Source organism: Streptomyces sp. NPDC001450 (assembly GCF_053597295.1).
The window spans coordinates 54,240-281,427 of sequence record NZ_JBSFHY010000006.1 but is presented as its reverse complement, the minus strand read 5'-3'; the positions used below and the strand labels follow the sequence as shown (position 1 = coordinate 281,427).

Here is a 227,188-nt window from a genome sequence, read left to right as displayed (position 1 = left end):
CATCGACGCCGGGCTCCCTTCACCGAGGACGATCTGTTCCTCGCCGAGGAGATCGCGGCACGTGCCGCCGTCGCCGTCGACAACGCCCGCCGCTACACCCGTGAGCGCACCACCGCAGTGGCCCTGCAACGGAGCCTGCTTCCGCACCAGCTGGCGGAGCAGGAGGCGGTGCAGGTGGCTTCCCGCTACCTTCCTGCCCGCTCCCTTGCCGGGGTGGGCGGCGACTGGTACGACGTGATTCCGCTGTCCGGGGCCCGGGTGGCGTTGGTCGTCGGTGATGTGGTGGGCCACGGCCTGCGCGCGTCCGCCACCATGGGGCGGCTGCGAACCGCGGTGCGCACGCTGGCCGATGTCGATCTGCCCCCCGACGAGCTCCTTGTCCATCTGGACGACCTGGTCACCCACCTCGCGGCGGAGGAGGAAACGGCCGCCGATCAGGATCTGGAGATCGTCACCGACCTCATCGCCACGTGTCTGTACGTGGTCTATGACCCGATCTCGCGCCGCTGCACCGTCGCCAGCGCCGGTCATCCCCCGCCCGCGGTCGTCGCTCCGGACGGCACCGTGGACTTCCTCGACGCGCCGCCCGGCCCTCCGCTGGGCATGGGCGGGCTGCCGTTCGAAGCCGTGGAGCGGGAGCTGCCCGCAGGGAGTCTGCTCGCCCTGTACACCGACGGCCTGACCGAAGCCGGCGGCCGGGACATCGATGCGGGACTCCAGAAGCTGCGGCGGGCCTTGGCCAGGCCCGCCGACCGGCTGGAGGAGGTGTGCGAAGCCGTCCTGGACAGTCTGCTCTCCGGCCAGCTCACGGACGACGTCGCCCTGCTCATCGCCCGCACCCGTGCTCTGGACTCCAGCCAGGTTGCCACCTGGGACCTGGTCGGCGACCCCGCGGCCGTGGCCGGCGCTCGTACCGAGGCCGCCCGCCAGCTTGCGGTCTGGGGGCTGGAAGAGATCGCCTTCACTGCCGAGCTGGTGGTCAGTGAGCTGGTCACCAACGCCATTCGCTACGGCGGCCCGCCCATCCAACTGCGCCTGATCCGCGACACCGCGGTCATCTGCGAGGTGTCCGACAGCAGCAGCGCCGCGCCCCACCTTCGGCGGGCCCGCACCTTCGACGAAGGCGGACGCGGTCTGATGCTCGTCGCCCAGCTCGCCCGGCGTTGGGGAACCCGCCACAAAGCTGCCGGCAAGACCATCTGGGCGGAGATAGCCCTTCCCGAAGGGTGGTCATGACAGCGCGGATCGGGCGGCGCGAGGCTGCATCTCACTGCTCCCCGAGCCGTCCGCCGGCTCGCCGAGACTTTCCGCCAGCTGAAACATGGCGGGCAGTGCGTTCGTGATGGCTGCCCGGGAGTTGTCGTCGAGCGCGGCCAGGGCGGCGCCGATACGGCGTTCGTGCGCGGTGGTCCAGGCGGCGAGCTTCTCGCGGCCCGCGTCGGTGAGGGCGACGACGGAGGCCCGACGATCGGCTGCGTCGACATCGCGTGCGACCAGCCCAACGGTGATCATCTGGCTGATCAGCCCGCTGACCGTGCTCGGAGCCAGTCGCCGGCGGGCGGCGAGTTCACTGATGCTTGCGGGAGAGCGCTCACCGAGCACCTGAAGCAGCTCGACCTGCGCCATGGGGAGGGCCTCCCACGGGTAGTCGTGCGGATTGTGCCGTCTCGGTCCGCTCCTGCCCGGGCGGGCTTCGCCTTCCTGGCCGGCTCCGGCTGTGGCTGGAACTGCTCTGCACCGGCCTGCTGCACGTGAACATCGAGTGGACACGGGCATCGTGACGACCAGTCGGCCCTGACGCCGTTGGGTGCCTGAGGCGGCTCAGCTGTCCGCGCCGGCCTGGGTGAGCAGGGCAGCAGCAGGTCGAGGCCGAGGCGCACGGTGCGGTCGTAACGCATGGCGACGGCCTTTCTCAACGGCGCGCACGGCGCGGGACGGGTGCCCGACCGGGAGCGAGGTACCCCGGACGGACCGCCCGACGGGAATTCCTCACGCCAGAGACAGGAACAGCTTCTCCAGCCGCGCGCGCATCGCCTCCGTGTCCTCACCGTTCTTGCGGCCGGACTCGATGTCCGCCACGCACTGCTGCAGGCCGGTGGCGATGATCGCGAAACCGGCTCGGTCGAGCGCTCGCGAGGCGGCGGCCAGCTGGGTGACGACCTCCTCGCAGTCCCGCCCCTCTTCGATCATCCGGATCACCCCGGAGATCTGGCCCTGCGCCCGCCGCAGCCGGTTCAGCACGGCCCTCAGGGACGTGCCCTCAAGCTCCAGTTCCACGATCGCTCCTCGATAAATACCCCTAGGGGTACTGTACGTCCCAGTTCTGGAGGTTGGCGACCACCGCCAACTCGAGGTCGGTCCTGGTGGCTGTACGAGTGTGGACGGCGCGAGGCGATGGCCGGCTGGGCGGCGCGGCGCTGCCCGGAGGGTTCCGGCGGTGGTATCAGGCATCACCGCCGACGTGAGCGACATCAGGCCGCCTCGCAGAACAGAGCCGATCACGCAGTGCCACTTCAGGAGCGCCCCCGGGCCCGCTTGAAGCGGTCCAGGCCCTCCGCCAGGGACACCAGCGGCTCGGGGTAACCGGCCCTCGCACGCTCCTGTGCCGGAAGCTTCCATGGCTCGTGCAGGGGCGTCCCCTTCACGTCCGCCAGTCCCTCCACCCAGCGCCGCACACATGCTCCGTCCGGGTCGTACCGCTTGCCCTGGGTGACGGGGTTGAGGACCCGGTTGGGCCGGGTGTCGGTGCCCGTGCCGGCCATCCACTGCCAGTTCAGCTGGTTGTTCGCCATGTCGCCGTCGACCAGCAGGTCCAGGAAGTGCCGGGCGCCCACCCGCCGGTCGACGTACAGCGTCTTGGTGAGGAAACTCGCGGGCAGCAGCCGGCCCCGGTTATGCATCCAGCCCTCGTGGCGCAGCTGCCGCATCGCCGCGTCCACCACCGGGTAGCCGGTGCGGCCCTCCCGCCACTCCTCGGCGTCCGCCTCCGCGTCCCTTCCGCCGAGCCACCGGCCGCGGTGGGTGCGCTAGTCGAGTGCGGCGGCGTCGGGGCGTGCGGCGAGCACCTGGCGGTTGAAGTCGCGCCAGGCGATCTGCCGTACGAACGCCTCCGCGCCCGCGCCGCCGGCCCTGCGGGCCCGGTGCACCACCTCGACCGGCGACAGCGTGCCGAAGTGCAGGTGGGGGGAGAGCCGGGAGGTGGCGTCGCCCGCCAGGTCGTCGTGCCGTTCCTCGTAGGCGTCCACGCCGGAGCGTAGCCACGCGGTGAGCCTGCGCCGCCCCTCCGTCTCACCGCCCGCGCACAGCGCCGGCGACACGCCGCCCACGTCACCGTGCCCGGCGCCACGGCGGTGCTCACCGTGTCGTGCACGTACAGGCGCCGCCCGTCGGCCTCCAGCGCACGGCGCAGCCACCGTTCGCGCGCGTGCGCGAAGGCGCCTCACGTCGCCCGCCATGTGCACTTCGCCGGCGTCCGCCTCGGCGGCCACCCGGTACACCTCCGTGACCGTGTCGCCCTCGCGCAGCACCAGTCGGCCGCCCCGCTCCCGCAGCCGTGCGTCCAGGTCCCGCAGGCAGTCGGCGAGGAACGCGAGCCGGTTCGGCGCGGCGAAACCCGCTCCGTCCACGGACCGGTCACGCACGAACAGGGGTACCACCTGGCCCCCTCCGTGCAGGGCCGCGCGTAGCGGCGGGTGGTCCGTCAGGCGCAGATCGCAGGTGAACACGACGACCGAGGTCCGCATGGGGCTCACTTCTGCTTCCGATGGGGTCACTCTCGGATGGTTTCGGCCCGTCGGCCCGTGCCGGATGCGGCGGGTCCGGCAGTCCCCCGTTCGGGTGCGGGCGCATCCGCGGCGGCGGCCGACGGGGAAGTAGCTAGGGGAAGACGTCAGGCGCCTGTGAAGAAGGTGGCGTCGTCACCCCGCCGACGGGCCCCGCGGAATCCGTTGTGCGCTTCGGCGAGCCGCCCGAGCCCTCGACGGGCGTACGCGGCTGTGCGGGTGATGTGGCGAGTGGCGTGCCTCCAGGCCCTCGGGGCAGTGGGGAGCACGCCTGGCGTCGCGCGGCAGGCGCCACTCGGCGGCAAGCCCTTGAGAGCGAGGAGAGGTGGTGGCCGTGGCGGGTGGATCCGTGGTCGCGGACGTCGTCGTGGTGGGTGCCGGGGTGGCGGGGCTGGCGTGTGCCCGCGACCTGGCCGCCGCCGGGCTGTGCGTCAGGGTGCTGGAGGCGGGCGACGCGGTGGGCGGGCGGATGCGGACCGACCGCCTGGACGGCTTCACGGTGGACCGCGGCTTCCAGGTCGTCAACCCGGCCTACCCGCAGCTGCGCCGCCGCTTGCCCGCCCGCTTCCTCGACCCGCGCCCCTTCCTGCCGGGGGTCCTGGTGCACACCGGTGACCGGCGCGTGCTGCTGGCCGACCCGCGCCGCCGCCCCGACGCGGTGGCGTCGCTGCTGTCCGGGCGGCTCGCCCGGCCGCGCGACCTGGCGGCGCTGGCCGCGCTCGGCGCCCGCGACGCGCTCGCCCCGGCCCGTACGCTCAAGCACGCGCCCGAACGCACCACCGGCGCCGCCCTGGCCGACGCGGGCTTCTCCGACCCGTTCGTGGAGGGCTTCTTCCGGCCGTTCCTCTCCGGCGTCTTCCTCGAGGATTCCATGGAGACCTCCAGCCGGGTGTTCCACCTGGTATGGCGCAGCATGCTGCGCGGCGCGCTGTGCCTTCCGGCCTTCGGCGTGCAGTCCGTCCCGCGCGCCCTGGCAGCGGCCCTGCCCGAGGGCACCGTAGGGCTCGGCACACCGGTGGCCCGGCTCGCCGGCCGGGGGGTGGTCACGGCCGACGGTACGGAGCTGCCGGCGCGCGCCGTCGTCGTGGCGACCGGTGCCGGCGCCGCCGCACGGCTGCTGCCCGGCCTGGACGTCCCCGGCCACCGCACGGTCACCACGTACTACCACGTCGCCCCGGGCTCCCCACTGCGCCGTCCCGTCCTGCTGGTCGACACCCGCCGCCGCGTACTGAACACCTGCGTCCTCAGCGATGTCGCGCCCGAGTACGCCCCGCACGGCAGTGCCCTCGTCGCCACCTCAGTCCTGGGCGGCCACACCGAGCCCGTGCGGGCGGCTGCGGTCGCGGCCCTGTCCGAGATGTACGGCACCGACGCCACCGCCTGGGACCTGCTGGTCGCGCGCACCGTCGAGAACGCGCTGCCCGCCATGCCGCCGCCCTGGCCGCTGACCCGAACCTGCCGCACCGGGCCCGGCCGCTACGTCTGCGGGGATCACCGCGGCACGGGTTCAGTCCAGGGCGCGCTCGCCTGCGGCGCGCGGGCGGCCCGGGAGGTGCTGGAGGACCTCGGCGGAAGCTGAGAGCGAAACGCGGCTCTCACCACTCCGTGCCTGCCGCTCTCCTAAGACAGGCAGGGCACCGTCGCCGAACGCGTGCTCCGCCGTCCGTCGCGTCGCCGCTCACCCTGCGGCCCGGTCCGGTCGGCCCGGGAGAGGAAGGGATGCCGGCTCGGGAGAGGACGGGAACCGGCGCCGGCTCGGGTGGATGCCGCAAGCCTCGCTCGGAGTGACGGCGAGCGGGCGGCACAACGTCGTACGGGCGGCTCTCACGGGCCGGGCGTGCCCCGCCGGCTCACCCGATGGCGAGTGCAGTGACTATCCGGTCCACGGCCTCGCCGACCGTCAGGCCGCGCGGCACCAGGGGCGGGTCCCCCACGACCCCGCGCGGCGAAACGCGACTCCACATGGGGCAGCCGGATGTCGAGCACGGTCACTCCGGTGCGCCGCTGCTCGCGGCGCACGGCGACGAGCCAGGCCGCCGACGCCGCCTTCGCCGCCGCGTAGTCGGCCATGCCCGCCGGCGGCGCGTCCACCACGTCACTTGTGACGGCTGCCAGCACGCCCGGCCTGGGCACCCGGCCGAGAGCGGCGCGCAGAACGGCGAGGGGAGCGAGGGCGTCGACCGTGAACAGGTGCTCGGCGACCGCGTCGGGCACCGAAGACCGCCCGTCCGAAGCCGGCCACACCCGCACAGACGACCACCGCGTCGAGGCCGCCGAGCGTGTCGGCCGCCCAGCGCGGGGCGAGGGCACAACGGTCCAGGTCGTAGGCGTCGAACCGGAGACGGGGCGCGCCCCGCACGCCACCGACACGCGGTGCAGGGCCTCGCGGTCGCGTCCCGCCGGAGCGAGCCGGGCACCGCCCCGGTGCAGCCGGACGGCCGGCGCCGAGCCGATCGCACCGGTGGCCCCCGGCAGCAGGGTGTCTGGGGCGCCACCACCGCGAGCCGGCGCGGAGCGATACCGCCGTGCCGCCCTCGACCGGTGATCGCCCGGTTCGAGGACGGCCTCGGGAGCCCCCGTTCGCCGCTCAGCCCGGGAAGCGGCCCGTGGCCCGCAGCTGCCAGCGCCGCTCGGCATAGGCCAGGTCGTCCCGCCACAGCCGCCCGGCAGCGGCTCGCACCAGGGGACGCAGCAGCGGTGCGGCCCGGCGGGCGGCGGCGAAGCCCGGACGGTGCGAGGCGGCGACCACCGCCTCGACGACGGCGGTACGGGGCCGGCCGGCCTCGTCCGTGCCGAGCGGCGTTGCATGGGTCTCCACGACGGACCCCGCGCCCTCGCCCTCGGTGATGTGCATGACGACCGTGCGCGGTTCGGGCGCGGTGAAGACGGCGCGGACGGGCACGACCAGCTGGCCCGCCACCTTGAAGGACACGTCGACGGTCAGGGCGTCCGCGCCGTCGTCCACCGCCCCGGCCGGGCCGCCGGGCGCGTCCACCACCGTCAGGTCGACGAACGAGTACGGGTGGAACCATGCCCCGTGCCACGGATCGAGCCGGTTGGCCACCACGTCCTCGGGCTCACAGACGCCCACGCCGGTGTAGACGGCCGTCAGGGCGCGCGCGGGATCGGGCCGCCGCGGTACGACCGGTGCGTCCAGCGGCTCCTCGCCACCCACCGCGTCCAGCCGCGTCCACACCAGCACCCCGTCGTCGTGCACCGGCAGCGGTGACCAGCCCGCGTACGGGCCGCCGTCCAGGGCCAGTCCGTGCCAGTGGCACACCAGCGTGCCGCAGCGCACCGGACTGTCCCGCAGTGGTGCTCCCAGGTGCGGGCATATTCCCGGTCCGCCGACGAGGCGCCCGTCGGGCCCTCGCCACACCACGACCTCCTGCCCCGCCACGGTCCGCGCCAGCTTGCCGTCCCCCCGCAGGGCACGGGAGGCGCCGACGACGTACCAGTTCCCGGACGGGCGGGCCTGCGCCCGCTTCAGCGCTCCGGCGATCACCCCGGGCCGCGCCTCGCGCCAGGTGGGCCGCTGCCCCTCCCAGGGCACGGCATGGCGGCGCAGCGACAGTGGCAGGCGACGGTGGATCACGCGACCTCCTCGGCGGAGCGGACGGCCGTGGCCGGCGGGAGCGCGGTTGCAGGCAGGACGCGGGAGCAAGCGGGCGGCCGGTGTCCGGGACCGGTCCGCGCACGCAGCCGGGCCGCCGCCACCCGGACCAGCCCGTCGGCGGCGACCACCGCTCTGCGCCGTCGCGGCACCACCGACCGCCAGTGCAGCACGGCGTAGCCGTCGCGGGCGACGGCGTCCAGGATGCCGCCGTACAGGACGGCCGCCGTGCGGATGCAGGGCCGCGCCACCGGGTCGAGCAGTTCGATGCCGGGCACCGCCGCCCGGTACACGCCGCGGGTCAGCGCCTCGAACTCCCTGAGCGCGGCGGTGATCCGGCGGTCCGGGCGGCCCGTCACGCGGCTCCAGGTCAGCAGCTCCCGGTCCACGCCGTGACCGGCGAGCAGGTCGGCGGGCAGGTAGACGCGCCCACGGTCCAGGTCCTCGCCGACGTCCCTCAGGAAGTTGCTCAGCTGGAAGGCAACGCCGAGCGCCGCGGCGTACGGCGCGGCCTCCTCCCGCGGCACGACCGTGCCCAGCACCGGCAGCATCTGAAGCCCGATCACCGCCGCCGAACCGTGCATGTACGCGCGCAGGTCGGCGTAGGTGGGGTAGGCCGTCACGACCAGGTCGGAGCGCATCGCGGTCATGAAGTCCCGGAAGTGGGTGTGGTCGATGGCGTAGCGGCGGGCGGTGTCGGCGAGCGCGTGCACCACCGGTTCACCGCTGCCCTCCCGCCGCAGCCCCTCCTCCAGCTCCTCCTGGAGCCGGGTCAGCGCACGCACCCGCACATCCGCTCCGGCGCCGGGGTCGAGGGAGTCGACGATGTCGTCGGCCCAGCGGGCGAAGCCGTACAGGGCGTGCACGGCGGGTCGGCGCTCGATGGGCAGCAGCCGGGTGGCGAGGAAGTAGGTCCTGCCGTGCCGGGCGTTGAGGGCGCGGCAGTGGCGGTAGGCCGCACGCAGCGCCGGATCGGTGATCCTCGCCGCGTCCAGCTCTCGATCGGTCATCCTGTCCTGCCTTCGGTCGCGGGGGTCGTGGCGTCGTCCGAGGGACCTTCCGGCGCTGGGGGCCGCCATGCGGCAGCCGGGGAGTTCGGCGCGGAGGCCAGGGGCTCCTGCGCGGCGGTGAGGCGGTTGCGAGGTGCCTCCTGCGTTCGCGGGACGGCCGCCGGCTCCCGCCTGACGGCCCGTAGCACGGAGGGCACCGGGGAGCCCGCGGGGGCCGGGGCGCCGGTCCGCTCCGCAAGAGCGGCGGTCGCGGAACGGCGCGAGCGGGTGCTCCGCCGCCCGGGGACGCCCATGACGCGGGCCGCGGCCAGCTTCCCCGACAGCAGCACGGTCGGCACGCCGACGCCGGGCGTGGTGCCGCAGCCGGCCAGCACCGCGTTCTGCGTGCCGCGCACCAGGTTGCGCGGCCGGAACGGCCCCGTCTGCGCGAAGGTGTGGGCGGCCGAGAAGGGGGTCCCCGCGGCGTGTCCCTGGGCGTGCCAGTCGGCCGGGGTGATCAGGCACTCCTCCTCGATGGCGGCTTCGACGCCGTCCAGTCCGCGCCGCTCCAGCTCCCGCAGCAGCGTGTCCCGGTAGCGCGGGCCGAGGTCGGACCAGGCCGCCGCGTCCGGGCCGATGTCGGTGTTGGGGCAGGGCGCGAGGATGTAGTGCAGGTGGTGGCCCGGCGGCGCGAGGCCGGGATCCGTGGCGGTGGGACGGGTGACGAGCAGCGACGGGTCGCTCATCAGCCGTCCGGCGCGGGTGAGTTCGTCGAACGTGGTGTGCCACGCCGCGCCGAACGAGATTGTGTGGTGCGCGAGGCGGGGCCAGGTGCGGTCCGTGCCCGCGTGCAGCACGACCGCGGAGGGGGAGTGGCGCAGCCCGAGCGGTCTGCGCGGTCGGCGGCCGAGCAACTGGTAGGTGACGGGCAGGTCCGGGGTGAGGACGACCGCGTCGCACGGGATGCGGTCGGCGTCGGTGACGACGGCCGTGATCCGCTCGCCCGACCGCTCCAGGCGGGTCACCCGCTGCCCGAACCGCAGCTCGGCGCCGGCCGCGGCGGCCGCCTCCGCCATCGCTCGTGGCAGGGCGTGCATGCCGCCCCGGGGGAAGTACACGCCGGCGACGGTGTCCATGTACGCGATGACCGCGTAGGCGGCCAGCGCCCGGGCCGGGGGCACACCCGCGTACAGGGCCTGGAAGGAGAAGACCCGGCGCAGCCGCTCGTCGCTCAGGAAGCGGCCGATCCGGGAGTCCAGACGGCCGAAGCCGCCGAGGGCGGCCAGCCGGGCGAGATCGGTGCTGAGCAGACCGAGCGGCGAGTCGAAGTTGGCGTCGATGAACCGGCGGATCTGAGCCTGGTACAGCCGCTGAAGCCAGTCGCGCAGCCGCCGGTACCCCGCCGCCTCGGCCGCCCCGGCGAACCGCTCCACCTCCGCGGCCATCGCGTCCGCGCCGGTGTGCACGTCGAGGCTGCTGCCGTCCGCGAAGCAGGCCCGGTAGGCCGGGTGCAGGGGGATCAGCTCGACCCGTTCGTACAGGCTGTCGCCGACGGCGGCGAACGCCTCGTCGGCCAGGTCGGGCATGGTCAGCACGGTCGGCCCGGTGTCGATCCGGTAGCCGGCCAGGTCGAGGCGTCCGGCGCGGCCGCCCGGCAGCTCCTCGCGCTCGACGACGGTGACCTGGCGTCCGCCGCCCAGCAGGTGCAACGCCGCCGACAGCCCGGCGAGTCCGGCGCCGACGACCACCACATGGTCCGTGGGACCGGGCAGGGCGCGGGTCACCGGCCACTCCCCGTGCCGCCGCAGGCCCGAGCCGCGTACGGATCGGGTACGGGCCACAGACGCACGGCGGCGTCCCCACCCGGCCGTGCTCCGGCGGCCGCCAGCAGCAGACTGCGCAGCGGCCCGGCGCCCTCTGGGTCGAGCAGGGCACCGTCGAAGTGCAGCAACCCCTGCGCGGCGAGCCGGTCGATCTCGCTCTCCACGGTGGAGCGCGCCCCCGTGCCGATCAGCACGTCCCGCACCTCCTCCAGACCGCGCTCGGTGAGCGCCGCGTCACCGAGCCACCGCTCCAGCACGGCGAGCGCGGCGCCGTCCCCGACGGCCTCGGCCCGCGCACGGGCGACCGCGACCAGATAGGTGGGCTTGCCCTCCCGGATGTCGCCGCCGCACGCCTTGCCGGTCTCCCGCGGGTCGCCGAAGACGTCGTCCAGGTCGTCGCGCAGCTGGAACGCCATGCCGACACAGCTTCCGGCGTCGCACAGCCGGCGCAGCGTCACGTCGTCCGCGCCCGCCACTACAGCCCCCAGGGCGAGGGGCCGCTCCACCGAGTACAGGGCGCTCTTCAGGCGGGCGGCGCGCAGCGCGCGGGGCAGGGACCGCGCAGCGGTGATCTGGCCCTGCACGTCCAGGTACTGGCCCGCCACCATCTCCGTGCGCATGTCGCTCCACAGCCGCCGCACCACCACCCCCGTCCAGGGCGCCAGCGGTGTCTCCGCCACCAGATCGTCGGCCCAGGCCAGCGCCAGGTCCCCGGCGAGAACCGCCGCCGACTGCCCGAACCGCTCGGCCCGTTCGGAACCCACCCGGTCGGCATATCTGTCGCTCAGGTCCGTGTGCAGCGCGGGCCGGCCCCGCCGTAGCGCGGCCCGGTCCATCACATCGTCGTGGACGAGCGCGCACGTCTGGAGCAGTTCCAGCGCGCCTCCGATCCGCAGGGCCGCAGCCGCGGACGCCGGGTCCCGGCCGGCGCAGGCCCGCGAGGCCCACCACACCAGCTGCGCGCGCGTGCGCCTGCCACCCTGCAGAGTGAAGCGCGTCACCCGTTCGGCCAGTTCCTCGGCGAACAGGGGATCCGCCAGCCGGGCGCGGCGCAGGCGCTCCGCCAGCTCGTGGTCGAGCATCCGGCCGACGGCGCCGGGCACGTCGGCGTCGACCTCGTGCACCTCGGCGGACCCGTCGGGAAGCGGCCCGCTCGCCGCGGGGCGCGCCTCGGTCCTGTCATGTCCTTGCCCGTCGTCGGCCACCGGCCTGCGGGGAAGTGACGCCACGGGCGCCCCCGGGATCGGCCGCGGTGGCGCGGTCGCAGGGTGATACTTCGCGTGGGTGGGACGCATCCCGGTTCCCTCCGTCGTGTCTGTGTCCGTCGTTCCCGTCACCCATCCGCTTCGGCGCGGGCGGCGCGGACGGATGCGCGAACGCCCCATGCGATCGAGGCGACCACCGGGGAACCGCCCCCTCCACCGTGCCGTGTCCGGGGCTCGATCGCTCGCCGCCAGGGGGTGCCCTGCATCCGTAGGGGTACACAATCCGGAAAACCAGGCCAGGGCATCCGAGGAAGGGAGACGCCGTGCCGGAGACGGACGTGGCCGTGGTGGGTGCGGGCGCGGCCGGGCTGTCGCTGGCCCACCGGCTCGCCGAGCGCGTTCCCGGCCTGCGGACACCGTCCGTGGTGCTGGTGGACGCGCCGCCCGGCCCGCTGCGGCCACCACCACGGACCTGGTGCTACTGGGCGGCAGGACCTGGACGGTTCGACGCGGCGGTGCGGGCCGAATGGCAGCGACTGAGGGTGCGCCCGCGCACCGGCGCCCCGGTCGAGGGGGACATCGCCCCGCTGCGGTACCGCATGATCCGCTCCGACGACTTCGAGCGCCTGGTCTCCCGGGACCTGGCCCGCAGCCCCGACGTGCGGCGCCTCGAAGCGACCGTCGAAGCGGTGGAGGACGTGCCCGGTGGCGCTCACGTCCACCTGAGGGACTCCGACGGCCGGGCGCGGGTGCTGAGTGCCCGCTGGGTGTTCGACTCCCGCCCCCCTGGCAGTCTGCCGGCCGCCCGTACCACCCTGCTGCAGCACTTCCACGGCTGGTTCGTGCGCACCGCCCGGCCCGCCTTCGACCCGGCCGCGGTGGAGCTGATGGACTTCCGTACCCCGCAGCCCGCCCACGGCCTGTCCTTCGGCTACGTCCTGCCGACCGGGCCGTGCGAGGCGCTCGTGGAGTACACCGAGTTCTCCCTGCGCACCCTCACTCCGGACCGCTACGAAGCCGCCGTACAGCACTATGCCGACGAGGTGCTGCGGCTCGGCGAACGGCAGGTCCTGGCCACCGAGACCGGCGTCATCCCCATGACCGACGCGCCGATCCCCCGGCAGACCGGAGCCTCGGTCTTCCGCATCGGTGCCGCCGGCGGAGCGACCCGCCCCGCCACCGGCTACACCTTCGCCGGCCTGCAGCGCCAGACCAGGGCCGTCGCGGACGCCCTGCGCCGAGGGCGCCGCCCGGTGCCGCCCGCCGCCCACCCGGTGCGCTCCCGCGCCATGGACGCCGTCCTGCTGCGCGCCCTGGACAGCGGCCGGGTCGACGGCCCCGAACTGTTCAGCCGCCTGTTCGCCCGCGTGCCCATGGCACGGCTGCTGCGCTTCCTCGACGAAGGCACCCGCCCGCACGAGGACCTGTCCGTCGGCCTGCGTACGCCCGTCGGGCCGATGCTGCGCTCCGCCCTGGAGCTGCCCCGCCTGCCCCGCCGCCCCTTCGACCTGCCCGCGTCACCGCATCCGCCGGCGCGCGCCACCCCGCCGCTCCCCGCGCCGGACCCATCCGCCCCGCGCCTGCCCCCGACGGAGACCGCATGACGCTGCTGCGCGACGAGCACCTCGCCGCCGCCTTCGACCACGCCTCCCGCAACTACGACACACTCGTGGCCGCCAACCCCGGCTACCACGCCCACCTGCGCCGCTCGGTGCGCCGGCTCGGCCTGCCCGGACAGGGACAAGGGCTGCGCCTGCTCGACCTCGGCTGCGGTACCGGTGCCTCCACAGCCGCCCTGCGGTCGGTCCTGCCCGCCGCCGGCATCACGGCCGTGGACGCCTCGGCCGGCATGCTTCGGCGGGCCGCGGCCAAACCGTGGGCGGACGGGGTGACCTTCGTGCACGCCCCCGCCGAGCGGCTGTCCGAGGCCGGGGTGCGCGGCCCCTTCGACGCGGTGTTCGCGGCCTATGTCTTCCGCAACGTCACCGATCCGGACGCCGTCCTCGCCACGGTGCGCGGGCTGCTGCGGCCGGGCGGCCGGCTCGGCGTGCACGAGTACACCCTCCGCGGGCGGCGCGCCGACCGCGCGGTGTGGACGCTGGTGTGCCGGGGTCTCGTGCAGCCCGTCGCGACCCTGCTGGGGGACGGGCCGCTGTACCGGCACCTGTGGCGCAGCGTGGTGGAGTTCGACACCGCCGAGCGTTTCGCGCGGCGGCTCGGTGCGGCTGGCTTCGACCAGGTGCGCGCCCTGCCGCTGCCGGGCTGGCAGACGGGCGTCGCCCACACCTTCGTCGCCCGCCGGGCGTACGACAGCGGGGAGGACGCATGAGGACCCCACGCCAGGGCACCGCACGCCGGGGATGCGACCGGCGGGCCCGGATCCTGCCCGCCCGGCCGGGCGCCCCCCGGGTGGAGGGATCCCCGCCGTCGGTGGCGGTGGTCGGCGCGGGGATCGCCGGCCTGGCCGCCGCCACCGTGCTCGCCGAGCGCGGGGTGGCCGTCACCGTGTACGAGAAGCGGCCGTACCTCGGCGGGCGAGTAGGAGGATGGCCGACCGAGCTGCGCGACGGCACCACGGTGACCATGAGTCGCGGCTTCCACGCGTTCTTCCGCCAGTACTACAACCTGCGCGGACTGCTGCGCCGGACCGACCCCGGCCTGGAGCGGCTCACCGGCCTTCCGGACTACCCACTGCTGAACGCCGGTGGCCTGCACGACAGTTTCCGGCACGTCCCGCGCACCCCACCGCTCAGCGCTCTCGGCTTCGCGGCACTCAGTCCCTCCTTCCGGCTCGCGGACCTGCGCGCGATGAACCCGCTGGCGGCCCTGCCCCTGCTCGACGTGCGCGTGCCGGAGGTGTACGACCGCCTGGACGGCACCAGCGCCCACGACTTCCTGGACGCCGTGCGCTTTCCCGAAAACGCCCGTCACCTGGCCTTCGAGGTGTTCTCCCGCAGCTTCTTCGCCGATCCGCGGGAGCTGTCCGCGGCCGAGATGGCGCTGATGTTCCACATCTACTTCCTCGGCTCCGCCGAAGGGCTGTTGTTCGACGTGCCCCGTGCCCCCTTCCCGGCCGCCCTGTGGGACCCGCTCGCCGACTATCTGGCCCGGCACCACGCGGATGTGTGTACCGGCACGGCAGTTGAACACATCGCGCCCGCTGCGGACGGCGGCCTCGTGGTCGCCTCCGAGCGGGACGAGCGCCACCACGACGGGGTCGTCCTCGCCCTGGACTGCGCAGGGCTGCGTTCACTGGTCGAGCGCTGCCGACAGCTGGGCGACGCGCCCTGGCGCGAGCGGATCGGACGGCTGCGCACGGCCCCGCCCTTCCTGGTCAGCCGACTGTGGCTCGACCGGCCGGTCGCACCCGACCGGCCCGGCTTCCTCGGCACCAGCGGCTTCGGCACCCTCGACAACATCAGCGTGCTGGAACGCTACGAGGACGAGGCGGCCCGCTGGAGCGCGCGCAGCGGTGGGTCCGTCGTCGAACTGCACGCCTACGCCGTACCGCCCGGAGCCGCCCGGGCCGTCGAACAGAAGAGCCTCCTCGACCAACTGCACCGTGTCTACCCGGAGACCGGCACGGCAACGGTCCTCGACGCCCGCCACGCGTGGCACGACGACTGCCCCTTGTTCCCGGTGGACGGCTACGTCGAGCGCCCCACCGTCCGCACCCCGCACCCCCGACTGGTCGTGGCCGGCGACCTGGTCCGCACCGGTCTGCCCGTGGCGCTCATGGAACGGGCGGCGACGAGCGGCTTCCTCGCGGCCAACGCCCTGCTGGAGCGGTGGGGTGTGCGGGGGCAGACGCTGTGGACGGTGCCTGACCGCGGACGGAGCGCGATCCTGAGGGCCCTGGCCACATGGGGGCGGACGCCCGCCGTCCGCGGACGGTCGGGCTGAACGGCCCAGCGGGACCGGACCGGATCCCTCGGACCACATCCGCTCCTTCGGAGACGAGGACGCACAAGAGCCACGGGGGGAGAGAGATCCGTCGGCAGGAAGCTCAGAGCCATGAGGACGAGTGGACGAAGACTCGGCCGCCACGGCATCGACCGCAACCCCGGACCCGCACACCGGCACGTCACCGTTGTCGCGGACGCGTGGCCGTCGTCACCGGAGCCGCCCGCGGCACCGGCGCGGCCCTCGCCGCCGCGCTGTGCGAGGCCGGTGCGGGGGTGGCGCTGCTCGGCCGGAAGGAGGAGAGGCTGCGGGAGACGGCGGCCGTGCTGCCCCTACCCATCCTGTGTGTCGAGGCGGACGTCACGGATCAGGCCGCCTTGGTCGCCGCCGCACGCCAGGTCGAGGTACGTCTCGGCGCGGCCGATGTGGTCGTGGCCAGCGCGGGCATCGTGTGGCTGTTTCCTCCATCTCCCCGCCACCGCCGCGCCCATGATGAGCGCACAGATCGCTGTGCCATCAGGTTCGAGTCGGTCCCGACGAGATGGCCGTGGCCGACGCGGGCGCCGGACCGGGGTCTCGCGGTGGTCGAGGTGGAGGAAGTCGTCCGGACCCACGGAGAGCCGAGCGGGGGCTGACAGACCAGCCAGGAATGCCGGTCGACGGCAAGGGTAGGCGCGTGGTTGCCGGAGGACTGACCGGCGAGGACAAGGCCGAACGACCGGGAGGGGCGCACGATGCCGACGACGACCATGCGGACTGCTGAGCGAGCGGTGAACGTTCCGGAGATCGCGGAGCCTTCCAGGGTCGCGCCGAAGGACGCGCGGGAGATGTCGAAGCTGTTCTTCGACCAGTTGGCGGTGCTGGAGGAGGGCACGCCCGAGTACCAGTACGCGCGCAACACGCTGATCGAGATGAACATGTCCCTCGTCCGCTACGCGGCCGGCCGGTTCCGCAGCCGGGGGCCGGAGGAGATGGAGGACATCGTCCAGGTCGGCATGATCGGACTCATCAAGGCCATCGACCGGTTCGAGCTGTCCCGCCAGGTCGAGTTCACCTCCTTCGCCGTCCCTTACATCGTCGGCGAGATCAAGCGGTTCTTCCGCGACACCTCCTGGGCCGTGCACGTCCCGCGCCGGCTCCAGGAAGCCCGCGTCCAACTCGCCCACGCCCATGAGGAACTGCGCAGCCGACTGGGGCGGACACCCACGACTAAGGAACTCTCCGAGCTGATGAGCCTTCCGGAGAACGAGGTCGTCGAGGCCCAACTGGCCTCCAACGGCTACAAGTCGGCCTCCCTGGACGCGGCGATCAACAGCAGCGATGACGGGGAGGCGGCGCTGGCGGACTTCATCGGCAGTGAGGACGCCGCCCTCGGCCTCGTCGAGGACTTCCAGACCCTCGCCCCGATGGTCGCCGAACTCGCCGAACGCGACCGCAAGATCATTCACTGGCGATTCGTCGAGGAACTCACCCAAGCCCAGATCGGCGAACGTCTCGGCGTCTCCCAGATGCACGTCTCCCGGTTGATCTCCCGCCTCCTGGCCCGCCTGCGCGAAGGCATGCTCAGCACCGCCTGACGGTCGGGGTCCGGCTGCCGGACGGCAGTCCGGTGTCCTCGCGGAGCGGGGAGATGCTGGGCGTTTTGCCTCACTCCGCGAGGCCCTGCCGATGGGCACGACCTCGCAGCCGCGTGGTGCGGTCCGCAGGGTGATGCCCTCGAATCGAGTCGAACAAGGGTTCGTCTCGGCAGGGAGTCGCGTGAGTGCGGGCCGAGCTGGAGGCATCGTCGTTCGTCCGGAAGCGCTGCCGGCCACGGGACGGTCCACCATCGACCGCGCAGGGGGGCCGTATGACCGACGTCGCGGTGGCGGACGCCGAGAACAGCAAGCAAACCCAGCGGCCCCAAGTTCGCCGCTCCGGGTGGACGATGGCGGGTCTCGTTGGCAGCCTCCACCATGTGGGCGGGCCCCACCAGCGACGCGAAAAGGGCGGTGGACCGTCCGGGCAGGGCGCGGAGGTCCTTATTCCGCGCGGGGTATTTGCTGTCGATGCCAGGCCTGGCGGCCTCGCGAGGCTGCTGCTCCGGAACGCGCGTCATGCTCGACTACCCCTCACTCGGTATGCGCCGACGACGGGTGGGCGCCTTCACAGGCGAACCGAGCGGCCTGTTCGAGGATTCGTGGGGCGTCGGTGCGTGTGCGCCGTACCGCGTGGACCGGCCGGAGGGCACGGGCGGCCGCGCAGGTCCTGGAAGACCGGATCATTCCCCGTGCATGGGCTTCGCCAGCTCCGCGTTGAACTGGGCGCCCACCAAGAGGGCCAGGTTGGACAGCCACAGCCAGATCAGGAAGACCACGACGCCTGCCAGTGAACCGTACAGGCGGTGATAGGCGCTGACATGGGAGGTGTAGACCGCGAAGCCGAGTGAGACGGCCAGCAGGAGCAGTACCGCCAATGCTCCGCCAGGCGCCATCTTCCCGACAGGGCGGGAGGGCGCCGGGCCCGAACGGTACAGGACGAGCACCAGGGCGACGGCGACCGCGGCCACGACCGGCCACCGCAGTGTGTCCCAGGCGGTCTGCGGCCCGGTACCCAGATTCAGCGCCCGGCCAAGACGCCGGGTCAGGCTGCCGGTGAGCAGCAACGCAAGGGTCGACGTGAGCAGCAGGGAGATCAGGACGAGGGCGGTGGCGATGATGCGCGGAGCGGTGCGCCAGACCGGCCGGTGCGAGCTCGTCCGGTGCATGGCGTGCAACGCCCGGCGGAAGACGCTCAGATAGCTGGATCCAGACCACAGGGCCCCCGACCCTCCGAGGAGGACCAGCGTCCATGCCGTCGACGATTGTCCGGCCATCTGGCGCAGGGCGCTGCGCAGCAGAGCGCGGGACGCGACCGGAGCGGCCTGCGACATGCGGTCGATGACCTCCGGCTTGGCCGTGGGCATGGTCAGCCCCAGGATCGAGAGGATCACCAGCAGCAAGGGGAACAGGGCCAGGACCGCGTAATAGGTCAGCGCAGCGGCCCAGTCCGTGACGTCGTCGTTCCAGACGGCCACCGGAGTCCGGCGCAGTGCCGCCCACCATCGAGCCGTGCGACCGTCTGCATCGTCCATAACGCGGATGCTCTCACCCCCGGCCTCGGGCCGTCTCGTCCAGCACTACGATGCGACAGCGCCAGGTGGCGCGTGCCGGGTTACCGCGCCAAGCGCCTGCTCCCCGAGACGCCCTCCCAGTCACGCGCGGTGAACAGAGCCGTCGACACGTTCCACCGCGTCCGCCGGGGACTTGGGGGCACCGGCCCGATCACGGCCTGGGCGACGACCACGGACCGGAGGACGCCGGCACGGTGGAAGGTGAGGAAGTCGATTCGGCAGTTGAGGCAGGAGGTGGCGCCTGCGTGTCCGGCCCTCGGTGGCGCCCTGAGGGGCCTTCCCGGAATCATGCCGGGCAGGCCCCTTTTCGAATTCTCGAATGGGCCCCCGCATTCCCCGCACAAACAGAGCTTCGTCGGTGAATGGTGACAGAATTTCAGGGCAGGCGACTGTGTAGGAGGTTGATAGACATGGTTCCCCTGCTGCTGGTTCTGCTTCTCGCACTGCTCCTGTTCGGCGCTGGCTTCGCCGTCAAGATCCTCTGGTGGGTCGCCGTCGCCGTCCTGGTGCTGTGGCTTCTCGGCTTCGCCATGCGTTCCACCACCGCCGGTGGCGGCCGAGGCCGCTGGTACCGATGGTGATCTGACCCGCACGCGCCTCCACCGCGGGGCCCGGCCGACATGCCGGCCGGGCCCCGCGCGCATGCCTCACCTGGGGCCGTTCTCCGGGCGTATGTACTACGCGGCGATGCGGCCGGGGGAAGTCATTCACCTTCGTCGCGAGCAGTGCCATCTCCCCGAGACGGGTTGATGGAACGACGTGGGCGCGGGCACGGTATGCGCTCGCCGCGCGGGCCAGAGCATCGAGGTCCTCTTCCGGCACTACGCCAAGTTCTTGGACGGCGATCGGGTGCAGGCCAACCGCTGGGTTTGGTCCGTGACTGGTCCGGAAGAGCTGGTCGAGAACGGGTCGGCGGTGGGAGGAACGGGGAGTTACAACGTAGACGGGCTCCGTTCTGAGATGGTCCAGCGGGAGGCGCCTGACGGGCAAAAGCCCAGGTCAGGCGCCTTTCCTCGTGTCTCTAGAAGAAGCCGAGCTTCTTCGGCGAGTATGAGACGAGGAGATTCTTCGTCTGCTGGTAGTGCTCCAGCATCATCTTGTGTGTCTCGCGGCCGATACCGGACTGCTTGTAACCGCCGAACGCCGCGTGCGCGGGGTAGGCGTGGTAGCAGTTCGTCCAGACCCGGCCCGCCTGGATCGCGCGGCCCGCGCGGTACGCGGTGTTGATGTCCCGGGTCCACACGCCCGCACCGAGGCCGTACAGCGTGTCGTTCGCGATCTTGATGGCGTCGTCGAAGTCGTCGAACGAGGCCACCGAGACGACCGGCCCGAAGATCTCCTCCTGGAAGATCCGCATGCGGTTGTCGCCCTCGAAGATGGTCGGCTGGACGTAGTAGCCGCCCTTCAGCTCACCGTCGTACTCCACGCGTTCCCCGCCGGTGAGCACCTTGGCGCCCTCCTGCCGGCCGATGTCCAGGTAGGAGAGGATCTTCTCCAGCTGGTCGTTGGAGGCCTGGGCGCCGATCATCGTGTCGGTGTCCAAGGGGTGCCCAGGCTTGATCTGCCGGGTGCGGGCCACGGCCGCCTCGAGGAACTCCGCGTAGTTGCCGCGCTGGACGAGTGCCCGCGAGGGGCAGGTGCACACCTCGCCCTGGTTGAGCGCGAACATGGTGAAGCCTTCGAGTGCCTTGTCCCGGAAGTCGTCGTCGTGGGCCCACACGTCGTCGAAGAAGATGTTCGGGGACTTGCCGCCGAGCTCCAGTGTGACCGGCTTGATGTTCTCCGCGGCGTACTGCATGATCAGCCGCCCGGTCGTGGTCTCCCCGGTGAACGCCACCTTCGCCACCCGCGGGCTGGACGCCAGCGGCTTGCCCGCCTCCACGCCGAAGCCGTTGACGATGTTGACCACGCCCGGCGGCAGCAGGTCGGCGATCAGGCTCATCCAGTAGTGGATGGACGCCGGGGTCTGCTCGGCGGGCTTGAGGACGACCGCGTTGCCCGCGGCGAGCGCCGGCGCGAGCTTCCAGACGGCCATCAGGATCGGGAAGTTCCACGGGATGATCTGAGCGACCACGCCGAGCGGCTCATGGAAGTGGTACGCCACCGTGTCGTCGTCGATCTCGCCCAGCGAGCCCTCCTGCGCGCGGATGGCGCCCGCGAAGTAGCGGAAGTGGTCGATGGCGAGCGGGATGTCGGCCGCCAGCGTCTCGCGCACCGGCTTGCCGTTCTCCCAGCTCTCGGCCACCGCGAGGGGTTCGAGGTAGGCCTCCATGCGGTCGGCGATCTTCAGCAGTATGTCGGCGCGCTCCGCCGCCGACGTACGCCCCCACCCGGGCGCGGCGTCGTGCGCCGCGTCCAGCGCCCGCTCGACGTCCTCCGCGGTACCGCGCGCGATCTCGGTGAACGGCTGCCCGTTGACCGGAGACGGGTTCTCGAAGTACTGCCCGCGCATCGGCGGCACGTACGCTCCGCCGATGAAGTGGTCGTAGCGCGCCTGGTAGGAGACGATCGCGCCCTCGGTGCCGGGCGCCGCGTAACGGGTCATACTGGTCTGCCTCCCGGTGAAGCGCTGCCCGCCGTTGGGCAGCTTGCGGCGCTGAGGCTAGGCGCGCGGACGTTGCAAGTATGTTGCGCCGCCGCTCGGCACCGCTGTCCGGTGAGTCGGTACGGTCAGCTCGGCCTCCAGCGCCGAGAGCCGGGCCCGTACCGGCGCCGACGGCCGCACCGCCGCGAGGGCCCGCCACACCTCCAGGTCGTCCTCTCCCCACGGCGCATGCGCCCAGTCGGCGAGCAGATCGGGGTCACCGTGGGCGATCAGGGCCGCCCGCAGACCGTCGGCGAGGCGGTGCCGGAGCCGCACCACCGCCGGGGCCTGCGAACCCGGCAGCAGCGGGCCGGCGTAGGCCTCCACCGCGGACGTCAGCGCACCCGCCTCCAGCCGCCGCTCCACCACGCCGGCGTCGGACTCGACCGCCGCCGTCAGCCGGTACGGCCGTGAGGCGAACAGCCCCGGTCCCACCAGCCGCCTCAACCGGGCCAGTTCGGCACGCAGCGTCACCGGGGTCACCGACTCGTCCGCGTACAGCGCGCACAGCAGTTCGTCGCCGGTCAGTCCCTCGGGATGGCGACCGAGGAGGACCAGGATCTCGCTGTGTCGGCGACTGAGCCTGATCCGGTGGCCGTCCAGCCGGAGCTCGGCCTCGTCGCGGCCCAGCGCCCTCAGCATGGCGGTGTCCTCCGCACGCCGGGGCGGAGCGAGCAGCGCGAGCTGGGACTCGGCGGCCCGCGCCACCGCTTGCACGAAGCCCAGACTGTGCGGATGCGCCAGTCCGTCGCCGCCGGTGATGTCGACGGCGCCGAGGACCCGGCCGGTGTGCGGATCGTGCACCGGCGCCGCCGCACAGGTCCACGGCTGCACCCGCCGTATGAAGTGCTCCGCCGCGAACACCTGCACCGGCCGGTCCAAGGCGACCGCGGTACCCGGCGCGTTGGTGCCGACCGCCGTCTCCGACCAGCGCGCCCCGGGCACGAAGTTCATCCGGTCCGCCAGGCGCCGGGTCGCCGGATGTCCCTCGACCCACAGCAGCCTGCCGTGCGCGTCGCACACCGCCAGCAGATGCTCGCCGTCGGCGGCGAACGTGCCCATCAGCTCCCGGAACAGCGGCATCACCCGGGCCAGCGGGTGCTCGGCCCGATGGGCACCGAGGTCACCGTCGGTCAGCTCCACGCTCGCCGCGCCGTCCGGCCCCACACCGGCTTGCGCGCTGCGCCGCCACGACTCGGCCACCACGTTTCGCACCGGGCGCGGCACCGTGCCCGCCGTGGTGAACGTCTCGTGCGCCCGGCGCAGCACCCGGACTCGCTCGGCAGGGTCGGCCCCCGGCTCCAGGGCCACCCACGGATCGGTCAACTCGCCCTCCCCGGGAAATGAAATGGCTGGGACCATCGTCACGCGCCGTGTTCGCGCGGACAACCGGTTCGACGCCCGCTAGGCGAAATTGACCAGTCTGATGTAGCGGACCCAGTCCCAGTACGGTCCCGGATCGGTGTGGTCGGTGCCCGGCACCTGATAGTGGCCGATGATGTGCTCCCTGTCCCTGGGAATGCCGTACCTGGCACAGATGGCTGCCGTCAGCTGCGCGGACTGCTCGTAGAGGGCGTCGGTGAGGTAGGCGGGCTGGTCCACCCAGGCCTCGTGCTCGATGCCGATGCTGCGGGTGTTGTAGTCCCAGTTGCCCGCGTGCCAGGCGACGTCGGCCTCGTGCACGCACTGGGCGACGTGCCCGTCGGCCGAGCGGACCACATAGTGCGCGGACACCTTCTTCTGCGGGTTCTGGAAGACGGCCAGCGTGTCCATGTACGTCTCCTGCGTGACGTGGATGATCACGCGGTCGATGGTGTAGTCCTCGGGGCGGTCGGACGAGGTGTAGTTGCCGGTGGTCGCCGGCTGCCACTCGGCCGGAGGGTAGTCGACGGCTCCCTGCGCACCGGCGCGGGCGTCGGGGAGCAGCGAGTAGGGGACGGCGGCGAGAGCCGCGCCCTTCAGGATCCGTCGCCTGCTGAGCTGCGGTCCGGGCCGGTTCGTGTCCATGGTCGGCTGCCTTTCAGGAGCGGGTGTGGGGGCGTCACATGCCTGGTCGACTGATGCGGGTGTCAGCGGCCGAGCGTCCGCGCCGTCTCCCGCAGCCGCGCGTGCATGCCGCGGTAGGTCTCCCGAGCGGGCAGCCACTGCTTGCGGAGTTTGGCCACGCACGTGTAGTTGGTGTCGCACACGTTGGCCAACGGCGCTTCGACCGCCTGGGTTGCGAACTGATACGCGTCCAGCTCACTGAACCCGTAGTCGCGCACCAGCCACTGCACCAGGTCAAGCTGCGATATCCGGAACGCGTCCTCCAGCGGGCGCGCCGAGCCGGTCGAGATGAGATGCGTGTCCGATTCCAGCCGGGGCCAGGGCGTGGCGACGTCCTTGAGGAGGTCGACGATCACCACGGTGTTCATCGCGCACTCCACGGCGACCCCGCAGGTCTCGCCCTCGCCCTGCCGCGCGTGCCCGTCGCCGAGACTGAGCAGGGCGCCCTCGACATTGACCCCCAGATAGCAGGTGACGCCGGCCCGCATCTCGGGCGTGTCCATGTTCCCGCCGTGCGCGTCCGGGACCAGGGCCGAGCGCACCTCCAGGTTGGCCGGGGCCACACCCACCGTGCCGTGCATCGGGTCGAGGGGCAGTTCCAGCTCGAGGTCACTGTCCTGCGCGCGGAAGAGGGCGGTGCGCCGGGTGCGGTCGAGCTGCCAGATCCAGACCCGCTCCGGCAGCGGCGGCTGCAGCGCGGCCGTGGTGTGCGTCGAGGTGAGCGCGCCGAACAGGGGGACCGTGGTCGACGCGGCCCAGTCCCGGGCCGGTTCGACGGACACGAAGTGCACGGCCACGGTGTCGCCGGGCTCGGCACCCTCGATGTGGAAGGGGCCGGTCTGCGGATTGAGGAAGGGAAACTCGCAGACCTCGGAGACGAGGTCCTTCTCCGACCGCACCCGGCCTGCGAAACAGTCCTCGGTGTAGAGGTCGAGAACCGTTCCTGGTTCGATGCGGGCCACCGGGGGAGCACCGCCGAACGTCCAGGCGTACTCGTCCGGTTCCGGGCGCACGGTCAGGATGCGGGGGTCGGTCATCGCGGCGTCGGTCCTCTCGGCGCGTCGGGCATGAGGTAAGAATCGGTCCCCGTCAGCCTCCCGGTGGGGCGGCTCGCCGGTACGGTCAGCGAGGCACTGCTCCGTCCTGCCGGTGGCCGGCCGTGCCGGGTTCCTCGATGTGCACCCGTGCGGTCTCGGCTATTCGCTCGGGGTGCCGCCGTATCAACACCAGCAGCACCACCGCGCCGGCCGCCATCCAGACGCCGACCACCGGGCCCGCGTACGAGACCGGCGCCGAGAGTTCGGTCACGAAGTCGAACACCGGGATCCCGGCGGCCGTCAGCAGTGCCGGGACGAACGCGGCGATGCCCAGCAGAGGGAAGAGCAGATGCCGTACCGGCTTGAAGGCCTCCCGGCCGCCCCGCAGGAAGTAACCCGCACAGGCGAGGTTCACGACGATGTAGACACCGACGACGACCGTGACGATCACCGTGGCGAGGAGCAGGAACGCGGTCACCGGGTCGTAGGCGAGGCCGAGCCCCAGTACGGCGCCGACCGCGACGACGGTCTGCACCGCGATGCCCACCACGGGGGAGCGATGCCGGGGATGGAGGGTGGCGAGCAGGCGGGGCAGCACCCGGATACGGGCCAGGGCGAAGGCCGTACGGGTCGAGACGTTGGCGCACGCGTTGGCGTTGGCGATCGTCGAGTTGACCACCGCCAGGAACACCAGCACCCAGAAGAGGCCGAACGAGGCCCGGGCCACGCCCTCCCAGGAGGCGGCTCCCGACGCGCCGAACCTCGCGAAGTGGTCCGGGCCGAAGTAGACGGTCATCGCGTACGTCGTGATTACGTAGAACAGACCGATGCCCAGGGCCGCTCCGAGGACCGCGCGGTGCATGGTCCGGCGGGGATCGCGCGTCTCCTCGGCGAGCGGCGCCGCGGCCTCGAACCCGGCGAACGCGAGGATCGTGTACACGGATCCGGCGAAGACTCCGCTGATCCCGGCGTACCCGTCCGCGGTGTGTGACGTGCCGAAGACCGAGAGGGTGTTGGCGTCACCCGCCTTGCCGACGAGCCAGACCGCGAACACCAGGAAGACGAGGAATTCGAAGATCCCGAGAACGGTTCCGAAGCGGGCCGAGGCGCGGACGCCGAGGTAACCGGCGACGGCGATCACGGCGGCGCCCGCCAGCGACCACGGCCACCACAGGTCCGCCGGATACGAGGACCACTCCTCGTGCAGCGTGCCCGTCGTGGTGAAGCCGAGCTGCAGGAGGAGCAGTGGTGGGACCAGCGTCTCCACGAACACGTAACCCCAGCCGACGAGGAAGCCGACGGCCGGGTGCAGCCCGCGCGCCGCGTAGGTGGCCACCGAACCGGCCGAGGGTAGCTCCCGTGCCAGTTCGGCCACGCAGGACGCGGTGAACAGGCAGGCCACCAGGGCGATCAGCACGGCCAGCGGGAGACTGCCGCCGGCGAAGGCGGCGCCCGCGGGGATCGAGGCGGCCACGGCGGCGGCCGGCGCCATCGCCGTGATGCTCTGGAACAGGACCTCGCGCAGCCCGATGGCGTCCCGCCGCAGCGTCCCGGTCGTCTCCCCGTGCATGTCTCCCCCGATCCGTGTCAGCCTGCTGTCACTCGGCGCGTGTGCATCCCCTCGTCCCGCGAGAGCGCTGCCGGACAGGCAGGGTGGCTGCGCCTCGCGTGAATCACGGTACGGCGCGGGGAAGTTGGGCAGAAGGGTGCGCCGCAGTTCCGTGGACAACCGGTGGACTGTGGACAACTCGGCCACCCGATCGGGTGAGACCTGGCCGTCACCAGACCGTTCGAGCCCACCCGGCAGCGAGCCGTCAGGGCCGCTCGGCCACCGTCGCCGGATCGTCGAGAACGGCCCGGACGACCGAGTGGGAGGCGCCCAGGAGCGGGCCCTCGGGACCCAGCCCGGACACCGACACCGGGCAGGCCGCTCCCGCCGTACGGCCCGTCAACTCGGCCTCCAGCGATGGCAGCAGCCAGGGGGAGAGTCCGGCGAGGGCCCCGCCGAGAACGACCGTCTCGGGGTCGAGCAGATTGACCGCCCCGGTCAGGGCGATGCCGAGCGCCGTACCGGCGTCCCGCAGAGCCCGCCGTACGGCCTCGTCGCCCTCCTCGGCCCGTCCCGCGAGCAGACCGACCAGGTCCTCCTTCGGTTCCAGTCCGGCCGCGCGCAGCACCGCCTCCTCACCGGCGTACTGCTCCAGGCACCCGCGCCCGCCGCACGGGCAGGCGGGTCCGTCCGGGTGGACGGGCACATGACCCAGCTCGCCCGCGAACCCCCGCGTGCCGCGCAGCAGGTGCCCGTCCACGACGACCGCGGCGCCGATGCCGATCTCGGCCGACACGTGCAGGAAGTCGCGCGGGGTGCCGGCGCCGAGCCACAACTCGGCCAGGGCACCGAAGTTGGCCTCGTTGTCCACGGTCACGGGCAGGCCGCCGGGCAGCAGGGGGCCGAGGTCCGCGTCGTTCCAGTCGAGGTTCGGGGCGCGCACGACCGTACGGCCGTCCCGCGCCACCAGTCCCGGCACGGCGACCGCGAGACCGGCGGGCCACAGCCGCTCCCGCTCCGCCTCGGCCACGACCTGGCGGACCATTGCCGTCAGCTCGGCGATCACCGGTTCCGGGGCGCGGCCCCGGTTCGCGCCGTGCCGCACGGCCCGTGCTCGGACCACGCCGCGCAGGTCGACCGCGCACACCGCGAGGTGATCGACACCGACCTCGGCCCCGATGCCGGCGGGACCGCGCCCGCTCACGGCGAGCGCGGATCCGGGGCGGCCCACCCGGCCCGGCCGTTCCGGGCCCAGTTCCTCCAGCAGTCCCCAGCGGATCAGCTCGTCCACGAGGGTCGACACCGCCGCCCGCGTCAGGCCGATATGTGAGGCGACCGCGGCCCGCGACAGCGGGCCCTCCGCGCTGACGGCGTGCATCACCCGGGCGAGGTTGCGCCGGCGCATGCCCTGCTGGGTGTCCGGCAGCGAGCGTCCGGTACCGGGCGGGCGGCCCTCGTGCGGCGATGCGGTCATGCCCTGGTCAATCCTCGGTGTCTGCGGCCGGGCTCAGCTCGGGTGCGGCGGCTGGGCTCAGCGGGATTCCGGCCCCCGCTCCAGCAGCGGGGCCGCGTCGGAGAGTACCCCGCTGATCCGGGCCAGCGTCGCCTCGTCCCGCTCCACTGCGGCCAGTACCGGGCCCGCAGCCGTGTTCCAGCGGCGGGCCACCGCGCCCGGGTCCTCGCCGGTCAGCAGGCCGGCGGCCTGCGCCGCGGCCCCGAGGGCGACCAGCTCTCTGGCCTCCGGGACCTGGACCGGCCGCCCCGACAGCCGCCGTACCGTCTGCTGCCAGGCGGTGCCCCGGGCTCCGCCGCCGATCAGCAGCAGCGGGGTGGTGCGGTCCGCGTCCTGGTCCAGGACCAGGTCGAGCGCGCCGAGCAGCGCGTGCACCGCGCCGTCGTAGGCCGCCTGCAGCAGCTGGCCGGCGGTGGTGTCGTGCCGCAGCCCGTGCAGCAGGCCGGAGGCGTTCGGCAGGTTCGGAGTGCGCTCGCCGTCCAGGTACGGCAGCAGGGTGACGGAGGTGCCGGGCTCGACGGCCTCTCGCTCCAGGCCCAGCAGCGCCGCGACGCGGTCCACCGCGAGGGTGCAGTTCAGGGTGCAGGCCAGCGGCAGCCAGTCGCCGTGCGCGTCCGCGAAGCCCGCCACCGTGCCTGTCGGATCGCCGGGGCGGTGCTTGGAGACGGCGTACACGGTGCCCGACGTACCGAGGCTCAGCACCGGGGTGCCCGGCCGCAGGCCGAGGCCCAGCGCCGCGGCCGCGTTGTCACCGGTGCCCGGCGCCACCAGGGTGCCCTTGGAGAACGGCAGGTCGTGGTGCTCGCGCACGGTGCCCGCCACCTCGCCGGGCCGTACCACCCGGGGCAGCAGCGCCGGGTCGAGCCCCACGTGCGCCAGCGTCTCCTCGTCGTAGGCCTCCGTCCGGGACGCCCACCAGCCGGTGCCGGAGGCGTCCCCTCGGTCCGTCGTGCCCTGTCCGGTCAGGCGCTCGGTCAGGTAGTCGTGGGGGAGCCGCACCGCTCTTGTGGCACGGACCGCCTCCGGCTCGTGCTCGGCCAGCCACGCCCACTTCGTGACCGTGAACGACGCTCCGGGCACGCTGCCGGTGCGCTCCGCCCAGCCCTTCGGGCCGCCCAGCTCCTCCACGAGCCGGCGGGCCTGCGGCGCCGAGCGGACGTCGTTCCAGAGCAGCGCCGGACGTACCGGTTCGCCCCGCTCGTCCAGGGTGACCAGGCCGTGCTGCTGGCCGCCGATGGACACCGCGGCTGCCTCGTGCGCGGGCTCGCCGCACTGGCGCAGCGCCTCGCACAGAGCGTCCCACCACTGGCGCGGATCACTCTCCCGGCCCGCACCGGCGGACACGGCGTGCGGCGCCTGGCCGCTTGCCACGACCTCCCCGGTGGCCGCGTCGACGACCAGCGCCTTTGTGGACTGGGTGGATGTGTCCACGCCGACGACGAGCGGACCCTCGGCTGCTGACATCGGGTTCTCCTCTTCCGCGGCTGCGCGGGATGTGCTGTGAGCTGGCAAGACTTCTGTCAACGACATCGGTCGACGACACAGGCCAATGACATCCGTCGAAGACACCTTGTCGCCGAAGACACACCTTGTCTCTTCCCAGAGGTGCGTCCGCATACTAATTTGTAAACGGCCATGACGAAATAGTCGTACGCAGCAAGGAGTCGCGGCATGAGCTACCAGCCCACCCCCGAGGACAGGTTCACCTTCGGCCTGTGGACCGTCGGCTGGCAGGGAAGGGACCCGTTCGGCGACGCCACCCGCCGTGCCCTCGACCCGGTCGAGACGGTGCAGCGGCTGGCCGAGCTCGGCGCCCACGGGGTGACCTTCCACGACGACGACCTGATCCCCTTCGGGTCCACGGACACCGAGCGCGAGTCGCACATCAAGCGCTTCCGCCAAGCCCTGGACGCCGCCGGCATGACCGTCCCGATGGCCACCACGAACCTCTTCACGCACCCCGTCTTCAAGGACGGCGCGTTCACCGCCAACGACCGCGACGTCCGCCGCTACGCGCTGCGCAAGACGATCCGGAACATCGATCTCGCCGTCGAGCTGGGCGCCAGGACGTACGTCGCCTGGGGCGGCCGTGAGGGCGCCGAGTCCGGCGCCGCCAAGGACGTGCGCGCGGCCCTCGACCGGATGAAGGAGGGGTTCGACCTCCTGGGCGAGTACGTCACCTCCCAGGGCTACGACATCCGCTTCGCCATCGAACCCAAGCCGAACGAGCCGCGCGGCGACATCCTGCTGCCCACCGTCGGTCACGCACTGGCCTTCATCGAGCGCCTGGAGCGCCCCGAGCTGTACGGCGTCAACCCGGAGGTGGGTCACGAGCAGATGGCCGGGCTCAACTTCCCGCACGGCATCGCGCAGGCCCTGTGGGCCGGGAAGCTCTTCCACATCGACCTCAACGGGCAGTCCGGCATCAAGTACGACCAGGACCTGCGGTTCGGCGCCGGCGACCTGCGCGCCGCCTTCTGGCTCGTGGACCTCCTGGAGAGCGCCGGTTATGAAGGGCCCCGCCACTTCGACTTCAAGCCGCCGCGGACCGAGGACCTCGACGGTGTGTGGGCGTCGGCGGCCGGCTGCATGCGCAACTACCTGATCCTGAAGGAGCGTTCGGCCGCCTTCCGCGCCGACCCGGAGGTCCAGGACGCGCTGCGCGCCTCCCGCCTGGACCAGCTCGCCCAGCCGACCGCCGCGGACGGCCTGCAGGCCCTGCTCGCCGACCGCACGGCCTTCGAGGACTTCGACGTGGAGGCGGCCGCCGCGCGCGGCATGGCCTTCGAGCGGCTCGACCAGTTGGCGATGGACCACCTGCTGGGCGCACGGGGCTGAGTGCACGCGCGCGTAGGGGGCCGTTTCCGAGCGGCTCGCCCGCGCGCGTGCTTGCCGTCTTCGGGTGCTCCGGTGGAGGCTGATCGCCCTCCGTGCGGGATGCGGCGGAATGGTGCGGTCCACGACATGAGCGGGTATCAGCTTCCGTGCGCGGGTGGCCTCATGACCGGGCGGTGGCGACTCTGGAGGGTATGTCCCTGCCGCCTGTACCTCCTGTGCCGCCCGGACCGCCGGGCGGCACCCCGCCTCCGCCCGGCGGTTTCGGACCGCCGCAGGGCGGCTTCGGCCCGCCCCCTCCGGGCGGGCCGGACCGGTCACGGCCTCCGGAGCCGTCGCGACGCAGCCGTGGCCTGTTGTTCGCCGTCCTGACCCTCCTCGTGGCCGCCGCTGCCGTCCTCACCGTGGTGCTGATGGCCTCGGGGAAGCACGGTTCGGGGGACGGGAAGGCGCCGAAGGAGAGCGGCACGAGCACAAGCCGCTCTCCCCGCCCCTCCTTCAGGCTTCCCACCGAGCTGCCCAGCCGGCTGCCTTCGCGGCTGCCGACCGAGCTGCCCTCGGGCTTCCCGAGCACGTTGCCAAGCGACCTGGAGTCGATACTGCCCTCGCTCTCCGACGAGCTGCCCTGAAGGCCTCTCACAGGCCTTCGGACAGCCGGACGTACGTCAGGGTCGTCTTGATCCCGCTGTCGACGAGGCGGCCCTGGGCGTCGAACGCGCCCGCTCCGTCGTTCATCCCGAAGTCGTTGTCGTTGATGAGCGCGAGCGTGTCGTGGTCCACGCGCGCGATGCCCTCGATCTTCCCCGGCACACCGCTCACCTTGCCCAGGTCGACGACGAGCCGCTTGCTCAGCACCGGCACGCCGGCCGCGGCCGGGTCGTCCAGCTGCTCCAGCGACGGAGACGTCGTGTCGTCGTCCCAGGGGCCGCCGAGGATGTCGGCCTTCTGCCCCAGCCTGACCAGCTGCAGCCGAGCCGCCTTGTCGGTGCGCTCCTCCACCAGCAGCCGGTCACCGCCGACGGCCACCACCGAGGAGATCTTCAGCTCGGAGGTGTCGTCCTCGCTGGGGTCGACGACGTTCACCGGATCGAAGCGGTAGGCGTACTCCGCGGTGACGGCCTGCTTCCGCGGTGAGAAGCGCAGCAGACGGGTCGTGCGCGAGGCCTCCCCGGCGGCCGTGTCGGGCAGCGAGAGCGGGCTCTGCAGGGCTATCACCAGGTCGCCACAGGGAAGCTGCGCCAGCCCTTCGAAACCGCGGTTGATCTTCCGGTGCAGCAGGACGGACGGCAGCGCCTCCACCACCGGGTAGTCGGCGCCGGTGAGGTTCAGCCCCTTGGGCACGTAGCGAGTGAGCACCCGCCCGCGCGCGGAGACGTGGATGAGCGAGGGGCCGTACTCGTCCACTGACCACCACTCAATAACACACCATCCATTGACCTGCAGAAAGACCGGCGCCCCGGTCCCAGTCTTTGCGGAGACGAGGGGACCGGGGCGCGGTCGTCACCTCTCCAGTGTGGGGCAAAGGATCGGTGACGGCGTACCGCCTCAGTGGAGGGGGCGGAGCGTTCATCCCCCGAGCGAAACCGGGGTATGTGCAAGAGGCATATTGCAAGACCGTACTGTTACAAGCGGTTCGAATGAGTGAACGTCGCGTGAGGGTGCCCGGCGGGACTAGGGGGCGTCGACCGCCGGGCACCCGGCCTATCGGTGGCGCTATGCGCCGAGCAGCTCGATCTCGATCGCGAGAGCGCCGAGCGCCTCTTTCTCGGGCGGGTAGATGCCGCGGATGTTCGCGAGCTGCTGCTCGCGGCTCGCCGTCGGGTTCACGTTCGCCGGTCCCTCGCCGTCGAGCAGCGCCTCGAAGTCGTCGTACGCGGTGACCCGCTTCACGAGCACGTCGCACGTCTCGTCGGTGCCCTTGATCCGGAACCGGATCGTGTCGCCCGCGGCCATGTCGGCGAGGTGCGGGTACCGCACCCGAACCTCGATCGTCTTGCTGCCTGCGGCGACGAGGTCGAAGTATCGGCGGTACAGGTTCAGCTCGTGCCTGCGGGCGGCCCTGGTGTTGCTCATGGGGTTGTGACGCTCCTCGTCGGTTGGGACATTAAGCGGCCAAGTTCGCCGGCCGAGTACGCGCGGAAGAAATGCCGCGGGTTGCCGAGCAGCACGTCGGCCATGTCGAGCAGTCGATCGGCGTACTCGGACAACGAGCCGGGCCACATCCGCGTGTCGAGCATCCAGGGTGCCGAACCGTCAGGCAACGGCGCTTTGCCGTCCCGAATGAGGCTCTTCGAGAGCTTCGCCCCGGTGTCCGTCACGACCTGCGGACAGAACAGCCGGGTCGGCAGTTGCGCGCCGACGAGCCCGATCGCGGTCAAGGCGTTGTCGACGAGGGTCGAGCCGAACACCCAGTCGCCGCCCTTGACCATGACACTCAACCGGTCGCGGTCGACAGTCGCGGCGAGTTCCTTGACGAGGTTTCGGTACAGCGTCGCGAGGTCGAGGTACCCGCCGCCGCTCGGCCCGACGACGACCTCGTACGGCCCATGGTGCAGGCAGATCGCCGACACTTCGGCGTGATCGGCGTCGAACAGGATGCGGGTTCGCTCGGCGTACTTTTCGGCCCACCCGCAGCCCGGTGTCGGGCAGGGGATTCGCACGTGCGGTACGCCGTGTGCCGGGTCGAGCCACCAGCGGGCGGCGTCGATGCGGCGGTGCGCTCGTAACCAGGTGCGCCGGTACTGCTCGGTCTGCTGCTGCCGCGAGTACATCTCGATCGAGTACGGGATCGACAGGCGCTCGGACAGAGCATCAAAGAGCGGCCGGTACAGCTCGTCGACCTGGTCGACGAGGGCGGCCTCGCCGAGCGCGTGTGCGTAGGCGCGCTGGTAGCGGTGCCCCGTTGCGGGGTCGACGACGACCTCGTGCGGCGCGTTGTCGAGGGCGCCGAACAGCACCTCGACGGGGATGCCGAAGCGCTGCCGGACCCGAGCTGCGACGGCGAACGAGAGGGACTGTACGAGGGACGTACCGAGGTGCGGCACGCCGTTGATCTGTGTCCCGACCACGAACGTCACGCGTGACGGGGGCATGGTTCGTATGCGGGGCGCGAGGATGTCCTCGGCCGAGCTGAGCGCGTTCGCGAGCACGGTGTTCGGTGAGACGGGGTGAGCAGTCATGGTCCATCCCTCGGTTCGTGAACGGGATTGCGCCGCCGGGCGGCGGGCGGGGTGTTGCCGAAGAGCAGCGATCGCGCGGCGGGCAGCGTGCGCAGACTCAGCGCCCCGGCCTATACGCGAGCCGCGAGTTCCTCGTCGAGGCTCACGAGCGTGCACTCGTTCAGCCCGCGCACGAGCTGCGCCCCGACCGTCCAGTGCACGAGCGGCGAGTCGAGCGACACGACGTCGGCCCCGACCGGCAGCGGCCTGAGCCGGCCGAGGGTGTACCGGCGCCCGTACACCGCGCACACATCGGACCGGCCGGCCCGCACGGCGACGTTGCCCTTCCACATGTGCGGGCACTGCTCGCGCGCCGTGCGCACGCACTGCAGGCAGATCGGCGGATGAACCGTCAACAGATCCTCGGGCCACCCCGGATAGTCACTGCGGTCGTCTTCGAGCAGCCACAGCACGCCCCGGTCGTCGCGGTCGGCCGGCCCGCCGCACACCTGACACAGCAGCTCGCGCATGGCGCGGCGCTGCCGTACGTGGTGCACCTTGCCGAGCAGTGCGTCGCCGACGCCGGGCGACTCGATCCGGCGCTGCCACAGCAGCCCCCGGTCGTCGCGGTCCGATGCGACCTCGTCGGCGTAGCCGATACGGGTGAGGCCCCGCGCGATCACGGCCGGTTCGTCGACGACCTCGCCCGACCAAAGCGTGATGTACAGGACCGTCGAGGGGCGCTTGCGGCACGTCTTGTGCATGTACGCCGGCGGCAGCCGGTTGCCCCTGTCGTCGCGGCGGGCGAGTTGCTTGCGCGGCTCGCCGTCCTCGATCGGCTGCTCGCAGATGGTGCAGATCACTGCCCGACCACCCGCCGCAGCTCGGTGACGCGCCGGGCGAGTTCGGACACCTGCAGCGCCGCTTGCATCATGTCGCCGAGCTGGAACCCGAGGGCGTCGTCGGCGGCGTCGGCGGCGTTGACGAGCCGGTACCACCGGAACGAGCGGTGCGGCGTCCGGTCGGCCGTGCGCCGGGCGATCGTCTGCAGGCGCTCGATCTCGTCGCGCAGCCCCTCGTCGATCTCGACGAGCCGCTCGTGCCGCGGAATGTCCCGGGTCGAGTCGAACGCAGCGTCGATCAGCGCCGGGATCGGGTCGTCTGTCTGCTGCTCGGCAGACGGGGCGGCGGTCATCGGGCGGTGTCCATCTGCGTGGCGGCGAGCGCCGCGGCGTACGCCTCGTGCAGCAGATCAGCGTCGGTGAACGGCCCGCCTTCCTGCGGCGAGACGATCCATGAGTGCCCGTGCTGCGTGCGCGGGGCGCGCGTCGCGGGGTGCGGCACGGCGATGTGTCCCTCGGTGAGCACCTCGGCGTCGGGCAGGTGCCACTCGGCGGCCGAGCCGACCTTTACGAGCACCTCGACGCCGTCAGGGGTGTGCTGCACCGGGCCGACGGGCGTGCCGTGCTGCCGCATCTGTGTGACGGTCTTCCAGCCGAGCGCGCGCGGCATGCGTACGACGTCCCATGCCTTGCCGACGGGCACGTCGACGAGTTCGCCCTGATCCCATGCGGCGAGCGCGCCGGTCACGCTCGCGCCGACTTCTCTGATCCAGTCGAGCACGACGAACCCGTCGAACCCGCCGTCGGCGACGAGTCGGGCGCCCGCGATGCTCTTGCTCGGTTCCTCGATCACCTGACGACCTCCGGGCGGGCCGTCGACTGAGCGGGGACCGACACGAGGGCGGCGCGCAGTTGCGCGAACAGCGCCTCGGCCTCGGCGCGAGCGAGCACGAGTTCGGGGTATTCCCGCGGCTCGTCGAGGTCGTACAGGGTGATCGGAACGCGCACCTCGCCCGTGCGGCTGTCGCACACGGGTACCTCGCCGCGGCGCAACGATGCGTGTAAGCGGGACATGTGAACCCCCGGTCGGTAGTCGCGAGGTGACGTACCGTAAGGCGACTACCGGCCGGTAACGGGTACAGGTTGTACCCCTGTCCCAGGTTGTACCCCTTGCTCAGACCGCCGTCGGAACGCCGATCGACTCGGCGAGCCGACCCGCCTCGGGGCGCATCGCGCGCGGCGCGTGCCGCCACAGATCAGCGGCGACCGACCGGGCCGACGGCGTGTACGCGACGGTCTCGGCGCCGATCTCGTACGCCATTTTCATCACGTGCAGCGCAGCCGTGCGATCGCCTCGCTGCAGGTGCCCGCGGGCGACCTCGACCCACAGCCGGGCCCGCCGCTCGCGCGAGGGCATGACGTCGGGATCGAGGTCGTCGGCGAGCCCGATCGCCCGCTGCGCCTTACGCAGGTCGGTCGCGACCGACACCGCGTGGAAGTCGACATTCGCGCGGCCGAACACAGTCGACGGGTGCACGTAGTTGCCGGGCAGGCTCTTCGCGACCTGGTCGCCCTTGTCCCAGTAGCGCCACGCGTCGCCCTCGCGGCCGTCGCGGGCGACGGTCACGGCGGCGTGCAACTGCAGCGCCCCGTACACGCCCCTCCAGTCATCGGGGGCGCCGTCGAGGTGCGGGCGGATCAGGTCGGATGCCTCGGTGACCACGCGCAGCGCCTCGTCGGCGTACGACGTCTCTCGCAGGATGTTGCCGAGGTTCCACGCGGCCGCGGCGATCGCGTCGGGCCGGTCCGCCTCTTGAGCAGCCGTCAGAGCGCGGTCGGCGACCACCCACGCGAGTTCGGCCGGGGCGACGTACGCCGTCGCCTGCCCGGTGAGCCGGTAGATATCCGACAGGGCGACCAGGGCGGCGCGGCGCTGCTCGCCGTCGAGGGCGCGCACCGCCGCCTCGCCGTCGCGGATCAGGTCGGGCAGCAGCGCGCCGACCTCGCTGCGGTTATGCGCCGAGGTGTGCCACAGGTTCCATGACTGGTCTATCCGGCCCTGCAGCACGGCCGGGTCGGCGGGCTGTCGGCCGGCGGGCGGGGTGAGGGTCATGGGCCGGGCCATCACGGCGGCCCACACGTCGGGCAGTCCGGGGTGCGTGAGGCGGCCGGTCGGTACCGGCTGCGCCGGGCCCTCGGTGTGCCCGGTGATGGCGGAGAGATCGGAGAGCTGCAGCGCGGCGCCGAGCCGTACGAGCAGCCCATGGTGCGTCAACTCGCGTTCGCCGGACTCGATTTTCTTGAGCCACTCGACGCTTCGGCCGCACATCTGTGCGAGCGCTTCGCGGGTAAGGCCGCGGGATTCCCGCAGCATGCGGATTCGTTCACCTGTAGACAGTTCGCCGGACGGGTCCATGCCGCTCCTTCACGAGCCGGTGCCGTATCGCCAGAGTACGGGCGCAGTCAACGGCGGCAGCACGCGTTGGATCCGGCGTCGTCGGGGCGTGCAGACCTCGAGCATTGTCGTCACTTTGACCCGAATACTCGAGACTCGCCGAACGCACGAAAGCGCCCCTGCCCGGCCGAATGGCCAGACAGGGGCGCAGTGTTCATGCGATCCGGCGTCGCTCGGCCGGCAGCCCGAGCAGCGTCGACGACGAGCTCGGCGACGGGTTGCTCGGCTGCGGGGCGCCGTCGCGCCTGCAGACGAGGGCGTCGGGATCGTCGGCGGGCGCCTGCAGGCTGTACCCGTCCGGGCATGTCTGCCCGTCGCGACCGTCGGTGCCGTCCCTGCCGTCTGTACCGTCCTTTCCCGGCGGGCCCGCGGGACCCATCGGGCCGGCCGGACCGGGCGGCCCGGTGACCCTCGCACCGGGCTCGCCGGACTTGCCGGGCGCTCCGGACGGACCGGCCGGGCCGGGCGACGGCGTGATCGTCGGCGCCGCCTTGCCCGGCTCGCCCTGCGGCCCGCGTGCTCCGGCCGGGCCGGGGATCGGCACCGGTACCTCGGCCCGCGCGGGCAGATTGTCGACCGCCCGCGACGGGTCCGGCGCGGCCGGCGTGCCACCCTTCGCCGTGATCTGCGCTCGCAGCACCCGCACGTCGGTCGCGAGGGTCGACACCGCGTCGCCGCGGCGGTTCGCCTCGACCGCGAGGGCGTCGGCCCGCTGCCCCTCGGCGTCGACCCGCGCCCACACGAGGACGACGGCACCCGCCAGTACGAGCAGCACGGCGGCGACCGCGAGCGACCGCCACCGTTGGGCGAGCGCATGCTGAGTGCGCGTCACGTGGGTTGCCCTCCTAGCTCGACGATCCGATCGCGCAGCCGGGCTTTCTCGGCTGTGAGCGCCGTGATCTGTTCGTGTAGCGCTGCCTTGTCGGACCGCTCGGCGGCGAGTTCGGCGTACGCCGCGGCGAGTAGTCGCTCGGTCTCGACGAGTCGGTCGCGCAGCTTGTCGCGCTCTTCCTGCAGGTTGTCGACGAGCGTCGAGTAACCGCCGAGCACGGCGCCGGACTGCGAGGCAGCGTTCGCGCCCCGATGCCCGATCAGCGCGGCGGCGGCGGCCGCGAGCCCGGCGACCATGGTTCCGACGGCGCCGAGCGTCGCAGCGTCCACGCGGGACCTCCGAGGGTGGTGCAGTGGGGGGTGTGCCGACGGCGGTAACGCCGCGGTCACCCGCTGGTCGAGTCGCCGAGGTACCGAGCGCCGTCGACCGGTTCGAGCGTCTCGAACTTGGGATACGCCGGCGGCCGCGCCCACCCGAGCAGTACGCCCGCGATGTTCTGCAGTGCGGTTCCCTTCGAGCGCTCGCCGACCACTTCGAGCAGCCGGAACAGCACGTAATACGCGGCGGCGAGCGCGACGGTTACGACGCTAGTCGCGGTCGCACTGTTGACGTCGAACCCGGCGCGCACGGCGAGGGTGAGCAGCCACCCCGCGACGAGCGGCACGCCGGTGCGCATGAAACTGACGAACAGACCGGACATGGGCCGGCCCCCTTCCGATGATGGGTGAGCCGGCCGCCCGGCGGCGGCCGGGCAGCGGTCACGCGACGACGTCGAACCCGTGCTTCTGGCCGAGCCGCTTGAGCGTCGTCATGCCGGGCGTGCCGTCGGCGTCGCCGCCCGGCTCGGTCCCGTGGAACCCGCACCGTTCCTGCCACAGGCTGTAGGCGCTGTGCGTGGCCGTTCCGGCGTGCCCGTCGGCGTACTGCCGGGCGAGCAGCCGCTCGGCGACGAGCGCGTTCTCGACGTAGATCGTCGGCTCGTACGAGACCGGCGTGCCCTTGCGCGGCGCGTCCGTCTTGAATGCCTTGATCAGTCGCGAGAGCGACACCTGCGGGCGCTTCGAGCCCGAGCTGCCGCCCGTGGTGGTCGTCGGCTCGGGCTTGTACTTCGGCCGGCCGTACCCGGCGATGCTGGCCTCGGTGCGCACGCGCCTCGCGCACACGTCGGCCGTGTTGCCCTCGACCGTGAACACGTTCGATCCCGAGACACCCGTGACGATCCCGACGTGATCGATCCGAGCGATCTCGTTCGTGCCGCCCCAGTCGAAGAACACGACGTCGCCGCGCCGGATCCCCTTCGCGCCGGCGTGCCACTGTCCGGCTTCCTTGAAGCGCTGCGCGTGAGCCACGGTGTATGCGTAGTCGGTGCCGAAGCACACCGCGTCGTACTCGCCCGACTCGACCGCGGCGCGGGTGATCGTGGCGTCGCACCATGGCCAGTTGCCCACGTACGCCGCGCCGTTCCTGGCCCGGTACCACGACTGAATTTCGTTCGGTTCGCCGGTACCTATCCAGCGCTCGACCGCCTTGACCATGCCTTCGAGGCTCATGCGGACTCGCCCCCCTTCGCGCTGTCCGCGGCCGGGGCGGCGCCCTGGTCGGCCGCCTCGACCTCGCCCTCGTCGGCCGGCTCGTCGCCCTCGACGACGAGCTCGGGCCCGGTGTGGAAACCGGCCATGTCCGCCGGGCCGAACGCCTCGGCGAGCAGCCGCTGCTCGTCGTCGACGGTCGGCCCGTTGCCGGTGCGCACGAGGTGCGCCGCTTGCTCTTCCTGATCGCCGAGCCGCTCGGGGATCGGCCGTGTGTCACCCATGGGTGAGCCCCTTCTGTCCGGGCATGAGAAACGCCCCGGCCGGGTCGGCTCGGGGCGTGGAATGGGGGGAGTGGTCAGCTCGTGTAGGCGTACGCCATGATCCCGGACCCGGCGCCGAACGCGCCGGCCGTGAACCCGGTACCGCTCACAGTCGGCGGGGTCGACAGACCGGTGTCCGTGCCGCCGTAGCCCGGCGACATAGACGCGATCACGTCGGCGACGCTTCCCTCGCCGGCGAGGTTCGGCTGCGTCGTCGCTTTGACCATGACACCGAGGTAGTGCAGCCCGGTGTACGTCGTCGTGTACGACGAGGCGCTGCCCGCCGTCGTCTGTGCGATCGCTTTCGTCATCACGGTGTTTGCGGCCCATGCCGTCGTTGTCTGGTCGGCGGTGCGCGCGAGCATCTTGCGAGACGAGTCGTGAAGCGAAAACCACCAGTTGGTAGGCGTTCCGGCGGCCGTGCCGCCCGACACGAAGGTGAGGTTCGAGACGACCGTGCCCCGCGGCAGCCATATCGGCACCAGGTACAACGTGCCCGACGTCGGCGTCGACGTCGTACCGCAGCGCAGGCGCGACGTCGTCTCGAACCGGCCGGCCGGCCGCAACGCCGCTTCGAGGGCGGGCAGCGCGGTGAGGTCGCCGTCGACCGGGTTCGTTCCGGGCAACGCCTGCATGCCGCCGGGTCCCGTCGTCGGAACTGCCGTCGACACCGAAAGCGCGGTCGAGGCGTTCCAGCCGTTCCCGGCGAGGTCGTTGTGCAGCAGTACGCAGTCGGTCGCCGAGGCTGCGAGCGAGAACCCGTTCGCCGTCGACCCCGAGCCCTTACGCACCTTGTTGCCGATCGCCGTGCAGCGGGCGGCGTTCGTCGAGAACCGGATACCAGCCGACGAGGCGGCCGTGATCTTGTTGTTGACGACGAGCGCGTCGGTCGCGTTCGTCGTGCCGTCGGCGCCCTGCCCCACGAACACGCCGAAGTTGCTCGACGTCGTATCGACCGTGTTCGAGGACACGACCGCGTCGACACTGCCAGACACGTTGAGCGCGTTACTGCCGGCGTTCCGCACCGTGTTCGCGGTCATGTTGACGCCGTCCGAGTAGTGCCCGTATAGGCCCGTGCCCGACGTCGAGTCGACCGTGTTCCGGCCGAGGCTCGGCGCCGCGCAGTACTCGGCATGGACGCCGTTGCCCGTGATCGAGCGGACCGTGTTCCCGCTGATCGATACCTGCGGGATCCGGTACGCGGCCGCGCCGATCACGCGGATACCCGAGTCGCTCGCGGCGCCCTCGCAGGTGTTGTCTCGGATCGCCACACCGAACGGAGAGATCGGCGTCGTCGCCGGGTCCGGCAGCGCGTAGCGGATTCCCGAGTTGCCCGTGTTCCGGATCGAGTTGCCCCGGATCAGCGCCCGCGACCAGCCGTACGCATAGATGCCATCCTGCAGGGCGCCGTCGATCGTGCAGTCGAGCACCTTGATGTTGTCGTACACGACACCCGACGTCAGGGTGTGGCTGCCCACGGCGCGGCCGAAGTTGCCGAGCCGGCTCGACGGGCCGAACCGGCAGCCCTCGACGCGAATGTTCTTGCTCGCCGTGTTGTCGAACGAGCCGATCGACGAGCTGCCGCTCTTGGCCATGTCGACTTGAATCGCCTCGGAGAACCCTCGCGTGCCGCCCGAGCTGTTGTCGCGGAACCCGTAGAACTGACAGTTGATCGCCCGGCCGCCGTCGGTCGAGTTGAACTCAAGGGCGTGCGCAGTGCTGCAGTTGAGCACGGTCACGTCGCGAACCGTGATGTCTGAGCAGTGCACGAAGTTGATCACGTCGGTCTCGCTGGTCACGCTGCCGGTCACGCCGTCGGCTGCGTTGCCGTCGTACGTGCCGCCGAGCAGCGTGATATGTGAGTGCCCGGCGTACCCGGCGAACGTCTCGGTGCCGGTGAAATTCCTCAGGATGCCCGAGTTGCCGATCGCGCGGAGCGTCGCCCCGTAGGCGAGCAACGTTGTGTTGTCGTAGATCACGAGGAACGTCGACACGCCGTACGTGCGGCCGGGCGGCAGGAAGACGACGCCGCCGCCCGCGGTGTGCGCGGCGTCGAGCTGCGCCTGAATCACGGCGAGGTCGTCGGCGGTGCCGTTGCCGACAGCATCCTTCACGACGAACCATCGTTGGGCCGACTGGTCGCCGAGGTTCGGCGCGCTGATCGGCGACTCGAACGTGACCGGGCCCGCGACCGACTGCGGGTCGGGGTCGTCGAGGTCGAGTTTCCCGCCGACCTCGGTGAGCGCCGCCTGCGCCGTTTCCAGGGCGCCCGAGGCGACCTCGCGGCCGGTCTCGTACCACCGGATCGGGTTGCCGGCGGCGTCGAGGTACTCGAACTCGATCGCGGTCACGTCGTCGACTTTGAAGGTTCGGATCGCGCCCGGCTGCGACGACGTCGACGCGTTCGTGCGCAGCTCGCCGATCGGGGTCGAGCCGTCGTCCTCGTACAGCGCTGTGATCTGCTCGCCGGTACCGGCTCGGCGCACGAGCACCGGATAGTCGGGCACGACGTCGCCGGCCGCGGTCGTGAGGACGTCGGCGGGCGTGCCGCCGTAGGTGTAGAGCGCCACTGCAGGCAGCCCCCTTTCAGTCGAGCCAGTACGAGCCGGATATGTCGACCCACGTCGTCCCGGTGCCGTCTTGCGTGTACCAAATGAGCGAGCCGGCTGCGCCGAGGCTGTTTGAGTCCTGGTCGTGGCTGAAAGCCTCCATCCGGCCGACCGCGGTCGCCGGGTCGCCGGTGAGGGACTGCCCGCCGTCCCAACTAGCGATCTGTGCCGGTATGCAGTCGTCGGGCACGGTGCCGAGCTTGACGCCACTGACCGGGATCACGGTCCCGTCGACCTTCTCGACCCGGCCGCGCAGGTACACCTGCCCGCGGTCGATCCGAACCTCGGGCGTCGTCTGTCCCGGCTCGTATCCGCTCGCGAGGGCGATCGGTCGCCACGCCGCGAGCGGCTCGGAGATCACGGCCCACGTGTTCGCGGTCGCGCTCGTCTTGAGCCACAGCGACCCGTTTTCGGCCGACACGAGCGTGTGCAGCGGCGCCGTGGCGTACTGCGCGTCGCGCTCGGCTTTGTCGACGACGTGCTGCACGAGGTGCGGGTCGACTGCGAGCCCGAACGCTGCGAGCGCTCCGGGCCCGACCGGGGCGTCGCCGCCACCGGGGATCGGGAGTTGAGCGCGACCGACGGTTGCCATAGGCACCCCTAACTGAACGTGATGGTGATGGATCCGCCCTGCACCGACATGTAGTCGCGGCTGCCGCTCGCATAGATCGCGAGCCCGCGCGCCGAGCCCGACGCGAGCGCCGCACGCCACGACGCCGGCAGCGTCGCCGTACCGGTCGCCCCGACCGACAGCGACAGCAGATCTTCGGGCCCGTCGCCGAGGTTGAGCTGCCCGGACGGCGCCGAGGTGTAGCCGTGCAGGTACAGGTGAATGGGGCGCTTCGCGTTGGCGCCCGTGCCCTTGCGGCGGGTGAGCTTGACCGTCATGGACGCGACCGACTTGCCCGAGCACGCGTCGGCGATCGCGCTGCCGTAGAACCACGCGCCCCGCCGGTTCCCGCCGCCCGTCCAATCGCCTTGCGTCGGGTACGAGGCGTAACTGTCGGGCCGGCCGTTGCGCCAACTGCCCGAGTCTGTCGGCGAGATCGTGACCGGTTTCGGCGCCCGGCTCGGCGGGGCGTCCGGCGAGGTGTCCGAGGTCGCGGCGACTTGCCCGTACAGCTCGACTTTCCCCTCGCTGTTCTTCCGCATGAACAGCGTTACCGGCCCTTGCCACCCGGTCCCGGACGGCGCCGCCGTGCCCCATGTCGCCGCCCGGATCACCTGATTGTCGAGGGCGACGTCGGCCGCGAGCGACCGAATCGTCTCCTCGTCGACCTCGCCGGGATCCTCGCCGAGCCGCCACATCACGACCGGCCGCGAGCCCGGCCGCAGCGCGACCCAATCGCCCGCCTTGCGGTTGCGGTACGAGTCGACGCACGGCACGTCGAGCAGCAGCGCCCCGCCGTACTGCACGTTCACGCCCGCGTCAGTTACGTCGATCACCTGCGCCGACACCGTGCCGCCCGCGCCGGCCGACCTCTGCACGACGGCGAGGTCTTCGCCGAGCGCGCGCGCTGCCTCGCTCGTCAATTCGTCCTCCGGGTAGTCGTCCGGGTCGAGCAACTCATCGAGGCGGCGCCGAGGCTGTACGAGAACGAGTCGACGATGTGCCGCTGCCACTCGCCCGGCCGCACCTCGACCTCGACGACGTCGCCCGCTTCGAGGGCGGGGTGACACACCGCGTCGAACGTGAGCGACGACGCCACGCCGAGACTGTCGGCGAGCTTGGACTGCCCGACGGTGTACGCCTGCGCGGTCGAGGTGATCAGCGCCGACGAGTACTTGTCGACGCGCAGCCGGACCCACGGCAGCCCGAGGCGCTGTGGTGCGAGCGGGTCGCCGATCGGGTCGGGCCCGGCGTACGTGAGCGAGTTCGGGTCGTCGTCCCACGCGTAGACCGGGCCGACCGTCGCCGAGCCGTCGCCGCCGTCGCCGCTAATGACCCACAGGTTCGTGAGCCCGTCGGCCGATTGCTTCGAGGTCGGTTTGACCAGGGCGACGCCGTACGGGATCCGCCACACGACCGGGTTGTCGAGCGTCGGTGTCGGCGCCATGGTGGGTACGCCGCGGGCGTCGCAATACACCTCGCCGGCGAGCGCCGCGGCGATCCCGGTTGCCGTGCCGCTCGTGTCGGTGCCGCCGGACAGCGCCTGCCACCGGTCCTCGTCGACGACGAACTGCGGCACGGCCGTCGAGCGGTCGGCGCCCGGCCGCCATGAGACGACCGCGCCGGGCAGCGCCTCGGCGACGAGCGGATCGACGAGGTTCCCGGCGGCGTCCGGGCCGAGGGTGCGCGCGACCGGGAACTTAGCGCCGCGAATCACGTCTTCGAGCCCGAGGAGATCGACCGTTGCGCCGAGCCGGGTCTGCTCGAAGTCGTCGAGGACGTACGTCCCGGCCGGGATCCATGCGACGTCCATGCGCGGCCCGGCGATCCCCTGCCACAGCCGCACGCGGGTCGCTTCGAGGTTGACGCCGCTACGGCCGAGGGGAACGCCGAGCAGTTCGGCCGACGCGCTGTACCGGCAGTCGGCGCCGCGGTCGACGCGCACATCGGCGTCGCCGAGCTGCGGCACCGGTACCCACGACTGCCCGCCGTCGTTGGACCATTCGGCCCGCCGCGGCCGCCTCGTCGGGCCGAGCACCGCGCGGTGCACCGCGTCGGGTACGGGCAGCATCAGACCGCGCCGTTCGTCGACAGCGACGCCCACGACGAGTACGAGGCGGCGACCGCATCCCATGTGCCGAACCGCTCGGCGAGGGCGTCCCACGACCAGGACGGCAGCCGCAGCGGCTGCTCGGCCGTGTCCGGGCGCACGGTCGGTGTGATCGTCCACCCGAACCGGTACCCCTCGCTCGCTCCGAGTTTGCCGGTCGGCGTCGGCCCGGTGACGTCGCCGGGCACGTGAAAGCTGTCAGGGAACAGGTATCCGGGCCGAGCCTGCGCGAGCAGCACACCCGCGCGCAGCAGCTCGCGCACGCGGTCGACGTCCTCGGGCGGCACGTCGACGGTCACCTGATACGCCTCGGCCGACGCCGTGTCGTACGCGACAGCCACGTACGGCGAGCCGGCGATCTCGGCCGTGTCCTGCCGTGCGGTCGAGGTGCCGCCCGACCAGTCGACGACCATGACCCGCATGGACATGCCCGGCTCGTCGACGCTCTTGATCCACAAATCACGGTCGTCGCCCGGCGCGGGCGCGGGCACGGTGACCGCGAGGGACGACGCCGGGCCGGTCGTCCCGTCGGCGTACACCGGGGTCGCGGTGTAGACGACGGCGACGCCGAGCGGCGCCTCGGCGTCGTACGCCGTACCGACGCCCTCGACTGCCCACGCCGGGTCGGCCGACCGGACGGGCACCGGGGCGGCGGCGCCCGGATCGGTCCGTGTGATCCGCACCTGCATGACGCTCGCCGCGGCGGGCAGCGCCGTCCCGGCGGTGTAGTTGACCGACAGCACGACGCCGGCCCACACCTCGTCGACGAGGGCGGCGAGCCATCCGTCGGGCGAGGTGATCCGGTCCGGCGGCGTCACGTGCGGCGCCGCCGGGTCGACGATCATCGGCATGCCTTACCCCTTCTTTGATCCGGCGCGGCTGCGCCTGCGGACGTCGGCGAGCCCGGCGTCGACCCGCTCGTCGACAACGGCGACCATCTCGCGCTCGCCGACGCGCAGCACGAGCGTGTCGCCCGGCTGCAGCCCGCCCGCCTGCGCCTGCGCCGCCGCGGCCGGCATGACGGGCGGGATCGCCGCCGTGCCGAGCCGCTGCGCGCCCGCCCGTACTGCGGCGAGGGACTTCTCGGTGCCGACGACGACGCCCGCGCCGACCATCTCGCCGACCCGCTGCGTTTCGCGGCTCGGCGACTTGATCTTGAGCTTGTGCTCGATCGAGTCGACGAGGACGTCGCCGAGTTTCTTCATCTGCTTCTGCAGCTCGGCCTCTTGCGCCTTGAGCCCGGTCAGGAATCCCTTACCGGCCTGCGAGCCCGCGTCGTACATCGCGTCGGCGAGCGTGTTGCCGTACGAGGTGCTCAGCTTCGCGCCGCTCTTGGCGAGCGAGTTGATCTTTTTGATATCGCCCGCCGACGCCCCGGCGACGAGCTGCGCGAGGTTGCTGTCGGGCCCGGCCGCGACGAGCTGCTGAATGACGGACTGCGACACGCCTTTCTTCTGTGCCGTCTTGATGAGCGACTGGAACCCGGCGATCGACTGCTGTTTCGACTGCATGCCGGCGATCAGTCCGCCGACGCTGGTGACGTCGCCGAGGTTCGACAACGACATGTAGTCGGCGGCGCTCTTCCGCTGGTCGGCGGCCGCTTGCTTGGCCGTGGCCAACTTCGAGGCGACCGCGTCGCGTTGCTTCGCGAGCGACTGCAGCTTGCTCGACGTCTTGCCGACCTGGTCGGCGAGCGCCCGACCCGCCTTACCGGTCTTCCGCAGGTCGTCGGCGAGACTCTTCGCCGCCGACGCGATCGACGAGGCCGAGCCGGTCAGGCTCTTCGTGAACGAGGTGAGATCGCCGGGCACTTGCTTGCGGGCGGCCGCTGCCACCTTCGCGCCGCTCGTGCCCTTTGCGAACCCTCGCAACATGCCGAGCCCGGCCGCCATGCGGAGCGAGGTGCGGTTGTCGTACACCTCGGCGTCGCCGGACCCGAACCGGATGAGTTCCGGCCCCCGTTCGCCGACCCATGCGAGTTCACCCCGCTTCGGCCGGCCGCCCTTCGCGTACCCGCCGGGGCGGTTGTACGCCGAGGCGAGCGAGCCGTACCTCGACAACGCGTACCGCATCGAGGCGTACACGTTGGCGAGCGGGTCATAGATGCCCCTCGATCGGAGTTTCCCGGCGTACGCGTTGAACGTCGCCCCGATCGTCTGCATGAGCCCGCGCGACGGGTCGCCGTTGCGCGCGTTGATGTCCCAATTGTTGATCGCGCGCGGGTTGCCGCCCGACTCCTGGTTCATCCTGCGCAACACGATCGGCAGCAGACTCGCCGGCTGCCCGACCATCTTGAGCGCCTGCAGGACAACGCTCGACCACCGCTTGACCCCGGACCCGCCGACGTCACCCGACCCGCCGCCGAACGCCGACGTCGCCGCGTTGACGACCTTGTCTTTCAGGCTCGACAGCATCTTGATCGGCACCTTGCCGATCATCTGCGCGAACTTGCTCTGACCGATCTTGCCGATCTTGTCGCGAATGAACCCGGTCGCCTTGTCCCACAGCTTGCCGGGGTGCGCGAGGAAATCAACGCCGTCCATCACGGCGCCGCCGATCGCCTTCGCCTTGTCGCCGAGCCATCCGGCGACGTCGCCGATTACGCCGCCGCCCGCCAGTAGCTGAGTGCCCGCCGCAGCGTGCAGCGCGAGCGCCCGCTGCCTGTACCGCGGGTCGGTCGGGATCACGAACTCGGGGTACTGCCGCCGCCCCTCGCCGACGATCGCGGTCGGCTTGTTCACCTTCATCGGCGCGGCCGCGCCCCACGGGCCGACCGTGCCGCCCTGTGCGAGCAACTTCGGCGCAGCGGGCAGCTTGCCGAGTCCGACGAAACCCGCGACTTTGTCCCAAACGGCTTTGATCCCGTGCGTATACACGGTATTGATCACAAAGTTGACAGGGCGCTTCGTGAGATCCTCGATCTTGCCGAACGCCTTGCCGATCGCGTCCCGAGCGCTCCCGAACGCGTCACCGACCAGCCGTACGCCGGTCTTCGCGGCGTCGAACGCAGGCTTCAGCGCCTTGGACCACAGCCACGAGGCGGCCGAGCCGATCCCGTCGAAAGCGGGTTTGATCGCCGTTCGGTACAGCCACGAGCCGGCCGCGCCGAGCGCGCGAACGCCCGCCTTGAAATAGCCGAAGATCGTGGTCACGCCGCCCCACCACCACGAGACGAGAGTGACAATCCCGCGGAACGCCGGCTGCAGCGCATTGCGGTACAGCCACATGCCGACCGCGCCCGCGGCCCGCAACGTCGACATGACCCCGTCGAACGCAGGCTTTAGGACCGTGCCGTACAGCCACACCGCGACCGCAGCGATCCCGTGGAACGCCGGGGCGAGCGCGTTCTGCCACAGCCACGTGCCGACCGCCGCGAGCAGTTTGAACGTCGCGACAAGCGGCAGGATCACGAGCACGGCGACGACCGTGAACAAGATTTTCGCGCCCGTCGCGATCGCCGAGAACGTCGGCGCGAGCACGTTCGACCACAGCCACGACGCCGCGGTGCCGACCGCCTGCAGCCCGGTCCAAATGCCCTGCAACGCAGGCTTGATGAACCCGTTCCACGCGGTCATTGCGGCCGCTTGGATGCCTTGCCAAGCACCCTGCACGATCGCCCGGAACGTCGCCGACTTGTTGTACGCGACGACCAGCGCGGCGCCGAGCGCGAGAATCCCGACGATGATCAAACCGATCGGGTTCGCGGTCATCACGGCGTTGAACGCTGCCTGCACGCCGGTCGCGATACGCGTGATGTTCGACCACAGCAGGATCGCGCCGCGGTACACCGCGAACACGCCCGAGACGATCCCGACCGTGATCGCCTGCGCCGACAGAATCGCCGTCAGACCGAGCGCCGCGACGCCGACCGGGATGAGCCACGCGCCGTAGCTCTTGAGCCATCCGGCAGTTGCGGCGAACGCGCTGCCGACTCCCTTCGCGGCGGGCACGAGATACGAGACGAGGGCGCCGCCGACCGTCCTCGTCGGCGGCAGCACGTACGTCATCAGGAACCGGCCGGTATCCCGCAGTGCGGGCAGCGCGTACCGCGCCGCGAAGTTGGCCATGCCTTGCAGCGCCTGCCGCTTGAACACCTCGACGTCGTGACTCGCGGTGCCGCTGAGTTGCTTACCCATGCGGCCCGCGGCGCCGCCGACCTTGCCGATCCCGGCGGCCGCCTTGCTCGGGTCGAGGGCGAATAGCGCCCGCCCCAAATCCTCGGCCTGCGTGCCGAACAGGCTCGTCGCCGCCTGCGCTTGCTTCACCGGGTCTTTGATCCCGCGCAGCCGGTCGAGGGTGAGCTGCAGGACACCGTTCGCGGACTTCCCGCCCTTGGCGAACTTCGCCGCCATGTCGTCGGCGTTGAGCCCGAGCGCCTTGAACCCGGTCGCCGTCGTCTTGCTGCCGTCGACGGCCCGGATGCTGAATTCCTTGATCGAGTCGGCGACGAGGTCGCCGTCGCGTGCGCCCGCCTGCAACCCCTGATTGATCAGACCGATCGCGGTCGAGCCCGACAGACCCGCCTTACGCCACTGCACCGAGTACTCGTTCACGGTGTCGATCAGGTCGCCCGCCTTGTCGGCGCCCGACTGGAACCCGGCCGTCAACAGGTCGAACCCCTGCTTCGCGTTCTTGACGAGGCCCGTGCGCATGAGCTGCCCGACAGCTTTCGTGCTCTCGCCGACGTCGGCGTCGAACACGTCGGCGAGGTTGAGTGCTGCCTTAGACAGCCCGGCGAGTTCCTTCTGCGGCGCCTTGAGCGCGGCGACGCCGTTCTGCTGCAGGCTCTTGAGCGACTCGTCGACCTGGTCGATCGACTCGCCGTACCCGTCGGCGTACACCTTCCCGGCAAGCTTGCCGGCCCGAGCGGACTCCTTCTGTGTGAGCCCGAGCGAGGCGCCGAGTTTCGCGGTCGCCTTGTCCTGGTCGACCGCCTCGGCGAACCCGGCAGCGAACAGCGCGCCGCCCGCCGCGGCGACGCCGGCGACACCTGCCTTCAGCTTGCCGCCGATCCCGCCGAGGAACCCCTCGCCGGCGCTATCGCCTGCAGACGAGCCGGCCCGCGCCGACTCGCCCGTGATCTGCTGCTGCAGTTGCCGGCCGAACCCGCGCGTCTCGGGAACGACGGACACGTACCCGACGCCGACCTCGACCGGCATGCGTGATCACCCCTTATCGGGCAGCACCTGCGATGTGATGTGTTCGTACGCGGCCCGCGCCTTGGCCCGGTCCCGCTCGGCCGTGGCCTCGGATTCCTCGGGCATCGGATCGCCCGGCCGCCAACCCGGCTCGGGCCACGGCATCGGCCGTTTCTTGGGGTCGCGATTGGCGTTCACGAACGCCGTGAAGAGCAGCGACAAGAGGTCGCGCGTGTCGGCGGCCGCGTAGTCGAGCGGCTGCCAGGTGTGCCCGTTGTGGGCGCGGGCCGTGGCACTGTCCGGGGGCAGCGCCTCGACGAGGACCCGCAGCAGCCGCAGCGTGACCTCGCCTCGCCAGTACGCCGCGAGCGGCCCGCCCTTGCCGAGGCTGCTGCCGTAGTAGCGGATCAGGTCTGCCTCGACCGCCTCGGGATGCTCGCCGAGGACGTCGAGCACGCTGTACGTGTAGACCTCGACGACGTCGTCGCCGTCCGGGTCTACCCCTTCGTAGGGCGCACCTTGCTGACCTTGTCCTGCGCCTCATTCCGGATGCCGACGTACAGCAGCATCAGCGAGTTGACGTCGCCGCCGGCCGCGATGAACTCGGGGTACTGGTCGCCGAGCAGGATGCGGGCGCCCGCCTGGTCGCCCTTCGCTTCGTTGAGCTGCTCCTGCAGGTCGTCGGGAGTGAAGATCGGATGCGGGAACGAGAACACGGCGGGCGCGTCCTCGGGTCCGACCTCGAACTCGACGCGCTCGCCGTCAACCGCCTCGACGTACGACCGCCGTACGGTCTCCAGCCGGTACCGCTTGCCGTTGGGCTTGCTCATGATCGTGTGCCTTCCTTGGGTGAGCTGCGGGTGAGCGTTCGAGGGCGGGGGGCGGTCGGGGCTCACCCAGAACCGCCGCCCCCCGCCCGATCAGGGGGGCGTCACGGGGTCGCGAGCGACCGCCAGCCGGGCCCGTCGATCCAGTTGCGGCACGAGGTGCCGACGGCGCTGTCGCGGTACGCGGTGAACGTGACCGGCCGCGTTGTCGGGTCCGAACGACCCCACTGCTCGTCGTCCCTGTCCGTGAGCCGGGCCCGCGGCATGAACTTGACGACGTAGATCTCTCCGCCGTCGTCGCCGTAGTCGAGACCGATGAACAGCAGCCTGCGGAACGGGTTCGCGGGTGTCTTGGCCCGGTCCCACGTCCACGCGGCCGAGCCGATCGCGGGCAGCGCGCCGGTACCGGCGAGCGGCAGCCCGTTGTACAGCGCCACGGCGGCGGCGTTGGTTTCCTGCGGCGCGAACGTCGCCGTGAGCACGTCGCTTTCGACGTCCGAGCGGGTCGGCTCGGACGACTGCGACGAGGTGACGTCACTCATCGACACGTCGCTCGGGAAGCTGACGCCGTCGTCGGTGGTGTAGCCGATCGGCGTGTACCCGGTCGGGATCGCGGCGAGGCTGCCGTCGGTGTTGAACGGGTTCGTGATCGCCGCGACGGAGATATCGGCCGCGTAGATCGCCTGTACGAGCTGCTTACGGATGTACTCGGTGTGCAGCCCGTCTTCGAGCGACACCGGGGGCGGTGTGGTCATGCTGTCTCCCTCCATGGGAAACCCCCGGCCGGTGACCGGTCGGGGGTGTGATGTCTGGTGGCGGGTGAGCCGGCGATCAGGGGGCGAGGCGGGCGCCGCGCAGCGACACCTCGACGGCGAACGCGATCCGGTCCTGCCCCGACTCGGGGTCGGGGAGGTTGCTCGGTCCGCCGACTTCGGCGACGTCGTACGCGACGACCCCACGCCAACCCGGCATCGCGAGCAGCAGCGCGCGGGCGCGGCCGGCGAGGTCGTTCGCCGCCTCTTCCGACTCGCCCCAGCAATGCACGTCGATCCGCGGCCGGTCCGTGATCCGGTCGAGGCGAGTGCCGCCGATCCGTTCGAGCCGGATGAACCGAGGCGGCCGCGGGTTCGGTACGCGCGTGCCGACCGGCACGTCGTACCCGCCGTCGACGAGCACGTCGCGCAGGTAGGCCCGAACGACGGCGACACTGTCGGGGAACCCGACCGGGGCGCCCATCACTCGACCTCGCGCGCGGCGTCGAGGGCGCGCAGCAGTGCCCGCCGTGACACCTCGGGGTCGCTCGTCGAGTAGTCGCCGATCACGGCGCCGCGCACGCGGTGATCGCCGGTCTGTATGTCGACCCGGAACTGCCCGCCGAACCCGTCCGCTTTCGAGGCGGCGGTCGCGGCCGCCTCGGCTGCCCGCACCTTCCGCTCGATCAGCGCGCGCACCTCGGGCGCCTTCAGAAACGAGGCGATCCCGCGTCGGTTGGGTACGAGCCGCTGCACCATCCGATCACCCCTCGACGGTCTTGAGTCGGATCTCGTAGTGATGGAACTCGACCGGGGTGTACGCCGGTCCGGGCGGCCCGATCACCTCGAAGTCGAGCCCCTGCCAGTGCACGCGCGCCGAGCCGTACACCGTGAGCGGCCGGCCGTCGACGTCGACCGGGTTGCAGATCATGAGCCATTCGCCGATCTGTGCCGCCCTCTGGTCGGTGTCCTCGGCGCCCGTGTTCTGCTGCAGCCACGCGTCGACCTCGGCGTGCGTCGTCGCGGCCGGCGACCAGTCGGCGACCGTGTTGCCGTACCGGTCCGTCGTGCTGCCGGGGTGCTCGACGTCGACGAGGTGCGGCAGCACGTCGCCGGGGATCACAGCCGACCCCCGATACGGCCGGTGTGTCGCCACGCGTCGGGATCCGCCTGCCAGCCCGGCAGCCCCTCGTCGGCGACGCCGAGCGTGTATGCGGCGTCGGCGTCGGGGTCGGTGACGTCCTCGGGCGCGAGCTGCGCTTTCTCGTCGTCGGTGAGGTACAAACCGCCGTCCTCGCCGAGCGACTCGGAGTACTGGCCGATCGTGCGCTGCCGGTACCCGCCCGGATTGGCCATGACCCGCCGGACGACCGCGACGCAGATCGCGCGCAGCGTGCCCGCGTCGGGTGTGTACCCGGCCGGGATATGCCGCTGCATGAGCGCCGACGCGTCGTCGAGGTACGCCTCGACCTGCGCCCGCCGCGGGCTGCCCTCGGCGAGGGTGACGGCGGCGCGCGCGGTGTAGTCGTCGACCGTTGCGAACGCCGCCACCGCCCTACTCCTCTCGCTCGACGACGCCGGCCGACTCGCACGCCGCGATGATGTCCTCGCGGCTCATGTCCGAGTCGACGCCGACGCCGTGCTGCTCGGCGAACGTCCGCCACGCCTCGATTCCCGAGCCGCGACCCGAGCGGGGCGGCGCCTCGCCCTCGCCCGTGGGCGCCTCGGCCGAGGAATCGGCGGCCGACGTCCACGCGTGGTCGCCGATCCGCTTCGCGACGTCGGCCGGTACGTCGCTGTCGGGCCCGTACGCGACGCCGCCGACGTGCACGTATGCGCGCAGTCGCCGGCTCATGCGAGTACCTGCGCCTTCATCGTGAGGTTCGGCTCGCGGACGATCGGCGCACCGATCGCGGCCGCGTGCGTCCACAGCCGGATCGGGTCGCGCGTCTTGAACTGCGCGGCCACGACGCCCGGCTGATCGCCCGGCGCGATCGAGTAATCCGCTTCGAGCGCCTCGGCGGTCGTGCCGAGCAGCGTCGCCCCGAGGTCGCTCGGCTGCGCCGCGGCGTTCGCGCCGGGCGCGGGCAGCAGCAGCAGCGAGTTCGCCGGCGTGATGCGAGTCGCGACGCCGTCGAGGTTCGTGCGGGCGTCGTTCAGCTCGATCGGCGGCAGCCCGAGCGACGACAACACGGTGTTGAGCTGATCATCGTTGATCATCGGCGCCGAGCCGGACGGGGCGAGCGGGTACACCTGCCGAATGATCTGCTCGCACTGCCTGAGATTCGAGCGGATCGACTTGCTCATGATCTGCGCGCCCGGCGTCGACCCGTTCAGGTCCTCGTACGCCTCGACCCACTGCTCGTAGTCGTCGAGCGGGGTCGCGGTCGCGTGATTCGACCACAGCGTCGCGGCGACGACGGACATGGACGGGTCGCGGCCGAACGCGACCGTCGTCTGCAGCTCGGGCACGTTGAGCTGCGCGTCGAACAGCGCTGCGCCTCGGGCGAGTTCGAACCGGGCGCCGATGTTGCGGGCGATCCGGTCGGCGTCGCGGGCGATCAGCCGCAGCACGCGGTCGTCGGCCGTGTTGAGCTGCCGCAGCCGCAGCCGGTCGTACTCGCCGAGCGGGATCTTTTCGGAGATCGGGGGCAGCTCGCCCATGATCCGGCCGATCCCCTCGCGCCGGCCGATCTTCGACTCGGTGTCCCACGAACGGTAGCTCGCCGCCTCGGACAGCCCGCCGCCGCCCTTGACGAACTCGAACTGCAGATCGTCGATCTCGACGTTCGGCAGCCACCGCGACAGGGTGAACCGGTTCACGGTCTGGTCGGCGAGCGCCTGCCGGATGAGACCGGTCAGCTCGGTCGGCTCGATGTACTCGGTGCTGAGAATCCAGTCAGCCATGACTCAGCCCCCTCTCAGCTCACGTACCGGATGCGACCGGCAACGTCCGTCATGCCTGCAGCGTCGACCGACCCGGCGCCGCCGGGCAGCCGCGACGTGCGCACCTGCCCGTGCCACAGCAGCGCCGCGGCGGGGTCGACGGTGTTGTCGGTCGGCGCCTTGACGGCGGCGTACAGGTGCCCGTCGAGGGTCTGTCGGCCGTCGGTCGCCGCGTTGTCGTACGGCCCGTACTTCCCGGTCGCCGTGATCTTCCCGAGCGGGATGCCGCTGCGGAAATACCCGCTCGGGTAGTGGGTCGCCGCGGTGAAAGTGGACGTGTCGAGCACGATCGTGTCGGTGCAGTCCGTGCCGTGCGCGGACCCGAGCCACGACTGATCGTCAGTCCCGAACGTCTCAGTCTTCAGACTGAGATCCATAAGGAAACTCCCTGGTGGTCAGTTGCTGTCGGCGCCGGCGCCCATGAACTTGCGGTACAGCTCGCGGCCGGAGTCCACCGAACCGCCGCTCTTACCGCCGCGCCGCCGGGCGCCCTGGTCGAATCCGCCGCCGCGGCGCCGACGCGTGTCGCGCCCGCCCTCGCGGTCGTCGTCCTCGTTGTTGCCGTCGTCCGTGCCGGACTGCTTCGGCGCGAGCCGCTTCACGAGCTCGGCGAGCCCGTCCTCGTCGACCGTGCCGTCGTCGTTGACGTACCGCGACAGGTTCACGTCGTCGGCGACGTCGGACGCGTTATTGATCACGCCCTTCGCGGCGGCGAGGAAGGCTTGCCGCGCGAGGGCGGCGCCGTTCTTCGCGCGCTCTTCGCCGAGCGCCTTCGCGACCGCTTCATCGATCTTGCGCTCTTGCTCGGGCAGCCCCTCGCGGCGCAACTGATCGCGTTCCTTGGCAGCGTTCGCGTTCTCCTTCGCGCGCGCCTCGTGCTTCCGACTCTGCGCCTTCCACTTCTCGGCCTCGGCCTTCCAGTCGGTACCGTCGCCGTCGCCCTTGTCGGACCCGTCGCCGTCGCCGCCCTGGTCGCCGTCGCCCGAGCCGCCGTCGCCGCCCTGGTCGCCGTTCCCGTCGCCACTGTCGCCGCCGGACCCGTCGCCGCCGTCGGCGTACCAGAACGGCGAGAACGGGCCCGCCGCGTACGGGTGCGACCAGCCGGCCGACTCGATACCGGGCAGTGAGGGCAGAGTGCGCGTGCGCATGGTTGTGTCTCCCGTGTCGGGGTGGGGTGAGCGTGGGGTGCGCCGTGTCGGCGCGGGAATCACGGACCCGGAACGTCGTCGGGTCCGGTGAACTCGTGTCGCCGTACGGCGAGCAGCGGCCCGTATTCGCCGTGCTCGCGCGTGATGATGATGTCGGCGTAGTCGCGGATCCGCTTGCCCTTGCGGGTCGTGCCGATCACGTTGCCCGCACGGTCGACGGTCTCGCCCGCCGCGGCGATCGCGTCGTGCGCCTCGCGCAGCGTGTCAGCGTCGAGGATGTGCCCCGGATCCTTGTCGCCGACGAGCGGCTCGACCTTGCAGTCGCAGCCGGGATGGATCGGCATGAGTCTCTCGACCCGGTACCGCTGCGTCGAGGCGAGGGTGCACAACGCGCAGTTTTTCGAGCCGGTGAGCCGGCGCCGAAAGTATCGGGCGCCGCCGGCCCGCATGGACTGCTGCGCGGCGTGCGTACGGGCGAGCTGCATGTCGGTCTCGGTGATGGACAGCAGCCGGGTACGCGCCTCGCCGAGCGCCTCGCCGTACGCCTTGCCCTTGCTGAGTGCGGTGTACGCGGTCACGAACGGCCGGCGGTACACCTCGGCCGGGTCGACGCCGCGCAGCGCCTCCGGCAGCCGCACGCCCGCCGGCGCCGCGGCGCCGCCGAGCATGTCGGAGAGCATCGCGGACAGGTACGCGTCGGTGATCTGCCCCATCTGTTGCTGCGCGGCGAGGACGGTCGGCAGCACGTGCTCGACGAACGCGGCCGCATCCGAGTCGCGGTACGAGCCGAGGCTGTCGAACGCGCCGAGGACGAACGCGATCACGCGGGCCCGCAGCGCCGTCGACAGGGCGTCGTACCGGTCGGTGAGCGCCGCCTGCAGCGCCTCACTGGCCACCGGTCGCCCCCTCGTCGGGCAGGTTGCCCGCCGTCGGCGCCGGGTTCGCAGGCAGCAGCGAGGCGGCGAGCAGCGCGGCCGAGGCGGCGCCCGCCGTGATCCTGCGTACCTGTTGCGGCGTCTCGCCGAGCCGCTCGGCGATCACGTCGAGCGGGTACCCGACCGCCTTGAGTTTCGTTGCCGCATCGGCCATGACAGCCGGGGACAGGTACTGCGGGTCGGCCCAACGCACCGTTGCCTCGGTGTAGTCGTCGGTAACGCCCGCCTGCGCGGCCGCGAGGCTCATCACGTCTTCGAGCCCCTCGCCGAACGCGGCGATATGCTCGCGCACCTTCGCGACGTGCATGACGTCGAGCGCCGCGACAGTGTCGGCACTGATGTTGATCAGGTCGCTCGCGAAGTAGTACGCGGGTGTCTGCGACACGATCAGCATGTCGCGCACGTCCGACTCGTGTTCCTTGAGAAACCCACTCAAGTCGGTCGCGTCTAGCTGCCCGAACTGCGCCGCCTCGCCCTCGGATACCCACACCGTGTTAGGGCCAGGAACGAACGGCTGCTCGACGACCGTGAGCCCGGTGTCGGTCCGGCGCTTCGCGAACTTGTGCCCCTTGACCCACTTCTGCCGGAACCCGCTGTACCGGCTCGCTGCCATCCGGTTCAGGATTCCCGCGTTCACCCGATCCTGCGAGTCGAGCACGCATGCGAATTCCGGCTCGGGGTGCTCACCCAAGTCCGGCATGCGCGCGAACTCGATCAAGGGCATACGGCCGAGGTCGTGCGGCTCGCCCCCGTCGCTCTGGCCGAGGTACTGCCACGACTCGGGCCCCCACGGCAGCCGACGCCCGCCACACACATCGGTCGTGCGGTACGGAAACGAGCGGTCGTCGTAGTACACGCGGGCGTACCCGTACCCGTCGATGTCGTTGTGCCACGCCTTGAGCCCGACGAGCGGCTCGCCGGTCTCGGGGTCGTACTCGACGACGCACTCGGTCGGGTGCTCGGGCGTGATCAGCGGGCTCGGCCGCCCATTGACCTCGGTGCGGGTCGGGTGCGGGCCGACGAGCATGTACCCGACCGACTGCGCCATGCTGCAGCGCCATACGAGTTTCTGCCGGCTGTCGAGGCGGTTCGCCTGCCACCAGCGCGACGCGTTGTCGTCCGGGGTGCCGTCCGGCCCGGTCACGCCGAGCGCGAGCAGCCGGTGCACGGACGCGTTCGCGATCAGTCCGCAGAAGTTCGTACGACTCTTGCGTTGAAAGTCGATGAACGCAGCCTCGGCGTTCTTCGGCAGCTCGGGCAGCGGCGGCCGCCCGCGGTAGTACTGCCACCACTCGTCGAGCCACTTCTGCCGCCGGCGCAGTCGGCGGCCGAGGCGCAGCAGCATGAAATCCGGGTTATCGAGATCCGGCGTCTCGTCGAGCACGGTCGCCCCCTTCCTGTCAGAACGTGCCGCCGAACATTTCCTCGGGTTCCGCCGCGACGCCCTTCGCGATCGCGTCGAGGCGGCACTGCCACGCGAGCACCGCGGCGACCGCGGCGTCGATTTTCTTCGGGCTGTCGGGGTGTGCCTTGCCGATCTGTAGGCCCGAACGGGAGGTTCGGCGCCGGGCGTTGACCAGGTGCCGCACGAGCGCCGACGAGCCGTCGTGCGTGAGCTCGCCCTCGGTGAGCGCGGTGTGAAACTTCTCCAGCGCCCGTACGATCAGCACCGACCGGCCGCCGGTCATCCACCATTCGATCGGGTGGTTCCGGGTCGCCTGCACCTGCAGGCGCGGCCCGTAGGCCGCTTCCCAATCGGCGACGTGGCTTTCCCACTTGGCGGGGTCGGCGTAGAAACCGACGACGTCGTACGTGTCGAACGCCTCGACGATCGTCGCGAGCACCTCGACGACCGGCACCTGCCACTCGGCCGGCTTACCGTCCGGGCCGACCGGCAGCCGCTCGGGCTGCTCCCACACGCCGAGCGTGAAAAGGTGACCGTCGCTGAGCCTGCAGCCGATCAGTGCGGTCGCGTCCGTGACGCCGCGCGAGCGTTTCCGCGAGCCGTCGAACCCGAGCACGATTCGGTCGCCCGGCTCGACCCGCTTGCCGAGGTCCGACGAGGCGCGCACCTCGGGCTCGGACAGCCACGCATCGGCCGCGTGAGTGACCTGATTCAGCAAGTCCGACCGAAGATCCTGCGGCTCGTTCGACGTGTCGTAGAACTCGCTCGTGAGCCGCTCGATCGGCGACCAACCCGGCTCGCACGGCGGGTCGTGCAGCACACACCCGTCGGGGTGATCGCTGCTGCAGCCGTACGCGTACCGCAGCCCGGCGACGAGCGACCGCTCGTCGGTCAGATCGGTGTCCGCCGGCGCCTCACGGTGGTCGACCAGGATGCCGCGCGCCCTCGACCGGCCGTCGAGGATCGCCTGATAGTCGGCCGCCGACCGCTCGGCGACGGACCCCTCGCCCGGCGTGAACGCGTTCGGCGTCTCGATCAGGCTGCCGCCGAGTTTCGCAGCGTTGAGCCGCATCACCTTCGCCAACCTGACGCCGCCGTTGCTGTCGCGCCATTCCTCGGTTTGGTCGAGGCTCGCGAAGCATGCGGGGTCGCCCTTCGCGCTCGTCGCCGACGAGGTGATCGGAGAGATCTCGCCGCGCGGCAGATAGATCACAGTGTCGAGCACTTCGAGCCCGTAGTCGGTCGACAGCGACCCGCCGCGAGCCATCTCCCGTAGCGGGATCCACGTGTTGTCGGTCTGATCCTCGGTCACGGCGGCGATACGCACGAGCGGCGTACGGATCGAGTGCCACGGCCGGCCGACCGGCTCGCCGTCGGCGTCGAACCCGTCCGCGACGACGTCGGCGCACGCCTCGGCGAGCGCGATCGCCCCGACGAACGGCGACTTCCCCCACCCGCGCGGCCGCGACAGCAGCCCGCGGTGAATGACCCGCCGGCCGGTGCGCGGGTCTACCTCGTAGAACCGCAGCAGAAACTCGGCCTGTTCGGCGGTCGGCACAAAGGGCTCGCCGTCGTCCCGGCCGGGCTGCGCGAGATTGTCGATCATCCAGTCGAGGACGTAATAGCCGAGCGTCGGCCGCTCACCCTCGTACTCGGGCCCGCGCCACGGCATGACGACCCCCCGCTATGTGCCCGTCTTCCCGCCGGGCAGCGGGCGCAGGTTCCCGTACCGCTCGCGGGCGCTCGGCCCGCCCGACCGGCCGCTACCGCCGTCGGCGCCGTCCGCCTCGGCGAAAACCATCCTGAGCCGGGCCCGGTCCGCCGGCGTCGCACCGAACGCAGCCACGCGCAGCCGCAGCTCGGCAGCCGCGGAGAGATCACCTCGCCACAGCCGGGCGTGAATCAGCGCGGTGTCGAGTAGGTACTGCCAGTCAGACGACCCGAAGTGCTCGGACTGCGGCGAGTCGATCCACATCTGCCACCATTCGCGCGTGCGCTCCGGCCACACGAACTCGACGAGCTCGCCGTCGCGCTCGATCCGGAACTCGGGCAGCTCGGGCGCCTCGGCGCGCTCCCACCTGAGTACGGTCTGCGCGACCGGGTCGGCGTTGCGCCGGACCTTACGAGCCTTCGGGGGCGGGCCGTTGCCTGCCATGGGAACACCTCCTATCGGTCAGATTGCTGTCGCCGCACCCGTAGAGTCCTGCCGTGAACGGTGAAACTCTCAAGGGCATATGGCTCGTTGCGTCGTTCTTGCTGGGGCAAGGCGTTGCCTTGGGCGGCGTCGTCATCACGAGTAGGGGGCAGACAAAGAGGGAAAAAGCCGCGCGGAATGCGGAGAGAACGCGGTCGTCAATCGACCGGCGTGAGGCATTCGAACTGCAGCACCTCATGGACGTGCACCAGGCGCTTTCGGCGCTGCTGTCCGTTGCCAAACTGCACTTCACCTTGCAAAGCTCAACGATCCAATGGCATGAGCCACCGGGAGAGGATGAGCGAGCCCAGTGGGAAGCCGACCGGGCGGCCATCGAGGACCGGGCTGACGAGGTCGCGCGACAGGTGAACGAACACGTCGAGCGGCTCAAGACCCTTCACGAACTGCTACTTCAAGATCAGCTGCGTGACAAGGTGGGCGAAGCGCTGCACGACTTCGAGGACGTCGAATCAGCGATGATCCAGCCCGGCCCGGAATCCGTTGCCACCCGGATTCCGCCGCTCCTCGGAATCGTCCGGCAGGCGCGCTCGATGGTTGCCAACCGAATCCGGGAGATCTATGCGTCACCCGAACGGTCTGCCGTCACAACAGGGCGTCGATGACGTGCTGCAGGCCACCGAGACGCAACGGCGATGCGGCGAACCTGCGCCCGGTGACCGCGATGTACCGGCCGGTGCCGTACAGCTCGACCGAGCCGCCGCCGACCGTGATGCGCCTGCCATGCGGCAGCTCGCCGTACCCCCAGACGTGCAGTCCGTCGCCGCTCGTCGACACCTCGACCCATGTGTCGCCGGCAGCGTCGAGAACGTTGCGCGCCCAACCCGCGACGGCGCCCTCGTCGTCGAGGCAGTGATCGAGGTCGAGGCAGACGACGCCGTCGCCGTCGAGGACGAACCCGAGCCCGGCGCCCGCGGTCGAGCGGGCAGCGTCGCGGTACGACGACCAGGTCGACGGGTCCGTGCTGCTCGCCGTCGCGCCGCCGACAGTGACCGGCACCTTCCGCGAGGTGCGCCGGATCCATCGCGGCCGGCTCGTGAGCTCGGCCGGGATCGTGCGGGCTGCTCGGTGCGCGGCCGCGCGGCACGCCGGCCGGCAGAACCGCGCGTGACGCCGAGCCGTGATCGGCATCGGTCCCTCGCAGTGCTCGCAGCAGCGCCTCGTCGTCATGAGTCCATGATACCGCGGCGTACGCTTTTAGCGCTGTGACCTGCAGATATCGGGTTCGTATCAGTGGGGCGGCAGGCTGAGAGGCGCTGTGCGGTGCCCAATCCGCGCGCCATCAAATCAGCCTGCCGCACCCGTGCGCGCCGCCCAGCGCGCCAACCACGCCCCGCAGCGTGGCCGTTTTCCCCAGACCCGTACAGACGGACAGCCGCAGCACCTCCCGAGGCTCCGATCGGCCCCAGGGGGGAGTCACCCCCCAGGGCCCGTGATCGTCCGGGAGATCGCCGTACAGCGGCTCACAGCCATCCGGGGTGACGCTCCTTCGGCCGCCGCATGCGCTCGGCCCACCGTGCGTCGTTCCCCTGTCGGCTGCTCTTGCGTGCGTGACAGTCCTCGCACAACGCCTGCAGGTTCTCGGGTCGGTGGTCATCACGGTCGCCGATGTGGTCGACCTGGTTAGCCGGGCGCCCGCAGAGTCGGCCGTCGATGACGTTCCGGCATCGGTGCCCGTCGCGCTGCAGGACGAACGGCCGTATGCGTGACTGCCAATCGGGCGGCAGCTCGTACCGTCGTCTGCTGCCGTGCCATCCGCCGCTCATGCGTCGTCGTCCTCATCGCCCTGGTCGCGGTCGTCGTCGTAGGGCTCGGCGCGTTCGGTGCTGCTGTCGAGGCTGACGCCGTCGAGTGTGGTGTCGGCTGTGAACCCGAACGTCACGCCCGGCCGACTCGGCTGCTCGTCTCGCAGCGCGTCGAGCATGCGCAGTGCTGCGTTCTCGGCGTCGTCGAGGCGGCGTCGGCTGTAGCCCTTGGCCGTGATCTCGACCTCGTGCTGTCCGTCGGTGAGGCGTAGGCGCAAGCAGCCTCCTTCATAGTCACCCGAACGGCGGGAGGGGGCTTCACTCGGGGCGCGGGCAATGTGCTGTGGATCTACGTTGTGGCTAGGTGCGCGAAAGGGGTCTGCCGTGGCGGTGCAGGAAGAGTCCGTGACATTGCGCCTGTCGGCGCAGCTTCCTGGAGTGGTCCCGCTGTGGAAGGTCGGTAGGTGCTTCGACTTGCTTGAAGAGGTGATCAGCGGAGCGATTGCCCTGGAGGCAGTGGCCCGGGTTCACGGCGCCGAAGCCAGCCAACAAGATTTTTGGGATGCTCGGGCCGCGGCCCGAGGGTGGACTGAGCCGAAGGTCATCAGGCTGCGCATGGGTTCGCCATTGGTGGTGGACCTGCTGTTTAGCGGGGCGGCTGCCACTGCGGCGCCTTTTGTTAAATGGTGCATTATCCACTCGGAAGAAACAGGTGCCGCCATCCCCAAATTCGTCAAGGGGTGGAAGAAGGGTTGGGTCGCTGTGCAGAGGCTAGATCAGGACGCTGAAGACCTTCAGACGCTAACAGAGGGAGTCGAGGTCAAAGAGATTGAACCTTGAGCCGCCATGGTTCGTCTCTGTCATCCGCCCGGAGTTGGGGGCGGCGCCGCCTCGGGCCGGTGAGGCGGCGCCGGGCCGGTCGACGGGGGGTGGCGACCGGCGTTCGGTGGATACACGAACGCCCCCGGCCGGTGTCGGCGTCGGGGGCGTCGTCTTCGCTGTCGCTGTGTGGGCAGCGGTCGTCTTGCGCTCCCAGGGTGCGACACGGTTCGGGGGTTCGCAAGTCTCGTCGGGGCGGGTTCGGAGAGTGAGCGGTTCGAGCGCGCGCCCGCCACTACCGGTAGTTGCTCTCTCTACGGCCACCACAGGTAGGAGGGGAGGGGAGGGGATTACGCGCGCGCGAGGGACTCGGGAGTCCCCCGGGGACACAACGCGCTGACCTGCGAACCCGTCTGAGAAACGAGTTCAAACTGCGCGCGATTTGGCGCCATTTCGCGCGCGATTTGGCTTCAAACTGCGCGCGGAATGCTCGCGGAATGGTGCGCGCCGCCCCTCGGCGGGCTGCCAGAGCGCCGCTCTTACCGCCCGGTACAAATATGTCCGACGTCACAGTTGCGCGAGTCGGACATGCACTGTTTGTTCCCTCGGGATACGGCGACGCCCCGCCCGGCGAGGTGCCGAACGGGGCGTCAAGGGGTGTGCAGTGGCTGCTCGTTACGCGGTATCCGGGCGGGCGTCGGCGCTGCCGCCGAACGCCTCGACGGTCCGTGTCCAGTGAGCCCGCTCGGCGCGCTCGTATGCCGCCTCGGCACGCACGAGGTCGTCGACGAGCAGCCACTGCGACCCGGCGTCGAGCGATACGGCGACCGGCTGCTCGGGCAGCCACTGCAGGAACTCGTCGGTCATGGGCCCGATCCTCTCGTGACGGCGCCCCGTACCGCGAGGGGTGCGGTACGGGGCGCAGCGGGGGCGTGTGCGGCTACCGGCGCGGGCCGTTCTGCGACTTCCAGCCGGCGAGCAGCCCGTGATTGTTCGTGATGATGTACGTCGGTCCCTCGCGCCCGCGGCGACCGGTCGGCAGTGCCCACACGACGCCAAGCACGGCGGCCGCGATCATGAGCTGCACGAGGGACTCGGCGACGAGGGCGAACGCCTTGAGTGCGAAGTAGGCGCCGACACCCGCCCCGGCGGCGAACAGCCCGCGCGCGGCGGTGCGTTGCGCCTGCGGGTCGAGCCCGGACGGGGCGGGCGACGGTGTGGGCACGGCCGGCTCGTACTCGGGCCCGTACTGCGCGTACAACATGCCGTCGATCCGCACGTACCCGATCACGCGCATGCCGGGCGGCGGGGCGGGCACGAGGTTCTGCTCGGCGGCCGGGATGATCTGTGTTACTTCCGCGACCCGCGGGGCGAGCGGGCCGGCTGTCGGCTGTCGGGTGTACGGCTCGGGGTACATGGCGGGTTCCTCGCTCGGGCGGGCGGTCAGTGCGTGGGGTGCTCGATCGAGTCGCCGAGGTCGTGCAGGGCGAGCCCGATCCGCTCGACGCCGAGCAGCGCGAGCATGACGACGACGAGGCCGAGCCACGACGGCGGCGGCTGCAGGTTCCAGTCGTGGTCAGGGGTTATCGCGATCGCCGGTGTGACGAGCAGTGCGAGTACGGCGAGCTGCCGCACCGCGTCGCCGACCACGCGGACCGTGCCGGCGACGTACGGGCGGACGTTGAGCCGGCGCGGCTCGGGGCGGGGCACGTGCACGAGTTCGGTACTGGTCACTGCTCGTCTCCGTTCGTGGGGCGTACGGCGTAGCGGCCGAACTTCGGCTTATGTACGCGCGGGTCGGTGCCGAGCCATCGGCCGATCGTGGCGGCGTGCGGCACGTCGAGGTCGGGGTGCAGGCGGGCGATCACGTCGCGGATCGCCTCGGGCCCGATCCCGTCGACGCCCGCGCCGCGCACGATCTCGAACACGATCGCCTTGCGCGGGTCGTCGCCGGACTGCTGCACGTCGGCGATCGCGGCGCCGAGGTCGGGCGGGGTGTAGCCGAGCCCGCTCGCCTCGAAGATGCCGCGCACCTCGGCGTCGAGGTCGGGGTCGCCGCCTCGGGTGGTCGCGTCGTCGATCCGCTCGTGAATCCGGCGCATTGCTTCGTCGGCGCCGGCGATCGCGTCGTCGCCGCTCGGCACCTGATCGGGCGTGCCCCAATCGGCTGTCGGGTCGGCCCACCCCTCGCGTACCGGCTGCTCGGCCTCGACCTCGGGCTCGCGCTCGGCGACCGCCACGGCGACGGGCTGCCCGGTGAACAGGTGCTCGGTGTCCTCCCAGCGACGCTCGTACGCCTCGCCGGCGGCGCGGCGGGACAGCTCGTCGAGTTCGGGCCGGTACTCGGCGGTCGCGACGACGATCCGGGCGATCTCGCTCGGTGTCATCCGGTAGACGACCAGGGGGCGGGCCGGGTCGTCGAGCACCTTGATCGCCCCGGTGCCCGCGACGGGCATGTCGTCCGGCGAGATCTTGTCGTTCCACCCCATCAGGTACGCGATCTCGCGGTCGTCACTCTTCATGGCGATCTTGAGCCCGGACTGCACGACGAGCTGCGGCTCTTCGAGCACATCCTGCGTTGCCCGCAGCGCCGACGCGATCACGTTGCACGCCACGGCGCGGGCGAGCTCGACGACCTGCAGCAGCGCGTCGCCCGCCCGGCGCAGGATCGGGTGCCGGCGTGCCTTGCTGCTGTACAACTCGGCGACCTCGTCGGCGTTCGCAATGATGCCGGGCACCTGTGACGACACCGGAATCTTGTCGTCGTCCGCCTCGATCTGCAGGTCGGCGTACCCCGGTTTCCGAGCCTTCGAGATCCGCAGCAGCGCCTCGGCCATGGCGAGCACTTTCTCGGGGGTGTCGGCGACCCAGTCGATCGGCGGACGGCCGGGGCGCCCCGCCTTGTGCCATGCGCGCAGCCACGGCAGCGCGAGGGAACCGCCGTTAAGGTCGATCACCCACACGAGCACGTCGACCATGCGCAACTGCCCGGCGATCGCGACGTTCATCAGGTTCGACTTACCGCTGCCCTTACGGCCGGTGAAGATCGCCGTCAGTTGCCGGATGCACGGCGCAGCCTCGGTGCCGTCCTTGTGGAATCCGAGCTGCAGCCCGTCGTTCAGCGACCGGGGCGAGTAGTCGTCGGGGTACATGGTCGGGCCGGCGGCGATCTGATTCTCGGTCTCGACGTTCGCGAGGAAGCTGCCGCGGTCGGCGCCCTCGGTCACCTCGACCGAGCAGCCGTTCGGCAGCCGCGCGTCGGCGGCGAGCCCGTCTTGCCACCGCTGCACGTCGCGCCACGTGTTCCCGCCCTCGGGCAACTGCCCTTCGAGGGTGAACCCGCCGCCCTGCTCCCACAGCTCGACGCCGACGACCTGCACGCCCTCGATCCCGCACACGCGGGCGAACCGGGCCGACCACTCGGCGGCGAGCGCCCGGTGCCTGCCCGCGACGAGCGACCGCTCGGCGGCGGCCGCCTCGGCGGCGAGCCGCTGCTCGGCACGACGACGTGCGGCCCGGTTGCCGTACATGCCTGCGCCGAGGGCGACCGCACCGGACGCGAGCGCCGACAGACAGTTGACCGTCCACGGGCCCGCGTTCATTGCCCATGAGCACCACGCACCCGCACCGACCCATGCGGCCGCGCGGAGTACGAGGCTGCCCCGGCCGGCGCCGTCCCGTCGGCCCGCGATGTGCGAGCCGACGAGCCCGGCGCCAGCGACCGCGGCGCCCCACCATGGGGTGACGCCGGCCGCGTTCGCCGCGTACGAGGCGGCGAGCGCGCTGCCGGCGGCGCTGATCGGGGCGGTGAACGGACCGTGCCCCGATTCCCAATCGATCTGCACTGTCCGTCCCTCAGAGAGTCGTGTCGACGTTCGTGTGCGTGTCCCACATGGCCTCGCCGTGCCGGCCCTTGCGCGGGTTCTGCAGGCGGTCAATGTCGACGTGGTGCAGCCTCTGGAAGGCGCCCGGCAGTTGCTCGGCGAGTTCCATTGCCTTGCGCTGCAAGAGGTAGATCTGCTTCATGATTTCGACGATGTTCGGGTCGAGCGGGAACTTAGCGTCGGCCTTGGCGACCGAGATCTTCATCGATTCGGCGATGGCATCAAGAGCATCGGGCAGCGCTCCGAAGTCGCGGCCGACCTGCATCATGCCGTCGGGCGCGTACGCGGCTGCAATCCGCTGCATCTCCAGTGCGGGGGCAAGGAAGTGGTGTCCGCCGGTCATGGCGTGTCCTCCGAGGGTCGAGGGGGATCCGCCGGCGGTCGCCGGGCGGCGTACGTAGGGGGCGACCGCGGGCGGTGTCGCCGCGATCGTCGGTCCGGTCATGGCGGGTCCGGCGGCCGCTCGGCGTGCCGCGCGGTTCCTGCGGCGGCGCTGCCACAGCGCGCGCATGGTGGCGAGACCGGCCCGCCAACTGCGCTGCCAGACAGCGCCGACGAGTCCGGCGCCCGCGGCGAGTGCGGCATCCCACAGAGCGCCCGCGGCGCGTGCGGTTCGGCGAGCTATTACTCGTCGCGCCCGCTCGGTGCGACGCCAGAGTGCGCGACCGGGGCGAGCCGTCCAGCGGGCAGCACGCGCGACCCCGCGGGCGGCGGCCGCTACGCCCCGCCGCGTACCGCGGGCGGCGGCAGCGATGCCGCGCCCCGTTCCGCGTACGAGGCGGCCGGCGCCTGCCATGCCGCGGCGGGCGGCACTCGCGGCGGGGCGCAGCATGCCGAGCCGGCTGCGGGTGCGGGGCGTGCGGTTCCTCGTCGAGGGCGAGTTGTTCTTGCTGCCGGGGCGCTTGTGCTTCCCGCCGCTCTTGGGCGACTTGAGCCGGGGCGTCTTCAGGCGCCCCGCGCCCCGCCCGCCGACCGAGCCGAGGGCGCCCCGGTGAGTACGGCCCGCCCCGCCGCGCGCCCCGGAACCCGCCCCGGACGCCCCGGCGTTGCCGCCCCGGCGGGACGATCCGCCCTGGCCCGAGGCGCCCCGCCCCGACGTGCCGCCGGACGCCCCGCCCCGAGTACGCCCTCGGTTCGTCGATCCCGCCCCGCCCCGCGTACGCCCCGCCCCGGTCGTGGTGCGGGTGCGGACGGTACGGCGACGCTGCAGGGCGCCGCCGGCCGCGAGGACAACGACGGTTCCAGCGGCCGCGGCGAGCCCCATCGGACCGGCCGCCTGATACGCGGCGGTCGCCGCGACGGCGGTTCCGTTTCCGACGCCGATCACGAGCGGCTCGACCGGTACACCGCGGCGGCGCGGGGTGCGCTGCCTCGGCTCGGTCTCGGCCGACTCGGCCGGCGGTGCGGGCTCGGGTGCGGGCGGCGGCGCGGCCGCCGGGTCGGGCGGTGCGGGCGCTGCCGCGGCCGGTGCGGGCGGTGCGGTCGTGTCGCTCACCGGGGTTACTCCTTCACTGCGACTGCAGTCGCGGCGCTGCGGCGGTGTGTCTGCGGGCGTGTATGGGCGGGTGAGAGGGGGGTGAGGTCGAGCTGCGACTGCAGTTGCAGTCAGAGTCAGACCGTCAGCCGGTCATGGCGCGCACGTTCGGCGAGCCGAGTTCGAGCAGCTTCGGGTCGGCCGCCTCGACCTCGTCGCGCAGCTTCTGCGCGTGGCGGCGGGACTTGTACGGGTAGCCGTGCCGCGCCTCGGCTTCGAGCAGCTTGACGATCGCGCCCTCGCCGGGCCGACCGTTCAGCTCGGCGTACAGCGCCTCGATCTTCCGCTTCACACTGCTGCGGGTCGGCACGTGCTGCTCGTCGCGCGGCGCCTCGGTCTCGTCGGTGTCCTCGCCGCCGGGGCGCTCCGGGGCGCCCTCGGTGTCCGGGGCGGGCTCGTCGGGGGCGCCCTCGTCGTCGGCGGCGGGGCGCTCGGGGGCGCCCTCGTCGGTCGGGTCCGGCTCGGCCGGGGCGCCCTCGGGTTCCGGGGCAGGGCGCTCGGGGGCGCCCTCATTCGGGGCGGCCGAGGGCGGGGCGGGCAGCGCCGGGGCGCCCTGCAGGGCGAGGGCGCCCTCGTCTGCCGCCGGGGCGTACCCGACGACGTACCCGACCGCCGGGGCGAGGGCGGCCGGGGCGTCGTCGACGTCGAGTACGCCCTCGACCGGGGTGAGGGGGCGGCCGTACCGCGTGAGCCGCAGTGCGAGCACCTCGTCGAGGGGCGCCTGTGACCGCCACCGCCACCCGTACCGCCGGCGCAGCCGAGCCCGCTCGATCAACCGCTCTTGTTCAAGGGCGATCACAGCCTCGTACGAACGCAGCTCGTACAGCTTCATACGCCGCCACAGCAGGAACGTGCCGACCGGCGCGAGCAGCCACCGAGACAGCCGTACCGACTCCATATGCCGGGCGGCGGTGATGTCCGCGGCGGTGCCGATCGCGTGCCGTGCCGCCTCGACGACAGCGACGAACAGCACGGGGATCGTCGCGTGCATGCCGACGCCGATCGGGTCGGGCCATGCGGCAGCGCCGTTGAACGCGATCGTCGCCGCGGTGAGCATCCATGCAATGTGGCGCAGCAGTGCGAGCGGCATGCGTAGCCACGTGAGCAGCAGATCGAGGGCGAGCAGCACGAGAATCCCGCAGTCGAGCCCGACCGGGAACAGCATCGCGAACGAACCGAACCCCTTCGCGAGCGCGAGCCGGCGAACGGCGGCGTACGAGCCGATGAACCCGATAACGGCGATCGCGGCGCCGCCGAGCGCGACGCCGGCGACGAGGCGGCGCTGCAGGGCGGTGAGCTGCGGTCGGTGACGCTCGGGTGCGGTGTGACGCTCGCCGTTACTATCAGCCACGGATCGGCCCTTTGCTCGACGGTTTGGGGCACGGTCCGCCCCGGCCGTATGGCGTGGCAGCGCCGACCGGGGCAGTCCGTTGTGCAGGTTCAAGGTAGGCGAACCTGCTTTACAGTGTCAATGAGGTTAGGGCAGGATGAGCGGCATGCCAGAGCGGGAAGAACCGCAGTCGACGGACGCGGGCGAGCGCGAACCAACGCTCGTGAACATGACGACCCTTGCCGCTGAACTCGGCGTTTCCCGGCAGGCGCTGCACAACTGGCGACGCACGCACGACGACTTCCCGCAGCCTCGGCGCCGCAAGGGCAGCACCCGTGACGAGTGGGATCTCGACGAGGTGCGCGCCTACTGGGGGAACCGCGAGCTGCGCCCCGGCGATCGCACAGACCTACGCGGCGACGACGAGCAGTGACCCCGACCCCGCCCGATGCGGCGGGGTCGTTCCATGCCCGGCCGTGGCACCTCGCGCTGCGGGCGGCCAGGCCCGGCCGGACCATGGCTGTATGGACGCGCGGCGCCCCGTGATCGTGAACCCGCCCTCGCCGGGCGGCGGCCGCCGAGTGCGCGTCGACGGCGAGAATCTCGGGCTCGCCTACTCGCTGCGCGACGTCGCCGAGTTCCTGCGGCGAGCTGGCCTCGAACTCGACCCAGCCGAGGTCGCCGAGTCCGACCTGATCGAATGGCGAGGCGGCGGCCCCCGTGTGTGGGTGTCGCCGCCCGCGTAGGTGCTGTGATTCACGGCTGTTGCAACGCATGAGTATGGCGGTGCAGCTGGCTGCTGCACCGCCATACCGGCGAGCGCTACGCTCGCCTTGGGCCATCACCTCCTAGTGGTGGTTGCCGCCGCGTGCCTGATTCGTGTGTCTCGACCTGTAAGCAAGTCACACGGATCAGGCCGCCAGCGCGGGGATGATGTGCATGAAGAACCACCAGAAGAGCAGGTGCCCGATCACAGCACCCAGCACGGCGATACCGAGATCTCCCCAGCGCATAGTGATCACCTCACTCTCGACCGCCGTCGGCGGCGCGCTGTTCTAGTAGGGGCGTTGGGGTAACCGGGGAAAGGCCTACTGCCTCATAGGCGTCACTCCTTCGAGCCGAGGTGCCTGGAAGTCAACTCGGTCCCACGGGCGACGCCAAGAGGTAAATTCTTAACGAGATGCGCCCTTGTCATCCGTTCAGAAACGGAACGCAAAACCCGAAGTTTGTGCCTATCTCGGGCCGAGAATCCCTTGAGAGTGCACAAGTGGTGAACACGTAGCGGGTGCCTGATCTGCTTCCGTCGCCACGGAAGGAAGTGATCATGCCCGTCTGTGATGGGGGCGCTGCCGACTGTGATCGAATCTGATGCCGATCACGGAAAAAGTGAGCTACATCACATCGACATGTCCGGGTTGGCGTCGTTGACCACGTGCACAGGCCGTGCTCGTCGAGGAGGACGTACCGCCGCCATGATCCGGCGGGCGGTGCTGCGTCTTCCCTAAGCGGCCACCCGCCGTGCCGCCCGCTGCCGCGCGCGATCGGCGGCCCGCTTCCGGCGCCGCGCCGCGGCGTCGAGTTCACGCTGCAGCGCGGCGAGCTGCGCGGGCGTCGACCAGGTACGGCGGCCGCCGTCGAGCCCGACCGGCGCCTCGCAGATCGGGCCCGCGCACACGACGACGTCGTCGAGCCCGCCGCCGCGGTGCAGGGTCAACTCGCTGCCGCAGTACGGGCACGGCCGGTCGAGCGGCACCGACTGCCGGGCGCCGACCCCGCCGATCGTCCGCTCGATCCGGCGCGCAGCCTCGCGGGCGACGAGCGCGATCGAGGCGCGGTGCGCGTCGTGCAGTGGCAGGCACGGTCCCTCGTCGCCGCGCAGCCGGCCGAGCAGCCACTCGGCCGCGAGCACGGCCGACCGGTCGCCGAGGTTGAACCGCCACCGGTTCGGGTCGGCCTCGTCGCGGGCGGCGATCATTGCGAGCTGCAGCCCGACCGGGTCGCCGGGGATCGGCCGGCGCAGTGGCTTGACCGTGTCGCGCTGAATGTCGGCGGCGACCTGGTCGGCGAGTTCGCAGAGCGCGACCTCGACGGCGCGGCACGCGTCGACGACGTGCAGGCGCAGCGGCACCGGGCGCTCGCCGAGCATGAGCGCGTCGCGGTCGGTCCGCGGGGTGTGGGCGCGACCCTCGCCGGCGTAGTCGCAGTGCAGGCACTCGTACCGCGGCCGGCCGTGCTCGTCAGTCTTCGTGACGAGGTGCTGCACGTGCTGCAGGGCGAGCGCAGCCTCGTCGCGGTCGTGGTCGTCGAGGGCGCGCAGGTACGCGGCGCGGCCGTCGACGGGTGGCGTCGCGGTGTCGATCATGTCGCGCATGTCGGTCCAGTGGTCTATGACGACTTGCAGGTCGTCGGCGGGGGTACGGCGGGCGGCGTGCTGCATGGTGAGCGCTCCTGTGGTGCGTGGGGCGTAGGCTGATCACACCGCGAAGGGGTGGCGAGGGCGCCCGGTGCTTGCCGGCGATATGGGCGCCCCGCCGTCGTCTTACGACCCTTTCGGCGCCTGCGGCGCGGCGGCGATCGCACGGATCGAGGCACCCTCGATCTGATCCCACACCAGCCGCAGCGCCTCGAAAGCGCGCGCCCGCGCGGCCATCACCTCGCGGTGCGCGTCGCACGCCTCGACCACAGTCGCCGGCCGCTGCAGTCGCTGCAGCGGAGCGTCGCCGACGATCACGGCGGCGCTCAGGATCACGTCGAGGGTCGCGAACTCGACGCCGTCGCCGTCACTGTCCGGCTGCGCGTAGCGCCATGCGCGGATCGCGTCGACCACTTCGGCGAGCGCGTTCGCCCGGTCGTGCTGCACCCACAGCGCGGCGTCGGCCGTCGTGAGTGTCTGGCGTTTCGGGGCGGTCGTGTGGTCCATGGGGTGCCTCACAGTCTGTGGATAGCGGGCGGGCTACAGGGTTCGGCGAACGTCCTCGATCGCGCGGCCCTTTGCGCCGGGCTTGCGCTTCCGAGTTGCGGGGGTGGCGTAGCCGGCGAGCGGGTCGTCTCCGTACAGCCAGTCGAGGGCGGCCGCGAGTTTGTCGTCGGACAGCTCGCCGAGCGCCTCGACGTCGTCGGCGTCGAGGTCGGCGAGGTCGTCGTGATCAAACTCGCTGCTCATGCCGCCTCGCCCGCCCCGGTGTTGAGCCACGGCGCGAGCGCGCCGAGCACGACGTCGAGGCGAGCCTCGGTACGGTCGGCGTTCGCGCACCGGCAGGGCGAGGTGCGCTCGCACTCCGGGCATGGAACCGGCCGCCGTAGCGCGTGATCGAGGACGCGCCGCACCCGCAGCGGTGCGGCGGCAGCCGGCTCGGCGGCCGCGACCGGCTGCTCGTCGTCCTCGTCGACGAACACGACCTCGGTCGCGCCCTGATGACCATGGATGACCTCGACCGACACGCGACCGCGATCCCAGAAAACGACGCTCGGGTGCTCGCCGCGCCACCGGATCGACGCCGTGCCGTCCGGCCACAGCACGCCGTCGGCGACGTCGCCGAGCCCGCTGATCCCGGATATGTCCTGCCGCCGGCGCAGCACGAACCGGCGTGGCACGAGCTGCTGATCGGGGCGGACGACGGTACGGCCGGACAGTTCGCGGGTCGCCTCGTCGACGAGCGCCTGCGCCGCCTCGGCGTCGACGGCGCGGCGGGCGAGGGCGAGCAGTGCCCTTACCGCGGTCGTCTGCTGCTCGGTCATGCTGCTGTCTCCCTGGTCTGTCGGTATCGGAGGTTCACGCCGTATCCGCGTTCGTGGTCGATCTCGGCGACGAGGGCGGCGAGTAGCGCCCCGCGGCGGGGTCCCTCGGGGTCGGGCCCGCGGCGCTGCTGCTCGCGGGCGGTTCGGGCGCCGCCGAACGTGCCGTCGGGCACGGTCTCGGCGAGCAGCGGCTTACGGTTCACGACGCGTCTCCCTTGGCCTCGGTGGCGAGCTGCGCCTCGTGCTGGTCGCGGCGCGAGCCGTGGCACGTGGTCAGCACGCGGCCGCGTTCGATGGATCGGCACGGCTTACCTGGCGAGGCGCCGCACGCCGGGCAGTGCACGGCCCGCTCGGGCGGCCCGGCCGGCTGCTTGCGCCGCGGGTACCGGGTCTCTTTCGCCGCCCGAAACTCGGGGTTCGCGGGCACGAGTTCGGCGACCCGGCCGCCGCCGAGCCGGTCGCCGACCGCAGGCATCAACTCGGCGACCGCGACCGGCTGCGAGTCGCCGCCGGCGATCGCGCCCCGCTCGGTGCGCAGCGCCCGCACGTACCCGCCGACGTCGTCGGGGTCGAGGCGAGGGTGATCGGTCGGCTCGAACGTGCCCGTCGCCCGGCCGAGCCGGTCACGGACCGCGGCCCGCCACCGCTCGGCGACATCCTTCGGCATGATCGGGTACGCGCTCGCGGCGTAGTGCGCGCCGACCGCCTCGCCCGCGAACTGCAGCGGCACGTCGCGCAGCACAACAGCCCACATCGTGACCTGCGCGCGCTGCTCGATGTGGTCGACCTTTACGACGCGGTCGTCGACGAGGGCGATCTGCGACAGCAGTTCGAGCGTCTCCTCGGGAGTCATGCGGTGTGTCCTCCGTTCATCTGCTGCCGCAGCGCTTCGAGTCCGGCGCGCTGCTGTTGCGATCGGGTCATGGCGTCGAGCTGCACGACGTTGCTGCCGGGCGTCGGGTCGGTGCGCTCGGTCTCGGCCCACTGCTGCCAGCGGCCGCCCCACGCGGCCGCCGTCTTGCCCTCGTCGCTCATGCGGCGCACGAACTTGCGGGTCACGGCGTCGAGCTGCTGCGGGGTGAGCTGCGGCCGGCCGGCGTCGGTGCGGGCGAGCTGCGCCGCCTCGACGTCGTCGTCGCTCGGCTGCCAGTCCTCGGCGATCGGCTGCTGCTCGCGGGTGTCGGGGCGGGCCGGCCGGCGCGGGGCGTCTCGGTCGGCGCCGTCGTCCGGGCGCGGGTCGGTGTCGTCGAGCGGCAGCTGATCGGCCGCATCCTTGGCGGCCCGGTACTTCCGTTTCTTCTCCGCCTCGCGGTCGCGACGGGCCTGCACCTCGCGACGCGATGGGTTGTATGGCGCGAGGTAGTCGTGCATGTAGTAGTCGCCGGGGGCCGGCTGCACGCACTTCGGGTGCGGGCAGGTGTGCCCGTGCTCGTGCCACAGCCCGGCCGTGACCAACTTCCGCACCTGCGCCGGGGTGCCGTTGCACATCCGGACGACGACGCCGGGCACGATGCCGTCGGTCAGGTGCTGCGCCGCGTAGCTGCCCGCGCGCAGCCACAGCCCGAGCGCCGCGTTACCAACGGCGACGAATTTCGGGTGTGACCATGCGGTGTCGTCAACGGCGAACCATGACATCGGGGTGACTCCTCAGAGCGTGAGCTGCCCGGCGGGTACGGGCGGGGCTTTGCGTGTCCTGCGGCGCTGCTGCCGCGCGGGTACCGCCGGGGCGGTGCACTGGTGGTCGATCACGTGCGGGTGCGGGCAGTCAGTCGAGTGCGTGCGGCCCGACCACGACAGATCGGGTCCGCCCTTGCGCTGCCGCACACACCAGTCGAGTCGGTTCGGCTCGCGCAGCTCGGCGGCCGCCGCCGCGGTGAGCGGGTCGGCGTCGGCGGTCACGTCGAGCGCCGCCCGGTTGCCGACCAACTGCCGCAGCACCGTGCGGCCGCAGCGGCAGCGCACTCGGCGCGCGCCGCCACTGCTGCTCGGGCCGTACGGCATCAGTGCTGCTCGACCCTCGACCCGCGACGCCGATGCCGCATCTCCTGATGTGCCTCGTACTCGGGCTCGTTCGGGTGGCTCGCGAGCGCCGCGGCGACCGCGTCCTCGACGACCGTGCCGCCGGGCCCTACCTCGTCAAGGGTGTCGTCCATCTTGCGGCGCCGGTACATCGCGCGCATGACCTCGGCGACGAGCTGCGCCTGTTCCTCGTCGCGTGCCGCCTCGACGAGCCGCATGCGTAGCTTCACCTGCGGCGACTTGTCCTCGGTGTTGGCGTGACCGGTGTACGACACCGACGAGAGTTCGGCGATCACCACCACGCACATACCGGGGTGCTCGAACAACCCGCGCCGCTGCTGCTCGGTGAGCGCCGCTTCGAGCGTTGCGGCGGCCGAGTCGAGCTTGACCTCGACTGCCGCATCTTTGTCGAGTTTGGGCATGGCTACTTCCTCCGTCGCTTGTTCTTTGAGTGGTGCAGGGCGGCGTACTCGCGGGCGCCCGCCGCTCGTATTTCGGGGATCGGGCACTCGTCTCGACGGTGCCGGCTGTACCGGATCGCGAGTTCCTCGACGGCGGCGTATCCGACGGCGTCCTCGGCGTGCCCGCAGGGGCACGTGAAGTCGCCGGCGGCGAGGCTCTTCGCCTTGCTGCTGTCGAGGCGGACCCGCAGCCCGTAGCCGGGGTGCGGGTTGCCGATCGTCGGCCCGATCCCGTTCACTGCTGCTCGCCGCCGAGGGCGTCGACCTGGTCGTCGTCGAGCAGCCCGCAGTCGTGCCAGTGCTCGACGAGGTCGCCCTGATTGGGCAGCCTCGGCACCGGGCGGGCAGTCGCAGCCGAGGTCTCGTCGAGGGTCCGGCGGCGAGGGGCGACAGCCGTACCGGGGATCGTGGGGGCGCCGGGCGCGGCGCTGCGCCGCTTCACGCGGCGACCGCCCTCGCGTTGCGCTGCAGGAACGGCTCGGGCCAAACCGCCTTGCTCAGGTAGTCGCGCTGCGCCTGCGGCATGTCGAACAGCGGCACGTCGCACCAGTCGTGACCGGCGGCGCGCAGCCACCACGCGTCGGCCTGGTCGCCGCCCTTGTCGTCGGCGAACTCGACGCCGTCGGCGAGGTGCGCGGCCGCAGCCATGTCGGCCTTCTCCGCATTGCCCTTGTCACAGGCGAACGACTTGAGCGTCTTCGTGTTCACGTACGCCCACGGCACATCGGCATCGACGAGCACCGACTGCACGACGCCGTGCAGGCAAGCCATCGCCTTCAAATTCGTGAGGCTCATGCGCCCCGCGTTCATGGGCAGGTCTTCGATCACGGCGAGGTGCGGCCGCTGCTCGGCGACCTCGACGATCAACCGGTCGCGGATGACTGTGAGGCGGCGCGGGCCGTCCTTCTGCCGGGTCCGGATCCGGAACGTCGAGCCGTCGGCGCGGGCGACGCCGGTCGAGGTGATCGACAGGTCGAGCCCGATAACACGGAACCCGGCGGGCGCAGTCGGGCCGTCGTCGAGGACGAACGAGCCGGGCGCCATGAGTCCGGGAATCGTCGTCATGCTGCACCCCCCGGCAGCGGGGCGATCGGCCCGCACATGGCGCGCAGCACGTCGAGCGGCTGCACCTCGGCCCGGTACTCGGTGCGCATCATCGGCACACCCGACATGCGGTCGAGTTCGCCGTTCCAGCGCCACGCCCGGCCGTACGCGTCGCCCCACAGCACCGACAAGTCCCACGCGTGACCGGTGCCGTCCCACCACAGCGACCGCGCCCGGTCGAGGGTCGACCCTTGCGGGTGCAGCGGCTCGGCCGGCCGCTCCCACGTCGGCGGTTCGGCCGCCGGGGTGCACGGGCCGAGCGGGTGCGAGGCGATCAGGTCGGCCGCGATCACGCGCAGCAGCGCAGCCGTGCGGATCGGGCACATCGTTTCCTCGCCGATCAGCTCGGCGTTCCCCTCGGTGTCGACGAGCAACACGAGCGGGTGCTCGGTGAGGTCGACGAGCCGGGCGTACGCGAATGCGTCGTCGGTCATGCGGGTGCCCCCTCGGACTCGGTGGTCGGTGCGGCCCACGGGCGCTGCGGCCATGCGCCGTCGACGACGGCGTCGGGATCGGTCTTGCGGAAGTGCGCTTGCAGCCCGGCCGCTTGCTCGGCGGCGAGTTCGATCTGCCGCTCGTGCAGCTCGGCGAGCGTGAGGTCGCGGAACGCGTTGAACCGCAGCCGGCGCTCGGCGAGCACGTTCTCGGGCCAGTCACGGCGCCGCGCGTGCGCGAGCCACCCGATCCGGAACGCCACCACCGCGGCGACCTCGGCGTCGTACGAGCAGCCGTGCGCCGCCTTGTCGTCCCACGGCACGCCGTAGAACTGCGCGAGGGTGACGAGCTGCCGCGCGCCCTGCTCCTCGCTCGGCCGCCGCCGGTACGGCACGGCGTACGTGTCGAGCACCCGCGTATCGATCACGTGCAGCGGCCGGTCGCCGATCCGCTCGGCGAGCGTCGACAGCTTGTACCGGCGCAGCTCGCGGTCGAGCAGCGTGAGGTCGAACGGGACGTTATGCCCGACGACGGGAACACCGTCGCGTACCTGCACCGCGAGGAACGCGGCGACCTGGTCGGCGACCATGTCGGCCGGGTCGCCGTGCATGCGGGCGTACTCGGTGGTGATCTTGTGCACGGCGGTCGCCTCGGCCGGGATCTCGATCCGCGGGTCGGCGAGCCACTCGTGCGACTCGCGGGTCTCGCCGCCGCCGAGGGCGTGCACGGCAGCGGTCACGATCCGGTCGGACTCGACGTCGACGCCGGTCGTCTCAAGGTCGAACGCGGCCAGCCGGCCGAGGTGCCATGTCATCGGCGGGCCCCCGTTCCGGGCTGCGCCGCCGTCGGCCACGCGGCCGCGGGGTGCGCGACCGGCGGTTCGGTGTCGGCCGGCTCGCCGTCCTCGCGCACGACCTCGACGTCGTACACGCCGTCGGCGTCCGGGCCCGGCTCGTCGCCGGCGTCGCCCTGGTCGCCGATCTCGCCCGTGCGCGGGTCGATCCCCTTAGCTATGTCCTCGGCGATCCGGTGCAGATCCTGCGACAGCTCGTCGGACCCGTCGCGGGCGACGTGCCCGGCACGGTTCGCCTTGTGCCATACCTCGCGCACCTCGTCGGCGGTGCGGCACTGGCGTGCCTCGTCGAGGTAGTCGGGGCGCCCGGCGGGCGCCGCCTCGATCGCCGGCCGGTCGAGGCTGCTCGGGTCGAGCGCCGCCGCCGTCGACAACGGGCCGGACAGTGCCTGCCGCAGCGTCGGCAGCGACGGCACCATCATCACGACCTGAAAGCGCTTCGTCTTGCCTTTGCGGACCGCCGTGCGCTGCTCGATCCACATGCGCACCGGCATCATGCCCTTGCCGCCGGTCGCCTGCAGCACCGTGTCGAGCCCGCCCGCCATGGCGTCGGCCGCGTAGTACGAATGCGTCTCCAACCGCCACACGCCGATATCCGGCAGGTCCGGCAGCATGACGCCGACGCGCGACGTCGGACGGCACACCTCGTCGGGCTTGCGCTCGTGCCAGTCCTCGCCGTACCGGGCGAGGCAGATGCACGGCTCACGCTTGATCCGCTCGATCTCGCCGTCGCAGCGCCGGACGCACCCGCCGCCCGACCACATTTCGTAGGACTGCGACAGCGGGTCGCCGGCGGGCAGGATCGCGCGCAGTTCGCGCGCCTCGGTGACGACACGGAACTGCTCGACGTTCTGCCCCTGCGGCGTCCACGGCTCGACCGTGCCGCCGTACAGCTCGGCGGCCCGTTCGACGTAGTCGCGCGAGTGCGACGACAGGATGAACGTCTGTGACTTCATCGGGACCCGCTTGCGCTTCGGGTCGTCATGCGGCCGGCTGTAGCCGGTGCGGATACGGCCGAGTTCGGCCGCCTGCCGCTGCAGAGTCTTGATACGGGCGCCCATGTCAGGCTGCCTTTCGATCGGTGGCACCCGGCGCCCACGGCGGCACGAGCGCCGGGTACGAGCCGGGAGCGGAGTGCAGATAGCGAGCGGTGCGCGTAGCACCGAGGAACGCGCGGAACTGCTCACGCCCGGACGGAACCGGAATGAACGCGTGCGACCGCGGCCGCAGGTTGAGCAGCGCCGTACGGTGCGGCCGCGGCGCCTCGACCTCGCGGTCGTCGGGCAGCAGCAGAACCGGCGCGTGACGCAGCGCGGCGAGCTGCAGCGGCTGATCGTCGTAGACCGTCGTCGCAGGCTTGCGCGCGCTCGTCTTGTAGTCGACGAGCCACAACTGCCGCCGCCGGTACCGACCCGAGTGCAGCCACACCCATAGATCGCCCGTGCCGGCGTAGCCGTAGTGGCGGTGCAACACGGTCGCCTCGGTCGCCTCGACGTCCGCGACGAGGTCGACGTGCCACAGCCGAAAGAACCGCGCGAGCTGCCGTGCGTACGGCTCGACCTCGGGGTCGGCCGGGTACGGCACGCCCAACACTTGAGCCTGCGCCCGGTTGTGGATACGGCTGCCGAGGTTCTTTGCCCGCTCGGCGTACAGCCGGGGCGCGGCGACGAGTTCCCGTCGCAGCGCGGTCGGCTCGGTGCGGGCACGGCGGGCGGTCGCGATCGGGTCGGCGATCACGGTGTCGGCGACGAGCCCGGCACCCCACGGCACGAGCGCAGGCTTATGGATCGAGTCGAGTGCGTTCGTGACGCTGATCAGGTCCGGGCCCCCGGCGGGGTCGCGGTAGTAGCGACCCCGCTCGGTGGCGACAGCCCATTTCGGGTCGGTCACTGGTCGCCGCCTGCCTGCGTCGGCGGGTGAGTGGCATCGGCCGCTGTGCGGCTGCTCTTCTCACGTGCCTCGCGGATCCGGGCGTCGAGCCGTTCCTGCTCGATCCGGGCGACCTCGTCGGCGAGGTCGAGCGCCTCGTCGAGCCCGTACGCGAACGCCTCGGCCCACCCGATCTCGGCGACGTACTGCCATCCGTCCGGGTCGCGCCACGCCCGCAGCCCGCACACCGCGCCGTCCGTGACCGCCCACCGGTCCGAGCCGGCCGACTCGCGCTGTACGACGAGCTCGCCGTACCCGCCGCCGAGCCCGTCGGGCAGCGGCACCCGGTACTCGGATGCGAGGGTGAGATGCGTTGCAAGGTGCTGCACGTACTGCGCGAGCACCCACGGTTCGGCGCCGTCGAGGTCCCACCGATCCGGGTTGGCCATGGTGGCGAGCACGTCGTCGGCGAGCTGCCGGTACGACTGTGCGTCGAGGGTGAGCCGCGAGGGGTTCAGGTCGTCGCCGAGCAGCTCGCGGCGCGTGCTCGCGACCGCCTCGTCGATCGCTGCCTTACGGCCAAGTTGCCCGGCGATGACAGCGAACAGCATGTGCTGCAGCGCCTCTTGGGCATCCCGCGCATGGGCGGCGTACCGGTCGGCAGCGCCGCCGGCGGACAGAGCGCGGGTGCGCGCTATGCGCCACGCGATCCGGTACCGGTCTCGCTCGGTCTGCAGACGCTGCGACTCGCCGTCGTACTGCGCGAGCACCTCGCGGGCAATGGCGTTCGGCTCGGCGCTGTCGGCGTAGTAGACGCGCAGCGCGTGCTCAATCACGTCGCGGATGCTCATGCGGACTCACCCGCCTCGCGGTCGGCGTTGAGCAGCTCGACGAGGTACAGAGCGACCGCCGCCGACTCGACCGCGATGACGGGGTCGGGGCAGCAGCCGAACGCGCCGGGTTCCTCCGAGGCGACGTGCTCGTCGTCGGTGCAGACGGGCGCGATCGCGTTCGGCTCGACGGCGTATTCGAGGAACGTCACGCGCCACTCGGGCCGGTCGTCGCCGGTCGTGGTGCGTAGGTACTCGGCGGCCGCGGTGCGGGCGTCGGCGAGGGCACTCACGATGCCTCACCCGCCTCGACGAGCTGCGGGATACCGCGCTCGGCACGAAACTCGGCGATCGCCTTCATGCAGCACACGGGCTCGCCCTCGACGCTGTGCTCGTCCTGTCGGTTCGCGGGGTCGGTCGCCTCGTCGGCGGTCAGTACCTCCCACCGCAGCCGGCAGTGCGAGCACACGTGCGTCTCGGTCCACTTCACGGCGACCTCGTCGACGTGCGGCCGGCGCCGCAGCTCGGCGGCGATCTCGTCGCAGCGCTGCCGGTACGCGCCGTCGACGTCCCGACTCACCATGTCGTCGGGCACCGACATGCCGGCCGACAGCTTGCCGAGCCGGCGCGGCAGCACGGCGATCGTGATCGGCCCGCTCGGGGCGACGAACTCGGCGAGGTCGCCGAGCCCGTCGAGCCCGAGGTCGGCGGGGCGGCGCGGCTTGATGGTGACCATCACCCGCCACTCGTCGCGGTATGTCTCCTTCACGCGGCCGCACCCCCCTCGCCGCGCAGCACCGACTCGACCGTGCGGGCGTTCGCCTCGGCCTCGGCCTGCAGCGCGGAGATCGCAGGCTTCGCGAGTTCCTCGATCCGGTACGCGAGCCGCAGCGCCTGCAGCCCGTAGACCGGCAGCTTCGTGCGCACCTCGCACACGAGGTCGGCGACGAGGGACTCGAACGGCAAGTCGGCGGGGCGCTCGATCAGGTGCGGGTCGCGCGCCTGCGCCTCGTACAGGGCGTCGAGCCGGTCGGCGAACCGGTCAGTGAGCAGCGCCTTAAGTACGTCGGTCACGACGGCGTCGACGAACGGCTCGACGTCGAGGGTCACGCCGGTCGGGATCGGCTCGACAGTGATGCGGTACGGCCCGTCGACGGGCGTGTTCTTGTTGGTCATCAGGAACCCCCGGCAGAAGAGGCAAGAACCAGGACGGCGGCGACGAGCAGCAGCCCGACGACGTCCAGCGCGTTCGTGATCAGTGCGTGGCTCACGGGCGGACCGCCGTCCGGCGGTCGAGGCGGTCGTGCATGTCGCCGTACAGGGCGGGCACGCCGACACCGACGAGGCGGGCGCGAACGCCGGCGTACGTGCAGCGGACGATCATCGACACCCCGGTCGAGTCGCCACGGGCGTCGCCGACGCCGAGGGCGTGCATCCACTGCTTCCAGTCGGCGAGCGACTGCGGGTGAACAACGATGCTCACCTCGCCGCCGGCCGCGGACACGTCGGGCTCGCCCGGCATGCCCTCGGTCTGAGCGCGCGCAGTGTCGGCCGCTTCCTTCGCGCGGCGGCACTGGCCGAGGGCGGCGACGGCGGCCGGGCTGCGCTCGGGCCGGTTGCGGCCGGGCTCGGCGAACGGGTCGGCGGAGCGTACGAGCAGCCGCGCGTCGTCGAGTGCCTGCGCCACTTCGAGGGCGACGTCGGGCGACGTGCCGTGCACGATCGCGGCCGCGATCACGCGGGCAGCCGACTCGACATGCGGGTTTGCGGTCACTGCTCGACCCCCGGCCGCACCTCGGCGAGCACGGTCTCGCCGTCAACGACGACGGCGTGCACGCGGATCGGGACCGTCGAGCCGTCGCCCCGTTCCGGGGTCGAGGTGTGAACCGTCCACATCGCGACGCCGTCGGCGCCGCTGCTCTGCACGATCCCGCCGCCGAGGTCGTACAGCCAACGCGACAGATCGCGGGCGCCGGTGACCGTGATGTGCACGGCGTCGGGGCGCGGCGTCAACGTCGCGGCGGGCAGCGGCAGATAGTCGAGCATCGACCGCACGGCGAGTTCGTTGCTCGCCGTCAGATCGGCGTCGGTGAGGGGGTGCGGGCGTTCGGTAGGCTGCGTGCTCAAGGCACTCGCCTCGCTTTCTTCCTAGCTGGATGAGTGGGGCGTGCGCCCCGGGGTCGTTCCGCTGCTTGGCCGTTGCGGGACGGCCCCTTGGTCTGTCGGGCGAGCTACGCGGCGAGCGGCTGCTCGGTCGCCTCGGCGTCGCGGCGCCGGATGATTTCGGCCTCGATTGCCTCGACCGAGCCGAGCCGGTGACCGGGGTAGTACGCCGCTTCGGCCGCTTCGCGAGGGGTGCGTGCGGCGCGCTCGGCAACGGCGTCGACGAGGGCGACGGCGGCCGCCTGTATGGCGCGAGCCCGCACCAGCGACGGCGTCTCGGCGGCCGTCATGCCGCGGCCTGTACGCCGGTCTGCCTCGTGCGGCTGCTCTTCGCGCGGCTGTTCTTCGGCTTGGCCGTGCCGAAGGTGAACACGTCCTCGAAGGCGACGCCGTACGTGCTGCAGATACGAGCGATCGCGGTCGGACCCGCCGGCCCGCCGTTGCGCAGCCGGTGCAGGGTGCCGACGCCGAGCCCGGTCGCCGCGGCGAGCTGCTCGTACGTGGTGTGGCCTCGGGAGTTGGCGACGACGAGAAAGTCGTCGACCTTGAGCACGATGGTGTCCATCGGCTTCCTTCCAGTGGTGGAAGTTCTGGCGATGGATGGAAGCTAGCACGGTTCTTCCGATGGTGGAAGTTCCAGTGGTGGAAGTCGTCAAGATTCCTATTCCGATTGCGGAATCCGTACGCATGTTCGAGTATGGGAGCGACGTGCGGCGACGGCGGAAGGTTGCACGGCGGACGACTAGACGTGTGCTTCCGCTGATGGAATGTCGACTAACCGGCCTTCCACTAGCGGTAGCCTGCGCGCATGCGGAGACGAGAAGACGAGACCGAGAGCACGGAGGGGCGCCCCGAATGGCTGGTGTGGCTGACCGGCGTACTGACCGACAAGGGGTACGACCTCTCATCGGAGCGCAGCGGCGGCCGCGCGGAACTCGCGCGTGACACCGGGCTGTCGGCGTCCATCATTGCCCGGCTCATGGCCGGTAAGCCCGTGTCGTACGAGACGCTCCTCGCCCTCGCTCGCACAACGGGCATTCCGGTCGCGGAGCTACTTGTTCGAACGGGCAAGGCGACGGAAGATGATTTCTCTCTTCCGGGGCGGGAATCCGGTCAATCTGAGGTACTGTCGCGAAAGCGCTTGACACCTGAAGAGGTGGCAGTCGCGGCAGGAGTGCCCCAAGAAGACCAAGCATGGTTCGCAACGATGGTTCGGCGCATTCGGCGAGGCGGCAACGACAATGGCGGCAGCGCTACGGGGGGTGCTGCCGCAGAGGGGTGAACAATGCGGGATCAGCGCAGAGTGATTGTTCTGGCCAAGGCTTGCGCGATTGTGGGGATCGTGTGCGCCCTTCACGGAACCATCACAGACCGCGCAAGTACGTATCGAGGCGGCATGGTTACGCTGCTCGCCTCGGCAGCCGTCGCGGTCCTCGTGACCTCCCGTGTCAACGCTAAAGAGATCATGGCGCATCAAGCGCGAGTAGCCCGCCTGTCTGCACAAGAGCGGCAGGCGTACGCGGAAATGGGCTGGAAAGCTGCCCGGCTCGACGCACTTACGGAAGAAACCCCGGCGGTGGCGGGCGAAGCGGAAATCGTGAACCTTCCGCACGCCCGCCACACCCCGAATATGCGTCGAAATGGGAGCGCATAAAGGGTTGGGGGTTTCATGGTACGACCGAGGGCATCCGTAATTGTCCCTCCGGTGCGATCCGTCGTTAAGGCAAGCGAACTGATCCCGGTTATCGGATACGCCCGCGTCTCAACATGGCGCGAGGAAATGATCAGTATCGACATTCAGAAAAGCGTCGTCGAGGATGCAGCAGCGCGACAGCACCGATACGTCGCCGAATGGATCATCGACGAGGACGCGACCGGCCGGAACTTCAAGCGCAAGGTGATGCGCGCGATCGAGATCGTCGAGGACGGCGGCCGCCCCGAACGCGAGCTGTGGGCATGGAAGTTCAGCCGCTTCGGCCGCAACCGGCACGGCGTCGCGATCAATCTAGCCAGGATCGAGGACGTCGGCGGCGAACTCGTCAGCGCCACCGAGGCAGTTGACGCGAAAACAGCCGTCGGCAGGCTCACACGCGGCGTGCTACTGGAGATCGCAGCGTTCGAGTCCGACCGGGCGGGCGAGCAGTGGAAGGAGACGCACGAGCTGCGTCGCCGCCTCGGGCTGCCCGCAGCCGGCGGCCGCCGCTTCGGGTACGTCTGGCACCCGCGGCGCCTGCCCGACGGCCGGGGCGGATGGGTCCTGCAGGAGGAACGATACGAAGCGCTGCCCGACGAGGCAGAGCTAGCCGTCGAAGGCTTTCAGGACTACATACGTGGGAAGACCGGGTTCGGCCTGATCGCCCAACGATGGAACGATCTTGGGTTCCTCAACACCCGCGGCGCCCGCTGGCAAGACCAGGGCGTGAAAGGGTTCATGGATTCAGGCTTTGCGGCCGGGCTGCTGTACGTGCACAACCCGGATGCCCCGTGCGGCGATCCGTCGGGCTGCAAGAACAGCGATCATTACGGGCACCTCGCTGCTGAACATGAGTCAATTATCGGCGGTGAGGAGTGGGACAACTACAGAGACATGCGTGCCGTGCGCCGCAATACGCCTCGGCGCGCACTCTCGCCCGTTTATCCGCTCGCAGGTCTCGTGCGCTGCGGAGTGTGCGGCAGCTCGGGCCAGATCCACCAGACACGCAACGAGCGGGGCAAGGCGTACCGCTGTCACGCCCGCGCCCGGCGTGTAGCCGACCACGACGCGGTGTGGGTGCGCCGAGTTGTCATCGAGGATGCCGTGTTGGCGTGGCTGGTCGACCTGCGGCAGGAGATCGACAACATCGTCGCGGGCAAGGTGGCGATCCCGAAACCGCGGCGCGAGCCCGACCTCGACAAGAAGCGGAAGAGGCTGCAGCGGGAGATCGAGCGGGCGACGGGCGCGATTCAGCGAGCGTTCGACGCGTACACGGACGGCGATGCGCCTCGCGACGTCTACATGCGCACGCGGGAGAGGAACGAGACGAAGCGTGACAAGGCGCAGGAGCAGCTCGACAAGCTGCCCAAGCCAGACGACGAGCCGGCGTCGCCGGTACCGCACCGGGAGACCGTCGTCGGTTTGATCGCCGAGTGGGACACGATCAGCGTGCATTCGAAACGGGTGCTGCTCGGCAAGGTGATCCGCCGGGTCGAGATTCGCCCGGATGATCAGGTGACAGTCGTGCCGGTGTGGGCTCCTCCCGATCCGCCGAAGCGTCGGGGTCCTGGTCGGCCGCGGTACAACCCGGAGTAGGCGGGGTGTGTGTTATTCAGTTCTGGTCGACGAGCCAGAAGGTCCCGTCCCCGGCCCGCACGATGCCCTCGGTGTCCAGACCGTTCGGGTCGTACGACAGCGGGGTCGTGGCGTCGTAGGTGTACGGCGCCTCGTCGCGGCTCTTCTGGTTGGGCAGCCCGGTGACGGCCTTTCCCGACGACGTGGTGATCGGGATCGCGTCGATCACCTCGATGGAGTCCCCGGAGACCCGGATCTTCACGATCGCGGGGTCGAATCCCGGCACCGGGAACGTCCGGCGCTTCTTGCCGTCCACCTTGATCTGACCGTTGGGGCCGCGGTCGGTCACGGTCCAGTACTCGCCCTTGCGGCCGGCCGGGTAGATGTCGCTGCCGATGCCCCCGAGATCCACTCCGTGGTCGTCGTCCACGCTGCCGGGCAACAGCGCGTTGCTGACCGCGCCGAGCGGGATCTCCCCGAGGGTCGCCGCGTGGATGACGCGGGCGTCCTCGGACGGCGCCGCCGTGGCCGTCCCCGCGGCCACGAGGGCGGCGGCCACGGCCAGGGGCAGGCCCGTGGCGACGGAACGGTGGACACGGCGCCGGCCGGTGGCGTGCGGGGACATCGGGCCTCCTGGGAGCAAGTTCGTTGACTGCGGCCACATTTGGGCCCCAGGAGGAACGCCGCACGACCTCGCGGTGAACAAGCGGCGTCCACCACTCGTCGGGTCGCCCTCGCATCGGACTGGCCGGCCGTCAAGTGCCCGTATACGACTGGTCCTCCGGGCTGAGCCGCGCCGTGGCCAGAGCCGTCGCCGGATCCCGGGCGGCGCCGCCCGCCGGAACCCAGCGCCCGCCCTCCTCGCGGTAGGGCCACCAGCCGCCCTCCCGGCCGAGGCGCAGCTGAACCCCTTCCGCCGGGACGGTCCAGCGGTTGCCGACCGGCCGGAACGACGGCCGCTCGTCCTCCTCCCAGCCCGCTTCCAGGGCCGCACGCGCGCGTGCGAGCGCCTCGCCCTCCACCTGCCACTCCTCGTCGAGCACGGCCAGCGCCGCCGCACCTCCGACGCGCCACGCACGAACGGCCGTCGCCAGCCCGTCGCCGCCCCGCCCCGCCCCTTCGGCGAGCCGGTCGGCGACAGCACCGGGAGCGGCGCCGGCGGCGAGCCGTACGGCGTCCTGAGCGGCCGTCAGTCGCAAGTCCGGCTCCCCGCCGGCGCCGAGGCACTGCCCGAGCATCCGGTGGGCCTCGACGGCCGTCCGCCCCGCCAGGTACTGCAGCGCCACGGGGTCGATCCCGGGCACCGGAGCCGTCTCGGCGTCGAAGGACGGCGGTTCGCCGGGGCTCTCCGGGAGGCCGGGCAGAGCGGGCAGCGGAGGCAGGATGTCCGCGGCCGCCCAGGCCTCCGCCGCGTCCATGCCCTCCGCCTCGGTGGAATCGTCGGAGGAGGCGGCGCTCCGCAGGTGCAGCCCCTCCAGGAACGCGCTCCGCGCCCGGCCCCGCATGAGCACAAGCACGAACGGATCCTCGTCCAGCAGACGCGCGACCTGATGGCACAGGGCAGCGGTGTGCCCGCAGTGGTCCCATGTGTCACAGTCGCACTCGGGTTCCAGATCGCCCAGGCCCGGTAGGAGTTCGATCCCTCTGACCGCCGCGTCCTCGATCAGATGCGAGGGCAGTTCCCCGTCGAGGAGCGAGGCCAGGTGTCCCGCCTGCTCCACGGCCAGGTCCAGAAAACCGGCCCACTGTTCTTCGGACAGCTCCGGCACCAGGACGTCGGCCCGGTGCTCCCCGCCTTTCGGATCGCGGACGACGGCGGTGACCCGGCCCGGCCGTACCGTCACCGCGCCGACGCCGCCCCCGCGCGCGAGTCGGCGCCCCGCCTTCACCGCGATGGAATCCAGTGCCGCATCCTCCAGCGCTCCCAGCCAGGCGCGGCCCCACCAGGTCTGCGCGAACCCGCGCCCGCGCGGGGGCGGCAGTGCGGCGAACGTGCGCTCCGGGCCACGGTCGTGCTCGTCGTCGTAGTGGTTCATCGTGCCTCCCCGCGCAGTTCCACCAGTGCGGCCAGTTCCGTGTCCGTCAGCTCCGTCGGAGCCGCCGCCTCACCCGCGCCGAGCACGGCGTCCGCCAGTTCCCGCTTGCGCCCCAGCATTTCGGCGATGCGGTCCTCGACGGTCCCCTCGGCTACCAGCCGGTGCACCTGCACCGGGCGGGTCTGCCCGATGCGGTACGCGCGGTCGGTGGCCTGCGCCTCGACCGCTGGGTTCCACCAGCGGTCGTAGTGGACGACATGTTCGGCCCGCGTGAGGTTCAGGCCCGTTCCCGCAGCCTTCAGCGAGAGCAGGAACACCGGCACCTCGCCCGCCTGGAAGCGGCGCACCAGCGCCTCGCGCTCAACGACCGGGGTGCCGCCGTGCAAGAGCTGCGCGGGCACCCCACGGGCCGTCAGGTGCCGTTCGAGCAGGCGGGCCATCCGCACGTACTGCGTGAAGACCAGGACGCCCGTGCCCTCCGTGAGGATGGTGTCGAGCAGTTCGTCCAGCAGCTCCAGCTTCCCCGAGCGTCCCGTGAGCCTCGGATCGTCCTCCTTGAGGAACTGCGCCGGGTGGTTGCAGATCTGCTTCAGCCCGGTCAGCAGCTTCACGATCAGGCCCCGACGAGCCATGTCGTCGGCGTCCGCGATCCGTTCGAGGGTCTCGCGGACCAACGCCTCGTACAGGCCCGCCTGTTCCTGCGTCAGTGCCACCGGGTGATCGGTCTCGGTCTTCGGCGGCAGTTCCGGAGCGATGCCGGGGTCGGACTTCCGCCGCCGCAGCAGGAACGGCCGCACGAGCCGTGCGAGATGCTCCGCGGCGGCGGGATCCCGGCCGGCCTCGACCGGCTGGGCGTACCGCGCGTGGAAGGTGCCGAGGCGGCCGAGCAGACCCGGTGTGGTCCAGTCGAGGATCGCCCACAGTTCCGTGAGGTTGTTCTCCACCGGTGTGCCGGTGAGCGCCACACGCGCGCGTGCGCCGATGGACCGCAGCGCCCGCGCGGTCGCCGCATACGGGTTCTTCACGTGCTGCGCCTCGTCGGCCACGACCATGCCCCAGGGCACCTCGGCGAGCCGCTCGGCGTCCAGGCGCATGGTGCCGTAGGTCGTGAGGACGAACTCCCCGTCCGCCAGGGAGCCGAGACCGCGCCCGGGCCCGTGGAACCGGCGCACCGGGACACCGGGCGCGAACTTCTCGATCTCCCGCTGCCAGTTGCCGAGCAGGGACGCCGGGCAGACCACGAGCGTGGGTCCGGCCGACGAGGCGTCCGACTGCCGGTGCAGGTGCAGCGCGATCAGCGTGACCGTCTTGCCGAGCCCCATGTCGTCGGCCAGACAGCAGCCCAGCCCGAGGGCCGTCGTCCGGGCCAGCCAGCCGAGGCCCCGCAGCTGGTAGTCCCGCAGGGTGGCGGCGAGGGCCGGAGGCGGGACGGCGGGCTGTCCCGCCTCCGGATCCGCGAGCCGCTCCCGCAGCTGCGCCAGCCATCCCGTGGGCCGTACGTCGACCCGGTGGCCGTCGACCTCGCCCGAACCCGTCAGAGCGGCGGCCAGCGCCTGGACCGGGGCGATGGAGCGGTCCTGGCGGGTACGGGCGCGGGCCGCCTCCCGCGGGTCGACCAGCACCCATCGGTCGCGCAGCCGCACGAGGGGGCGCTTGGCCTCGGCGAGCCGGTCCAGTTCCTCGCGCGACAGCTCGCGCCCGCCCAGCGCGAACCCCCAGCGGAAGGAGAGCAGGGCGTCGGCTGAAAGGAACGACGGCAGCGCCGAAGCCTCGCTGTCCGGCGGACCGACGGCCGCGTGGGCGGTGAGCTCGCGCGACAGCTCTTTCGGCCAGTGCACGTCGACTCCCGCCGCGGCCAGTGCCCGAGCGCCCTCGCCCAGAAGTTCGGTGATCTCGTCGTCGGCCAGGTCCACCACGTCGGGTACGGCGACGGAGAGCAGCGGTGTCAGCGGCGGCCACGCCCGGGCCGCCCGGCGCAGTGCGAGCAGTGCGTCGGCCCGCGCGCGGGGGTCGAACGCGTCGCGCGCCGGTCCCGAGCCCGCCCACAGGTCGGCGGCGTCCGCGACGTCCGCCGCCCCGCTCAGGCCGTGCACTTGGAGCACCGCACGGAACCGCACAGGGGAGTCGTCCTCGAGGACGGCGCCCTGCAGACCGGGCGCCTCCACGCGCAGCGACAGCCGGACGCCCGCGTCGTGGCCGGCGGCGATGTCGTCGGCCCACGCGCGCAGGCCGGGCAGATGCCGCGGTTCCGGTGCCGCGTACGCGGCACCGCCCGTCACGAGCGGTGCGGCCGGGGAGCGGGGGAGTGCGTCGGCGACCGCGTCCAGGAAGGCGCGCAGCAGCCGCTCGGGGTCGGGCAGCCGAGGGCGCCCGCCGGCAGCGAGCGGCACGGCGTGTGCCTCCGGAGGCATGGCCGCGGCGAGTTCGCGGACCAGCTCCGCATCGCCCGCGGACAGCGGTCCCACTCGCCAGGCGTCGTGATCGCCGGAGGAGAGCCCTGGCAGGAGCAGGCCGCGCGCCACGAAGTGCAGGGCCAGCAAGCCGGCCGTGCCCCAGAAAGCGGTGGCCCGATGGACCCCTGCCTCCGCACGCGCGCGCGTGAGCATCGGCAGGGCGGCGCGCACCGGCAGCAGCAGAGCGGGCACCCGTACCCGCTCGACGGCCCGGTCCGGCGCGGGCACCACCAGGTCCAGCTCCGAGACGGACCCCTGGGCGAGATCGGGGAGAGCCTCGCCGTCCGGTCGCCAGAAGGCCATCAGGCCGGCGCGGGCGGGGCCGGACGGTACGAACACCGCGCAGCAACGGGCCAGTTCGGACAGATCGGAGGATGGTGCCGTAGGAGTCCTCTGCACAGTTCCGCCGCACTCCTCAAATTTGACTACTCGATCGGAGTGGTCGAGCGTACAGCGCGCGGCAAGCCCACCTCGAAGGCTTACGCTGTGATCTGGACCACTAAGGGGCGCGTCTCAGGGAAGTCTCAGGGTCGAGCTTCGGAACCGCCGGGAGCGCGGGGCCGTTCTCAGAGCAGAGAGCGGCAGTGGCCGCGAAGGAGGCGACGCTCATGTCCAAGACCGCGAAGATCGCCGCAGGGGGTGTGGCGGTCGGTCTCATCCTGCTGATATGGCTGCCCTGGTGGGTGGCGTTCCTCATCATGGTGGGGGTTCCGGCCGCCGCGTACCTGGCGCTGGACCCCTCGCAGCGGCGCAGGCTCCGCCGGGTCGGACGCAAGGAGCTCGGCCGCTGAGAGACCGGCGAACGGACCAGGTCCGTTCGCCGGGGCGGCCGTGGGCGCGCTCTGGGCCGCCGGGGAACGCGCCTCCGCTGAGGGAGCGGCCCCCACGGGGTCAGCTGGGCCGCACGGCCATCTTGTCGAGCGCCTCCAGAAGACCGGGCAGTTCGGGACCCCGGCCCACCGGCAGGACCTCTCCGGGCTTCTCGTCGAGCAGGACGAACGCGATGTCGTCGGTGCGCGCCACCATCGACCATCCGGGGCCGTCGGCGCGCAGCGTCCGAGCGTCGCCCGGGGCGAACGACGAGCGCACCCGGCCCAGCGGCGGCGGCGCGTCGATGTAGGCGCGCGCCTCGGCGAGCACCCGCCGGACGCCCTGGTGGCCTCCCTTCGGCGCGCTCTCCTCGTCGTCCGTCGCGGCCTCCGCCGTCTCTGTCCGCTCACTGGCCGAAGGGAAGTAGTCGTCGCCGATCTGCTCCCGCCAGACCGCCCACTGCAACGCGATCTCGTCGGCGCCCAGACGCCGCTGGGCCGGACCCCAGGAACTGGTGTCCGGCGGAGTCAGAGCGGGCCCCTCCGCGACCTCGGGGTCGGGGTCGTGCGGTGCGGGCACACCAGGTGCGGCGACGGCGACCGCCAGCGGCCAGCCCGGCAGAGCCGCCACGACCGTGCGCTCGTCCGGTGACAGCTCGTACTCCATGCCGCAGTCCCACGACGCGATCGCCACGGCGACCATCGAGACGTCGTCGATCACGACCGTCCAGCGGGCGCCGTCGCCGTCCTGTCCGAGCACCAGGCCGTACCCGTCGGCGCGCGGCGCGAGGTCAAGCGCCGCGCAGGCCTCCGGGTAGTCGTCGCCCAGCACGCTCGGAAACTGTGCCGGCGTCAGCAGCACCGCCGTGAGCACGTACAGCGCCTCGTCCGCGGCGGCGACGGCCTCATTGTCCGTCCCGGCCATCCCTGCCTCCCCAGTGGTTCGTCCATCGGCGCGCACCCTAGTGCGAGCGGAAGCCGCTTGTCACGACTCCGCACACCACGCGGAGCTGCAGGTTTCCACCTGGACGGGGCGAAATGACCACCGCCGACGGGGCCCGCCTCTCAGGCCGCCGGCAGCCCGAGGAGGTCGCGGGCCACTGCTCCGGGCGACTCGTCGCGCTCCCGGGCGAGCGCTATGACCGCCCGGCACGCCAGCTCGCTCACCCCGAACGACAGCGCTTCCGGAGACACCCATGCCGCCGCCTCGTCGATCCGGTCCTGATCGTCCTCGGCGCAGGCCGCCACATAGGCGGCCGCCGCTTCGAACAAGTTGTGTGCACGCCGGTCCCGGGTGTCCGTCGCCCCGGCCCGCGAGGAGGTGCGGAATCTGGCGGCGTACTTGCGCATCATGTCGAACACGTGCCCTACCTTCCCCCTGAATGGGGTCGTCACTGATCGCTCACTTGCTCCTGTTCAACGTAGAGTTGGAACTTCGGCGACAGAAGGGGGACGGCACGGTGAAGCGCTTCGAGCGGCTTGAGCGGATCCGTCGGATGGATCCGGTGGTGGACGCTCTGGAGATCTACCGGCTCAGCGTGGCGTTCGAATTCCCCTGGGACTACACGCGCGCCTTGGAACTGGCCCTGTACCGCACCTACGCCGTGCCCAGCATCGGGCGGCTGCTGGCGCAGACCGCGGAGCTGACCGAGCGCACACAGAAGCGCTACGACGACACCGCGCTGCTCCTCGACGCCGTCGTGGAGCACGGCTTCACCGCCGACGAGGGCCGTACGGCGATCCGTCGCATCAACCAGATGCACCGCAGCTACGACATCAGCGACGACGACATGCGCTATGTGCTGTCCACCTTCGTGGTGGTGCCCAGGCGCTGGATCGACGCCTACGGCTGGCGTCGCCTGTCCCGGCACGAGGTCGTCGCCACCACCGAGTACTACCGCACCCTCGGCCGGCACATGGGCATCCCCGGCATCCCCGAGACCTACGAGGAGTTCGAAGCGCTCCTCGACTCCTACGAAGAGGCGCACTTCGCCTGGGACGAGCAGGGCCGTCGGGTCTCCGACGCCACGCTCGAGCTGATGTCGTCCTGGTACCCGCGCCCGCTGGCACCGCTGCTGCGCACGGCCACACTCGCTCTCCTCGACGAGCCGCTGCTGCGCGCCTTCCACTACGCGCCGCCGAGCCCGGCCACCGTCTCGCTCGTGCGCCGTGCGGTCCGCACACGGGGCCGGCTGGTCCGGCTGCTGCCGCCGCGCCGCACACCGCATTTCGCACGGCAGAACTGGGAGATCAAGGGCTATCCGAACGGCTACCGGCTGGCCGACCTGGGCACCCGCCCGGTTCCGGGAATGGGCGGCTGCCCGGTACGGCACCTGGACACCTCAGCGGCCGACGGCCTCGAGTGAGGCGAGGGTCTCGCGCAGCCACGCGAGTTCGGCGCGGCTCGTGGCACGCGCGATCTTGAGCACCCCACGACGGAACGGGTCGTCCAGTTCCTCGGCGGCCAGCGGCCGGTCGCCGTCGTAGAAGAAGCTCGCCGGTTCCTCCAGAAAGGCCAGCCGGCGCCGTAGCACGGCCGCCTGGGCCGCCGGGTCGTCCAGGTGGCGCAGGAACGCGAGCAGCGTGAACCAGTGGTTCTCGTCGGTGATCTCGCGCTGCCCGGGTTCGGCGAGGCGACGCCGCAGCTCCTGCCTGCCCTCCTCCGTGAGCGTCAGCACGTGACGCGGCGCCGCCACGGCACCGGGCTCGGTGGTCCGCGCCAGCAGGTCCGCCTTCTCCAGTCGTTTGATCGCCGGGTACAGCGTGCTCTCGGCCACGGGCCGCACATGGCCGGTGAGTGCGGCGATGTGCCTGCGCAGGACGTAGCCGTGCAGCGGGGCGTCGTACAGGAAACCGAGGATGGCGAGTTCCAGCATGCCCGCATTCTCTCGTACACCCGCTGTACAGCGAAACCTCGATATTACGTTTCCAAGATACATCGTTGCCGATGTATCTTGAGGTGTACGTCATCGCAGGCATCAGGGAGGGGCACCGTGGAGCAGGCCGAATTCGACGGCAAGGGGAGCCGGATCCGGTGGACGGAGGTGCCCGGTGAGGAGCCCGCGCGCGTGTACCTGCACGGACTCGGATCGGTCTCCTCCGTGTACCACGCGCACATTGCGGCCCGCCCCGAACTCGCGGGCAGGCGCTGTCTGTTCGTGGACCTGCCCGGGCACGGCATCAGCGACCGGCCCGAGCGCTTCGGCTACACGCTGGAGGAGAACGCCGACGCCGTGGCGGCCGCACTGGACCAGGCCGGCGTCACCGGTGCCGAGTTGATCGCGCACAGCATGGGGGGCGCCGTCGCCATCGTCCTCGCTCACCGGCGGCCCGACCTCGTCTCCCGGCTGGTCCTCACGGAGGCCAATCTGGACGCCTTCCCGCCGCAGACGGCGGCGAGCAGCGGCATCGCCGCCTACGGAGAGGACGAGTTCGTCGAGGAGCAGTACGCGCGCGTGCTGGAGGCCGTGGGCCCGCTGTGGGCGGCCACGATGCGGCTGGCCGATCCGCGTGCGCTGCACCGCAGTGCCGTCGGTCTCCGCCGCGGCTCGGATCCCGTGATGCGCACCATTCTGGAAGGCCTGGCGATCGACCGTGTCTACCTTCAGGGTGAGCTCAGCGGCGAACTCCCGGGCAGGGAAAGCCTGGAAGCCGCCGGGGTCCGCGTGGTGACGGTACCCGGCGCAGGGCACAACGTCATGTTCGACAACCCCGACGCCTTCGTGGCCACCGTGGCGGGGCGAAGCTGATCCGCCCCGGCCGTCAGCCCTCGCGCACCGCCAGGGCGAGGAAACGGGCATCCTCGTCGACGTACGACGTCATGCGCCATCCCGAGCGGGCCAGGAGAGGACCGAGACTGGCCTCGGCCCGCAGGTCGTCGGGGGAGATCTGCCGCCCCTGACGCGCCGCCAGGGCCGCGCGGCCGATGGGATGGAACAGCGCGAGCATCCCGCCCGGCCGCACCACGCGGACCAGCTCCCGCAGGTTCTCGGAGGGCTGGGGCAGGTGCGCGATCAGGCCCGCCGCGAACACGGCGTCCATCGAATCCGAGCGCAGCGGCAGGGCCGCGACGTCGGCGAGCAGCAGCCGCCCCTCCTGGTGCCGCCCGGCCCGTACGGCGGCCTGGAGCATCGCCGGGGTCAGATCGACCCCGGCCACCACTCCGGACGGCCCCACGGCTGCACGCAAGGGCGCAAGGGCGCGTCCGGTGCCGCAACCGGCGTCGAGCACGCGGTCACCCCGGCGCAGGCCGAGGTTCGCGACGGCGGCCGTGTAGGCAGGGCCGTCGTCGGGGAACCTGCTGTCCCAGTCGGCGGCGCGGGCGGTGAAGAACTCCTGGACATGTGTGTGGTCGTCGCTCATGCCCCGCATGATCCCTCACCGGCAAGGGGGACGTCCCTGTGCGCATGTTCGAGCTGGACGCGATCGTTCCATCGCCTCTCTGTGTCATATTCCAACACCTTTCGAAATGCGCCCCCTTCGTGCGCCCCTGCCCCGACTAGCGTCCCGGGGCCATGGGACACCTGGACCACGCCGCCTTCGGCTGGCTGACCCCCGCACTGTCGTACGTGATGGCCTGCATAGGCGCCGCACTGGGACTGCGCTGCACCGTGCGCGCGCTCGCCACCACCGGCCGGTCGCGCCGCAACTGGCTCGTCACCGCCGCCTCCGCGATCGGGACGGGCATCTGGACCATGCACTTCGTGGCCATGCTCGGCTTCCGCGTCAGCGGCACCGACATCCGGTACGACGTGCCGCTGACCATCCTGAGTCTCGTCGTCGCCATGGTCGTCGTCTGTGCCGGCGTCTTCGCCGTCGGATACAGCAAGGATCGCAACCGGGCCCTCCTCCTCGGGGGGCTCACCACCGGGCTGGGTGTCGCGAGCATGCACTACCTGGGCATGGCCGCGGTACGGCTGCACGGTCAAGTGCACTACGACCCCGTCCTCGTCGGACTCTCGGTCCTGATCGCCGTCGTGGCGGCGACCGCGGCCCTGTGGGCGGGGCTCAACATCAAGTCACCCCTCGCGGTCACCCTCGCCTCCCTCGTCATGGGGGCGGCCGTCAGCAGCATGCACTACACCGGGATGTTCGCGGTGAGTGTGCGCGTCACCCCTTCCGGCGAGGTCCTGCCCGGGGCCACGGCGATGCAGTTCATCTTCCCCCTCGCCGTCGGCCTCGGGTCCTATCTGTTCCTCACCTCGGCCTTCGTCGCTCTCTCGCCCACGGCCGACGAGCGCGAGGCGTCCGCCTCGGCCCAGCGGCCCGTCCAGAGCGTCGCCCGCTAGCGGGAGCCCGGCCCCGGAGCCCCGACCCACGTCCCGAGCGAGGAGGCCATGCGCCCACCACGTAGTACCCCCAGAGCCGGCGCCCCCGCCCAGTCCCCATCCCCGCCCCGCGGCCGCCGCGCACACGCCGGACCACCGGCCGACGAGGAGGCGGGCGGGCTCCTCGACACACCGCCGGAGAACGCGCCCCCGCGAGCGGGCCGTTGGCGCATGCGCGCCCGCACGGTGCGTGCCAAGGTGGTCTGCCTGCTGATGGTGCCCGTCATCTCCCTGCTCGCCCTGTGGGCGTACGCCACCGTCAGCACCGTCCAGGACGTCGCCCGGCTGCGTCAGTCCCAGCGGGTCGACGCCGAACTGCGCACCCCGGTGGCCGCAGCCGTCGCCGCACTGCAGACCGAGCGGGCCGCGGCCGTGCGCTATGCCGCCGACCCGGGCGCGGGACCCGGCGACGACCTCGAAGGCCTCGCCGCCCGTACCGACCGCGCGGTGGCCAAGCTGCGGCTCGGCCACGACAACACCGTCGCCGACAGCCAGGAACTGCCTGCCGGAGTCGGCGGACGCCTCGAGGACTTCGTCACCGGCGCCGAGCACCTGCGCGCGCTGCGGACCGCCGTACTCGACCACAAGGCCGGCTGGAGCCAGGTGTACGCCCAGTACACGAACATCATCGGTACGGCCTTCACGGTGGACGGCGCCCTCACCGGCGTCCAGCAGGCCGACGTCGGCACCGACGCGCGCGTACTGCTCGAATTCTCCCGCGCCGCCGAGGCGCTGGCCCAGGAGGACGCGATCCTCGGCAGCGCGCGCACGGCCGCCGGCCTGCAGGGCGAACGGCTACGGCTGTTCGGCGCGGCCGTCGCCACGCGCCGCACCCTCTCGGAGGAGGCCGTGGACGACCTGCCCGGCACCCAGCGCGCCGCCTGGCGGGACCTGGCCGGCAGCAGTGCCTATACCGGCCTCACCGCCACGGAGGACAAGATCCTCGCCGCCGGCACCGGTGCCAAGGCGGTGGACACCGCACCGGCGAGCGCCTGGAACGCCGCCCACGCGCGCGTGCAGGACGCGATGCGGGCCATCGCGACGGACACCGGCCGCGCCGTCGCGGGCAGCGCCGACCCGTTCACACGCGGCTTTCTGGGCCCTGCGGGCGCCGCGGTGCTCTTCGGCCTCGCCGCCGTCGCCACCTCGCTCGTCATCTCCGTCCGCATCGGGCGGGCCCTCGTGGTCGAGCTGGTGAGCCTGCGCAACGACGCTCTGGAGATCGCCCGCCGCAAACTCCCCGCAGCGATGCGGAAACTGCGCACCGGCGAGGAGATCGACATCCAGGCCGAGGCGCCCGCCGGGCCACCCGCCGAGGACGAGACCGGCCAGGTCGCCGAGGCCCTGACCACCGTGCACCGTGCCGCCCTGCACGCAGCGGTCGAGCGCGCCGAACTCGCCAGCGGTATCTCCGGAGTCTTCGTCAACCTGGCCCGTCGCAGCCAGGTACTCGTACACCGCCAGCTCAGCCTCCTGGACAGCATGGAGCGGCGCTCCGACGACCCCGACGAGCTGAGCGACCTCTTCCGTCTGGACCACCTCACCACCCGGATGCGGCGCCATGCCGAGAGCCTGATCATCCTCTCCGGAGCCGCGCCCGGCCGGGCCTGGCGCATGCCGGTGTCCCTCACGAACGTCGTACGCGCCGCCGTCTCCGAGATCGAGGACTACGCGCGCGTGGAGGTTCGCCAGCTCCCCGAGGCGTCCGTCATCGGCGCGGCGGTCGCCGACGTCACCCACCTGCTCGCCGAACTCGTCGAGAACGCCGCCCAGTTCTCGCCGCCCCACACGCGCGTGCGCGTCACCGGAGAACCCGTCGGAAACGGCTACGCCCTCGAAGTCGAGGACCGCGGCCTCGGTATGGGCGCCGACACCCTCGCGGAGGCCAACCGGCGGATCGAACAGTCCGAGGCCCTGGACCTGTTCGACAGCGACCGTCTTGGACTGTTCGTGGTCAGCAGGCTGGCCTCCCGGCACGGCATCAAGGTGCACCTGCGCACATCCCCCTATGGAGGCACCACCGCGGTCGTCCTGGTGCCCACCGCCCTGCTGCACACCCGCGCCGCCGAACGCCCCGCCCAGGAGGAGGCACCGGCACGGCCGGAGCAGTCGCGCGATTACGTGCCCGTGCCCGACCCGCCCCCGCTGCCCTCCGAGGTCACCGCGCAGACTGTCCGGCCCGCCCTCGCGGCCAGTGCGCCGGCTCCCTCGACCCCCGCGCACGAACCTCCGCCCCCCGGAGTCACCACCTTGAGGCTGCACCGCCCACCGAACGACTCCGAATCCTCCGACGACCTCCCACGCCGAGTGCGCCAGGCGAGCCTCGCGCCCCAACTCCGCCATCAGCGCCCCGAAGAGACGGTGCCGGAACCCGACCCGCGCGGCGACGACCGGCGTACCCCCGAACTCGTACGGGACCGCATGGCGGCCTATCGCGCGGGCTGGGCCCGCGGCGGCGGCAGGCAACCCGGCCGCAGAGCCGCCCCGGAACCCGAAATGGGCAGTGACAGCACTGAAGGAGACCCGGCATGATCCAGGACCCGAACAGGAGTGCCGCCCAGCGATCCGGTGAACTCGACTGGCTGCTGGACGACCTGGTGATGCGGGTGAGCGAGGTACGGCACGCCGTCGTGCTGTCCAACGACGGCCTGGCCGTCGGCGCCTCCACCGGCCTCGCACGGGAGGACGCGGAGCATCTCGCGGCCGTGGCCTCCGGCTTCAACAGCCTCGCCAAGGGCGCGGGACGGCACTTCGGCGCGGGCGGCGTGCGCCAGACCATGGTGGAGATGGACGAAGCCTTCCTCTTCGTGGCCGCCGCCGGCGAAGGCTCCTGCCTCGCCGTGCTCACCGCGGTCACCGCCGACATCGGCCTGGTCGCCTACGAGATGGCACGACTGGTCAAGCGCGTGGGTGAGCACCTCTACACCGCGCCCCGCGTCGCCGCCCAGCCGCCCGCCGCCGGATGAGCCGGAAGGGCGGCATCCATGACCGAGAACCCGACCGACGGCCCGCGCGAGCAGGGCAGCCAGTGGTACGACGGCGAGGCCGGGCCCCTGGTCCGCCCCTACGCCATGACCGGCGGACGCACCCAGCCCGGACCCACCGGAGTGCGCTTCGACCTGATCGCCCTCGTCACCCTCGACCCCGCCGCACCCGCGGCGGACGACGACACCGCGCTCGGCCCCGAACACCGCGCCCTGGTCGACCTGTGCCGCATCGAGACACAGTCCGTCGCCGAACTCGCGGCCGACGCGGATCTCCCGGTGGGTGTGGTCAGGGTGCTCCTCGGCGACCTCCTGGAACTGGGCTGCGTCACCATCAGCCGCCCGGTCCCCCCGGCCCACCTGCCCGACGAACGCATTCTCCGTGAGGTCATCGAGGGGCTGCGGGCGCTGTAGATGAACATTCAGAATCCGACGGGCGCCGCACGGCATCCCGTTCCGTGCGCGTTCCGGAACCGACCGGGCGCGAAACGGTCACATCAGGCGTGTTCCGGTCCAATCCCCCCGAGGGGTTCCGGAGTTGTCATGATGCTGACTTCCTGTCCCGAGCAGTCCGACACCGACCGCAGCCGGCCCTCCCGAGAGAAGTGATCATGGTCTCCGAGCACTCCGACGCAGCCGGCGACATGTCCGCCCTGGCATTGAAGATACTGGTCGCCGGCGGCTTCGGTGTCGGCAAGACAACCCTCGTCGGGGCCGTCAGTGAGATCCGCCCCCTGCGCACCGAGGAACTGCTCAGCGAAGCCGGCCAGCTGGTGGACGACACCGACGGCGTGGACCAGAAGGTCACCACGACCGTCGCCATGGACTTCGGCCGCATCACCATCCGCTCCGGCCTCTCCCTGTACCTCTTCGGCACACCGGGGCAGGACCGCTTCTGGTTCCTGTGGGACGAACTGGCGCAGGGAGCCCTCGGTGCCGTGGTCCTCGCCGACACCCGCCGCCTGGAGGACTGCTTCCCGGCCGTCGACTACTTCGAACACCGGCGCATCCCGTTCGTGGTGGCCGTCAACTGCTTCGCCGGAGCGCGCAGCTACGGCGCCCACGACGTCTCCCGGGCTCTCGACCTGGACCGGGGAACACCCGTGGTCCTGTGCGATGCGCGCGACCGGGACTCCGGCAAGGAGGTGCTGATCCGCCTCGTCGAGTACGCCGGGCGGATGCACACCGCCCGACTCCTCGACTCGGTGGGCTGAGCCTCAGCCGGTCAGATCCTTCAGTGCCACCACCTTTTCGACGGCGACCCGCACCAGTAGCTCGCCGGGGACGCCGTTGCGGGCGCCGAACTCGTCCGCGCGCTCCTCGCCCATGTACCGGGCGGCGATGCGGGTGGCCCAAAGCCGGACGTCTTCGAGCTCCTCCGACAGCCGGGCGCGCCCGTGCAGCACCACGAAGTGGAACGGCGGCCGGTCGTCGTCCACGCACAGGGCGATCCGTCCGTCACGGGCGAGATTGCGCCCTTTCACGGTTTCCTTGCCGGTGTTGAAGACCACGTCGTCCCCGTCCAGCAGGAACCAGACCGGGGCCACATGCGGGCTCCCATCGGCGCCGACGGTGGACAGCTTGCCGGTTCGGGTGCCGTACGAGACGAACGCCCGCCATTCCTCATCGGTCATCTTCTGTGCCATACGCCCATCCTGCTTGCCCGCAGGCCGGTCGTGGGGAAGGCTGGCGGAAGTTCCTCCAGCCAGGGGGAGACGTCACACGGGGAGACGGAACATGGCGCAGAACCAGGGACTTGGCTGGCTCCTGGACGATCTGACCGGGCGGGTGGACCATGTGCGGCACGCGCTGGTCCTGTCCAACGACGGCCTGGTCACGGGGGCGAGTACCGGCCTTCGCCGCGAGGACGCCGAGCATCTGGCCGCTGTCGCGTCCGGGCTGCACAGTCTGGCGAAGGGGTCGGGGCGCCACTTCGGCGCGGGCAGGGTGCGGCAGACGATGATCGAGTACGACGACGCCGTGCTGTTCGTGACCGCCGCCGGCACCGGCAGCTGCCTGTGCGTGCTCAGCGGTGCGGAGGCCGACATCGGCCAGATCGCCTATGAGATGACCCTGCTCATCAATCGGGTGGGCGAACACCTCGGTGTGGATGCCCGGCAACCCGATCGCGCTCCGCTGTCAGATCTCTGACCTGCGTCTTTGCCTCGCGCCGTGGAGTTATCCACAGGCTCGCCACGATGTGCGCCGTTCCGGCTACGGTGTGTGCACGGCGAACGCGCAGAGCGTGAGCCATCGACTCCACGGGGGAGTACGACCATGTCGGGAAGCACCTTCGTCCCCGCCCGTACCGTCACCTGCACGCCGAGCCGTGCGGCTCGTGAACTGTGGCTCAGGCGCCGCGAGTTCGATCTCGCCGTCCATCTCGGCCGCATCCGGACCGTGCCCGACGAGGGCGGAGGCGGGGGCCGCCGGGTCGAACGGGCCGAGATCGACCGGCTGAGCGCCCAGGACGGCTTTCCTGACACGCTCCGTGAGCGCCTGCACGTCGTGGGTACGGCGGAGGGTGCCGCGCTCATGGAGATCCCGGCAGGCAGGTTCACTCGACTCGCCCGGCTGGGCCTGCTGGTGCCGGTGCGCTTCTACCTGAACCGCCACCGAGCCGTGGTCTGGCTCTATCTGGCAGAGGAGCTACGGCAGTTCACGGCCGGTGCGGAGAACGCGCACCTGCTCAGGGGGCGTACGCCCGAGAGCCTCAGGGGCCAGTTGGCGGCCGGGGTCGACCTTCGGGCCCGCAACTGGCGGGGACGGCAACTCGGATTTCTGACGAGGCGGTGCGAGGAACCATGGGCGCGTGCCGGGGTCGTGGCCGCATTCCTCCCGCCCATCGATGTCGCGGACCTGGTCAAGGACCCCTATGAGCGCGCTCAGCTGAACCGCTTCCGGCCCGCTCCACTCGACCACGGAGCGCCGGGGTCACCGTCCGCGAATCTTGCCGAGCAGCTGATGACGGCACAGGACCCGGACGAGATCGGCTGGTTGCGCAGCGACCTCGTGCACGCGGTGGAGCAGGCACGCGCCCACGCGCCGACCCCGCGCCCGGCCGCCCGGTGCACCACTGTGCCCACGCCACGATCGACCCCGCCGGTCACACCCGGAGACCGCGGCCCCCGACCGGAGGCACCGCGGCCGACCCGCGGACTGCGGGCATGGCTGCGCCGCAGAATCCCCCGGCCCGCCGCGGTCTGAGCCCGCGCTACAGGGCCCGGAACAGACCCTCCTGGACGACCGAGACGAGCAGCCGCCCGTGCAGGTCGTAGATACGCCCGCGCGCCAGACCGCGCCCGCAGGTGGCGATCGGGGACTCCTGGTCGTACAGGAACCACTCGTCCGCGCGGAACGGCCGGTGGAACCACATGGCGTGGTCCAGCGAGGCCATGTCGAAGTTCCGCGTACCCCACAGGGGTTCGACCGGGATGCGGACCGCGTCCAGGAGGGTCATGTCGCTGGCGTAGGTGAGCGCGCACGTGTGCACGAGCGGGTCGTCACCGAGCGGACCGACCGCGCGCATCCACACGGCGCTGCGCGGCTCTGCCCCCTCGATCTCCTCGGTAGTCCAGCGCAGCCGGTCGACGTAACGGATGTCGAAGGGCTGGCGGCGCGCCATCCGCTCCAACTGCTCCGGCAGCGCGCCCAGATGCTTGCGGATCTCCTCGGTCACCGTCGGCAGGGACTCCGGGTCCGGCACCTCACGGGCCGGCGGCAGCTGGTGCTCGAACGGTCCTTCCTCAGGCTTGTGAAAGGAGGCGGTCAGATTGAAGATCGTGCGCCCCTGCTGCACGGCCGTGACCCGGCGCGTCGTGAACGACCGCCCGTCGCGGACCCGTTCCACCTGGTACACGATGGGCACGCCCGGCCGGCCCGGGCGCAGGAAGTACGCGTGCAGCGAGTGCACAGGGCGTTCGCCGTCGGTGGTGCGTCCGGCGGCGACCAGCGCCTGGCCCGCCACCTGGCCGCCGAAGACCCGCTGCAGGGACTCCTGCGGACTTCGCCCTCGGAAGATGTTGACCTCGATCTGCTCCAGGTCGAGCAGGTCGACCAGTCTCTCGGCCGGGTTCGTCATCGGTGGGATTCTCCTGTGCTCAGAGCTGGCCGACATCGGTGACGCGTACGACCGCCCGGCCCTCGGTGTCGGAGGCCGCCAGGTCGATCTCCGCGCTGATGCCCCAGTCGTGGTCGCCGTTCGGGTCGTCGAAGATCTGGCGGACGCGCCAGATGCCGTTCTCCGGCTCCTCCTTGATGACCAGCAGCTTGGGGCCGCGGGCGTCGGGGCCGGTGCCGAGGTCCTCGTACTCGTCCCAGTACTTGTCCATCGCCTCGCCCCACGCCTCGGCGTCCCAGCCGGCCTCGGCGTCCATCTCGCCCAGTTCCTCGACCTGGTCGAGGGCGGCCAGCTCCACGCGGCGGAACATGGCGTTGCGGACCAGGACCCGGAAGGCGCGGGCGTTGGTGGTGACCGGCTTGACCTCGTCGGCCTTCTCCTGGGCCTCCTCGGCGGTCATCTCCTCCGGGTTGGCCAGCTGCTCCCACTCGTCGAGCAGACTGGAGTCCACCTGGCGCACCATCTCGCCGAGCCACTCGATCAGGTCCTGGAGATCCTCGGATTTCAGGTCGTCCGGGATGGTGTGGTCGAGGGTCTTGTAGGCGCTGGCGAGGTAGCGCAGCACGATGCCCTCGATGCGGGCCAGCTCGTAGAAGGACACCAGCTCGGTGAAGGACAGCGCCCGTTCGTACATGTCCCGGATGACGGACTTGGGCGACAGCGGGTGGTCGCCGACCCACGGGTGGCTCTTGCGGTAGGTGTTGTACGCGTGGAAGAGCAGCTCCTCCAGCGGCTTCGGGTACGAGATGTCCTGGAGGCGCTCCATGCGCTCCTCGTACTCGACACCGTCGGCCTTCATCGCGGCCACGGCCTCGCCGCGCGCCTTGTTCTGCTGGGCGACGAGGATCTGCCGCGGGTCGTCCAGCGTGGACTCGACCACGGACACCATGTCGAGGGCGTACGACGGCGAGTCGGGGTCGAGCAGTTCGAAGGCGGCGAGCGCGAACGTGGACAGCGGCTGGTTGAGGGCGAAGTCCTGCTGGAGGTCGACCGTGAGCCGGACGATGCGGCCCTCGGCGTCCGGCTTGTCGAGCTTCTCCACGATCCCGCCGTCCAGCAGCGAGCGGTAGATCGCGATCGCCCGCCGGATGTGCCGCAGTTGCTGCCTGCGCGGCTCGTGGTTGTCCTCCAGGAGGTGGCGCATCGCCTCGAAGGCGTTGCCGGGACGGGCGATCACCGACAGCAGCATCGTGTGCGTCACCCGGAACCGCGAGGTGAGCGGCTCGGGTTCGGACGCGATCAGCTTCTCGAAGGTGTTCTCCGTCCAGCCGACAAAGCCCTCCGGTGCCTTCTTGCGCACCACCTTGCGGCGCTTCTTCGGATCGTCGCCGGCCTTGGCGAGGGCCTTCTCGTTCTCGATGACGTGCTCGGGTGCCTGCGCCACGACGAGTCCCGCCGTATCGAAACCGGCCCTGCCGGCCCGGCCCGCGATCTGGTGGAACTCGCGGGCGCGCAGCGTGCGCACCCGGCTGCCGTCGTACTTGGTCAGCGCGGTGAACAGCACTGTCCGGATGGGCACGTTGACGCCCACGCCGAGCGTGTCCGTGCCGCAGATGACCTTGAGCAGACCGGCCTGGGCGAGCTTCTCCACCAGGCGCCGGTACTTGGGCAGCATGCCGGCATGGTGGACGCCGATGCCGTGCCGGACGTAACGGGAGAGGTTGCGGCCGAACTTGGTGGTGAAGCGGAAGTTGCCGATCAGCTCGGCGATCTGGTCCTTCTCCTCGCGCGAGCACATGTTGATGCTCATCAGCGCCTGCGCCCGCTCCACAGCCTGCGCCTGGGTGAAGTGGACGATGTACACGGGGGCCTGCTTGCTCTCCAGCAGGTCGGTGAGCGTCTCGGTGAGCGGGGTGAGCTGGTACTCGTAGGACAGGGGTACCGGGCGGGTGGCCGAGCGGACCACCGCGGTGGGGCGGCCGGTGCGGCGGGTGAGGTCCTTCTCGAAGAACGACACATCACCCAAAGTGGCCGACATCAGGATGAACTGCGCCTGAGGAAGTTCCAGCAGCGGGATCTGCCAGGCCCAGCCGCGGTCGCCCTCCGCGTAGAAGTGGAACTCGTCCATGACGACCTGGCCGACGTCCGCGTTCTTGCCGTCGCGCAGCGCGATCGACGCCAGCACCTCGGCGGTGCAGCAGATCACGGGCGCGTCGGCGTTCACGGAGGCGTCGCCGGTGAGCATGCCGACGTTCTCGGTGCCGAAGAGCTTGCACAGCTCGAAGAACTTCTCCGACACCAGCGCCTTGATCGGCGCCGTGTAGAAGGTGACCTCGTCCCGGGCCAGCGCGGCGAAGTGCGCGCCCGCCGCGATCATGCTCTTGCCCGAGCCGGTGGGCGTCGAGACGATCACGTTCGCCCCGGAGACCGCCTCGATCAGCGCCTCCTCCTGGTGGGGGTAGAGCGTGAGACCGCGCTCCTGCGCCCACGACTCGAAGGCTTCGTACAGGGCGTCGGGGTCGGCGGTCGGCGGCAGCTGATCGATGAGGGTCACGCACCCATCTTGCCTGGCCTTCTCCCCGAGAGGGGAATCGGCTGCGAGCACGAAGATCACGGCCGCTACGCTGTGTCGCCGACGGCGCGTCAGTGCACCGGGTCAACTGGACAGCGGCACACGAGGAATGGGGCGGGAAGCGGCCATGATGGGACCAGCACACTCACTGTCGGGGGCCGCGGCCTGGCTCGGCGTAGGAGCGGCGGCCGCCGCGGCCGGGCACCCGATGCCCTGGCCGGTCCTGCTCGTCGGTGCGCTGATCTGTGCCGGTGCGGCACTCGCCCCGGACCTCGACCACAAGGCGGCCACCATCTCGCGGGCCTTCGGGCCGCTCTCGCGATGGCTCTGCGAGATCGTGGACAAGCTGTCGTACGCCGTCTACAAGTCGACCAGGAAGAAGGGCGACGCGCGTCGCTCGGGCGGCCACCGCACGCTCACGCACACCTGGCTGTGGGCGGTCCTCATCGGCGCCGGCAGTTCCGCGGTGGCGATCGCCGGTGGCCGGTGGGCGGTGCTGGCGATCCTCTTCGTGCACATGGTGCTGGCGATCGAAGGTCTGCTGTGGCGGGCGGCCCGGGGTTCCAGCAGCGATGTCCTGGTCTGGCTGCTCGCGGCGACGAGCGCGTGGATTCTCGCGGGGATCCTGGACAAGCCGGGCAACGGCTCCGACTGGCTGTTCACCGCGCCGGGGCAGGAGTATCTGTGGCTGGGGCTGCCGATCGTGCTGGGCGCGTTGGTGCACGACATCGGGGACGCCCTGACGGTGTCCGGCTGCCCGATCCTGTGGCCGATCCCGGTGGGCCGCAAGCGCTGGTACCCGCTGGGGCCGCCGAAGGCGATGCGGTTCCGGGCGGGCAGCTGGGTCGAGCTGAAGGTGTTGATGCCCGTGTTCATGCTGCTCGGGGGAGTGGGCTGCGCCGCGGCCCTCAACGTGATCTGACGCTTCCTGTCCCGTCAGCCCGTCTCGCCCGGCTCCGCCCCGCCGTACCGGCGCTCGAACCGGGCGATGCGGCCCTCCGTGTCCACCGTGCGGGCCTTGCCCGTGTGGAAGGGGTGGCTCTCGGAGGAGATCTCCACTTCGATCACCGGGTAGGTCTCGCCGTCGTCCCATTCGATGGTCTGCTCGCTGGTCGCAGCGGACCGGGTGAGGAAGGCCTAGCCGGCGGCGCGGTCGCGGAGGAAGACCACGGGGTGGTACTCGGGGTGCTTGTCCTGCTGCACGGCGGCTCCTCGCGCGGGGCGGTCGGGCAGGGGGCGTCCTGGTCAGCCGGAGAGGGTGTCCTCGTCGACGATGTGCATCGCGGCCTCCTCGGCGGAGGCGGCGGCTCCGTCGATGCCGACGTCGGTGGCGATGAGGGCGCTCTCGTCGTCCTCGTGGGCGCCTTCGTCGGGGGCGACCAGACGGCCGGAGCGGCGCGCACCGACCTCGTTGTCGAGGAGTTCACCGTCGGCCTCGCAGTCTCCGATGCCGTCGCTGTCGGGCGCGACCGGGTCCGGCAGCTCCTCGGCGAGCCGCTGGTCCAGCGTCTCCCCGGACAGGCGTTCGCTCGCCGTCACCCCGCTGTGCTCCACCGCCCACGGCCGCTCCGGAGGGGACCAGCCGCGGTCCAGAGGGTCGTCGACGCCGTCGAAGTCCAGTGTGTCCTCGACGTCGAGCACGCCCGAGTCCTCCCGGACCTCCGAGGCATCGGGCTGGTAGACGTCATCCCCCCATCCGTCGGCGCTGTCCACGGGTACCTCCAGGTGGTGAGGACGGCCTCGTGCCCCGGTGAGGGGCAGGGCGCCGCCGGCACGCTCGGCACGGGTTTCACGCGGCCGGGACCGAAGGGGGCCCAGCCGTTCCCCGAGCCGGTGCCGATATCCAGCCTTCCACCCCTGTTCGGCACTGCGCAACGGCACGGGCGTGGCCTGCGGCTGCGCACCCCCGCCAGGCCCCGCCTCTCCGCTTCTTCCCAGGTTCACCGGCCCACCCTCGTCCGGCCCATGCGGTCACTGTCCGTGTCACGGGGGCGGGCGGTCACCGTCCGTGTCGCCACGTACGCGGCGACGCGATCCTCAGCCCCTGCCCGCAGGCACTCAGCCGTGCCACGACCGCCACAGTGCCGCGTACGCCCCGTCTGCCGCGACCAGCTCCTCGTGGCTGCCCAGCTCGGTGATGCGGCCGTTCTCCACGACGGCGATCACATCGGCGTCGTGGGCGGTGTGCAGGCGGTGGGCGATGGCGACAACCGTGCGGCCGTCGAGGACGCGGGCCAGGGAGCGTTCCAGGTGGCGGGCCGCGCGCGGGTCGAGCAGCGAGGTCGCCTCGTCCAGGACCAGGGTGTGCGGGTCGGCCAGCACCAGCCGGGCCAGCGCGATCTGCTGGGCCTGCGCCGGGGTCAGGGCCAGTCCGCCGGAGCCGACCTCGGTGTCGAGCCCGTCGCCCAGCGCCCGCGACCAGCCGTCCGCGTCGACCGCGCCCAGCGCCGCCCACAGCTCGGCGTCGGTGGCGCCGGTGCGGGCCAGCAGGAGGTTGTCGCGCAGGGAGCCGACGAAGACGTGGTGCTCCTGGTTGACCAGCGCGACGTGCGAACGGACGCGTTCGGCCGGCATACGGGACAGTTCCGCGCCGCCGAGGGTGATGTGGCCGTCCCGGGGCGCGTAGATGCCGGCGAGCAGCCTGCCCAGCGTGGACTTGCCCGCGCCGGAGGGCCCGACCAGCGCCAGCCGGGTGCCCGGGGCGACCTTCAGGGATACCTTGCGCAGCACGTCGACGCCCTCGCGGTAGCCGAAGTGCACCCGGTCGGCGTGCACGTCCCGTCCGCCGGGGGCCAGCGAGGCGTCCCCGGCGTCCGGCTCGATGTCCCGGACACCGACCAGACGGGCGAGCGACACCTGGGCCACCTGCACCTCGTCGTACCAGCGCAGGATCAGGTTCACCGGGTCGACGAGCATCTGCGCGATGAGGGCGCCCGTCGTCAGCCGGCCCACCCCGATCCAGCCCTGCAGTACGAACGCACCGCCGACCATGAGGACCGAGCCGAGCACGATGACGTGGACGGCGTTGATCACCGGGAAGAGCACGGACCGCAGCCAGAGGGTGTACCGCTCCCAGGCGGTCCACTCCTTGATCCGCCGCTCCGACAGGGCGATGCGCCGGGCGCCCAGGCGGTGCGCCTCTATGGTGTGGCCCGCGTCCACGGTCTCGGCGAGCGCGGCGGCGACGGCGGCGTACCCGGCGGACTCGGAGCGGTAGCCGGAGGGCGCCCGTTTGAAGTACCAGCGGCACCCCGCCAACAGCACCGGTACCGCGAGCAGCACGGCGGCCGCCAGCGGCGGGGCGGTCACGACGAGCCCGCCGAGCAGCAGCAGCGCCCACACGACTCCGATCGCCAGCTGCGGTACGGCCTCCCGCATGGCGTTGGCGAGGCGGTCGATGTCGGTGGTGATGCGGGAGAGCAGGTCACCCGTGCCCGCCCGCTCCAGCACTCCCGGCGGCAGCCCCACCGAGCGGACGAGGAAGTCCTCGCGCAGGTCTGCCAGCATCCGCTCGCCGAGCGCCGCACCGCGCAGCCGCACCTGCCGGACGAACAGGGCCTGCACGAGAAGGGCGAACACGAACAGCCCGGCGGTGAGGCCCAGATGAAGTTCCCGTGCCCCGTCCGACACACGCTCGACGAGGCCCCCGAGCAGGTACGGCCCCACCATGGAGGCGATCACGGCCACGGTGTTGACGGCGATGAGGAGCAGGAAGGCCCGGCGGTGCCGGCGGAACAGCTCGGACACGTACGCGCGCACGGTCGAGGCCGCGCCGACGGGCAGGGTGGTGGCGGTCGTCGGGGCCGCCGGGTCGTACGCCGGTGGCGCAACGCCGATCATGCGCTCTCCTCGATCTCTTCCAGCTTGTCGAAGGCACTCAGCAGGGCGCCCCCCTCGGCCAGGGCCGCATCCGCGTCGGCCGCGGCCAACTCCTCGTCGGTCTCGCGCGTCACCACGGCCCGGTACCGCCGTTCGGTGTCGATCAGTTCACGGTGCACGCCGACCGCCACCACCTCGTCCTGGTGGACGAGGGCGACCCGGTCCGCGCGGTCCAGCAGCAGCGGTGAGGAGGTGAACACCACCGTCGTCCGGCCGGAGCGCAGCCGTCGCAGCCCGTCCGCGATGCGGGCCTCGGTGTGCGAGTCGACCGCGGAGGTCGGCTCGTCCAGCACCAGCACCTCGGGGTCGGTGATCAGCGACCGGGCCAGTGCGAGCCGCTGGCGCTGGCCGCCCGACAGGGAGCGGCCGCGCTCGGTGATCCGGGCGTCCATAGGGTCGGCGGCGTCCAGCGACCCCTGGACCAGTGCGTCCAGGACGTCCTCGCACTGCGCGGCAGCCAGGGCGTCCTCGGCGCGTACGGCACCGGAGGAGGGCACGTCGAGCAGTTCGCGCAGCGAGCCGGACAGCAGCACCGGGTCCTTGTCCTGGACGAGGACGGCGGTGCGGGCGCTGTCGAGCGGGAGGTCGTCGAGCGGCACTCCGCCGAGCAGCACTGCCGGGCCCGGCTCGGCGGGGTGGCCGCCCAGGCGCTCCGCGAGTCGCCCGGCCGCGTCCGGGTCGCCGCACACCACCGCGGTGAGCCGGCCGGCGGCCGCGAGCAGGCCGGTGGCCGGGTCGTACAGGTCGCCGCCCGGCACCGCGGCCGCGCGGGAGCCGTCGGCGTCCGTGGACCGCTCCAGCGACAGCACGCGCGCTGCCCGTCTGGCCGAGGGCCGCGAGAAGGAGTACGCCATGGCGATCTCCTCGAAGTGCCGCAGCGGGTAGTTGAGGACCATGACCGCGCTGTAGACGGTGACCAGTTCGCCGACCGTGATCCGGTCCTGGCGGGCGAGGTGGATGCCGTGCCAGACGACCACGACCAGCAGCAGTCCGGGCAGCAACACCTGGATCGCGGAGATCAGCGACCACATCCGGGCGCTGCGCACGGCCGCGTGCCGTACCTCCTGCGAGGCGCGGCGGTAGCGGTCGAGGAACAGCTCCTCGCCGCCGATCCCGCGCAGCACGCGCAGCCCGGCGACCGTGTCCGAGGCCAGTTCGGTGGCCCGGCCCGCCTTCTCGCGCTGGACGTCGGCGCGACGGGTGGCCCTGGGCAGCAGGGGCAGCACGGCGAGCGCGACGACCGGCAGGCCCACGGCGACGACCACACCGAGGGCGGGCTGGTAGACGACCAGGCCCACGCAGACCACGACGACCGTCAGTGCGGCGGCGGTGAAGCGGGAGACGGCCTCGACGAACCAGCCGATCTTCTCCACGTCACCGGTGGAGACGGCCACCACCTCGCCGGCCGCGACCCGGCGGGTCAGCGCGGAGCCCAGCTGGGCCGCCTTGCGAGCCAGCAACTGCTGCACCCGGGCGGCGGCGGTGATCCAGTTGGTGACGGCGGTCCGGTGCAGGAAGGTGTCGCCGACGGCGATGGCCGTGCCGCACAGCAGCATCAGACCACCCGTCAGGGCGAGTCGGGTGCCGGAGTGGTCGATGACGGCCTGGACGGCGAGACCGACGCAGAAGGGCAGGGCGGAGACGGCGACGAAGTGCAGCAGCCCCCAGGCCAGCGCCTTGAGCTGGCCGCCCGTCTGGTTGCGCCAGAGCCACCACAGGAGGCGAGGACCCGAACGTGCGTCAGGTACGCCCGGGTCGGAATACGGAAGGTCTTGAATCTGCATGACGTCCCAGTGGCTCGTGTCAGGGAGGACGGGAGGCGGGAACAAACCGTGAAAGGGTCGCGTCGCAGAGTGGTGAATTTCAACCGGTTTTATCCGACGGCCTGTGAAATCCACCGGGTTCCGGCCAGGTGCCGTCGCCCGGAGCGGCCCATGTCCGGGAGCCTTGTGGTCCGGTGCGGCGCATGCCCGGAGGGCCGCTCGACCGGCCGATGGGTGATGTCATCATGGTCGGGTGCGGATAGACGGTGTGCGGCGAGTGACCATTGCGGTGGCGGCTTTCGGAACCCTCCTTGCGGCTCTGTCCGCGTGCGGGGCGGAGCGACGCGGCCACGCCGACCCGGAACCCGGCGGCCAGGCCCGGCAGTCGAGCACGGGCAGCCGTGACCCGCACCGCATCCCAGGCCTCGGCGCCGGCCTCCAGCGGCGTATTCCGGCCGATGCCAAGCAGGTGGTGGCCGTCTACGGCGACGGCAAGGACTCGGCGGACTCCACGGTCGTGCTCTACGCCAAGCGCGGCGCAGCATGGCAGCGGGTCCGTAGCTGGCAGGGACACAATGGCAAGAAGGGCTGGACCACCGACCACCACTCCGGTGACCGGCGCAGCCCCGTCGGCGTGTTCACCCTCACCGACGCGGGCGGCGTGCTCAAGGATCCGGGCACCGAACTCCCCTACACACAGGACGCTTCCTTCACCGCGCCGCGCTGGTGGGCCAAGTCGCACTGGCACGACTTCGACTACGTCATCGCCATCGACTACAACCGGGTCAAGGGCACCCCGCCGAACGATCCGACGCGCCCCCAGGGCGAGGGGAAGGGCGGGAGTATCTGGCTGCACATGGACCACGGCAGCGGTACGTCGGGCTGCGTCAGCATGTCCAAGTCGGCCATGGAGTACCTGCTGCGCCAGCTCGAACCGGATCGGCATCCCGTGGTGGTCATGGGGGACAAAGCGGACCTGATGAGCTAGTACGGATGGCGGGACGCCTCATTGCGGGGCGGCCCCGACTCCCCGTAGAACACCGGGCATGAGAAGACGGATAGTCATGTCCATGCTCGCCGGGGTGACCCTCCTGGCGGGCACGTTCTTCGGTACCGGGGTCACTGCCGCGCAGGCCGCACCCCGGGCCGTCACCGACGCTCCGGCCGAGTTCGGCACCGACTGGCACGACCCGGTGACCGCCGCCCCGCCCGTCGACCGTCCGCACACCAAGTCCTGCCAGATCACCCTGGCCGAGGCCCAGTTCCGTGACTTCACCCCCTACCGGGGTGCCTACACACCGCCCCGGGGCTGCGGCGAACGCTGGAGCAAGGTCGTCCTGCGCCTCGACGGCAAGGTGAAGGGACGTCAGTACGACCGTCTCGGCTATCTGCACGTCGGCGGGGTCGAGATTCTGCGCACCTCGACGCCCGAGCCGTCACCGGACGGCATCGAGTGGCATGTGGAGAAGGACGTCACCCGCTACAGCGACACCTTCCGCGGCCCGCAGGACGTCGAGATGCTCATCGGAAACGTCGTGGACGACACCTACACCGGCGTCATAGACGTCAAGGTGACGCTCACCTTCTACGCGGGCCGCGCCGAGACGCCCGCGCCCGACAGTGTCCTCACCCTGGCCGACACGCCCGACGGCACCACCCTCACCACTCCGCGCAACAGCGAGCGCATCGTCGCCGAGGTGTACGCCACCGGATCCGGTGGCGGCTGCGAGGAGTTCTGGTACCTGACCGTGGCCGACCCGGCGTCGTACTCCTGCAAGGCGGACCACGGGCCGTACCGCGAGGTGCAGATCAAGGTCGACGGGCAACTCGCCGGAATCGCCGCGCCGTTCCCGAACGTGTGGACCGGTGGCTGGTCCAACCCCTTCCTCTGGTACGTCATCCCGGGCCCGCGCGCCTTCGACGTCAGGCCCGTCGAGTACGACCTGACGCCCTTCGTCGGGCTCCTGAACGACGGCCGCCCGCACCGCGTCGAGGTCTCCGTCGTGGGCGTGCCCGCGGGGCAGTCCGGCTGGAGCGCCCCCGTGAACGTCCTGGTCTGGCAGGACGCCCACCGTGCCCACGTCACCGGAGCCCTCACCGCGGACCGGGCGAGCGGCATCGCCAACTCCTCGACCTACACGCCCGGTCCGGAGAACCGCGTCGACACCGAGGCCGGCCACCGGCTCATCGTCTCCGGATACCTGAACACCTCGCACGGCCGCGTGACCACCACCGTCACCCGTACGCTCGCGAACACCTCCGCGCACCGCTGGACCGACGGCGAGAACACGGACGGGCTGGACGCGACCTGGACGGACGACGAGACGGTGAGCGTGCACGGACAGGGGCCCGCGCGAACGACGCACACGCACCGGACGTACACCATGAACGGCGCCACGACCCTGGGCGCGAGCGACCGGCTGCGCACCGTGCTGACCCTCGGCGACCGGGCGACGGTCGCAAAGCGGCAGGGCGGCCGGCGCACCGCCTGGTCGCGACTCGACGACACCTACACCGGCGACGCGGCGTACACGATCAACGTCCCACGCGACCAGCGGCATGCGGTCGGCACGTCGCGCGAGCGCTACCGCCTCACCGGCTCGGGCGGCTGCTACGACCGTTCGCTGACCACGGTTCAAGGGGTGCTGACGGAGGACCGCAGCCGTTGCTGAGGCCGGCGGTGCGGGCTGCGCCACTCGCGGAGTGATCTGCACGGCTGTCACGCGGGCGTCTCGGGCGTGATCAACGGCCCGTCAGGGCGATCGACACGGAAGCTGCTTTCCGTATCGCAGAAGTGCCGTCCGGTTTCTGTGAGTCGACGTCCCCTCCAGGAGTGCCCGTGTCGCAGTCCGTCAAGGAGCCGGCCGCCGAGGCCGGCTGACCCGCGTCCGCACCAGCGCGCGGCCCCCGCTCCGACCTCGTGGAGCGGGGGCCGTGGCCGTTCAGCAGGGCTTGGCCACCTCTCCGTCGATCAGGGTGTCGAGCAGCACGCCCAGGACCTCGCGCTCCTTCTCCGTCAGTGGAGCGAGGATCTCCTCGGCGGCCGACCGGCGTGCGCCGCGCAGCTCGCGCAGGGTCGCCCGGCCCTCGTCCGTCAGCTCGATGCGGGTGACCCGCCGGTTCGTCGGGTCCGGCACCCGCCGCACCTTGCCGCTCGTCTCCAGCCCGTCGACAAGCGTCGTCACCGCACGCGGCACCACCTCCAGGCGCTCGGCCAGGTCGGCCATGCGCGGGGGTGAGCCGTAGTGCGCGAGGGTGCGCAGCAGCCGGGACTGGGCCGGGGTGACGCCCAGGTCGCGCCGTTCCAGGTGGCGCTTCTGGATGCGATGCACCCGGCGGGTGAGCCGCAGCAACTGCTCGGCGAGCAGGCCCTCGGGATCGGGGGTGGTCATGCGGGAACAATATCAGGATGCCGTTCATTGTGAGTATAGGTAACAATGAGCTACGATCCGTCAGCCATCGTCGGCCACCGCCCTGGGCCGGCGCCCGCTCACCTCCGTAGGAGCCCATGCACCCCGACCGTGAACCCTCCTGGACCCCGCCTGCCGACGCCAAGGAACAGCCCCGGCAGGTGCGTCGCATCCTGAAGCTCTTCCGTCCCTACCGCGGGCGGCTCGCGATCGTCGGCGTCCTCGTCGGCGCCTCCTCGCTGGTCTCGGTGGCCACGCCGTTCCTCCTCAAGGAGACCCTCGACGTCGCGATCCCCGACGGCCGCACCGGCCTGCTGAGCCTGCTCGCGCTCGGCATGATCCTCAGTGCCGTCCTGTCCAGTGTCTTCGGCGTGCTCCAGACGCTGATCTCGACCACCGTCGGCCAGCGCGTGATGCACGACCTGCGCACCGCCGTCTACGGCCGCCTGCAGCGCATGTCGCTCGCCTTCTTCACCCGCACCCGCACCGGCGAGGTGCAGTCCCGCATCGCCAACGACATCGGCGGCATGCAGGCCACCGTCACCTCCACGGCCACCTCCCTCGTCTCCAACGCCACCAGCGTGGTCGCCACGATCGTCGCGATGGTCGCCCTCGACTGGCGCCTGACGGTCGTCTCGCTGCTCCTGCTGCCGGTGTTCGTGTGGATCAGCCGCCGCGTCGGCAACGAACGCAAGAAGATCACCACCCAGCGCCAGAAGCAGATGGCCGCGATGGCCGCCACGGTCACCGAGTCGCTCTCCGTCAGCGGCATCCTGCTCGGCCGCACGATGGGCCGCTCCGACTCCCTCACCTCGTCCTTCGCCGAGGAGTCCGAGCGGCTGGTCGACCTCGAGGTGAAGTCGAACATGGCCGGGCGCTGGCGCATGGCCGTGATCACGATCGTCATGGCCGCGATGCCCGCGGTCATCTACTGGACCGCGGGCCTGGCCCTCCAGCTCGGCGGGCCGCAGGTCTCGCTCGGCACCATCGTCGCCTTCGTCTCGCTCCAGCAGGGCCTGTTCCGCCCGGCCGTGAGCCTGCTGGCGACCGGCGTCCAGATCCAGACCTCCCTCGCGCTCTTCCAGCGCATCTTCGAGTACCTGGACCTGCCCATCGACATCACCGAGCGCGAGGAGCCGGTCCACCTCGACGAGATCAAGGGTGAGGTCCGCTTCGAGGGGGTCGAGTTCCGCTACGACGACAAGGGCGGCCCCGTCATCGACGGCATCGACGTCACCGTCCCGGCCGGCGGCAGCCTCGCGGTGGTCGGCCCGACCGGCGCGGGCAAGTCCACGCTCGGCTATCTGGTGCCCCGGCTCTACGACGTCACCGGCGGCCGCGTCACCATCGACGGCGTCGACGTGCGCGACCTCGACTTCGACACCCTCGCCCGCGCGGTCGGCGTCGTCTCGCAGGAGACGTACCTCTTCCATGCCTCGGTCGCCGACAACCTCCGCTTCGCCAAGCCGGACGCCACCGACGAGGAGCTGCACGCGGCGGCCCGAGCCGCCCAGATCCATGACCACATAGCCGCGTTGCCCGACGGCTACGACACGGTCGTCGGCGAGCGAGGGCACCGCTTCTCCGGCGGCGAGAAGCAGCGCCTGGCGATAGCCCGCACCATCCTGCGCGATCCGCCGGTCCTGATCCTCGACGAGGCGACCAGCGCCCTGGACAACCGCACCGAAGCCGCGGTGCAGGACGCCATCGACGCCCTGTCGGCCGACCGGACGACCCTCACCATCGCCCACCGCCTGTCCACCGTCCGCGGCGCTGACCAGATCGTCGTCCTGGACTCGGGCAAGGTCGCCGAGCGGGGCACGCACGAGGAACTGCTGGAGCTGGACGGGCGCTATGCGGCCCTGGTGCGCCGGGACGCCCAGCTGGAGCCGACGGGCTGACACGCAGCCGTAGCCGACAAGCTGACGATATGTCGGATTTCAAGCGATATGCGTATTAACGTACCTGCATGCAGATGAACACTCCGCGACGGAGCACGATGCGACTGACGCGCCGGGGCAGGCTCCTCCTCGTCATGTCCGGCGCCGCCCTGGCCGGCACCGCCGCCGTGGCGGTGCCGCTGCTGACTCGGGAGAGCGGTCACGTGGAGGCGAAGCCCCCCATGCTGGTCATCCCGGAGGGCTGGCGCGCGAACCAGATCTACGACGCCGTCGACAGGGCCCTCAAGCTGCCCCCGGGCAGCACCCGGAAGTCCCTCGACAAGGCCGGCCTCAAGCTGCCGAAGGAGGCCGCGGGCAACCCGGAGGGCTACCTCTTCCCGGCGACCTATCCGGTCGAGAAGGGGGCCACCCCCGAGTCGCTGCTGCGGTTCATGGTCGACACCGCCAACAAGAAGTTCAACGGGGCGCCGGTCGCGGCCGGGGCCCAGCTCAACGCCGTGAACGTCTACCAGGCCGTCACCATCGCCAGCATCGTCCAGGCCGAGGCCGCCACCAAGGCCGACATGGGCAGGGTGGCCCGGGTCATCTTCAACCGGCTGCAGCGGGGCATGCCGCTGCAGATGGACTCCACCATCAACTACGCACTGAACCGCAACACCGTGCACACCAGTCTGGACGACACCCGCATGGAGAGCGTGTACAACTCCTACCAGCGCATGGGTCTGCCGCCCACCCCGATCGACAACCCCGGCGAGGACGCGATGCGGGCCGCGATCAACCCGCCGCCCGGCGACTGGCTGTACTTCGTCACGATCAGACCGGGCGACACCCGCTTCACCGCCGACTACTCCGAGCACCTGCGCAATGTGGCCGCGTTCAACGCCGCGCACCAGACAACGGGGCAGCCCCAGCAGCCCAGTGGGAGTCCGGAGCGGCTCCCGGCCACGCAGCCGCCCCGCTGAGCAGGCAGGGCGTCACGCGGCGGCCGGCTCGACCCGCTCGTCCTGCTCATCGGCCAGCAGTCGCCTGATGTCCCGTACGGCCGCGCGTCCGGCCCGGTTGGCGCCGATGGTGCTGGCCGAGGGGCCGTAGCCGACGAGGTGGATGCGCGGATCGGCGATCGCGCGGGTCCCCTCGATCCGGATCCCGCCGCCCGGTTCGCGCAGCCGCAGCGGCGTGAGGTGATCGAGTGCGGCCCGGAAGCCGGTGGCCCAGAGGATGACGTCGGCGTCCACACGCCGACCGTCGTTCCACTCCACCCCGTCCGGGGTGATCCGGTCGAACATCGGCTGCCGGTCCAGGACCCCGTCGGCCAGTCCCTGCCGGATGGTGTCGTTGAGCGGAAGCCCGGTGACGGAGACCACACTCCTGGGCGGCAGACCCTGCCGTACCCGCTCCTCCACCAGGGCCACCGCCGAGCGGCCCGCCTCCTGGTCGAACGGACCCTCGCGGAAGACGGGGGGCCGCCGGGTGACCCAGGTGGTGGCGGCCGCGTACGGGGCCAGCTCCAGCAGGTGCTGGGTGCCGGACGCCCCGCCGCCGACGACCACGACCCGCTGCCCTGCGAACTCCTCCGGCCCGGCGTACTGCGCGGTGTGCAACTGCCGTCCGCGGAAGGTCTCCTGGCCGGGGTAGCGCGGCCAGAACGGCCGGTCCCAGGTGCCGGTCGCGTTGATCAGCGCCCGCGTGGACCAGTTGCTCTCCGAGGTCTCCACGAGCAGCCGCCCGTCCTCCCCCTCGCGCACGGCACGGACGTCGACGGGGCGCCGTACCCGCAGGTCGAAGGTGCGCTCGTACCGGTCGAAGTACTCGCGGATCACTTCCGCCGAGGGGCGCGCCGGGGCGGCGTCCGTCAGCTCCATGCCGGGCAGGGAGTGCATCCCGTGCACCTTGCCGTACGTCAGCGACGGCCAGCGGAACTGCCAGGCGCCGCCCGGGCCGGGGGAGTGGTCCAGGACCACGAAGTCACGGTCCGGCTCGAAGCCGGTGCGCCGCAGGTGATAGGCGCTGGACAGACCGGCCTGCCCAGCGCCTATGACCACTACCTCGACCTCGCGCATATCGTTCACGGTTCCACTAACAGCGGAGCGGCCGTGGATCTTCCCGAGTGCCTCGTACTCTCAGCAGCGATCCTCGACTGTTTCAAGCACCTTGTTTCACGCAGTTCGGGAAAACCTCCGCTGTGCGCGGCGATGTGCCCAAGAGGGGCTCAGGTGCCCGGAGTTGCGTAGAGACACGGACCCATCGGAGAGGGCCGATGGAGTGGTTGGGGAGTCGGACCGGCCGGTGGCCCAGCTGGGGCGGGCGGCATGGTCCGAGTGCTGCTCGGAGTCACGCCGGACGGGCGCTTGGCCGCGGTCAAGGTCGTGCGATCGCAGTTCAAGGCTGCGCGTCTGGGACGTCCGACGGCGGCGGCTCACCACCACTGTCCAGAACGCCGGGTCCCGCTTGGTCGACATGGCCGTCAGTCGCGGAACACGTTCCCGAGCGCTCTCTCCTTCAGTCCGTCGCCGCCGACCGGGACCCGGTAGCGTTGGTGCGCTTCACCGAGGCCGGCGCCACCTCGTAGGGCAGCCCGGTCTCCTTCGCCCACACCTCGGCCCGCTCCTCCTGGTGGTCGTACACCCAGCTCTGCGCGCGGCGCAGCCGCGCCTGTCTCGCCCTGTGGACCCCACGTACCAGGAAACGGTCGCGCCACGACATGGGAAGCCCGGCGTATGGGCCAGGATGGGGGCATGTCAGATGCCTTCACCACTCGGATGCTGAACGTCGCCACCGGTTCCCGGGAGCGGGTGGTCGACCTGACCGCCGACTGCGAGGAGTTCCTGCGTGAGGCGGCGGCCGGCCGCGACGGCCTGCTCAATGTCTTTGTGCCCCATGCAACTGCCGGCATCGCCGTCATCGAGACGGGCGCCGGCAGCGACGACGACCTCCTGGCCGCCCTGCACACCCTGCTCCCCGCCGACGACCGGTGGCAGCACCGGCACGGCAGCCCGGGCCACGGCCGTGACCACGTCCTGCCCGCGATCGTCCCGCCGCACGCGACCCTTCCGGTCATCGGCGGCCAACTGGAACTGGGCACCTGGCAGTCGGTGTGCCTCGTGGACACCAATAAGGACAATGCCGACCGGCAGGTGCGTCTGTCGTTCCTCGGATAGTTCCGAGGCAGTCACGACTGTGGGGACGATCTCCGGCCGCACCAAGGGTGACGGTCGCGGGGCCATGGACGTGCAGTGCCGAGCGCCGATATGGGGCATGATCTCGGCTGCTCCTGGGCATCCAGGCCGGCAGGGCGAGGCCGAGTTGGACTATCTCCGGCCAGATCTGCTTCTGCGCGGTGTCGTGCAGGGGCAGGTTGGCGCAGGCCGGCGAAGGCGGTGAGTCACGTGCCATCGGTATCGGTGGAAAGAGCCACCGCAGGGTGATCGACGGGATCCTCTTCCTGGGTTCCACCTCCTGTCGCGCCCACCAACACGCCGCCGGAGCGCGCAAGAAACTGCCGCGAGTGCCGGGAAAAGAAGCACGCCCCGACAGGACCGTCCCGACGAGGGACTCGGACGCTGCCGGGGCGGACTGACCTGCAAGATCCATCCGACCGGTGAAGGTGGTGCCGGCCGCTGTCATTCGTGATCACACCAGGGCAGTGGGGCGACGCACCGTCGGAGGTGTCGCGGATCTGCGGCGAGCTCGACGCAGAACTGACTGCGTGCAAGGAAGGCCGCTGGACCACACCGTCTCTCCCTGCGTCTTCCTGGACGCCACCTACTGCAAGACGAGGGTGTACCACCGGATCGTGTCCCAGGCCGTGATCATCGCCACCGGCATCTCCGTCACCGGCCATCGCGAGATCCTCGGGCTGGTGGCCGCGATCCGCACCTAGCCGGACATGGTAAACGGCAGGTCTTCGACCGCCGCTGCCTCTCCGAAGCCTCCATGGCCGGACTCCTCACGACGCAACCCGCCGCGGACGATCGCCGGCTTCCACCACAGCCGAAACCGAATCAGCTCGACCAGTGACTGCACCTCGGCGGGACGCCATCCGCTACGACAGGCGGCGGTCCTGGCTGACGGTGCGTCAGGTGAGGCTGGCGGAACCATTCTGAAGGCCCCTGTTTCAGCGGTGTGTGCCGTGTCACGCATTTCGAGGGCCGCCTAAGTTGTCTGCATCACAGCGGAAATGTCCATTTAGCGTCCATGCTCGAAACGGATACCGGCTCCTGAAGTGGGGCCTATCGGCAACCTCTTGGGCGCGAAGTTCCAAAGTGACCCATGACACAGCACTCGCGACATTCCCGCTTGTTTCCCTGGAAAGGTGCCCCATTATGGCCGCTTACCTCTGTCCTCCTGCCGTGATACACGGCGAGCACGCCGTGGAGACCAGCCAGATCGTGGCGGAGGTGCGCGACCGGCATCCGCATGCGGCGTGGGCGCCGCGGATCGACGGCATCGCGGCCAGCACGGGCATCGAGACCCGCGGGTGGATGCTGCCGCTGGAGGCCGCCGTCGCACCAGGCAATGGCGGTGGTCTGCGGGCTGTCGGCGTCGGGTCGGCCCAAGAGGCGTTGGTGCGCGACGGGTTCACCCAGCAGGATGTGGACCGCGTGATCGGCGCACTTGAGGCGATACCCGGGCCGCAGACCGTCCAGGAGCGCACCGCGCCGGCCTGGGAGGCGGTGCAGTCCTACGGGGAGCGCGCGGCGCGCGGGGCCCTGCAGATCGCCGGGCTGGACGCCGCAGACATCGACTGCCTGATCACCAGTCATTCCACCACGCCGGCACTGCCGGGGCTGGACGTCGCCCTGGCCAACAGGCTTCCGCTCCGCAACGACGTGATGCTGCTGCCGGCCACGCAGTGGGCCTGTATCGCGGGGACCCGCTCCCTGGCGCTGGCGGCGGATCTCGTGGCCGCGGATCCCGACCGGGTGGTGCTGGTCGTGATCGCGGAGGCGCTGAGCACGACCTACCAGCCCGCGGACGACACTCTCGAGTCCCTGATCGTCCGGTTGCTGTTCGCGGACACCGCGGTCGCCGCGGTGGTCACCGGCCGCCCGCGGCGCGAGTCGGTGCTGCGGCTGGACGCCGCCTGGCACCACACCCTGCCCGGCACCCAAGACCTGCACCGCCTGGACACTCGGTCGGACGGCAACCACTTCGTGATGGACCGGCGCGGGCCGCGCGCCGTACAGGAGACGGTCACCGCGATGTGGGAGTGGCTGCGCGTCCGTTACCAGGACGTCCCCGACTCCTGGCACCCCGACGTGCTGCTCGCGCACCCCGGCGGGACCCGCGTGCTGGAGTACATGGAGCAGACGATGCCCGACGCGTGGCCGTCGGGGCTGCTGGACTACAGCCGGGACAGCTACACCAGCGGCAACCGCGGAGGCGCCGCCGTGTTCGACATCATGCGGCGGGCGCACGACGCCGGGCAGAAGCCAGGCAGTCGCGCCGTCCTGTACGCGGCGGCACCGGGCCTCACCGCCACCGCCCTGGAAGGGGAGTGGCTGTAGCGCGCGCCACCCGTACCGGTGAACGGGCCGCCCGCAGCACCGGTCACGACACCGGTACCGCTGAGGGCGCCGTCCGTACCGCCGGTGGCGCCGGCTGACGCGCACGCCGCCCGTACCCTCGCGGCGCTCGCATACGTCGGCCCCGCCCCGCCCCGCAGTCGCGTCACCTCGCGACTTCCGCCCAGACCACCTTGCCGGTGTCTGTCCACCGCACCCCCCACCGGGTGGTGAGCTTGTGCACGACGCGCAGGCCACGACCGCCGTCGTCGAGGAGGCCGCCCGGGCTCAGACGTGGCCTGCCGTTGCCGGTGTCGCCCACCTCGCACAGCAGGCGGTGACCGGCCCTGATCAGCCGTACCGTGACAGGACCGGTGGCGAAGCGCACCGCGTTCGTGACCAGCTCGCTGACCAGCAAAGACACGTTGTCCAGGGTGTCGTCCCTGGTGTGCCATTGCCGCAGCAGCGTGGAGACCTGCGCGCGGGCACGGGCGGGCGCGTCGTCGCGGGCGGGCAGCCGCCACGTCGCGGTGTCCCCCTTGCGGTAGCCGATCATGCGGGCGAGCAGCAGGGTCACGTCGTCGCGCTGGCGCGCGGGCGCCAGTGCGGAGACGACGCGCCGTGCGGCCTGCTGCAGGGCGTCCCAGGGATGCACCGTGGACACGGCGTCCGCCAGCCTGTCGATGCCCTCGTCGATCGACAGGGCCGGATCCTCCACCAGGCCGTCGGTGTAGAGGGCGAGCAGGGAGCCCGGGGGCGCGCCGAATGTGTGCACGTCGAACGGCTCCCGCAGCGCGAACTCGGCACCCAGGCCGGGATGAGGGCGGACCGCGAGCGGGCCCGCCTGCCCGTCCGGGGACACCAGGACCGGGGGGAGGTGGCCGGCGCTGGCCAGCGCCACGTGGTGGCTGACCGGGTCGTAGAGGGCGATGCAGCAGGTCGACCCGAGGGCGCTGTAGCCGGCCGCCAGCCCGGACTCCGAGTCGTCCAGCAGCGTCACGGTCTCGTCCAGGTGCTCCAGCACCTCGTCGGGCGCCAGCCCCGCGGACAGCAGCGCGCGGGCCTCCATGCTCAGCTGGCCCATGGTGGCCGCGGCTCCCAGGCCGTGCCCGACGACGTCACCGACCACCAGCGCGGTACGGCCGTCCGGCAGCGGAAAGCTGTTCACCCAGTCGCCGCCGACGCCCGCGCTGTCGGGGGTGGCGGGCTGGTAGACGCTGGCTATCTCGATGGTGTCGCCGCCGGTCCGAGGCAGCAGCCGGCGCTGCAGCGCCAGAACCTGAGTGTGCTCGCGCTGGTGCTGTCGGGCCAGGTCCACGTGATGGACGGTCCTGGCCACCAGTTCTTGCAGGTCGAACAGCTCGCTGTCGCGGAAGGGGGAGTCCGCCCGCCGCCAGACCTCAGCCACGCCCAGTACGACAGGCGGCGCGCTGTCCAAGACCAGCGGAATGCATGCCACACCCGCCGACCGGTCACCGGGCACCAAGGCACGCATCACCCGCGGACTGCCGAGTATCCGCTCGACCGCCTCCCGGTCGGGTATGACGATGGCCTGCGGGGCATCGTCCCGCCGTACCGCCTGCGCCAGCAGGCGACTCGCGTCGCTGGGAAGATCGTCGCCCGGAGTCACGTATCCCTCGGGCCACGCCCGGTCCGGCACCAGGGCCGCTCGCCGTAGCCGGATGCGTCCCTGCGCCTGCTCGGTCACTCCCTCGCCTGTCCACACGGCGAAGTCGAGGTCGACGGCGGCCACGTCTCCCCAAGCCAGCAGGGACTCCGCCAGCGACTGCGCTGTCTCGCCGATGTCCAGTGAGGTGCCGATCGCGGTCTCGGCGGCGTACAGGTGCAGCCTCCTGGCCATGGCGATCACGGAGACGGTCAGGCCTTCCTGAGGCATCGCGGCGGGCAGGATGCTCAGCGATACCACCAGCTCCGATCCGTCGCCGCGCCGCAGGCGCTGGATCCGGGCGACGTGCGCCTCACCGGTCTCCAGGACCTGCCGCAACCGCCGTGTGACCGTCGGTACGTCCCCGGGAGGCAGGAGATCGACGAAACGACTTCCGGCCGCGGCATCCAGACCCGCGAATACGGGGGCGTCCAGATTGCAGCGGGTGATTCTCAGATCCCTGTCCAGGTTGATCGCGCCGAGAATCTGATCCTGACGGCCGGCTGCCGCGTTGTCGGGTACGCGTTGGCTGGTGGTGCGGTCCCCCTGCGCGTTTGCAGGACCGGCGGCCGCTGCCGCTCCGCCGCGCGGGATGTAGCGCCCCAGGGCGCTGCTGACCAGGTCGAACGGCGAAGAAGACGAGGGGGAGGGTGTGGAGTCCATGCGGCTCTCTCAGCAATCCCCGGCACAGCGCCGGGGCCGTACTCGGACCCGTGCGACGGGGCCCCGAGATCCCTGACCGCACACCTCATTGAATAACACCGGGAGTCGCTTCGCCCACATCAGCGGATCACGCGGTGAACGCGGACAGTGAGGAATGCCCGTGGCCGGTGGGGCCGTGCTCACCTTGCCGGGGGCTGTCGCCCGCCAGCCCGGACGGCGACCCCTTCGTAGGACCGGACTCCGCGGGAAGCGCGTGCACTATCGGCTATCGCCCGAACACCGATGCCCGGTGATCACGGTGAGCCTCTCCGGCAGATCCTGGGCGGCCTCTCCTCATCTCCGGGACGGCGATCGGCTGAGGGGAATCTGCCGACGGGGGCTCCTGCACGGTGAGGAGCCGCCTCGGTGCCGCCCGGCGGCTGCTGCCGGCACCTCTCCCGTTTGCGTCAGGCGGAGCTCGAACGATCTGAAGGAACCATCGTCCGCCCGGGTGGTCGGCGGCTCCCACCCCGACAGGGCAATACCAGGTCAGGGGCCTGATCCAGTGAGTGGGCCAGGCCCCTGAGCCCTAGTCGAAGTCCTCGTCGTCCTCGCCGTCCTCGTCGTCTTCGTCAGGGTCTTCCAGGGCCTCCGCCAGGTGGTAGTCGAGGGGAGCGTCGATCTCGTCGTGTTCCATCAGCAGACGGCACAACATGTTCAGCGGGTACTGCCCTGCCGTCTCATCGGCGTCGGCGGGGCTCACGCACGGCGTGTCGATGGTGCCGTTCTGGTACACCGGCGCGAAAAGGCGGGGCGCCGGCGCTGTCTCGTCCAGGATCATGGGCTCGTACTTCCACACCAGCCCGCGAGCACGGCGGACGGTCTCGCCGAGGTACCAGACGGCGCCTTGGACGAACTCGCCGCGCCGCGCGTCGTACACGTCCTCCAGGGTGGCGAACCGCCCCCGGACCAGCTCTTCCAGTAGCTCCAGCGAGTCGGGGCCGAAGTCCCACCGTTGCGCGCCGCCGTCGGTCCGGGCCCAGTGCTCGAAGGCGGCCTGCCGTTCGGCCAGCCACACCAGCAACTCCGGGTGTCGCTGCGGATCGTGCGCGTTGTCAGTGTGCTCGCTCATGCGGGCACTGTAGAGAACCCGAGAGGCGACCGTTCGAGCCGGCCTGGCCAGGGCCTTCGAACCGGCTTGCCCGGGGCCTGAGTTGCGACACGCCACGCGCAACAACTTGTTGCGACTTGCGTGGCGTCAGCCCCTAGGGTGCCCCGGTGGACGGTGACATGTCACGGGGGCCCGCACCGTCCGCCTCCAGTCCCATGTGCCCCTATCAGGGACAAAAGCAGTTGAATACACCGATACGAACCCGCTTGCGTGCCCGCCTGGCGTCCTGTCTCGCGGTCCTCTCCGCGGCCGGGATGATGCTGGTGGGCCTGCCCGCCGCCCCGGCCCAGGCCGCGCCCGGCGACACCGCGCAGATCACCACCGGCAAGCGGTGCGACGAGATGCACCTCGGGAAGAAGTACCCGCGCACGCCGGCGAACTCCGGCGCCCCCGGCGGCGCCCAGTTCGAGGAGTCCTGGCCCGGCCTGGAAGAGAAGTACTTCTACGACCACCTGTTCAAGGGGTTCGAGGACGTTCCCACCCCCACCGCGCAGGAACTGGCCCAGCTCGGCAGCACGCAAGAGGACGTCGACGCCTGGGACGAGAAGTACGCCCGTTCCAAAGACCCCGACGACATGAAGCAGGGCATCTACACCCGCTACAACCGCTACCTCAAGGGCGGAACCGGCGCACGCCTGCCCTTCAAGCGGTGGCAGAAGCGGTTCCTGACCCAGAACCAGCAGAACAACCGCAAGGGCGCGGCCTTCGAGCGCAAGACCGTCCGCGACTTCAACCTGGTCGGTCCGGACTGGCTGTGCGAGGTCACCGTCGAGGTCCGCGACCAGAACGGGAAGCTGCTCGCGCGCCGCAAGTACGACGCGTACAACGCGAAGAAGGACCAGTTCGCCGAGTTCAAGTCCACCTCCAAGTACCGGCCCAAGCAGTACGCCGCCGACCGGATCGTCCTGCGGCACAAGGACGCCGCCTACGACTTCACCAAGAAGAACCTGGTCATCTACGGCGGTGAGAAGGCCGCCAAGGGCACCGTCAACCAGTACGGCAGGCTCAACCAGGCGCTCCGCGGCGAACGCGGCACCACCGGCAACCCGGTACGCATCTACGAGCGCCGCGCGGCCGGCATGGGGGTCTACCCCACCACGAAGTACTCCAAGTACTACCCGGTGATGAACCCCAACCCGGCCAGGGGCACCGCCGGACCGATGAACGACATCGCGTTCGACTCGGGCAAGAACCCGAACGACGCCAAGCGGATCCAGCGCGAGTTCAACCGGGCCAACACCCGCAGCGCGCTCGGCCGCGGCCCGGGCGGTGTCGACTTCACCACCCTGGAGATCCAGTACGTCGGCAACCCCGTCAAGGGCAAGGGCCTCGACTACTCCTTCAAGGCCGACTACGTCGACGACGAGGACACCAACCCCGGCTACGGCGGGCAGGCCAAGCTCCAGCTCGCTTCCGACGCCATGTTCACCTGGCTCGCCCTCGACCCGCGCTCCTTCTGGGTGAACCTGAACCCGGACCAGCCGGACAAGATCATGAACCCGACGTTCGGCAAGACCGACGCCGGGCGCGTCCTCCTGGTCGCCGACCTGGACATGAAGCACGACTACGCCCGCGCCATGGACCCGCGTGTCGAGCCCGGAAAGACGTACTGGGACGCCATGAGCGACGCCGGCCTCCCGTGCTCGCACTCGCTGCGCAACTGGATCGTGCCCAAGCCCGCCAAGGTCCGTGTGGACGAGAACGGCATCTACATCCTGGACGCGCCGCTCGAGGTCAAGTCCGCGCCGATCGACTTCACCACCCCCAGCCCGAACGGCGACTGCTCCCTGACCAAGGAGCAGGTCCAGACGTCGCAGCGGCTGGTCGACCAGTACATCCTCCCGGGCATCGAGAAGAAGATCAACGAAGATCCGAAGTACGCCGACCTGCGCCGCGTCTACAAGTCGCGCGTCGCGGCCGAGTACATCCGCCGGCAGGACAAGGACCACCCCACCGACTTCCACGCCATCATCGACAGCGGCGACGTCAAGCGGTGGCCCCTGCGTGCCCCCAACACCGGCTGGACGCCGAAGGAGACGTACGACGAGTACGTCACGTCCTTCACCAAGGGCGACTACAGCTACCCGTGTGAGTACAACGGGGAGAACAAGACCTGCGTGATGGGCGGCGTCGACTTCTCCAAGCAGCCCGAGAAGAAGATCAGCCGGGCCCGCTTCCAGGCCGAACACCCCCGCCTGGACGTCACCACCAAGAACTCCGTCCGCACGGAGACCGGTTACCGCGACACCTACACCGCCTACCTCGGCGGCAGCGGCTCCGGGAACACCGACAACGGCGGAACCCCGGAGCCGGATCCGACCGCGACCGGCAAGCCCACGCACAAGCCCACGAGTCCGGCCCCGGAACCGTCCGGCAGCCATTCCGGCGGTCACACGCCGACGCCGACCATCCCGCCCGGGAGGAACGACGACGACCACGGGGGCGGCCTCGCCGACACCGGCGCCCAGGTCGGCCTCGTCGCCGGGATCGCCGCGGTCCTCGTGGCCGTCGGCTTCGTCCTGGCCCGGGTGAAGCGTCGCCGCGGCACGCGGGACTGACCGGCCCACCCGCACGACAACTGCACATGAGGACGGCCCCCGTTCCCTTCCGGCCAGGAGGGAACGGGGGCGTCCTCGTGCACGAGCGAATCCAGGGTGTGGCCGATCTTCCCGGGGTGACGGCGCGGCCGACTGGGAATCCGGCGGAGATCCTTCTACCGTGGGCTGCGCCTGTCCCGGTGCTGGTGGACGACGTGAAGGGGGCTTGGTGGACGCCGAGTTGGGGACGCTCGCCGCGCAGGGGGCCACAGCCCTGATCGGGCTCATGGTCGCGGATTCCTGGGGAAAGACCAAGCACTTGGCTCGGCGGCTGACCGGCCGGCTCTCGGGGCGCGGTGCGGACGAGGAACTGGAGGCCTCACGCGAGGAGTTGGACGCGGCCCGGGAGCGGGGCGAGGAGGTACGGGCGGCGAACCGGGTCGCCGCCGCGTGGGAACGGCGTCTGCTCGACGTCCTGCGGAGCGACCCCGAGGCGGCCGGGGAACTGCGGCGCCTCCTGTCCGAACTCATGCCGGGAAGGTCGTACGACATCACCTTCGACGCGCGGCCGGCCGCCGACGACGACGCGCCTGTCGACCACATTCCGGCCCTGACCGGCACGTTCAGCAACCGGGTCGCCGAACTCGACCGGATGGACGCCCTGTGCGGCGAGCCCGGCCGGGTCAGCCTCGCGGTGCTGGCCGGGCTGCCCGGGGTCGGCAAGACCGCCTTCGCCTGCCGCTGGGCCGACAAGGAGCGGAACCGGTTCCCGGACGGCCTGTTCTACGTCGACTACGCCGCCCTGCGCGACGAGTCCGCCGTCGGCGCCGCCATGGGCGCCGACGTCTCCCAGGCCCTCGCCACCATCCTCAAGGCGCTCATGCGCAGCGACGAGCACGTCCCGGCCACGCTCGCCGAGCTGACCCGGCAGTACGCCTCCTGTTCGCGCGACCGGCGCATCCTCGTGCTCATCGACAACGTCACCCTGCCCGCCCAGGTACGGCCGCTGATCCCCAGCGGGCCCGGCAGCACGGTCGTCGTGACCAGCCACAGCAGGCTCACCGAACTGGTGGCGGTCGACGGAGCCGACCTCATCGCGCTGAAACCCCTCGACAGGGAGAGCGGCCTGACCCTGCTGGCCGACCACTGCGGACGGGAGACCCTCGAGGCCGACCCGGCTGCGGCCGCACGCCTCGTCGACCTGTGCGGCGGCCTGCCGGTCGCCCTGCGCATCGTGGCCACCCGGCTGCTCACCGACGACGCCCTGACGCCGGCGGACCTCGCCGACGAACTCGAGGACGAGGTGGACCGGTTGGAGGGCATGTCCCTGCCCGGCAGCGCCTACTCGGTGTCCGCCGTCCTCGGACCCTCCTACCGGCTGCTGCCGCCCGGACCTGCCCGCATGTTCCGCCTGCTCGGCTGGGCGCCGGCCGGACTCTTCGACGCCGGGGTCGCCGCCGCGGCGGCCGGTGTCGACACCCGCACGGCCAGGCGGCTGCTGCGCGAACTCGCCGCCGCGAGCCTGCTGGAGACCGAACGCGACGGCCGCTACCGCCTGCACGACCTCGTTCGCCTGTACGCCCGCGAGCGCGCGGTCGAGGAGGAGCCGGCGACCGAGGAGACCGCGCTGCTCGAACGGGTGGCCACCCACTACCTGGTCCTCGTCGCTCTCGCCGACCGCGCCCTGCGCGAGGACCGGCTGCGGATCGCCGACCTGTCCGCGCGCTTGGCGGGCGCCTCCGACCCCTTCTCCGCTGATGCCGGTCCCTCCCCACTGACCTGGCTCGACGCCGAGTGCGCCGCGATCCTGGCCGTCCTGCGGGCCGCCGTACGCCACGGTCTGCACGCCGTCGCCTGGCCGCTGGCCGAGGCGTTCACGGCCCTCTTCCTCCACCACCGCTACCTGGGCGCCTGGAAGGAGTCCCTGGAACTGGGCGCCGAAGCCGCCGGCGCACTCGCCGCGGCCCCGGGCACCCCGGTGGAGACGGCGGCCGAGGCCGTGGCGGGCGAGGCCCGCCTCCGCAGCCTGCTCTCCCGCCCGTTGACGGACCTGGGCGAGTACGACCGCGCCCGCACGGAGCTGGAACACTCGGTCGCGCTCGCCGAGTCGACCGACCGGCTCCTGCTGCGCGCCTCCGTCCAGGAGTTCCTCGGTCGCTACCTGGACCGCTTCGACCCGTCCCGCGCGGTGGAGACGTACCGGTACTCCCTCGACCTCAACCGGCGTGCCGGGGACCGGCGTGGCGAAGCCCTGGCCGCCTTCTTCCTCGGCCGCGCGCTGGACGCCCGCGGGGACCACGCGACGGCCCTGGCCACGCTCACCCAGGCCCGGCAGGACCTGCTGGACCTCCCCGAACCCGACCACCGCATGGCGGCCCGCGTCCACCTGGCCATCGGCCTCGCCCAGGATCACCTCGGCCACACCGACGAAGCCGTCCACGCGTTGCGCACGGCCGCAGGCACCCTGCAGGACCAGAACGCGACCCACTACGAAGCCGAAGCCCTGCTCGCGCTCCTCGGCATCGCCGAGCGGACCGGCCGCCACCAGGAGAGCGTGCGCGCCTGGCTGACCCGGGCGCTCGAGATCCACGAGGCGAGCGGCAACCCGGGCGCGCTGGAGGTGCGCCGACGGCTTCGGGACCTCAGCTGACGACGGGAGGCCCGGGCCGCAGCCGCAACACCACGTCCTCGTCCCGCACCGCACCGATCCGCAGCGTCAGCAACGCGTCGGCCAGGTAACGGCCCTGGCGCAGGCACGCGTAGACGACGGCCGCGGCGAGCCCGGGCGCGATCGGCGGACCGGTGACGGACACCTCCACCACGCGGCCGTCCCGCAGCCCCACCAGATGGCCGCCGCCCCGCACCGCACAGGAGGCCAGCAGGCTGCCGGGCAGCTCCGCCGCCGTGGCACGGATCCACCGCAGGGCTTCGGCCGCGCTGTCGGTACGGCCCGTCCGCTCGACGACGGAGGCGCTCTCCAGCAGCCGGCGGTCCCGTTCGCCGTCCGAGCAGGCGAGGTGCGTGAAGGAGAGGGGCCGCGTGCCGTCCAGGTCCCCTTGGACGTGCGCACGGGCCGCCGCCGGGAATCGCCGTACCGTGACGACCGGACCGTACCCCTCCTCGCTGACCTCGGTGACGACCAGCGACGAGGTGACCGGGCGGGCGGCCGGTTCCGGGGCGGGCAGCAGCAGGTCCGGCGGGGGTGCGGACGCGGGCTCCGGCAGGTTCAGCAGCTCGTAGACGGCCGCGCGGAGCAGCGCGAGGGCGTTCCCCGGTTCGGCGAAGGCCCGGCGCGCCACTTCGGCGTAGCGCTCAGGGGTGTGATCCCGTACGACGCTCTCGACCTGCGCCCTCAGCTCCGCGCCCGGGTCGAGGCGCGGAGCGGCCGCGGCCAGGTCGTGGACGGCGGTCCCCGGCACCGCGTCGGCGCCGAACGCCCCGAGCAGCACCGGAGTTCCGAGCGCGGCACCGTACAACGTCACCGAGCCGTGGTCGCCGATGACGGCGTCCGCCGCGACCAGGGCGGAGCGCCAGGCGTGGACGGGAGGCAGCAGGATCAGCCCCGCGTCCAGCGCCGCGGACTGCAGCGCCCTGATCTGCCAGGCGCCGTGGGCCGACCAGACGTTGGGGTGGACGACGGCGGCGACCCGGTACTCGTCGTGCGGGAGTGCGCCGAGGACGCGGACGGGCAGGTCGGGGTGCCGGCCGAGGAGAGAAGTGGTCCCCCAGGTGGAGCTGACCACGACGAGCCGCTGGTCCTTTGCGACACCCAGGGCCTCCCGGTACGCGTGTCTGCGCGGCCGGCCGGCCAGCAGTTCGTCGAAGCAGGGATCGCCGAGCAGGAGGGTGCGGCCGGCGGTCTTGGGGTGGGCGGCGAGGAGCTGCCGCTCCTGGTCGGGGTGCGAGACGGCGAGCCAGGCCCGGCCGGACTCCAGGAGCGCGTCCGGTACGAGACCGGACAGCCGGTCGCGCGGTCCGCGTGCGTCCGGGACCCGTTTCTGGAAGCCCACGCCGTGCGGCAGCACCAGGACCGGGCAGTCGCCCTCCGGCAGGTCCACGTTCTCGCTCGCCGTGAGCACGAGGTCGGCCCTGATGTGGGCCAGCTGCTCCCAGGACATGACCCGGCAGCCGGACGAGTGCAGCAGGTCGAGCACTCCCGCGCCGAACGCGGAGGTGGGGTCGTGGGCGAAGACGACGCTCACGCGAGGGTCGTCGCGCAGCAGGGCGGGGAGCGCCTCGAGGACGCGCACCGTCGAGGTGACGGTGCGGGCGGCGACGACCAGGGTCCGCTCGGCGGGGAAGGTACGCCAGCGATGGGCGTCGGGGCCTACCGGAACCCGCAGGAAGGGGCTACCGGACACCACGTCCGCACCCCCGACGCCCACACCGCACCAGCGGCTCGCGGCTCGCGGCTCGCGGCTCGCGGCTCGCGGCTCGCGGCTCGCGGCTCGCGGCTCGCGGCTCGGCGGCACAGTCGCCCTATCAAATGACAAGTTGGCTGACAACCCTTCAGATCTGCTCGCTCCTGGCGGACCGCTACACGGTAACCAATCAAGAAGTGCCGGCACAGGGCCCTTGGATTCCGGGGTACGGGACCAGACCGAGCTGCTGAGCGCGCAGCACCGTGCCGACCCGGTCGCGGGTGCCCAGCTTGCGGTAGATGTTCTCCACGTGCTTGTGCACCGTGCGGGCCGAGATGCCGAGGCGGCGGCCGATGGCGTCCGCGGTCAGCGCGTCGGAGAGCAGGAGCAGCACGGTCGTCTCACGGGGCGTGAGCGCGCAGTCCGCCGCCCGGTCGTCCGGCACTCCGGCCGGGACCAGCGACCGCCGCCACTGCTCCAGCAGCTGCCGCTGCCGCTCCACGCCGGTCAGCAGGGGCTGCGCGCGCTCGGCCATGGTGAGGTGCTCGTCGGTGAAGTCCGTACCGGAGCGGTAGATGAGGCAGCCGGTGATCGGGGCGCTGCTGCCGGGGAGTGGTACGCCGAGCACGTGGTCGACGTCGAGGACGTCACCGAGCAGGTGGGCCGTCGGGCTGCCCGGCCAGTCGCGGCCCGCCGCCCGGTACGCGGTGACCGGGGTCCGGTCGGGCCGGGCCGTGTAGTGGTCGGCGAGGGGGTAGCCCGCGCGCAGCAGAGCCAGGTCCGATTCCCGGAGCCGGCCCAGTTCCCCGGCGGCGGTGTCGGGGGCCACCCCGACGGTGCCCTCGTGCTCGCTCCAGTCGTCCAGCTTGTGGACGACCGCTTCGCCGCCGCACAGGTCGGTGAGCGCGGTGCCGAGCAGCGGCCACAGACGCCCGGGCTCCCGTTCGTGGAGCGCCGTCACGGCGACCGCCACCAGGCGTTCGTAGGCCTTGCCCAGCCCCTGTGCCACGTGCTTCTCTCCGCGTGAGTTCTCCGCTCGCCGTCCTCCCGCCCGGCGCCGCGTACGTACTTGTACGCATACCCCTGCCGTCCCCAGCTGTCGCAGACTTCAACCCGGCGGCGACGACCTGCTCGGACGCACGCCGGGTGGGCCGCCGACGCGGGGGAGCGGCGGCCCGTCCGGCGTGGCCGCCTCCCCGCGTCGTCCGCCCGCCTCAGGCGCCCCAGGCCGTCGCGCACAGCGCGCGGTCGACCTCGTCGGTGTAGCGGGCCGCGGCCAGCCAGGCCCGGGCGAACCGGTCGGCGTCCGCCGGGAGCAGCCGGCCGAAGACATCGCGGGACCGCTCCGCCGCGGCCGCGTGGAGTTCGTCCACGAGGTCTCCCGCCGTCGCCAGACCGTGCCGGCTCAGCCGCCGCACGTCCGCCGCCGTGTTCCCGGGGAAGGACAGCACGAGCCGGCCGCCCGAGGCCGCCTGGTGCACGCGCCGACGCAGCAGGTGCACCGGAGCCTCGTCGGGCGTCGGCGCGGTGGCCACAGGCGCCGGGGAAGCGGGCAGGTCGGCGCGGAGCAGCCGGTCCAGGCCGGCGTCGACGCGGGTGCCGGAGACGGTGGGATGCTCGGTCGCCAGCAGCCGGGCCCTGGGGTGCGGGGCCGGGACGAGCCGGGCCACGACCCGGAGCCGGCTGCCGCGGGCGGCGGCCAGCAGGCGGAGGTTGTCGCGGTGGGGGAGCGCCGGGTGGTCGTGCGCGGCGGTCAGCCGCAGCGGGACGCCCCCGCAGTCGGCGAGCAGGCAGTCGCCCGCCGCCTCCCGGACCGTGCCCGCGAGGGTTACGTCCAGGAACAGCAGGTCGTGGCCACCGCTCAGGGCACGGGACACCTGGTCGGCCACCGGCACCGCCCAGAGCCGGTCCAGGGGCTCCTCGCGCCAGTCGGCACCGGACGCGCGGACCGCCCGCACCCCCGCGCCCGCGCCGAGCCGGCCCGTCGGAGAGACCGTCGCCCCCGACACCGCGAGCCCGGCCCGGGACAGTTCCCGGTGCGTCAGAGCCGTGTCACCGATGCGTACGGCCCGGTCGGCCGCGCCCACCGCCCGACCGGCGCCGCCCGGTGCCACGTCCGACACCTGGTACAGGCGGCCCTCGGCGTCGGCGGTCCAGGTGACGGCGCCCGCGTACCCGCTCGCCGTGAGCACCGGCTCGGAGAAGAGGCCGTACAGCCGCAGCGAGCCGTCCGGGCGGTACGGCTGCCGTACCGTGCCGCGCAGCTCGGTCAGTTCCGGGCCCTCGGCGTGCGGGATGCGGTGGGCCTCCGACAGGGCGTCGCGCAGCGCGGTGACGAGGTCGGCGAGGCGGTGGGCCGGGTCGGCGGAGCGGGCGGCGCGCAGCGCCGTGACCACGGAGACGGCCGTGGCGGCGGCCCTCGGGAGACCCGCGAGGCGCGCCGTGTGCGCGGCGCGCAGCAGCTCCGCCTGGAGCACCGCCCCGGAACCGTCCGTGCCGGCTTCGAGCACGGCGGCCGCGGCGGCGTGGACGGCACGGGCGGCGGCGCACTGCTGGGGCGTGGCCCGCTCGGGTTCGGGTTCCGTCCCGTCCACCGGTTTCTCCGAACCGGTCCACGCCGCACCGGAGTCGGAGGCCGCGGACGGTTGCGCCGACGGTTCCGCGACCGGCGCGGCCGACGGTTCCATGACCGGCTCGGCCGACGGCTCCGCGACCGGTTCGACGTCCGGTCCCGCGATCGGTGCCGCCGACGCCGCCGCGGCGCGGTGCAGACACTCCGGGGCCAGCAGGCAGCCGCAGCGGATGGCCTCCGCGCTGGTCACCGCGCCGCCGAAGGCGTGGAGTTCGACGTCGGTGCTGTCGTCGACGGCGATCCGCACGGTGTCGCCGTCCCGGACGGCCGGGCGGTCCGCCAGTTTGGCGATGCCCGCGTCGAGCCGCTTGCGCAGCCGGGGCGAGAGCGCCGCGACGAGTTCGGCGGTCACGGCCGGGGCGACCGGAGGCAGAGCCGCGCTCACCCGCTGCTCGCTCTCGAGATCCTTGCTCATGCGATCTTCTCCCCTACCCAGCGGGCGAGTTCGAGCGGACTGAGGGCGGCGACCGGCATCCCCGCGGCGACCAACTGGCTCGCGACCCCGGTGGAGTACCGAGGCCGGCCGTCGTCGTCCAGGCTCGCGCAGCCGAGGACGTGGCAGCCGGCGCCGACCAGGGCGCGGACCTCGGCGAGCAGCCCGCCGAGGGCGTACCCCTCCTCGAAGTCGCTGACGACCACGACGAGCGTCCGCGAGGGCACGGTGACCAGTTCGCGAGCGTGCCGCAGCCCGGCCGCGATGTGGGTGCCGCCGCCCACGCTGACCTCCAGCAGCAGCGACAGTGGGTCATCGACCTGGTCGGTCAGGTCGATGACCTCGGTGGAGAAGGCCAGGAAATGCGTGGACAGGGTGGGCACCCCGGCCAGCACGGAGGCGGTGAGCGCCGCCCAGATCGTGGACGCCTCCATGGACCCCGACACGTCGGTGACGAGGACCAGCCGCCAGTCGGCGGCCTTTCGGGCCCGGGTGCGGAAGACGGGACGCTCCGGGATGACCTGGACCGTGCCGTCCGGAGTGCGGCGCGCGGTCGCCAGGTTGGCCCGCAGCGTGCGGGGCAGGTCGAGCCCGCCGCCCGGACGGCGGCTGGGGCGCGGCAGCGCGGTGCCGTGCAGCGCCGGGCGCAGCCGCGTGGCCAGCTGCCGGGTCAGCGCGTCGACCAGGCGCCGGACGAGCGGACGCAGTGCGGCCAGCCGGGCCTCCGGCAGCCCGCCCGCGTGCCGGAGCACCGAGCGGAGCAGGTCGACCGAGGGCCGTACGGCGTCGGGGTCGAGTTCCGCGAACACGTCCGGCCGGCCCGTCGCGGCGGCGGCCGCCAGCACCTCCTCCCGGATGCCCGGCCCGAAGAGCGCCGCCAGCTCCTCGGACCACTCCCGCACCCCGGGATACGACGCCTCCCGGCCGCCGCCGCGCCCCGCACCGGTGAGATCGCCCCGGCTGCCCTCCCCACGTCCGCTGCCGTACAGCTCGTCGAGTGCGGTCGCCAACGGGCGGGCGGCGTTGGACAGTTGGTCGGCGCGGCGGCCCAGTACGAGGCGCCAGCGGTCGGCCGGCGCGAGCCGGTGGTCCGCGCCGGCGGCGGGGTCGGCCGGTCTGTCGGCATCGGCCGGGGCGGCCTGCGGCTGCCGGGGCGGAGGCAGGAGTCCCCAGGCGCCGAGGGCCTCGCGGGCCGCGAGGTCGGCACGGGTCCAGGCGGCCAGCGCGCCGGGGTCGACGGCGCCGGTGTCGGCCAGACGGCGCTCGTCCAGGCGCTCCTCGACGGCGGACAGGAGCCGGTCGCGGGCGGCGGGGCTGAGCGTGTCGAAACCGCCCCGCAGCGCGGGCAGCCGGTCCAGGAAGTCCCGGTCGGACAGCTCCGACACCCGCCCCAGCAGCGGCTCCAGCGCGGGCGCCGCGGACTCCAGCAACTGGCCCGCCGCGGTGAGCAGTCCCGTGAGCCGCGCGGTCAGCGCGGTCCGGGTCCCGGGGGCGCAGGCGCCGTCCACCCAGGACGCCACCCGGTCGCCGAAGCCCCGCGGATCCTCGTGCCCGAGCAGCACGCGAACGGCGCCCGCGGCGCCGCGCATCAGCGGGGCACCGCCGGCCGCCAGCCGGGCCAGTGCATCGGTGAGCCGGATGCCGCCCAGCAGGTCGGCCCGGTGGGCGAGTTCCAGCAAGGCCTGGGCGTCGGCGGGGTCCTCGGAACCGGTGAGGCCGTCCACCTGGCGCACGGCGGCGGCGGTGAGCAGCTCGGCCACGGCCGCCGCCCGTGCCGTACGGTCCCCGTCGGCGGGCAGTCCCGCGATGTGACCGGACCGCAACCGGTCCAACAGGGCGAGTCCGGCGAGGAGTTCGGGCAGTGTGCCGGAGTTCGGCAGCACCTCGGCCGTGTCGTCGAGCCGTTCGTCCGTCAGGCCCGGCAGTCCGCACTCCGCCGCCTGCTCCAGGCCGCGCAGGGCCTGCGCCGCGGTGGGCCCGCCCTCGTCCTGCTCCGTGCGCCGCCGTTCCCGCAGCAGACCCTCGGCGGCCTGGGCCGGGGTGACGCCACGGACGCCCGCCGCGGTCAGCATGGCCGCCGTCGCGGGCGTCCAGCGCACCTCCCAGCGGGACGTCAGTGCCTCGGCGCCGCCCGCGCCGGTGACCTCCTTGGGCTCCGCGTACGGCACCGCGCACACCGTCAGGCGGCGCAGCAGGAGTTCGCGGCCACGGTCCAGCTCGGAGCGGAGCGGGTCGAGGCGCAGATCGCGGGCGGTGCCGGGGCCGGAGTCCGCCGGACCGGGAAGGCCCAGCGCGGCCAGCTCCGCCTCGACCGCCGGAGCGAGCCCGCTGCGCGGCGCGTTTGGCGCCGGCCGGCCCGCGCGCGTGCCGACGAGCACCTTCTCCATCGCCCGGGCGACGGCCCGCCCCCGCCCGTACGGCTCGCCCTGCGCGAGCACCGTCTGCACGGCCTCCACCACCTCGCCCCGGCCCGCCGCGGGCAGCCCCCGCAGCCGGGCCAGATCACCGGCGAGCCGCACGATCTCCCGCGCGTCGGCAGGCCCGGAAGGATGCCCGAGCGCCCGCAGCTCGGCGCACACCCGCACGGCCGCACCGGTCAGCACGTCCTCCAGCGCGGCCGGATCACCGGCGGCCCCGAGCACCCTGTGCTGCCACTCGGGGTCGCGGATCCCGGCGGGATAGCCGGAGCGCTCGTCGAGGAGGGCGTAGGTGTAGGGGATGAGGGAGGTCGTCCAGGGCGAGGCCGAGGCGGCGGGCCGCTCGGACGTGCCGCTGCCGGCCGGTGCCAGCAGCGCCGGCGCGTGGAAGGCGCCCACCACCACGGCGGCACGCTCGCCGTTCGCGGTGGCCCCGGCGAGACACGACCGCATCCATCGCTCCCGCCGCAGATCCAGCTCCGGCACCCCGCCCGAGCCCGCCGCGTCCTCGCGCAGCGCCCATCCCGTGAGCAGCGCGGCCCGCCGCAGGGCCTCCGGCGACGAACCGGGGGCGGTGGCCTCGACCAGCCGGTCCCAGAGGTCGTCACCGGGGCGGCCGGTGAGGCGGGAGCGCAGGGCGGTGCCAAGGCCGGCGAGAGAACCCTCCGCCGCCGGGTTTCCGCGGCCGGCGGTCTCCTCGCGGCCCTCCCCGCCCCACGCCCGGTCCGCGAGCGGCAGGTCGCAGGCGACGACCGGTACGCGGTGCCGGGCCGCCCACCGCACCGCCACCAGTTCCGGTGAGAAGTCGGCGAAGGGATAGAAGGCCGGCCCCCCGCCTCCGTCACGGGGTGCGGCGGCGAGGGCGACCGGTGCCCGGGTCTCCTCGTGGGCGAGCCACGGCAGCCAGTCCTGCAGTTCGGCGGGGAGCTCGACGAGCAGGACGTCCGGCTTCGCCGCGTCCAGCAGCGCCGGTACGGCCGCGGCCAGGGACGGCGCGTGGTGCCGTACGCCGATGAGGTACGGCGCCGCCGGGTCGGTGAGGGCCAGGACGGCGGCCTCGGGAGAAGGGTGGAGCACGGCCGTCAGCCCTCCAGGACCGTGCGCAGGTCCCACAGGGTCCGCCAGGTGGCGGAGCCCTGCTCGGCGCGGCGCCGGACAGGACCGTCCCAGTAGCCGCGCAGCCGGGCCGCGTCGGCCGGGTCGTCCTTGCGCACGACACCGAGGAGATGGCCCGGGAGCAGGTCGAGGACGTCGCGGTCACCGGGGAAGTACGCCGCGGCCAGCCCCAGCGCGCCGGCGACGGACACGGCCTCCGCGGTGCTCATCACGGTGGAGGGCCGCTCCACCTCCCAGCCCTCCGTCGACCGCCCCTCCCGCAGGTCCCGGAACGCGGTGACCAGAGCCTCCAGCACGGCGTCGTCGACCTGGAAGGGCGCCCCGGCCCGCTCCACCGACGCCCTGGCCTGGCTGCGCACCAGCGCCGTCTCGGCGTCGAGGTCCGAAATGGGGCCCACGGTCTCGAAGTTGAAGCGGCGTTTGAGCGCGGCGGACATCTCCGAGACGCCCTTGTCCCGCAGGTTGGCGGTGGCGATGAGGCTGAACCCCGGCGCCGCGTGCGCCAGAGCGTCCTCGCCGCCCGCCAGTTCGGGCACGGCGATGCGCCGCTCCGACAGCAGCGACACCAGGGAGTCCTGCACCTCGGGCAGGCAGCGGGTGACCTCCTCGACCCGGGCGATCGCGCCCCGGGACATCGCGGTGAGCACCGGCGACGGCACCAGCGCCTGCCGGCTGGGTCCCTGCGCGAGCAACAGGGCGTAGTTCCAGCCGTACTTGAGCTGGTCCTCGGTCGTCCCCGCCGTACCCTGCACCACCAGGGCGCTGGTTCCGCAGACGGCCGCCGACAGCAGCTCGGACAGCATGGACTTGGCGGTGCCGGGCTCGCCGACGAGCAGCAGGCCCCGCTCACCGGCGAGCGTGACGACACACCGCTCCACCAGCGCCCGGTCGCCGACGAACTTGCCCTCCACCACCAGGCGCCGCGGCACCCCGTCCGGCACCTCGGCGTCCTCGGGCAGGCGCAGCGCCTGCCCGCCGCTGCCCATGACGAAGGTGACGACGGCCCGGGGCGTGAGCCGCCACGCGGGCGGGCGCGGACCGGTGTCGTACGCGGCGAGGAAGGCCAGTTCGGTGGCGTACCGGTCCTCGGGCGGGACGATCTGACGGGTCGCGTCGGGAACGAGGACGGTGGTCATCGGCAGGTGCCCTTCAGGGTGGTACGAGTGGTGGTCGGTGGGGAGAGGATCATCGGCGCCGCCCCCTGCGCGGCGCCCGCGTGGTCAGCTCCTCGTAGGCCGGGGCGTCCCCGGCGCGGACGCGGTCCCAGGCGCGGGCGAACAGCTCGGGCACCGGCAGCAGGGGCAGGGCGCGCCGGTGGTCGAGGACCGGATACAGGCCCTCCTTCCAGATCTCCACCGGCAGCGCGGGCGACTTCAGCTCGCGCCAGCCGCAGGGCAGGAACAGGGTCCGCCCGGCGCGCGGCCGCTTGGCCTCCACGACCAGGTCCGTGGCGGCCAGCTCCGCACGGGCCTTCTTCGTCCGGGCGGGCTTCCAGCCGGTCCAGCGTGCGCAGTTGCGGTCCGTCGGGTCGGGCAGGGCCAGCAGCATGAGGTAGAGCGCGGCCGCGTCCTCGCCCAGGCCGTGTGCCGCCGCGGCCTCGGTGACGAGCGCCGGCACGGTGACGGTCGGGTCCTGCGCGTACCCCGAGGGGCCCTCGGTGCCCACGCCGGCCTCGACCGCCCGGGCCAGGTCGTCGCCCAGAAGCGTGCGCAGCATGCGCAGACCGTGGCCGCGCGCCCCGCCGACCAGGCCTTCCAGCAGCCCGAACACGGTGTCGTCCGGGCCGGCGAGCGCGGCCGGGCGGACCAGCACCGTCTCCGTGTCGCGGTACCAGGGGCGCAGGACGATCGCCTCGCCGACCCGGGTGAGACCATGCGCGTCGGCGCCCCCGGTCGCCGGCAGCCCGTAGGCCTTGCGCAGTTCGACGGCGGTCGAGCCGCCCTTCTCCGTCCACTCGACGTCCAGGTCGAGCAGCAGCTCAGGATCGCGCACCCGGCGGCGCAGGGCGGCGAGCCCCTCGGGCAGGGAGGCACGCAGCAGGTGGCCGTACGGCAGGACGTAGGCCAGCGCGGCCAGGGCGTTCACGGCGGACGTGAGATCGTGCCGGCCGGGGATTGCCCCGGGGTCCTCCCAGGCGAGGTTGCCGTCCTTGTCGGGCCGCAGGACCGTGGTGCGGGAGAGCCAGGGGGTGCGGGACGGGTTGAGCACCTCCTCGGCGTAACCGGCGCCCGTTCCGGCCAGGTCGGGGGCGAGCTCTTCCGGTACGCGGACGAGCGAGCCGAGCCGCTCGGCCCACACCCGGCCGGCCGCCTCCGTGTCCGGTCCGGTGGTCCACAGGCCGGCGGGGTCCGCGGGCAGCAGGGCGCCCAGGAGGGCGTTGCGCTTCTCCGGTTCCAGGGCGTTGACCCGGGAGACGGCGAACTCGCACTGCCGCGGCTTGAGTCCGAGCACGGCCAGTCCCTCCGCGCCGGGCGACTGCGGCAGGCCGGCCAGCAGCACGGCCGCCTGCAGCGGACCGAGTCCGCCGTCCGTCGCCGCCACCAGCGCCTCGGGTGCCTCGGGCCGCCAGGGCGCGGCGCCCTTGTCCCTGACCAGCCGGGTGACGGTGGCGAGGTCCTCGGCGGAGATCGCCGTGCCGTGCCGGACCTCGCTCTCCAGCGCGAAGTGGGCGATCGCGCCGAACGCACCGGACGGGTCGTGGTCCAGTGCCAGCCAGCGCACGCGGTCCCGCTCGCTGTCGATGCTCTGGCAGCCGAGGATCACGACGGTGCGGCCGTCGCGCCGCAGCACCTGGCCGGCCCGTTGCTGCTTGTCGTGCGGCTCGCACAGCACGATCTCGCGCAGGCCGCCCCCGGCCGCCGCGAGCGGCCCTTCGGCGACCGCCTCCAACAGCAGGAGCAGCGGCTCCCGTCGGGCGTCGGACAGGGCGGGCGAGGTGGCCCGGTGGGCGAGCGCCCGCAGGACGCCCAGCACGGGCGGCCACACCGTGCCGATCCCGGGGATGGTGTGCTCGTCGCTGAGCCAGCCGTCGCCGAGGGCGGCCAGCTGGTCCCGGTCGGGCAGATGCTTGCCCTCGGCGGGTCTGCCGGACAGCACGTGGTTCACCGCCCGGATCTGGCGCAGCACACTCCACCGCTCCCCGTACCACCAGCCGTGCAGGCCGACGACCCCGGACAGCGCGTCGTGCAGGGTGCGGTCGTCGCCGTTCCGGGGGCTGTAGTCGGCGAACATCTCCACGGTCCCGCTGCGCGGCTTGCGCGGCCGCTCCTCGGGAGGAGTCGCGAAAGTGGTGGCCGACTCGGTGATGCGCAGCGCCGAACGGACCACGGCGGTGACGCCGACGAGCAGCCGCCGGTCCGTGACATCCGGCAGGGCCAGGCGTACCGCGTCCAGGGCGACCTGGACCGCGGTGGGTACGGCGGCCTTGGCGGTCTCGTCCGCCCCGGCGCGGGCGATCTGCTCCAGCCGCCCGGCCAGCGCCGTGGCCATGACCCTCAGCATCTCGGCCGCCCGCTCGTCGGTCAGGGCGCGCAGCACGGCCGAGCCCTGCTCGTCGCGGGGGCGCAGCGCGTGCCAGAAGGCGAGCGGCGGCACCAGCCGCGTTCCGGCGGCGAACTCGCCGCCGCTCTCGCCGGGTGTCACCCGGCCCAGCTCGCCGCCCCGGGAGGTGTCGTCGGGTGCGAACAGGCCGACCTGGCGGACCATCTCAGCGGCGATCGGCTCGGCGCCTCCGGGCAGCCGCAGCGCCCCGACCGGCACCGCTCCCGCCCGCCCGTGGTACGCGGCCACGGACACGGTGCGCCCGTCCGGCGTCCCGGCGACGCAGCGCGCCTCGTCCCCCTTGCCCTCCAGGCGCACCCAGCGGCCCAGCACCGTGCCGTCGGTCCCGAACGGGCTGTTCTCAAGGCCCGGTTGCAGCGGCAGCACCTCGCAGGAGCGCGTCAGCAGGGAGGCGCCCTCGCGGATGCCCGACCGCAGCAGCGCGGGCAGCGAGGCGCGGCCGTGCGTGCCGGTGGCCGGGTCGTACTCCAGCCACACCGTCTCCAGGCCTTGCCTGCCCTGGCGCCACAACGTGGTGCCGTCGCCGATCACGGCACGGCTCGGCGGCAGGACCGTGTCCCCGGTGTGCAGGGTGCGGCCGCCGGTGGCGCGGCCGCCGCCGGGCAGCGGGATCGACGGCGCGCCGGTCTCGTTCCCGGTCCAGTAGGAGGAAAGCTGCTCGCCGCCGAGTTCGAACACCTCGGCGGGACGGGCCGACCAGTAGCCGTACTGCTTCGCGCCCTGCCGCCACATCACCAGCAGTTCGCCGTCCACGTAGCGGAGCCGGGGCCGCTGCCAGCGGTCCAGCTCCTGGGGCAGGCGAAGGTCGTGGTCGAGCAGCACCTTGTCCGGGCCCACCACGACCGCCTTGTGCCGGCGCACCAGGATCAGCGCGGGCCAGGCCTCGTGGACCGTCAGGGTGTTGTCCTCGCCCTTCCGGGTCTCCGCGTCGAGCAGCTCCAGAGCCTTGTCCAGGGCGGCCCAGCCCAGCTCGTCCAGGATTCCGGCGCGCAGGGTGCGGCCGAGCAGCGGCGCCACCTCGTGTCCGGCGACGCGGGCGACGGCGTCGGGACCGGCCTCGGAGGCGACCGTGCGGAAGGGGCGCAGCCGGTCGAGCGCGGCACGGGCGCGGGGCAGGCCCACCGCGCGCGTGAACTCCCCGGCGGCTTCGTCCAGCCACTCGCGCAGCACCACGGACAGCACGGGATGGGCGGCGACCGTCTTCAGCAGGGCGGAACTGTGGGAGTCGTTGCCCACCGGCTCGACGGCCTGGTGCAGCAGGCGCCGGAAGCGCCGGTCGGCCGCGACGGCCACCAGGTCCCGGCGGCCGCTGCGGGTGTCCCTCAGCCAGTCGGTGAGCGGCAGGTACACGTTCACGTCGGCGCCGGGCACGGCGAGCGGGATGTCCTCGGCCGTACACAGGTCCAGCAGGTCGAGGTCGGCGCCGACGCGCCAGCGGCCGGTGAACAGGTCCACGGGCCGCCCGGCGGCGCGCAGGCGCGGAGCCATCCGTTCGACGAGCGCCAGCGTGGCAGGCGAGCGGCCCGACCAGGACTTGCCGTGCTTGCGGAAGAGGGCCCAGCGGCTCAGCCAGTCCGCGGGATCGACCTCGTACTCCTCGGCCGCGGCCTGCTCGGTCAGCAGCCGCTCGGCCCCGCACTCGGCGAGCAGCGTCAGCCAGAACTCGTCGTCCTGGACCTCCCGGCCGAGCCCGGCCGGCATGATCTCCAGCAGACGCGTCCGCACGGCCGGCTGCCGCTGCGCGAGGACCGGCAGGACGGCGCGGTAGGAGTTCCAGAAGGACGCGGGTGCCCGGACGGCGGCGGGGGAGGCGAGCAGGTCGGCGACCAGGGCGCACTCCTCGGTGTCCCGGTCCAGGCCCGCCGCCTTGATCAGCCCGCGCGCGTCCTGCGGCAGCGAGGCGTACGGCGGCATGCCGGCCGCGCAGCGCTCGACCGCCAGCTGCCGGAACTGCGCCCACGCGGCGGCCGGGTCGAGGCGCCGGGCGAGGTCCTTCACGTGTTCCTTGAGGGCCTTGACGGTCAGCGCTCCGGCGAAGGCGAACTCCAGGAAGACCGCCCGCTGCCGCTCCTCGTCCACGGCGAGCGCGTGCACCCGCTCGGCCTCGCGGGCCTTGCCGAAGAAGGCGGCCGCGTACGTGGTGTTCTCGTGCTGCAGGAAGACCCGTGCGGCCTGCTCGTAGAAGGTCGGCAGGAAGTGCGGCACGGCCCGGCCGAGCCGTTCGCCGAGCGCCTCGAAGCCCTCCTTGGCGGTGCCGGGGCGGGACTTGGCCTGCCGGGCGAGCCGCTCGACGTCCTTGACCAGGGCGAGCGCGTGGTGCCCGTTCGCCGGGTCGTTCACCAGCGCCCAGGCCGGGAAGCCCAGCGTCTCCTTGCGCACCTGCCCGACCTCGGGCGCCTCCGGGTCGCGGGCGAGGCCCAGGAACTCCAGCGCCAGGTCCTCCGCCTCGCCGAGGGTGCCCGGCACCAGACGGACCACCTGACGATCGTCCAGGGCGGGGTGCGTGTAGGTGCGGACGGTGAGGCTGTCGGCGTCCTCGCGCGCCGTGCTGCCCGGGGGCAGCACGGCGCCGGCGTCCAGCAGCGTGGCCGCGGTGGTCTCGTCGTACCCGGTGATGACCGTCATGCCGCCTGCTCCTCGTCCTGGATGTCCCGCCCGGCGTACAGCGCCGCCGCCATGCGCATGCCCTCCGACCAGGCGACCGGCCCCACCTGACCGAGCTTCAGTACGCGTCCGGCGGGGTCGGACCACACCAGCGACCCGGTCTCGGTCTCCTCGTATCCGTCGTAGTCGCCGACCCAGACGCGGGCCTCGATGCCGCGGCCGTCCTCCAGGACCGAGCACACGGCGTGTCCGCCCCGCACCCGGTAGCCGAGCTGGGTGGTCCTGCCGTGCAGGAAGCGCAGCTCCTTGTACGAGCCGCCCGCGTACTCCTCCACCTGGGTGCCCTCGGCGTCGACGTCGGCCGGGCGGTGCCAGACCTCGCGGAAAAGCTGCTGGGCGCGCTGCTCGACGCCCAGCTCGACGGCGAACTCGCGCAGTTCCTCCAGGTCGTCCAGGAGGACCGGATGCGGGATGCGCACGAGGCCGGGGGAGATGCGGACGGTGTCGCCGTCGAGGTCGACGAGGCCCAGGCCGCGCTCGGGGTCGGCGTCCCGCAGGAAGCCGGCGACCTGTCCGTCCTCGCCGGTGACGACCAGGTCGCGCAGGGCGGCCTGCCAGGCGGGGTCCGGCCACACCCGGGCGACGACGGCGAACGGCACCGGAAGCGAGCGGACCATCCACCGCTCCACGTCGGCCAGGCACTGCCGTTCGTGCCGCTCCAGCCACTCGGCGAGCTGCCTGAGACCCACGACCGCCGGATCGTCGCCGAGCTTGGCGGGCACGGACTTCAGCCGGCGCCCGGTGGCGTTGCGGCACACCACCTTCCCGCCGTCGAGGGCGACTTCGTAGTCACCGGCCGTAACCCACCCCATACATGCCTCCCCGCATGCGCAGTGATCAAGTGACGGGAACTCTAGGGGAGGCCACTGACAACGCCGTCCGGCGCTCGGGAAACACGCACCCCGGCGGAACCGGCCACCGTGGATTGTGTACGAGTCGAGGAGGGCCCGGGGGACCCCGGATCCGTGCGCCGGGCGGGTGGAGTGCTGCCTCCCAGGTGGCCGCGGTCGCCCGGGCCCGGCCCGGCCGACGCCCCGTCACCCCCTGTGGGGAAGCTGTGCACCACCTGTCGGGGGCGCGCGGACAAGATGTGCGAAGGCGGGGAGTTGACCTTCACGAAACCTTCCCCCTGCCTGGCCGGAAGACGCCTTGTTGGCCCAACTCCCGACGCAACAAGGTGTGTTGAGCACTTGAGCATCAGGAGTCGCAAGCACACTGCTTGACCCGGACACCGACCGTCCGGGCGTCGACGGGGGAACTGATGCGGTGTGCGCTCGGCCGCCGTCGTCCAGTCGCACGGGGGCCGTTTGCCGCACCGATCCGGAACATGCCCCTCCGCTGTCACTCTCTTGGTGCCTTCGTCCGGTGCCCGAGAGACAGGGACAGGAGGGGGAAAGCCGATGAGCGCGGTGAGCGCCGCCAAGCCGACGTATCCCGGCGTCTACGTCGAAGAGCTTCCCAGCAGCACCCGCACCATCTCGACCCTGACCACGTCGGTGACCGCTTTCGTGGGTCACACCCGGCGGGGTCCGCTGAACGAGCCGGTACGCGTCACCAGCTTCGCGGAGTTCGAGCGCCGCTTCGGCGGCCTGAGCGCACGCAGCGCCGTCGGCTACGCGGTCCACCAGTTCTTCGGCAACGGCGGCACCGTCGCCGTCGTCGTCCGCGTCACCAAGGCCGGCAGCGGCAAGGCCGCCTGCGTCACCCTCAAGTCCACCGAGGGCCACAGCGACAGCCCGGTCCTGGAGGTGCACGCCAAGGAGCCCGGCGTGTGGGGCAACGGCCTGCGCGTGGCCGTCGACCAGGACACGCCCTGCCCCGACGAAACCTTCAACCTGCGTGTCCACGACGCCAGGGGCGAGGCCCGCGAGAGCTTCACCGGCCTGTCCATGGACCCGTCCAGCGGCCGCTACGCCCAGACCGTGATCAACGCCGGCTCCCGGCTGATCCGCGTCGAGGTGCTCGGCGAGGGCCGCCCCGACCCGTCCGGGACGGTCTCCAAGCCCTTCGGCCACGAGCTGCCCGACCTGGCCGTCGACCTCACCGTCAAGATCGGCGACGTGGAGCGCGAGTTCACGCTCTACGACCCCGACTGCGACGGCGAAGCCCCGTGCACCGTGGCCGAACTGGCCCTACTGCTCGAGCGCAAGCTGCGCGCGCTGCCCGACGCCCCGGGCCGGCACGCCTTCGCGGGCGCCGAGGTGACCGCCTTCGGCCGCCGCATCCAGGTGGTCGCGGGCTCCACCGACCCCGAGGACGTCGTCCGCTTCCTCGGCGAGTGCGCCAACGACCTCGGCCTGGAGGCCTCCGTCAACCCGCCGGTCTTCCCCCTGGCGGGCGGCGAGGACGGCGAGGCGCCCGGACCGCGCGACCTCATCGGCTCCGAGGCCGACAAGACCGGCATCCAGGCGCTGCGCGGCGTGGCCGACGTCAACCTGCTCGTCCTGCCCGAGCTGGCCGCGTACGAGAAGACCGAGGACGCGATCACGGTCGTGTCGGCGGCCCAGCGCCTGTGCCAGGAACGGCGGATCTTCCTGCTCGTCGACGCGCCCGGCACCTGGGTCAGCGTGGACACCGCACGCGCCGGCGTCGCCGCCTTCGACGCCGTACGCGGCAACCACGCGGCCCTGTACTTCCCGCACCTGCAGCTCACCGACCCGCTCACCGGGCGGCTGCGCGCCTTCCCGCCCTCCGGCGCGATCGCGGGCGTCATTGCACGCACCGACTCCGAGCGCGGCGTCTGGAAGGCACCGGCCGGCACCGAGGCGCGGCTCGCGGGCGTCCACTCGCTCACGGTCAACCTGACCGACCGCGAGACCGGACTGCTCAACCCGCTCGGCGTCAACTGCCTGCGCAGCTTCCCGCTGACCGGCCCGACGGTCTGGGGCGCCCGCACCCTGGAGGGCGCCGACGCCCTCGACAGCGAGTGGAAGTACGTGCCCGTACGGCGGCTCGCCCTGCACGTCGAGGAGAGCCTCCAGCGCGGCCTGCAGTGGGTGGTGTTCGAACCCAACGACGAGAACCTGTGGCAGCAGATCCGCCTCGCCGCCTCCTCGTACCTGCACACGCTCTTCAGGCAGGGCGCCTTCAAGGGCGGCACCCCACGCGAGGCCTACTTCGTCAAGTGCGACAGCGACACCACCACCGACGAGGACATCGCGAACGGGATCGTGAACGTCCTGGTCGGCATCGCACCGGTCCGCCCGGCGGAGTTCGTGATCGTCAAAATCCAGCAGACGTCCGGCCAGTTCGAGCTGTAGGCCCACGGGAATCTTGGAGAGCTGAAGGAATCCGATGGCAGAGTTCACCGTCAACGCCCATCGTTTCGACCCCTACAAGAACTTCAAGTTCCTGGTCCTGTGGGACGGTCGTACGGTCGCCGGCATCAGCAAGATCAGTCCGCTGAAGCGCACCACCGAGGTCGTCAAGCACCGCCACGGCGGCGACCCGTCCTCCCCGCGCAAGTCGCCGGGCCGCTCCGAGTTCGAGGGCATCACGCTGGAGCGCGGCGTCACCCACGACCCCGAGTTCGACCGCTGGGCCAACAAGGTCTGGCAGGTCGGCGCGGGCCTCGGCTCCGAGGTGTCCCTCGCCGACTTCCGCAAGGACATCGTCATACAGGTCCTCAACGAGGCCGGCCAGGTCGCCGTCTCGCACAAGCTCTACCGGACCTGGCCCAGCGAGTACCAGGTCCTCGGCGAACTGGACGCCAACGCCAACGCGGTGGCCATCCAGTCGCTGAAGCTCGAGTGCGAGGGCTGGGAGCGGGACTACGAGGTGCCCGAGCCCGAGGAGCCCTCCTTCCTCAACCCGGCCTGATCAGACACGAGGTGAGGAAGCCGGGGGAACACATGGCGATCACCGGGGCGGCCGGGCTGCTGGCCACCTGGGAGGCGGGGCTCGCCGAGACGGCCACCGGACGCGCCCTGCTGCTGCACGGCACGGCGCGCCCGGACCTCGACACCGCGGTGCTGCCCGCGGTGCCGGTCGGTGAGCGCGAGTCCGACCTGTTCGCCCTGCGCCGCGCCCTGTTCGGGGAGCGGATGCAGGTGCGGCTGGAGTGCCGGGCGTGCGGCGCGGACATGGAGTTCGAGCTGGACGCCGGGGAGTTCGCCCGTTCCCTCGGCGCACCCGAGGACACGGTCGTACGGCTGACGGAGGGCGGCTGGGACATCACGTTCCGGCTGCCCTCCGCCGCCGACCTGACGACCGCGGCCCGGGCCGCGGACCCGCGCGCCGCGCTGCTCGCCCGCTGCCTGGTCTCGGCGGAGCACGATGGGACGCCCAGGACCGCCGACGCCCTTCCGGCGCCGGTACAGCGACGGATCGCCGAGGCCGTCGAGGCCGCGGACCCGGGCGCCGACGTCACGCTCAGCATCGGCTGCCCCGAGTGCGGCGCGGCCGGCCGGGCCGACCTCGACATCGCCTCCTACCTGTGGACCGAACTGGACGCCTGGGCCAGGGACCTGCTCCTCGACGTCCATCTGCTCGCCACCGCCTACGGCTGGAGCGAGCCGGAGATCCTGGCGCTCAGCCCGCTGCGGCGCCGCTACTACCTGGAGCTGTGTGCGGATGTCTGACTCCTCCTCCCGGGCGCCCGAGGCGGAGCCCGACTTCCTCGACCGGCTGATCGCCCGGCACGCCGCCCCCGGGCCGGACGCCGTCCGGGTGCGGCCGCGGCTGCCCGGGCCGTTCGAGCGTGTCGAGGCGGTACGGGCCCGCACCCCGGACCCGGACGCCACGGACACCGTGCTGTGGCCTTCCGCCACGCCCGCACCCGCACCGGACCGGGACGTGCCACGGCCCGCCGCCGAGCCCCGGCTCCACACGGAACGGGAGCGGACCGTCGTACGCACCGAACGGGCCCCCGCGGAGCAGGCGCCACGCCCCGCACCGACCGCCCTGCCCGAAGCGCCGCTGCTGCGCCCCGCCGCGCCCCTGGCGCCCAGGCCGCTGCCGGTGCCCAGGACCGGTTCGCGCACGTCCGGGCGGGAAAGCCCGGTGCGGGGCGCGGACCGGGTCGCGGCGTCCGTACCCACCCCCCCGGGTGCGGGCGCCGCTCCCCCCACCGTCGTGTCCGCGGCACCGAGGCCGAGCGCCGCGGACGCGACGGCGGCCCGCGAGGCCGTACGGCAGGCCGCCGCACGCCGGCCGGGGAAGGCACCCGAACAGGTGGTGCAGGTACAGATCGGCCGCCTCGAGGTGACCGCCGGGCAGTCGCCGTCGAGGAACGGACCACGGCAGCCGGCGCGGCCGGCGGAGCGGCCCGGGACGGCCCTCAGCCTGGCGGACTACCTGGCACGGGGGCGCGAGTGAGCCGCACGGCAGTGAGCGCGGCGGGAGAGGCAACTCGAGAGGAACCGGGGAACTGACGTCATGAGCAACGCACTCGCCCTCGCCCATGTCAGCCAGGCCCTGGCCCTGCTGATCGAGTCCCATCTGCAGCCGGACATCGACATGGCCGTCAAGGTGGAGCCGCGCAAGCCGCCCACCGAGCCGCCGACGGACCCCACCATCTCCGTCTTCCTCTACCAGGTCACCCCCAACACCTCGCAGCGCAACAACGACCTGCCCACCCGCGCGCCCGACGGCAGGCTGGTGCGCCGGGCCGCCGCCGCACTCGACCTGCAGTACCTGATCACCGCGTACGGCGACGAGACCGAGCTGGTCGGGCAGCGGCTCATCGGCTCGGTGGTGCGCACCCTGCACGAGATACCCGTCCTGCCCAAGGACGTCATCGAACTCGCCGGTGAGAAGCCCTACCTGGCGGGCAGCGACCTCGCCGAGGCGGCGCAGCGGGTGCGGTTCACACCGTCGGTCATGGACATCGACGAGACGTCCAAGCTGTGGGGGATGCTCTACCAGACCCCGTACGCGCTGTCGGTCGTCTACCAGGCCTCCCTCGTCTTCATCGACGGCCGCGAGACCCCGGTACCGGCGAAGCCGGTCGAACGGCCCGAGGTACGGGTGCTGCCGTTCGGGGCACCGGGAGCGCCGGTCCCTCCGGGGGCTGAGCCGCAACCTGAGGAACCGTCAGCGGATGGACCCGGCAAGGAAGTCGAGATCCCCGCCGAAGAGCCGGCTTCCGACCAGGCCGCGAAGACGGCACCTGCCAAGGCCGTCGCCAGGACCGCGGCCAAGGCACCCGCCCGTACACGGAGAGCGGCGCAGCCGGCACGGTCCGCGAAGCGGACACCGAAGAGCGCACGGCCCGCCGAGGAGACGGACTCCGGCTCCGGAACGCGGGCGGGCGGCGACGAGGGCGCGGAGAACTGAGACGGCATGAGCGACACGACGGGGGCAGGTGAACACATGGGCACGTACGAGCCGAGCGCGACGGCCGCGAGCGACGGCGGCACGGCGCTGACCGCCGGGATCCGGCGCGTCCTGGCCCGCGTCGACGCCCACGCGGCGCGCGCCACCGGGCAGCAGTCCCGCGACACCGGCGCCGACACCGCCGTCGTACCGGTACCCGAGACCACCGCCCCCCTCGACGCCCTCGTCGCCTGCTTCGGCCTCACCCCCTTCGAACGCGACCTCGTCCTGCTCACCGCCGCCGACGAACTCGACCCCACGACCGCCGCCCGGTGTGCGGCGGCCGCCGGAGACCCGCAACGGGCGTACCCCACCTTCTCGCTCGCGCTGGCCGCCCTGGACGAGCCGCACTGGAGCGCGCTCACCCCCGTGGCACCGCTGAGGCGCTGGCGGATCGTCGAACTGGAGGACGAGACCCGGCTGACCGTCTCCCGGCTCCGGCTGGACGAGCGCATCCTGCACTTCCTGCTGGGCTCGCCCTACCTCGACGTCCGGCTGCACGGCAGGCTGCGCCGCACCATGGCACCGGAGGCGCTCCCGCCCTCGTACGACGTGGCCGCGAGCCGGCTCGCCGAGGGCTGGACGGAGGACGGCCGCAGCCCCGACGCACCGCTGCTGGTCGAGGTGACCGGCGGCGACCTGCGCAGCCGGGCCGACATCGCCGCCGCCGCGGCCGCCCGCTGCGGGCTCGGGCTGTACGCCATGAGCGCCGAGGACGTGCCGGCCGACCCCGTCGAACGCGACCGGCTGGCCCGGCTGTGGCAGCGGGAGGCGATCCTGCTGCCGGCCGCGCTGCTGGTGGAGGCCGGCGAACTGGACCGCGACCAGCGGGCGGCGACCGAGGCCTTCCTGGCCGGGGCCGCCGTACCCGTCGTCGTCTCCAGTGGGGACCCGATGCGCACCGAGCGCCCGCACGGCCTGCGAGTGCCCGTGCCCCGCCTGGACGACGACGAGCAACTCGCGCTCTGGGCCGACTCGTTCGAGGATGTCGCCGACCTCCAGGAGTCCGAACTGCGGTCCCTGGTGGCGCAGTTCCAGCTGCCGCCGCACGTCGTACGGTCCGCCGCGGCCGCGGTACGCCGCCGGCTGCCCCACGAGGACGAGCTGGACGCCGCCGAACTCGCCTGGCTGGCCGGTCTGGACGAGGCCCGCATCGGCATGGACGAACTCGGCCGCCGGATCGAGCCCAGGGCCGGCTGGGACGACCTCGTGCTGCACGAGCGGCAGACGGCCGTGCTGCGGGAGATCGTCGCGCACGTGCGCCAGCGGTCGACCGTCCACCAGGAGTGGGGCTTCGCCGCGACCCTGCGCCGCGGCCTCGGCGTCACCGCCCTGTTCGCGGGCGGCTCCGGCACCGGCAAGACCCTTGCGGCCGAGGTCATGGCCAAGGAACTGGGCCTCGACCTGTTCGTCGTGGACCTCTCCCAGGTGGTCAGCAAGTACATCGGAGAGACCGAGAAGAACCTCCGCCGCGTCTTCGACGCCGCCGAACGCGGCGGCGCGCTGCTGCTGTTCGACGAGGCCGACGCCCTCTTCGGCAAGCGCAGCGAGGTCAAGGACAGCCACGACCGGTACGCCAACCTCGAGGTCAGCTACCTGCTCATGCGGATGGAGGCCTACCGGGGTCTCGCCATCCTCACCACCAACATGAAGCAGGCCCTCGACACCGCCTTCCTGCGGCGCATCCGCTTCGTGGTCGACTTCCCCTTCCCGGCCGAGCACGAACGCGCCGAGATCTGGCGCCGGGTGCTGCCATCGCAGGCCCCCGTCAAGGACATCGACCCCGTGCTGCTGGCCCGGCTCACCGTCGCCGGCGGCTCGATCCGCAACATCGCGCTGTCCGGAGCGTTCCTCGCCGCCGAGGAGGGCGACCGGCTGCAGATGCGGCACATGCTCGCGGCCGCCCGCACCGAGTACCTCAAACTGGAGCGCTCGCTGACCCCGACGGAGGTCCGCGGATGGGTGTGAGCAGAAAACCTTCGGCGATCCGCGTGGAGATCGGCGAACTCGTACTCGACGGCTTCCGGGCGGACCCGGCCCGCGTCTCGGCCGCGTTCGAACGTGAACTGACCCGGCTGGTACGGCTGCACGGCGTACCCCTGGCCACGTACGGCGCCCTGACCATCGACGCGCTGACCGGTCTCGCGCCCCTGCCCGCCGGGCTGTCCGCACGCCGCCTCGGCCAGGAGCTGGCCCGCGCGGTGCACGAGGGACTCAGCGGCCACGGGGAGGTGACGCCGTGAGCTCCCAGGCACAACAGGAGAACGCGGAGCAGAGCGCCGAACAGCGCCGGCGCAGGCGCAAGGAGCGAGCCGCCACGTCCCGCGCCCCCGAGCCGAAGAACATCGTCAGCGGCGCCGGACAGCCCCTCGACCCTGGCGTACGACGTGAGTTGGAGGAGCAGCTCGGCCACGACCTGAGCCGGGTACGCCTGCACACCGGCCGGGACGCCGCACAGCTCACCCAGCTGCTCGGCGCGGACGCCGTGGCCGTCGGCCAGGACATCCTCTTCGGCGAGGGCGCCTTCAAGCCGGGCACCGACGAGGGCCGACGACTGCTGGCCCATGAGCTGCTGCACACCGTGCAGAACCCGCATGGCCTCGGGACGCTGCGGGCCGGGCGCGACCTGGGCGCCGTCAGCCTGCCGCAGCAGGCCATCGAGCGGGAGGCCGAGTCGGCCGCCCAGAGCCTCGTACGACCGGACCGGGCACAGTCCGCCCCGGAGGTGCGGGAGGGGCAGGCGACACCCGGTTGGCTGCGGTACGCCACCCTGGACGCGGACCGCAGGCGCACGGAGGCGATCGACCCGGCGACCCTCGTCGACCGGCTCGCCAACTCGGTCGTACGTTCCCTGCGCGGCGACCCGGAGGACCTGTCCAAGCGCACCCGCAAGCAACTGGCAGGATTGCCCGAGGAGTTGCTCGACCAGGTCCTCGACCGGCTGGAGAACCGGCTGCTCGGCTCCGAACAGGACCGGGTGCTGGACCTCGTCGACGAGATCGACGCGTACGACGACTTCGCCGACGACCGAGTGGAGCGTGACGCGCACGATGCTCCCGGGATCGAGCCCGACGCGGCCGAGGAGATCCAGGCCGAGCGGGACAGCACCCGGCGCGGCGACGCGGAGGAGCGGGCGCGGAAGGACGAGCCGGAGACCGCACCCGGTCCGGAGAAGGACCGGACCGACCACGAGGGCGCGCCCGGAAGCACTCCGCCGAACGGCGGCACCCGCGAGCAGCAGCGGCAGCAGTCGGGCTCCGAGGCGGCCGGCGGCGCAGCCCGGTCGTCCTCCGGATCCGGACAGCGGGAGGCGACGGCCGCCGCACCGGCGGGAGGGCCCACCACCGCGCAGGGCGGTCAGGGCGCGCAGGCCGAGGAGAAGACGCAGGCCCAGCGAGCCGACCAGGGGCAGAAGAAGGAGAAGGGCGGCGAGGAGACGGGCGACCAGCAGGGCGCCCCCACGGCCGGCGCTGAGGAGTCCGCCGCCCGGAACCGCCCCGGCGCCGCCGAGCAGTTCGTCACCGGCAAGCAGGCAGGCAAGGAGGACAAGCGCGGCGCGGAGCAGCCGACCGCATCGCCCACGGTGGGCCGGGACACCGAGCTGCCCGCTCCGTCGAGCAGGCTGGACGGCGTACGCAGCCAGGATCTCGACGGCCCCGAGGAGTCGGCGGACGAGGACGCGGCCGAGTCCGACAGCACCTCGGAGGTGGAGGTCGCAGGGGGCGAGGCGAGCGCCTGGGACACCAAGCTCCAGCCGGAGGACTTCCTGCCGGAGCAGGACCCCGACCTGTCCGGGGTTCCGACGGCGGACGCGCGGCAGGACGCCACGTCCGGCAGCGAGTCGCTCCCCGACTTCCCCGCACCCCCGTTGACCAAGGCCGACCGGGTGCAGGCCGAGCGCGACGCCGAGGACGCCGAGGACGCGGCGGCCGAAGCGGAGGCGGAGTCCGAGGACGACACGGTCGAGGAAGCGGCTGCCGAGCCCTCGGCGTCCCGCGAGACGGAGGGCGGACCGGGTGACACCCTGCTCGCCGACCTCGCTGCGGACCGGACATTCACGACTGCGGCGCACACCGGCGCCGTCTCCAAGGACCCGAAGCGCGGCGACGATCCGAAGGCCGGCCCGGTCACGGCACAGACCACGGTGCAGCAGGCGCCCGGCGCGCAGGACGGCGGGAGGTCGGAGGAGAGCGGGGCCGCGAAGGAGAACGCGGCCAAGCAGGAGAAGGGCACTCCGGCCGCGGGGGACAGGGCGGCAGCCGGTCAGGAGAAGAGTTCCCCGCAGGCGGTGGGCGGTACGGCCGCGGCGCCCGCGCCAAAGAGCGAGCAGCAGCAGGCCCCCGCGGCCGCGGCCGCCGGAACCGAGCGCACGGACGACGCCAAGTCGCCCTCGGCAGCCCGCGACTCCCACATCACCGGCGGATCCAACGCGGACCACCCCGGCAGCTCCACCAGCGGCTCGCAGAGCGGGGCCGCGCCCGAGGCCGACCGCTCTCCGAGCGAGCAGAGCGCGGCCCCGCGGCCCGCTGCGACACGGGCGACCGCCCCTGCCCCGGCGTCCGAGGCGCCCGCGCCCAGAGCAGCCGATGCCGAGCCCGCGCCGACGGCGGAACGGGCGCCCAGGACCGTGGTCCCGAAGTCGGTGCCCGCCGCCTCCGGTGCCACGGGCGGCGGCGTCGCCAGCAAGCCGGCCGGCAAGGGCAAGGGGAAGAAGGACTCGGGGCCGGCCCCGAACCTCTCCCAGGTCTCGCCCGAGGCCGGCCTGAGCACGGCCGCCCGGTTGAAGCCCCACCAGGCACTGGAGGCGATGGGCGGGGTCAGCGGCTCGGTCGACCGCAGCGTCGGCGACGAGCACAGACAGCTCGCCGCCGCGCCGCCCTCGATGCAGCGTCCCGCGGGCGCGCCGCAGACCCTGGAGGGCAAGCCGAAGACCGACTCACCAGCCCAGTACTCGCAGGACCCGGCGCAGAAGTCGGAGGCACCCGAGCAGGAGAACGCCGAGGTCACGGGGGCGAAGCAGCCCGAAGGCCAGATCGAGGCGGAGAAGGCCGAGGAGCCGAGCGGCTGGCAGACCTTCAAGATGGCACTCGGCTTCGGCATCGGCTGGCTCGCCGAGAAGCTCGGCTTCAAGGTCGACAAGCAGGAGCTGGCGGCCAAGTTCGCCGGGCTGCCCACGAAGGACGAGGCCCTCAAGCAGGCCCAGGCGGGCAACGCGCCCGGCGTGCAGATGCAGGGTGCCGCGGAGCAGACGGCCGGCGAACAGGGTTCCGCCGTCGACGCGAAGGGTCAGGAGACCCTCGACACGGCACGCGACGACTCCGGCCGCGGGATGGGCGAGGACCAGGTCTACCCCGACGCCCCCCAGGAGCAGGTGAAGGGCAAGGTGCCCGGCGCGGACGGCGCCAAGGCCGCCGCGCCCGGCAAGGCGTCCACCGGCGCCGTACCCCCGGACGCGGCGTCCGCGGTGGCGGAGCACGACCGCGGGCCCGAGTTCCAGGCGGCGTTCAGCCAGGGCCGGAAGGGCATGTCCGACAGCCGTCAGACCAAGGACAAGGACTTCCGTGACTCGCAGCAGAAGCACAAGCAGCAGGTCGACGCCGAGATCGGCAAGAACACGCAGGAACAGACGGGCCGGCGCACGAAGGCCCTCGACGAGGTCACGGCACAGCGCACCGACTGGCGCAAGGAACAGGACCAGGAGCTCCAGAAGCTCGGCAGCAAGAAGACCGATCGGTCAAAGAAGCTCCGCAAGGACGTCGAGGACCGCGAGAAGAAGACCGACGACGACGTCTCGAAGCAGAAGACCGACAGCGACAAGAAGATCAAGGACAAGGGCGACCAGGCCGAGACGGACGCCAAGAACAAGACGGACGGCGCGGCAAAGGAGTCTGGCAACTGGCTCACGAAGGCCTTCGACTGGATCAAAGAGAAGGTCATCGAGATCAAGAACGCGATCGTCCGGATCATCCGGGACGCGCGTGACGCGGTCGTCGGCTTCATCAAGAACTTCAAGGAGACCGTCGAGCGCTGGATCAACGAGGCCCGGAAGTTCATCGTCGACACCGTCAAGAACCTGATCAACGACCTGATCGAGTTCGCCAAGGCGATGGTCCGGGCCGTCATCGAACTGGCCGCCCGCATCAGGAAGTTCATCACCAACCTCATCGCGGCGGCGATCGCGTTCGTCACCAGGCTCGCGGCACAGCTGAAGCAGATCGTCACGGACCTGCTCAACGCCCTCGCCAAGATGCTCAGCGACATCCTGAACATCCTCAAGAAGATGCTCATGGACGTCATCAAGTCCGTGATCGACGCGGTCAAGACGATCCTCGACTACGCCTCCAAACTCCTGGGCGCGCTCGGCGAGTTCATGATGATCGCGATCGACTTCCTGGACGACCCCGGCGGCTGGCTGAGCGGCGCGAAGAACTCCGCGGTGGACGGCGCGAAGAACCACCTGTTCCGCGAGGTCCAGTCCGCCGTCAAGCAGTGGTTCCAGTCGAAGATCGAGGAGATCATCGGCGTACCCAAGGCCATCATCGACAAGCTGATCAAGGGCGGCTTCTCGCTCGAGCGGATCGTGAAGGAGACCTGGGACGCCGTGGTGCCCCAGCTCCCGTTCATCATCGGCGAGATCGTGATCACCAAGGTCATCGCGAAGCTGATCCCGGGCGCGGGCTGGGTGACGGCCGTCATCGACGCGATCCGCACGGCGATCGGCGCCCTGGGCGAGATCCTGCGCGCCATGGGCGCGGTCCTCGCCTGGCTGCGCGCGGTCCGCCAGGGAGGCGCGGGCCTCCTGTTCGCCAAGGCGGTCGCGGCAGGCATCGTCGCCCTCCTGGAGCTGGCCTACCAGGCACTGCTGGACGGCATCGGCAAGTACGTCGCGAAGGTGGGCAAGCGCCTGAAGGGGGTGGCGGCGAAGCTGGGTGGGTTCGGCAAGGAAGGACGGGGCGCGGGCAGGCCTTCGGCCGGGGCCGCCGACGCGGGCGCCCCGCGCGGAAACCGCCCCATGGAGCAGGCCCCGGCCGAGCGCCCGACGAACACGCCCGCGGCGTCCACGCGCCCCAAGGACGCGGCCGCGGCCCCGAGCAGGCCGAAGGACACCGAAGGCGCCGGCAGAAAGCCCACGACCGGCGAGACGGACACGCCCACCCGGCCGAAGGCGGGCGAGTCGAGCACCGCCCGTCCGACCGGCAAGCCCGCCGGCAAGCCGGACTCGCGTCCCACTCCGTCGGCGAAGCCGAAGCCGGAGCCCAAGGCGAAGCCGAAGCTCGACAAGGACGAGACCCCGGGCAGGCCGAAGGACGAGAAGGACCCGACCAAGCCCAGGAACGACGAGAAGACCCCTGCAGACAATGAGCCGGACCGGGCCGAGCCCAAGAGCGACGGGGACGGATCGCCGAAGAAGCCGAAGCCGGACAAGGACGAGACTCCGAACAAGCCGAAGGACTCGAAGGATCCGAAGGAATCGACCCAGCCCAAGGGCGACGGCGACGGACCGTCTAAGAAGCCGAAGTCCGACAAGGACGAGGGCGGCAAGAAGAAGAGCGAAAGCGGCAAGGAGCCGAAGGACAAGGACGGGAAGCACAAGGACAGGAAGCACAAGGACGGGGAGGAACCGAAGAAGCTCAGGCACAGGAAGGAGAAGAGGCGCAAGAGGAAGGAAGAGGAGAATTCCGGCGAGGCAAAGGAAAGGCGTCTCGACGCGATTGTCGCTCGCATTCGGAAGATTCTGCGTGAAAAGCTCGACGATGGTCTCTCCGTCGGGAACCACCGGGCGACCCTGGAGGGCCTCCGAGAGCACTTCAGGCTCACTGCGCTGATACGGACCGGCGGTGATCCGGACTTCACCGTCACTGCGGTGCTCAACCCGCGCAGGCCGGTGATCCGGGGAAAGAACAACCTGCAGGGAGACACCCGTGACTATCTGTTCGTGATGAGCGATCCTGCGCTGCCCTTCACCAAGGTGCCCGCTTTCACCAACAACAGGCTCGCCCAGGACTTCGAGGCGCAGTACATCACGAAGAAGTACGCGAACTCGCACGGCTCGAGTGCGGACAAGGCGCCCAGAAATGAACCCATTGGGTTCCGTCACCTCAACATGTACAAACTCAACACGGATCCGTCGAACTGGTGGGTCCGTATGCATCTCCTTTCGGATCAGCTCGGCGGGCCGGCGCTCGGGACGAATCTGGTTCCGGCCCGGGGACCCTCCGTCAACACGAAGTTCAAGGACGAGATCGAGAAGCATGCATACGGATACCTGGGCGTCAACGAGCAACCCCCGAACCAGCGGGCGATCTGGTACCGGATTCGTGTGAACTACCACCCTGGGCCGTACCCGGGATTCCCGAGCTATCTGCAGGCCAGGTGGGGCAGGTACGAACTTCAGCGGCACAGGAACACCAGCAAGTGGGTCAAGATGGATGAATCCAAGCGTGGCGTCCATGAGTACCACACGGCACCCGAAAAGCCGCCTCAGCCCGGGGCGCGGGCGAATGTAACCGTCAACAACGCGTCGTCAGGACAGTTGAAGCACTTGCTGGATGTCACGCCAGAATTCGCCGATCTCGCGCACCGCGCCATAGTGAAGTTCAAGGCGGATACGGGGCGTGACATCAGGACGGTACCCGAACTCGTTCAGGTGATTGCCAAGTACGAGAAGGATCGAATGAAGAGGAATGGAAGGACTAAATCCTACTTCCCGGACTTCGAGGGGAGGCTTGAGGAGATCCTCCAGGAGGGTGGATCGCTACCCCTGTAGGATTTTAGTTGATCTGTGGAACGGAGTTGTCATGCGCCCCCTGTCACCCGGAGAACAGAGCCAGGTGGACTCGCTCAATGAGATTCTTGAATGTGATGCTCTGGAGGTCGACTTCTTCGAGCGGGGAGACGTGCTGGAAGGGCTCACCGAGAACCCGGAAATCTTCTCGTTTCTGGGGCGATTCAAGAACGTGAATCTTGGGGCGTCGCTGCGTGCGTGCAACATCCGCGTCACAGAGATCTCCTGTCGCTGGCGCACAGCGGAAGGAGAACCAGAAGTCGGCGGAGAGTTCAGGCTGGGGGATCTGTACGAAGCCATCCTCAATCCAGCACCACAATTCACCGAAGAGACGGCGAGTCCGGATGGTCTGGAAATATACCAACAGCTTCGCGTGATTGACTTCCCGCAGCATGCAGGAACCGGCAATTTTAGCGCCATCCGCCTGCAGGAGCATGTGGATCCGTTGGAGATGTGGTACTACGACATGCGCTTGAGTACTGCTCCGGGGCGTGAGTCTGATCTCATCAAGATGGAGCTCGCGTACTGTGAGTACCTCGAGGCCGTAGTACTCACCAAAGGGGTTTTTGGGTGGCAGTATCTGTTTACTGATATCTCGCTGAGAGGTCAGGTGTTCCGTGAAACCGTGGCCCGGCTGAGGCGCATGATTGAAATATTTCCGACGCTTTTCCCGAACCACGACTACAGCTCGTTGGCTGCCCGGCTGGAGGCCCGCCTGTGACCCGCTACGCCGACATCCCCAAACCCATCCGCTCGGGCATAGTCGTCGTCGACCCCGACACCGGCACCCCCCAACGCATCATCGTGCTCCAGTTCAACCCCGACACCCTGGAGCGCAGCATCGCGCCCCAGTCCGCCGGGGACGGTGGTGACGGGGGCGGCGGCGGAACCGGCAGCGGGGACCGCAATGAGGCCCTGCGTCTCAAGGGACCCGCCCAGGAGACCTGGAAGTTCACCGCCGAGATCGACGCGACCGACCAGCTGGAGATCGCCGCGCCCGACGGGATCCACCCGCAGCTCGCCACCCTGGAGATGCTGGTGCAGCCGACCACCGCGCAGTTGCGGGCCGCGAGCAAGCTGACGCGGAAGGGGAGCATCGAGATCAGCCCGATCGAGATGCCGCTGACGCTGTTCACCTGGGGGAGCAAGCGGGTCATGCCCGTCCGGCTCACCGAACTCTCCGTCAACGAGTCCGCCTTCGACGTCAACCTCAACCCGATCCGGGCCTCGCTGAGCATCGGAATGAAGATCCTGACCGTGAGCGACCTGCCCGCCGGGCATCGCGGCGCCGACCTGTACATGGCGCACCTGGCGCAGAAGGAGCGGCTCGCGGCCGCGGCGCGCGGCGGCAGCCTGGGCGCCCTCGCCCTCGGCGGGGTCGGACTCATGACCGGAAGGGGATGAGGAGAGAGCCATGGCCGGCACCGAGCCCTACGAGAGCGCACTCGACTCCATACCCGGAGCACACCCCTACCCGCGCACCAGCCGGTACCACGACGCCGAGATCGGCGTGCACCGGATGGCCGACGGCACCGAAGTCCGTTACACCAAGCGGCGGTTGCTGCCTCCGCTCGACGAGGAGACCGAGCCGCACACGGTGGCTGCCGGCGAGCGTCCCGATCTGCTCGGGCAGCGCTTCCTCGGCGACCCGGGACAGTGGTGGCGGATCGCCGACGCCAATCCCGTGCTCGATCCACGGGAGCTGACGGACGAGGCCGGGCGCGTCATCGGCATTCCGCCGGCCGGCGGTTTCCCGCGCGGAGAGCGGCGTGTCTGAACAGCCCGTGGGGCAGGGCCCCGTCCACATCCAGCTCCTCATGGGCCCCACCCTGGCCCGCCCGGTCCCGGCCGAGGTCGCCGAGGCGCTGCTGTCCGCCCAGATCACCGCCACCGCGGGGGAGCGCAGCGGCTTCCAGTTCGCCTTCGACCTCACCAAGCAGGGGCTGATCAACCAGCGCCTGCTGCCGGAGGGGTTCTTCGACCCCAAGACGCGCGTCATCCTCACCGTCAGCGTCCGCGGCACACCCGAGGTGCTGTTCGACGGGCTGATCGTCCGGCAGGAGGTCGGCGCCAGCAACATCCCCGGGCACTCCACCCTCACCGTCACCGGCGAGGACCTGACGCTGCTCATGGACCTGGAGGAGCGCACCGCCCGCTATCCCAACCTGCCCCCGTCCGAGCGCGTCCTCGCCATCCTGCGCCGCTACTCGGACTACGGCATCCGGCCGGACGTCTACACCGAGAAGGTGTCCCAGCCCCCGCACCAGGACCTCCGCGTGCACTACCAGACGGGTACGGATCTGCAGTACGTCAGCGAGCTGGCCCGTGCCAACGGCTACACCTTCTACCTTGAGCCCGGGCCCAACCCCGGTCAGTCGTCGGCCCGTTGGGGCCCGGAGGTCCGGCTCGGCCTGCGGCAGCACGCCCTCAACGTCAACATGGACGCCAACACCACCGTGGACCAGCTGACGTTCGCGTACGACGGCACGGCACGCGAGGAACCGCAGGCGCGCTGGCAGGACCCCGGCACCCGCCAGGCCACCCTGCTGCCCCAGCCGCCGATCAGCCCTCTGCGCCCGCCGCTCGGCAGGCGGCCCACCCCCGCCCTCAGGCGCAGGACGCTCTCCGGTACCGCCAAGCAGCAGCGCGAGCAGGCCGAGGCCGAACTCCTCGCCCGGGCCGCGGTCTCCGCCGACGTCGTCTCGGGCTCCGGCTCGCTCGACGTCAACCGGCACGGCTACCTCCTCCAGCCGCGCCGGCTCGTCGGCGTCCGCGGCGCCGGACGGGCCTACGACGGCGACTACTACGTCAAGTCCGTCACCCACAACCTGCGCCCGGGCTCCTTCCAGCAGAACTTCACCCTCTCCCGGGAGGGACTCGAAGCGCGCAGCGACCGCGTCCGGCCCTGACCCGAACCACCCAAGAACCAGGAGCAGTTCAGCATGGCGGCACCCAGCAATCGCTACCTCGGCAAGTTCCGCGGCCGGGTCGTGGACAACAACGATCCGCTGCACATCGGCCGGATCACGGCCGAGGTCCCGGACGTCCTCGGCGACGAGCCGTCCACCTGGGCGCTGCCCTGCCTGCCGTTCACCGGGCCACAGGCGGGCCAGTTCGTGGTGCCGCCGCCCGGCGCGGGTGTGTGGGTGGAGTTCGAGCAGGGGGATCCCAGCTTCCCCGTGTGGACCGGGTGCTGGTACGGCGACGCCGGCGAACTGCCGCCCGACGCGCGCCGCGAACTGCAGGCGAACGCGGCGCACAAGCCGGTCGTCGTGCAGACCCCGCAGGCCCACAAGATCGTCATGAACGACACCGCCGGCGCCGAGCAGGGAATCCTCCTCCAGGCCCAGGGCGGCGCCTACATCCGTATCACCAAAGAAGCCGTGGTCATCGCCACCGGCGCGGGCGCCGAGGTGGTCCTGCGTGGCCGCGAAGTGACCATCAACGAGGGCCAGTTGACCGTCCTCTCCAAGCGATAGACAACGGGGGAAAGAAGTTGTCCGGAAGTCTGCTGGACGCGGGCGCCGTGATCGGCTGCCCGCACGGCGGCCGTGCCGCGTCCGCCACCACGCCCTCCGGCGGCGCACGGATCGCGGGCGCCGCCATCGCCACGGCCGCCCGCACCTACGTCGTCACCGGCTGCCCGCACACGCTCGACGGGGTGCCCTCGCCGTGCGTCTCGGTCCGCTGGACCGCCGACACCACCGGCGTCACCGTCGACGGCGCGCCCGTGCTGCTCGACACCTCCGCCGCCCAGTGCTTCAGCGCGGCCCTCGTCCCGCAGGGACCGCCCGTCGTCCAGGCCGCGCAGCGAAAGGTCACCGTCCGATGAGGCCGACGAGCCCACGCACCCGCACCGACTTCGCGTTCCCCTTCCACGCCGACCGCCGGGGACGCACCGCGCACGCCCGCCCCGCCGAGCACGTCCACGACCTGATCGAGCAGCTGCTGTTCACCAGCCCCGGCGAGCGTGTGATGCGGCCCGACTTCGGCTGCGGACTGCTCGACCTGGTCTTCGCCCCGAGCAGCCCCGAACTGGTCAGCACCCTCGAACTCTCCGTCCAGGCCGCGCTGCAGCGCTGGCTCGGCGACCTGGTCGAGGTCGTGGCCCTCGACATCGAGAGCGGCGACGACGTCGTACGCGTGCATCTGTCGTACCTCGTACGCGGCACCGGGGCGCTGCGCGAGGACGTCTTCGAGGGGAGGGCGGCATGAGCGCGGGAACCGCCCGGCGGGCCAAGGTGCGGGCCGCCCAGCTGGGCGGGGTCGACGCCGTCGAGGTCAGCGACGACGGGCTGCTGCTCACCGTCACCTTCCTCGGCAAGGCCCCGCACGGCCTCGGCCCCGAGAACGTCCGCGTCGACGGCGGCCGGCGCGTCACCGGCATCACCGCCGTCGACGTCAGCGTCGAACGCGAGGAGGACCCGGAGCTGGACGACCGGCTCTACGTCACCCTCGACCGGGCCGGCGACACCTCCCGCTACCGGCTGTCGCTGGTGGAGGCCGACCCCTACGGCCGGCCCGGCACCGAGCCGTACCGCGGCTTCGACCAGCGCTACCACAGCGCGACCTTCGCCTTCCGGCCCGACTGCCCCACGCCCTTCGACTGCACGGACGGGGCCGAGGAACCCCCGGGCTTCCCGGCCGCCCCGGTCATCGACTACACGGCCCGCGACTACGACACCATCCGCAAGCTGCTGCTCGACCGGCTCGCGCTGACCACCCCCGACTGGGTGGAGCGCAACCCCGCCGACCTGGGCACCACCCTCGTGGAACTCCTCGCGTACACCGGCGACCAGATCAGCTACCAGCAGGACGCGGTCGCCACCGAGGCCTACCTGGACACCGCGCGCCGCCGGGTGTCGGTGCGCCGGCACGTCCGGCTCATCGACTACGCGATGCACGACGGCTGCAACGCCCGCGCGTACGTGACCGTCGAGACCGCCGCCGACCACACCCTGGCCCCGGGCACGTTCCGTTTCGCCTCGGTCGACGTCCGCACCCTCGACCCGCACGACCGCCCCGAGCCCGGCACCGTCATCGACGACAACGATCTCGGCGACCTGGACGAGCGCGGCTCGGTGGAGGTCTTCGAACCCGTCGTCGCCGCCGACCCGCTGCGGCTGCGCGTCGCGCACAACGCGATCCGGCTGTGGACCTGGGGCGGCGAGGTGTGCGCCCTGCCCAAGGGGGCAACCGCGGCCACCCTGCGCGACGAGTGGGCGGACCCCGAGACCTGCCGGGAACGCCGGCTGGACCTGAAACCGGGCGACGTCCTGGTCCTGGAGGAGGTCAAGGGCCCGCGCACCGGCACCCCCGGCGACGCCGACCCCGCCCACCGCCAGGCCGTACGCCTGACCTCCGTCACCCCGGGCCTGGACCGCATCGAGGACCAGCCCGTCCTGGAGGTCACCTGGACCGCCGAGGACGCCCTGCGCTTCCCGCTCTGCCTCGCCACCCGCGGCGGGCGCGACTGCCTGCCCGTCGAGGACGTCACCCTCGCCCGCGGCAACGCCGTCCTGGTCGACCACGGCCGCTCCGGCCCGACCGAGACGGTCACCGTGCCGCCGCTACCGGCCGTCGTGGCGCCCTGCGACGCGCCCGCGTTCGGCTGCCACGACCGTACCGAGGGCAACGCACCCGCACGGCTCGTCGGCTTCCTCACGGACAAGGCGGAGAGCGGCCGGGAACTCACCCCCGACGACATCCGCGAACTGTTCGAGGTCGTGGGGGAGCGCGCCACCGTACGCGCCGGGCTCGGCCTGGAGCGCGCCGGGCAGCGGCACGAGCGCGTCGTGCCCGGTACGGCGTACGCGCAGGTCGCCGCCCTGCGGACGCTGCTCGCGCAGTCCGTCTACCCGGGCATCCGCCCCCGCTTCCGCCCCGTCCTCGGCCGGGCGCCGGTCACCCAGGCCATGCCGTTCCCCGACCTGAGCACGGTCGCCGCCGGGCAGGCCGAGCGGATCGCCGCCATCCCGGGCCGGGTCCGGCAGCGGCTCGTCGAACTGTGGCGCAGCGCCCGTGACCGCGACGGGCTCGGCGAGGAGGAGATCACCGAACTCGGCCTGATCTACGGCCTGAAGGTCCTGGAGCGGCTGGAACTGCGCCGCCACCCGGTCCGCGCCCTGCGCGAACTTCTGTACCGGACGGGCGAGTTGCTCGACGCCAAGCTGCGCCGCATCGAGATCCTCGCAGCGCGGGCCCGCGCCGGCACGGTCCTCGACGGACACATCGCCTGGGAGATCGCGCACAGTTGGGGCCCGGTGTACGCTGCCGGACTCCACCCCGACGAGCCGGTCCTGCGCGGCTCGGCCACCGCCGCGCTCGTCCAGGACCCGCGCCGTGCCCTGCCCGCCGTACGACTCCACGACGGCACCGACACGGTCTGGGAGCCGCGCCGCGACCTGCTCGACAGCGCCGCCCGCGACCGGCACTTCGTCGGCGAGCCGGAGGACGACGGGCGCCTCGCCCTGCGCTTCGGCGACGGACGGCACGGCGCCGAGCCGACGCCCGGAGCGCGCCTGGCCGTGCGCTACCGGCTGGGCGGCGGCCTCGCGGGCAACGTCGGCGCGGAGGCCATCAACCACCTCGTCGTCGAGGCGGGCGGCGCGGCACCGGCCGCCACGGTCCGCAACCCGCTGCCAGCCACCGGCGGCACCGAGGCCGAACCTCTCGAGCAGGTACGCCAGTTGGCGCCGCTCGACCTGCGCCGCACCCGGCTGCGCGCGGTCACCGCCGAGGACTACGCGGCCCTCGCCTGCGCCCTGCCGGGAGTGCAGCGGGCCGCCGCCGAGATCCGCTGGACCGGCAGCGTCCAGGAAGCGCACGTCGCGATCGACGCGTACGGCAGCGGCACCCCGTCCGACGAGCTGCTCGCCTCGACGGCGCAGGCCCTGGAGGCGTACCGCCGCATCGGGCACGACCTGGTGGTCGGCCCCGCCCGGCTGGTGCCGCTGGACATCGCGCTCACCGTGTGCGCCCTGCCCGGCCACCAGCACGGGCAGATCCTGGCCGAGCTGTACCGCGTGCTGGGCAGCGGCCGGCTGCCCGGCGGACGGCTCGGCTTCTTCCACCCCGACGCGCTGACCTTCGGCGAGCCCGTCCGGCTCAGCCGCCTGGTCGCCGTCGCGGCGGCCGTCCCCGGGGTGGAGAGCGTCGAGGTCACCCGGCTGCGGCGGCTGTTCGAACCTGACCGAGGAACGAGGGAGGACGGCGTGCTGCGGCTCGGCCCGCTGGAGATCGCCACCTGCGACAACGACCCGGACCGGCCCGAACAGGGACGGCTGGCGATATCCCTGGGAGGCTCCCGATGAGCCAGGCCTGCTCCTGCGGCGGCGCGTGCGGTGGCCACGACGAGCGCCTCGCCCCCACGCCGCCGCACAACCAGCCCGGCCGCACCACGCTCGACTACCGGGTCGGCGAGTACGGCTCCTTCCTCGCCGCCCTGCTCGACCGGCTGGCCTCGCCCGCCTACCCGGCCCTGGCCGGGCTGACCGTCCGCACCCCGGACGATCCTGCCGTCGGCCTGCTCGACGCCACCGCCGTCCTCGGCGACCTGCTCACCTTCCATTCCGAGCGGATCGCCGACGAGGCCTACATCCGTACTGCCAACGAGCACCGCTCCCTGGTGCTGCTCGGGCGGCTCGTCGGGCACCGGCCGCGCCCCGGAGTCGCGGCCTCCACGCATCTGGCATACACCCTCGAACGCGACCCGCGCGTCGAGGCCCTGCCGGTGCTCGTCCCGCGCGGGGCGCGCAGCCACAGCGTGCCCGCCTCCGCCGACGAGCAGTCGCTCACCTTCGAGACCGCGCGGGACCTGACCGCCCGCTGGGACTGGAACGAGCTGAAGGTGCGGCGCCGCCGCCCCTCCCTCGTCACGCCCGAGGATCTCGACCGCCGCTCCGAACTGTTCGTGGAGGGCACCGCGAACTCCCTCCAGACCGGCGACCAGCTGCTTTTCGTCTTCGGTGAACAGGCCGGCGGCGAGCGGAAGTTGCTGCCCGTCGCGGGCGTCCGGATCGACCGCCACGAGGAGGTCACCGCGATCACGCTGCCCAGGTCGGCCCAGCCCACGCTCAAGGAGCTGGTGGACGAGGTCCGGCGCTGGACCGCCGAGCCGGCCGCCCCCGGCGAACCGGGCGACGAGCCGCCGACGCCCGAGGTGCCCAACCCGCGCCCGGTCAGCCGCCTGATCGAGGACTTCGACGACCAGGTCCTCGCCCCGCTGCGCACGGACCTGGACGGCGTCAAGACCCCGGAGCGGCTCGCCGCCCGCCTCGGCGAGCCGATCGCCCGTCTGCGCGAGGCCGAGGTGCTGGCCGAGCCGTACGAGGACGTGGCGGCGTGGTTCGAGCAGCTGGAGGCGGTGCTGGCCGAACTGGCCGAACACGCGCTGGAGTTGGCGCCCGCACAGCCCGCACAGCCCGCACAGCCCGCACAGCGGGCACAGTCGGCACGGCTCGCGCAGCCGACGGAGACCGCCGCCAAGAAGACCGCACTCCCCGATCCCCGCCAGGCCGCCCTCCAGGCCCTGAGCACCGTCCTCCCGGCCCTGCGCACCGCCGCCCCCGCCCCCTGGCAGGGGAGCCGCGGCCGCCGCCCCGGCTCCGACACCGCCCGCCTGCTCTCCGCGCTCCACCCCGGCCTCGGCAGCCTCTACCCGGCCTGGCGCACGGCCGCCGCCCCCGGCACCGTGCAGCTCCTGCGCGCCCTGCTCGCGATGCGCGTCACGGCGGCCCCCTTCGGTGCCACCGCCCCGCTCAAGCCCGTCCAGGACGAGCGCGGCCGGGTCATCCGCACCGCCGACTGGCCGCTGACCGGCGCGATGCTGGCGAGCATGCGTGTGGTGTACGACCCCGCGGGCAAGGTCCCGGTCCGGGCGGAGTTCCAGTACGTCGAGGGCAGCAGCAGCGACCAGCGCGCGGAGAACCTGCCCGTCGCCCAGCCGGTCACGTTCGTCCTGGGCCCGGGTCAGGTCGACCTGTCGACCCGCGCCCCCCACGACCGCGAGCTGAGCTGGCTCAGCCGCCGTCCGGCCACGGCCGAGGAACCCGGCGTCACCGCCCGCCTCCACTCCGGCCTGCCCGAACGCAGCCTGTTCGTGTCCCGGCCGGACGACGACGGCCAGGTGCACGTCGGCATCCACAACGGCACGGCCCAGGAGATCTCCCTGCGGCCGGGCGACACCAAGCAGATCACCCACGGCGAGTACGAGGTGAGCCTCAGGTACACGGTGGGCAGCACCGAGCCCAACGTCGAGATCGTCATCGCGGGCAAGCCGGAACCCGTCAACCGCCGTGTCCTGCAACTGGACAGCGTGTACGACGGCATCACCGTCGGCAGCTGGGTGGCGATCCAGCGGCCCACGAAGGGCACGGCCGTCCCCGGCGACGCCACGTTCGCCTTCGTCACCACGCAGGTCGTCGCGGCACGTACGGCGGCGTACTCCAACTACGGCATCACCGGCCGCGGCACCGAACTCACCCTCGCGGAGCCGTGGCTGGACGAGTCCGACGTCCTGCTCTCCCACATCCGCGACACCACCGTGCACGCGGCGGGCGAGCCGCTGCGCCCGGCCGACGAGCCGCTCGGCGAGGACGTGCACGGCAACGAGATCGAACTCGACGAGCTGTACGACGGGTTGCGCCCCGGCCGCACGCTCATCGTGAGCGGCGAGCGCACCGACGTCCCGGGCACCACCGGCGTCACCGCCACCGAGGTGGTCACCGTCGCAGCCGCCGACCCGGCCGTCGACCCACGGCTCCCGGGCGACCACGTCCACACCCGGCTCACGCTCACCACCGATCTGGTCCACCGCTACCGCCGGGCGAGCGTCCGTGTGCTCGGCAACGTCGTCGAGGCCACCCACGGCGAGAGCCGCGAGGAGGCCATCGGCAGCGGGGACTCCGACCGCGTCAACCAGACCTTCGCCCTCTGGCAGTCCCCGCTGACCTGGCTCGCCGCCGACAACCCCCTCGGCGCCACCCCCGTCCTGGACATCCGCGTGGACGGCGTGCTCTGGCACGAGGTCGACAGCCTCGCCGGGCGCGGCCCCACCGAGCGGGTGTACATCACCGGCACCGCCTCCGACGGCCGTACGACCGTGACCTTCGGCGATGGCGTCCACGGTGCCCGCCTGCCCAGCGGCCACGAGAACGTCCGGGCCCGCTACCGCTTCGGCACCGGCAAGGCCGCCAACGTCCCGGCCGACCGGATCACCCAGCCGCTCACCCGCCCCCTCGGCGTCACCGCGGTCACCAACCCGCGCCCGGCGACCGGCGGCGCCGACGCGGACGGGCCCGGACTCACCCGCCGTACGATCCCGCTCGCGGTCTCCGCCCTGGACCGGCTGGTCTCCGAGGCCGACTACGAGGACTTCGCCCGCTCCCGCGCCGGAATCGGCCGGGCGGCGGCCCGCGAACTCTTCGACGGACGGCGGCGCGTGCTGCACGTCACGGTCGCCGGAACCGACGACGTCCCGCTCACCGAGGACAACCTGCGGCCCCTGCGGGGGGCGCTGACCGAGTACGGCGACCCGAACCTGCCCGTCCGGGTGGACGCGCGCGAACTCGTCCTGCTGTTGATCGCCGCCAAGGTGAAGCTCGCCCCGGACTACGCGTGGGAGGACGTCGAACCCAGGCTGCGCCGGGCGCTGCTGCTCCGACTCGGCTACGAAGGGCGGGAGTTGGCCCGACCGGCCCGCCTCTCCGAGGTCCTCGCCACCGCGCACTCCGTGCCTGGCGTCGACTACGTGGACGTCGACGTCTTCACCGGCGTGCCCGCCTCCGCCACCCCGGAACAGCTCACCGCGCTGCTCGCGGGCCCCGGCACACCGAGGGCGTCCGTCCCCGCGCATCCGGCGGCGTACGAGGAACGGACCCACACGGTCCGTGACACGCACGGCGAGACCCTGTCGTCCGTCTGCGCCCGCCACGGCATCTCGCTCGCCGAACTCCTGCGCCTCAACCCCGACATCACCGACACCCGGCGCCTGGACGAGGGCCGGACGGTGTTCGTCTTCCGTGGCATCCGGCCGGCCCAGCTCACCATGCTGTCGGCCCGGGCCACGGACACCCTGATTCTGACGGAGGTCAAGTGATGTCCGCGAAGCCGACGGATGTCGAGTCGGAGACGCCGGCCCCGGTGCTGCCCCGGGAGCCCGACGGGCTCGCCGAGCTGCTGCCCCGCTGGCACCGGCTGCGCGACGCCGAGGAGGGCGAGCCGCTGCGGGCCCTGCTCGCGGTGATCGCCGAGCAGCTCGACCGGGTCCGTGACGGCGTCCGGCAGGGCTACGAGGACCTGTTCGTGGAGACCGCGGCGCCCTGGGTGCTGCCGTACCTCGGCGACCTGGTCGGCTACCGCACCCTGCCGGGCTACGAGCGGGTTCTCACCACCGGCCTGCACGCCGGCGGCCGGGACGCGCTGGCCGAGGCCGTCGCCCCGCGCCGCGACGTCGCGGCCACGGTCGCCAACCGGCGCCGCAAGGGCACCCTCCACCTCCTGGAGGAGCTGTCCGAGCAGGTCGCCGACTGGCCCGCCCGAGCCGTCGAGCTGTCCCGGCTGGTGGCCCACACCCAGCCGGTCAGGCTGTACGGCACCGGACGGCGCGGGGACCGCGGACGCCTCCTCGACCTCCGGGACGGCAGCGCCCTCGCCCTGGCCGGCGGCCCCTTCGAGCAGACGGCCCGGACGGTCGACGTGCGGCGCGCCAACTCACCCAAGAGGCAAGGCGGTCGGACTCCCGCCGGTGTCGGGCTCTTCGTCTGGCGGCTGAAGCCGTACTCCCTGACCTCGTCCCCGGCCTACTGCATCGACCGCGCCCGCAACCTGTACACCTTCTCCATCCTGGGCAACGACACCCCGCTGGTCACCAAGCCGGTCCCGGAGCCCTCGCCCGCGCACATCGCCGCCGTCGACAACGTCCCGGCGTTCGTCACCCGCCGCCTGCTGCACGACCGGCTCGCCGACTACTACGGTCCCGGCAAGAGCCTGGTCATCCGGCGCGACGGAGAGGACCGTCCCGTACCGCCCGCCGACATCGTCGTAGCCGACCTGTCCGACTGGCGCTACCGGCCGGGGCGCGGACAGGTCGCCGTCGACCCGGAGCTGGGCCGCATCGCCTTCGGCTCCCGCTCCGCGCCCCGGCAGGGCGTGTGGGTCGACTACCACTACGCGTTCGGCGCCGACATGGGCGGCGGCGAGTACGAGCGCCCCGACCGCGAGCCCCTCCCCCGAACTCTCGACTCCGCTCGAGCAGGGGGGACCCCCAGCGACGCCGAGTTCTACCGGGTCGGCCCCGGCCAGCCCTACCAGCGGATCATGGACGCCTACCGGGCCTGGCAGGACGAGGGCAGCCCGGAGTGCACCGGCGTCATCGAGATCACCCACAGCGGCGCCTACCAGGAGCAGCTGGACTTCGACCTCGACCCCGGCGACCGCCTCGAACTGCGGGCCGCCGAGGGCACCCGGCCGGTGATCCGGCTGCTGGACTGGTACAGCAACCGCCCCGACGCCCTCAACATCCGTGCCCTGCACGACGACTGCGCCCCGCACGAACGGCCGCGGTTCGTCCTCGACGGACTCCTCGTCGCCGGACGCGGCATCAACGTCACCGGCCCGATGGGCGCCGTCGTCGTCCGGCACTCGACCCTCGTACCCGGCTGGTCGCTGGAGCCCGAGTGCGAGCCGCACTCGCCCGACGAGCCCAGCATCGTCCTGGAACGCACCACCGCCTGCCTCCAGATCGAGCACAGCATCCTCGGCACCATCGAGGTCATCGGCGACGAGGTCGCGGAGGACCCCCTCGACATCCATCTGCGCGACAGCGTCCTGGACGCCACCGGCCCCGACCGCGAAGCCCTCTCCGCCCCGGACTGCCGCCACGCCCACGCCGTCCTGCACCTGCACCGCACGACCGTCATCGGCGAGGTGCACACGCACGCGGTGGAGATCGCCGAGAACTCCGTCTTCACCGGCAGGCTCCACGTGGCCCGGCGCGGCATCGGCTGCCTGCGGTACTGCTATGTCCCGCCCGGCTCGCGCACCCCGCGCCGCCATCGCTGCCAGCCCGACCTCGTCGGCCCCGGACAGGCTGGGCGGGTACGGCCGTTGTTCGCCTCCGAGCGCTACGGGACGCCCTGGTACGGCCAGTTGGCGGACCGGTGCGCCGAGGAGATCCGGCGCGGCGCGGACGACGGCGCCGAACTCGGCGCCTTCCACGACCTGTACCGGCCCCAGCGGGAGGACGGCCTCAGGGCGCGGCTCGCGGAGTACACGCCCGCGGGCGTGGACGCCGGGATCTTCTTCGTGACGTGAGCAGTGCCGCCGTACGACCCACCCGCAGATTTCCGAACCAGGGGGACCCCCTTCATGCACGCTGATCTCTCCCGCTCCACCTTCCGCCCGGAGCGGCACTACTCCGCGGTCGTCGCCCAGCAGGGGCGCGTCCAGCTGGACGCGGATCTCAACGAGCAGGCCGCCATCCAGCTCCACCAGGCCCGCACGCTCGCCGCCGACCTGATCGGCCGGCACGGGGGACCCGGCGGCCCCGGCCGGGTCACCGGCTTCCGCATCGAGTACGTGGGCGGCAAGCTCGACATCGACACCCTGTACATCCACGGCGGCCGCTACTACGTCGACGGCATCCTGTGCGACGCCGACCGCCCGGCGCCCGGCATCCCCGTACCGGACGAGGACGACAAGGAGCAGCCGGCTCCCGAGACCGGCGCCCACTGGGACTACTGGAACCAGCCCGACGGCTTCCGCGACCCGGAGAACCCCGCCGACCGGCTGCCCTCGCCCGCCCAATCGCCCTTCGTCGTCTACCTGAAGGTGTGGGAGCGGGCGGTCTGCGCGGCCGAGGATCCGGCGCTGCGCGAGGTCGCCCTCGGCGCCGCGCTGCCCGACACCGCCGTCCGCGCCAAGGTGGTCTGGCAGGTGCTGCCGCTGTCCCTGTCCGCGCTGGACATCGAGGGGAGCGAACCGTCCGCGCAGGCCGTGCGGGACGCGTTCGAGAAGTGGGCGAAGGCCCAGACGGAGCCCGCCGCCCGGCTCGCCGCCCGCAGCGAGCGGCCCGAGCACGCCGACGAGGACCCCTGCCTGGTCCGGCCCGACGCCCGCTACCGGGGCCCGGAGAACCAGCTGTACCGGGTGGAGATCCACGCGGGCGGCGAGGCGAAGGACGCCACCTTCAAGTGGTCCCGGGAGAACGGCTCCGTGGTCTTCCCGGTCGACGAACTGGACGGCACCTGGGTGCAGTTGGCGACCCTCGGCTTCGACGACAAGCTCGATCTGGACGTCGGCGACCACGTCGAGTTCACCGACACGGCCTACGCCTCCCGCCTCGAACCCCTGCCCCTGCTGCGGGTCGAGGAACTGGATCTCCCCGGCCGCCGTGTCCGCCTCTCCGCCGCGCCGGACCCGCGCGTCGGACGCCTCCCGCACCTGCACCCGTTCCTGCGCCGCTGGGACCACCACGAGGGTCCGAAGCAGAAGGGCCGTACGACGGCGCTGAAGGGCGGTGCCGTCCCCGTCGTCGAGGGGGAGTGGCTGCCCCTGGAGGACGGCGTCGAGGTCTACTTCGCCAAGGGCGGCGGCTACCGCACCGGCGACCACTGGCTGATCCCCGCCCGCACCGCCACCGGCAGCGTCGAGTGGCCGGCCGACGCGGCGCGCCGCCCCCTGCTCCAGGCCCCGGCCGGGATCGCCCGGCACTTCGCGCCGCTGGCCCTGGTGCAGGGCGAGGGCAGCACCGTCGACCTGCGGTTCGCCTTCGGCCCGCTCGGCGCGGACATCCCCGCGGCCGACCGGGCAGCCCTCGACGCCGAGGCCCTGGCCGCGCGCGAGGAGCAGGCCGCCGAGGCCGACCCCTCCGGCGGCCGCTCGCAGACCACAGCGGCGGCCGAGGCCGCCGTGGAAGGAGATGACTGATGGCTGAGCCGATGACCGGGTCGAAGCTGCTGGAGGTGCTGCGCGCCGAGGGCCTGACCGTCCACGAGGTGCGCGACTGGCGCCACCACAACCGCAACACCAAGGGCCCCTGGGGTCCGGTGAACGGCGTGATGATCCACCACACCGTCACCTCGGGCACCGAGAACTCCGTGAACATCTGTTACAACGGCTACTCCGGCCTGCCCGGCCCCCTGTGCCACGGCGTGATCGACAAGCAGGGCCATGTCCACCTCGTCGGCAACGGCCGTGCCAACCACGCGGGCCTCGGCGACAGCGACGTGCTGCGGGCGGTGATCAACGAGACGAGGCTGCCGCACGACAACCAGGCCGACGTCGACGGCAACCGGCACTTCTACGGCTTCGAGTGCATCAACCTCGGTGACGGCAGGGACCCCTGGCCTCAGGCGCAGAAGGAGGCCATCGAGAAGGTCTCCGCCGCCATCTGCCGGCACCACGGCTGGTCCGAGCGCTCCGTCATCGGGCACAAGGAGTGGCAGCCGGGCAAGCAGGACCCGCGCGGCTTCACCATGGACGGGATGCGCAAGCGGATAGCCGACCGGCTGGCCGGAAAGGGCGGCGGCAAGGACCCGGACCCCAAGCCCGCGCCCAAGCCTAGGTACGCGCCGTTCCCGGGCAGCGGCTTCTTCCACATCGGGCAGAAGTCGCCCGTCATCACGGCCATGGGCCGCCGGCTGGTCGCCGAGGGCTGCGGGCACTACGAGGAGGGGCCGAGCCCCGAGTGGACCGAGGCCGACCGCAGGTCCTACGCCGCCTGGCAGCACAAGCTCGGCTTCAAGGGCAAGGACGCGGACGGCATCCCGGGAAAGGCCAGCTGGGACCGGCTGAAGGTGCCGTCGGACGGCTGAGCCGGCAAGAGGGCGTCAGCGCCGCTCGGCGCCCTTCTCCTGCTTCTCCTTGTGCAGCTTCTTGATCCGCACCGCTTCCTTGCGGACCTCGGCCTGGGTGGCGCGCTCCTTCTCCAGCCACTCGGGCCGCTCCTGCTTGAGCGCCTCGATCTGCTCGGTGGTCAGCGGCTCGGTGATCCCGCCGCGGGCGAGCCCCGCGATGGACACGCCGAGCTTCGCGGCGACCACCGGGCGCGGGTGCGGGCCGTTCTCTCGCAGCACGCGCAGCCACTCCGGCGGATCGGCCTGCAGCTCGTTCAGCTCGGCGCGCGAGACCACACCCTCCTGGAACTCGGCGGGGGTGGCGGGGAGGTACACACCCAGCTTCTTCGCCGCGGTCGCGGGCTTCATCGTCTGGGTGCTCTGCTGCGAACTCATGAGGTCAAGGGTATCGGCCGCGTGCCGGACGCCCGACCACGGCCGGTAACCTGGCCTGGTGACAGGCTCGGAGGAAACACCGTCGTTCCGGCTCGCGTACGTCCCCGGAGCGACGCCCGCCAAGTGGGCGCGGATCTGGAACGAGCGGCTGCCCGACGTTCCGCTCACCCTCGTCCAGGTGCCCGGCACCGAGGCGCCGGACGCGCTGCGGGCGGGCGAGGCCGACGCGGGCCTGGTACGGCTGCCGGTCGACCGTACGTTCTTCAGCGCGATCCCCCTCTACACCGAGACCACGGTGGTCGTCGTCCCCAAGGACCACCTGATCACGGCGGCGGAGGAGGTGACCCTGGCCGACCTCGCCGACGAGGTGCTCTTCCACCCCCTGGACGACGTCTTCGACTGGGACAGCCCGCCCGGCGAGCCCGCCTTCGAGCGCCCCGCGACGACAGAGGACGCCATCGAGCTGGTGGCGGCGGGAGTGGGCCTCCTGATCGTCCCCCAGTCCCTCGCCCGCCTCTACCACCGCAGGGACCTCACCTACCGCCCGGTCGTCGACGCGCCCCAGTCGAGCGTCGCCCTGTCCTGGCCGGAGGAGGCCACCACCGACCTGGTGGAGGACTTCATCGGCATCGTCCGCGGCCGCACGGTCAACAGCACGCGCGGCCGTACGGCGGCGAAGGCCGAGGCCGAGCAGAAGCGGAAGCGCCCGGAGCAGGGTGGCACCCGGCAGAAGCCGGCGGCCGCGAAGTCGACGGGCGGCAAGCCCGCGAGCCGTACCGCACGGGGCCGGACGGGCTCCGGGGGCGCCAAGCCGGCCAAGCGGGGCAAGCCGCGCCGGAGGTCGTGATCTCTCAGGATCAGCGCCGGAGATCGTGATCTCTCAGGGTCAGCGCCGGACCGCTTCCTCCGCCCCGCCCTCCTCGGAACCCCGCCGGACCGTCCCCCCGGCGGGCTCCGGCTCGGGATACACCTCGCGCTCCCGCAGGTCCGCCACCGCCAGCACAAGCGCGATCATGATGATCCCCACGGCGGTGAGCAGCCCGAGCTGAATCGCCGTGACGGAGCGCCCGTGGTTGGCCAGGTGCGCGAAGTACACCGCGCCGACCACGGCGATCCCGGCGGCCGAGCCGACGCGCTGGCCCGTCTGCAGCACCCCGCCGGCCGCACCGGCACGGTGTACCGGGACGAGGGTGAGGGTGAGGGTGGTGTTCGGGGAGACCGTCAGGCCGGAGCCGATCCCGCCGATGAGCAGCGGCAGCGCCGAGGCCCACCCCACGGCCTGCCCGGGCACCAGCTGCACCGCCACGACCACCCCGAGCAGTCCCGCGGCCACCCCGCTCAGACCGATGACGACGAGCTTGCGGCCGTGGCGCACCACCAGCCGGCCGCCGATGGCGGCGCCGATCGCCGAGGCGGCCGCGAAGGGCAGGACCGTGAGCCCCGCCGTCAGCGCGCTGTATCCGACCGTGTTCTGCAGGAACAGCGTGTAGACGAAGAAGACCGTGGTGAAGCCCGCGAAGTAGGTCAGGCTGATCAGCGCGCCGAGCGTGAAGGACCGCAGGGAGAACAGGTTCAGGTCGACCAGGGGCGCCCGTCCGCGCCGTCCCTCGCGCCGCTCCCACGCCCAGAACGCGGCCAGCAGCAGCGCGGCCACCGGCATCAGCGCCCACTTCAGCCGCCCGGTCCACTGCTGCTCCTGCACCAGGGGCAGCATGAGCGCGAGCACGCCCGAGCCGAGGAGCAGCACCCCGAACAGGTCGAACTCCTCCCGCTTGTCCGACATGGCGGGGAACCGCGGCAGCAGCCGCAGTCCCGCGGCGAACGCGACGACCCCGATGGGCAGGTTGACGAAGAACACCCAGCGCCAGCCGTCGTCGGTGCCGACGGCGTTGATCAGCAGACCGCCCGCCAGCGGGCCCACCGCCGTCGAGACCCCGATGACGCTGCCGAGCAGACCGAAGGCCTTGGCCCGCTCGGCGCCCTGGAACATCTGCTGGATCAGCCCCGAGGTCTGCGGTGCGACCATGCCCGCCGCCGTGCCCTGGATCAGCCGGAACAGCACCAGCCAGGAGGCACTGGGCGCGAGCCCGCACGCCGCGGAGGCCAGCGTGAACACGGCGAGCCCGGACAGGAAGGCCTGGCGCCGCCCGCGCATGTCGCCCAGCCGGCCCGCCGGGACGAGCACGAGCCCGAAGGTGAGGGCGTACCCGGACACCACCCAGGACTGGGCGGCCTCGGAGGCGCCGAGCCCGTGCTCCATCGAGGGCAGCGCCACATTCACGATCGAGGTGTCGAGCAGCGAGATGAAGCCCGCCGTCAGACAGACCCCGAGCGCCTTCCACCGCCGGTCTTCGGGGGCGGGCCGGGCCTGGACTGTGGTCATGGGGTCACGCTAAGCAGCCACCCCGCCCAACGCACGGAAGGAGCACTTCCGCGCGCGTCGGAGCCGTCACGCTGTCGCGCGTGTCGGAGCCGTCAGGGCGTGCACTCGGAGCCGTCAGGGCGTGTACGACGCCTTCCCCGCCGTATGTATGACCGCCTCCCCCTCCGCCCGCCCGAGCAGCCCCGCCGCCACCCACTCCGCCACGACGTCCTGTACGCGCGCGACCAGCGCGCCCTTGCTCCGGAAGGGCGCCCCCGTCCAGATCTCGTCCAGCAGGGTGGCCCCGTCGGACCGGGCGGGGTTCGCCACGCCTGCGTCGATGCCGCCGAAGACCACCCGAGGTTCGGACCGCCGGAAGTAGGCGTGGGCCGGATCCTCGGTCCCCTCGAAGAACGGGGCGAACTCGATGCCGTCCAGGGTGTGGTGCAGCGGGGAACCGGAGACCCGGGTCAGGGAGGGCAGCAGGTCGCCGGAGAGCGCCGCGTTCCGGTACAGGCCCAACTTCAGGTACTCCGTCGCGGGGTTGCGGGCCACCAGGTTGACCGGGCCGTAGAACAGGGCCTGCAGGGACGGGTCGTCGAGGGCCTTCTCCACCCGGAGCCGGAACGGCACGCTCACCCGTACCGTGTCGCCGGGTCGCCAGGTCCGCGAGACGGTGAAGTAGCTGCCGGGCGTCGGAGTGCCGTCCACCGCTCGCCCGTTGACCGTCACCTCGAAGCCGGCCGTCGCCCAGCCGGGCACCCGCAGCCGCAGCGCGAAGGAGGCGCGGCCGCTGCCGCCGACGGTGAGGGTGCTGCCCTGCTCCCGCGGGTAGGCGGTGGTCTGGGTGACCGTGACGCCCTTCTCGGCCCAGGTCAGAGTGGACGGGCTGTACAGGTTGACGTACAGGGCGCTGCCGTCGGCCGCCGCGAAGTACACAGAGTCCTGGTACTTGGTGGCGCTCTCCATGCCGGTGCCCTCGCAGCAGGTCGTGCCCTGCTTCGGTGTGTAGTCCCGGACATGACCGGGCGTCAGCCCGATGAAGTACGTGACGAGCGGCTTCTCCGCGTCGGCCTCGTCCTGCTTGCTGCCGAGCACCTGGTTGTACAACGCCCGCTCGTAGTAGTCCATGTAGGCCGGATCCTGTTGGTGGAAGAACAGCGACCGGCTCAGCTTCAGCATGTTGTACGCACAGCACGTCTCCGCCGTCGTCGCGCCGATCGTCCCCGCGACGACGTCCCGCCCCTTCCAGAACTCGCCGGTGCTGGTGCCGCCGATGCCGTACATGCGGTGGGGCACGACCATCCGCCAGAAGTGCTTCGCGGCGGTGAGGTAACGCTGCTCGCCCGTCGCGTCGTACAGCCGGACCAGACCCGTGAAGATCGGTATGTGCTGGTTGGCGTGGAGCCCGTCGAGGACGTCGGTGTCCGCCGCGCACGCGTCGATCAGCCGGTCCAGGTCGAACAGGCGTGCCAGCGTGAGGTGTTCGGCCTTGCCGGTGCGCTCGTGCAGGTCGCAGATCGCCTCGACGATCCCGCCGTACTCACCGCTGGAGAAGATCCCCCACATGCGCTGCAGGGTGGCCGCGGACAGCCGGGACAGCCGTGCGTACATCCAGTCGCCCATGCCCGAGGCGAGGTCCAGCGCCCGCTCGTCCCCGGTGGCGAGGTGGGCGTCCAGCAGGCCCCGGAGGATCTTGTGTGCGGTGTAGTACGGCGCCCACACCTTCGTGTAGTCGCTGCCGGTCATCGACTCCAGCAGGATGAACTGCGACTCCGGGTAGGCCGCGAGGAAGCCGGGATGGCTGGGGCCGCCCCAGGTGCGGCGCAGGGTGGCGTCCAGGCCGCGTCCGGAGGAGTCCGCCAGGCGCGAGCCGGAGGTCTCGTCGAAGCGGTACGACACCAGGTCGCCGGGCCCGGCGGAGGTCTCGGCCGCGCGTGCGCCCTGGAGTTCGCCGATCTCGGCGGCGCCGAGCGCGCGCGACCAGATGGCGAACTCCTCGACGGCGCCCGCGAAGACGGGGTCGGCGGAGTAGTGCGACCGGCCCAGCCAGTGGTCGGCGAGGTTGCCCAGGGCCGCCGGGGTGAGGGTCATGGCGGCGTTCCGGGCGACGGCCGTGCCGTTGACGTACAGCGTGCCGGTGCCGGCGCCGATCGTCACGGCCAGGTGGCTCCACTCGTTCAGCGGCAGCGGAGCGGTCCCGTTCAGCCCCTGCTCGCCGCCCGGACCCGAGGTGGTGACGGCGAACCGGGGCACACCCGAGGCGTTGCGGACGGCGAGATACAGGTACCGGGTGGTGTTGTTGCCGAAGTCGAGGACGCGGGCCCAGTTCGCGTCGTGGGTGGGCTTCACCCACGCGGACAGGGTGACCGCGGTGCCGTTCCCGAGCACGCCGGAGGGCAGGTCGACGTACTGGTAGGAGCCGCGCACCTGCTCGACGGCCGAGCCGAAGCGGCCCTGACCGGCCAGTACGGCGGGATCGTGGCGCAGGGCGTCCCGTACCTCGGTGAGTGCGCCGATCATGGTGCGGACCTTCTGTGCGAACACCTCCTCGCCCGTGCTCGCGTACGCCTGCGCCAGCGTGGTGAGGAAGTGCCCGGTGTAGTGCCCCCGCAGGTTGCCGTTGGCCTCCCCGTCCAGTCCCTCCCAGCCGCCGGGCGCGATCGCACCACCCGTGGACAGGCCCGCGTTGGCGCGGAAGACCTGAAGCAGCCGGTTCACGTCGTACCCGCGGGCGTGCTCGAGCATCAGGGCGCGTTTGTCGGCGAACAGACCGCGGCCGAGCGTCACGTCACCCAGCCCGAACGGCCTGACCTTCCAGGCGGGTTGGGCGGCGGCCGCCGCACCGGCGGGGTCCGCGGTCAGACCGGTCGCCGCGGCGGCGAGTGCGGTCGCCTGGAGAAGGGTGCGCCGCGAGAGGGGCGGGGTCATGTGCTCCTCGTTTCCCATTGTCCGTGATATCGAACGACGTTCGACAAGTCGCCCAGAAGATAGGGAAGGGGCGGAGGGGCGTCAACGTTACTGACCAGTAAGGGAGTTGCTCGGTCGGAGGTGACCGGATCCATCAGCCAGGTGTACGCCGACTGTGCCGTGAACTCGGCCTGACCGCCCCGCAGCAGCAGTGCGGCGGCTCCGCCCCGTGCTCGGCCAGGGTCTGCCGGCTCGCCTCGTGGTAGTTCGGCTCGCTGTCCGCCGGCGTTCCGTCGAGATCGAAGATGACCGAAAGCGTGCCGAGCTCGCTCATGCGGTCCAGCACGCCCAGCGTCAGACGCGGGCCGCTCGCCCGACCGATTCCACCAGCGGCAGCAGCCGGTACGGTACGCGCTCGCGCAGGGCCACCTCGGTGCGGGTGCGCACCACGCCCGGCAGGCTGATCAGCTTCTGGATCACGTCCTCCAGATGGGCGTTGTCCCGCCCCACCACCCGGGCCAGCAGATCCCCGCCGCCCGTGATCGAGAACGCCTCGACGATCTCCGGCACGGCGGCCAGCGCGTCCCCGACGTCGTCCAGGTGGCCCTGGGTGACCTCGATGTGCACGAACGCCAGCACCGGGTGGCCGAGGGCGGCGGGGGAGAGCGAGGGGCCCGTACCGGTGATCACACCGTCCCGTTCCATGCGGTCCAGGCGGGCCTGGAGCGTGCCGCGGGCGACACCGAGGATGCGGGCGTACTCGCGCACGCTGGTGCGCGGCTGCTCCAGCAGCAGTCGCAGGATGCGGGTGTCGAGTGCGTCCACGGTCATGATCTACGACTGTACCAATGGCTCAGCGGGCTGCCACCCCGGTGTGCCGCCCGACCTGGACCGTTGGTATTCAGCCGGATGGCCGTGCGCGCACGATGCTGGACCAATGGTCCAGTGATGCGGTCGACACTTGAGCCATCGACCTCTGTGATGCTCTCATGGACACGTCGATGGCGCTGCGGATCCCCGCGGCGCCTTTTGTATGCCGGTGTTCCAGGTGTTCCAGGTGTTCCGGGTGTTCTGGGTGTTCCAGGTGTTTCCCAGGGAGGGCGTCAGTGCTGAAGAGGGTGTTCGTGGCTCCGGACCCGGGGCGGACGCGGTTGCGTTTCGCCGCGCGGGCCGTCCTCGGCATCGGGCTGGCCGTCGTCGTGTGCGCGCTGGTGGGGCACTCGCTCGTCGGCGCGGTCACCGGCGGTCTCGCCGCGCTGCTCGCCCTGTTCACCGTCGCCGACTCCACGGTGCGCGGGCAGGCCGTCACCACCGCGCTGCTGCCCGTCGTCGGCGTGCCGGTGCTCGCCGCCGCGGCCGAGCTGCACGACCACCCCGTGGCGCGGGACCTGACCTTCCTCGCCGTCGTCGGCGCCGGCGTGTACGCCCGCCGCTGGGGCCCGCGCGGGCACAGCCTCGGCGTGTTCGCCTTCATGACCTTCTTCGTGGCCCAGTTCCTGCACGCCACGCCCGGACAGCTGCCCGAGCTGTACGCGGCCGTCCTGCTGTCCGTGCTCAGTGCGGCCGTGGTGCGCTTCGGCCTGTGGTGCTACGAGCGCCGACTGCCCCCGGCCGTCGTACCCGCGCCGCCCGCCGGGTCCGGGCTCGCCCGCGTGACCACCCGGCAGGCGGTCCAGGCGGTCGCCGGTGCCGGGTTCGCGCTGGTCGTGGGCCAGCTGGTGTCCGGGCAGCGCTGGTACTGGGCGGTGGGCGCGACCTGGTGGGTCTTCGTCAACACCGCCTCGCGCGGCGAGACGCTGGTACGCGGCTTCAGGCGGGTCCTCGGCACCGTCATCGGCATCGGCCTCGGCCTGCTCGTCGCCGTCCCCGTGCACGGCGCGCCCGTCCCCACCGCCGTCCTCGTCGCGGTCGCCGTGTTCGGCATCTTCTACACGGCCGCCGTCTCGTACACCTGGATGATGCTCTGGGTGACCCTGCTCGCCGAGCTGCTCTACGGCCTGCTCGGCGTGCTCAGCCCCGGTCTGCTCGCGCTGCGTCTCGCCGAGACCGGCGTCGGCGCCCTCGGCGCGGTGCTCGCCGTGCTGTTCGTGCTGCCCGTCACCACCCACGCCACCACCGACGCCTGGATCCAGCGCGCCCTGCGCTGCGTCCACGCCTGCACCGCGGAGGCCGCCGCGCGCCTCGCGGGCTCGGCCACGGCCGACCCGGCGCCGCGCGTGGCCGAGCTGGAGCAGCTGCTCGGCCGGGTCCGGCTCTCGGTCGCGCCGCTGGTGCACCCGCTGAACCCGATGCTCGGCCGCAAGCGGCGCGCGCGCCGGGTCCTGGCCCTTCTCGACGACTGCGCCCGCGAGATCCGCGGCCTGGTCGCCGTCGCCGCCGACCCCGAGGCCTCCCACGACGCCCGCCTGGCCGCCGCCTGCTGGCGCGTGGAGTCCGCGGTCGAGGCACTCACCACCGGCGGCTCCGACCGCGTCGACCGTCCCGCCGAGGCCCCGGCCGAGCCGGCCCTGGCCCACCTGCACGGCCTGGAGCGCGCCCTGGCCGACCTGGCCGAGCCTCTGCGGGCTCCGTCGGGATCGCCGCTGGTGGGGGCCTGAGGGGCGGAACGGGTGAAACGCCTCTCTGTCGGCCTTGCGACTGGTCTGAGGTCGCGGTCGAGGTGTTCACCGCGGGTGGCTCCGAGAGTGCCCACCGGGCCCACGGGGGCGACGGCCGAGCCCGCTCTGGAACGTACCGGCCCGCAGGGGGCTCCTGTCGAGCCCGGCCCTGGCCCGCCTGCTCGGCCCGGAGCGCGCCCCTGGCCGAGCCTGTGCGGGCTCCGTCGGGATCGCCGCTGGTGGGGGCCTGGGCGGCACCGGCGGAACACTCCCCGTCACTCGTTTGGTCTAGACCTAAGCTGATCGACTGCTACCGTCGGCACTGGCTCGGACCGAGAGGGGACAGCGGTGGCAGAGGGTGGCAGGCGGTACAGGGCGTTCATCGGGTCGTTCACGGCGGCGGGCGGCCCAGGGCTGGTCACCGCGGACGTACGCCCGGGCAGTGGTGCGCTGACCGTCACCGGCCGTCTCGGTGCCGTGCCCGACCCCTCCTACCTGGCCCTGTCGCCGGACGGGACCATGCTCTACGCGGTCAGCGAGACCGCCGACGGTGCCGTAGCCGCGTTCCGTGTCGGCCGTGACAAGCCGGAGCCCGCGGGGCCGCCCGTGCCGGTGGACGGCAGCGGACCCACGCACCTCAGCCTGTACGCCGGGCACGTCCTGACCGCCAACTACGGCTCCGGCAGCGTCACGGCCGTACCGGTGCGCTCGGACGGCAGCCTGGCCCCCGCCCCCTCGGGAGTGCTCCAGCACACCGGCTCCGGCCCGCACGACCGGCGGCAGCGCGGCCCGCACGCCCACCAGGTGCAGCCCGACCCCAGCGGCCGGTGGGCGGTCAGCGTCGACCTCGGTACGGACTCGCTCCGGGTGTGCACGCTGGACGACGGCACCCCGACACTGCACCGCGAGTTCGCGCTGCGCCCCGGATCGGGCCCCCGCCATCTGGCCTTCCACCCGGACGGCGAGCACGCCTACGTGGTCAACGAACTCACCCCCACCGTCACGGTCTGCCGCTGGGACGCCGACGCCGGCTCCCTGAAGCCGCTGACCGAGGTCCCGGTGCTGCCGGGCGCCCCGGCCGGCGACGCCTACGCGTCGGGCATCGTGGTCTCGCCCGACGGCCGCTTCGTGTGGACCGCGACCCGCGGCGAGGACGTCCTGTCCGTGCTCGCCGTCCAGGGGGACGGGCTCCGCCTGATCGGCGCGGTGCCCTGCGGCGGACACTGGCCGCGCGCACTGGCCCAGCACGACGGCTTCCTTTACGCGGCCAACGAACGCTCCGGAGACGTCACCTGGTTCGCCCTCGACGAGCGGACGGGGTTGCCCCGCTACGACGGCTCCGTCGAGGTCGCCGCGGCCTCCTGCCTCGTCTTCGGCTGAGCAGCGGCCCGGCGGCAACGGGCCTGGTTCACCGGCAGACCCCTCGCCCCCACCCGCATCTCACCCTGCGCAGCGCTCCGCCCCACTGGATGAGATCCAGCGGGGCGGAATTGACCGACAGCGTCCGGTACCTGGAGCGGGCCCTGTGTCGTACGGGTGCCGTGTCCGGCGTCAGCGGACCGGCGTGCCCTGCGGCTGCTGCGGGGCGATGCCCAGCGTGGTCGTGTACTTGGCGAGGGCGAGCTTGCCGATCGCCGGGTAGGCGCCGAGCGCCTCGGCCGTGGCGCAGCCCGCCTCCTCGGCGGCCGCCGCCAGCAGCGCCGGGTCGATCTCCGGGCCGATCAGGTACGGCGCCAGGGCCAGCTGCTGCGAGCCCGAGGACCGCAGCTGCTCGGCGACGGAGGTGATGGAACCCTCCTGGTCCAGGGCCGCGGCCATCACCGGCACGGCCAGGCGCGCGGCGAGCAGCATGCCGGTGATCCCCGCCGCCTGCACGGCCTCGTCGCCGCCCACGGAGGCCAGGATGATGCCGTCGGCGGCGGTGGCCACGGTGAACAGCCGGGCACGGTCGGCGCGGGCCAGGCCCGCCTCGGACAGACGCACGTGCAGCGCCTCGGCGAGCAGCGGGTGCGGGCCGAGGACATCGGTCAGGTCGGCGGCGACCCGGCTGTCCATCACGGCCTGGCGGACCTGGCGCAGCAGCGCGCTGTCCGGACCGGCCAGCAGCGGCACGACGACCGCCACCGGGCCGTCGGGCTCCTTGACCTCGAGACCGGCGGCGACGGCCTGCTCGTAGCGGGCGGCGCGCTCCTCGGCGGCGTGCGCCAGCACGGCCCGGAGGCTCGGGAACTCGGCGTCGTCCCCGTCCAGGTACCCGATCCGGGCATCCAGGCCGGGCAGCTCGGAGCGGGCGATGCTCACGACCTCCTCGGCGAGGCTGCGCGAGGCGGCGCTGGGCGCGCCGGGCACCGCGAGGACGAACGCGGGCGCGTCCTCGGGAGCCACCAGCGGTTCCGGTCGGCGGTGCCGTCCGGGCTGGCGGGGTCGCGGCATTCGTACTGGCAGGCCGGACACGGGCCCAGTGGGGGAGCTCATGGCGCCGCATGTTACTGGCTTCCTGGGCTCCCTTGTTCGGGGAGGGTGCAGGTGAGCGGTTTCCGTCCGGTTTTGTCTGATGAGTTACGTCCCCTTGGCACGTGTTCCGGGCACTTGCCGGACAGATGCGCCACGAAGAGGGTCAATACCCTTTTGTGGTGACCACGTAGAGCATGGACGGTTCACCCGGCAGTGTGAGCCGCCCGGCCGCCAGCTCGTTCGCGATCCGGACACAGCCGTGCAGCGGGTCGCCCTCGGCCGGCACCTGCCGGGCGTGCGGCAGCCTCGCGGCCAACTCCTCCCGCAGGGGTGCGAGGAGCCGGTCGCCCATCTTGAGAAGGCCGCCGGTGAACGCCACTTCGGGCGCACCGGAGGCCGGGCACACCGCCGCGGCGGACTCGGCGATGTTCCGGGCCGCCGCACGCAGGATGCCGGAGGCGACCGGGTCGCGCGGGGCGCAGGCAGCCACCTGGGGCGCGAAGGAGGCCAGCAGCGCGGGCCGGTCGGTCCGGGGGTAGAGCAGGCCGGGCAGTCCCCGCACCGGGCCGAACTGTTCCTCGGCACACGCCAGCAGCGGCGCGGAGCCGCCGTCCCGTCCGTCGTGGGCGCGCAGCGCCGCCTCCAGCCCGGCCCGCCCGATCCACGCCCCGCCACCGCAGTCGCCCAGCAGATGGCCCCAGCCGTCCGCCCGCCGCCAGCCGGTCAGATCGGTGCCGACCGCGATCAGGCCGGTGCCCGCGGCGACCACGGCACCCGGACGCGGCCCGAGGGCGCCCACGTAGGCCGTGACGGCGTCGGCGGCCAGCGCCACGTTCCGTACGCCCAGCTCCCGGGCGAGCGCGCCCGGCAGTTCGGCGCGCAGCGCGTCGCCCAGGGAGGCGAACCCGGCGGCGCCGACGACGGCCGTGGCCAGTTCACCCACCCCGGCCTCGGCCGCCAACGCGCGGGCGAGGGGCACGAGTTGCGCCATCAGGTGGGCGGGGTCGATCCCCCGCGCACCGGTACGGACCGGCTCTCCCGACACCCTCTGGGCCGAGGGCGCCCGCCCCGGAATGCCGACGGCGACCCGGAGACCGGAGCCCCCGGAGTCCACCGCCAGGTAACCGGGGACGGTCACGGCAGACGCCAGTCCACCGGCTGTCCGCCCTGCTGGATCAGCAGGTCGTTGGCCCGGCTGAACGGACGCGACCCGAAGAAGCCGCGGTCGGCCGACATGGGCGAAGGATGCGCGGACTCCACGGCCGGCAGACTGCCCAGCAGCGGACGCAGGTTCCGGGCGTCACGTCCCCACAGGACGGACACCAGCGGCTTGCCGCGCGCGGCCAGGGCCCGGATCGCCTGCTCGGTGACCTCCTCCCAGCCCTTGCCACGGTGGGCGGCCGGGCTGCGCGGTGCCGTGGTCAGCGCCCTGTTGAGCAGCAGCACGCCCTGCTGCGTCCACGGGGTGAGGTCGCCGGTGGACGGCTGGGGCAGCCCCAGGTCGGCGTTCAGCTCGCGGAAGATGTTGATCAGGCTCGGCGGGAGCGGACGCACCTCGGGCGCGACCGAGAACGACAGGCCGACCGCGTGCCCCGGGGTCGGGTACGGGTCCTGACCGACGATCAGGACGCGTACGTCGTCGAAGGGCTGCTGGAAGGCGCGTAGGACGTTCGGTCCGGCCGGGAGGTAGGTGCGTCCCGCGGCGATCTCCGCGCGCAGGAAGTCGCCCATCGCGGCGATCTGTCCGGCGACGGGTTCCAGGGCCTTCGCCCAGCCCGGTTCGACGATTTCATGCAAGGGTCGTGGTGCCACGGGCGTCACCCTACTGCCGTACACCGGTCGGCGATCAAGCTGCGACCGGAGGGCGACCGTGGATGATCGGACCGTCGGCTCGAATGACCGTTTTCGCCCTCACCTCCTTTCCCGTGGGCCCCTCGGGGGCGGCCCGCCGCGTCAGTCGATCACCGCGGCCCGCACGCACAGCACGTCCGGCAGATGGGAGGCGAGCTGCTGCCAGCTGTCGCCGTCGTCGGCCGAGGCGTACACCTCGCCGTTGCGGTTGCCGAAGTAGACCCCGGCCGGGTCCGCGTCGTCCGTCCGCAGCGCGTCGCGCAGCACGGTGCCGTAGTGGTCCTCCGCCGGCAGTCCGTGCGACAGCGGCTCCCAGCTCTTGCCCGCGTCGGCCGTGCGGAAGACCCGGCAGCGGTGGTCGGCGGGCACCCGGTCGGCGTCGGCGTTGATCGGGAAGACGTACGCGGTGTCGCCGCGGTGCGGGTGGGCGGCTACCGCGAAGCCGAAAGTCGACGGCAGGCCCGCGCCGATGTCGGTCCAGTGCGCACCCGCGTCGTCGCTGCGGTACACGCCCCAGTGGTTTTGCAGGTACAGCCGGTCCGGGTCGTGCGCGTCCTTGGCGATCTTGTGCACACACTGGCCGAACTCCGGGTTCGGATCCGGCAGGAACACCGCGGAGACACCGGAGTTGGAGGGCGTCCAGCTCGCCCCGCCGTCCGTGGTGCGGAACACCCCGGCCGTGGAGACGGCGACGGTCACCGCCTGCGGGTCGCGTGCGTCGGTGAGCACCGTGTGCAGGCCCTCACCGCCGCCTCCCGGCACCCACTGGGAGCGGGTCGGGTGCTCCCACAGGGGACGCACCAGCTCGAAGCTCTCCCCGCGGTCCTCGGAGCGGTACAGCGCGGCCGGTTCCGTGCCCGCGTACACCACGTCCGGCTCGGCGGTGGCCGGGTGCAGCTGCCAGACCCGCTCCAGCGAAGCCCCGGTGTCCTTGGGGAACTTGACGGCCGGCCGGGCCGGTTCGGTCCAGGTGCGGCCCAGGTCGTCGGAGTGGAACACCGACGGCCCCCAGTGCGCGCTGTCGCCACCCGCGAGCAGCCGCGGTGTGCCGCCGCGGGTGTCGATGGCGACCGAGTAGACGGCCTGGGCGTTGAAGTAGGGGCTGTCGTCGAACTCCCAGGCGCCGCCGCGCCGCCGCCCGATGAACAGGCCTTTGCGGGTGCCCACGGCGAGCAGGACCTCGGTCATGCCGATCACCTCCGGGACGTCTTTGTCCAGGTAGTCGTCAGATACCGGACAGTCTGCACCCTGCCACTGACAGTCGGCCCCGGTACCAGCGTCCCCGCAGGTCACGGCGGTGCTGTCGGTCCCACGTAGAGATCGGCAAGGTGCGTTGTCGCATGCGCCTGCGCGAAGGGGGCGTCGCGTGCGACCGTCGAGGTGACGGCTCGTCGTGAGCAACGAGGCGGCCCTGCCCGTATGGGAGGTCGGCCCGGCCTGTCGGTGCGCTCGTGAGGAGGATGCCTTTGATGGCGTTGCGTGGTCCCAAGGTGTGGCTGTGGCGCTGGCGGCGCAATCCGCTCCGGCGCCGGGCCGACGTGGTGGAGGCCTGGGTGGTGCTCGCCGCCTGGCTGCTGACCGTCCTGGCCGGGGTGCTGGCCGGGCTCGCGGCGGCCCGTTCGGTGGAGCACGGACTGGCCCGGGAACGCGCCGCCTGGCATCCCTCCGTCGCCCACGTCGTCGCCCAGGCACCCGGCAGGGCCACCTCCGCGGGCGCCGGCGGCGAGCGGGTCTGGGCCGAGGTCCGCTGGACCGTCGCGGACGGCTCGGCCCGCACCGGCCAGGCCCGGGTCGCGCCGGGCAGCAAGGCCGGGGCCCCGGTCATCGTGTGGACCGACCCGCAGGGGCACCTGGTCACCCGCCCCACCACCGCGTCCGAGGCCGCCTTCCGGGCCACCTTGATAGGCGGACTGGTCGGCGTGAGCGCCGCCGTCGTCCCCTTCGTCGGCGGCCGCGTCCTGCGTGGTCGCCTGGAGCGCCGCCGCATGGACCGCTGGGACGCGGAGTGGGCCCGACTGGGGCCGCAGTGGGGCCGGATGCGATGGTGACCGGGCCCTGCGTCCCTGACGCGGGGCTGCGTCCATGACGGCCTCTGCGCTTCGCCGCGCGGCTACAGCCCCGCCAGCACCTCTCCGCAGGTCCTGAGCAACGCCTCGTCCCTGGCGATGTCTTGGCCGCCGTACCCACCCTCGTCGGCCGTATGCCGCCGAGGGGCGGTGAGTTCGGCCGTCACCAGGTCCCGCAGCGGTGCGGCCGCCGGGCCCATGGCGGCGAGGCACCGGGCGATCGGGCCTCGCGTGTAGGGGTTCTGCGACCACGCGGCCCGGAACACCGGCAGCACGGGTTCCGGGTCCCGGCCGACGTGCCACAGCGCGCACGCGGCCGACGTCCGCTGCCACACCTGCCCCGAACGGGCCGACCGGCGCAGTTCCGGCAGGGCCGCGCGGGCGGCCGGACCCAGCCTGCCCAGCTGCCGGGCGGCCAGCCGGCGGCTCCCCGGCTCGCCCTGCGTCAACTCCCGCAGCAGGACGGGCAGCACGGCGGAGACCGCATCCCCCGCCGACCACAGGGCGCCCGCCGCGGCGGCCGCGTGCCGGGTGCGCAGCAGGTCCTGGAGAACGGGTGCCGCCTGCGCGGCGGCCCCGAGGGCGTCCAGCGTCTCGATGGCCGGCCCGACGAGTCTCTCCCGTGCCCCGAGGCCGTCCGGCGCCCCGGACAGGAGCCGCAGCACCTCCGGCACCGCATGCCGGTCGCCCAAGGCTCTGAGCGCGGCCAGGAGAGGAGTGGCCAGTGTGCAGGCGGCGGGGGAGTCCAGGGGGACACGGCCCAGATGGTGCCGCAGCGCGGGGGCGAGGGGAGCCGCGGCCGTGCCCAGGTGCGCGATCTCGTGGCCCAGGCCGCCGGGCACGACCGGGCCCGCCAGCACCTGGGCCAGAACCGGGACCGCTCGTGGATCGCGTGTCCTGGCCAGGGCCTTGAGCGGTCCGCCGAGGACGGGCGAGCCGCGCTCCCAGCGGTGCGTCCACAAGTCGGGCCGGGCGGCCACCAGGGCGTGCAGGTCGTCCGCGGCGGGCGCGGCCAGGCCGGACAGCTCCACCAGGACCGCGACCGCCGCATCCCGCAACCGGTCCTGCTCCGTGTCCAGTTGGGCGCCGATCAGGGCCACGGGTCCGGCACAGTCGGCGCGCCAGCCGCGGAACAGCGCCGCCGACATGGACACGGCATTGCACCGGTCCATCGGGTCCGGGCTGGTCAACTGCCCGGTGAGCAGGGCGATCCGGTCTCCGGTCCGGTCGCCGAGCGCGGTGTGCAGGGTGCGCAGCAGCCGGGCGCCCTCCTCGTCCGAGGGCCGCAGCCGCCGTATCCGGCCCACGAGGGTGTCGTTCCCGGACGGCTCCGGTACCCGGGCGCGGCGCGCGGACCTGTCCCGCAGCAATTCGACGGCCGTCGGCACCAGGTCGGCCGGGAGCAGTTCCGGGGCCACCAGGGCGAGCTGGCCGAGCGCGGCCAGCCGCAGCCCGGGCTCGTGGGGCGGGGCGCTCTGCGCGGCCAGCAGGTCCACCGCGGCGGCGTAGTGCCCCGGGTGCCGTCGTACGAACAGGCCGAGGGCCTCGGTGAGCGCGAGCAGGACCCGGTCGTCCCGCTCGACCGGGATCCGCTGCCGTAACAGGTCCAGGACGCGCGCCGGGCCGTCCAGGAACCGTACGACGGCCACGGCCGCCGCCCGGCGCAGTCCCGGGTCCGGGTCCCCGAGGAGGGACACGAACACCTCGGAGCCCGCGCGCACCGCCTCACGCGCGCGTGCGTCCCCGCTCTCCGCCCCGATGCTGACCAGCAGTTCGACGATGCAGCCCCGGTCCGGCACGACCTCGCGGGCCGCGAGCGAGCACAGGAAGGGAACGCAGGCCAGCGTCGAGTCGTACACGTTCCCCTGGTGGTGCACCGTGCCGTACATGCCGTCGAGCGCGGTCTGCCGCTCGGCGGCGTCCGCGGAGGCCAGTCCCCGTAACCATCCCGGCACGTCCTCCGCGCTGCCGCACGCATGGTGCAGCGAGGCCCAGTCGACCTCGTCGATCCCCGTGAACACGTTGTCCTCCCCAGGCTGGTGCCACCTGATCGCGAGTCTGCACCACGGCACTGACAACGAAGCGGAGTCGCGCGCTGACTGTGTGCGATCCGTCGGCTGTCACCGGCCACGGGGTGGGATCCGCCCGGTCACCCGGGGCGGGGATCAGCCGCGGCCGGGCAGGGCCCGCTCCAGGATCGCGTCCAAGTCGGTCCCGGCGGGCAGCGTGCCGAACGCGTGCCCCCAGTCGCCGCCCAGCCGGGTCGTGCAGAAGGCGTCCGAAACCGCGTGCGGGGCGTGCCGGACCAGCAGCGATGCCTGAAGGGCCAGGGCCATCCGCTCGACCAGCCGGCGGGCGCCCACCTGGTCGGTTTCGGCCAACTGGTCCTTGAGTCCGGTCACGGCCGCGTCCAGCCGGGCGTCCGCCCCGCGCGCGAGGGCGAGTTCGGCGAACAGGGCCTCGGCCGTGTCCTGTTCTCGACCCAGGGCGCGCAGCACGTCGAGCGCGTTGACGTTCCCCGAGCCCTCCCAGATCGACAGCAGGGGAGCCTCCCGGTAGTGGCGGGGCATGCCCGACTCCTCGACGTACCCATTGCCGCCCAGGCACTCCAGGGCCTCCGCGGTGAACGCCGGGCCCCGCTTGGTGACCCAGTACTTGCCGACGGCGGTGGCGATCCGGCGGAAGGCGCGTTCCCCGGCGTCCCCGCGCACCGCCCGGTCCGCCGCACCGGCGAGCCGCAGGGTGAGCGTCGTCGCCGCCTCCGACTCCAGCGCCAGGTCGGCCAGGACGTTGCGCATCAGCGGCTGGTCGAACAGCCGGGCGCCGAACGCGCTGCGGTGGCGCGCGTGATGGCCCGCCTCGACGAGCGTCTTGCGCATCAGGGTCGCCGAGGACATCACGCAGTCCAGACGGGTGCAGTTGACCATCTCGATGATGGTCTTCACGCCCCGCCCCTCCGATCCGACCAGCCAGGCCACCGTCCGGTCGAACTCCGGCTCGGAGGAGGCGTTGGACCGGTTGCCGAGCTTGTCCTTCAGTCGCTGGATGCGGAAGGTGTTGCGGCTGCCGTCGGGCAGGATCCGGGGCACCAGGAAGCAGGACAGGCCCCCCGGTGCCTGCGCCAGCACCAGGAACACGTCGCACATGGGCGCCGACGTGAACCACTTGTGGCCCCGCAGCGTGTACACGCCCGGCTCACCGGTGGGCGTGGCCGTGGTGGTGTTCGTGCGGACGTCCGAGCCGCCCTGCTTCTCGGTCATGCCCATCCCGGCGAGCAGCCCGGGCTTCTCGGTGGGGACGCGCAGCCCGGGGTCGTACGCGCGGCTGGTGAGCAGCGGTTCGTAGACCTTGGCGAGGTCCGGCTGGGCGCGCAGCGCGGGGACGGCGGCGTACGTCATCGACGTCGGGCAGCCGTGTCCGGCCTCAGTGTGCCCCCACACCAGTCCGCCCGCGGTACGGGCCACGTGGGCGCCGGGCCGGTCGTCCGCCCAGGGCGCGCCGGCCAGGCCCTCGGCGACCGCGGTCCGCATCAGGTGGTGCCAGCTGGGGTGGAACTCGACCTCGTCGATCCGGTGGCCGTAGCGGTCGTGGGTGCGCAGTTCCGGCTCGTGCCGGTTCGCCTGCTCGCCCCACTCCTGGGCCTCCTCGCCGCCCGCCCGCAGCCCCAGCCGCCGGATGCCGTCCTCGGCCCACCCGGCACCCTCCCGGCGCAGCCCCTCCAGCAGGGCCCGGTCCTCGGATGCGTCGTACGGGGCCAGGGGTGGGGCCTGGTTGGTGACGTCGTGGGTGGCGTACTGCTGCGGCGACTGCACGGGTGTCGAGTCCATGCGGCTATGTTGCACTCTTCCGACGGCTGTAGCAATGATGCAACAATGAGGCGCACGTACAGTACGTGCCCATGCGCATGAACGTGTCGGCGGAGGCGGGTGAGGCCGCCGGCCTGCGGCCGCTGTCCGCGCGGTCGGTGGTGCTGAGCCTGCTGCTGGGCGCGCATCCGCCCGAGCTGCCGGTGAAGGACCTGGTCCGGCTGGTGGAGCCCTTCGGTGTCGGCGGCTCCACGCTGCGGGCCGCGCTGAGCCGGATGGTGGCCGCCGGGGATCTGCGCCGCACGGACGCCGTGTACGGGCTCAGCGACCGGTTGCTGGCCCGCCAGCGCCGCCAGGACGAGGCGCTGCATCCCCGCACGCGCGGGTGGGACGACGGCTGGGAGATGGTGGTGATCACGGCGACCGGCCGTGGCCCCGCCGAACGGGCCGACCTGCGCGCCCGCCTGACCTCCCTGCGCCTGGCCGAACTCCGCGAGGGCGTGTGGCTGCGCCCGGCCAACCTGGCCCGGCCCCTGCCCGGCGACCTCGCGCACGTGGCCGAGTCCTACACCGCCCGCCCCGACGGCTCCCCGCACGACCTGGTCGCCCGCCTGTGGCCGCTGGACGCCTGGGCCACCACCGCGCGCACCCTGCTCGCCCACGCGGCCGACGCCCACCACCCGGCCGACCGCCTCACCGCCTTCGCCGCGGCCGTACGCCACCTGCTCACCGACCCCGTCCTCCCGCCCGCACTCCTTCCGCCGGACTGGCCGGGGGAGACCCTGCGCACGGCCTACACGGGGTACGAGGAGGAGCTGGCCGCGTCGGTGGGGCTGCGGGGGGACCGCTGAGCACGCTCCCCGTTCCACGCTCCCCGTGGGTGTGCTCGCTGGTCGGTGAGTTCCAGGACGCTGTCGTCGAGCTCTGCTTCGCGCGCAAGCCGATCAACGCCCTGGAGGCCGAGAACGCCGAACTGCGGGCGCGGCTCGCCGTGGAGGCGAAGGCCACCCCCGAGACGAGACCCGGCCCGGCGCCGAAGGCCTGAGGGCCGTCGTCCGCAGCGGACGACGGCCCCCTGGCTGCCTACTCGTAGGTGATGTCCGACGCCGCGTACTTGCAGTAAGTCCCCTCAGGCCCAGAGCCGTTGGTGGTCGGCTCCTTGCCGGTGTTGTTGCCGATGTACTTCTGGCACGGAACGATCTTCTTGCCGGAGTCGCCGACGATGGTGATGTTCCTCAGGGTCGCGCTGTCGCCGTAGGTGGTGTTGATGCCGACGAGCTTGTTGCCCTTGTACGTCGCCTCGGTGGAGTTGAGGTTGATCGTGCGCTTGTACTGCGTCTTGCAGTTGCCGCACGAGCGGGCGAAGGTGCCGAAGTTCTGCACCGCGAAGTCGGGGACGTTCAGCGTTCCTGCGCCGTTGAACTGGAACACCTTGTCGCCGGCCTCCTTCGCCCCGCCGCCGCTGACGGTGTAGACGTTGGAGGACGAGGAGCCGAGGAAGGTGGCCGCGTCCTCAGGCAGTGCGCCTCGACCGTGACGTCCTGTCCCGCAGCGGGGTCGCCTGGCTGATCCTCTTCGAGGGCGTGAACGACATCGGCACCGCCGACGCCACCCCCGAGGCCCAGCGCGCGGTCACCGACGACCTGATCGCCGGGTACCGGCAGCTCGTGGTCCGCGCCCACGCCCAGGGCATCCGCGTCTTCGGCGCGACCCTGACGCCGTTCGGCGGCAACACCCTCTACGACGACGCGGCGGGGGAGCGGGAGGCGTCCCGCGAGCGCGTGAACGCCTGGATCCGCACCCCCGGCCACTTCGACGCGGTGATCGACCTCGACCGGGCGGTACGCGACCCGGCACAGCCGAGCCGGCTGCTGCCCGACCTCCAGGTCGGGGACTGGCTGCACCTCGACCCGAAGGGGTACGGGGTGCTGGCCGGGGCGGTTCCCGCCGGGCTGTTCCTGAGGAGGTGAGCGCAGCACCCGGGGCAGGTCAGGACGGGGTGCGCCGGCTCCCAGGGTCCGCGTCGGCCGCGTCGGTCCCGTCCGGTCCGGCCGCATCGCCGCGACGAAAGGTCCTGGCCTCGCGCACGACCCGGCGCCAGGAACGGATGAGATCCGGGATCTGGTCGAGGAGTCCCTTCAGGACATAGACCAACACCGACGCGACGCTCGCCGTACCCAGGATCCCCAGGACGATCTGTGACTCCATGCTCGGCCCCTCCGGAGAATGGCGGATGGCCGAACCGAGCGCGAGCCGCTTGCAGGATGGCAGGTGTCTCAGGTCGACCACCCCGAATGACGGTGATCAACTGAGGCCCTGCCGGCGTGCAGGCCGCGTGTGAAGTTGTCACGATTGACGGACCGCCGAACACCTCGGCGGTCACGCCCGACAGGGACGCCGGACCCATTCCCGTCGCGGTCGGCGATGCCGACCGTGCAGGGCGAGTGTAGCCCCTGGGCATGCTGAAGAGGCGTCAAGTCCCTGATTGTCAGGAAGCGTTCGCGTCGCCGACTCCGGCACCGAGCTCTTCCGGTCCGGCCGGAGCGGTCGAGCCTTCGCTTGCCGGAAGGTGGTTGAACAGCAGGTTCAGGACGATCGCCGTCAGGCAGCCCGCGCTGATGCCGCTGTTCATCACCGTCTGGAACCAGTCGGGGAACTTCGCGTACACCGTGGGTACACCCACCGGCAGCATGCCGACCGCCACCGCAACGGCCACCACCGTCAGGTTGTTGTTGCCCTTGAAGTCGACGCGGGCCAGCGTCCTGAGCCCGCTCGCCGCGACCGTCCCGAACATCACCAGGCCCGCCCCGCCGAGCACCGGCGCGGGGATCGCCGCGACCACCGCGCCCAGCTTGGGCAGCAGGCCGAGCAGGACGAGGATGCCGCCGGCCGCCGCGACCACCCAGCGGCTGCGCACCCGGGTCATGCCGACCAGGCCCACGTTCTGGGCGTACGCCGTGTACGGAAAGGTGTTGAACACCCCGCCGAGGACGGTCGACAGGCCGTCCGCGCGCAGCCCGTCGGCCAGCGAGCCCGGCTCGACCCTGCGGCCGGTCATCTCGCCGACCGCGATCAGGTCACCGGTCGTCTCCGTCATCGTCACCAGGGCCACCACCAGCATGGACACGATCGCGGACGCCCTGAACGTCGGCGCCCCGAAGTGGAACGGCGTGCTGATCCCCACCCAGTCCGCGTCCCCGACCCCGCCGAAGTCGGTGAACCCGAACGGCACGGCGACCGCCAGGCCCACCGCGATGCCGATCAGTACGGCGATCCGGCTGAGGAAGACCGGCGCGAACCGCTGCACGCCGAGCACGACCGCCAGCACGAAGGCCGCCAGCGCCAGGTTCTTCGGCTCCCCGAAGTCCTTCGCGCCGGCACCGCCGGCGGCCCAGTTGCCCGCGACCGGCAGCAGCGAGACCCCGATGATCAGGATCACCGTGCCGGTGACCAGTGGCGGGAAGAAGCGCAACAGCCGACCGAAGACCGGCGCGAGCAGCATGATCGCGAGTCCCGCGACGATCACCGAGCCGTAGACCGCGGGCAGTCCGCCGCCCGTCGTCCCGATGAGCACCATCGGCGACACGGCCGCGAACGTGCAGCCCTGCATGATCGGCAGCCGGACGCCGAACCGCCAGAACCCGACGCACTGGATCAGCGTGGCGACGCCGCACACCAGTAGATCGGCGGTGATCAGATACGCCAGGTCGGCGGGCGACAGCTTCATCGCACCGCCCACGATCAGCGGCACCGCGACGGCGCCCGCGTACATCGCGAGCACATGCTGCAGTCCGAAGGTCGCGAGCCGGCGTACCGGTGGTATCTCGTCGACGGGGTGCACATCTGTGGTCGTGGCCATGGGGACTCCAGAGCGGCGGGTGGGGAGTGACATCCGAACAGCACGAGACCGTAAGGCTCTTAAACAGTTTGTTGATTTCGATCGCGTTGCGGGTGTGTGTCATGCCCACCCGGAAGCCGCCGACTCCGGCCGGGCCTCAGGCCGACCGTGCGGCCCCCAGCAGCGCGTCCCAGTCGGCCAGCTTGACCACGCCCCGGCCGAGCCGGGCGCCCAGTGCGGCCTCGGCACGCTCGATCGCCTGCCACCCCGCCCACGGCACCGGTTCGACACCCGCTGCCCGCAATGCTTCGAGCGGGTCCTTCGGCACCTCCCGGCGTACGAGCGCGGGCGCGTCCGCGAGCAGGGAGGTCGCCGTCTCCTTGGCGCACGGGCGGTTGGTGCCGATGACACCGGTGGGCCCGCGCTTGATCCAGCCGGCGACGTACTCGCCCGGAGACGCGACGCCCTCGCGAAGGACGCGGCCCTCCATGTGCGGCACGGTGCCGCTCGCCGCGTCGAAGGGCAGCCCCTCCAGCGGCACTCCGCGATAACCGACCGAGCGCAGCACCAACTGGGCTGCCACGTCCTCGTACCGTCCCGTGCCCGTGATGCCGCCGCGCCCGTCCGGTGCCGTCCGCTCGAAGCGCACGGCGCCCACCCGGCCGCCGTCCGCGAGCAGTTCCACGGGCCGCAGGAAGAACCGCATCCTTATCCGGCGGGCCGCCTGCCGGGCCGGGGCCGCCGCCCAGCCGCGAAGCGCCTCCACGTTGCGACGCTGCACGGCGGGCAGCGCGGCGGGGTCGACGTATCCGGAGTCCATCTCCAGCTCGGCCGGATCCAGGATCACTTCGGTGTCCGGCAGTGCGCCCAGCTCGCGCAGCTCCTTCGTGGTGAAGCGGGCCTGTGAGGGACCGCGCCGGCCGACCATGTGGACCTCGGCGACCCCGCTCTGGGCCAGTGCGTCCAGCGCCGCCTGCGGCATGTCCGTCGGACGCAGCTCACCGGCGCCCCGCACCAGCATCCGCGTGACGTCCACGGCGACGTTGCCCATGCCGATGACCACCGCGGACCGGACCCCGCGCACGAACCCCGCGTCGGTCGCGTCCGGATGCGCGCTGTACCAGGACACGAACTCGGTCGCCGACCAGCTGCCCGGCAACTCCTCGCCCGGGATCCCCAGGTGGCGGTCGGTGGCGGCGCCCACGCAGTACACGACCGCGTGGTACAGCGTCCGCAGCCGCGCCACCGACAGCCCGCCGGGTCCGCCCACCCGGACCCCGCCGAGGAAGCGCACCCGGTCGTGCTCCAGTACCGTGCGCAGGTTGCCCTGCAGGGACTTGATCTTCTCGTGGTCCGGGGCGACGCCGTAGCGCACCAGCCCGTAGGGGCACGGCAGCCGGTCCAGTACGTCCACGCGCACCTCGGGATCCAGCTGGACCAGGGTCTGGGCGGTGTAGCACCCGCTCGGCCCGGATCCGACGACGGCGACACGCAGCACGGCGGTACTCCCTGCCCGAAGGAGAAGAGGTGTGCGGACGGCTCCAGCATGGCACCGCCGGGCCCGCAACGGCAGAGGCCGGCAGGGTGACCCGACGTGTCACTGCTCATGGAATGTGATGATGGGGTTACGTTACGTGTGTGACTGGAGGCATCCTTTCTTGATCTTTCTGATCGTCCCGCCGCGGGCGGCGCGGTGTCCGTGTGGCCCGCGTGGGAGGTGCAGGAGTACGGGAGTGCCACTCCTGTTCCACGTCCGGCCGGACTTCCCCGACGGTGCACGGGTCGACGTCCTGGCCGCGGGGTATCGAAGGGGTGCGGGCTGATCGCCCAGGAGTACCGTGCGGCCCAGGAGGGCGGCTTCGCCCCGGTCCTCGCGGTGATGTGCGCGACCGGGCACGGCCGCCGCCGCTCCCTCGGGCTGATCGCCCGGGTGCGGCACGCCGGTTCCTGACACGGCGTCACGCAAGGCGCTGAAAAGGGAAGCTGACCGGCAACGGCCGGACCGGGGATCCGCTACTCGGACCGCTCCTCGGTCGCGAAGAACCGCGACAGATCCTGCCCCCGACCCGCCCCGGTGTCCGCATCGCTCCCGGGCGGCACGCCCAGCTCCCAGTCGAGCCCGTATCGCTGGAACAGCTCGGCCCGCAGCGACGGCACGGGCATCGGCACCCCCGGCACCAGTGCCGCGTACACCGCCCCCATCAGCAGAGCCCGCAGCAGGGGGTAGTCGGCCGTCACGTCCGGGGAGCCGTACCGGGCGACCGTGTCGCTCAGCAGCTCCGACAGGCGCCGCTGCTCCGGGCACTGCACGAAGCCCTCGGCCTGGAGCAGTCCTGCCATGTGCTGCCGCATGAGCACCGGCCGGTCGCGGGCGAGGCCCAGAATCGCGTCGATGGCCCGGGCCAGCCGTTCCCGGCCGTCCTCGGTGCGCGGCTCCCGCTCCAGCGCCTCCTCCAGCGTGCGGTGCATCAGCCGGTGCACGGCGGACTGCACCAACTGGCGCTTGCCGGGGAAGTAGTACGACACCAGTCCGCGCGCCGAACCCGCCCGGTCCGCGATGTCGGCCAGCGTGGTGGCCTCGAACCCGTGCTCGTCGACCAGCTCGACAGCGGCCTGTAGCAGCCGCTCCCTGGAACGGCGGCGCAACTCTTCATTGACCGAGGCGCTGCGCGGGGACATCCTGTAACTCCTGCGTTGACTGGCTGCCAGCCAACTATACTCAACGCGGTGGCACCGCTGTGCGCGGCGCCTGCTCAGGGCTGCCGTCCGTCTGGGGCGACGCGGGGGATCGTCTCAGACGGACGGCGCGTGCCCGCCCGAGACGCCGAGCTGCTTCGGGTCAGCCCACCAGGTCCAGCACCGGCAGCAGCGCATCGGGCCGCCTCGCCACCGGCAGATGGTCCACGAAGTGCACGCGGCAGCCCAGCGCGGCGGCGCCGCCGTCCGCCACCCTGCTGTCGCCGACCATCAGCACCTGCCGCGGATCGACGTCCAGTGCCGAGCAGGCGGCGGAGAAGAGCCGCGGGTCCGGCTTCTGCACGCCGTGTTCGTACGACAGCACGTACGCGTCCACGTACGCGTCGAGGCCGTGCTCGCGGAAGACCGGGCGCAGGTCCCAGCCGATGTTGCTGACCACGCCGACGCCGATCCCGCGCTCGCGCAGCGTGCGCAGCACCTCGGCGGTGTCCGGGTAGGGCGACCAGGCGGCGGGGGACATGTGCCGCTCGTACAGCGCGTCGTGCAGGCGGGGGGCGGGCAGCGGCACGCGCCGCGACAGTCCGGTGTAGGCGGCGCGGTGCAGCTCGGCGCTCTCGTCCCGCACCGCCCACAGACCGGCGAGGTCCGCCGGCACCTCGACGGGGTCAGCCCCGCCCGGCAGCGCACCGGCCGCCTCCAAGGCCTTCGCGGTGTCGGCGAGTTCGGGCTCGGGCAGCGTCAGGCCGGTCTCCTCCAGCACGGCCCGCAGCCACGACTCGGTGGACTCGACGCGGAACAGGGTTCCCGAGAAATCGAAGAGCACGGCAGCCATGCGCCGGACTCTACCCGTGCGATGGCCGCGCCCGGCCGCCCCGCGGCCGCTCGCCGGCCACCGGGACGACGGCCACGGTCACCGCCGTACGCCACTGGACGCGGCCCGCGCCGTGGCGGTGCGGCAGCCACAGCAGGAGCCCGCAGACCACGGTGGCTACGGCGGTCACCCGTCGGACGGGCGGTTCCACTCCACCGCAACGGAGAAGTCCGCCTCCGCTGCGGTACGGGCCACCACCACCCCGGCGTCGGCGCCGTCCTGCGCGCGCCCGGCGCGAGTCCAGCCGTTCTCGTCGCGCACGTCGACCTCGATGCGGAGATCCTGCCCGCCGTCGAGCGGGACACGGACGACTTCCGCCATCATTCCTCCAGCCGTGGCATCGGCGTGCCGCGCCGCCGATCGAAATCATGAGCGGACGTGGACGTCAGAGATTCACCCTTCGCACAGTCGAATTCGGCCGCTCCAATGGGCTTGCTCGGCAACAGTGTCGCCGTGGAAGAGGGGTGAACTCCCATGTGGCCAACATGGGTTGCACTCGGGCATGTTCTGCGTCCAGCTGTCTACCCCAAGACCCGAAGCGCCGGCACCAGCGCCACCAGGACCGGGATCACCGGCACCAGCGCGGCCGCCGCCGTCAGGCGCAGCCGGTGCAGGGCCGGGAGGCGGTCCGGGGGAGTCAGGAGCCGGTGCACACGCTGTGGGACGTGTGCGTGCGGGGTGGGGCTGGGTCCGAACACACCCCGGTCTTCGTTGAGTTCGACCAGAGCCAGTGCGGTCGTCAGCCGGCCGAAGCGCCGGGAGGCCGTGTCGTCGGCGGCCAACTCGACCAGGCGGTGCATCTCGTCGCGGAAGGCGGCGAACACCGGCACCTGCGGGAAGCCGCCCGCCAGCGCCGCCGAGCAGTGCAGCAGCCAGTCGTGCCGGGCTCGGTCGTGGCCCTGCTCATGGGCGAGCAGGGCATCGAGCTGACGTCCTTTCAGCCGACGCAGGGCGGCCGTCGTGATCACGAGTCGGGGTGCCGTACCCGGCAGCCGCCACGCGTCGGGTCGCTCGCCCTCCAGTACCACCAGCCGGTCGCTCGTCGGCTCCTCGCCCGGCAACAACGGGGCCCGCACGAGGAGTTCTGCCCGCCGCAGGTCCCGTCGCGCCCGGGCCCCTACGACCTCGCGCACCAGCATCGCCAGGCTCCACAGCCCGCCGCAGGCGAGCGTCACCGCGACGGTCGCCGCCCACGGCCCGGCCGCACCGAGGGCGTACGCGTCCACCACCGCGCGCGGTGCCGTACCGAACACATGCCCGCGCACCGCTTTCCAGGCCGCCGCCGCGCTGAGCGTCATCGACAGCGCGCAGCACAGCAGTACGGCCGCCACCACGCACTGCCACACCCACAGGGCGACCACCGGCTCACGGTCCCGCCAGTCGGCCCGGGCGAGCAAGCGCGGGGCGGCGACGGCGGTCACGGCGCCGAGCAGCAGCAGTGCCACGGGGACCATCATGGGCAGCACCCTATGAGCGCGGAGCCGCTCACGGGTACGGTCCTTTGCGCCGAAGTGACGCAAGCAACGCTTGCGTTTTCTCCCGTGGAGGACCGGCGGTTCACATCGTCAGCAGCATCGCGACCATCCCGATCCCCATCGACAGCCGGCAGGCCCGGGCCAGCTCCGGACGGTCGCCCCAGCGCACGGCCCGCGTGCCGCCCGCCGTGGCGGCGGGCACCAGCCGGGCGCCGGACAGCAGCACATAGCCGGCGAAGTAGAGCAGGAGCGAGCCCGTCACCAGCGGCACTCCGGCGCCGATGCGCGGGTGGTGGTGAGAGGCGGGTGAGGCGGGTGAGGCGGGTGAGGCCGCCATGACGAGGGACATGTAGACCATCGCCGCCGTCCCCACCAGATGGTGCAGATGGTGCCGGCCACTGCGCGCGGCCCACAGGGCGCGCAGCGCCGCCGCGCCGAACACGGCCGCGTACAGCGGCCACGCCCACCCCGGTGGGGTGAACGCCGCGGCGGGCACGGCCATCGCGGCCATGCCGAACCCCATGAGCGCCTCGCCGCCCGCGGAGCGGCGCTGTTCCTCGACACCGCTGCGCATCCGCAGCAGGCAGTAGGCCCCGGTGGCCGCGCACAGCGCGACCAGCAGCCAGGCGGCCGACACCGGTCCGTGCATGCGCCCACCTCCACGCTCGACGGTCGGTCGAGGGATGCGATGCCCACGGCACGCGGGGCGCATACGAGCGCAAGGGTGTACACGGGGTGCATTCGCCGGAGCACGGCAGGTGAGGAAGGAGGTCGCCGACGCCTTCAGCCCAATATCTTTTACCAGTAAAACACATGCTAAATTGATGGCATGAGCAGTGCGACCCGCCACCGTCTTCCCCTCGCCGGAGTGCTCCGCCTCGGGCGGCCCTCCGACATCTGGTTCAAGCCCGCGCTGAGCGCGGTCGCCGCGGTCGCCCCGCCCAACCTGATCCTGCTGGCGCTCGGCCGCCTCGACCTCGCCATGTACACGATGGCGGGCTCCCTGTGTGCGCTCTACGGCCACAACCGGCCCTACGCCGCCCGGGCCCGGGCCCTGGCCCGGGTGGTGCTCGGCATGATCGGCGGCCTCGCCGTGGCCCTGTCCGCGGCGTCGCTCACCACCGACGCCGTCGTGCTGGTCACCGTCGGCGCCCTCATGGCGGCCGTACAGAAAGCGGCGTGCGACGCCACCGGTGTCGGTCCGCCCGGCAACGTGGTCCTCACCTTCATCAGCTCCGCCTCACTGTTCGCACCCCAGAGCCTCGGCCAGGTCCCCGGCCATGTCGGACTGGCCCTCGCCACCGGCGCCTGGGCCTGGCTCGTCGGCATGGCGCCGGGGCTGCTGCGCCCGCACGGTCCCGAGCGCCGCGCCACCGCCCAGGCCCTGGACGCGGCCGCCGCGTACGCGGCCACGCGGGGCACGGCCGAAGGCCACGCGCGAGCCCGCAGCGCGAGCGCCGCCGCCATCCACGCGGCCTGGCAGTCCCTGCTCGCCGCAGGTGCCCGCCCCGACCGAACCCGGCGCACCCTCGAACGGCTCCTGATCCGCGCCGAGGTCGCCCTGGCCGCCCCCGCCGACACCGATCCCGAACGGCTGCGCGCCTGGGCCCTGGACCTGCGCGGAACCGGCCCGGTCTGCGGGGTCGAGTCCCCCCAGGCCCCGACCGGTGAACTGCTCGGTGTCGGCACCGAACTCGCCTCCCCGCGCCGCCCGTTGTGGCACCGGCTCGACCCGCTCGCGCCCATCGCCGCCCGCACCGCGATCGGCTGCGCCCTCGCCGGATACGCCTCCCTCGCCCTCGGTGTCGGCCGCCCCTACTGGGCGCTGGTCACCGCGGCCTCCCTCTACCAGGCCAACGTCACCCTCACCTGGAGCCGGGGCATCCAGCGCGTCGTCGGCAACCTCGTGGGCGTCCTGATCTTCGCCGCGGTCACCCCGCTCGCCCATCTCCACCCGGCGGCCCTGGTGCTGCTCTGCCTCGCCTTCAACTTCGGCGCCGAGGCGCTGATCAGCCGCAACTACTGGCTCGGCAGCGTGTGCGTCACGCCGATGGCCCTGCTCATCACCGAGTTCGCCCGCAGCCAGGACCCCAGCCGGCTCGTCACCGAGCGGATCGCGGACACTCTCGTCGGCGCGCTGGTCGGCTTCGTCGCGGCCGTGGCCGTCACCAACCGGCGCGCCGGCGACCGCATCGAGCACGCGCTGACCACGGTCGAACACGCCCGCGAGCACGCCACCCGCCTGCTCGCCGAGCCGCACCCGCAACCCCGGGCCCTGCAGACCGCCGGCCGCACCCTCGCCGCCGCACTGGTCGACCTGCGCGCCACGGCCGACGCCGCCTCCGGCGAGTGGTGGCAGCGCGCCCTGCCCACGGAGCGGGTCGTGCTCGCCGAACAGTCCGGACACCGTACGCTCGCCGCGACGGCACGACACCGGGGGCTCGCACCCCTGGACCATGACACGGGCAGCACAACGGAGGACGTACGGCAATGACGCCGACGAACGGACGACCGCCGGCCGGGGATGCCGCGGGCGGGGGGCAGGCGGGGGCCGGGGGTGGCACGGTCGAGGAGCGGTCGGGGATCGCGGATTCCCGGGCCGACGCGCGGCCGGGGAACGAGAGCGAGGCCGGATCCGACCCCGCGCAGAGGGACACCGTCGCCGCCGTCGTCCGGCAGTGGCGGACCGTGCACCCCGGGCTGGACACCGGGCCCATGGAGGTCATCGGCCGCATCAACCGCTGTGCCGCGCTCCTCCAGCAGGCCGAGGACGCCCCGTTGCGCCGCGCCGGGCTCAGCCGCCCGGAGTTCGACCTGCTCGGCGCACTGCGCCGCACCGGCCACGAGCTGACCCCGGGAGAGCTTGCCCGGGAGACCTTCTCCTCCGGAGCCGCGGTCACCAAGCGGCTCAAGCACCTGACCGAACGCGGCCTGGTCGTGCGGCGCGGCGACTCCCGCGACCGCCGAGTCGCCCACCTCCGCCTCACCGACACCGGCCGCGACCTGGTCGACGGCATCCTCCCCGAACAACTCTCGTACGAGACCGCCGTACTGTCCGTCCTCGCCCCCGAGGGCCAGGGCGAACTGGCCACCCTCCTCGCCAACCTGCTCAGCGGCCTGGAGGGGCGCGTGGGGGCGTTGCGGGCGTGAGCCTGTCGCTCAGCGCTCCTCGTCGGCCTTGTACACGCCGAACGCCGCTCCCTGCGGGTCTCGCAGCACCGCGATGCGGGGGCCGTCGGGGATCGACGTGGGTGGCATGACGACGGCGCCGCTCGCCTGCTGGGCGACCTGGGCCGTCGCGTCCACGTCGTCCACCGCGAAGTACGGCAGCCAGTGCGGCGGAACCTCGGGCGGGAACCGGTCGCCCATGTCGGCCATCCCGCCGAAGTGCTCCCCGTCGATGCCCCACTCCGTGTACCCCTGCGAGACGCTGACGCTCCAGCCGAACAGCGTGGTGTAGAAGTCCCGGGCCCGGTCGGTGTCGCAGGTCGCCAGTTCCACCCAGCCGAGCGTGCCGGGCGAGTTGAACAGGCCGGCGCCCCGGAAGGCCCGGGCCTGCCACAGCTGGAACGCCGCGCCCGTCGGGTCCAGGGCCACCGCGAACCGGCCCACGTCGAACACGTCCATCGGGCCGAGGACCACCGTCCCGCCGGCCTCCTCCACGCGCCGTGCCGCGTCGTCCGCGTCCGTCACCGCGAACGACACGTTCCAGGCGACCGGTTGAGACTCCTGGTACAGCGGGGTGAGCGCGGCGACCGCAGCGTCTCCCAGGTGCGCCACCGTGTACCCGCCCGCCTCCTGCCGCGGATCCGTCTCCGGCCGCCAGCCGAACAGATCGGTGTAGAACCCTTTGGCCCCCTCCAGATCACTGGTCCCCAACTCGGTCCAGCATGGGCCGCCGATCACCGGCCTGTCGAACTCCATGACAGCTCCTTCCGGTCGCCCCGGCCCGCTGTGCGAGAAGAGACCGAGGAGGGCTCCCCTTCGCACGCTAGCCGCGGCCGCGGGCACCGGCCATCCAGAGCCCGCTGCCCCTCCCGGCACCGGCCGCCGGGGTGTCGACGCGGAAATCGGTTGTCCGATCCCGGTACGAGAGGCGAGGCTGCGGGGATGGAGACGGATCACGCAGCGGGAGCCGGGGCTCCCGCGCTCGCCGAGGAGATCGCGCAGTACTACGAGCGGGACCAGGAGGACGGCCGGCTGCGCTCCGGCGCCGGACGTCTGGAGCTCTGGCGCACCCAGGACGTCCTGCGCCGCCTCCTGCCGCCCGCCCCGGCCAGGATCCTGGACGTGGGAGGCGGCAGTGGTGTCCACGCGCAGTGGCTCGCCGCCGACGGCCACGCGGTGGACCTCGTGGACCCGGTGCCCCTGCACGTCGAACGCGCGGCCGGCCTGCCCGGCGTGACCGCGCGCGTCGGCGACGCCCGGGCCCTGGCGGTGCCGGACGCGTCCGTGGACGTGGCGCTGCTCCTCGGCCCCCTCTACCACCTGCCCGAGCGGGAGGACCGCGTCCGGGCACTCGCCGAGGCCCGCCGGGTGGTGCGGCCCGGAGGACTCGTGGTGGCCGCCACGATCAACCGGTACGCGGCCCTGCACGACAACCTGAGCACGGGGCTGTACTTCGACGCCGAGCACCGTCCGCAGATCGAGGCGGCGGTCGGCGACGGCAGGATGCGACCGACCGGCGGGCCGAAGTCCCTGTTCACGACGGCCTACTTCCACGAGCCCGCCGCCGTCCCGGCCGAGTTCGCGGACGCCGGCCTGACACCGCACGGTCAGTACGGCCTGGAGGGCGCCGCCTGGCTGATGGGCGACGTCTCCGACTGGCTCGACGACCCCGCCCGCCGCGACCTGGTCCTGCGCGCACTGCGGCAGACCGAGTCGGAGCCGTCGCTGCTCGGCATCAGCGGCCACCTGCTCACGGCGGGCAGCAGGGCCTAGAGGGGCCCAGAGGGTCTTCTGGATCATGCCGGCGACCTGATCCAGGAGACACCGCCTAGATCCCGGGCCGGTACCGCAGCGGATGGTCCGACGGCACCTCCACCAGCACGATCCGGATGCCGTCCGGGTCGGCGATCCACATCTCGACCAGGCCCCACGGCTCCTTCACCGGCGGCCGAACGATCTCGACGCCCTTGCCCAGCAGCTCCTCGTGCGCGCCGGTCACGTCCTCGACCTGCAGCCACAGCTGGACCGCCGGCGACGGCGGGGCCGACGAGAGCCCGGAGACCTCCAGGAAGCCGCCGCCGAGGAAGTAGACGGTCCCGCGCTCCGGGCCCGTGCCGAACTCCCGGTAGACGGCCAGGCCCAACTGCTCGCCGTAGAAGGCGCGGGAGCGCTCGGGGTCGCTGGGGCGGAGCAGGGTCCGGCTGCTCAGTACGTGCACCATGCATCCCGACTCTAGTGGCAGAGTTACCCTCATCCCTGGCTCAGCCGCGCCCGAGATCGGAGACCGCCCCCATGGACACCACCGCCACCGGACCGACGTTCCGAGACGCCACCGACGCCGATGTCGACGTGCTGGTCGCGCTGGTCGAGTCGGCGTACCGGGGCGACTCCAGCCGGGCCGGGTGGACCACTGAGGCGGACATCCTGGAAGGGCAGCGGACCGACCCGGAGGGCTTGCTGGAGGTCATCAAGTCGCCGGACAGCCGGCTGCTGACCGTCGAGCAGGACGGCCGGATCGTCGCCTGCTGCCAGCTCGAACACCGCGGCCGGCACGCCTACTTCGGCATGTTCGCCGTCAGCCCCACGCTGCAGGGCGCGGGCCTCGGCAAGGTCGTCATCGCGGAGGCGGAGCGGCTGGCCCAGGAGACCTGGGGCGTGACCGAGATGCACATGACCGTGATCTCGGTCCGTGACGACCTGATCGCCTGGTACGAACGCCGCGGCTACCGCCGTACGGGAAAGATGACCCCCTTCCCGTACGGCGACGAGCGCTTCGGCATCCCGCAGCGCGCCGACCTGCAGTTCGAGCTGCTGGTCAAGCCGCTGGTGTGACGTTCGTCCGGGAGATCGGGCGCCGGGTCAGGCGGTGAACCGGCCCGTGCGCTTGATCTCCGGATAGTCGGTCGTCGCCCCGTCCAACTGGAGCGCGCGGGCGAGCCGCAGGTGGTCCTGTGTGTTGACCACCCAGCCGATGATCCTCAGGTCGGCCGCGCGCGCGTGTTCGACGACCTCCAGGGTCAGCCGGCGGATGTTGAGGCAGACGGTTCCGGCACCCACCTCGGTGGCGCGCTCCACCACGTCGGTGCCGTAGCGGCTCGCGATCAGCGCGGTGCGCACGCCCGGCACCAGCCGGGCGATCTCGGCGACCGCCTCGTCGTGGAACGAGGACACCTCCACCCGGGAGACCAGGTCGCACCGGTGCATGACCTCGGCGAGCGCCCTGGCCGCCGCCACGTCCTTGATCTCCGCCTGCAAGGGCGACTTCACCGCCTCCAGGACCTCCTCGAAGACCGGCACCCGCTCCCCGCGGCCCGCGTCCAGCGCGCGCAGCTCCGCGAGGGTCTTCTCGGCGATCGGGCCGGTGCCGTCGGTCGTGCGGTCCACCTCCGCGTCGTGCATGACGACCAGGGCGCCGTCCTTGCTCAGATGGAGATCGAGTTCGATCAGGTCGAGGCCGGCCTGCTGCGCGGCGACGAAGGAACGGAGGGTGTTCTCGGGCTCGACACCCATGACCCCGCGGTGACCGATGGTAAGGAAGTTCAAGGTTCAACTCGCTTCCGTCGACGGCGGCTCGGCGCCCGCGAACCCGACGGGACGTCGTCGTCCGCGCGGCAAGGTCGCAGCCTAATGGCCTGCTCCCGCGATGAACCCGTACCTGCGCGGCGGATCGGGTCGCGGCGCATGTGGCACATGGCTCGGACGCGCCTGTGCGGTCACCCGGGGGTGGGCGAGTCTCCAACGGCATTGACCGGCTGGATCCGATCTGTCACTCCGTGGTCACGCGTCCCCCGCGCTCGTGACGAAAGTGACCGTCGTCACGGTTATAGACAGGAAAAATGTCGGTGACCATGCGGCTCGGCAGAATAATTTCCCGAGCTGCCTCTTGCTGGGAGAAACGGGGTATGCATACGGTGTCCATACGCGAGGTTCTCCCGTGGAGGATGGGACATGACGGAAATTCTTGTGCAGGCGGGTACCGAGGGACAGGTTCCTTCGCTGACCAGGGTTGTTGAGCACCCGGCCTGGCCCGAGCTCAAGGATGCCGTGGAGCAGATCCGGCCATGGCAGTCGAAGGACGGATCGATCGACTTCGAGGCCGAGGGTGCCCCGCAGCGGGCCGAGGCCGAGGCGGCCGTTGAGCGTGTCGTCGCGGGGGTCCAGCAGCTCTCCCCGCTGGTTCCGCACGACACCGCCTACCACGAGGCCCTCGTCAAGGACCTGCGCCGCTGGGCCGAGGGCGGCTTCCAGGTGCCGGACTTCCTCGACTCCCTGCTGGAGTTCCAGCCCGCGGCGGGCCGCGCGGACGGTCTGCAGCACCTGGTCGTCTTCCCGATGTACACGCAGAACGGCAACCCGGACCGCAACCTCGAGGCGGTCGTGCTGCGCATGGTGTGGCCGGACTGGCTGGCCGAGCTGGAGCGCACCCGCTACGACAACCCGCTCTTCTGCGGCATCAAGTTCGAGGACTTCACGGCCGGCTACGACACCAACTCGGCCGTCCTCTTCCCGGAGACCATCGCCGTACGTGAGGCGCCGGAACGATTCTCCTGGGGCGGCATCTTCTGCGACCGCGAGGCCGCCCGCTTCCGCCGGGTCACCGACGCGGCCGTCGACATCCTGGGCCTGGAGCTGCCCGAGGACATCGCAGCCATGGTCCACGACCAGAAGCGCTGCGAGGAGGCCTTCGTACTGTGGGACATGGTCCACGACCGCACCCACAGCCACGGCGACCTGCCGTTCGACCCGTTCATGATCAAGCAGCGCCAGCCGTTCTGGATGTACGGCCTGGAGGAGCTGCGCTGCGACCTCACCGCCTTCAAGGAGGCCGTGAAGCTCCAGGCGGACGGCGTCCCGCAGGCCCGTGACGTGCAGTACGCGGTGCTCTTCGACCGTATGTTCCGCTTCCCGCTCACCGGTGACCGGGTGCGCAACTACGACGGCGTCGGCGGCCAGCTGCTCTTCGCCTACCTGCACAGGCACGACGTCATCCGCTGGACCGACAACAAGCTCACCATCGACTGGGAGCGCGCCCCGCAGGTCACCAACCAGCTGTGCGCCGAGATCGAGAAGCTGTACCGGGACGGCATCGACCGCCCCAAGCTCGTGCACTGGTTCGCGGGCTACGAGCTGGTCTCCACCTACCTCGCCCCGCACCCCGGCTCCAAGTGGGCCAAGGGTCCCGACGCCCTGGACCTGACCCAGCCGCCGCGCAAGCTCGTGGACGACGTGCTTCCGGACGAGTTTCCGCTGAGCATGTTCTTTGAGGCACTGTCCAAGAAGCTGAAGAATGTGATCGCCTCCACCAAGGGCATCACGGCGGACAGCGCCGAGCGGCTCGCCGCGTGAGCGGCCGCGTCCAGAACACTGTTCAAGAGGGGAAGAACGTGGGGAACAACGGGTCTCTCAGCGGTGCGGTGATCGCGGTGGCCGGCGCGGGCGGACCCGCCGGGCACGCGGCACTGGTCCGGCTCGCCGAGGCCGGCGCGGTCGTCGTCGGTGCCGACAACAACCCCGAGCGCCTGGCGGAGGCCGTGGACGCGGCCCGCTACGCGGGCGGCGGTGCCACGGTCACCGGCGAGACGGTCGACCTGCTCAGCCTGCAGTCGACCCGGGAGTGGGCGGCGCGCATCGAGAAGGATCACGGCCGCATCGACGGCCTGGTCCACCTGGTCGGCGGCTGGCGCGGCAGCGCGAGCTTCGCCGAGTCCGACCTGGCCGACTGGGACCTGCTGGAGAAGCTGCTCGTCCGCACCGTCCAGCACACCTCCCTGGCCTTCTTCGACGGCCTGCAGCGCAGCGACCGCGGCCGGTACGTGCTGATCAGCGCCGCCGGCGCGTCGAAGCCCACCGCGGGCAACGCCGCGTACTCCGCGGCCAAGGCCGCCGCGGAGGCCTGGACGCTCGCCATGGCCGACGGCTTCCGCAAGGCCGGGGGCGAGGAGGGTCCGCGCTCGGCGGCTGCCATCCTGGTGGTGAAGGCGCTGGTGCACGACGCGATGCGCGCCGAACGCCCCAACGCGAAGTTCGCGGGCTTCACGGACGTCAAGGACCTGGCCGAGGCCGTCGAGGGCGTCTGGGGCAAGTCCGCCGCCGAAGTGAACGGAAAGCGTCTGTGGCTGACCGAGAAGCCGTGAACCCTCCCAAGACCGACGCACGTCGCCACCACGACCCGCAGGTCCGCGGTTTCGCCAGTGACAACTACGCCGGGGCGCACCCGGAGGTGATGGCCGCCCTGGCTCTGGCCAACGGCGGCCACCAGGTGGCGTACGGCGAGGACGACTACACCGAGAACCTCCAGCGGATCATCCGCAGCCACTTCGGGGCCACCGCGGAGGCCTTCCCGGTCTTCAACGGCACCGGCGCGAACGTCGTCGCGCTCCAGGCGGTCACCGACCGCTGGGGCGCGGTGATCTGCGCCGAGAGCGCGCACATCAACGTCGACGAGGGCGGAGCCCCCGAGCGCATGGGCGGCCTGAAGCTGCTCACCGTGCCCACGCCCGACGGCAAGCTCACGCCCGAGCTGATCGACCGGCAGGCCTGGGGCTGGGAGGACGAGCACCGCGCGATGCCGCAGGTCGTCTCGATCACTCAGAGCACGGAGCTGGGCACGCTCTACACGCCCGAGGAGATCCGGGCGATCTGCGAGCACGCCCACGCGCACGGCATGAAGGTGCACCTGGACGGCTCCCGGATGGCCAACGCGGCGGCGTCCCTCAACATGCCCATGCGGACGTTCACCAACGCGGTCGGCGTCGACATCCTCTCGCTCGGCGGGACGAAGAACGGCGCCCTGTTCGGCGAGGCGGTCGTGGTCCTCAACCAGGACGCCGTCGGCCGCATGAAGCATCTGCGCAAGATGTCCATGCAGCTCGCCTCCAAGATGCGCTTCGTGTCGGTCCAGCTGGAGGCGCTGCTCGCCAAGGACCTGTGGCTGCGCAACGCCCGCCACGCCAACGAGATGGCGCAGCGCCTGGCCGAGGGTGTGCGCGCGGTGCACGGCGTGGAGATCCTCTACCCGGTGCAGGCCAACGGCGTCTTCGCCGCGCTCCCGCACGACGTGAGCGAGCGGCTGCAGAAGCGGTTCCGGTTCTACTTCTGGGACGAGGCCGCCGGTGTCGTGCGCTGGATGTGCTCCTTCGACACCACGGAGGAGGACGTCGACACGTTCGTGGCGGCGCTCAAGGAGGAGATGGCGCGCTAGCCCCCGAAGGTGCATAGGTATGCGGTCACCTGAAAAGTCATTGACTGTCGGGTGATCGCATTCCTATGCTCTGCGGCCATGGAGCTGATCCAGAACACCGCCGACCTGTCCGCCTACTTGGCCGCCGACGAGGTCATCGACCATCACCACCCCGTGGTGCGGGAGACAGCCGCGAGGCTGGCCGAGGGGGTCGCGGACTCGTATGCCTATGCGCGCGCCGCCTACGAGTTCGTTCGCGACACCATCCCGCACTCCGCCGACGCCGACGACCCCCGCGTCACCTGGCGTGCCTCGGACGTGCTGGAGCTGCGCACGGGCATCTGCCACGCCAAGGCGCACGCCCTGGCGGCCCTGCTGCGGGCCGAGGACATCCCCACGGCCCTGTGCTACCAGCGGCTCATGCACGACGACGGCAGCGGCCACGCCGTGCACGGCCTGGTCGCCGTACGCTTCCACGGGGCATGGCACCGGCAGGACCCGCGAGGCAACAGGCCCGGTGTGGACGCCCGGTTCTCCCTGGAGGGCGAGCGGTTGGCCTGGATCCCCGACCCGGCGTCCAATGAGGTGGACTACCCGGCCTTGTATGCTGAACCGCACCCGGTCGTCCTCAGTGCGTTGCAAGCGGCCCGGGACCGGTCGGCCCTGTGGAAGACGCTCCCCAGCACTCTCTGAGGCGAGGCAGATGACGCTCACTCTCACCGTGTCCGACGACGTCCGCGCGCTCGCGCCCGGCTTCACCCACGTCGTGATCGAGGCGTACGACCTCGTCAACGGGCCCAGCACCGAAGCGAGTTCGGCGCTGCTGGACGAGGCGGCCCGCCGGCTGGCCGCCCGCCTGGACGGGCGGGCGCCGCACGAGGACCCGCACATGGCCGCCTGGCGGGAGACGTACACCGCCTTCGGCTCCAAGCCGTCGCGCACCCGCAACTCGGCCGAGGCGCTGGCCAAGCGGGCTCTCGCCGACGGCGGCCTGCCCCGGATCAACCTGCTCGTGGACCTCTACAACGCCATCAGCGTCGCCCACCTGATCCCCGTCGGCGGCGAGGACATCGACCGCATCCAGGGCGAGATGCGGCTCGTGCGTGCCACGGGCGAGGAGGACTTCGTGACGGTCGCGGGCGGCGAGGAGGTCGTCGAACACCCCGACGCGGGCGAGGTCGTCTGGCGCGACGCGGCCGGTGTGACCTGCCGCCGCTGGAACTGGCGCCAGGGCCCGCGCACCCGCCTCACCGAGGAGACGGTCTCCGGCCTCTTCCTGCTGGAGACCCTCGCCCCGATGCCGGTTTCGGAGGCGGAGGCGGCGGCCACCGAACTCGCCGGGCTACTCGAGAAGTTCAGCCCCGGCGCCCGTGTCGATGTGTACGCTCCGGCGTCGGTCGGCGCCCCCGCCTGACCGGCACCTCGTCACACTCGCCGATCTCCCGGCCATGAGTGGCGCGGGGATCAGCCGTCAGTGCGCCTCGGCTGCCCGCAGCTGCTCGACCGTGGGTGCCGTACCCCCGAGGTGGGCCGGGAGCCACCAGGAGTCCTCCGTGCCCTTCGGGCGTGCGGGGTAGGCGCGCTGGGCGGTGTCCAGCAGCTCCTGGACGCGCTCGCGCAGGCGGCGGGTGATGGCGCCCGCGTACTGGTCGCGCGGGGCCTCGACCGCCTCACCGACCCGGATGGTGATCGGGGTGTGGCTGCGCTTGAAGTTGCGCGGGTGCCCCTTGGTCCACAGCCGCTGCGTGCCCCACACCGCCATCGGGACGAGCGGGACGCCCGCCTCCTGGGCGAGGCGGGCCGCGCCCGACTTGAAGCTCTTCAGGGTGAAGGACTGCGAGATCGTGGCCTCCGGGAACACCCCGATGACCTCGCCGGAGCGCAGCGAGTCCAGTGCGTGCGCGTAGGCCGCCTCGCCCTGCCTGCGGTCCACCGGGATGTGCTTCATCCCGCGCATCAGCGGCCCGGACACCTTGTGCCGGAAGACGGAGTCCTTCGCCATGAAGCGCACCAGGCGCTTCTGCGGCAGGGCTGCCAGGCCGTTGAAGATGAAGTCCAGGTAGCTGATGTGATTGCTCACCAGGACGGCACCGCCCGAGCGCGGGATGTTCTCCGACCCCTGGCAGTCGATCTTCAGGTCCCAGGCCTTGAACAGCGTCTTGGCGAGACCGACGACGGGACGGTAGACCAGCTCTGCCATGGGCGGGGTGGGCCCTTTCTGCTCTGCTCGGGAAAGGGGGGCTCCCGGCGGGAAAGTTACGCAGCCGTAGGTTTACGGCGTCTCGCAGATCGTGCCCGAAGAACGGACAGGTAGCCAGTCCTGGTGCCCCGCGGCGGCGAGATCCTCGTCACGTCGGCCTAGCGATCCGCGACGGAGACTCCACCGGAAGGCGGGAATCTTTGCGGTCTCATGAATGCTGGTGCGGATGATGGCCGGACTGGCAAAGCGGCGGAGTGGGAGAGTGCGGGTGCGCGGGCGGGACGACGGCAGGCGGATCGGAGCGGCCGAGCTGGGCGGCGAACTGGGGGAGCGGGCCACGCTCGTGCAGTTCTCCAGCGCCTTCTGCGCGCCCTGCCGGGCCACCCGGCGTGTCCTCGGTGAGATCGCCGGAATGGTCCCCGGCGTCACCCACGTCGAGATCGACGCCGAGGCCCACCTGGAGCTCGTACGCGAGCTGGAGATCCTCAAGACGCCCACCGTGCTGGTCCTCGACGCGGACGGCCGGGTGGTGCGACGCGCCACCGGACAGCCCCGCAAGGCGGACGTGATAGCGGCCCTGGGGGAGGCGGTGTGAGGCCCCTCGGGAGCACGGTGAGGCTTCTCCCAGATCCTGGAACGAACTTGACTGTGCGCGCCACCTATCGTCAGCCTGACCCTATGCCGACCGAACTCCTTCTCTTCGGGCGGGGACACCTTCATGAAGGCGCCCTGGTCCGCACGTCGAGCGCGCGCTGTCCGCGCTGTTGAACAGCACCGGACCCTCCCCCACTCTCGGCTCCGCTCGAGCGGGGGGACCTCCATGTCCCCCCTCGCAGAAGGACAACTCCATGACGGCCTCGCCCGACCTCGGCACCTTCCAGTTCCAGCTCGCCTCGCCCGACCTGCTGCGCTCCACCTTCCGCCGGCACGCCGCCGGTGTCGCGGTGATCACCGCGCGCGGTGCCTCGGGCCCGGTCGGCTTCACCGCGACGTCCCTCACCTCCGTGTCCGCCGAACCCCCGCTGGTCTCCTTCGGTATCGGCACGGGCGCCTCCAGCTGGCCCGCCGTCGCCGAGACCGAGCACGTCGGCATCCACATACTCGGCGAGCACCAGAGCGACCTGGCCGCCACCTTCGCCCGCAGCGGCGCCGACCGCTTCGGCGCGCCCACGGCCTGGCGGGAGGGCCCGAACGGCGTACCCGTCCTGGACGACGTGCTGGCGTGGCTCGTCTGCCGGATCATCGGCCGCGTACCGGCCGGTGATCACCGCATCGTGCTCGCCGAGGTGGTCCTCGGCGACTCCACGGGCGCGGGGCGTCCCCTCCTCTACCACCAGGGCCGCTTCAACGGCCTGCGGGATTGATCACGCCGCTCCCACTCTGCGAAGCCGTCGAGTTCCGGTTACGCTGCGTTGCGAAGGTCACAGTTCAAAGCGCTTGCTTAGCGGGCATGAACTGGGTGTACTGACGAGTAATATTTCGGTCGGAGCGCGCGGACGCCCCGACCGGGATCGGCCGCTTGAGGCGCCTATGCTGCCTGCAAGAGGCAGCCCGGAAATGACGATGCAGTAGGAGAGCCGGCGTGAGCTTGAGGATCGTTGTCACTGTGAAGTACGTGCCCGACGCCACTGGCGACCGGCACTTCGCCGATGACCTGACCGTCGACCGCGACGACGTGGACGGTCTGCTCTCCGAACTGGACGAGTACGCGGTCGAGCAGGCGCTGCAGATCTCCGAGAACTCGGACGACGACGTCGAGGTCACCGTCCTGACGGTCGGCCCCGAGGACGCCAAGGACGCGCTGCGCAAGGCGCTGTCCATGGGGGCCGACAAGGCCATCCACGTCGAGGACGACGACCTGCACGGCACCGACGCCATCGGCACCTCCCTGGTGCTGGCCAAGGCGATCGAGAAGGCCGGCTACGACCTGGTGATCTCCGGCATGGCCTCCACCGACGGCACCGCCGGTATCGTCCCGGCCCTGGTGGCCGAGCGTCTGGGCGTCCCGCAGGTCACCCTGCTCTCCGAGGTCTCCGTCGAGGACGGCACGGTCAAGGGCCGCCGCGACGGCGACGCCGCGAGCGAGCAGCTGGAGGCCTCCCTGCCGGCCGTCGTCTCCGTCACGGACCAGTCGGGCGAGGCGCGTTACCCGTCCTTCAAGGGCATCATGGCGGCCAAGAAGAAGCCGGTGGAGTCCTGGGACCTGTCCGACCTGGACATCGACGCCGAGGAGGTCGGCCTCGACGGCGCCTGGACCAAGGTCGAGACCGCGGCCGAGCGTCCGGCCCGCACGGCCGGCACCATCGTCAAGGACGAGGGCGAGGGCGGCAAGCAGCTCGCTGAGTTCCTCGCGAGCCAGAAGTTCATCTAAGGCTCGACAGCCTGACCGCCCCTCAGACTTCGTAATCCGCAAGGAGATCCATTCCCATGGCTGAAGTTCTCGTCTACGTCGACCACGTGGACGGTGCCGTCCGCAAGCCCACGCTGGAGCTGCTGACCCTCGCCCGCCGCATCGGCGAGCCCGTCGCCGTCGCGCTGGGCAACGGCGCGGCCGACACCGCCGCCGCGCTCGCCGAGCACGGCGCGGTGAAGGTGCTCACGCACGAGGCGTCCGAGTACGCCGACTACCTGGTCGTCCCGAAGGTGGACGCCCTGCAGGCCGCCTACGAGGCCGTCTCCCCGGCCGCCGTGCTGGTCCCGTCCTCCGCCGAGGGCAAGGAGATCGCCGCCCGCCTGGCGCTGCGCATCGGCTCCGGCATCATCACCGACGCCGTCGACCTGGAGGCCGGCGACGAGGGCCCGGTGGCCACCCAGTCGGTGTTCGCCGCGTCCTACACCACCAAGTCCCGTGTCATCAAGGGCACCCCGGTCATCACGGTCAAGCCGAACTCGGCCGCCGTCGAGGCCGCCCCGGCCGCCGGCGCCGTCGAGGCCCTGGCCGTGTCCTTCTCCGACAAGGCCACCGGCACCAAGGTCACCGGCCGTACCGCCCGTGAGTCGACGGGCCGTCCGGAGCTGACCGAGGCCGCGATCGTGGTCTCCGGTGGCCGTGGCGTCAACGGTGCGGAGAACTTCCCGATCATCGAGGCGCTCGCCGACCAGCTCGGTGCGGCCGTCGGTGCCTCGCGTGCCGCGGTGGACGCCGGCTGGTACCCGCACACCAACCAGGTCGGCCAGACCGGTAAGTCGGTCTCGCCGCAGCTGTACATCGCCAACGGCATCTCCGGCGCGATCCAGCACCGTGCCGGTATGCAGACCTCGAAGACGATCGTGGCCGTCAACAAGGACCCCGAGGCCCCGATCTTCGACCTGGTCGACTACGGCGTCGTCGGCGACCTCTTCGACGTCGTCCCGCAGCTCACCGAGGAGATCAAGACCCGCAAGGGCTGATCGCCGCCAGGCTGTACGAGGCCCCCGTGACCGCGCGCCGGTCACGGGGGCCTCTGCTCATCCCAGGGTGACCCAGGCCCGCACGGGCAGGTGGTCGCTCGGGAACCGGCCGTTCCTGGAGAAGGTGTCGATCGACGACCGCCAAGTCGTGACCCCGGGCGTGGACAGGATCCAGTCGATGCGGTCGCCGTTCGGGACGAGCGGCCTGTAGCCGTGGAACGTGCCGTACAGCGCGCTGCGCTCGGCGGCGGTCTCCCAGGTGTCGACGAGACCGGCGCCGAGCATCGTGCCGTAGACCGGGTTCCTGTGCGCGGCGACGTTGAAGTCGCCGGTCACCACGACCGGCAGGGAGCGGTCGAGGCCGGCGATCCGCTGGGCCATGAGGGCGGCGCTGTGTTCGCGCGCGGACTGGCGCGCGTGATCGAAGTGGGTGTTCAGGACGTAGAACTCCCGTCCGCCGTCGTGCAGGTCGTGGAAGCGGACCCAGGTGACGATGCGGGGGAACGCGGCTTTCCAGGTGTTCGAGCCGATCACTTCGGGGGTGTCGGAGAGCCAGAACGTGTAGTGCTCGACCGGGGACAGGCGCCGGGTGTCGTAGAAGATAGCCGCGTACTCGCTGCGGCTGCCGCCCCCGCGGCCGGTCCCGATCCAGTCGTAGTGCGGTCCCAGGTCGGCGTCGATGTCGCGCAGCTGCTGGTAGAGGCCTTCCTGGGTGCCGATGACATGCGAGTCCTCGCGGCGCAGCAGTGCGCTCATCACCGGTCTGCGCACGGTCCAGCTGTTGGGCTCGGTGGTGCTCGCGAAACGCAGGTTGAAGGACATGACGCCCAGGGGGCGGGCCCGGTGCTCCTCGGCCGAGGCGGACGGGGCGGGCAGTGCTGTACTGGGAGTGGTGACGGCTGCGGCCAGTGCGGCCTTGAGGCCCCGACGGCGCGTGACTCGGCTGCGGTTCGGCACGGAGGCTCCTTCGGTGGAACAGCCGGACGAGTCGTGCGAGGGAAAGTGTGGCACCGCGCCCTGAAGGGAGGGACGTGAACAGGGCAAGGTGTCGGAGTGGCGTCCCATGGACATGGTGTTGACCATCTCGAAGGTCCCCGGATAACTTCATTCTACGGATTGTTGATTCCGTAGAGCGGAAATATGGAGGGTGTGGGATGGGTCAGCAGGAGAAGGTGGCGACGAGCCTCGCGGGCACCGTCAGCGAGGCGATCAGTGCCTCCCTCGCGCCGGTCGACGCGGAACTGGAGCGCCGCTACCCCGGAGACCCCGGCACCCGGCAGCCCGTCCACACCGTGTACGTCCCCGGTGACGCCTTCGCCGCCGACACCATCCGCTCCTGGGGCGACCAGGCCCTCGCCGCCCTCGACGAGCACGCCCCGGACGCGGCCTCGTTCGCGGCCGTCCTCGGCCTGTCCGACGACCTCGCCGAGCCCGTCCACTCCCGCGTCCGCGCCAAGCTGGAGCGCGAGCCGATCGAGGACCTGCGCGTCGACTTCGAGGACGGCTACGGCCCCCGCCCGGACGCCGAGGAGGACGAGACGGCCGCCCGCGCCGCCCGTCTGATCGCCGAGGCCTGCAAGAACGGCACTGCGGCCCCGTACATGGGCATCCGCATGAAGTGCATGGAGGCCGCGGTACGCGACCGGGGCATCCGCACCCTCGACGTCTTCCTCACCGCCCTGATCGAGGCCGGCGGCCTGCCCGAGGGACTGGTGCTGACCCTGCCGAAGGTGACGTACGCCGAGCAGGTCAGCGCGTTCGTACGCCTCCTGGAGGCCTTCGAGAAGGTGCACGGCCTGGAGTCCGGGCGGCTCGGCTTCGAGATCCAGATCGAGACCAGCCAGTCCATCCTGGCCACCGACGGCACCGCGACCGTCGCCCGCATGATCCAGGCCGCCGAGGGCCGCGCCACCGGCCTGCACTACGGCACCTTCGACTACAGCGCCTGCCTCGGCGTCTCCGCCGCCTACCAGGCCAGCGACCACCCCGCCGCCGACCACGCCAAGGCGATCATGCAGGTCGCCGCGGCGGGCACCGGCGTGCGCGTCTCGGACGGCTCCACCAACGTGCTGCCGGTCGGCCCGACGGCGAAGGTCCACGACGCCTGGCGCCTGCACTACGGCCTGACGCGGCGGGCGCTGGCCCGCGCCTACTACCAGGGCTGGGACATGCACCCCGGCCACATCCCGACCCGCTACGCCGCCGTCTTCGCCTTCTACCGCGAGGGCTTCGAGCAGGCGGCCGCACGGCTCGCCCGCTACGCCAACCGCGCCGGCGGCGACGTCATGGACGAGCCCGCCACCGCCAAGGCCCTCAGCGGCTACCTGCTGCGCGGCCTGGACTGCGGCGCCCTCGACATCGCCGAGGTCGCCCGCCTCAGCGGCCTGACCCGGGCCGACCTGGAGGGCTTCGCGGCGCCCCGGCGCGGAAACCTGACGGCCTCGGCGAAGTAGCGTCCAGCGACAGGACGAGAGCCGCCCCGGTGCCCGCAGAGAAGGGCGACGGGGCGGCCGCGCGTCCGGGCAGCGGCCCAGGCGGCGCGCGACCCTGGCCGGGTCCGCAGGCGGTTGACCGGATGAACATCCGGGCGACATCGTTCCCGCGACCCCGCGCTCGACGGCACGACGCGATCAGACGCTGATCACGCGGCACATTCCCCCCTGGCCATGGCCACGCCGCCCGCAGACGGCGGGTCCGACCATGACGAACCCTGGGCGGTGCGCACCGCCGTGCTGCGCGCCGATGCCACGAGGACGCGGACGGCGCCGTCTACTGGGACGGGCACGACCCGAAGAAGCCCGAGGACACGGTGTCCCTGCACTCCCGCGGGAGATCGGCCACAACCTGGGCGTGCGGCACGACCGGAAGACCGTGGCGAATACCGGAAGACCGTGGCGAACAACGGGGAGACGCCGCCGGGACCGAACGACACCGACTTCGGCTGGATCACATCCGACGACAAGACGATCGACGGCAAGGCCCTCGGCGACGCGAAGAACAACAACGGCGGCGTCGCCCAGGCGGTGGGCATCGCCCGAGCAGCCGTCGGCCGCACGCGACATGGCCGACGGCCGCGGCGGGAGCTGCCCGTCACGCACCGGGCCGAGGGCGCCGACGGCGACCCCCGGCGCCGGGCGCGGCCTGCCGCCGGCCGTGTGCGTACGGCTCCAGCCCCGACTCCGTCACCCACGCGTGCTCCGCGAACAGCCGGGTGCCCCGCGCGCACAGCGTGGCGTCGCCGCGGGCCCGCGTGCAGAACTCCTCCGGTGTGCCCCCGAACCACTCGCGCAACAGGGCTGACGCCACGAGGAGTTGGGTGAGCAGCGGGCGCTGCCCGGGATGCCGGCGGGGCACGCCTGTGCCGTCGTGCAGCACGCCGTGCCGGTTGACGTAGGCGTACGCGCCGGTCAGCGCCGAGCCGTCCGGCAGCTCGATCCGCACGTCCGGTGCGGGCAGCCAGGCCCGCCAGAAGTTCGGCTCGCTGGCATCGATCACCGCCAGTTGCCGCGGATCCAGCCAGATGACGAACAACTTCCGTAAGCAGCGAGGGGACTTGACGGGAGAGGCGGACACGTATCCCAGCGGGCTCACATGGGCGGAGACGCCCACGTCGATGCCGGTCACCCGCGCCTGCACCATCGGGATGGCCGAGTCGATCCCGGACTCGTCCATCTTGTGGCGCAGCTGGCCCGGGCAGGCGTTGGAGCCGACGGCGAGGACCGGCGTCCGGTCCCCGTGCACCAGCCGGTCCAGCGGCAGCATCCGGTCACCGTGCAACAGCCCGGAGTCGGCGGGCCAGGCGCCCGGATAGGTCAGCGGATGGTCACGGGGTGCCTCCAGGAGGCCGAGTTCCGCCAGGGTGCGGCCGACGTCACCGGTCACGGGCGGCTCAGTCCGCGGGCGGCAGCTCGCCCGAGCCGCGAGCGACGAGCCGGGTCGGCAGCTCGATGCGCTCGGGCGCGACGTGGGTGCCGTCCAGCTGACGGAAGAGGCGCTCGGCGGCGGTCCGGCCGAGGGCGGCCGCGTCCTGGGCGACCACCGTGACGCCCGGCTGGAGCAGATCGGCCAGCTCGATGTCGTCGAAGCCGACGAGGGCGACCGGGCGGGGCTGCTCGGCGAGAACGCGGATCACGGTGACCGTCACCCGGTTGTTGCCCGCGAAGATCGCGGTGACGGGGGAGGGGCCCGAGAGCATCTCCTCGGCCGCCCGGCGCACCCGCACCGGATCCGTCGCCCCGAGCGACATCCACCGCTCCTCGACCGGTATCCCGGCGTCCTCCATGGCGGCCCGGTAGCCGCGAAGACGCTCGGCCGCGGTGTGGATGCGGGGCATGTCGCCGATGAACCCGATCCGACGGTGACCGTGCGCGATGAGGTGGGCGACGCCGTCGCGGGCACCGCCGTAGTTGTCGGACAGCACGACGTCGGCGTCGATCTTCCCGGCGGGGCGGTCCACGAACACGGTGGCCACGCCCGCCCGGATCTCCGGCTCCAGGTAGCGGTGGTCGTCCCCGGCCGGGATCACCACCAGGCCGTCCACCCGCCGGGCGCACAGGGCCAGCGCCAGTTCCTGCTCCCGCTCCGGGTCCTCGGCGCTGGAGCCGTTGATCAGCAGGGCGCCGTGGGCTCGGGCCACCTCCTCGACCGCGCGGCTCAGCGGGCCGTAGAACGGGTCCGCGAGGTCCTCCAGGACCAGGCCGATGCTGGCCGTGCGGCCCTTGCGCAGGACGCGTGCGCTGTCGTTGCGGCGGAAGCCGAGCGCGTCGATCGCCTCCTGGACGCGGCGCTCGGTGTCCGGGGTGACGCCGGGCTCGCCGTTGACCACGCGGGACACCGTCTTAAGGCCCACCCCGGCGCGCGCGGCCACGTCCTTCATCGTGGGACGGTTGCCGTAACGCGACCCGGAGTGGCGGTCTGCGGGGCGGTCTGCGCGGCGGCTGGTCTCGGGCACGATGCGGCGTCCTGTCCTGTCGTCCGGGTTTTCCACGGGGGTGCTGCGTAGATCCGTGGTTTGTATGAGGATGTGGCGTCGAGCATAGAGCCTGGACAACGTTGTCAGATGCGCGAGAGACTGTCCATCGCTGTCTCCGGCCTGCGCCCCCACCGCTGGACCGGCCTGCCATTTTCTGGTTTTTCAAGGTTCAACGGGGAGATCTGACACTGATGTACACCGACCTCGTGACGGCCCTGGACATCGGCGGCACCAAGATCGCCGGCGCGCTGGTGGACGGTCACGGACGGATCCAGGCGCGCGCACAGCGCGCTACGCCCGCGCAGCAGGACGGCGAAACGGTCATGCGGGCCGTCGAGGAGGTGCTGGGTGACCTCGCCGGGTCGCCCCTGTGGGGACGCGCCGGCTCGATAGGCATCGGCAGCGCGGGCCCGGTGGACGCCTCGGCGGGCACCGTCAGTCCCGTGAACGTGCCGGGCTGGCGTGACTTCCCGCTGGTCGAGCGGGTGCGCGCGGCGACCGGGGGGCTTCCGGTCGAGCTGATCGGCGACGGGGTGGCGATCACCGCGGCCGAGCACTGGCAGGGCGCCGCCCGCGGCCACGACAACGCGCTGTGCATGGTGGTCTCCACCGGCGTCGGCGGCGGCCTGGTCCTCGGCGGGCAACTGCATCCCGGCCCGACCGGCAACGCCGGGCACATCGGGCACATCAGCGTCGATCTGGACGGCGACCCGTGCCCGTGCGGCTCGCGCGGCTGCGTCGAGCGGATCGCCAGCGGCCCCAACATCGCCCGCCGCGCCCTGGAGCAGGGCTGGCGGCCGGGCCCGGACGGCGACACCTCCGCCGCGGCGGTGGCGGCCGCCGCCCGGCAGGGCGACCCGGTCGCCGTGGCCTCCTTCGAGCGGGCCGCCCAGGCCCTGGCCGCCGGGATCGCGGCCACCGCGACCCTGGTGGAGATCGACATCGCGGTGATCGGCGGGGGCGTCGGCAAGGCCGGCGACATCCTCCTCACCCCCCTGCGCAAGGCTCTCGCCGACTACGCGACCCTCTCCTTCGTCCAGCGGCTTACGGTGACGCCCGCGCAGATGGGTACGGATGCGGGCCTGGTCGGTGCCGCCGCGGCTGCGTTGGCTCTTGGGCCGGATGCGTCTGTGGCGGGGGTTTGAGGGCGGTTTGGTGGCTGAGGGGCGCGTCGGTGCGGGTGGGTGCGGTTGCGGGGCTGGCGGGTGTCGCTGGCTGCGTCGGCTTGTAGGCCGGACGCGACTGTCGGGGGTTTGAGGGCGGCACGGCGCCTGGCGGTCACGCCCCGTAGGTGGGCATGGACGCGGACCTGGTCGGCGCCGCCGCGGCCGCGCAGGCTCGTGGGCCGGATGCGACCGCGGCTTGGATCTGAGGTCGGCTCGGCGACTGAGCCCGGCGTCCGTGTTCGGAGCCATGGCCAGCAGCTGAGGCCGGCGTCCGTGTCCGGAGCCGCGGTCAGCAGCTCAGCCGGGCATCTGCCCAGTCCGCGTGGTCCGAGTCGATGCCGTCACCGCCGTCGGTGACGACGAGGCGGACGACCTGGGCGCCGGTGACGTCGGCGGTGAGCGGCTGGGCGGGCTGCGTGTTGGTCAGTACGCCGGTCGAAGCGGCCTTGGTGCCGTCCGCCCAGATCTCGAAGGCGACGGTGCCCTTCGTGCCCTTCTCGTCGTCCACGCCGACGTCCGCGGTGACCTTCTCGCAGGCCTTGCCGGTGTAGAAGGAGACCTCGCTCTCGGCGTGGACGCCGAGCCCCTTGGCGTACGCGACACCGTCCAGGGTGATGGGGTGACCGTCGCCCGCGGCGCTCTCCCCGTTGCTGGTGTCGCGCTCGACCGGCCCCCAGCCGCTGGTCGCCGACAGCCAGGGCAGATCGCTGAGGTACGACGTCCCGGTGGGCGGCGGCAGCACGACAGACGCGGTCAGCGGGAGGGTGCTGGTGACCTTCTCTCCGGTGGGCGAGCGGTAACTCGCCTTGAGGGTGAGGCCGTAGGAACCGGTCGGTGTCCCCGCGGGCGCGGTCACCCGCCATCCCGTGCGCAGCGACTTGCCCGTGGCGAGGGCGGCGGCCGTGGTCGCCGAGGTGGCGCGTACGGTCCAACCGCCCGGGCCGGTCAGTGAGACCGACACCCGGCGCGCGGATGTCCGGCCGAGGTCGGTGACGGCGGTGGTCAGCGTGGCCGGTGTGCCCGCCTCCACGAACGGGTCTCC

Annotated in this window: 209 protein-coding genes and 12 pseudogenes (2 of these 221 only partly in view); 82 read left to right on the top strand and 139 right to left on the bottom strand. The window is 72.1% G+C overall.

Features of this window, described 5'->3' with window-relative positions:
• A protein-coding gene (locus tag ACWC5O_RS09105) for a SpoIIE family protein phosphatase (RefSeq protein ID WP_450585569.1) crosses the window boundary here: on the top strand, positions 1–1,236 show its 3' portion. The gene continues 858 nt to the left of window position 1, outside the view; only the last 1,236 of its 2,094 coding nucleotides appear in the window; its start codon lies beyond the left edge, outside the window; its stop codon occupies positions 1,234–1,236.
• Here ACWC5O_RS09105 and ACWC5O_RS09100 read toward each other — a convergent pair.
• The 4 genes and pseudogenes from ACWC5O_RS09100 to ACWC5O_RS09085 form a co-directional block, all read right to left on the bottom strand.
• Complete coding sequence (locus ACWC5O_RS09100; protein ID WP_450585570.1) at positions 1,231–1,626, bottom strand: MarR family winged helix-turn-helix transcriptional regulator; 396 nt, start codon at positions 1,624–1,626, stop codon at positions 1,231–1,233. The genes ACWC5O_RS09105 and ACWC5O_RS09100 overlap by 6 nt on opposite strands.
• A 363-nt stretch (positions 1,627–1,989) precedes the next feature.
• Positions 1,990–2,277, bottom strand: a complete 288-nt coding sequence (locus ACWC5O_RS09095; RefSeq protein ID WP_450585572.1) for a metal-sensitive transcriptional regulator — start codon at positions 2,275–2,277, stop codon at positions 1,990–1,992.
• Positions 2,278–2,513: 236 nt separating this feature from the next.
• Positions 2,514–2,975 (bottom strand): annotated as a pseudogene (locus tag ACWC5O_RS09090) (FAD-binding domain-containing protein); the annotation flags it as partial.
• A gap of 51 nt (positions 2,976–3,026) precedes the next feature.
• Positions 3,027–3,743, bottom strand: coding sequence for a deoxyribodipyrimidine photo-lyase (locus ACWC5O_RS09085; protein WP_450585574.1), 717 nt, complete (start codon positions 3,741–3,743; stop codon positions 3,027–3,029).
• Positions 3,744–4,110: 367 nt separating this feature from the next.
• Between ACWC5O_RS09085 and ACWC5O_RS09080 the strand changes: the two genes are divergently transcribed.
• The gene (locus ACWC5O_RS09080) at positions 4,111–5,361 is read left to right on the top strand and encodes an NAD(P)/FAD-dependent oxidoreductase (protein ID WP_450585576.1); all 1,251 of its coding nucleotides are present in this window, start codon (positions 4,111–4,113) and stop codon (positions 5,359–5,361) included.
• Positions 5,362–5,606: 245 nt separating this feature from the next.
• On the opposite strand, the gene ACWC5O_RS09075 is transcribed toward ACWC5O_RS09080, so the two are convergent.
• Genes ACWC5O_RS09075 through ACWC5O_RS09055 form a run of 5 tightly spaced genes read right to left on the bottom strand, consistent with a single transcriptional unit; the run spans position 5,607 to position 11,502 of the window.
• Positions 5,607–6,419 carry an SDR family NAD(P)-dependent oxidoreductase gene (locus ACWC5O_RS09075; protein WP_450585578.1) on the bottom strand — a complete coding sequence of 271 codons (813 nt, stop codon included), beginning with the start codon at positions 6,417–6,419 and terminating at the stop codon, positions 5,607–5,609.
• Complete coding sequence (locus tag ACWC5O_RS09070; RefSeq protein ID WP_450585580.1) at positions 6,370–7,377, bottom strand: DUF5914 domain-containing protein; 1,008 nt, start codon at positions 7,375–7,377, stop codon at positions 6,370–6,372. The genes ACWC5O_RS09075 and ACWC5O_RS09070 overlap by 50 nt, the downstream gene beginning before the upstream one ends.
• Complete coding sequence (locus tag ACWC5O_RS09065) at positions 7,374–8,405, bottom strand: phytoene/squalene synthase family protein (RefSeq protein WP_450585582.1); 1,032 nt, start codon at positions 8,403–8,405, stop codon at positions 7,374–7,376. Before ACWC5O_RS09065 ends, ACWC5O_RS09070 begins: the two co-directional genes overlap by 4 nt.
• Positions 8,402–10,168: a phytoene desaturase gene (locus ACWC5O_RS09060; RefSeq protein WP_450585583.1), complete on the bottom strand. Its 1,767-nt coding sequence runs from the start codon at positions 10,166–10,168 to the stop codon at positions 8,402–8,404. Before ACWC5O_RS09060 ends, ACWC5O_RS09065 begins: the two co-directional genes overlap by 4 nt.
• Positions 10,165–11,502, bottom strand: coding sequence for a polyprenyl synthetase family protein (locus ACWC5O_RS09055; RefSeq protein ID WP_450585584.1), 1,338 nt, complete (start codon positions 11,500–11,502; stop codon positions 10,165–10,167). The genes ACWC5O_RS09060 and ACWC5O_RS09055 overlap by 4 nt, the downstream gene beginning before the upstream one ends.
• A gap of 233 nt (positions 11,503–11,735) precedes the next feature.
• Between ACWC5O_RS09055 and ACWC5O_RS09050 the strand changes: the two genes are divergently transcribed.
• The 5 genes from ACWC5O_RS09050 (at position 11,736) to ACWC5O_RS09030 (ending at position 16,892) form a co-directional block, all read left to right on the top strand.
• Positions 11,736–13,016, top strand: coding sequence for a lycopene cyclase family protein (locus tag ACWC5O_RS09050; protein WP_450585586.1), 1,281 nt, complete (start codon positions 11,736–11,738; stop codon positions 13,014–13,016).
• Positions 13,013–13,741 (top strand): class I SAM-dependent methyltransferase, encoded by a 729-nt coding sequence (locus ACWC5O_RS09045; RefSeq protein WP_450585588.1) that lies wholly within the window; start codon positions 13,013–13,015, stop codon positions 13,739–13,741. The genes ACWC5O_RS09050 and ACWC5O_RS09045 overlap by 4 nt, the downstream gene beginning before the upstream one ends.
• Positions 13,738–15,315: an FAD-dependent oxidoreductase gene (locus ACWC5O_RS09040; protein WP_450585589.1), complete on the top strand. Its 1,578-nt coding sequence runs from the start codon at positions 13,738–13,740 to the stop codon at positions 15,313–15,315. The genes ACWC5O_RS09045 and ACWC5O_RS09040 overlap by 4 nt, the downstream gene beginning before the upstream one ends.
• Before the next feature lie 200 nt (positions 15,316–15,515).
• Positions 15,516–15,950, top strand: coding sequence for an SDR family NAD(P)-dependent oxidoreductase (locus ACWC5O_RS09035; protein WP_450585591.1), 435 nt, complete (start codon positions 15,516–15,518; stop codon positions 15,948–15,950).
• A gap of 99 nt (positions 15,951–16,049) precedes the next feature.
• Positions 16,050–16,892, top strand: a complete 843-nt coding sequence (locus ACWC5O_RS09030; protein ID WP_450585593.1) for an RNA polymerase sigma factor SigF — start codon at positions 16,050–16,052, stop codon at positions 16,890–16,892.
• Positions 16,893–17,575: 683 nt separating this feature from the next.
• Here ACWC5O_RS09030 and ACWC5O_RS09025 read toward each other — a convergent pair.
• Positions 17,576–18,427 (bottom strand): YihY/virulence factor BrkB family protein, encoded by an 852-nt coding sequence (locus ACWC5O_RS09025; protein ID WP_450585594.1) that lies wholly within the window; start codon positions 18,425–18,427, stop codon positions 17,576–17,578.
• 449 nt (positions 18,428–18,876) lie between these two features.
• On the opposite strand from ACWC5O_RS09025, the gene ACWC5O_RS09020 reads away from it, so the two are divergent.
• On the top strand, positions 18,877–19,047 hold the full coding sequence (locus ACWC5O_RS09020; protein WP_450585595.1) for a hydrophobic protein: 171 nt from the start codon (positions 18,877–18,879) through the stop codon (positions 19,045–19,047).
• A gap of 440 nt (positions 19,048–19,487) precedes the next feature.
• Here ACWC5O_RS09020 and adh read toward each other — a convergent pair whose 3' ends face one another.
• From adh to xylB, 7 genes are all read right to left on the bottom strand, one after another.
• Positions 19,488–21,011, bottom strand: coding sequence for an aldehyde dehydrogenase (adh, locus tag ACWC5O_RS09015; RefSeq protein WP_450585597.1), 1,524 nt, complete (start codon positions 21,009–21,011; stop codon positions 19,488–19,490).
• Between the two features lie 57 nt (positions 21,012–21,068).
• Entirely contained in the window at positions 21,069–22,376 is a 1,308-nt protein-coding gene (locus ACWC5O_RS09010) for a GAF domain-containing protein (protein ID WP_450585598.1), read from the bottom strand.
• A gap of 78 nt (positions 22,377–22,454) precedes the next feature.
• A complete protein-coding gene (locus ACWC5O_RS09005; RefSeq protein ID WP_450585600.1) occupies positions 22,455–23,057 on the bottom strand; it encodes an N-acetylmuramoyl-L-alanine amidase in 603 nt (200 codons plus the stop codon).
• 62 nt (positions 23,058–23,119) lie between these two features.
• Positions 23,120–24,133 (bottom strand): acetamidase/formamidase family protein, encoded by a 1,014-nt coding sequence (locus ACWC5O_RS09000; RefSeq protein ID WP_450585602.1) that lies wholly within the window; start codon positions 24,131–24,133, stop codon positions 23,120–23,122.
• Between the two features lie 85 nt (positions 24,134–24,218).
• Positions 24,219–25,703 (bottom strand): APC family permease, encoded by a 1,485-nt coding sequence (locus tag ACWC5O_RS08995; RefSeq protein WP_450585603.1) that lies wholly within the window; start codon positions 25,701–25,703, stop codon positions 24,219–24,221.
• 244 nt (positions 25,704–25,947) lie between these two features.
• Positions 25,948–27,156 (bottom strand): ROK family protein, encoded by a 1,209-nt coding sequence (locus ACWC5O_RS08990; RefSeq protein ID WP_450585605.1) that lies wholly within the window; start codon positions 27,154–27,156, stop codon positions 25,948–25,950.
• A 57-nt stretch (positions 27,157–27,213) separates the two neighbouring features.
• The gene (gene xylB, locus ACWC5O_RS08985) at positions 27,214–28,659 is read right to left on the bottom strand and encodes a xylulokinase (RefSeq protein ID WP_450585606.1); all 1,446 of its coding nucleotides are present in this window, start codon (positions 28,657–28,659) and stop codon (positions 27,214–27,216) included.
• 207 nt (positions 28,660–28,866) lie between these two features.
• On the opposite strand from xylB, the gene xylA reads away from it, so the two are divergent.
• Positions 28,867–30,033, top strand: a complete 1,167-nt coding sequence (gene xylA, locus ACWC5O_RS08980) for a xylose isomerase (protein ID WP_450585607.1) — start codon at positions 28,867–28,869, stop codon at positions 30,031–30,033.
• Between the two features lie 353 nt (positions 30,034–30,386).
• Positions 30,387–30,659: a hypothetical protein gene (locus tag ACWC5O_RS08975; protein ID WP_450585609.1), complete on the top strand. Its 273-nt coding sequence runs from the start codon at positions 30,387–30,389 to the stop codon at positions 30,657–30,659.
• A gap of 7 nt (positions 30,660–30,666) precedes the next feature.
• On the opposite strand, the pseudogene ACWC5O_RS08970 reads toward ACWC5O_RS08975, so the two are convergent.
• The 34 genes and pseudogenes from ACWC5O_RS08970 to ACWC5O_RS08805 form a co-directional block, all read right to left on the bottom strand.
• Positions 30,667–31,443, bottom strand: a pseudogene (locus ACWC5O_RS08970) (esterase-like activity of phytase family protein); the annotation flags it as partial.
• A 300-nt stretch (positions 31,444–31,743) separates the two neighbouring features.
• On the bottom strand, positions 31,744–32,103 hold the full coding sequence (locus ACWC5O_RS08965; protein ID WP_450585610.1) for an ASCH domain-containing protein: 360 nt from the start codon (positions 32,101–32,103) through the stop codon (positions 31,744–31,746).
• Positions 32,100–33,209 carry a hypothetical protein gene (locus ACWC5O_RS08960; RefSeq protein WP_450585612.1) on the bottom strand — a complete coding sequence of 370 codons (1,110 nt, stop codon included), beginning with the start codon at positions 33,207–33,209 and terminating at the stop codon, positions 32,100–32,102. Before ACWC5O_RS08960 ends, ACWC5O_RS08965 begins: the two co-directional genes overlap by 4 nt.
• Positions 33,210–33,319: 110 nt before the next feature.
• A complete protein-coding gene (locus tag ACWC5O_RS08955) occupies positions 33,320–34,051 on the bottom strand; it encodes a hypothetical protein (protein WP_450585614.1) in 732 nt (243 codons plus the stop codon).
• Positions 34,048–34,383 carry a DUF6415 family natural product biosynthesis protein gene (locus ACWC5O_RS08950; protein WP_450585616.1) on the bottom strand — a complete coding sequence of 112 codons (336 nt, stop codon included), beginning with the start codon at positions 34,381–34,383 and terminating at the stop codon, positions 34,048–34,050. The genes ACWC5O_RS08955 and ACWC5O_RS08950 overlap by 4 nt, the downstream gene beginning before the upstream one ends.
• Positions 34,380–34,883 carry a hypothetical protein gene (locus ACWC5O_RS08945; RefSeq protein ID WP_450585618.1) on the bottom strand — a complete coding sequence of 168 codons (504 nt, stop codon included), beginning with the start codon at positions 34,881–34,883 and terminating at the stop codon, positions 34,380–34,382. The genes ACWC5O_RS08950 and ACWC5O_RS08945 overlap by 4 nt, the downstream gene beginning before the upstream one ends.
• The gene (locus tag ACWC5O_RS08940; RefSeq protein WP_450585619.1) at positions 34,880–35,104 is read right to left on the bottom strand and encodes a hypothetical protein; all 225 of its coding nucleotides are present in this window, start codon (positions 35,102–35,104) and stop codon (positions 34,880–34,882) included. The genes ACWC5O_RS08945 and ACWC5O_RS08940 overlap by 4 nt, the downstream gene beginning before the upstream one ends.
• Before the next feature lie 100 nt (positions 35,105–35,204).
• Positions 35,205–36,446 (bottom strand): helix-turn-helix domain-containing protein, encoded by a 1,242-nt coding sequence (locus ACWC5O_RS08935; protein WP_450585620.1) that lies wholly within the window; start codon positions 36,444–36,446, stop codon positions 35,205–35,207.
• 193 nt (positions 36,447–36,639) lie between these two features.
• A complete protein-coding gene (locus ACWC5O_RS08930) occupies positions 36,640–37,317 on the bottom strand; it encodes a collagen-like protein (protein WP_450585622.1) in 678 nt (225 codons plus the stop codon).
• Positions 37,314–37,646, bottom strand: coding sequence for a hypothetical protein (locus ACWC5O_RS08925; protein ID WP_450585624.1), 333 nt, complete (start codon positions 37,644–37,646; stop codon positions 37,314–37,316). The genes ACWC5O_RS08930 and ACWC5O_RS08925 overlap by 4 nt, the downstream gene beginning before the upstream one ends.
• Positions 37,647–37,702: 56 nt before the next feature.
• Positions 37,703–38,017, bottom strand: a complete 315-nt coding sequence (locus ACWC5O_RS08920; RefSeq protein ID WP_450585626.1) for a hypothetical protein — start codon at positions 38,015–38,017, stop codon at positions 37,703–37,705.
• A 58-nt stretch (positions 38,018–38,075) separates the two neighbouring features.
• Complete coding sequence (locus tag ACWC5O_RS08915) at positions 38,076–38,867, bottom strand: CHAP domain-containing protein (protein ID WP_450585627.1); 792 nt, start codon at positions 38,865–38,867, stop codon at positions 38,076–38,078.
• Positions 38,864–39,130: a hypothetical protein gene (locus ACWC5O_RS08910; protein WP_450585629.1), complete on the bottom strand. Its 267-nt coding sequence runs from the start codon at positions 39,128–39,130 to the stop codon at positions 38,864–38,866. Before ACWC5O_RS08910 ends, ACWC5O_RS08915 begins: the two co-directional genes overlap by 4 nt.
• A 74-nt stretch (positions 39,131–39,204) precedes the next feature.
• Positions 39,205–41,739 carry a right-handed parallel beta-helix repeat-containing protein gene (locus ACWC5O_RS08905; RefSeq protein ID WP_450585631.1) on the bottom strand — a complete coding sequence of 845 codons (2,535 nt, stop codon included), beginning with the start codon at positions 41,737–41,739 and terminating at the stop codon, positions 39,205–39,207.
• Positions 41,740–41,755: 16 nt separating this feature from the next.
• Complete coding sequence (locus ACWC5O_RS08900; protein WP_450585633.1) at positions 41,756–42,265, bottom strand: hypothetical protein; 510 nt, start codon at positions 42,263–42,265, stop codon at positions 41,756–41,758.
• Positions 42,266–42,378: 113 nt separating this feature from the next.
• Positions 42,379–43,344 carry a hypothetical protein gene (locus ACWC5O_RS08895; protein ID WP_450585635.1) on the bottom strand — a complete coding sequence of 322 codons (966 nt, stop codon included), beginning with the start codon at positions 43,342–43,344 and terminating at the stop codon, positions 42,379–42,381.
• On the bottom strand, positions 43,308–44,492 hold the full coding sequence (locus ACWC5O_RS08890) for a phage tail protein (protein WP_450585637.1): 1,185 nt from the start codon (positions 44,490–44,492) through the stop codon (positions 43,308–43,310). The genes ACWC5O_RS08895 and ACWC5O_RS08890 overlap by 37 nt, the downstream gene beginning before the upstream one ends.
• Positions 44,459–45,349, bottom strand: coding sequence for a hypothetical protein (locus tag ACWC5O_RS08885; RefSeq protein ID WP_450585638.1), 891 nt, complete (start codon positions 45,347–45,349; stop codon positions 44,459–44,461). Before ACWC5O_RS08885 ends, ACWC5O_RS08890 begins: the two co-directional genes overlap by 34 nt.
• A gap of 3 nt (positions 45,350–45,352) precedes the next feature.
• Complete coding sequence (locus ACWC5O_RS08880) at positions 45,353–49,657, bottom strand: phage tail tape measure protein (protein WP_450585640.1); 4,305 nt, start codon at positions 49,655–49,657, stop codon at positions 45,353–45,355.
• Positions 49,658–49,663: 6 nt separating this feature from the next.
• Positions 49,664–50,092, bottom strand: coding sequence for a hypothetical protein (locus tag ACWC5O_RS08875; RefSeq protein WP_450585642.1), 429 nt, complete (start codon positions 50,090–50,092; stop codon positions 49,664–49,666).
• A gap of 41 nt (positions 50,093–50,133) precedes the next feature.
• Positions 50,134–50,466, bottom strand: coding sequence for a hypothetical protein (locus ACWC5O_RS08870; protein WP_450585643.1), 333 nt, complete (start codon positions 50,464–50,466; stop codon positions 50,134–50,136).
• A gap of 101 nt (positions 50,467–50,567) precedes the next feature.
• Positions 50,568–51,218 carry a phage tail tube protein gene (locus ACWC5O_RS08865; protein WP_450585645.1) on the bottom strand — a complete coding sequence of 217 codons (651 nt, stop codon included), beginning with the start codon at positions 51,216–51,218 and terminating at the stop codon, positions 50,568–50,570.
• A gap of 76 nt (positions 51,219–51,294) precedes the next feature.
• Positions 51,295–51,699, bottom strand: a complete 405-nt coding sequence (locus ACWC5O_RS08860; RefSeq protein ID WP_450585647.1) for a hypothetical protein — start codon at positions 51,697–51,699, stop codon at positions 51,295–51,297.
• Positions 51,699–51,974, bottom strand: coding sequence for a hypothetical protein (locus tag ACWC5O_RS08855; RefSeq protein ID WP_450585649.1), 276 nt, complete (start codon positions 51,972–51,974; stop codon positions 51,699–51,701). Before ACWC5O_RS08855 ends, ACWC5O_RS08860 begins: the two co-directional genes overlap by 1 nt.
• A 4-nt stretch (positions 51,975–51,978) precedes the next feature.
• Positions 51,979–52,338, bottom strand: a complete 360-nt coding sequence (locus ACWC5O_RS08850; protein ID WP_450585651.1) for a hypothetical protein — start codon at positions 52,336–52,338, stop codon at positions 51,979–51,981.
• Complete coding sequence (locus ACWC5O_RS08845) at positions 52,335–52,766, bottom strand: hypothetical protein (protein WP_450585652.1); 432 nt, start codon at positions 52,764–52,766, stop codon at positions 52,335–52,337. The genes ACWC5O_RS08850 and ACWC5O_RS08845 overlap by 4 nt, the downstream gene beginning before the upstream one ends.
• Before the next feature lie 4 nt (positions 52,767–52,770).
• Positions 52,771–53,070, bottom strand: a complete 300-nt coding sequence (locus tag ACWC5O_RS08840) for a hypothetical protein (protein WP_450585654.1) — start codon at positions 53,068–53,070, stop codon at positions 52,771–52,773.
• Positions 53,067–54,038 (bottom strand): major capsid protein, encoded by a 972-nt coding sequence (locus ACWC5O_RS08835; protein WP_450585656.1) that lies wholly within the window; start codon positions 54,036–54,038, stop codon positions 53,067–53,069. The genes ACWC5O_RS08840 and ACWC5O_RS08835 overlap by 4 nt, the downstream gene beginning before the upstream one ends.
• A gap of 98 nt (positions 54,039–54,136) precedes the next feature.
• Entirely contained in the window at positions 54,137–54,538 is a 402-nt protein-coding gene (locus ACWC5O_RS08830; RefSeq protein ID WP_450585658.1) for a head decoration protein, read from the bottom strand.
• A gap of 18 nt (positions 54,539–54,556) precedes the next feature.
• On the bottom strand, positions 54,557–55,309 hold the full coding sequence (locus ACWC5O_RS08825) for a hypothetical protein (protein WP_450585660.1): 753 nt from the start codon (positions 55,307–55,309) through the stop codon (positions 54,557–54,559).
• A 59-nt stretch (positions 55,310–55,368) separates the two neighbouring features.
• Positions 55,369–56,205, bottom strand: a complete 837-nt coding sequence (locus ACWC5O_RS08820) for a hypothetical protein (RefSeq protein ID WP_450585662.1) — start codon at positions 56,203–56,205, stop codon at positions 55,369–55,371.
• Positions 56,195–57,628, bottom strand: coding sequence for a phage portal protein (locus ACWC5O_RS08815; protein WP_450585664.1), 1,434 nt, complete (start codon positions 57,626–57,628; stop codon positions 56,195–56,197). Before ACWC5O_RS08815 ends, ACWC5O_RS08820 begins: the two co-directional genes overlap by 11 nt.
• Before the next feature lie 16 nt (positions 57,629–57,644).
• Entirely contained in the window at positions 57,645–59,321 is a 1,677-nt protein-coding gene (locus tag ACWC5O_RS08810) for a terminase (protein WP_450585665.1), read from the bottom strand.
• A gap of 12 nt (positions 59,322–59,333) precedes the next feature.
• Positions 59,334–59,804 (bottom strand): phage terminase small subunit, encoded by a 471-nt coding sequence (locus ACWC5O_RS08805; RefSeq protein WP_450585667.1) that lies wholly within the window; start codon positions 59,802–59,804, stop codon positions 59,334–59,336.
• A gap of 53 nt (positions 59,805–59,857) precedes the next feature.
• On the opposite strand from ACWC5O_RS08805, the gene ACWC5O_RS08800 reads away from it, so the two are divergent.
• Complete coding sequence (locus ACWC5O_RS08800; protein WP_450585668.1) at positions 59,858–60,466, top strand: hypothetical protein; 609 nt, start codon at positions 59,858–59,860, stop codon at positions 60,464–60,466.
• On the opposite strand, the gene ACWC5O_RS08795 is transcribed toward ACWC5O_RS08800, so the two are convergent.
• Together ACWC5O_RS08795 and ACWC5O_RS08790 are read right to left on the bottom strand one after the other, a co-directional pair.
• The gene (locus ACWC5O_RS08795) at positions 60,447–61,031 is read right to left on the bottom strand and encodes a bifunctional DNA primase/polymerase (protein WP_450585670.1); all 585 of its coding nucleotides are present in this window, start codon (positions 61,029–61,031) and stop codon (positions 60,447–60,449) included. The two genes, ACWC5O_RS08800 and ACWC5O_RS08795, sit on opposite strands and share 20 nt — an antisense overlap.
• Before the next feature lie 293 nt (positions 61,032–61,324).
• Positions 61,325–61,471, bottom strand: coding sequence for an HNH endonuclease (locus ACWC5O_RS08790; protein ID WP_450586007.1), 147 nt, complete (start codon positions 61,469–61,471; stop codon positions 61,325–61,327).
• Between ACWC5O_RS08790 and ACWC5O_RS08785 the strand changes: the two genes are divergently transcribed.
• Positions 61,412–61,570 (top strand): hypothetical protein, encoded by a 159-nt coding sequence (locus tag ACWC5O_RS08785; RefSeq protein ID WP_450586016.1) that lies wholly within the window; start codon positions 61,412–61,414, stop codon positions 61,568–61,570. The genes ACWC5O_RS08790 and ACWC5O_RS08785 overlap by 60 nt on opposite strands.
• Positions 61,571–61,623: 53 nt before the next feature.
• Here ACWC5O_RS08785 and ACWC5O_RS08780 read toward each other — a convergent pair whose 3' ends face one another.
• Positions 61,624–61,884 (bottom strand): hypothetical protein, encoded by a 261-nt coding sequence (locus ACWC5O_RS08780; RefSeq protein WP_450585672.1) that lies wholly within the window; start codon positions 61,882–61,884, stop codon positions 61,624–61,626.
• A gap of 106 nt (positions 61,885–61,990) precedes the next feature.
• On the opposite strand from ACWC5O_RS08780, the gene ACWC5O_RS08775 reads away from it, so the two are divergent.
• Complete coding sequence (locus ACWC5O_RS08775; protein WP_450585674.1) at positions 61,991–62,446, top strand: hypothetical protein; 456 nt, start codon at positions 61,991–61,993, stop codon at positions 62,444–62,446.
• A gap of 654 nt (positions 62,447–63,100) precedes the next feature.
• Here ACWC5O_RS08775 and ACWC5O_RS08770 read toward each other — a convergent pair.
• The 6 genes from ACWC5O_RS08770 to ACWC5O_RS08745 form a co-directional block, all read right to left on the bottom strand.
• Complete coding sequence (locus ACWC5O_RS08770) at positions 63,101–63,292, bottom strand: hypothetical protein (RefSeq protein WP_450585675.1); 192 nt, start codon at positions 63,290–63,292, stop codon at positions 63,101–63,103.
• Between the two features lie 73 nt (positions 63,293–63,365).
• The gene (locus ACWC5O_RS08765; RefSeq protein WP_450585677.1) at positions 63,366–63,842 is read right to left on the bottom strand and encodes a hypothetical protein; all 477 of its coding nucleotides are present in this window, start codon (positions 63,840–63,842) and stop codon (positions 63,366–63,368) included.
• Between the two features lie 26 nt (positions 63,843–63,868).
• Entirely contained in the window at positions 63,869–64,159 is a 291-nt protein-coding gene (locus ACWC5O_RS08760; protein ID WP_450585678.1) for a hypothetical protein, read from the bottom strand.
• Positions 64,156–66,270: a hypothetical protein gene (locus tag ACWC5O_RS08755; protein ID WP_450585680.1), complete on the bottom strand. Its 2,115-nt coding sequence runs from the start codon at positions 66,268–66,270 to the stop codon at positions 64,156–64,158. Before ACWC5O_RS08755 ends, ACWC5O_RS08760 begins: the two co-directional genes overlap by 4 nt.
• A 10-nt stretch (positions 66,271–66,280) precedes the next feature.
• Positions 66,281–67,804: a hypothetical protein gene (locus ACWC5O_RS08750; protein WP_450585682.1), complete on the bottom strand. Its 1,524-nt coding sequence runs from the start codon at positions 67,802–67,804 to the stop codon at positions 66,281–66,283.
• Between the two features lie 124 nt (positions 67,805–67,928).
• Positions 67,929–69,194, bottom strand: a complete 1,266-nt coding sequence (locus ACWC5O_RS08745) for a DUF2637 domain-containing protein (protein WP_450585684.1) — start codon at positions 69,192–69,194, stop codon at positions 67,929–67,931.
• 145 nt (positions 69,195–69,339) lie between these two features.
• Here ACWC5O_RS08745 and ACWC5O_RS08740 point away from each other — a divergent pair, with 145 nt between their 5' ends.
• Both ACWC5O_RS08740 and ACWC5O_RS08735 read left to right on the top strand, forming a co-directional pair.
• The gene (locus tag ACWC5O_RS08740) at positions 69,340–69,606 is read left to right on the top strand and encodes a helix-turn-helix transcriptional regulator (RefSeq protein WP_450585686.1); all 267 of its coding nucleotides are present in this window, start codon (positions 69,340–69,342) and stop codon (positions 69,604–69,606) included.
• 91 nt (positions 69,607–69,697) lie between these two features.
• Entirely contained in the window at positions 69,698–69,919 is a 222-nt protein-coding gene (locus ACWC5O_RS08735; protein ID WP_450585688.1) for a hypothetical protein, read from the top strand.
• A gap of 755 nt (positions 69,920–70,674) precedes the next feature.
• Here ACWC5O_RS08735 and ACWC5O_RS08730 read toward each other — a convergent pair.
• The 24 genes from ACWC5O_RS08730 to ACWC5O_RS08615 form a co-directional block, all read right to left on the bottom strand.
• Entirely contained in the window at positions 70,675–71,610 is a 936-nt protein-coding gene (locus tag ACWC5O_RS08730) for a hypothetical protein (protein ID WP_450585690.1), read from the bottom strand.
• Positions 71,611–71,712: 102 nt separating this feature from the next.
• Positions 71,713–72,093, bottom strand: a complete 381-nt coding sequence (locus ACWC5O_RS08725) for a hypothetical protein (protein WP_450585692.1) — start codon at positions 72,091–72,093, stop codon at positions 71,713–71,715.
• A 33-nt stretch (positions 72,094–72,126) separates the two neighbouring features.
• Positions 72,127–72,336 carry a hypothetical protein gene (locus ACWC5O_RS08720; RefSeq protein WP_450585693.1) on the bottom strand — a complete coding sequence of 70 codons (210 nt, stop codon included), beginning with the start codon at positions 72,334–72,336 and terminating at the stop codon, positions 72,127–72,129.
• A complete protein-coding gene (locus ACWC5O_RS08715; protein ID WP_450585695.1) occupies positions 72,333–72,911 on the bottom strand; it encodes a hypothetical protein in 579 nt (192 codons plus the stop codon). The genes ACWC5O_RS08720 and ACWC5O_RS08715 overlap by 4 nt, the downstream gene beginning before the upstream one ends.
• On the bottom strand, positions 72,908–73,114 hold the full coding sequence (locus ACWC5O_RS08710) for a hypothetical protein (protein WP_450585696.1): 207 nt from the start codon (positions 73,112–73,114) through the stop codon (positions 72,908–72,910). Before ACWC5O_RS08710 ends, ACWC5O_RS08715 begins: the two co-directional genes overlap by 4 nt.
• On the bottom strand, positions 73,111–73,764 hold the full coding sequence (locus ACWC5O_RS08705) for a zinc finger domain-containing protein (RefSeq protein WP_450585698.1): 654 nt from the start codon (positions 73,762–73,764) through the stop codon (positions 73,111–73,113). Before ACWC5O_RS08705 ends, ACWC5O_RS08710 begins: the two co-directional genes overlap by 4 nt.
• A complete protein-coding gene (locus ACWC5O_RS08700; RefSeq protein ID WP_450585700.1) occupies positions 73,761–74,546 on the bottom strand; it encodes a hypothetical protein in 786 nt (261 codons plus the stop codon). The genes ACWC5O_RS08705 and ACWC5O_RS08700 overlap by 4 nt, the downstream gene beginning before the upstream one ends.
• A gap of 12 nt (positions 74,547–74,558) precedes the next feature.
• The gene (locus ACWC5O_RS08695; protein ID WP_450585701.1) at positions 74,559–74,912 is read right to left on the bottom strand and encodes a hypothetical protein; all 354 of its coding nucleotides are present in this window, start codon (positions 74,910–74,912) and stop codon (positions 74,559–74,561) included.
• Positions 74,912–75,352: a hypothetical protein gene (locus ACWC5O_RS08690; protein ID WP_450585703.1), complete on the bottom strand. Its 441-nt coding sequence runs from the start codon at positions 75,350–75,352 to the stop codon at positions 74,912–74,914. Before ACWC5O_RS08690 ends, ACWC5O_RS08695 begins: the two co-directional genes overlap by 1 nt.
• Positions 75,353–75,354: 2 nt before the next feature.
• Positions 75,355–75,630: a hypothetical protein gene (locus tag ACWC5O_RS08685; protein WP_450585705.1), complete on the bottom strand. Its 276-nt coding sequence runs from the start codon at positions 75,628–75,630 to the stop codon at positions 75,355–75,357.
• Positions 75,627–75,833 (bottom strand): hypothetical protein, encoded by a 207-nt coding sequence (locus ACWC5O_RS08680; protein ID WP_450585707.1) that lies wholly within the window; start codon positions 75,831–75,833, stop codon positions 75,627–75,629. Before ACWC5O_RS08680 ends, ACWC5O_RS08685 begins: the two co-directional genes overlap by 4 nt.
• A complete protein-coding gene (locus ACWC5O_RS08675; protein WP_450585708.1) occupies positions 75,830–76,456 on the bottom strand; it encodes a hypothetical protein in 627 nt (208 codons plus the stop codon). Before ACWC5O_RS08675 ends, ACWC5O_RS08680 begins: the two co-directional genes overlap by 4 nt.
• Positions 76,453–76,929 carry a phiSA1p31-related protein gene (locus ACWC5O_RS08670; RefSeq protein ID WP_450585710.1) on the bottom strand — a complete coding sequence of 159 codons (477 nt, stop codon included), beginning with the start codon at positions 76,927–76,929 and terminating at the stop codon, positions 76,453–76,455. The genes ACWC5O_RS08675 and ACWC5O_RS08670 overlap by 4 nt, the downstream gene beginning before the upstream one ends.
• Complete coding sequence (locus ACWC5O_RS08665) at positions 76,926–77,744, bottom strand: exonuclease domain-containing protein (protein ID WP_450585712.1); 819 nt, start codon at positions 77,742–77,744, stop codon at positions 76,926–76,928. The genes ACWC5O_RS08670 and ACWC5O_RS08665 overlap by 4 nt, the downstream gene beginning before the upstream one ends.
• Positions 77,741–78,844: a recombination directionality factor gene (locus tag ACWC5O_RS08660; RefSeq protein ID WP_450585714.1), complete on the bottom strand. Its 1,104-nt coding sequence runs from the start codon at positions 78,842–78,844 to the stop codon at positions 77,741–77,743. Before ACWC5O_RS08660 ends, ACWC5O_RS08665 begins: the two co-directional genes overlap by 4 nt.
• Before the next feature lies 1 nt (position 78,845).
• Entirely contained in the window at positions 78,846–79,673 is an 828-nt protein-coding gene (locus tag ACWC5O_RS08655) for a hypothetical protein (RefSeq protein WP_450585716.1), read from the bottom strand.
• Positions 79,670–80,503, bottom strand: coding sequence for a hypothetical protein (locus ACWC5O_RS08650; RefSeq protein ID WP_450585718.1), 834 nt, complete (start codon positions 80,501–80,503; stop codon positions 79,670–79,672). Before ACWC5O_RS08650 ends, ACWC5O_RS08655 begins: the two co-directional genes overlap by 4 nt.
• A complete protein-coding gene (locus ACWC5O_RS08645) occupies positions 80,500–80,775 on the bottom strand; it encodes a hypothetical protein (protein ID WP_450585719.1) in 276 nt (91 codons plus the stop codon). Before ACWC5O_RS08645 ends, ACWC5O_RS08650 begins: the two co-directional genes overlap by 4 nt.
• Complete coding sequence (locus ACWC5O_RS08640; RefSeq protein ID WP_450585721.1) at positions 80,772–81,251, bottom strand: hypothetical protein; 480 nt, start codon at positions 81,249–81,251, stop codon at positions 80,772–80,774. Before ACWC5O_RS08640 ends, ACWC5O_RS08645 begins: the two co-directional genes overlap by 4 nt.
• A complete protein-coding gene (locus tag ACWC5O_RS08635; RefSeq protein WP_450585722.1) occupies positions 81,248–81,658 on the bottom strand; it encodes a hypothetical protein in 411 nt (136 codons plus the stop codon). The genes ACWC5O_RS08640 and ACWC5O_RS08635 overlap by 4 nt, the downstream gene beginning before the upstream one ends.
• A gap of 91 nt (positions 81,659–81,749) precedes the next feature.
• Positions 81,750–82,256 carry a hypothetical protein gene (locus ACWC5O_RS08630; protein ID WP_450585724.1) on the bottom strand — a complete coding sequence of 169 codons (507 nt, stop codon included), beginning with the start codon at positions 82,254–82,256 and terminating at the stop codon, positions 81,750–81,752.
• Positions 82,253–82,609: a hypothetical protein gene (locus ACWC5O_RS08625; RefSeq protein WP_450585725.1), complete on the bottom strand. Its 357-nt coding sequence runs from the start codon at positions 82,607–82,609 to the stop codon at positions 82,253–82,255. Before ACWC5O_RS08625 ends, ACWC5O_RS08630 begins: the two co-directional genes overlap by 4 nt.
• 104 nt (positions 82,610–82,713) lie before the next feature.
• Positions 82,714–82,935 carry a hypothetical protein gene (locus tag ACWC5O_RS08620; protein ID WP_450585726.1) on the bottom strand — a complete coding sequence of 74 codons (222 nt, stop codon included), beginning with the start codon at positions 82,933–82,935 and terminating at the stop codon, positions 82,714–82,716.
• Positions 82,932–83,210 (bottom strand): helix-turn-helix domain-containing protein, encoded by a 279-nt coding sequence (locus tag ACWC5O_RS08615; protein ID WP_450585728.1) that lies wholly within the window; start codon positions 83,208–83,210, stop codon positions 82,932–82,934. The genes ACWC5O_RS08620 and ACWC5O_RS08615 overlap by 4 nt, the downstream gene beginning before the upstream one ends.
• A 243-nt stretch (positions 83,211–83,453) precedes the next feature.
• On the opposite strand from ACWC5O_RS08615, the gene ACWC5O_RS08610 reads away from it, so the two are divergent.
• The 3 genes from ACWC5O_RS08610 (at position 83,454) to ACWC5O_RS08600 (ending at position 85,934) form a co-directional block, all read left to right on the top strand.
• Positions 83,454–83,927, top strand: a complete 474-nt coding sequence (locus ACWC5O_RS08610; protein ID WP_450585730.1) for a helix-turn-helix domain-containing protein — start codon at positions 83,454–83,456, stop codon at positions 83,925–83,927.
• 114 nt (positions 83,928–84,041) lie between these two features.
• Positions 84,042–84,299 carry a hypothetical protein gene (locus ACWC5O_RS08605; protein WP_450585732.1) on the top strand — a complete coding sequence of 86 codons (258 nt, stop codon included), beginning with the start codon at positions 84,042–84,044 and terminating at the stop codon, positions 84,297–84,299.
• A 15-nt stretch (positions 84,300–84,314) separates the two neighbouring features.
• Complete coding sequence (locus tag ACWC5O_RS08600) at positions 84,315–85,934, top strand: recombinase family protein (protein WP_450585734.1); 1,620 nt, start codon at positions 84,315–84,317, stop codon at positions 85,932–85,934.
• Between the two features lie 22 nt (positions 85,935–85,956).
• On the opposite strand, the pseudogene ACWC5O_RS08595 reads toward ACWC5O_RS08600, so the two are convergent.
• The 3 genes and pseudogenes from ACWC5O_RS08595 to ACWC5O_RS08585 all read right to left on the bottom strand — a co-directional run.
• Positions 85,957–86,538, bottom strand: a pseudogene (locus ACWC5O_RS08595) (esterase-like activity of phytase family protein); the annotation flags it as partial.
• Between the two features lie 130 nt (positions 86,539–86,668).
• Positions 86,669–87,949, bottom strand: a complete 1,281-nt coding sequence (locus ACWC5O_RS08590; RefSeq protein WP_450585736.1) for an SWIM zinc finger family protein — start codon at positions 87,947–87,949, stop codon at positions 86,669–86,671.
• The gene (locus tag ACWC5O_RS08585) at positions 87,946–90,801 is read right to left on the bottom strand and encodes a DEAD/DEAH box helicase (protein ID WP_450585738.1); all 2,856 of its coding nucleotides are present in this window, start codon (positions 90,799–90,801) and stop codon (positions 87,946–87,948) included. The genes ACWC5O_RS08590 and ACWC5O_RS08585 overlap by 4 nt, the downstream gene beginning before the upstream one ends.
• Positions 90,802–91,010: 209 nt before the next feature.
• On the opposite strand from ACWC5O_RS08585, the gene ACWC5O_RS08580 reads away from it, so the two are divergent.
• The gene (locus tag ACWC5O_RS08580) at positions 91,011–91,193 is read left to right on the top strand and encodes a hypothetical protein (RefSeq protein ID WP_450585739.1); all 183 of its coding nucleotides are present in this window, start codon (positions 91,011–91,013) and stop codon (positions 91,191–91,193) included.
• 100 nt (positions 91,194–91,293) lie between these two features.
• Here ACWC5O_RS08580 and ACWC5O_RS08575 read toward each other — a convergent pair whose 3' ends face one another.
• Positions 91,294–92,136 carry a hypothetical protein gene (locus ACWC5O_RS08575; protein WP_450585741.1) on the bottom strand — a complete coding sequence of 281 codons (843 nt, stop codon included), beginning with the start codon at positions 92,134–92,136 and terminating at the stop codon, positions 91,294–91,296.
• A gap of 140 nt (positions 92,137–92,276) precedes the next feature.
• Positions 92,277–92,573, bottom strand: a complete 297-nt coding sequence (locus tag ACWC5O_RS08570) for a hypothetical protein (RefSeq protein WP_450585743.1) — start codon at positions 92,571–92,573, stop codon at positions 92,277–92,279.
• Between the two features lie 98 nt (positions 92,574–92,671).
• On the opposite strand from ACWC5O_RS08570, the gene ACWC5O_RS08565 reads away from it, so the two are divergent.
• Positions 92,672–93,577: an oxygenase MpaB family protein gene (locus ACWC5O_RS08565; protein ID WP_450585744.1), complete on the top strand. Its 906-nt coding sequence runs from the start codon at positions 92,672–92,674 to the stop codon at positions 93,575–93,577.
• On the opposite strand, the gene ACWC5O_RS08560 is transcribed toward ACWC5O_RS08565, so the two are convergent.
• The gene (locus ACWC5O_RS08560) at positions 93,554–94,087 is read right to left on the bottom strand and encodes a PadR family transcriptional regulator (RefSeq protein ID WP_450585746.1); all 534 of its coding nucleotides are present in this window, start codon (positions 94,085–94,087) and stop codon (positions 93,554–93,556) included. The genes ACWC5O_RS08565 and ACWC5O_RS08560 overlap by 24 nt on opposite strands.
• 117 nt (positions 94,088–94,204) lie before the next feature.
• On the opposite strand from ACWC5O_RS08560, the gene ACWC5O_RS08555 reads away from it, so the two are divergent.
• Positions 94,205–94,960, top strand: coding sequence for an alpha/beta fold hydrolase (locus ACWC5O_RS08555; protein WP_450585748.1), 756 nt, complete (start codon positions 94,205–94,207; stop codon positions 94,958–94,960).
• 13 nt (positions 94,961–94,973) lie between these two features.
• Here ACWC5O_RS08555 and ACWC5O_RS08550 read toward each other — a convergent pair whose 3' ends face one another.
• The gene (locus tag ACWC5O_RS08550) at positions 94,974–95,573 is read right to left on the bottom strand and encodes a class I SAM-dependent methyltransferase (RefSeq protein ID WP_450585750.1); all 600 of its coding nucleotides are present in this window, start codon (positions 95,571–95,573) and stop codon (positions 94,974–94,976) included.
• A 152-nt stretch (positions 95,574–95,725) separates the two neighbouring features.
• Here ACWC5O_RS08550 and ACWC5O_RS08545 point away from each other — a divergent pair, with 152 nt between their 5' ends.
• The 5 genes from ACWC5O_RS08545 (at position 95,726) to ACWC5O_RS08525 (ending at position 100,736) form a co-directional block, all read left to right on the top strand.
• Positions 95,726–96,499 carry an MHYT domain-containing protein gene (locus ACWC5O_RS08545; protein WP_386581342.1) on the top strand — a complete coding sequence of 258 codons (774 nt, stop codon included), beginning with the start codon at positions 95,726–95,728 and terminating at the stop codon, positions 96,497–96,499.
• A gap of 48 nt (positions 96,500–96,547) precedes the next feature.
• Entirely contained in the window at positions 96,548–99,070 is a 2,523-nt protein-coding gene (locus ACWC5O_RS08540; protein WP_450585752.1) for a sensor histidine kinase, read from the top strand.
• On the top strand, positions 99,067–99,504 hold the full coding sequence (locus ACWC5O_RS08535; protein WP_450585753.1) for a roadblock/LC7 domain-containing protein: 438 nt from the start codon (positions 99,067–99,069) through the stop codon (positions 99,502–99,504). Before ACWC5O_RS08540 ends, ACWC5O_RS08535 begins: the two co-directional genes overlap by 4 nt.
• An 18-nt stretch (positions 99,505–99,522) precedes the next feature.
• Positions 99,523–99,936, top strand: coding sequence for a DUF742 domain-containing protein (locus ACWC5O_RS08530; protein ID WP_450585755.1), 414 nt, complete (start codon positions 99,523–99,525; stop codon positions 99,934–99,936).
• 197 nt (positions 99,937–100,133) lie between these two features.
• Complete coding sequence (locus ACWC5O_RS08525) at positions 100,134–100,736, top strand: GTP-binding protein (protein ID WP_450585756.1); 603 nt, start codon at positions 100,134–100,136, stop codon at positions 100,734–100,736.
• 3 nt (positions 100,737–100,739) lie between these two features.
• On the opposite strand, the gene ACWC5O_RS08520 is transcribed toward ACWC5O_RS08525, so the two are convergent.
• Positions 100,740–101,168: a PPOX class F420-dependent oxidoreductase gene (locus ACWC5O_RS08520; protein ID WP_450585757.1), complete on the bottom strand. Its 429-nt coding sequence runs from the start codon at positions 101,166–101,168 to the stop codon at positions 100,740–100,742.
• Positions 101,169–101,259: 91 nt separating this feature from the next.
• On the opposite strand from ACWC5O_RS08520, the gene ACWC5O_RS08515 reads away from it, so the two are divergent.
• Both ACWC5O_RS08515 and ACWC5O_RS08510 read left to right on the top strand, forming a co-directional pair.
• Positions 101,260–101,673: a roadblock/LC7 domain-containing protein gene (locus ACWC5O_RS08515; protein ID WP_450585759.1), complete on the top strand. Its 414-nt coding sequence runs from the start codon at positions 101,260–101,262 to the stop codon at positions 101,671–101,673.
• Positions 101,674–101,799: 126 nt separating this feature from the next.
• A complete protein-coding gene (locus ACWC5O_RS08510; protein WP_450585761.1) occupies positions 101,800–102,729 on the top strand; it encodes a DUF6397 family protein in 930 nt (309 codons plus the stop codon).
• Positions 102,730–102,736: 7 nt separating this feature from the next.
• On the opposite strand, the gene ACWC5O_RS08505 is transcribed toward ACWC5O_RS08510, so the two are convergent.
• Complete coding sequence (locus ACWC5O_RS08505) at positions 102,737–103,603, bottom strand: acyl-CoA thioesterase (protein WP_450585763.1); 867 nt, start codon at positions 103,601–103,603, stop codon at positions 102,737–102,739.
• A gap of 19 nt (positions 103,604–103,622) precedes the next feature.
• Complete coding sequence (locus ACWC5O_RS08500) at positions 103,623–106,136, bottom strand: DEAD/DEAH box helicase (RefSeq protein ID WP_450585765.1); 2,514 nt, start codon at positions 106,134–106,136, stop codon at positions 103,623–103,625.
• A 145-nt stretch (positions 106,137–106,281) separates the two neighbouring features.
• On the opposite strand from ACWC5O_RS08500, the gene ACWC5O_RS08495 reads away from it, so the two are divergent.
• Complete coding sequence (locus ACWC5O_RS08495) at positions 106,282–107,076, top strand: metal-dependent hydrolase (RefSeq protein WP_450585767.1); 795 nt, start codon at positions 106,282–106,284, stop codon at positions 107,074–107,076.
• Between the two features lie 14 nt (positions 107,077–107,090).
• Here the strand turns inward: ACWC5O_RS08495 and ACWC5O_RS08490 are convergent.
• The 4 genes and pseudogenes from ACWC5O_RS08490 to ACWC5O_RS08475 all read right to left on the bottom strand — a co-directional run bounded on the left by ACWC5O_RS08490 (position 107,091) and on the right by ACWC5O_RS08475 (position 111,817).
• Positions 107,091–107,357 (bottom strand): annotated as a pseudogene (locus ACWC5O_RS08490) (type B 50S ribosomal protein L31).
• Between the two features lie 42 nt (positions 107,358–107,399).
• Positions 107,400–107,867 (bottom strand): DUF5709 domain-containing protein, encoded by a 468-nt coding sequence (locus ACWC5O_RS08485; protein ID WP_450585769.1) that lies wholly within the window; start codon positions 107,865–107,867, stop codon positions 107,400–107,402.
• 345 nt (positions 107,868–108,212) lie between these two features.
• Positions 108,213–109,994 carry an ABC transporter ATP-binding protein gene (locus ACWC5O_RS08480; RefSeq protein ID WP_450585771.1) on the bottom strand — a complete coding sequence of 594 codons (1,782 nt, stop codon included), beginning with the start codon at positions 109,992–109,994 and terminating at the stop codon, positions 108,213–108,215.
• Positions 109,991–111,817, bottom strand: coding sequence for an ABC transporter transmembrane domain-containing protein (locus tag ACWC5O_RS08475; RefSeq protein WP_450585773.1), 1,827 nt, complete (start codon positions 111,815–111,817; stop codon positions 109,991–109,993). The genes ACWC5O_RS08480 and ACWC5O_RS08475 overlap by 4 nt, the downstream gene beginning before the upstream one ends.
• A 232-nt stretch (positions 111,818–112,049) precedes the next feature.
• Here ACWC5O_RS08475 and ACWC5O_RS08470 point away from each other — a divergent pair, with 232 nt between their 5' ends.
• Together ACWC5O_RS08470 and ACWC5O_RS08465 are read left to right on the top strand one after the other, a co-directional pair.
• A complete protein-coding gene (locus ACWC5O_RS08470) occupies positions 112,050–112,784 on the top strand; it encodes a L,D-transpeptidase family protein (protein WP_450585775.1) in 735 nt (244 codons plus the stop codon).
• A gap of 58 nt (positions 112,785–112,842) precedes the next feature.
• A complete protein-coding gene (locus ACWC5O_RS08465; RefSeq protein WP_450585777.1) occupies positions 112,843–114,468 on the top strand; it encodes a peptide-N4-asparagine amidase in 1,626 nt (541 codons plus the stop codon).
• A 270-nt stretch (positions 114,469–114,738) separates the two neighbouring features.
• Here the strand turns inward: ACWC5O_RS08465 and ACWC5O_RS08460 are convergent, their stop codons facing one another.
• Positions 114,739–115,188 (bottom strand): MarR family winged helix-turn-helix transcriptional regulator, encoded by a 450-nt coding sequence (locus tag ACWC5O_RS08460; RefSeq protein ID WP_450585779.1) that lies wholly within the window; start codon positions 115,186–115,188, stop codon positions 114,739–114,741.
• A 116-nt stretch (positions 115,189–115,304) separates the two neighbouring features.
• Between ACWC5O_RS08460 and ACWC5O_RS08455 the strand changes: the two genes are divergently transcribed.
• Together ACWC5O_RS08455 and mltG are read left to right on the top strand one after the other, a co-directional pair.
• Positions 115,305–117,107 carry an ABC transporter ATP-binding protein gene (locus tag ACWC5O_RS08455; protein ID WP_450585781.1) on the top strand — a complete coding sequence of 601 codons (1,803 nt, stop codon included), beginning with the start codon at positions 115,305–115,307 and terminating at the stop codon, positions 117,105–117,107.
• Positions 117,108–117,175: 68 nt separating this feature from the next.
• Positions 117,176–118,069, top strand: coding sequence for an endolytic transglycosylase MltG (gene mltG, locus ACWC5O_RS08450; RefSeq protein ID WP_450585783.1), 894 nt, complete (start codon positions 117,176–117,178; stop codon positions 118,067–118,069).
• Between the two features lie 12 nt (positions 118,070–118,081).
• On the opposite strand, the gene ACWC5O_RS08445 is transcribed toward mltG, so the two are convergent.
• Entirely contained in the window at positions 118,082–119,176 is a 1,095-nt protein-coding gene (locus tag ACWC5O_RS08445; RefSeq protein WP_450585785.1) for an NAD(P)-binding domain-containing protein, read from the bottom strand.
• Between the two features lie 457 nt (positions 119,177–119,633).
• Positions 119,634–119,756: pseudogene (locus ACWC5O_RS08440) on the bottom strand (ABC transporter substrate-binding protein); the annotation flags it as partial.
• Between the two features lie 86 nt (positions 119,757–119,842).
• Between ACWC5O_RS08440 and ACWC5O_RS08435 the strand changes: the two are divergent.
• The 4 genes and pseudogenes from ACWC5O_RS08435 (at position 119,843) to ACWC5O_RS08420 (ending at position 122,614) form a co-directional block, all read left to right on the top strand.
• Positions 119,843–120,265: a YjbQ family protein gene (locus tag ACWC5O_RS08435; RefSeq protein ID WP_450585786.1), complete on the top strand. Its 423-nt coding sequence runs from the start codon at positions 119,843–119,845 to the stop codon at positions 120,263–120,265.
• Positions 120,266–120,555: 290 nt separating this feature from the next.
• Positions 120,556–120,775 (top strand): annotated as a pseudogene (locus ACWC5O_RS08430) (IS5/IS1182 family transposase); the annotation flags it as partial.
• Positions 120,755–120,969 (top strand): annotated as a pseudogene (locus tag ACWC5O_RS08425) (transposase); the annotation flags it as partial. The pseudogenes ACWC5O_RS08430 and ACWC5O_RS08425, both read left to right, overlap by 21 nt.
• 460 nt (positions 120,970–121,429) lie before the next feature.
• The gene (locus tag ACWC5O_RS08420; protein WP_450585787.1) at positions 121,430–122,614 is read left to right on the top strand and encodes a type III polyketide synthase; all 1,185 of its coding nucleotides are present in this window, start codon (positions 121,430–121,432) and stop codon (positions 122,612–122,614) included.
• Between the two features lie 163 nt (positions 122,615–122,777).
• On the opposite strand, the gene ACWC5O_RS08415 is transcribed toward ACWC5O_RS08420, so the two are convergent.
• On the bottom strand, positions 122,778–124,940 hold the full coding sequence (locus ACWC5O_RS08415) for a SpoIIE family protein phosphatase (protein ID WP_450585789.1): 2,163 nt from the start codon (positions 124,938–124,940) through the stop codon (positions 122,778–122,780).
• Between the two features lie 568 nt (positions 124,941–125,508).
• The gene (locus ACWC5O_RS08410) at positions 125,509–126,051 is read right to left on the bottom strand and encodes a hypothetical protein (protein ID WP_450585791.1); all 543 of its coding nucleotides are present in this window, start codon (positions 126,049–126,051) and stop codon (positions 125,509–125,511) included.
• Positions 126,052–126,296: 245 nt separating this feature from the next.
• On the opposite strand from ACWC5O_RS08410, the gene ACWC5O_RS08405 reads away from it, so the two are divergent.
• Positions 126,297–128,648: a hypothetical protein gene (locus ACWC5O_RS08405; protein ID WP_450585792.1), complete on the top strand. Its 2,352-nt coding sequence runs from the start codon at positions 126,297–126,299 to the stop codon at positions 128,646–128,648.
• Positions 128,649–128,856: 208 nt separating this feature from the next.
• A complete protein-coding gene (locus tag ACWC5O_RS08400) occupies positions 128,857–131,277 on the top strand; it encodes an NB-ARC domain-containing protein (RefSeq protein WP_450585794.1) in 2,421 nt (806 codons plus the stop codon).
• Here ACWC5O_RS08400 and ACWC5O_RS08395 read toward each other — a convergent pair.
• The 7 genes from ACWC5O_RS08395 to ACWC5O_RS08365 all read right to left on the bottom strand — a co-directional run bounded on the left by ACWC5O_RS08395 (position 131,270) and on the right by ACWC5O_RS08365 (position 146,623).
• The gene (locus ACWC5O_RS08395) at positions 131,270–132,988 is read right to left on the bottom strand and encodes a hypothetical protein (RefSeq protein ID WP_450780936.1); all 1,719 of its coding nucleotides are present in this window, start codon (positions 132,986–132,988) and stop codon (positions 131,270–131,272) included. The two genes, ACWC5O_RS08400 and ACWC5O_RS08395, sit on opposite strands and share 8 nt — an antisense overlap.
• Before the next feature lie 190 nt (positions 132,989–133,178).
• Positions 133,179–133,997, bottom strand: coding sequence for a response regulator transcription factor (locus tag ACWC5O_RS08390; protein WP_450585795.1), 819 nt, complete (start codon positions 133,995–133,997; stop codon positions 133,179–133,181).
• Between the two features lie 205 nt (positions 133,998–134,202).
• Complete coding sequence (locus ACWC5O_RS08385) at positions 134,203–136,035, bottom strand: hypothetical protein (protein ID WP_450585797.1); 1,833 nt, start codon at positions 136,033–136,035, stop codon at positions 134,203–134,205.
• A complete protein-coding gene (locus ACWC5O_RS08380) occupies positions 136,032–139,547 on the bottom strand; it encodes a vWA domain-containing protein (RefSeq protein WP_450585798.1) in 3,516 nt (1,171 codons plus the stop codon). The genes ACWC5O_RS08385 and ACWC5O_RS08380 overlap by 4 nt, the downstream gene beginning before the upstream one ends.
• Before the next feature lie 5 nt (positions 139,548–139,552).
• On the bottom strand, positions 139,553–140,722 hold the full coding sequence (locus ACWC5O_RS08375) for an AAA family ATPase (protein WP_450585800.1): 1,170 nt from the start codon (positions 140,720–140,722) through the stop codon (positions 139,553–139,555).
• A gap of 49 nt (positions 140,723–140,771) precedes the next feature.
• Positions 140,772–145,772, bottom strand: a complete 5,001-nt coding sequence (locus tag ACWC5O_RS08370) for a hypothetical protein (RefSeq protein ID WP_450585802.1) — start codon at positions 145,770–145,772, stop codon at positions 140,772–140,774.
• Complete coding sequence (locus ACWC5O_RS08365; RefSeq protein ID WP_450585804.1) at positions 145,769–146,623, bottom strand: DUF4132 domain-containing protein; 855 nt, start codon at positions 146,621–146,623, stop codon at positions 145,769–145,771. The genes ACWC5O_RS08370 and ACWC5O_RS08365 overlap by 4 nt, the downstream gene beginning before the upstream one ends.
• 588 nt (positions 146,624–147,211) lie before the next feature.
• On the opposite strand from ACWC5O_RS08365, the gene ACWC5O_RS08360 reads away from it, so the two are divergent.
• From ACWC5O_RS08360 to ACWC5O_RS08265, 20 genes are read left to right on the top strand one after another with little or no spacing between them, the layout of a single operon-like run.
• Positions 147,212–149,071 carry a phage tail sheath family protein gene (locus ACWC5O_RS08360; RefSeq protein WP_450585806.1) on the top strand — a complete coding sequence of 620 codons (1,860 nt, stop codon included), beginning with the start codon at positions 147,212–147,214 and terminating at the stop codon, positions 149,069–149,071.
• A 34-nt stretch (positions 149,072–149,105) separates the two neighbouring features.
• Positions 149,106–149,630, top strand: coding sequence for a phage tail protein (locus ACWC5O_RS08355; protein ID WP_004003113.1), 525 nt, complete (start codon positions 149,106–149,108; stop codon positions 149,628–149,630).
• Positions 149,631–149,662: 32 nt separating this feature from the next.
• The gene (locus tag ACWC5O_RS08350; RefSeq protein WP_450585808.1) at positions 149,663–150,391 is read left to right on the top strand and encodes a T4 family baseplate hub assembly chaperone; all 729 of its coding nucleotides are present in this window, start codon (positions 149,663–149,665) and stop codon (positions 150,389–150,391) included.
• A complete protein-coding gene (locus ACWC5O_RS08345; RefSeq protein ID WP_450585810.1) occupies positions 150,384–151,127 on the top strand; it encodes a hypothetical protein in 744 nt (247 codons plus the stop codon). Before ACWC5O_RS08350 ends, ACWC5O_RS08345 begins: the two co-directional genes overlap by 8 nt.
• A 60-nt stretch (positions 151,128–151,187) precedes the next feature.
• Entirely contained in the window at positions 151,188–152,087 is a 900-nt protein-coding gene (locus ACWC5O_RS08340) for a Pvc16 family protein (protein ID WP_450585811.1), read from the top strand.
• 36 nt (positions 152,088–152,123) lie between these two features.
• The gene (locus ACWC5O_RS08335; protein ID WP_450586010.1) at positions 152,124–154,094 is read left to right on the top strand and encodes an ATP-binding protein; all 1,971 of its coding nucleotides are present in this window, start codon (positions 152,124–152,126) and stop codon (positions 154,092–154,094) included.
• Positions 154,085–154,369 carry a hypothetical protein gene (locus ACWC5O_RS08330; RefSeq protein ID WP_450585813.1) on the top strand — a complete coding sequence of 95 codons (285 nt, stop codon included), beginning with the start codon at positions 154,085–154,087 and terminating at the stop codon, positions 154,367–154,369. Before ACWC5O_RS08335 ends, ACWC5O_RS08330 begins: the two co-directional genes overlap by 10 nt.
• Complete coding sequence (locus ACWC5O_RS08325) at positions 154,366–160,893, top strand: eCIS core domain-containing protein (RefSeq protein WP_450585815.1); 6,528 nt, start codon at positions 154,366–154,368, stop codon at positions 160,891–160,893. The genes ACWC5O_RS08330 and ACWC5O_RS08325 overlap by 4 nt, the downstream gene beginning before the upstream one ends.
• A 31-nt stretch (positions 160,894–160,924) precedes the next feature.
• Positions 160,925–161,632 (top strand): hypothetical protein, encoded by a 708-nt coding sequence (locus ACWC5O_RS08320; protein ID WP_450585817.1) that lies wholly within the window; start codon positions 160,925–160,927, stop codon positions 161,630–161,632.
• Positions 161,629–162,315 carry a hypothetical protein gene (locus ACWC5O_RS08315; protein ID WP_450585819.1) on the top strand — a complete coding sequence of 229 codons (687 nt, stop codon included), beginning with the start codon at positions 161,629–161,631 and terminating at the stop codon, positions 162,313–162,315. Before ACWC5O_RS08320 ends, ACWC5O_RS08315 begins: the two co-directional genes overlap by 4 nt.
• Before the next feature lie 10 nt (positions 162,316–162,325).
• The gene (locus ACWC5O_RS08310; RefSeq protein WP_450585821.1) at positions 162,326–162,688 is read left to right on the top strand and encodes a hypothetical protein; all 363 of its coding nucleotides are present in this window, start codon (positions 162,326–162,328) and stop codon (positions 162,686–162,688) included.
• On the top strand, positions 162,681–163,820 hold the full coding sequence (locus ACWC5O_RS08305) for a hypothetical protein (RefSeq protein ID WP_450585822.1): 1,140 nt from the start codon (positions 162,681–162,683) through the stop codon (positions 163,818–163,820). Before ACWC5O_RS08310 ends, ACWC5O_RS08305 begins: the two co-directional genes overlap by 8 nt.
• A gap of 33 nt (positions 163,821–163,853) precedes the next feature.
• The gene (locus ACWC5O_RS08300; RefSeq protein WP_450585824.1) at positions 163,854–164,390 is read left to right on the top strand and encodes a phage baseplate assembly protein V; all 537 of its coding nucleotides are present in this window, start codon (positions 163,854–163,856) and stop codon (positions 164,388–164,390) included.
• A 17-nt stretch (positions 164,391–164,407) separates the two neighbouring features.
• Positions 164,408–164,743, top strand: a complete 336-nt coding sequence (locus ACWC5O_RS08295; protein WP_450585825.1) for a hypothetical protein — start codon at positions 164,408–164,410, stop codon at positions 164,741–164,743.
• A complete protein-coding gene (locus tag ACWC5O_RS08290) occupies positions 164,740–165,126 on the top strand; it encodes a GPW/gp25 family protein (RefSeq protein WP_450585826.1) in 387 nt (128 codons plus the stop codon). The genes ACWC5O_RS08295 and ACWC5O_RS08290 overlap by 4 nt, the downstream gene beginning before the upstream one ends.
• The gene (locus ACWC5O_RS08285; protein ID WP_450585828.1) at positions 165,123–168,224 is read left to right on the top strand and encodes a putative baseplate assembly protein; all 3,102 of its coding nucleotides are present in this window, start codon (positions 165,123–165,125) and stop codon (positions 168,222–168,224) included. The genes ACWC5O_RS08290 and ACWC5O_RS08285 overlap by 4 nt, the downstream gene beginning before the upstream one ends.
• Complete coding sequence (locus tag ACWC5O_RS08280) at positions 168,221–172,009, top strand: putative baseplate assembly protein (protein WP_450585830.1); 3,789 nt, start codon at positions 168,221–168,223, stop codon at positions 172,007–172,009. The genes ACWC5O_RS08285 and ACWC5O_RS08280 overlap by 4 nt, the downstream gene beginning before the upstream one ends.
• A complete protein-coding gene (locus ACWC5O_RS08275) occupies positions 172,009–174,225 on the top strand; it encodes a hypothetical protein (protein WP_450585832.1) in 2,217 nt (738 codons plus the stop codon). The genes ACWC5O_RS08280 and ACWC5O_RS08275 overlap by 1 nt, the downstream gene beginning before the upstream one ends.
• 54 nt (positions 174,226–174,279) lie before the next feature.
• On the top strand, positions 174,280–175,839 hold the full coding sequence (locus tag ACWC5O_RS08270) for a DUF6519 domain-containing protein (RefSeq protein WP_450585834.1): 1,560 nt from the start codon (positions 174,280–174,282) through the stop codon (positions 175,837–175,839).
• Complete coding sequence (locus ACWC5O_RS08265) at positions 175,839–176,726, top strand: peptidoglycan-binding protein (protein WP_450585835.1); 888 nt, start codon at positions 175,839–175,841, stop codon at positions 176,724–176,726. Before ACWC5O_RS08270 ends, ACWC5O_RS08265 begins: the two co-directional genes overlap by 1 nt.
• A 15-nt stretch (positions 176,727–176,741) precedes the next feature.
• Here the strand turns inward: ACWC5O_RS08265 and ACWC5O_RS08260 are convergent, their stop codons facing one another.
• The gene (locus ACWC5O_RS08260; protein WP_450585837.1) at positions 176,742–177,143 is read right to left on the bottom strand and encodes a DUF5997 family protein; all 402 of its coding nucleotides are present in this window, start codon (positions 177,141–177,143) and stop codon (positions 176,742–176,744) included.
• Positions 177,144–177,201: 58 nt separating this feature from the next.
• Between ACWC5O_RS08260 and ACWC5O_RS08255 the strand changes: the two genes are divergently transcribed.
• On the top strand, positions 177,202–177,990 hold the full coding sequence (locus ACWC5O_RS08255; protein WP_450585839.1) for a LysR family substrate-binding domain-containing protein: 789 nt from the start codon (positions 177,202–177,204) through the stop codon (positions 177,988–177,990).
• 39 nt (positions 177,991–178,029) lie between these two features.
• Here ACWC5O_RS08255 and ACWC5O_RS08250 read toward each other — a convergent pair whose 3' ends face one another.
• From ACWC5O_RS08250 to ACWC5O_RS08235, 4 genes and pseudogenes are all read right to left on the bottom strand, one after another.
• Complete coding sequence (locus ACWC5O_RS08250) at positions 178,030–179,526, bottom strand: MFS transporter (protein WP_450585841.1); 1,497 nt, start codon at positions 179,524–179,526, stop codon at positions 178,030–178,032.
• Between the two features lie 114 nt (positions 179,527–179,640).
• Positions 179,641–182,436 carry a beta-L-arabinofuranosidase domain-containing protein gene (locus ACWC5O_RS08245; RefSeq protein WP_450585843.1) on the bottom strand — a complete coding sequence of 932 codons (2,796 nt, stop codon included), beginning with the start codon at positions 182,434–182,436 and terminating at the stop codon, positions 179,641–179,643.
• 205 nt (positions 182,437–182,641) lie between these two features.
• Positions 182,642–182,749, bottom strand: a pseudogene (locus ACWC5O_RS08240) (HAD family phosphatase); the annotation flags it as partial.
• A 20-nt stretch (positions 182,750–182,769) separates the two neighbouring features.
• Entirely contained in the window at positions 182,770–183,246 is a 477-nt protein-coding gene (locus tag ACWC5O_RS08235; RefSeq protein ID WP_450585845.1) for an Lrp/AsnC family transcriptional regulator, read from the bottom strand.
• Between the two features lie 275 nt (positions 183,247–183,521).
• On the opposite strand from ACWC5O_RS08235, the gene ACWC5O_RS08230 reads away from it, so the two are divergent.
• Together ACWC5O_RS08230 and ACWC5O_RS08225 are read left to right on the top strand one after the other, a co-directional pair.
• The gene (locus ACWC5O_RS08230; RefSeq protein WP_450585847.1) at positions 183,522–185,012 is read left to right on the top strand and encodes an FUSC family protein; all 1,491 of its coding nucleotides are present in this window, start codon (positions 183,522–183,524) and stop codon (positions 185,010–185,012) included.
• 348 nt (positions 185,013–185,360) lie between these two features.
• Positions 185,361–186,392, top strand: coding sequence for a lactonase family protein (locus tag ACWC5O_RS08225; protein WP_450585849.1), 1,032 nt, complete (start codon positions 185,361–185,363; stop codon positions 186,390–186,392).
• 171 nt (positions 186,393–186,563) lie between these two features.
• Here ACWC5O_RS08225 and ACWC5O_RS08220 read toward each other — a convergent pair whose 3' ends face one another.
• The 4 genes from ACWC5O_RS08220 to ACWC5O_RS08205 all read right to left on the bottom strand — a co-directional run bounded on the left by ACWC5O_RS08220 (position 186,564) and on the right by ACWC5O_RS08205 (position 190,505).
• Complete coding sequence (locus ACWC5O_RS08220) at positions 186,564–187,487, bottom strand: sirohydrochlorin chelatase (RefSeq protein WP_450585850.1); 924 nt, start codon at positions 187,485–187,487, stop codon at positions 186,564–186,566.
• A gap of 142 nt (positions 187,488–187,629) precedes the next feature.
• Positions 187,630–188,604 carry an N-acetylglucosamine kinase gene (locus ACWC5O_RS08215; protein ID WP_450585852.1) on the bottom strand — a complete coding sequence of 325 codons (975 nt, stop codon included), beginning with the start codon at positions 188,602–188,604 and terminating at the stop codon, positions 187,630–187,632.
• Positions 188,601–189,278, bottom strand: coding sequence for a uracil-DNA glycosylase (locus ACWC5O_RS08210; RefSeq protein ID WP_450585854.1), 678 nt, complete (start codon positions 189,276–189,278; stop codon positions 188,601–188,603). The genes ACWC5O_RS08215 and ACWC5O_RS08210 overlap by 4 nt, the downstream gene beginning before the upstream one ends.
• A gap of 141 nt (positions 189,279–189,419) precedes the next feature.
• Positions 189,420–190,505: a WD40/YVTN/BNR-like repeat-containing protein gene (locus ACWC5O_RS08205; RefSeq protein WP_450585856.1), complete on the bottom strand. Its 1,086-nt coding sequence runs from the start codon at positions 190,503–190,505 to the stop codon at positions 189,420–189,422.
• Between the two features lie 281 nt (positions 190,506–190,786).
• On the opposite strand from ACWC5O_RS08205, the gene ACWC5O_RS08200 reads away from it, so the two are divergent.
• Positions 190,787–191,365 (top strand): Rv1733c family protein, encoded by a 579-nt coding sequence (locus ACWC5O_RS08200; RefSeq protein ID WP_450585858.1) that lies wholly within the window; start codon positions 190,787–190,789, stop codon positions 191,363–191,365.
• A gap of 62 nt (positions 191,366–191,427) precedes the next feature.
• On the opposite strand, the gene ACWC5O_RS08195 is transcribed toward ACWC5O_RS08200, so the two are convergent.
• Both ACWC5O_RS08195 and ACWC5O_RS08190 read right to left on the bottom strand, forming a co-directional pair.
• Complete coding sequence (locus ACWC5O_RS08195) at positions 191,428–193,404, bottom strand: HEAT repeat domain-containing protein (protein ID WP_450585860.1); 1,977 nt, start codon at positions 193,402–193,404, stop codon at positions 191,428–191,430.
• Positions 193,405–193,548: 144 nt separating this feature from the next.
• On the bottom strand, positions 193,549–195,210 hold the full coding sequence (locus ACWC5O_RS08190) for an acyl-CoA dehydrogenase family protein (protein WP_450585861.1): 1,662 nt from the start codon (positions 195,208–195,210) through the stop codon (positions 193,549–193,551).
• A gap of 71 nt (positions 195,211–195,281) precedes the next feature.
• On the opposite strand from ACWC5O_RS08190, the gene ACWC5O_RS08185 reads away from it, so the two are divergent.
• Both ACWC5O_RS08185 and ACWC5O_RS08180 read left to right on the top strand, forming a co-directional pair.
• Positions 195,282–196,040 carry a PaaX family transcriptional regulator C-terminal domain-containing protein gene (locus ACWC5O_RS08185; RefSeq protein WP_450585863.1) on the top strand — a complete coding sequence of 253 codons (759 nt, stop codon included), beginning with the start codon at positions 195,282–195,284 and terminating at the stop codon, positions 196,038–196,040.
• Positions 196,041–196,069: 29 nt separating this feature from the next.
• Positions 196,070–196,234, top strand: coding sequence for a hypothetical protein (locus tag ACWC5O_RS08180; protein WP_450585865.1), 165 nt, complete (start codon positions 196,070–196,072; stop codon positions 196,232–196,234).
• Positions 196,235–196,272: 38 nt separating this feature from the next.
• Here ACWC5O_RS08180 and ACWC5O_RS08175 read toward each other — a convergent pair.
• Positions 196,273–196,704: pseudogene (locus ACWC5O_RS08175) on the bottom strand (pectate lyase); the annotation flags it as partial.
• 8 nt (positions 196,705–196,712) lie between these two features.
• Between ACWC5O_RS08175 and ACWC5O_RS08170 the strand changes: the two are divergent.
• A pseudogene (locus ACWC5O_RS08170) lies at positions 196,713–197,159 on the top strand (GDSL-type esterase/lipase family protein); the annotation flags it as partial.
• Between the two features lie 19 nt (positions 197,160–197,178).
• Here ACWC5O_RS08170 and ACWC5O_RS08165 read toward each other — a convergent pair.
• The 3 genes from ACWC5O_RS08165 to ACWC5O_RS08155 all read right to left on the bottom strand — a co-directional run bounded on the left by ACWC5O_RS08165 (position 197,179) and on the right by ACWC5O_RS08155 (position 200,525).
• Positions 197,179–197,397, bottom strand: a complete 219-nt coding sequence (locus ACWC5O_RS08165) for a hypothetical protein (protein ID WP_450585867.1) — start codon at positions 197,395–197,397, stop codon at positions 197,179–197,181.
• Between the two features lie 280 nt (positions 197,398–197,677).
• A complete protein-coding gene (locus ACWC5O_RS08160; RefSeq protein ID WP_450585868.1) occupies positions 197,678–199,048 on the bottom strand; it encodes a nucleobase:cation symporter-2 family protein in 1,371 nt (456 codons plus the stop codon).
• Between the two features lie 136 nt (positions 199,049–199,184).
• Positions 199,185–200,525, bottom strand: coding sequence for an FAD-dependent oxidoreductase (locus ACWC5O_RS08155; protein ID WP_450585869.1), 1,341 nt, complete (start codon positions 200,523–200,525; stop codon positions 199,185–199,187).
• Positions 200,526–200,815: 290 nt separating this feature from the next.
• Between ACWC5O_RS08155 and ACWC5O_RS08150 the strand changes: the two are divergent.
• Positions 200,816–201,001 (top strand): annotated as a pseudogene (locus ACWC5O_RS08150) (DUF6214 family protein); the annotation flags it as partial.
• A gap of 39 nt (positions 201,002–201,040) precedes the next feature.
• On the opposite strand, the gene ACWC5O_RS08145 reads toward ACWC5O_RS08150, so the two are convergent.
• The 6 genes and pseudogenes from ACWC5O_RS08145 to ACWC5O_RS08120 form a co-directional block, all read right to left on the bottom strand.
• Positions 201,041–201,706: a TetR/AcrR family transcriptional regulator gene (locus tag ACWC5O_RS08145; RefSeq protein WP_450585871.1), complete on the bottom strand. Its 666-nt coding sequence runs from the start codon at positions 201,704–201,706 to the stop codon at positions 201,041–201,043.
• Positions 201,707–201,866: 160 nt separating this feature from the next.
• Complete coding sequence (locus ACWC5O_RS08140; protein ID WP_450585873.1) at positions 201,867–202,556, bottom strand: HAD family hydrolase; 690 nt, start codon at positions 202,554–202,556, stop codon at positions 201,867–201,869.
• A 10-nt stretch (positions 202,557–202,566) separates the two neighbouring features.
• Positions 202,567–202,713, bottom strand: a pseudogene (locus ACWC5O_RS08135) (phosphatase PAP2 family protein); the annotation flags it as partial.
• 8 nt (positions 202,714–202,721) lie between these two features.
• Positions 202,722–202,916: a hypothetical protein gene (locus ACWC5O_RS08130; RefSeq protein ID WP_450585875.1), complete on the bottom strand. Its 195-nt coding sequence runs from the start codon at positions 202,914–202,916 to the stop codon at positions 202,722–202,724.
• A gap of 200 nt (positions 202,917–203,116) precedes the next feature.
• Positions 203,117–204,052, bottom strand: coding sequence for a M56 family metallopeptidase (locus tag ACWC5O_RS08125; RefSeq protein WP_450585877.1), 936 nt, complete (start codon positions 204,050–204,052; stop codon positions 203,117–203,119).
• A 100-nt stretch (positions 204,053–204,152) separates the two neighbouring features.
• On the bottom strand, positions 204,153–204,719 hold the full coding sequence (locus tag ACWC5O_RS08120; RefSeq protein WP_450585879.1) for a DUF5134 domain-containing protein: 567 nt from the start codon (positions 204,717–204,719) through the stop codon (positions 204,153–204,155).
• A 180-nt stretch (positions 204,720–204,899) separates the two neighbouring features.
• Here ACWC5O_RS08120 and ACWC5O_RS08115 point away from each other — a divergent pair, with 180 nt between their 5' ends.
• Both ACWC5O_RS08115 and ACWC5O_RS08110 read left to right on the top strand, forming a co-directional pair.
• Positions 204,900–206,564 (top strand): FUSC family protein, encoded by a 1,665-nt coding sequence (locus tag ACWC5O_RS08115; RefSeq protein ID WP_450585881.1) that lies wholly within the window; start codon positions 204,900–204,902, stop codon positions 206,562–206,564.
• Complete coding sequence (locus ACWC5O_RS08110) at positions 206,561–207,220, top strand: MarR family winged helix-turn-helix transcriptional regulator (RefSeq protein WP_450585883.1); 660 nt, start codon at positions 206,561–206,563, stop codon at positions 207,218–207,220. Before ACWC5O_RS08115 ends, ACWC5O_RS08110 begins: the two co-directional genes overlap by 4 nt.
• A 9-nt stretch (positions 207,221–207,229) precedes the next feature.
• Here ACWC5O_RS08110 and ACWC5O_RS08105 read toward each other — a convergent pair whose 3' ends face one another.
• The gene (locus ACWC5O_RS08105) at positions 207,230–207,994 is read right to left on the bottom strand and encodes a VOC family protein (protein WP_450585884.1); all 765 of its coding nucleotides are present in this window, start codon (positions 207,992–207,994) and stop codon (positions 207,230–207,232) included.
• Between the two features lie 186 nt (positions 207,995–208,180).
• On the opposite strand from ACWC5O_RS08105, the gene ACWC5O_RS08100 reads away from it, so the two are divergent.
• On the top strand, positions 208,181–209,011 hold the full coding sequence (locus ACWC5O_RS08100) for a class I SAM-dependent methyltransferase (protein WP_450585886.1): 831 nt from the start codon (positions 208,181–208,183) through the stop codon (positions 209,009–209,011).
• 55 nt (positions 209,012–209,066) lie between these two features.
• Here ACWC5O_RS08100 and ACWC5O_RS08095 read toward each other — a convergent pair whose 3' ends face one another.
• Entirely contained in the window at positions 209,067–209,459 is a 393-nt protein-coding gene (locus tag ACWC5O_RS08095; RefSeq protein WP_450585888.1) for a VOC family protein, read from the bottom strand.
• A 71-nt stretch (positions 209,460–209,530) separates the two neighbouring features.
• On the opposite strand from ACWC5O_RS08095, the gene ACWC5O_RS08090 reads away from it, so the two are divergent.
• Positions 209,531–210,070: a GNAT family N-acetyltransferase gene (locus ACWC5O_RS08090; RefSeq protein WP_450585890.1), complete on the top strand. Its 540-nt coding sequence runs from the start codon at positions 209,531–209,533 to the stop codon at positions 210,068–210,070.
• Positions 210,071–210,097: 27 nt separating this feature from the next.
• Here the strand turns inward: ACWC5O_RS08090 and ACWC5O_RS08085 are convergent, their stop codons facing one another.
• The gene (locus tag ACWC5O_RS08085; RefSeq protein ID WP_450585892.1) at positions 210,098–210,781 is read right to left on the bottom strand and encodes a glycerophosphodiester phosphodiesterase; all 684 of its coding nucleotides are present in this window, start codon (positions 210,779–210,781) and stop codon (positions 210,098–210,100) included.
• A 405-nt stretch (positions 210,782–211,186) separates the two neighbouring features.
• Between ACWC5O_RS08085 and ACWC5O_RS08080 the strand changes: the two genes are divergently transcribed.
• From ACWC5O_RS08080 to ACWC5O_RS08060, 5 genes are all read left to right on the top strand, one after another.
• On the top strand, positions 211,187–212,584 hold the full coding sequence (locus tag ACWC5O_RS08080; RefSeq protein WP_450585893.1) for a DUF6421 family protein: 1,398 nt from the start codon (positions 211,187–211,189) through the stop codon (positions 212,582–212,584).
• A complete protein-coding gene (locus ACWC5O_RS08075) occupies positions 212,581–213,372 on the top strand; it encodes an SDR family NAD(P)-dependent oxidoreductase (RefSeq protein ID WP_386575105.1) in 792 nt (263 codons plus the stop codon). Before ACWC5O_RS08080 ends, ACWC5O_RS08075 begins: the two co-directional genes overlap by 4 nt.
• On the top strand, positions 213,369–214,439 hold the full coding sequence (locus ACWC5O_RS08070) for a threonine aldolase family protein (RefSeq protein WP_450585895.1): 1,071 nt from the start codon (positions 213,369–213,371) through the stop codon (positions 214,437–214,439). The genes ACWC5O_RS08075 and ACWC5O_RS08070 overlap by 4 nt, the downstream gene beginning before the upstream one ends.
• A 78-nt stretch (positions 214,440–214,517) precedes the next feature.
• Positions 214,518–215,111 (top strand): transglutaminase domain-containing protein, encoded by a 594-nt coding sequence (locus tag ACWC5O_RS08065; protein ID WP_450585897.1) that lies wholly within the window; start codon positions 214,518–214,520, stop codon positions 215,109–215,111.
• A gap of 10 nt (positions 215,112–215,121) precedes the next feature.
• Entirely contained in the window at positions 215,122–215,832 is a 711-nt protein-coding gene (locus ACWC5O_RS08060) for a B3/B4 domain-containing protein (protein WP_450585899.1), read from the top strand.
• A gap of 57 nt (positions 215,833–215,889) precedes the next feature.
• On the opposite strand, the gene ACWC5O_RS08055 is transcribed toward ACWC5O_RS08060, so the two are convergent.
• Positions 215,890–216,618, bottom strand: coding sequence for a lysophospholipid acyltransferase family protein (locus ACWC5O_RS08055; RefSeq protein WP_450585901.1), 729 nt, complete (start codon positions 216,616–216,618; stop codon positions 215,890–215,892).
• Positions 216,619–216,832: 214 nt separating this feature from the next.
• On the opposite strand from ACWC5O_RS08055, the gene ACWC5O_RS08050 reads away from it, so the two are divergent.
• The 4 genes from ACWC5O_RS08050 to ACWC5O_RS08035 all read left to right on the top strand — a co-directional run bounded on the left by ACWC5O_RS08050 (position 216,833) and on the right by ACWC5O_RS08035 (position 220,008).
• Positions 216,833–217,213 carry a thioredoxin family protein gene (locus tag ACWC5O_RS08050; RefSeq protein WP_450585903.1) on the top strand — a complete coding sequence of 127 codons (381 nt, stop codon included), beginning with the start codon at positions 216,833–216,835 and terminating at the stop codon, positions 217,211–217,213.
• A gap of 253 nt (positions 217,214–217,466) precedes the next feature.
• Positions 217,467–217,982 carry a flavin reductase family protein gene (locus ACWC5O_RS08045; protein ID WP_450585905.1) on the top strand — a complete coding sequence of 172 codons (516 nt, stop codon included), beginning with the start codon at positions 217,467–217,469 and terminating at the stop codon, positions 217,980–217,982.
• Positions 217,983–218,200: 218 nt separating this feature from the next.
• A complete protein-coding gene (locus ACWC5O_RS08040; RefSeq protein WP_393478589.1) occupies positions 218,201–218,989 on the top strand; it encodes an electron transfer flavoprotein subunit beta/FixA family protein in 789 nt (262 codons plus the stop codon).
• A gap of 56 nt (positions 218,990–219,045) precedes the next feature.
• Positions 219,046–220,008 carry an electron transfer flavoprotein subunit alpha/FixB family protein gene (locus tag ACWC5O_RS08035; RefSeq protein ID WP_450585907.1) on the top strand — a complete coding sequence of 321 codons (963 nt, stop codon included), beginning with the start codon at positions 219,046–219,048 and terminating at the stop codon, positions 220,006–220,008.
• A gap of 57 nt (positions 220,009–220,065) precedes the next feature.
• On the opposite strand, the gene ACWC5O_RS08030 is transcribed toward ACWC5O_RS08035, so the two are convergent.
• Complete coding sequence (locus ACWC5O_RS08030; protein ID WP_450585909.1) at positions 220,066–220,965, bottom strand: endonuclease/exonuclease/phosphatase family protein; 900 nt, start codon at positions 220,963–220,965, stop codon at positions 220,066–220,068.
• Between the two features lie 197 nt (positions 220,966–221,162).
• Here ACWC5O_RS08030 and ACWC5O_RS08025 point away from each other — a divergent pair, with 197 nt between their 5' ends.
• A complete protein-coding gene (locus ACWC5O_RS08025) occupies positions 221,163–222,461 on the top strand; it encodes a DUF6986 family protein (RefSeq protein ID WP_450585911.1) in 1,299 nt (432 codons plus the stop codon).
• A 637-nt stretch (positions 222,462–223,098) separates the two neighbouring features.
• On the opposite strand, the gene ACWC5O_RS08020 is transcribed toward ACWC5O_RS08025, so the two are convergent.
• Both ACWC5O_RS08020 and ACWC5O_RS08015 read right to left on the bottom strand, forming a co-directional pair.
• The gene (locus ACWC5O_RS08020) at positions 223,099–223,890 is read right to left on the bottom strand and encodes a hypothetical protein (protein WP_450585913.1); all 792 of its coding nucleotides are present in this window, start codon (positions 223,888–223,890) and stop codon (positions 223,099–223,101) included.
• Between the two features lie 7 nt (positions 223,891–223,897).
• Positions 223,898–224,959, bottom strand: a complete 1,062-nt coding sequence (locus ACWC5O_RS08015) for a LacI family DNA-binding transcriptional regulator (RefSeq protein ID WP_450585915.1) — start codon at positions 224,957–224,959, stop codon at positions 223,898–223,900.
• A gap of 212 nt (positions 224,960–225,171) precedes the next feature.
• Between ACWC5O_RS08015 and ACWC5O_RS08010 the strand changes: the two genes are divergently transcribed.
• A complete protein-coding gene (locus ACWC5O_RS08010) occupies positions 225,172–226,125 on the top strand; it encodes an ROK family protein (protein WP_450585917.1) in 954 nt (317 codons plus the stop codon).
• Between the two features lie 310 nt (positions 226,126–226,435).
• Here ACWC5O_RS08010 and ACWC5O_RS08005 read toward each other — a convergent pair whose 3' ends face one another.
• On the bottom strand, positions 226,436–227,188 hold the 3' end of the coding sequence (locus ACWC5O_RS08005; protein ID WP_450585919.1) for an NPCBM/NEW2 domain-containing protein. It continues 1,272 nt past the right edge of the window; only the last 753 of its 2,025 coding nucleotides appear in the window; its start codon lies beyond the right edge, outside the window — the gene reads right to left on this strand; it ends in the stop codon at positions 226,436–226,438.

Coding starts and splice junctions, on each gene's coding strand:
- ACWC5O_RS08420 (WP_450585787.1), top strand. CDS start 121,430: ATGGCCGCTTACCTCTGTCCTCCTGCCGTGATACACGGCGAGCACGCC.
- ACWC5O_RS08620 (WP_450585726.1), bottom strand. CDS start 82,935: ATGACGGCCGCCGAGACGCCGTCGCTGGTGCGGGCTCGCGCCATACAG.
- ACWC5O_RS08765 (WP_450585677.1), bottom strand. CDS start 63,842: ATGTACCCCGAGCCGTACACCCGACAGCCGACAGCCGGCCCGCTCGCC.
- ACWC5O_RS08700 (WP_450585700.1), bottom strand. CDS start 74,546: ATGTCATGGTTCGCCGTTGACGACACCGCATGGTCACACCCGAAATTC.
- ACWC5O_RS08675 (WP_450585708.1), bottom strand. CDS start 76,456: ATGACGACGATTCCCGGACTCATGGCGCCCGGCTCGTTCGTCCTCGAC.
- ACWC5O_RS08330 (WP_450585813.1), top strand. CDS start 154,085: ATGGGTGTGAGCAGAAAACCTTCGGCGATCCGCGTGGAGATCGGCGAA.
- ACWC5O_RS08110 (WP_450585883.1), top strand. CDS start 206,561: ATGACGCCGACGAACGGACGACCGCCGGCCGGGGATGCCGCGGGCGGG.
- ACWC5O_RS08510 (WP_450585761.1), top strand. CDS start 101,800: ATGTCGGGAAGCACCTTCGTCCCCGCCCGTACCGTCACCTGCACGCCG.
- ACWC5O_RS08550 (WP_450585750.1), bottom strand. CDS start 95,573: ATGAGCGACGACCACACACATGTCCAGGAGTTCTTCACCGCCCGCGCC.
- ACWC5O_RS08805 (WP_450585667.1), bottom strand. CDS start 59,804: ATGGCAGGCAACGGCCCGCCCCCGAAGGCTCGTAAGGTCCGGCGCAAC.
- ACWC5O_RS08720 (WP_450585693.1), bottom strand. CDS start 72,336: ATGAGCAGCGAGTTTGATCACGACGACCTCGCCGACCTCGACGCCGAC.
- ACWC5O_RS08350 (WP_450585808.1), top strand. CDS start 149,663: ATGGCGATCACCGGGGCGGCCGGGCTGCTGGCCACCTGGGAGGCGGGG.
- ACWC5O_RS08735 (WP_450585688.1), top strand. CDS start 69,698: ATGGACGCGCGGCGCCCCGTGATCGTGAACCCGCCCTCGCCGGGCGGC.
- ACWC5O_RS08855 (WP_450585649.1), bottom strand. CDS start 51,974: ATGGTGCAGCGGCTCGTACCCAACCGACGCGGGATCGCCTCGTTTCTG.
- ACWC5O_RS08185 (WP_450585863.1), top strand. CDS start 195,282: ATGCGCATGAACGTGTCGGCGGAGGCGGGTGAGGCCGCCGGCCTGCGG.
- ACWC5O_RS08290 (WP_450585826.1), top strand. CDS start 164,740: ATGAGGCCGACGAGCCCACGCACCCGCACCGACTTCGCGTTCCCCTTC.
- ACWC5O_RS08705 (WP_450585698.1), bottom strand. CDS start 73,764: ATGACTCCCGAGGAGACGCTCGAACTGCTGTCGCAGATCGCCCTCGTC.
- ACWC5O_RS08100 (WP_450585886.1), top strand. CDS start 208,181: ATGGAGACGGATCACGCAGCGGGAGCCGGGGCTCCCGCGCTCGCCGAG.
- ACWC5O_RS09085 (WP_450585574.1), bottom strand. CDS start 3,743: ATGCGGACCTCGGTCGTCGTGTTCACCTGCGATCTGCGCCTGACGGAC.
- ACWC5O_RS08960 (WP_450585612.1), bottom strand. CDS start 33,209: ATGACTGCTCACCCCGTCTCACCGAACACCGTGCTCGCGAACGCGCTC.
- ACWC5O_RS08115 (WP_450585881.1), top strand. CDS start 204,900: ATGAGCAGTGCGACCCGCCACCGTCTTCCCCTCGCCGGAGTGCTCCGC.
- ACWC5O_RS08285 (WP_450585828.1), top strand. CDS start 165,123: ATGAGCGCGGGAACCGCCCGGCGGGCCAAGGTGCGGGCCGCCCAGCTG.
- ACWC5O_RS08605 (WP_450585732.1), top strand. CDS start 84,042: ATGGTTACGCTGCTCGCCTCGGCAGCCGTCGCGGTCCTCGTGACCTCC.
- ACWC5O_RS09030 (WP_450585593.1), top strand. CDS start 16,050: ATGCCGACGACGACCATGCGGACTGCTGAGCGAGCGGTGAACGTTCCG.
- xylB (WP_450585606.1), bottom strand. CDS start 28,659: ATGTCAGCAGCCGAGGGTCCGCTCGTCGTCGGCGTGGACACATCCACC.
- ACWC5O_RS09020 (WP_450585595.1), top strand. CDS start 18,877: ATGGTTCCCCTGCTGCTGGTTCTGCTTCTCGCACTGCTCCTGTTCGGC.
- ACWC5O_RS08125 (WP_450585877.1), bottom strand. CDS start 204,052: ATGATGGTCCCCGTGGCACTGCTGCTGCTCGGCGCCGTGACCGCCGTC.
- ACWC5O_RS08480 (WP_450585771.1), bottom strand. CDS start 109,994: ATGATCGGCGTTGCGCCACCGGCGTACGACCCGGCGGCCCCGACGACC.
- ACWC5O_RS08165 (WP_450585867.1), bottom strand. CDS start 197,397: ATGGAGTCACAGATCGTCCTGGGGATCCTGGGTACGGCGAGCGTCGCG.
- ACWC5O_RS08840 (WP_450585654.1), bottom strand. CDS start 53,070: ATGAGCCGGCGACTGCGCGCATACGTGCACGTCGGCGGCGTCGCGTAC.
- ACWC5O_RS08435 (WP_450585786.1), top strand. CDS start 119,843: ATGTCAGATGCCTTCACCACTCGGATGCTGAACGTCGCCACCGGTTCC.
- ACWC5O_RS08965 (WP_450585610.1), bottom strand. CDS start 32,103: ATGAGCAACACCAGGGCCGCCCGCAGGCACGAGCTGAACCTGTACCGC.
- ACWC5O_RS08615 (WP_450585728.1), bottom strand. CDS start 83,210: ATGGACACCATCGTGCTCAAGGTCGACGACTTTCTCGTCGTCGCCAAC.
- ACWC5O_RS08885 (WP_450585638.1), bottom strand. CDS start 45,349: ATGCCGATGATCGTCGACCCGGCGGCGCCGCACGTGACGCCGCCGGAC.
- ACWC5O_RS08580 (WP_450585739.1), top strand. CDS start 91,011: ATGTCCAAGACCGCGAAGATCGCCGCAGGGGGTGTGGCGGTCGGTCTC.
- ACWC5O_RS08910 (WP_450585629.1), bottom strand. CDS start 39,130: ATGGGTGACACACGGCCGATCCCCGAGCGGCTCGGCGATCAGGAAGAG.
- ACWC5O_RS08515 (WP_450585759.1), top strand. CDS start 101,260: ATGGCGCAGAACCAGGGACTTGGCTGGCTCCTGGACGATCTGACCGGG.
- ACWC5O_RS08245 (WP_450585843.1), bottom strand. CDS start 182,436: ATGACCCCGCCCCTCTCGCGGCGCACCCTTCTCCAGGCGACCGCACTC.
- ACWC5O_RS09065 (WP_450585582.1), bottom strand. CDS start 8,405: ATGACCGATCGAGAGCTGGACGCGGCGAGGATCACCGATCCGGCGCTG.
- ACWC5O_RS08830 (WP_450585658.1), bottom strand. CDS start 54,538: ATGGATCTCAGTCTGAAGACTGAGACGTTCGGGACTGACGATCAGTCG.
- ACWC5O_RS08545 (WP_386581342.1), top strand. CDS start 95,726: ATGGGACACCTGGACCACGCCGCCTTCGGCTGGCTGACCCCCGCACTG.
- ACWC5O_RS08080 (WP_450585893.1), top strand. CDS start 211,187: ATGACGGAAATTCTTGTGCAGGCGGGTACCGAGGGACAGGTTCCTTCG.
- ACWC5O_RS09000 (WP_450585602.1), bottom strand. CDS start 24,133: ATGACCGACCCCCGCATCCTGACCGTGCGCCCGGAACCGGACGAGTAC.
- ACWC5O_RS08725 (WP_450585692.1), bottom strand. CDS start 72,093: ATGGACCACACGACCGCCCCGAAACGCCAGACACTCACGACGGCCGAC.
- ACWC5O_RS08010 (WP_450585917.1), top strand. CDS start 225,172: ATGTACACCGACCTCGTGACGGCCCTGGACATCGGCGGCACCAAGATC.
- ACWC5O_RS08740 (WP_450585686.1), top strand. CDS start 69,340: ATGCCAGAGCGGGAAGAACCGCAGTCGACGGACGCGGGCGAGCGCGAA.
- ACWC5O_RS08600 (WP_450585734.1), top strand. CDS start 84,315: ATGGTACGACCGAGGGCATCCGTAATTGTCCCTCCGGTGCGATCCGTC.
- ACWC5O_RS08120 (WP_450585879.1), bottom strand. CDS start 204,719: ATGCACGGACCGGTGTCGGCCGCCTGGCTGCTGGTCGCGCTGTGCGCG.
- ACWC5O_RS08935 (WP_450585620.1), bottom strand. CDS start 36,446: ATGGACCCGTCCGGCGAACTGTCTACAGGTGAACGAATCCGCATGCTG.
- ACWC5O_RS09075 (WP_450585578.1), bottom strand. CDS start 6,419: ATGCCGAGCGGCGCTGGCAGCTGCGGGCCACGGGCCGCTTCCCGGGCT.
- ACWC5O_RS08300 (WP_450585824.1), top strand. CDS start 163,854: ATGGCGGCACCCAGCAATCGCTACCTCGGCAAGTTCCGCGGCCGGGTC.
- ACWC5O_RS09045 (WP_450585588.1), top strand. CDS start 13,013: ATGACGCTGCTGCGCGACGAGCACCTCGCCGCCGCCTTCGACCACGCC.
- ACWC5O_RS08650 (WP_450585718.1), bottom strand. CDS start 80,503: ATGAGCATCCGCGACGTGATTGAGCACGCGCTGCGCGTCTACTACGCC.
- ACWC5O_RS08340 (WP_450585811.1), top strand. CDS start 151,188: ATGAGCAACGCACTCGCCCTCGCCCATGTCAGCCAGGCCCTGGCCCTG.
- ACWC5O_RS08025 (WP_450585911.1), top strand. CDS start 221,163: ATGGGTCAGCAGGAGAAGGTGGCGACGAGCCTCGCGGGCACCGTCAGC.
- ACWC5O_RS08460 (WP_450585779.1), bottom strand. CDS start 115,188: ATGACCACCCCCGATCCCGAGGGCCTGCTCGCCGAGCAGTTGCTGCGG.
- ACWC5O_RS09005 (WP_450585600.1), bottom strand. CDS start 23,057: ATGGACACGAACCGGCCCGGACCGCAGCTCAGCAGGCGACGGATCCTG.
- ACWC5O_RS08660 (WP_450585714.1), bottom strand. CDS start 78,844: ATGGGCGCCCGTATCAAGACTCTGCAGCGGCAGGCGGCCGAACTCGGC.
- mltG (WP_450585783.1), top strand. CDS start 117,176: ATGCAGATGAACACTCCGCGACGGAGCACGATGCGACTGACGCGCCGG.
- ACWC5O_RS08145 (WP_450585871.1), bottom strand. CDS start 201,706: ATGTCCCCGCGCAGCGCCTCGGTCAATGAAGAGTTGCGCCGCCGTTCC.
- ACWC5O_RS09025 (WP_450585594.1), bottom strand. CDS start 18,427: ATGGACGATGCAGACGGTCGCACGGCTCGATGGTGGGCGGCACTGCGC.
- ACWC5O_RS08095 (WP_450585888.1), bottom strand. CDS start 209,459: ATGGTGCACGTACTGAGCAGCCGGACCCTGCTCCGCCCCAGCGACCCC.
- ACWC5O_RS08560 (WP_450585746.1), bottom strand. CDS start 94,087: ATGCTGGAACTCGCCATCCTCGGTTTCCTGTACGACGCCCCGCTGCAC.
- ACWC5O_RS08870 (WP_450585643.1), bottom strand. CDS start 50,466: ATGAGCAAGCCCAACGGCAAGCGGTACCGGCTGGAGACCGTACGGCGG.
- ACWC5O_RS08690 (WP_450585703.1), bottom strand. CDS start 75,352: ATGCCCAAACTCGACAAAGATGCGGCAGTCGAGGTCAAGCTCGACTCG.
- ACWC5O_RS08220 (WP_450585850.1), bottom strand. CDS start 187,487: ATGAGCTCCCCCACTGGGCCCGTGTCCGGCCTGCCAGTACGAATGCCG.
- ACWC5O_RS08465 (WP_450585777.1), top strand. CDS start 112,843: ATGAGAAGACGGATAGTCATGTCCATGCTCGCCGGGGTGACCCTCCTG.
- ACWC5O_RS08275 (WP_450585832.1), top strand. CDS start 172,009: ATGTCCGCGAAGCCGACGGATGTCGAGTCGGAGACGCCGGCCCCGGTG.
- ACWC5O_RS08235 (WP_450585845.1), bottom strand. CDS start 183,246: ATGACCGTGGACGCACTCGACACCCGCATCCTGCGACTGCTGCTGGAG.
- ACWC5O_RS08695 (WP_450585701.1), bottom strand. CDS start 74,912: ATGCCGTACGGCCCGAGCAGCAGTGGCGGCGCGCGCCGAGTGCGCTGC.
- ACWC5O_RS08865 (WP_450585645.1), bottom strand. CDS start 51,218: ATGACCACACCGCCCCCGGTGTCGCTCGAAGACGGGCTGCACACCGAG.
- ACWC5O_RS08530 (WP_450585755.1), top strand. CDS start 99,523: ATGACCGAGAACCCGACCGACGGCCCGCGCGAGCAGGGCAGCCAGTGG.
- ACWC5O_RS08050 (WP_450585903.1), top strand. CDS start 216,833: ATGCTGGTGCGGATGATGGCCGGACTGGCAAAGCGGCGGAGTGGGAGA.
- ACWC5O_RS08795 (WP_450585670.1), bottom strand. CDS start 61,031: ATGACGACGAGGCGCTGCTGCGAGCACTGCGAGGGACCGATGCCGATC.
- ACWC5O_RS08860 (WP_450585647.1), bottom strand. CDS start 51,699: ATGGGCGCCCCGGTCGGGTTCCCCGACAGTGTCGCCGTCGTTCGGGCC.
- ACWC5O_RS09040 (WP_450585589.1), top strand. CDS start 13,738: ATGAGGACCCCACGCCAGGGCACCGCACGCCGGGGATGCGACCGGCGG.
- ACWC5O_RS08730 (WP_450585690.1), bottom strand. CDS start 71,610: ATGCAGCACGCCGCCCGCCGTACCCCCGCCGACGACCTGCAAGTCGTC.
- ACWC5O_RS08635 (WP_450585722.1), bottom strand. CDS start 81,658: ATGACCAACAAGAACACGCCCGTCGACGGGCCGTACCGCATCACTGTC.
- ACWC5O_RS08525 (WP_450585756.1), top strand. CDS start 100,134: ATGGTCTCCGAGCACTCCGACGCAGCCGGCGACATGTCCGCCCTGGCA.
- ACWC5O_RS08320 (WP_450585817.1), top strand. CDS start 160,925: ATGCGCCCCCTGTCACCCGGAGAACAGAGCCAGGTGGACTCGCTCAAT.
- ACWC5O_RS08670 (WP_450585710.1), bottom strand. CDS start 76,929: ATGACCGACGACGCATTCGCGTACGCCCGGCTCGTCGACCTCACCGAG.
- ACWC5O_RS08360 (WP_450585806.1), top strand. CDS start 147,212: ATGAGCGCGGTGAGCGCCGCCAAGCCGACGTATCCCGGCGTCTACGTC.
- ACWC5O_RS08770 (WP_450585675.1), bottom strand. CDS start 63,292: ATGACCGACGAGTTCCTGCAGTGGCTGCCCGAGCAGCCGGTCGCCGTA.
- ACWC5O_RS08345 (WP_450585810.1), top strand. CDS start 150,384: ATGTCTGACTCCTCCTCCCGGGCGCCCGAGGCGGAGCCCGACTTCCTC.
- ACWC5O_RS08950 (WP_450585616.1), bottom strand. CDS start 34,383: ATGACCGCCGCCCCGTCTGCCGAGCAGCAGACAGACGACCCGATCCCG.
- ACWC5O_RS08375 (WP_450585800.1), bottom strand. CDS start 140,722: ATGACCACCGTCCTCGTTCCCGACGCGACCCGTCAGATCGTCCCGCCC.
- ACWC5O_RS08575 (WP_450585741.1), bottom strand. CDS start 92,136: ATGGCCGGGACGGACAATGAGGCCGTCGCCGCCGCGGACGAGGCGCTG.
- ACWC5O_RS08190 (WP_450585861.1), bottom strand. CDS start 195,210: ATGGACTCGACACCCGTGCAGTCGCCGCAGCAGTACGCCACCCACGAC.
- ACWC5O_RS08035 (WP_450585907.1), top strand. CDS start 219,046: ATGGCTGAAGTTCTCGTCTACGTCGACCACGTGGACGGTGCCGTCCGC.
- ACWC5O_RS08065 (WP_450585897.1), top strand. CDS start 214,518: ATGGAGCTGATCCAGAACACCGCCGACCTGTCCGCCTACTTGGCCGCC.
- ACWC5O_RS08200 (WP_450585858.1), top strand. CDS start 190,787: ATGGCGTTGCGTGGTCCCAAGGTGTGGCTGTGGCGCTGGCGGCGCAAT.
- ACWC5O_RS08385 (WP_450585797.1), bottom strand. CDS start 136,035: ATGAGCAAGGATCTCGAGAGCGAGCAGCGGGTGAGCGCGGCTCTGCCT.
- ACWC5O_RS08825 (WP_450585660.1), bottom strand. CDS start 55,309: ATGCGCACGCGCACTCTGCCCTCACTGCCCGGTATCGAGTCGGCCGGC.
- xylA (WP_450585607.1), top strand. CDS start 28,867: ATGAGCTACCAGCCCACCCCCGAGGACAGGTTCACCTTCGGCCTGTGG.
- ACWC5O_RS08415 (WP_450585789.1), bottom strand. CDS start 124,940: ATGGACTCCACACCCTCCCCCTCGTCTTCTTCGCCGTTCGACCTGGTC.
- ACWC5O_RS08090 (WP_450585890.1), top strand. CDS start 209,531: ATGGACACCACCGCCACCGGACCGACGTTCCGAGACGCCACCGACGCC.
- ACWC5O_RS08880 (WP_450585640.1), bottom strand. CDS start 49,657: ATGCCGGTCGAGGTCGGCGTCGGGTACGTGTCCGTCGTTCCCGAGACG.
- adh (WP_450585597.1), bottom strand. CDS start 21,011: ATGACCCGTTACGCGGCGCCCGGCACCGAGGGCGCGATCGTCTCCTAC.
- ACWC5O_RS08335 (WP_450586010.1), top strand. CDS start 152,124: ATGGGCACGTACGAGCCGAGCGCGACGGCCGCGAGCGACGGCGGCACG.
- ACWC5O_RS08105 (WP_450585884.1), bottom strand. CDS start 207,994: ATGGAGTTCGACAGGCCGGTGATCGGCGGCCCATGCTGGACCGAGTTG.
- ACWC5O_RS08990 (WP_450585605.1), bottom strand. CDS start 27,156: ATGACCGCATCGCCGCACGAGGGCCGCCCGCCCGGTACCGGACGCTCG.
- ACWC5O_RS08535 (WP_450585753.1), top strand. CDS start 99,067: ATGATCCAGGACCCGAACAGGAGTGCCGCCCAGCGATCCGGTGAACTC.
- ACWC5O_RS08055 (WP_450585901.1), bottom strand. CDS start 216,618: ATGGCAGAGCTGGTCTACCGTCCCGTCGTCGGTCTCGCCAAGACGCTG.
- ACWC5O_RS08475 (WP_450585773.1), bottom strand. CDS start 111,817: ATGCAGATTCAAGACCTTCCGTATTCCGACCCGGGCGTACCTGACGCA.
- ACWC5O_RS08715 (WP_450585695.1), bottom strand. CDS start 72,911: ATGACCGAGCAGCAGACGACCGCGGTAAGGGCACTGCTCGCCCTCGCC.
- ACWC5O_RS08505 (WP_450585763.1), bottom strand. CDS start 103,603: ATGACGAACCCGGCCGAGAGACTGGTCGACCTGCTCGACCTGGAGCAG.
- ACWC5O_RS08810 (WP_450585665.1), bottom strand. CDS start 59,321: ATGCCGTGGCGCGGGCCCGAGTACGAGGGTGAGCGGCCGACGCTCGGC.
- ACWC5O_RS08060 (WP_450585899.1), top strand. CDS start 215,122: ATGACGCTCACTCTCACCGTGTCCGACGACGTCCGCGCGCTCGCGCCC.
- ACWC5O_RS08610 (WP_450585730.1), top strand. CDS start 83,454: ATGCGGAGACGAGAAGACGAGACCGAGAGCACGGAGGGGCGCCCCGAA.
- ACWC5O_RS08160 (WP_450585868.1), bottom strand. CDS start 199,048: ATGGCCACGACCACAGATGTGCACCCCGTCGACGAGATACCACCGGTA.
- ACWC5O_RS08270 (WP_450585834.1), top strand. CDS start 174,280: ATGCACGCTGATCTCTCCCGCTCCACCTTCCGCCCGGAGCGGCACTAC.
- ACWC5O_RS08045 (WP_450585905.1), top strand. CDS start 217,467: ATGACGGCCTCGCCCGACCTCGGCACCTTCCAGTTCCAGCTCGCCTCG.
- ACWC5O_RS09055 (WP_450585584.1), bottom strand. CDS start 11,502: ATGCGTCCCACCCACGCGAAGTATCACCCTGCGACCGCGCCACCGCGG.
- ACWC5O_RS08410 (WP_450585791.1), bottom strand. CDS start 126,051: ATGAGCGAGCACACTGACAACGCGCACGATCCGCAGCGACACCCGGAG.
- ACWC5O_RS08940 (WP_450585619.1), bottom strand. CDS start 35,104: ATGTCCCGCTTACACGCATCGTTGCGCCGCGGCGAGGTACCCGTGTGC.
- ACWC5O_RS08280 (WP_450585830.1), top strand. CDS start 168,221: ATGAGCCAGGCCTGCTCCTGCGGCGGCGCGTGCGGTGGCCACGACGAG.
- ACWC5O_RS08140 (WP_450585873.1), bottom strand. CDS start 202,556: ATGGCTGCCGTGCTCTTCGATTTCTCGGGAACCCTGTTCCGCGTCGAG.
- ACWC5O_RS08260 (WP_450585837.1), bottom strand. CDS start 177,143: ATGAGTTCGCAGCAGAGCACCCAGACGATGAAGCCCGCGACCGCGGCG.
- ACWC5O_RS08920 (WP_450585626.1), bottom strand. CDS start 38,017: ATGTCCGGTCTGTTCGTCAGTTTCATGCGCACCGGCGTGCCGCTCGTC.
- ACWC5O_RS09100 (WP_450585570.1), bottom strand. CDS start 1,626: ATGGCGCAGGTCGAGCTGCTTCAGGTGCTCGGTGAGCGCTCTCCCGCA.
- ACWC5O_RS08495 (WP_450585767.1), top strand. CDS start 106,282: ATGATGGGACCAGCACACTCACTGTCGGGGGCCGCGGCCTGGCTCGGC.
- ACWC5O_RS08355 (WP_004003113.1), top strand. CDS start 149,106: ATGGCAGAGTTCACCGTCAACGCCCATCGTTTCGACCCCTACAAGAAC.
- ACWC5O_RS08520 (WP_450585757.1), bottom strand. CDS start 101,168: ATGGCACAGAAGATGACCGATGAGGAATGGCGGGCGTTCGTCTCGTAC.
- ACWC5O_RS08995 (WP_450585603.1), bottom strand. CDS start 25,703: ATGCACGGGGAGACGACCGGGACGCTGCGGCGGGACGCCATCGGGCTG.
- ACWC5O_RS08250 (WP_450585841.1), bottom strand. CDS start 179,526: ATGACCACAGTCCAGGCCCGGCCCGCCCCCGAAGACCGGCGGTGGAAG.
- ACWC5O_RS08265 (WP_450585835.1), top strand. CDS start 175,839: ATGGCTGAGCCGATGACCGGGTCGAAGCTGCTGGAGGTGCTGCGCGCC.
- ACWC5O_RS08455 (WP_450585781.1), top strand. CDS start 115,305: ATGCACCCCGACCGTGAACCCTCCTGGACCCCGCCTGCCGACGCCAAG.
- ACWC5O_RS08310 (WP_450585821.1), top strand. CDS start 162,326: ATGGCCGGCACCGAGCCCTACGAGAGCGCACTCGACTCCATACCCGGA.
- ACWC5O_RS08590 (WP_450585736.1), bottom strand. CDS start 87,949: ATGAACCACTACGACGACGAGCACGACCGTGGCCCGGAGCGCACGTTC.
- ACWC5O_RS08915 (WP_450585627.1), bottom strand. CDS start 38,867: ATGAGCCTCGAAGGCATGGTCAAGGCGGTCGAGCGCTGGATAGGTACC.
- ACWC5O_RS08665 (WP_450585712.1), bottom strand. CDS start 77,744: ATGACATGGCACCTCGGCCGGCTGGCCGCGTTCGACCTTGAGACGACC.
- ACWC5O_RS08365 (WP_450585804.1), bottom strand. CDS start 146,623: ATGGGGTGGGTTACGGCCGGTGACTACGAAGTCGCCCTCGACGGCGGG.
- ACWC5O_RS08540 (WP_450585752.1), top strand. CDS start 96,548: ATGCGCCCACCACGTAGTACCCCCAGAGCCGGCGCCCCCGCCCAGTCC.
- ACWC5O_RS08370 (WP_450585802.1), bottom strand. CDS start 145,772: ATGACGGTCATCACCGGGTACGACGAGACCACCGCGGCCACGCTGCTG.
- ACWC5O_RS08130 (WP_450585875.1), bottom strand. CDS start 202,916: ATGGCGGAAGTCGTCCGTGTCCCGCTCGACGGCGGGCAGGATCTCCGC.
- ACWC5O_RS08205 (WP_450585856.1), bottom strand. CDS start 190,505: ATGACCGAGGTCCTGCTCGCCGTGGGCACCCGCAAAGGCCTGTTCATC.